Source organism: Bradyrhizobium sp. 956_D2_N1_4, assembly GCF_052076025.1.
Classification (GTDB): Bacteria; Pseudomonadota; Alphaproteobacteria; order Rhizobiales; family Xanthobacteraceae; genus Bradyrhizobium; species Bradyrhizobium barranii.
This window is the reverse complement of the sequence record NZ_CP197237.1, coordinates 405,001-635,686: the sequence shown is the minus strand read 5'-3', so window position 1 is coordinate 635,686 and position 230,686 is coordinate 405,001. Positions and strand designations below refer to the sequence as shown.

Genomic DNA, 230,686 nt, shown 5'->3' with positions numbered 1-230,686 from the left:
GCACGCGATGGAGGCGCTCGGCGTCACCGCGAAAGACACCTGGATGATCGGCGACAATCTGGAATGGGAAGTCGTGACGCCGCAGCGCCTCGGCATCTACTCGATCTGGATCGACGTGCATGGCGACGGCCTGCCCGAAGGCTCGGCCGTCAAGCCCGACCGCATCATCCGCTCGCTGACCGAACTCGTGCCGGACCAGCCGTAACCCAGGCGAAAACAAAACATCGAAAACAACCCCATGCACAGTAGCCGGCTGCTGCAATTTCAACAGCTTGCCGCAAACGCAATGCATTGCTGATTTTACGAAATCATTTGACGCGTCGGGCAAAACAGGCGCATGATGCCATCATCGCCGCGCCTGGGACGGAATAGCCCCTGGTGACCTCGAGCGATCCCCCACTCGAACCTCTGCCATCGACGTTTCGGCAGTCTGTGCAAGCCGCAGCCAATTCACGGGTCCCATAGCCCGTGATCGGCCTGTCATGACGGCTTGCTAGCCTCCCCTCTCGTCGATCAACCCCGAAAGGACCATCCATGGAACTGAAAACCGGCGACGTCGTGATGCTGAAATCCGGCGGCCAGCCGCTGACCGTCGCAGAGGTGAAAGGCGACGACATCCTCTGCCTCTGGATGGGCTCGGAAGGCGATCTGTTCCGCGAGACACTGCCGCTGGCCGCGCTCGACCGCCTGGAAGTGGAAGATCACGACGAGGATGAGGACGAAGACGAGGATGACGAGTAGGCACGCCTAAGCGGCCTGCGATTGCGAGAAAGGGAGACCTGAAGTCTCCCTTTCTTCACGTCTTCAGATCCGCTGATCAGAAGCGATAGTTCACACCAACGCGGGCGATGTCGAAGCTCGGCTTGATATCGACGTGAGTCGCGATGACGCCCGTCAACCCGGCCGGCGATTGAAGCGAGCCGGTCAAGTTGTAGCCTTTCGTGCCGAAACCCATGTGCAGATACTCGCCCTTGACCGACCACCCTGCCCCCAGAGCATATTCGAAACCGCCGCCAACCGCGTAGCCGATCAGGACGGCGCTGTCAGAAGCGCTCATGGAGCCCAGCGGTCCCAGGGTTGGCGGGAAGAGGGCAGTGACGATACTGCCCGTAGCGTTCGCACTGACCTTGGTATCGGCCAACGCAATACCGCCGGTCGCGTAGAGCAACGCCGGCCCAAACGCATAACCCACTCGGCCACGGAAGGTCGCATACCAATCGGTGCTGACGGACGTGCTGCCGCTGAAATTGCCGCCGATGAAGACGGGAACAGCAATAGCCGAGTTGCCGGTGCTGGCCTTTGAATTGAGATACTGCCAATCAGCCTCGATGCCGAGCACCGTCTGCTCAATCTGCCAGTTGTAGCCGGCCTGGATGCCGGCGGTGACCCCATTACCGTTGCCGGACACGGGGTTGAAGGCATAGATGCCCGAACCGCCATTCGAGTTCACGATTGTCCCGGTGGCGTTCGACGCACCGTAGCTGCCCCAGCCATAACCAACGTTGCCGCCGATATAGAATCCCGTCCAGTTGCCCACCTGAGCGGGAGCCTTCGACGACATACGGACCGGCGCCAGATCCGCAGCCTGGGCTGTGATCGGGCCGAGAGCGACTGTCGACAGCAATACAAGCGAAAACTTCCTCATTTCAACACCCCCCTTATTGAGCCGCACTGGCGGCCTGCCAATCATCATGAAGCAAAACCAACGCAGCATCAAAGCGCGATTGAATGCGCGAATCAGATCGCCCAATCGTTGCGCTCGGAGCCGGCGACGCCCTTCGCTGCTCGGGGCGGACAATGCGACGCCGTGTCTGCTCTGTTTGGTGAAGCGGACCTCGAGGGACTGCCTCTCCCGGCTTCCTAATCTAGCGAGAGGGAGCTCGTGCCAAGTGCAAGGCGGCCTCAACGCCGCCTTCCAGGATCTGCTCCGCCTGCGCAGCGTTGGGCACGGCCCGCGCGAACTGAAGGGTGCCCACCATGAGGCCGAAGATGGCGGTCGCGCGGCGGCGGCTCGCTGATGCATCTGCGTCAGGAAGCAGTGCGGCCAATGTCGCAACGTAGCTTCGCAGCCCCTTCTCGTAATCTCTCCTTGTGGACAGGGGCTGTCGGGCGATTTCGGGGAGCAACGCCGCCGAGGGGCATCCGCCCGTCGGGTCTTCGAGGTGAGCACGGTTCAGGTATCTCCGGATCGCGCCCTCAAGGTCCGGGCCGCTCCGCTGATCCTCATCGAGGCGATGTTGCTGGTCGTCGAGCGCGCTCGCCAGCGCCTCGCGAACGAGCGCATCTTTGGATTCGAAGTGCGGGGAGAATGCGCCTTTGGTCAGGCCGGCCTCGTCCATGATCCCGGCGATCCCGGTGGCGGAGATGCCGTTCCGGCGCATGCACTTCGACGCCACATCGATGATCTGCCGTCGCGTCGCCGCCTTATGACCTTTCTCGAAGCGCATCTTCTCTCCTCTCCACCAATATCCCGCAGCCCTTACGCTGCGGCCGCTTCCAGCAAAGCTTGGAGGTCGCGATCAAGTTGCTAGGCCACTGGATCGACATCATCGCGGCCAAACCGACTGAAAACGGATGCTGGTCGATCACGACGTTAGATCGCACTCGACTCTGCGCCCAAGATGCCCTCGATGCCGCGGGCAAGGTTTAGAAGCCCTCGGTCGCTCCCTAAGGGGGCATCCAGCTCAAGCCCAATCGGCAGCCCCGCGCGAGACAAGCCAACAGGAAGGCTGACACCGGGCAACCCCACGCTGCTTGCCGACACGGTGCGGTTCGCCAAAGCGAGGTAGCTAACTTCCTGCCCCCCGATATGGACGGTCGCCTGCTCCTCGATCAAAGGCGCCGTGCAGGGCGTGGTCGGTTGCAGAATGACCAGCGCCCCATGAGAGACGAACGCCGTGTTGAGTCGGCGCTGGATTTCCGGCCGGCTCACGTCGAGCGCAGTCTGATAGGCCTCTGCCGAGGTAGCACCTGCGCCACCCGGCAGCACGATGTGCCCCCACGCCTGCCGAAGTTGGGGCTTAAGGCCCTCATAAATGGCCTCGAACGTGGTCGGAATGTCATGGCGGCGAAGAAATTCCGAAATTTCGCCCATCGTCTCATGAGCGAAGATGCCCCATGTTGCGGTTTGGACGAGGGAATTGAAATCGTCGCCAAGATCTACTTCAACGATCTCGGCGCCGGCGTCCTGCAAGCGCCGAACCACCTCGCGGAAGCGGGTCTCGACTTCCGAGTCCACCAGATCCAGGAACTGTCGCGGCGCGAAGGCCAGCCGGACTCCCTTCAGGTCGTAGCCGCCGTTGGAGAACTCCGCAGCTTGTTCACCGGTCACGACCTGATCCACCAAAATGCAGTCCTCGACGTTTCGGGCGAACACGCCCGTCGTATCGAGCGTATGGGAGATCGGCGCAACGCCGTCGCGTGGCCAACGTCCAGTGGTTGGCTTGAAGCCCACGACCCCACAGAACGATGCGGGTACCCGGATGGACCCAACGGTGTCACCGCCCAAGGACGCGGGAACGATGCCGGCGGCCACGGATGCGGCGGAGCCGCTCGAGGAGCCGCCCGACACGCGATCTCGTGCGTGCGGATTCTTCACCTGGCCATAACGTGCGTTGTGACCAGTCAAGCCGTATGACATCTCGACGAGGTTGTTCTTGCCGAAGACCAAGGCGCCTGCCCCCTTAATGGCCCGGACAGCGTCGGCATCTTCGCGCGGCACGAAGTGAGCGAGGCCTTCGACGCCCAGGCTGGTAGGTAGCCCTTTCGTCAAATAACTGTCCTTCACCCCAAGCGGCACGCCAAGGAGCGGGGCCGCCGATCCGGCCGCACGCGATTTGTCTGCGGCCCTCGCGGCCGCGAGCACCCCGGCCTCGTCGATAGTGATGAAGGCGTTCAGCTCGGCAAGCGCTCGGGCGCGCTGTAAGAGCGCCGCGGTGTAGGCCTCCGAGGTGATGTCGCCGTTGCGAATCGCTGCTGCAGCGGTTGCGAGCCCAAGCGAGTCGACATCTGTGGTTTGTCGCGATGCGACGTGGCGTGAGGCCGTGGTCGTGTCGTCCATGAAATCCTCGCTAGGAGCTGTTTGGCGGCACCCGGCCGCCGCCCAACAGCGGCTCAGCTCGATGCCATTACGGTCACAATATTAAATTACGATCGTAATTCAATAGAATTGGTGGCCTCGCCGGGGACACATGAGCGTGAGGTGCCGATGGATTACGGGCAATGATTGGTTTCAACGGCGATTTCTGCTTTGGGTCACAAGCCGGCATCGACCCAGGGCGCTGGAACGTCTGCTAAGGGGCTAAAAGGCGACATGCGGCCTGTGGAGTCGGCACCGCTCCACGCCGGGTAGCGGCCAGCTCAAAGCTCGGAGACCAATTCCACCAAGATCTGACGCAGCCACGCATGAGATGGATCGTGATCGTAGGAAGCGTGCCAGAGCAGTGAAACAGCTACGTCCTGCAAATCCACCGGAGGCTGGCTCAGGCTAAGCTTGAGTTCTGTGGCGAACAACCGAGCGAGCCGCGCGTGCATTGTCACGACGACAGGTGCGCGTGCCACCAAGGCAGGGACAGTGAGGAAGCGAGGCGTGGTCAGGACAACCGTCCGCCGCAATCCAAGTTTCTCAAGGGCGTCGTCTACCACGCCGCGCACAGTCCGGCCCGGCCGCAGGCTCGTGAGAACATGAGGTAACCGCACATAATCTTCGAGCGAGATTTGGGCGTCGGTGATGCCCGTTATCTCCTTGTTGAACATGCACAGATAGCTCTCATTGAACAGCAGACGCCGCTTGTGGTGGATCTGGCCCTGAGGAAAGACGTCATAGCCAATAGCGAGGTCCAGTTCGTCGGCATCGAGATCATCCAGAAGTCTCGACGAGTCGATGTTGTAGAGCCGCAGATGGACGCCAGGCGCGACCTCGCGCAGGCGTGCGAGGAGAGCGGGAAGGACCAGGATTTCCATGCTGTCTGGGAGTCCGAACCTGAAGGTCCGCTCTGCCGTCGCTGGATCGAATGCGTCGTCGCGTGAGACAATCGTTTGGATTTGAGACAGCGTAGCCCGCACCGGCTCTACCAGCATCACTGCACGAGGAGTGAGGCGCAAGCCGTCGGGCCCTCGCGTCAGAAGCTCGTCGCCGAACAGGTCACGCAGGCGGGCGAGGTTGTGGCTCATCGCCGACTGACCAATGCCTACACGGCCCGCAGCTCGCGTGACGCTACGTTCGCGAAGCAAGGCATCGAGGTGAACCAGTAGGTTTAGGTCGAGATGGCTTAGATTGACGGCATCGATACCCATCATCGATCCAATCTGTTTGATCAATGAGCATAGGCCGCCCATCTTATGTGGCAAGGGAACGGAGGGCGTGGCCCACCGCCCAGCTAAAGGAGATCAACATGTCAATCCGCAGTAGCCTTTTAGCCGCCACACTAGCCTTAGCCGCTTTTGGAACCGCTCATGCAGATAGCCTCAGGCCAATTCAGGCAAAGAGCATCGATCTCGGCGGGGTGTCCGGCGTCGCCTATTACACCGTTGAGCGCGATGGGTTCCATGTCGTGACGACCCTTGCTCAGGGCGAGACGGGAACGCCAATCCGCGTAGTCTCTGTTCTTGCGCCAGGCCAAAGCGTTGTTCTCTCAACGTCCCAGCAGCCACGTGCGCTTGAAATCAGCCGGGCGGGCAACGAAGTGTTGGTCCGCAAGGCGGCGCCCGTCACAAATTAAGGTTCGAGCCTAGCGGGCGCGGTAATTTTCGGCGCCCGCTCTAACCCCGGAAGGCGTCAGGCGGCCCTCACGCCGGCGATGGTGAAGCGCACCAGCAGGTGATAGCTCGTCGGCATGGCGTCGGACCCGGTGGTGAGATCAGCCGAGAGTCTTGCGACGTTCCGCGTCGACTTGAGCCCGCCATTGCTTGACGAGATCGCGACGGCGACCGGGATAGCGTTCCGTCCTGAGCTTGATCTTTTCTATCCGATCCGCCCGGAATGAGCGGAAGTCCTTTCGCATTTCGCACCAGCCGGCAATGATGCGCCGGGAATCGAAAAAGCCGACGCCAATTGGCCAGATGATCCGCGTGGTCTTCGCGCCTTGCGGGTCGCGATACACAATGGAAAGCTTGTGTTGGTCGCGCATGGCTTGCCGCACGACGCGAAGGTCGACGGCTTCGGGTTGCTTCGGTCTGCGCCCTACGTGAAAGGCACTGTCGTCCAGCTTGTGTTGCAGCTCCGAGGGAAGGACCGCGCCAATTTTAGCGAGCGCGTCACGCGCCGCCAGCGCGAACTCATCATCAGTCTGGCGAGATACCCATTGGGCGCCCAGCGCCAAGGCTTGGATTTCCTGTTCCGAGAACATCAGGGGAGGAAGGAGGAAGCCGGGTTGCAAGACATAGCCAAAGCCAGGCTCACCGTCGATTTGTGCGCCCAAGCCCTGCAAGTCGGCGATGTCGCGATAAATCGTTCGCAACGACACACCCGCCTCAGCCGCAAGGTCGTTGCCCGACACCGGGGTGCGGTGCCGCCGCAAGATCTGCATGAGGTCGAATAATCGTTGGCTCTTCGACATAGACCAAGTCTAGCACGAATCCTGCCAAAAAATGGCAGTAGGCGTCGCGGGCGACGGGCGGCGGGGCTTTACTGGCCCAGACGGCATTTACATCGCTACCAGAGCCTTTCCGGCGAGCATGTGCCCGGCTTCAAGCGCCGCGATGAGCGGGATCGCATCGTTCAGACGCACGGTCTCAGCAACTGGCAAGCGCAGCTTTCCATTCGCCGAAGCGACGGCAAGGCCGTCAAGGATATCAGCCCGCGCGGTGCAGACGATCGGCTTGAGTTTCCGGTTGAAGATCGCACGGATGAACTTGATTGGCGCTGGATTGATATCGAGATACACGCCGCCTTCGCGAAGCAGGCCAACCCCGGCAGCAACCGCCATCGTTCCCGCCGTGTCATACACTACGTCGAAGCGTTCACGGATCTTCGACAGATCGGTGGCCCGATAATCGAAGAGAGGCTGGACGTCCAAGTCACGGGCTCGCTGCATCGCCTGCGCACTGCATGTCCCCGCGACGGTCGCCCCGAACATCTTTGCGAGCTGCACCGTGGCCTCGCCGACAGCGCCGGTGCAGCCGTTGATGAACACCTGGCTGCCGGATTTCAGGGCAGCCTTGTCCACGAGGCCGTTCCATGCGGTGACCCCCGGCGTAGCCAGGCAAGCCGCGTCCTCGAACGAGACTGAATCCGGCCTCCTGGCGACGAAGGTTTGGGGAGCGATGACGGCTTCCCCAAGCGCGCCGCCATGCTTTATCTGCGCCATGCCGAATACGGGATCGCCAATCTTGAAGCGCGTGACACCAGCGCCGACAGCGGTCACGATGCCGGAAAAATCGCTGCCCATGGCACGCGGAAATTTCTTCCCCGTCACCATTTTGAGATAGCCATTGCGCACCTTCCAATCGATGGGATTGATGGCGGCGAACTCGACCTTGACCGCGACTTCGCCGGTCCCCGGAGCCTTCAGCTCGAAGGCTTCGAGCTTCATCGTTTCAGGGCCGCCGTAGCTGTAATATTGAATCCGTTTCATGGTCGATCGTGCCTTAGTGCGGTTGGACGGTCGCCGTGTAGGCGGCGAACGGAGTCGCGTCGTAGATCACTTCGGTCGACGCGATCTTGCCGTTCTTCACCTTGAGGAGTTCCGCGACGACGGCGTTGGCAACCGGATGGGTGTCCGCGCTGTAAACGACGACAGCCTGATCATCGTCGCCGTAGACGGCGAGAACCGTGACCTTCTTGATCATGCGGGCGAAACCCTCGTGGAATTCGCGAAACTTCTGCATGCCGGCGATCCGCCCGCGTGGCGACGTGCAAACAACGTCGTCCGCCGACACGGAAGTAATCGTATCCACGCTCCTGCTGGCGATGGCCTCGATGTAGGTCTTGGCGATCTGCAGCGCCTGGCCGTTGCTCTGGGTTTTCATCGTCTTCCTTTCAGTAAAAATGCCCTGAAAGAAGACCTAGCGCAGGCCAGTGACAGATTCTGGCAGTAGGAAATCGGCGCAGCCGAAGGCGCCTTCGCGCCGCGAGCGGCCTGCCTCGCCTGTGCTGTCCACTGCCCCGGACCTCGCGCTCCGCCAACCTTCATTTGAATGATGACGAGACAATTGGTCGCAACCACTTTCCACCGAAAGGCCTGAATGAGGTCGGGAGAGATGAGCACCTGTCCAGCATGCGGCAGTGGATCAACTGCCAAACTGTTTGAAGTGACCGCAGATCAGGCCTCTCGATCCTTCGTCAGTCCGCGCCAGTATCCGGATCGCTCTCGAAAGTTAATAAGCCACCTGTCGCTGCTCTGGGGCCGCGACACCTGCGATATCCGCAAATGCGCGGATTGCGGATTCGGATTTGCAGATCCGTTCGTCGCGGGCGGCGCCGAGTTTTATAACCTGGCCGCGCCGCACCCTTCCTATCCAACCATGAAATGGGAGTATGAGAGGACGATCGAGGAGCTGAGCGGCCTCGGCACTGCCGGAAAAACGGCGATCGATGTCGGGGCCGGGTTTGGCTATTTTCTCGATCACATCAAGGACAAACTCTTTCGCGCGTCCGATATTTACGCGGTCGATTACAACGAAGCAGCGCAACAGGCCTTGCGATCGAAAGGCTACAAGACCTTTTCGGTCGACCTTCGGGAGGATGGCTTCACTCCGATGAAGGAGGCCTTCGACATCATCTTCATGTTTCAGGTGTTCGAGCACATGGACCGGGTGGATGACGTCTTCGCGCGATTGAAATACCTTCTCAAGGCGCAAGGCTCTGTCTTCATCGCCGTGCCGAATGATATCCGAACGCACTACATGGAGGGCCACGGATCGCTCATCGACATGCCGCCGAACCACATTGGCCGCTGGACGAAGGACGCGTTTGACGCGGTATGTCGACGACACGGCCTGCAATTGAGCATTTGCGAGCGGGAACCATTCAATCTCCTGAAGTTTCTCAGGGAAGACATCGTGGACAGCTTTTTGCGCAGTGCAGAGAAACCGGGCAGCGTCAGTGAGTTCGTGCGCGGCCTGCCGCGAAGCAAAGCGCAGCGGATTGGGCAGGCCGTGATCGCACTTGCGCTTGCACCATTGCGCTTGCCGGCATGGGCCTACGCGGCCAGGAACTCATCGACGCTCGGCAGTGCGCTCTGGGTGAAGATCGACAAAGGCGCGTGATGAGCGGCCACGGTCGAACGGGCCGCTCGCCGCCGCAGCGCCTGCTGACTCATCACCTGCTCTTCGGTCTGATGGCGTCAACAGTTCCCTGTATGAAGGCCTGGAGTTTCCCGACGTCCCCTTCCGTCAACTTGCCGCTGAAATCCGGCATGCCCTGGTCGCGGAATGGACCGTGGAAGAGGATATGCCTCAGATTGGTGATCTCTTCGGCGCTGGCGTAGCCGAGATTGATGATGTTGCCGCCGCGGCCGACGCCAGGCACGCCGTGGCAGGCGACGCAGGCTGCCGCGACATAGATCTCGCCGCCTTCCCTGATGTCCTTCGGATCATACTTCACGCCCTGCAGCAGACCTTCGGTCTGATATTTGACGAACGCTGGCAGCTTCGCCGTGCCGCCGAGTGCGTATGTGTAGATCGTTCCCGGGTTCTGGTACTCGGTCGCGCGGTGCGTCAGGCCGTAGGATCCGCCCCAGCCGACAGCAATCGAGATGTATTGCCTGTCGTCGACCATGTAGGTTGCGGCGGCCGCCACCGCGCCGGTGCCGGTCGGCATTTCCCACAGCTTGGTTCCGTTTGCTGCATCATAAGCGACGAAGCGGCCATCCGCCGTCCCCTGGAAAACCAGGTTGCCGGCGGTGGTCAGCGTCCCGCCGTTCCACGGCGACACGTGCTCGACGCGCCAGACTTCCTTTTGATGCACCGGATCCCAGGCGAGCAGACGTCCGAATGGGGCCGACTTCGGAGGGTTGAAAACGAAACCGATATTCCCGCCCAGCAAGCCGCCGAGCTTGCCCGGCGCAGCAGCATTCTGCGCGAACGACTTTTCCGGCGACAGATTGACCGGGATGTGCTGCGCCGGAAGGTAGACGAGGCCGGTCAGCGGATTGAACGACATCGGCTGCCAATTGTGAGCCCCGTCCGGTCCCGGAATCGACTCGTATTGATCTGCGTCGCGCGCCGCCGGCAGCTCAATCGGCCGTCCGTTGGCGTCGTATCCCGTCGCCCAATTCACATCGACAAAATTCTTCGCCGAGATGAACTTGCCGTTGGTGCGATCGATGACGAAGAAGAAGCCGTTTTTCGGCGCGTGCAGGATCACCTTGCGCGGCACAACGTCGATCTTGATGTCGGCCAGGATCATCGGCTGGGTCGATGTATAGTCCCAATTGTCGCCGGGCGTCTCCTGATAGTGCCAGATATACCGGCCCGTGTCGGCGTTGAGCGCGACGATCGAGCCCAGATAGAGATTGTCGCCACCCGACGGACTGCGAAGCTTGCGATTCCAAGGGCCGCCGTTGCCAGTGCCGACATAGACCATGTTCAGATCGGGATCGAACGTGATCGAGTCCCATGGCGCGCCACCGCCGCCGTTGATCCAATACTTCCCTGAGGGATCCCAGGTCTTCGCCGCGGCTTCCATCGAGGCGTCTTCAAATGGCTTCGATGGATCGCCGGGCACGGTGAACCAGCGCCAGAGCTGATGACCGGTCTCGCTGTCGTAGGCCGTGACGTAGCCGCGCACACCATATTCGGCACCGCTCTGGCCGATCACGACCTTGCCGTTGAAGACGCGCGGCGCGCCGGTGATCGTGTAGGAATGATCGTGATCGATCAGCGTGTCCGTTTCCCAGATCTTGGCCCCGGTCGCTGCATCGAGCGCGATCAGGCGCCCGTCATAGGCGGCTTCGAAGACCTTGCCCTTGTAGAGTGCGAGGCCACGGTGACAGCGTCGCAGCACCCGCGATAGGTCTTTGACCGGTCAACACCCGGATCGAACGACCAGATTTTTATTCCGGTCCGCACGTCAATGGCATGGACCACATTCCAGGGGGCCGACTGATACATGATGCCGTCGACGACGAGGGGCGTTGCCTCGATGCCGCGCGATGATTCCAGATTGTAACTCCAGACGAGCCCGAGATCCCTGACGTTGTCAGTGTTGATCTGATTGAGCTTGCTGAACCGCGTTTCGGCGTAGTCGAGGCCGACGGTCGGCCAATCCCTGGATCTCTTCGTATTGGCTTCAATGAAGTCGCTGTCGACTCTCGAGATATTCGCCTTGATGCGGTCCGGCTTCGCCTCGGTCCCACTCTGCGCCCATGCACTGGAAGGGAGAGAAAGACCCAGGAGAGCAGGAAAGAGAACAAGAACAGCACTGATCTCCCGGAAGGCAATCTGAATCCTGGACCGATTGCTCGACTTTTTTTCAGGCCATTGGCACTCTGTGTTGGATCGTCCCATGCCTCACCTTCCTCCGTGCATGTCGAGACCACGATGCGTGCGCATGCCTGCGCCCGCTTCCGTTGATATGAAGTCTCAAACCTGCCTCGACGGTGCTACTGAAGCATTTCAGTCCTGACATGCCCGATTGCAGTTGTAAGAAAGCGTCCTGCTTGGCCCACCGGCCGACGGCCGTCATCGGCGGAAATCTTTTCAACCCTCGGCAGTCAGGATCGGCCGTTTCGGCTAGCATTTGGTGGCGTGCAAGCATCGGGACGGAATGTCCGTCCTTGAAAGGACATCGCGAACGCCAATCGGACCGGAGTCATCTATGCGATCAGCGACCTTGCCGCCGCCGAGATCATCACCAGCCCGCCGGTGATGACAGCGACATCGAGGATCGCCGTGTGGATATGCACCGGCATGCGTTCGACAAAAGCCTTTGCGAGGAATGCGCCGGGGATCGCAATCGCGCCGATCAGCAGCGCGAAGGCGAGCACCTGTGCGGTGACGGCGCCGGCCAGCCCGAACACCGAGATCTTGATGAGGCCGGTGCCGAGCGAGATCATCGCGTCGGTCGCGATCACGGCGGCGCCTTCGAGACCTGCGGCCATCAGCAGCGAGAGCAGGATCACGCCGGAGCCGGAGGTGCCGCCGACCAGCACGCCATAGCCGACCGAGCCGGCCGCAAGGCCGGTGTCGCCGATCCTGACCTGGCGGCGGCGGAGCACGCGGCGCAGCGGCACGCTGAGGATCAGCATGGAGCCGATCACGAGCGCGGCGCCCGCATTGGTCAGCCGCGTGTAGCCGTAGGCGCCGAGCGCGGTCGTCAGCGCCGCACAGGCGAGCACGATCAGCGCGCGGCGGCGGTCGGCATAGCGCAGATAGGCGAGCGCACGGCTCGAATTGGTGAAGATCGCGGAGATCGCGATGATCGGCACCACGGGCTCGGCGCCGACCAGCGGCACCAGCACGAGCGGCATCAGCGCGCCGGTGCCGTAGCCGGCGAGACCACCGATGATCGAAGCAAACAACGCCATCAACGCGACCAGCAGGAGCTGAAGGATCGAGATGTCGGCGAAGCCTGAGACGATGGTCACGTTCTCTCATCGCGGCTGACGCGTGCCGCTGCTTGATCGGCGATGGAAGCGAGCGCGGCTTCCTCTAGGGGAAAATCCGCCGCAAGCCAAGCGTCCTCGGCAAGCGTCAGCACATGCCCGAGCGCGGGTCCTTCCGCCATGCCGCGGGCGATGAAGTCGGCGGCGCGAAGCGGAAATTTCGGCGCAATCCAGCGCTGCGGCAGCTCGGCGAGCGCACGCCAGCGCGACGATCCGACGTCGCCGCCGGCCCGCGCCCAGCCGAGCAACACGCGATCGTGATAGCGCTCCGCGCCGAGCCGGTAGAGCAACCGTCGCGCATTGGCCTCGTCCTTGGTGGCGAAGCGCCACCAGCGATGCCCCATCGAATCCAGCGCCTTGCTTTCTACATTGGAGAGCCGCAAGCGCGTGGCGACGCGCTTGGCATCTTCGGTCACGGCGACCGTCAGCGCGGCGAGCCGCCGCGTGCTGCTTGCCGGCAAGCCAAGCTCGCCCTCGATCGCGATCATGGCCGACAGCGGCCCGGTATAGACGACGCCTCCGCTCAGCGCTTGCAGCAACCCGCCATCCGCCATCGCGACCGCAGCGTCAGAGGCACCGTGAGCGACCAGCAGCTTCAGCATCTCCATGCGCACCCGCTCGGCCGACAGGCTCGCAAGACCCGCGCGGCCGCGGATGCAGGCGAGATAGCCGTCGCGGTCGGGCTCGCCGGCCCCGAAGGCGGCGTGGATGCGGAAGAAGCGCAGGATGCGCAGGAAATCCTCGGCGATGCGCTGGTCGGGATCGCCGATGAAGCGCACGCGTCGCGCGGCCGCATCCGCGATCCCGCCGACATAGTCGTAGACGACGCCCATCGCATCGGCCGAAAGTCCATTCATGGTGAAGTCGCGGCGCTCGGCGTCCTTCACCCAGTCGCGGCCGAACGCGACCTTGGCCTTGCGGCCGAAGGTCTCGGTGTCCTCGCGCAGCGTCGTGACTTCGTAAGGCGTGCCGTCGATGACCAGCGTGATGGTGCCGTGGTCGATGCCGGTCGGCACGCTCTTGATGCCGGCAGCCTTGGCGCGCCGCATCACCTCGTCGGGCCGCGCCGTGGTCGCGATGTCGATGTCGCCGGGCACGAGACCGAGCAACGCATTGCGCACGGCGCCGCCGACCACGCGCGCTTCCTCGCCGTTGCCGTTGAGCAGCGTCAGGACGCGCGCCGTCCCGCCAGAGGTCAGCCAGGGCGCATTGGCGAGTAACGGCTCTGCGCTCATGGTCCAGCCCCTATTTTTCCACGCCCGGCACGAGCCTGCCGTTCTCGATATGGGCGGGAACGTAGGTCGAGTCCGGTGCGGCGCCGGAGAAATGCGCGAAGCCGATCAGCCCCGCGATGACAAGCACGAGCGCGGCCAGGACAAGGCGCGCGACGACGGTGACCGGCCAGGACGATCGCGCGAACAGGCCGGAGCGGGTGGCGGCCAGGAACAGCGCATAGACGGCAAAGGGGATGAGGAAAATTCCGATCTCGGTCAGAACCGGCCGGATCATGATGAGTAGATCCGCTCATACAGCACACGCAACATTCCGGCCGTCGCACCCCAGATGTAGCGTTCCGCGAACGGCATCGCGTAGTAAAAGCGCTCCATGCCGCGGAATTCCTTGCTGTGCACCTGGTGGTTCACCGGGTTCATCAGGAAGGATAGCGGCACCTCGAAGGCATCATCAACCTCCGAATGGTTGATGGCGAGCTCGAAGCCGGGCCGCACCTTGGCGACCGTCGGCAGGATGCGGAAGCCGAAAGCGGTGCCGTAGAGATCGAGATAGCCGATCGGCTCGACGAAGTCTCTGGACAGGCCGACCTCCTCCTCGGCCTCGCGCAAAGCCGCATCGAGCGGCGAGGCGTCGGTCGCGTCGATCTTGCCGCCGGGGAAAGCGATCTGGCCGGCGTGGTCGTTGAGATGCGCCGAGCGCTGCGTCAGCAGGATGGTCGGCTCGGGACGGTCGACCACGGCGATCAGGACCGCAGCCGGCCGCACCGGCTGCTCGCGCGCGACGATCTCGAGCATCTTGTCGGTGCCGGGATCGCCCGAGGCGGGGATGACGTTCGGATCGTAGAGGCCGGGCGGCACGTCGAAGCCGAGCCTCGCCCGGGATCGGGCGAAGAAATCGGCCGCGCCGATCACGACCGGACCGCTCTTCAGGATAGGCTTGTTCAAAGTGCGGCCCTCACCTGCTCCGCGTCGGCCATGGCGAAGAATTCGCCGGCCGACTCGACGCCGAACATCGGCTGGCCATCGACCATCCGCTCCTCACCCATGTCAACCAGATCGTAGTAGAGCGCGCGGGTAACCTTGGCCCAGAGATCGGCGCGGACATGCAGGTATGGTGTCAGCCCGCCCTCCCTGGCCTGCTCGAAGCGCAGCCGGTGCGCGGCATCGCAGGTGACCCAGTCGTCGACATTGGTGCGGAAGCGGAGCACGCGATGGTTGTCCTCGCCGTCCTGCTGCATCTCGACCGCCATGAACGGCGCGTCGTCGACGCGGATGCCGACCTTCTCCACGGGCGTGACGAGGAAATGCTTGCCGCCCTCGCGCTTCAGGATGGTCGAGAACAGGCGGACCAGGGCGTGTCGTCCGATCGGCGTGCCCATGTAGAACCAAGTACCGTCAGAAGCGATTCGGATGTCGAGATCGCCGCAAAACGGCGGATTCCACAGATGCACCGGCGGCAGGCCCTTCTTGGCGCCTTCGGCATCGGCGGCACTTTTGGCGGCGGCAGTCAGCCCCTCAAGACCTCGATCGGCGCTCTGCCCTTGGTTCGCCATGGTTTGCCCTGACTTTGTCTGTTGGCACGATTGGTGCAGGTTTTACGTTGTACCCGGGTGCGCGGTTCCACACCGGATTAACCCGGTGTGGAGGTCGCCACTTCGTGATGCCCTACATATCCCTAAGCCGATAAGGTGGGGATAGGTTAATTCAACGAATACATGGCCTTCCTGCAAGTCTAGCATAGGGCCCATGTGCGACTTGTGATGATCTGACGACGCAAGCAGGCCGCGTGGCGGACTTTAAGGAGCTGACGGATGGCGGAAAGTGTCGAGAAACTGGAAGACGGAATCGTCCGTTCGGCCGAGCAGGTGTCGAGCCAGATTCGCGCGGCGAAAGACGCAATCGCGTCCGTCATCTTCGGCCAGGATCGGGTGATCGAGAACACGCTCGTCACCATCCTCTCCGGCGGTCATGCGCTGCTGATCGGCGTGCCCGGCCTCGCCAAGACCAAGCTGGTCGAGACGCTCGGCATCACGCTGGGCCTCGACGCCAAGCGCATCCAATTCACGCCCGATTTGATGCCGTCGGACATTCTCGGCGCCGAAGTGCTCGACGAGAGCACCGCCGGCAAGCGCTCCTTCCGCTTCATCTCCGGTCCCGTGTTCGCGCAGCTGCTGATGGCCGACGAGATCAACCGCGCCAGCCCGCGCACGCAGTCGGCGCTGCTCCAGGCGATGCAGGAGCAGCACATCACCGTCGCCGGCGCGCGTCACGACCTGCCGAAGCCGTTCCACGTGCTCGCCACGCAAAACCCGCTCGAGCAGGAAGGCACCTATCCGCTGCCGGAAGCCCAGCTCGACCGCTTCCTGATGGAGATCGACGTCGACTATCCCGATCGCGACGCCGAGCGCCGCATCCTGTTCGAGACCACGGGTGCCGAGGAGACGCTGGCGAAGGGATCGATGAACGCAGATGCGCTGATCACTGCGCAGCGGCTGATCCGCCGTCTGCCGGTCGGCGATTCCGTGGTGGAGGCGATCCTGTCGCTGGTCCGCTCGGCCCGTCCGGGCGAGGAGAGCGGCGAGACCGGCAAGTTCATCGCCTGGGGTCCCGGCCCGCGCGCCAGCCAATCCTTGATGCTCGCCGTGCGCGCACGCGCGCTGATCGACGGACGCCTGGCGCCCTCGATCGACGACGTGCTCGACCTCGCCGAGCCCATATTGAAGCACCGCATGGCGCTGACGTTCCAGGCGCGCGCCGAAGGCCGCACGATTCCGGACGTGATCAAACAATTGAAGGCTCGGATCGGTTGATGGCCGCAGACAACGGGCACACAGCGAAGGAGATCATCGCGATCCGACGTGCCGATGGCGAAAGCCGTACGCTCGCCGCTTCGCTGCCGCGCCTGGTGCTCGAAGCCCGCCGTATCGCCGCCAACGTCATCCACGGCCTGCACGGAAGGCGCCGCGCCGGTTCCGGTGAAAATTTCTGGCAATACCGCCGCTTCGTCTCCGGCGAGCCGGCGCAGAACGTCGACTGGCGCCGCTCGGCGCGCGACGACCATCTCTATGTGCGCGAGCTTGAATGGGAAGCCTCGCACACGGTCTGGATCTGGCCCGATCGCTCGCCCTCGATGGCGTTCGCCTCCAAGACCGCGCGCGAATCCAAGCTCGAGCGGACGCTGATCGTCGCCTTCGCGCTGGCCGAGCTGCTGGTCTCGGGCGGCGAACGCGTCGGCATTCCCGGACTGATGGCGCCGACCGCGAGCCGCAGCGTCATCGACAAGATGGCGCAGGCGATGCTGCATGACGATGCCGACCGGCTGAGCCTGCCGCCGTCCTTCGTGCCTTCCGCGCTCGCCGAGATCATCGTGCTGTCGGATTTCTGGTCGCCGATCGCGGAGATCAAATCCACGCTCGCGGGCCTGTCCGGCTCCGGCGCGCATGGCACGATGGTGCAGGTGGTCGATCCCGCCGAAGAGTCGTTCCCTTATTCCGGCCGCGTCGAGTTCGTCGAGCCCGAGGGCTTCGGCGTGATCACGGCGGGCCGCGCCGAGAGCTGGGCGCAGGACTACACCGCGCGGCTCGCGCTGCACCGCGACCAGATCCGCGCCGAGACCAGCAGACTCAACTGGCTGTTCACGACCCATGCGACCGACCGCTCCGCCGCCGAGCTCTTGCTGTTCCTGCATGCCGGCATGCAGGTGAGCAAATCGGGCACCCGCACCACGACGATCAAGGTGGGGCCGGCCGCATGATGGGATTGCCGCTCGCCTTCACCGAACCGCTGCTCCTGATCGGCCTCGTCAGCCTGCCCGTGCTGTGGTGGCTGCTGCGCGTGATGCCGCCGCGGCCGCGCCGCATCGAGTTTCCGCCGACGCGCCTGCTGTTCGACATCGCACCTCGCGAAGAGACGCCCTCGCGGACGCCGTGGTGGCTGACCGCGCTGCGGCTCCTGGCTGCGGCGCTCGTCATTTTCGCCGCCGCCGGCCCGATCTGGAATCCGCAAACAGGCGCCGCCGGCAGCAAGGCGCCGCTGATGATCATGTTCGACGACGGCTGGAGCGCCGCATCGCACTGGGATGTCAGGGTCAGGGCCGCCGACGAGCTGATCGCCAATGCCGACAACGACCGCCGCGCAATCGCGCTGGTGCCGCTGTCCGAGCCGAACCGCGACATCACCCTGATGCCGGCGGGTGCGGCGCGCGTCGCACTGCGCCAGCTCGCGCCAAAGCCCTACTCGATCGATCGCGTTGAAACCCTGACCGCCATCGACCGCTTCCTGAAGGCCACCGGCGACTGCGAGATCGCCTGGCTGTCAGATGGCGTCGATACCGGCCGTGGCGAGGATTTCGTGCAGGGCCTGGGCAAGACCATCGGAGATCGCAGCTTGACGGTGTTCGAGGGCGGCACGTCCTCCCCGCTGGCGCTCGTCGCCGCCGAGAACGCCGCCGCCAAGATGACGGTGAAGGTGCTGCGCACCGACAGCGGCATCGCCGTCGGCACCGTGCGCGCGCTGGACCAGAAGTCCTCACCGATCGGCGAAGCGCGTTATTCGTTCGGCCCGCAGGACAAGGAAACCGAAGCCTCGTTCGACCTGCCGGTCGAGCTGCGCAACGACATCACGCGGCTCGATATATCGGGCGAGCGTTCGGCCGGCGCGGTGCAGCTGCTCGACAAGCGGTGGCGCCGCCGCGCCATCGGCATCGTCACCGGCACGACCAGCGAGACCGCGCAGCCGCTGCTGGCGCCGACCTTCTACCTGACCCGTGCGCTGGCGCCGTTCGCCGACGTGCGGCTCGCCGACCGGGGCTCGCCGCAGCAGGGCATCACCCAATTCCTCGACCAGAAGCTGCCGATGATCATCCTCGCCGATGTCGGCACCGTCGCTCCTGAAATCCGCGAGCGCCTCAACGCCTGGATCGACCAGGGCGGCGTGCTGGTGCGCTTCGCCGGTCCAAGGCTCGCGCAGGCCGAGGACGATCTCGTGCCGGTCAAGCTGCGCAAGGGCGGCCGCACGCTCGGCGGCAGCCTGACCTGGGAGAAGCCGCAGCATCTCGCCGCCTTCGCGGCGAACGGCCCATTTGCCGGCGTCGCCGTCCCCAAGGACGTCACCGTGAACCGCCAGGTCCTGGCCGAGCCCGACGCGGTGCTCGCCACCAAGAGCTGGGCCTCGCTGGAAGACGGCACGCCGCTCGTCACCGGCGAGCATCGCGGCAAGGGCCTGGTCAGCCTGTTCCACGTCAGCGCTGACATGCGCTGGTCTGACCTGCCGATGTCGGGCACCTTCGTCGAAATGCTGCGCCGGGTCGTCGACATGTCCGGCTACACCGCCAAGCCCGGGCCCGGGGTCGCGGCCGAGGCGAGCACCGAGACGGTGGCGCCGCTGCACATCCTCGACGGCTTCGGCGCGTTCGGCCCGCCACCGGCCACCGCAAAGCCGCTGCCTGCGGATTATCGCGACCGCGCTACGCCTGATCATCCGCCCGGCTTCTATGGTCCGGCAGAAGGACCGCTCGCCGTGAACACGCTCGCCGCTTCCGACCGCATCGCCGCGCTGAACACCGCAGGCCTGCGCGCCCGGCACGCGACCTACACCAATGCCGAGCCGCGCGACCTGCGCGGCTGGCTGCTGTCGACGGCGCTCGCACTGTTCCTGATCGACGCCATCATCGTCGCGGTGCTCGGCGGCGGGATCGCCGCGCTGCTGCGCCGGCGCGCCGCGACAGCCATGATCGTCGTCGGGCTGGCGCTTGCAGGCCTGGTGTCGCTTGCGCCCGCGCCGTCGCGCGCCGATGGCGCGTCCGACGAGTTCGCCATGAAGGCGGTGTCGCAAACCCGCCTCGCCTATGTCGTCACCGGCAATGCCGACGTCGATTCCATCGTCAAGGCCGGCATGTCCGGTCTGACGCAATTCCTTGCGCAGCGCACCGCGCTGGAAGCCGGCGATCCCGTCGGCATCGATCCCGGACGCGACGAGCTCGCCTTCTTCCCGCTGATCTACTGGCCGATCGTGCCGGGCGCGCCCAAGCCGCCGCAGGATGCCATCAACAAGATCGACGCCTACATGAAGCAGGGCGGCACCGTTCTGTTCGACACCCGCGACGCGATCGAAGCGCCGCCCGGCGAGAACGGCGCCGCACAGACCCCGGGCATGCAGACGCTGCGCGAGATCCTGTCGTCGCTCGACGTGCCTGAGCTCGAACCGGTGCCGCGCGAGCACGTGCTGACCAAGACTTTTTATCTGCTGCGCGACTTCCCGGGCCGTTTCAGCACCGGCCAGACCTGGGTCGAGGCCTTGCCGCGCGATGAGGACGACGACAGCGCGCAGCGGCCGGCCCGCGGCGGCGACGGCGTCTCGCCCATCATCATCACCTCGAACGATCTGGCCGGCGCCTGGGCGCAGCGGCTCGACGGTCAGTTCATGCTGCCGATGTCCGGCGGCGACGCCCGCCAGCGCGAATTCGCCTACCGCGCCGGCGCCAACATCGTGATGTACACCCTGACCGGCAACTACAAGGCCGACCAGGTGCACGCACCGGCCCTGATCGAACGGCTGGGGCAATAGGATCGACATGAATTACGGCATTGCGTTCACGCCGCTTGTTCCCACGATCGTCCTGTGGCTCGCGCTCGCCGCGATCGTGGTCGTTGCGCTCGTGCTGCTGGTGGCGCGTGCGCGCGGTGCAGCCGTGCGCGTGGCCGCGCTGGCGCTGTTCCTGCTGGCGCTCGCCAATCCCTCCTTCACCCGCGAGGACCGCGATCCGCTCACCTCGGTCGCCGCCATCGTGGTCGACAAGAGCCCGAGCCAGAATTTCGGCAACCGCAATCGCGAGGCCGCGCAAGCGCAGGAAGCGCTGGTCGACAGCCTGAAGAAGATCAAGGGCCTCGAGGTCCGCGTCGTCGACGCCGGACAGGCCGATGGCGAGACCGACGGCACAAAACTGTTCGGAGCGCTGGCCACCGCGCTGTCGGACGTGCCGGTCGACCGTGTCGCCGGCGCGTTCCTGATCACCGACGGCCGGGTCCACGACATCCCGGCCAACACCGCCGGGCTCGGCTTCCAGGCGCCGGTGCACGCACTGATCACCGGGCAGAAGGACGAGCGCGACCGCCGCATCGCGATCACGGCGGCGCCGCGCTTCGGCATCGTCGGGCAGACCCAGACCATCACCTATCGCCTCGACGACCAGGGCGTCACCGGCGAGCGCGCCAAGGTCACGATCCGCAGGGACGGCGAGGTCCTGGGCGAGCGCACGCTGGGAAGCGGCCAGAGCGCAAGCGTCGACGTCGACATCAAGCATGCCGGGCCGAACATCGTCGAGATCGAGGCCTCGCCGCTCGAGAAAGAGCTGACGCCGGTGAACAACCGCGCCGTCGTCGCCATCGACGGCGTGCGCGACAAGCTGCGCGTGCTGCTGGTCTCGGGCGAGCCGCATTCCGGCGAGCGCACCTGGCGCAACCTGCTGAAGTCCGACGCCAGCGTCGACCTCGTGCACTTCACCATTCTGCGTCCGCCGGAGAAGCAGGACGGCACGCCGATCAACGAGCTGTCGCTGATCGCGTTTCCGACCCGCGAGCTGTTCCAGCAGAAGATCAACGAATTCCAGCTGATCATCTTCGACCGCTATGCCCGCCAGGGCGTGCTGCCGATCGCCTATTTCGACAACATCGCGCGCTATGTCCGCGCGGGCGGCGCGGTGCTGGTCTCGGCCGGCCCGGACTATGCTTCCAACACCAGCATCTGGCGCACGCCGCTGGATTCGGTGCTGCCGGCAGAACCCGTCGGCGTGACCGAAAAGCCGTTCTATGCGCATCTGTCGGAGATCGGCAAACGCCATCCGGTCACGCGCGGCCTCGAAGGCTCCGCGAGCGAACCGCCGCGCTGGAGCCGGTTCTTCCGCACCGTCGACACCCGCAATGCGGTCAACCCGCCGGTGATGACGGGCGTCGACGGCAAGCCGCTCCTGTTCCTCTCGCGCTTCGGCGAGGGCCGCGTCGCGCTCTTGCTCTCCGACCATATCTGGCTGTGGGCGCGCGGCTATGAAGGCGGCGGCCCGCATCTCGATCTCTTGCGGCGGATGTCGCACTGGCTGATGAAGCAGCCTGACCTCGATGAAGAGGCACTGCGCCTCCAGGTGCAGGGCAAGGACCTCGTCGTGGTACGCCAGACCATGTCGGACAGCGTCCAGCCGGTCAGCGTGACCTCGCCGTCGGGCGTGTCGCAGGACCTGACGCTCGCGCCTGCCGATCCCGGCGAGTGGCGCGCCAGCCTGCCGGCCAGCGAGCTCGGCCTGTGGCAGGCGACCGACGGCACGCTGAAGGCGCTGATCAATGTCGGTCCGACCAATCCGAAGGAGTTTTCGGAAGTCACCTCGACGACCGAAACCCTGAAGCCGCTGACGCAGGCGACCGGCGGCAATGCCGTGCGCGTGGTCGACGGCACCAGCGTCGAGCTGCCGCGTATCGTGCCGGTGCGTTCGGCGAGCGTCTTCGCTGGCGATGGCTGGATGGGCGTGCGGATGCGCGACGCCAGCGTCGTGAAGGGCGTCGGGGTGCTACCGATCTTCGCCGGCCTGATCGGCCTGCTGCTGCTGCTCGGCGCGTTTGCCGCGACCTGGGTCCGCGAAGGGCGCTGAACTCCCGAAGCGAGATGAGACTCGCCTAGCACCGCGACGGCGGTGCGTTCCCTCCCCCCTTGCGGGGGAGGGCTAGGGAGAGGGGTGGCCCAGCAAAAGGTGCCGATTGTTAGCGATGCATCGCGTATGATTGCGCGACGGAAAGAGTCCCCGTGCGGCACCCCTCTCCCTGCCCCTCCCCCGCAAGGGGGGAGGGAACGGACAGAGCCCGCTGTTGGCCCAACTCGATTCAACTTCAACCCATCGCGCTCTAGTTGCCCGAACGACACATCGGTTCGGCTGCCTGCGCGCGTTGGTCCGCTCGCTGTTGACATCCGCTGATCGATGCTGCGATGTTACATTATAACATCACGAGATCAGGGGAATTGATCCTCGCGATGTGGGGTGGCTTTTCCAGATGAAGTGGTTCCGGTCGAATATCAGGCACGGCGCCCGGCTCGCGTTGTTCGCGATGCTGGTGCAGTTCGCGTTGACGTTCGGCCACAGCCATTGGTTCGCCCAGGCCACCCCCCTCGCCCTGTCCTCGCTTCAGCAGACCGACAACGGCAAGAGTATCGCTTCGAGTGACCGCGCCGCGGTCCAGAAGCAATCGCCCGCCGGCCCTGACCGGGAGCAGCCGGGCGAGGACAATTGCGCGATCTGCGCCGTCGTCGCGATGGCGGGCACCGTCGTATCCGCGACGCCGCCTGTGCTCCTGCTGCCGCAGGCGATCGAGCTGCTTCAGCTCACCACCGATGCCGAGTTCGTCCATCTGAAATCGGCCGGCACGGCGTTCCAGCCCCGCGCCCCTCCCGCGTCCTGACTCCAGACATCACTTGATCACGCCCGGCTCGCCGCTTTCAGGCGAACGCACGGGAGAAGCTGAAGTCGAATTCCGTCGCGCTGCGACGGCAGGCCGCCTCCGATCAGCACCAAATCTTGCGGACGGCGCCTGACTGGAATCAGGACTATGTCATTTGAATTGCGACGCGCGCAGCGTCTGGGTGGAGCAAGCCTGCTCCTGCTCGGCGCCGCCGCCACATCGGCGCTCGCCCAAGAGCCGGTACAACAGACTGCGCAAGATAAATCGTCGACCGAGATCCCCGCCGTCACCGTGACAGCGCCGAGCCCGATCGTGCGCAGGGTGGTGCCGACCCGCAGCCCGGTCCATGTCGCGCGCACCGGACGGTCGCGCGGCCAGCAACGCACGGCGGAAGCAACGCCGGCGGCGCCAGCGACGGCCGCCACGCCCCAGCAGGGCGTGCTGCCGATCGTGACCAACCAGTTCGCCACCGTCACCGTGGTGCCGAACGAGGAGATCCGCCGCGAGGGCGGCGGCCAGCTCGGCGATCTGCTGTTCTCCAAGCCGGGCATCACCGGCTCGAGCTTTGCGCCCGGCGCCTCCAGCCGGCCGATCATCCGGGGCCTCGACGTCAACCGCGTCGGCATCGTCGAGAACGGCACCAATGCGAACGGCGCATCCGATCTCGGCGAGGATCACTTCGTCCCGATCGATACGCTCGCGACCAACCAGGTCGAAGTGGTGCGCGGGCCGGCCGCCTTGCGCTACGGCTCGACCTCGATCGGCGGCGTCGTCAGCGCGACCAACAACCGGATTCCGGACGCGCTGCCAACCTGCGGTGCCCAGCCGTTCCAGAGTTATGGCATGCCGGTGAAGGCGCCACTCGCAACCGCCGGGACATCGCCCTGCGTCACGGCCGAGACACGTTCCGCGTTCAGCTCGGTCGATCGCGGTGTCGAGAGCGGCGTGCTGCTCGACACCGGCGCCGGCAATTTCGCGTTCCATGCCGACGTCTACGGCCGCAACACGACGGATTACGGCATCCCGAGCTACCCCTATTTGACCGACCAGACCCGGACCATCACAAACGGGCGCCAGCCCAATTCGGCGTCGCGCACGGACGGCGCCTCGATCGGCGGCTCCTACTTCTTCCAGGGCGGCTATATCGGCGCGTCGATCACGCAGAACGACTCGCTCTACCATATCCCCGGCATCGACGGCGCCGACTACAACACCCGGATCGACGCGCACCAGACCAAGATCAACGTCAAGGGCGAGTACCGGCCCGATGCCGCCGCGATCGACACCATTCGCTTCTGGGCTGGCGCCACGGATTATCGACACAACGAGATCGGCCTTGCCGATCCCGCCGATCCCAACACCGACGGTGTGCGGCAGACCTTCACCAACAAGGAGCAGGAGATCCGCACCGAGGTGCAGTTGATGCCGTTCAACGCGCGCTTCGCCGAGGTGACGACGGCGCTGGGCTTTCAGGTCGGCCATCAGGAATTGACCGCGCCGAGCCCTGACAATCCCGGTACGCTGTTCAACGGCCTGTGGGACCCCAACAACAACACCCGCGTTGCCGCTTACGCCTTCAACGAGTTCAAGTTCACGGACGCGACGCGAGCCCAGATCGCCGGCCGCATCGAGCATGTCGAGCTGCACGGCACGACGCCGAACTTCCCGCCGGATTATCTACCCGACGGCACGCCGCAGGTGGGCATCGCACGCAATCCGTCCTTCACGCCGAAGAGCGGCAGCATCGGCCTGTTGCAGGACCTGCCGGGCGGCATGGTCGGCAGCATCACCGCACAATATGTCGAGCGCGCGCCGAAGCCGGCCGAACTGTTCTCGCGCGGTGCGCATGATGCGACCGCGACGTTCGACATCGGCAATCCGAACCTCACGATCGAGACCGCTGAGTCGGTCGAGGTTGGACTGCGCAAGGCGACGGGGCCGTTCCGGTTCGAGGCGACCGTCTACTACACGCATTTCGACAATTTCATCTTTCGCCGCCTCACCGGCGTGATGTGCGACGACAGTTTTGCGTCCTGCGGCACGCCGGGCGCCGAGTTGAACCAGGCCGTCTATTCGCAACGCAATGCCAATTTCCGCGGCGGCGAATTCCAGTCGCAGCTCGACGTCGGCGCATTCCAGGGCGGCATCTGGGGCATCGAGAACCAGTTCGACGTGGTGCGCGCCACCTTCACCGACGGCACCAACGTGCCGCGCATTCCGCCGCTGCGGATAGGCGGCGGCGTGTTCTGGCGCGACGACAACTGGCTGATGCGCGTCAACCTGTTGCACGCTTTCGCGCAGAACAACGTCGCCGTGATCGCGGAGACGCCAACGCCGGGCTACAATCTGCTGAAGGCCGAGGTCAGCTACAGGACCAAGCTCGATCCGCGTCTGTTCGGCGCGCGCGAGATGACGGCCGGCATCGTCGGCAACAATCTCCTCAACGAAAACATCCGCAACTCGGTGTCCTACACCAAGGACGAGGTTCTGATGCCCGGCATCGGCGTGCGGGCGTTCGCCAACTTCAAGTTCTAGTCGCGACTCAGTCGGGGCCTGCGGGCCCCGGCACAGGCGCGTTGAGTGAGCCGTAGCCCGGATGGAGCGGAGCGAATTCCGGGCTACGGGCTGCGCGTCAGCCGCTTCTCGAAGCGCCACTGATCGACGGGGAACGGCCCGTTCGAGGTGTCCGTCATCATCACGAAGGTGCCGGCGTTGCGCCAACCGCTCTTCTCGTAGAACCGCGCAGCGCGCGCGTTGCCGACGGCGCAGGCGAGCCACGCCAGCTCCACGCCGCGCGCGGCAAGGCGGGCCTCTGCGTCGGAGATCAGCGCCGCGGCCACGCCCGCGCCGTGCGCCTTCGGCGATACGAAGAGCTGATACAATTCGTCAGCCCTGACTGCGCAGAAGCCGAGCGGCGCGCCGGCCGGGCCGACGACGCGGATGTCGGGAAGCATGACCGCCAGCCGATCGCGAAAATTCGGGAGCGTGCGAAGGCGGACCAGTTCTGGCGGCGCAAGCGAGGCATGCGACCCATGCCAGGCATCGTGCCACAGCTGAGCGATATGATCGACTTCACCGGCATCAGCGGGCCGCACCTGCATCATGGATACTCCGCAAGAGGTATCGTAGCCCTAGCCTCGCGCCTTGCTCCAGTCGGGCGTTACCTGCCCCGACACGCCCTCGAAAGCGCCGTCGACGAGCTCGAACACCAGGATGCGCGCGGCGTCGACCGGGCCCGGCATGGTGACGCGGCCCTTCGGCACCGGCTTGAAGCCGACACGGCTGTAATAGGGCTCGTCGCCGACCAGCAGCACCAGACGGTGCCCCTTCTCCTTGGCGTCCTTCAGCGCGCGCTCCATCAGGAGACGGCCGATGCCGCGGTCGCGGAACGGCGGCTCGACGGTGAGCGGCCCGAGCAGCAGGGCCTGCGTCTCGCCGACCAGCACCGGCAATTGCCTGACCGAGCCGACCAGCAGCGTGCCGATGCGGGCCGTGAAGGACACATCGAGCAGATGGTCGACGTGCTCGCGAATGCGGTAAGCGCTGAGCACGAAACGGCCGGGGCCGAAGGTGCGCTCGTGCAGCCGTTCGATCGCCTGGGCGTCGCCGGCGGCTTCCGGAAGGATGGTGAGCGAGAGATCGGTCATGTCGGCATGCGTCTTCGAGCGAAGTGGTTTCAGGTTCGCGTCAGGAAAACGCGTCAATGCGAGATGCGGGATAACATCTCAGACGGCCGCGGTCCATCGGCCTCGTGGGCGATAAAACCCTGTGCCGGACCGCGGCTGAGGACGGCCGCGAACAGCAGCGTCCAGAGCGACAGCATCAGGATCGGGATGACATAGTACTGCGTGAAGACCGGATGCGTGGCAAAGAACGCCAGATTCAGCGCGAGATTGCCCGCCACCAGCAACGCGAGTTTCCTGACGCCGCCATGGCCGGCGAAGCGCCACAACAGCGCGGTCCCGACGCAGGCGATCACGATCAACGGGAACTGCGTGTCGCGGAGATAGGCCAACAGCACGGCCGGGTCGAGACTCCGCGGGGCCGTATCCTGGCCGCCATAGGCCGAGACCAGCGGATTGCCTGAGTTGACCAGGTTCGCCGCGAACACCGGCAACAGCCCGACGAGGAACGAAAGGCCGAGCGCGAGTCCTGAAACGAACGTCTCGCGGGTACGCCAGATCAGGAACGACAATCCGAAGAACAGGAAATAGCCGGCCGACAGAACCACGTTGGCGATCCGAAAGCTCGCGGACAGGCCGAGCAGCACGCCGACGGCAGCGACCATCAGCAGGCGGCGCCGGCCTTCATCGACGAACAGTCTTGCGGTGAACAGACCCGCCAGCGCGCAGACGACCATGGTCGGCGCCATCGAATAGCTCGCCTTGGTCGGATTGATCATGAAGTAGATCGAGAGCGCGCCGAGCAACGCGGCGAGCGTCAAGCCGACCTTCTCCTGCGCCCGCCACATGCCGAACAGCGCAAGGCCAGCGACGATCGCGTTGGCCAGCATATAGAGCGGAACGACCTGGAACCCCTCCGGGAACAGCGCCAGCACGAAGCCCGTGCCCGGCGGCGGCGTCATCACCCATTTGCTGCCGTCGGCAGTCTGGGTGTGGCAGGGTGCCCGCGTCGGTTCGTTCCAGTTCGGAAAATCGATACTTCGCAACTTGGCCGCGAGATAGCCGTCGGTTTCACGGGCGAGGCTGGTGTCGAGCCCTTGCCAGCCGAAGCGCTGGAACAGATGCGCCTGCCTGAGATAGCAGATGTCGTCATAGACGCCGCGGCTCTCGCTCCAATGCGAGGTCAGCCTGATGTTGCTGGCCAGAATTGCCAGAAACACAATTGAAAAAAATACTTTGACAGCTCTCATCGGCATTCGCCGGGCGGCCCCCGCAGCTTGAAATGGCCCGCCGCCTGTACAGGAAAAGCACCGGCAAGTATAGCAAAGTGGGGATTCTGGAGGTGAGGCAGACGTGGCCGATACGGGACTGGGCTTGGGTTCAACTGACACGTGCCGCAGCGGTGCTGCCGCACCGCAGCAGGGCTCGTCGCGAGTCCTCATCATCATTCCCTGCTTCAACGAGGAGGCCTCGGTCGGCGGTCTCCTGAGCGAGATCGCAGCAACCGGCCGCGGCTACCACACCCTGGTCGTCGACGACGGCTCGTCGGACGCGACATCCGCGGTGGCAAGCTGCCGCTCGCCGGTCGCCCGCCTCGCGCAGAATCTCGGCATCGGCGGCGCCGTGCAGACCGGCATCAAATACGCGGCGCGTCAGGATTTTGATTTCTGCATCCAGATCGACGGCGACGGGCAGCATGATCCGCGCGCCATCGAGACGCTTCTGGAGGCCTATCGCAACGACCCGACCAACATCACCATCGGAAGCCGCTTCATCGACCATGCCGGTTTCTGCTCCACGCGCATGCGGCGCGCCGGCATCAGGCTGATCGTGCTTGCGCTCAACGGCCTGTTCAGCGGCGGCCGCATCACCGATCCGACCAGCGGCATGCGATTGCTCGACCGTTCCGCCATCGCCTTCTTCGCAAAAGCGTATCCGACGGATTTTCCGGAGCCGATCTCGCTGGCCTGGGCCATGCGCGCAGGCCTCACGGTCAGCGAAGTTCCGGTCGAGATGCGGGCGCGCGAGACCGGCGTCAGCTCGATCGACGGATTGAAGTCGGCGAGCTACATGATCCGGGTGCTCGGTTATATCCTGCTCGCGCGCCTCGTGAGGGCGTCATGACGCCGAGCGTCCCCGTTCCGATTTGTGGTCTCATCATCTCGTCGAACATTCTGAGGAGGCAGCCGTGACAGATGCCCTTCCAAGTCCGGAGACGGTCGTCGTCGTCTCCGCCTTTGCGCTGATCTACATGCTGGTGCTGCTGCGCAAGACGATGCAAGGCAAGTTCGATCTCTACGACTTCCTGATGCTGTCCATGGTGGCGATCATCCCCGCGGGCTTCACGCTGTTTCCGACACTGGCCTATCTCGTCAGCCATCTGACCGGCGTCGTGTTTCCGTTCGTCGTGATGTTCGGCGCCCTGTTCCTGGTGGTGTTCGCGTTCATGCACAACATGACGGCGCGACTGCACCGGCTTGAGCGGCAGAACTGCGCGCTGATCCAGGAGCAGAGCCTGCTGGTGCTGGAGCTGCAGGCGAAGGAGGGCCGTCGGGGCGTCGAGTCATGAGCGCGTAGCCGAGGAAATCCAGCGTCGTCGCGAGGCAAAGACAGGGAGAGCGGGCATGCTGAAGAACGCGAAGGTGGCAACCCGGCTTCCAGCCAAAGACCTCGACCGCGCGCGGGCGTTCTATTCGGAAAAGCTCGGGCTCGAGCCGGTCGAGCAGCGCGAGGGTGGGCTGCGCTACGTCTGCGCGGCCGGCGAGTTTGCGATATTCGTCTCGGCCGGGACGCAATCCGGCACGCACACGCAAATGGGGTGGGAAGTCGAGGATATCGAGGCAACCGTGCGCGAACTTCGCACACGCGGCGTGGCGTTCGAGGACTATGATTTGCCCGGCTTGAAGACCGTCGATGGAATTGCGGAGATCACGGGCAACTATCCGAGCAAGGGTACTGGCGAGCGAGGTGCCTGGTTCCGCGACAGCGAAGGTAACTTGCTGGGGATCGGGCAGCCGGTTCGGGCTTGAGGATTCGGCCGGATCGCTTCAACGCCAAGTCGCGGTCGGCGGCTTGCCGTCCAGCACTTCCGCGAGCCTTTGCCGCGTGCCGTGTGTGGTGCCCTCGGGCAGCGCATTGATCGCGAAGAACCCGCATTCGACGATCTCGTGGTTGGGCTCAGGGACGCGATCCTGCTTGAACTGCCTGACCACATAGACCGCGACGTGGTCGCGGCGGGAGACGTGGCTGTTGAGGAAGATGCCGTGCAGCACCGCGTCACCGGTGAGATCGATGTCCCCTTCCTCCTTGAGCTCGCGCCGCATCGCCTGCTCCATGGTCTCGCCGAGATCGACGCCGCCGCCGGGCAGATACCAGCCGGTGATGTAGCTGTGCCTGACCAGGAACACCCGGTTCTCGGAATCCAGCACCACGGCGCGGACGCCGAGCGTCATGCCGCGGACAAGCAGGAAATAGGCGTGGAAGATTCGCCGCAGCAGCGGTTCGAATGTCCGTCGGACGCTGTTCAGACGATCCCCCATCAGGCTTCCAAGAAAACTCCCAAGAAAACTGCCATGAGGCCCCGGTCCGGGCCCCGCTTGCACAGTTCTCGCGACCTTGCCATTACAGCGGACGAATAGCGAGGCAATCGCGCGCCATGGCCCCCTTCACGCTCGCCCATCTGTCCGACCCGCATCTGCCGCCGTTGCCGAAGCCACGGCTGATCGAGCTCGCGGGCAAGCGCGCGCTCGGCTACGTCAACTGGACGCGCAACCGCCACAAATACCAGCGCCGCGAGGTGCTCGACGCGCTTGTCGCCGACGTCCAGGCGCAGACGCCCGACCACATCGCGGTCACCGGCGATCTCGTCAATCTGGCACTGGAGGCGGAGTTCGCGCCGGCGCGCGCCTGGCTCGACGGCGTCGGTCCGCCCGACCGCGTCACCACCATTCCCGGCAATCACGATGCCTATGTCCGCGCCACCTCTCACCGCTTCGGCGAGACGTTTGCGCCTTATCTCACTGGCGATGACGGCAGTGTCGGCTTTCCGGGCGTACGCCGGCGCGGGCCGCTCGCGCTGATCAGCCTGTCCACGGCGGTGCCGACCCTGCCGCTGATGGCGACGGGCACGCTCGGCCGCGATCAGCTCGCGTCCCTCGAAGCGGTCCTCGACCGCCTCGCCGCCGAGGACGCCTTCCGCGTGCTGCTGGTGCATCATCCCCTGAAGTCCGGCGCGCGCCAGAAACGGATGACCGATGCGGCCGCGCTGCTGGCACTGATCAAGCGTCACGGCGTCGAGCTGATCCTGCACGGGCACGACCACATTCATTCGACCATGTGGTTCGAAGGCCCCAACGGCAACATCCCCGCGGTCGGCGTGCCGTCGGCCTCCGCGCTCGCCCACGGGCGTTACCCGGCGGCAGCGTATAACCTGTTCACGATCGAGAAAGACAATTCCGGCTGGCGCTGCGAGCAGACCGTGCGGGGCCTCGGATCCGGATTTCAGATCCGGCAGATCAAGCAGGCAAGGTTGATCTAGTTCGCCGTCATTGCGAGCGAAGAAATCCAGAGCTTCTCCGCGGAAAGATTCCTGGATTGCTTCGCTGCGCTCGCAATGACGACGGCGAGCGTCTCACCAGCTCCGCAGGGCCGCCAGCACGGCGAGGCCGAACAAGGCGGCCGCGCCGAAAATGAATCCGAACACGAACGGCCAGAGGCGCGAGCGGCGCGGCGGCTCGGCGGCCGCGGGCTTCGGCTCTGATGGCACCACCATGGCGTGCTCGCGCTCGATCATGCGGCGGGCGACGTAGTCCGTCACGGCTTCGACGATCGCTGCGGTGTCGTGCGATTCGGCGAGCACGATACGGCCGAAGCGGGTGTCCTGGACGAAGCGGTACATCCGCTTGTCGCGCCCCATCATGATGTGTGCGACGACATCGATCCAGAGTCTGGGCGTATCGCCCTGGCTGATGCCGCGATCGAACAGGTCGATCTGGTCAGGCACCTGCGCGAACAGGGGATCGAGCGCGTCGTTGAGGATCTCCAGCCGCGCCACCTCCGCGTCGCGCAAATCGACGACCACACCGGTCCGGTCGGCGGCCTCGATCCGTGCGCGCAGCAGCGCGTCGCGCAGCCGCACCGGGCGCGGCTGGCTGGGATGGGTCCCGCTGGTCTCAGGCTCTGACATTGTCGGCCTCGTCCTCGACTTTCCGCCATTAACCTATCAGCAACCAAACGGTCCGCAAAGGGCTCACAATTCCAGAGACTTACGGCGCCCACAGCCGATTGACCTGTACCAAAAACAGACGATCCCACCCGGCTTGCGCCGGATGGGACCCTCCGTCCTTGGACGTCTTCTTAATTAGTCAGGCAGCCGTCAGGCCGAGACCCGCGACGGCTCTTCCACGATCGAGAAGCGGACGCCGGCCTTGTGGCGGTTCTCTTCCGAGACCGAGCGCCAGGCATCCTCGGCTTCCTTGCGGGTCTTGAACGGACCCTGCACCTGGGCGGAGCCTTCCACGAGCTTGTGGAAGTTCATCGAACCGAACTCGCCGCCGATCACCCAGAAATTGCTGCCTTTGGTCATTGTCAGTCTCCTCTTGGATAGCGTGGTGCGTTAGCCGAACTGGTTCATCGTGTTGTGGGCGCCGCCCGCCTTCAGGGCAGCCTCGCCGGCGAAGTATTCCTTGTGGTCGTCGCCGATGTCGGAGCCGGCCATGTTCTGATGCTTGGCGCAGGCGATACCCTGGCGGATCTCGGCGCGCTGCACGTTCTTCACGTAGCCGAGCATGCCCTGGTCGCCGAAATATTCCTTCGCCAGATTGTCGGTCGAGAGCGCCGCCGTGTGGTAGGTCGGCAACGTGATCAGGTGATGGAAGATGCCGGCACGCTTGGCTGAGTCGGCCTGGAAGGTGCGGATGCGCTCGTCGGCTTCCTTCGCCAGCGGCGTGTCGTCGTATTCCGGCTTCATCAGCTCGGCACGGTTGTACTTGCTGACGTCCTGGCCGGCTTCCTTCATCGCGTCGTAGACCTGCCAACGGAAGTTGAGCGTCCAGTTGAACGACGGCGAGTTGTTGTAGGCCAGCTTCGCGTTCGGAACCACCTTGCGGATCCGATCGACCATCTTGGCGATTTGCTCGATATGCGGCTTCTCGGTCTCGATCCAGAGCAGGTCGGCGCCGTTCTGCAGCGAGGTGATGCTGTCGAGCACGCAGCGGTCTTCGCCAGTACCGGGACGGAACTGGTAGAGATTGGAAGGCAGCCGCTTCGGACGCATCATCTTGCCGTTGCGGTTGATGATGACATCACCGTTGCGGGCGTTCTCCGGCGTGATTTCCTCGCAATCGAGGAAGCTGTTGTACTGATCGCCGAGGTCGCCGGGCTTGTGGCTGACGGCAATCTGCTGCGTCAGGCCGGCGCCGAGCGAGTCGGTACGGGTCACGACGACACCGTCTTCGATGCCGAGCTCGAGGAAGGCGTGGCGGCAGGCGCGGATCTTCGCCAGGAACACCTCGTGCGGCACGGTGACCTTGCCGTCCTGGTGACCGCACTGCTTCTCGTCCGAGACCTGGTTCTCGATCTGGAGCGCGCAGGCGCCCGCTTCGATCATCTTCTTGGCGAGCAGATAGGTCGCCTCCGCGTTGCCGAAGCCCGCGTCGATGTCGGCGATGACGGGCACGACATGGGTCTGGAAGTTGTCGATCTTCTCGATCAGCTCCTTCTCCCTGGTCTTGTCGCCTTCCTTGCGCGCCTTATCGAGGCTGCGGAAGATGTCGTTCAGCTCACGCGAGTCGGCCTGGCGCAGGAAGGTATAGAGCTCTTCGATCAGCGCGGGCACCGAGGTCTTCTCGTGCATCGACTGGTCGGGCAGCGGGCCGAATTCGGAGCGCAGCGCCGCGATCATCCAGCCGGACAGGTACAGATAGGTGCGATCGGTCTTGCCGCCGAAGTGCTTCTTGACCGAGATCAGCTTCTGCTGGGCGATGAAACCGTGCCAGCAGCCCAGTGACTGCGTGTACTTGGTCGGATCGTTGTCATAGGCCGCCATGTCGGTCCGCATCAGCGCCGCGGTGTAGCGGGCGATGTCCAGACCGGTCTTGAAGCGGTTCTGCAGGCGCATGCGCGCGACGGCCTCGGCGGACACCCCGTTCCAGGTCGGCTGGGTCTTGAGGAGCGCCTGGGCTGCCTCGATCTCGCTCTGATACGAGGCCGGGCTCTGCAGGGCGTTGATGCCACGGGGCTGGTAATTCATCTGCTCGATCCTTTCGCTGATGACAACTCAACTTGTCATCGACATTTTTGACAGTGCATTGCGAAATGCGTGTCATGAGCTAAACGCCAGAAAGCGAAGTTCGTACAGGGGCCTTGTATTCGAATGGTGATGTCATGTAACATCAGAACATGTAATAGATGTTATTTTGTAAATCTTGTAAAGAATATAGGTCAATAAGCCTGTCCTTGATGCGCTTCTCGTACCCTTGGGAGATCTGAAAATGCCCGCCGTCTCGGGGAAAAAGCTGTTCGTCGGCCCGCGCTTCCGGCGGATCCGGCAGCAATTGGGGCTGTCGCAGACCCAGATCGCCGAGGGGCTCGGGATCTCGCCGAGCTATGTCAACCTGATCGAGCGCAACCAGCGCCCGGTGACGGCGCAGATCCTGCTGCGGCTGGCCGAGACCTATGACCTCGACCTGCGCGACCTCGCGACCGCCGACGAGGACCGCTTCTTCGCCGAGCTGAACGAGATCTTCTCCGATCCGCTGTTCCGCCAGATCGACGTTCCCAAGCAGGAACTGCGCGACCTTGCCGAACTCTGTCCCGGCGTCACCCATGCGCTGCAACGGCTCTATGCCGCCTATGCCGAGGCCCGCCAGGGCGAGACCTTGGCCGCGGCGCACATGGCCGACCGCGACGTCGGCACGCGCTATGAGGCCAATCCCGTCGAGCGCGTGCGCGAGCTGATCGAGGCCAACCGCAATTATTTTCCGGAGCTGGAACAGGCCGCGGAGACGCTTCGCGACGAACTGAACGTGCCGGCCGAAGGGCTCTATGCCGCGCTCGCCGCACGCCTGCGCGAAAAGCATTCGATCCAGACCCGCATCATGCCGGTCGACGTGATGCGCGAGACGCTCAGGCGTTTCGACCGCCATCGCCGCCAGCTCCTGATCTCCGAGCTGGTCGATCCGCCCGGCCGCGCGTTCCAGCTCGCCTTCCAGCTCGGCCTGGGCGAATGCGCGCAAGCCCTGGAGACCATCATCGGCCGCGCCGGCCCGCTCGACGACGCGCCACGCCGCCTGTTCCGCATCACGCTCGCCAACTATTTTGCGGCGGCCGTGATGATGCCATACCCGGCCTTCCTCGCCGCGGCGGAGGCCTTGAACTACGACATCCACGTGCTGGCGCAGCGCTTCAATTCCGGCTTCGAGCAGGTCTGCCATCGCCTCACCACGCTGCAACGGCCGAACGCGCGCGGCATTCCGTTCTTCCTGCTGCGCGTCGACAATGCCGGCAACGTGTCGAAACGCTTCTCCTCCGGCACGTTCCCGTTCTCGAAATTCGGCGGCACCTGTCCGTTGTGGAACGTGCACTCGACTTTCGACACGCCGGATCGCCTGTTGAAGCAGGTGATCGAGCTCTCCGACGGCACGCGCTATTTCTCGATCGCGCAGATGGTGCGACGCCCCGTCGCGCCGCATCCGCTGCCGCAGCCGCGCTTCGCCATCGGCCTCGGCTGCGAGATCCGTCACGCCGCCCGCCTCGTCTACGCCTCCGGCCTGGATTTGGAGAAAACGGAGGGCACGCCGATCGGCGTCAACTGCCGCCTCTGCGAACGCGAAAACTGCGCCCAGCGCGCCGAGCCGCCGATCACGCGCACGCTGATTTTGGATGAGACGACAAGGCGGGTGTCGAGTTTCGCGTTCTCGAATGCACGGGAGCTGTGAGGGGGCTCCGGTGTCATGCCCCGCGAAGGCGGGGCATCCAGTACGCCGCGGCCCATCGGCTCCATCACTGCTGTCACGGAGTACTGGATCGCCCGCCTTCGCGGGCGATGACAGCGGAAGATGTGGCCCGACTGACCCGCCTAACACCTACGCCAGCGTATGCACGATCACCGGCCCGGCTGCGGCGCTCGCATGCCCTGCAAGCAGCGGCCCCAGATCCTTCTCGATCCAGGCGATCGCGCGCCGGTTCGCCTCCTCCGCCTGCTCGAACTTGTCGAAGATGGAGATCGCGGTGACCGTGTCGTCGCCGGCATAGACGACGTAATAGGCACGGAAACCGTCGACGTCGCTGATGATCGGAACGGCGCCGTCCTTGATGCGGCGCGCCAGCTCTTCGGCGCTCCCGCTTTTCGCCTTGGCCTGACGGATGGCGGCATACATGGCATCCTCCTCCGGCTATTGCTGTCGGGCATGTGCCCGGCTTCGATCCTACGCCGAAGCGCGCGACCAATCCACGCTTGGTTAACCCGGCACTAATCCATTCCCGCGATCTGCAACCAACGGTTAAGCACGCCTCAACATCGGTGCCTTAGTCTCGCCCCACTCACTTTTCGCAAACGGCGGCGGCCTATTCTGCCGGGTGAAGTGACATCAGGGGGTTCATCATGCGCGTTGCGCTGCTGCTGACCGCGACCGTTGTGGGCGCGCTCTTCGCCAATCCATCCCATGCCGGATCGCTCGACGCGTCGGCCGGGGCAGCGCAGGCGCTGCCGCCGGGCTTCCAGAGCTACCGCGGCTACATGTTCGACCTGACGGAGAATTCCGAGCGCAAGGACGTCGACAAGCTCACCGACAATCTGAAGCAGCAGATCGACGTCGTCGAAGCTTCCGGCCTGTCGCCGCGCGTGCTGCGCTTCTTCCATACCGTTCCGATCGTCGCGAGCGAGCTGGCCTGCCTCGACGAAGGCGCCGCGACCGCATGCTACGGCCGGGTCACGCCGGACATCCAGCGCACCGCACCCCGGACGCTGACGGTCTGGGACCCCGACAAGCAGCGCTGGACCAATCCGAACGCCGTCGACCTCGCGGTCGATTCGGGCCTCGGCGTGATCATGCTGCGGCCGGACATGATGCGCTACGAGAAGGAAGCCGTGCTGCTGCACGAGCTGCTGCACGCCTATCACGCGCGGCTGCTGCCGGACGGCTACGCCAACAAGGGCGTGATCGGCTATTACGCCCTTGCCAAGTCCAAGGATATGTTACCCAAGGAATCCTATGCGATGAAGAATCCCATGGAATTCTTTGCCGTGACAGCCAGCATCTTCCTGGCCGGCAAAAGTGAATTCCACGACCCGAAGTCGCGCGAGGCGCTCAAGGAGAAGATGCCGGACTATTACAAATATCTGGTCGGCGTGTTCGGCTTCGACCCCGATCCAGCACCGGCGAGCGGTCCGGTTGCCTCGCTGAAATAAGGCGTCTGCGCCAAGCCACCCCAGAAAGCCGCGCAAAAATGCGCGGCTTTTTTGGTTTGGTAACCGGAAGCTGCGGATGACGCGCCGCCGGGAATTGCCAAGGCGGGGCCCGATCTGCATAGTCCCGCCCGCATCGATACCGTTTTAAGAGGATAGAACAACATGGCGGACGCCGACCTGGATGTCGTGATCCGGCAACTGGCCAGACAGCTGCATACGGGCCTTTTGACCCGCGCCAAGGAGCGCCGGGATCGCTTCAACGGCCTTGCGGCCAAGGCCAAGGGCAAGGAGACCGGCGACCGCTTCAAGATGATGGCCAAGGCCACGATGGAGCAGGCCACCGCCGCCGCCAAGCGCCTCCAGATGTCCGCCGACAACGTCGCCGACAGCTACGCCCGCTCGATGCGCCTCGTCGCCAGCACGCCGATCCCGGCGAAGGTGGAGAAGAAGACGAAGGAGAAGCCGGTGAAAAAGGCGAAGAAGGCCAAAGCCAAGAAGGCGAAGTAAGCGCGCACTTTCTTCCTTCTCCCCTTGTGGGAGAAGGTGGCATAGGCGGCCTTCGGCCGCCGTTCTTAAGAACGCCGAAGCGAAGCTTCGGCTATGGCGCCGGATGAGGGGTTCTAGCCGCGTACTCGTCTGCGAGAGGATCAATCGTGGAGAGATACCCCTCACCCGTCTCGCCGCTATCGCGGCGAGCCACCCTCTCCCGCAAGGGGAGAGGGTTGCAGCGGCGAATGCGGCTCTAGATATCTCACCGCCTCGGCGCGGGGGCCTGGTTCGGCTCGGCGCTCGCGAGCTCGGCGAGCTTGGCGCGGGCCGCGTCGCGAGTGCGGCCGTCCTTGCCGGCCGGCAGCGCGAGAGCAGCTTCGAAATCGGCGCGGGCGTCGTCGGCCTGGCCGCGGGCGAGGAATGCGAGGCCACGGTCGAGGCGGGCCTGCGCATCCGACGGGTCGAGACGGACCGCCGTGTTGTAGCTCAGGATGGCGCGATCGAGATCGCCGGTGGCGGCGAGCGCGAGACCGCGTTGGTGATAGGGCGCGGCGTGCCTGGGATCATGCGCGATCGCCTCGTCGTAATCCTCGATGGCAAGCTCCAGGTCGCCGTTCTGCCGGCGCGCCTGCGCCCGGTCGCGATACAGCGAGGCGCGGTTGGGATTGAGGTGGATGGCCTCGTCGAAATCCGCGATCGCCCGCCGCCAGTCGCCGTGGCGCAACGCGATCCGTCCGCGCCCTTCATAGGCGAACGCGATCAGCGATCCCCGCAGCGGCGAGAATCCGATCACCGCCGAGCAGATGTCGGGCTCGTCCTCGTCCCCGCAATTGACGACCGTGTGCGTGGACAGGCCAATGAGCACGCCCAGGACGATCAACAATGGTACCGCAGCTTTGGTCATCTTCGACCGTGGCAGGCAGAGGACCGGCCACGCATCCCCTTTCGAAGGAACAGTCTCGCCATGGTGTTAACACCGGCCGGGACCATCCTGTGTGCGCCAGGTCACAAAAGCCGGTCACAAAGCCGGGCGCGATTCCGGCCGGTTCCGCATCAGCCCCAAGGGCCACGGGAAGGACCGGGTGAAGGGCCGCGTGAGGACGACTGCCCCCACGGGCTCCGCGGCGGATAGTTTTCGTTGGCGCCGACCGACGGAGATGCCTGCGCGCCGAGCTCGGCCGCGAGCTGCTGGAGCGCCGCGATACGGTTCTGCGTCGAAGGATGGGTGGCGAACAGATTGTCCACACCATGGCCCGACAGCGGGTTGATGATGAACATGTGCGCGGTCGCGGGGTTTCTCTCGGCATCGTAGTTCGGGACCTGGTGCGCGGCGCCTTCGATCTTCAGCAGCGCCGACGCCAGCCACATCGGCTGGCCCGCAATGCGCGCGCCGAGATTGTCCGCGGCATATTCGCGGGTGCGGCTGATCGCCATCTGCACCAGCATGGCGCCGATCGGGGCGAGGATCATCATCAGGATCGAGCCGACGATGCCGGGGCCGTTGTTGTCGCGATGGCCGCCGAAGAACATGCCGAACTGCGCCAGCATCGAGATCGCGCCGGCAATGGTCGCGGTAACAGTCATCAGCAGCGTGTCGTGATGCTTGATATGCGCGAGCTCGTGCGCGATCACGCCGGCAAGTTCCTCGCGGCTGAGCTGATGCACAAGGCCGGTGGTGACGGCGACCGCGGCATTCTGCGGGTTGCGCCCGGTCGCGAACGCGTTGGGCTGCGCCTCGTCCATCACGAACACACGCGGCATCGGCAGCGAGGCGCGGCCCGCAAGCTCGGCGACGAGCCCGACCAGCTCCGGCGCGCTGGCGCGGTCGACCTCATGGGCGCCGTACATGCGGAGCACCATGCGGTCGGAGTTCCAGTAGGTGAAGAGATTGGTCGCGGCGGCAATGACGAGCGCGATCATGGCGCCGGCGGCGCCGCCGATCAGATAGCCGACGCCCATGAACAGGGCGGTGAGGCCGGCGAGCAGCATTGCGGTACGAAGATAGTTCATGGCCGTCTCCCAGGGCGGCCGCGGGCAAACCTCTGGCCGGCGCCATTCAGGTAGGGATGACCCCGGCCCGGGTGCAAGGTTTCAAGGTGCGTCGCGGGGCCGCGGCTATGCCCAACATTGCATTTCCGTCATGCCCGGGCTTGTCCCGCCTGCGCGGCCGAAGCCGCTTCGGCGCGGCGAAGGCCCGGGCATCCACGTTCTTCCTCTACACAAGCCCCGAAAGGCGTGGATGGCTGGGACAAGCCCGGCCATGACGAAGGGATGGTTTGAGGCGCTCAATTCACTTAAGCTTTAGCAAGATTCCACACGCGCCCTTCTCCCCGCCGGAAAGCTCATGCTCCAGACCCGATTTGCGATCGCGGCCGCCGCTCTGCTCGCCTTCGCCCTCCCCGCCTCCGCCCAGTTCGCGCCACCACCCGCCAAGCCCATCGCGCCCAAAGCCGCAACCCCGTCGCCGCGCGCGGCTTCGTGCCACAATGGCGCGAGCTTCGATCGCTTCCTGGCCGACGTGAAAAAGCAGGCCGTTACCGCCGGCGTGTCGCAGCGGACGATATCGGAAGCCTCGCCCTACCTCGTCTACGACCAGGGCATCGTCAATCGCGACCGCGGCCAGCGCGTGTTCGGCCAGCTCTTCACCGAATTTGCCGGCCGCATGGCCGCGCCCTATCGCATGCAGAACGGCCAGCAGCACATCAAGAGCCACGCGGCTGCGTTCGCGCGCGCCGAAAAGGAATACGGCGTGCCGCCGGCGGTGATCGCTGCGTTCTGGGGCCTCGAGAGCGATTTCGGCGTCAACATGGGCAATCTGCCGACGCTGAAATCGCTGGTGTCGCTGGCCTATGACTGCCGGCGCTCGGAGATGTTCGTGAACGAGACCATCGCCGCGCTGAAGATCATCGACCGTGGTGATCTCACACCCGACGAGATGGTCGGCTCCTGGGCCGGCGAGCTCGGGCAGACGCAATTCCTGCCCGTGCATTACGTCAACTACGCCGTCGACTATGACGGCGACGGACGGCGCGATCTCTTGCGCAGCGAGGACGACGTGATCGGCTCGACCGCGAACTACATCGCCAACGGATTGAAGTGGCGGCGCGGCGAGCCGTGGCTCGAAGAGATCAAGGTGCCGCAAAACCTGCCCTGGGATCAGACCGACCTCACGGTGCAGCAGCCGCGCTCGAAATGGGCGCAGTTGGGGGTCACCTATCCCGACGGCCGTCCGCTGCCGAACGACAATCTCGCTTCGTCCGTGCTGCTGCCGATGGGGCGCAACGGACCTGCCTTCATGGCGTATGCGAATTTCGCGGCCTACACCGAGTGGAATAATTCGCTGATCTATTCGACCACCGCGGGTTATCTCGCCACGCGCATCGCGGGCGCGGCTCCGATGCGCAAGCCGGCCCAACCGGTCGCGCAACTGCCGTTCAACGAGCTCAAGCAATTGCAGCAGCTCCTGGTCCAGGCCGGCTTCAACGTCGGCAAGGTCGACGGCGTGCTGGGCCAGCAGAGCCGTGCCGCCGTGAAGGCGATGCAGATCAAATACGGCCTGCCCGCCGATTCCTGGCCGACCGCCGAGCTGCTCGCGCGGATGCGCGGCGGTACGGCCCAGGCGCAGCCGGCGGGGATGATCCGGTAGAATTTTCGCACCGCACAAGCCGCTCTCGCGATTGTAATTTTCCGTGATGCTCCCATGTGAGTGGCTCAGGTTTCTCCTGAGATCTCCCATTCACAAGCGAGCATCACATGTCCTTTCACGACGCCGTCGTCCCCGCGTACTTGCAAATGCTGAACAGCCTGACCGGTCTGCTCACGAAAGCCGAGGCGCATTGCGCGGCCAAAAAGATCGACCCGGGCGTCCTGCTCGGCTCGCGCCTCTTCCCGGACATGCTGCCGCTGTCGAAGCAGATCCAGCTCGCCAGCGATTTCGCCGCCAAGGGCTGCGCCAGGCTGACCCATAGCGAGGTGCCTTCGATGCCCGACACGGAAAAGACGTTTGAGGAGCTGAAGCAGCGGCTCGCCAAGACGATCGACTACGTGAAATCGTACAAGCCGGAGCAGTTCGAAGGCGCCGACACCAAGGACGTGACCTTCCCGGCGGGCCCGGACCGGACCATGACGCTCAAGGGCCAGCAGTTCTTCAGCGGGGTCTCGCTGCCGAACTTCTATTTCCACGCCACCACCGCTCACGGCATCATGCGTCACAACGGCGTCGAGATCGGCAAGCGCGATTTCCTCGGCGCGAACTGAGAGATCGCGGGCCGTGGCAGCGCAAATCCGCTGTCATGGCCGGGATTGCACATGAATCATGCTACGCGGACCAGGCCGCGTAGCTCGCCTGCACTTTCCGTATGGCTCCTCCCTTGCGCCTGATGTCGCGATGCACAAGTGTTCGTGATCTGTCACCGCCTGGAAGCATTCCCATGAGCCGTCCGACCAAATTGCTAGAGACCTACAAGCTCGGCCCGATCACGCTGGCCAACCGCCTCGTGATGGCGCCGCTGACGCGCAACCGTGCCGCGCCCGGCACGTTCGTGCCGAGCCCGCTTGCCGCCGATTATTACGGCCAGCGCGCCTCCGCGGGTCTCCTGGTCACCGAAGCGAGCCAGATCTCACAGCAGGGCCAGGGCTACCAGGACACGCCCGGTATCTACAGCAAGGACCAGGTCGCCGGCTGGCGCAAGGTCACCGACCGCGTGCATGAGCGCGGCGGCAAGATCTTCATCCAGCTCTGGCATGTCGGCCGCATCTCGCATGTCGATCTCCAGGCCAATGGCGCAGCCCCGGTGGCGCCGAGCGCGATCCGCGCCAAGGGCAAGACCTTCGTCAACGGCACCTTCGCCGACGTCTCCGAGCCCCGCGCGCTCGAGCTGTCTGAAATTCCCGGTATCATCGACGACTTCAAGCGCGCCACGAAGAATGCGATCGAGGCCGGTTTCGACGGCGTCGAGATCCACGGCGCCAACGGCTATCTGCTCGACCAGTTCGCGAGGGACGGCGCCAACAAGCGCACCGATGCTTACGGCGGCTCCATCGAAAACCGCGTGCGGCTGATGCTCGAGGTCTCCAAGGCCGTTGCCGCCGAGGCCGGCGCCGACCGCACCGGCATCCGCATCTCGCCGGTGACGCCGGCCAACGACCTCTCCGACTCCAATCCGCAGGCCTTGTTCGATCACATCGTCGACGGCCTCAACGCACTCAAGCTCGTCTATCTGCACGTGGTCGAAGGCGCCACCGGCGGCCCACGCGACATCGCCCCGTTCGACTATGCGGGCCTGCGCAAGCGCTTCACCGGCGCCTACATCGCCAACAACGGCTACGACTTCGACCTCGCCACCAAGGTGCTGGACGCGAACGCTGCCGATCTCATCGCCTTCGGCAAGCCGTTCATCTCCAACCCCGACCTCGTCGAGCGGCTGAAGACGGGCGCGGCGCTGAACGATTGGGACAAGAACACGTTCTACGGCGGCGGCGCGAAGGGCTACACGGATTATCCGACGCTCGCGACCGAGCCGGCGGAGTAATTTCCTCTCCACACATGACGCTGTCATGCCCCGCGAAGGCGGGGCATCCAGTACGCCGCGGCTCTTCGGTTCAATCACGACCGTTTCTGGAATACTGGATCGCCCGATCAAGTCGGGCGATGACAGCGAGTGTGTAGTCGGCACAATCGCCATTCTCGACATCCGCCAGAAAAAAGGCCGGGATCGCTCCCGGCCTTTCGTGTTTGATGACGCTACGTGCCGCTTACTTCGCTTCCGCGCGCTTGGGCGGGGATGCCGGCCACGACTTGATCAGCGTGTCGTAGTCGACCGTCTCACCCTTCGGCTTCTCGTTGGCGAGCTTGCGCTGCGGCGCGATGGTGCCGTCCTTCTGGGCCTTGGCGTACCAGAACTCGGCGGTCTCCTTCTTGTGCAGCTTCGGACCGCAGGCGCCCTGCACGCCGGACTTCTCGAGGCGCTCCATGACGGAGTCCTGAGCGGCCGCGAGTGCATCCATCGCAGCTTGCGGCGTCTTCGCACCGGACGACGCATCGCCGATGTTCTGCCACCAGAGCTGCGCGAGCTTCGGATAGTCAGGCACGTTGTTGCCGGTCGGGGTCCACTGCACGCGCGCGGGCGAGCGGTAGAACTCGATCAGGCCGCCGAGCTTCGGCGCACGCTCGGTGAACGACTTGTCCCAGATGTCGGATTCACGAATGAAGGTGAGACCGACATGGCTCTTCTTCAGCGACACCGTCTTGGAGACGATGAACTGGAGATAGAGCCAGGCCGCCTTGCGGCGGTCAGCCGGGGTCGACTTCAACAGCGTGAGCGAGCCGGCGTCCTGGTAGCCGAGCTTCATGCCTTCCTTCCAGTACGAGCCGTGCGGCGACGGAGCCATACGCCACTTCGGCGTACCGTCCGCGTTCATCACGGCGATGCCGGGCTTCACCATGTCGGCGGTGAAGGCGGTGTACCAGAACATCTGCTGGGCGATGTTGCCCTGCGCCGGCACGGGACCGGATTCGGAGAAGGTCATGCCCTGAGCCTGCGGCGGGGCATACTTCTTCATCCACTCCAGATACTTCGTGATCGAGTAGACCGCGGCCGGACCGTTGGTGTCGCCACCGCGATCGACCGAGGAGCCGACCGGACGGCAGCCTTCCATGCGGATGCCCCATTCGTCGACCGGCAGACCGTTCGGAATGCCCTTGTCACCGTTGCCGGCCATCGACAGCCAGGCGTCGGTGAAACGCCATCCGAGCGACGGGTCCTTCTTGCCATAGTCCATATGGCCGTAGACCTTGACGCCGTTGATCTCCTTGATGTCGTTCGTGAAGAACTCGGCGATGTCTTCATAAGCGGACCAGTTCACGGGCACGCCGAGCTCGTAGCCATACTTGGCCTTGAACTTGGCTTTGTAGTCCGGGTTGGTGAACCAGTCGTAGCGGAACCAATAGAGGTTCGCGAACTGCTGGTCGGGCAGCTGATAGAGCTTGCCGTCCGGCGCGGTGCCGAACGACTTGCCGATGAAGTCGTTGACGTCGAGCTGGGGATCGGTGACGTCCTTGCCCTCGCCGGTCATGTAGTCCGACAGTGCGATGGTCTGGCCGTAGCGGAAGTGCGTGCCGATCAGATCGGAATCGTTGATCCAGCCGTCATAGACGTTCTTGCCGGACTGCATCTGGGTCTGCAGCTTCTCGACGACGTCACCTTCCTGGATGATGTCGTGCTTGAGCTTGATGCCGGTGAGCTCGGAGAACGCCTTTGCCAGCGTCTGCGACTCGTATTCGTGGGTCGCGATGGTCTCGGAGACGACGTTGATCTCCATGCCCTTGAAGGGCTCGGCGGCCTTGGCGAACCACTCCAGCTCCTTCTTCTGCTCGTCCTTCGACAGCGTCGAGGGCTGGAATTCCGCAATCCACTTCTGGATCGCGGCGTCGTCGGCGGCGCGGACCGGCGCCGAGACGGCGAACGACACCGCAACGATGGCGGCGGCGCTGGACATGGTCAGAAAGCTATTCTTGGTCAATGGACCTTTCCTTCTCCTAAACTGTCGCATGTTGTTCCTCCGTTGCAGCGACAAAATTTTATACAGGCCCGGGTTGCCCCCGGATCTGGCCGTCCCTTCGCGAGCTTCAGACCGTGCGAAAAATGAGCACGGCCGTGGCCAGCGAAATTCCACTTGCGAGCCAGAGGCTCGAAATCTCAAAACCTTCCTCGCCGATCGGCAGGGTGGCGAGTGTATCGGTGCCGGCGAAGGCAATCCACAGAAGGTGGATGACGGCCGCCGTGATCAGGGAGATGAAGAGGCGGTCGCCCCGCGTCGTCGGAATGCTGAGCACGCCGACGCGCTCGGCTTCCGGATTGACCGCGGCGAGGTACGTCATGACCGCGAGGGTGCAGGCGAGCGCCACGAAGAAGATCGCGGTCGGCAGCGTCCAGGCCATCCATGCAATAGATTCCATCGATGCCTCCCTAGACCCGACCGAGCGCGAAACCGCTCGCGATGTAATTGCGGACGAACCAGATCACGAGGGCGCCCGGGATGATGGTAAGCACGCCGGCCGCGGCCAGCAGGCCCCAGTCCATGCCCGCAGCCGACACCGTACGCGTCATGATCGCCGCGATCGGTTTTGCCTGCACCGAGGTCAGCGTCCGCGCGAGCAGGAGCTCGACCCAGGAAAACATGAAGCAGAAGAAGGCGGCGACGCCGATGCCGCTCGCGATCAGCGGCACCAGGATCCTGATGAAGAAGCGCGGAAAAGAATAGCCGTCGAGGAAGGCGGTCTCGTCGATCTCGCGCGGCACGCCGGAGACGAAGCCTTCGAGGATCCACACCGCCAGCGGAACGTTGAAGATGCAATGCGCGAGCGCGACCGCCCACGGCGTATCGAACAGGCCGATCGCCGAATAGAGGTTGAAGAACGGCAGCGCATAGACTGCCGCCGGGGCCATGCGGTTCGACAGCAGCCAAAAGAACAGGTGCTTGTCGCCGAGGAAGCGGTAGCGCGAGAACGCGTAGGCCGCGGGCAGCGCCACCGAGATCGAGATGATGGTGTTGAGGACAACGTATTTGAGCGAGTTGATGTAGCCGGAGTACCAGCTCTCGTCGGTGAAGATGCGCTTGTAATGCTGCAGCGTCGGGGAATGCGGCCACAGCGTCATCGTCGAGACGATTTCTGCGTTGGTCTTGAAGCTCATGTTGACGAGCCAGTAGATCGGCAACAACAGGAAGATCAGAAACAGCGCCATGATGACGCGGCGGCCGGGAATTGAGTGCATCAGGCCACTCCTTCCTTTGGCTTGAGTGCAGTCACGGGCTTGAGCACGGCCGAAGGCTTGGGCTCCGTCGCCGGCTCGGTCTCGGCCTGGACTTTGCGTTCGGCGCCGGCATTGGTCATGACGGTATAGAAGATCCAGCAGACGATCAGGATGATCAGATTATAGACCAGCGAGAGCGCCGCGGCCTTGCCGAGGTCGAACTGGCCGAGCGCAATCTTGACGAGTTCGATCGACACGAAGGTCGTCGAGTTGCCGGGTCCGCCACCCGTCACCACGAACGGCTCGGTGTAGATCATGAACGAGTCCATGAAGCGCAGCAGCACGGCAATCAGGAGCACGCGGTTCATCTTCGGCAGCTGGATCGCCTTGAACACGGCCCAGCGCGAGGCGCCGTCGATCTGAGCTGCCTGGTAATAGGCCTCGGGGATCGACTTCAGGCCGGCGTAGCACAGCAGCGCGACCAGGCTGGTCCAGTGCCAGACGTCCATCACGATGACGGTAACCCAGGCATCGACGGCGTTGGAGACGTAGTTGTAGTCGATGCCGATCGCATTGAGCACATAGCCCATCAGACCGATGTCGGGCCGGCCGAAGATCTGCCAGATCGTGCCGACCACGTTCCACGGAATCAGCAGCGGCAGCGCGAGGATGACGAGGCAGGCCGCCACCGTCCAGCCCTGACGCGGCATCGACAGCGCGACGACAATGCCGAGCGGCACCTCGATCGCGAGGATCACCATCGAGAAGAACAGATTGCGACCGAGCGAGGCGAGGAATCGGCCGCCGAGATCGGTCGAGGGATCGAGCAGCTCCTTGAACCAGCCGACGCCGTTCCAGAAGAACTGGTTGTTGCCGAAGGTGTCCTGCATCGAATAGTTCACGACCGTCATCAGCGGCAGCACCGCCGAGAAGGCCACGACCAGGAACACCGGCAGCACCAGGAACCAGGCTTTTTGGTTGACGGTCTTGTCCATCAGGCGGCTCCCTCCACCAGAAGGCTGTCGGCATAGACGTGGACGTGCGCCGGATCGAATTTCAGCCCGGCGGTACCGTCCGCGCTGGTGAAGCCCGCCGGCGCGCGCGCCGCGATCTTGGCCTCGCCGATGCGGACGCGTGCGAAGCGGATGCGGCCGAGGTCGTCGATGCGGTCGATCTTCGCACTGAGCAATCCGGGTGCGGGCGCGACGGCATCGACGAACTCCGGACGCACGCCGATCTCGATCTTGGCGCCGGCAGGCAGGTTGTCATAGCTGCGGTTGAGCGCGATGACATTGCCGCCGATGCGCGCCTCGCGACCCTTCACCTCGGCCGGCAGGATGTTCATGCCGGGCGAGCCGATGAAATAGCCCACGAACGTGTGCGCCGGCTTGTCGAACAGCTCGGCGGGCGTGCCGCTCTGCACCACGCGGCCGTCATGCATGACGACGACGGTGTCGGCGAAGGTCAACGCCTCGGTCTGGTCGTGGGTGACGTAGATCATCGTCAGGTCGAGCTCGCGATGCAGCGCCTTCAGCTTGGAACGGAGCTGCCATTTCAGCTCGGGATCGATCACGGTCAGCGGCTCGTCGAACAGCACGGCGGCGACGTCGGAGCGGACCAGGCCGCGGCCGAGCGAGATCTTTTGCTTGGCATCCGCCGTGAGGCGCGTCGCCTTGCGATTGAGATAGGGCTCAAGGTCGAGCAGGCGGCCGATCTCGGCGACGCGCTTGTCGATCTCGGCCTTTGGCACGCCGCGGTTCTTCAGCGGAAACGCCAGGTTCTGCCCCACCGTCATGGTGTCGTAGATCACCGGAAACTGGAACACCTGGGCGATGTTGCGCTTCTGGGTTGACAGCGGTGTGATGTCCTGGCCGTCGAACAGGATTTTCCCCCGCGACGGCGTGATGATGCCGGAGATGACGTTGAGCAGCGTGGTCTTGCCGCAGCCGGACGGGCCGAGCAGCGCGTAAGCACCGCCCTGCCGCCAGGTCATGGTCACCGGCTTCAGCGCAAAGCTTTCCTGCGGCGCATCATTGCCGCCGTAAGAGTGGGCGAGATCGACGAGGTCAATGCGGGCCATGTCGCATCTCCCCCTTACGAGCTCGGCGCGGCGACCAGACGGTCGGCCGCGTCGAAGACGAAGACATCATTGGGATCGAGCACGGCATCGATGGTCTGGCCAGGCTCGAACTCGTGCACGCCGTGCAGCACTGCCACCCAGTTCGATCCGTCGCGGGTCAGGTGCACGAAACTCTCCGAACCGGTGATCTCGGTCACCGTCACCGTGGCATGGAAGGCGTGGCGGTCGGTCTCGCCGTTGGCGAGGGCGAGCTGATGGGCGCGGAAGCCGACGCGATAGGCGCCGTCGGCGAGCGATGAATAGAGACCGGAGGCCGGCGCGGCGATGCCGCCCGCATATTGCACAGAGCCGTTCTTCTTCTCGATGCCGACGAGGTTGAGCGGCGGATCGGAGAACACCTGGGCGACACGCAGCGTCTGCGGACGGCGGTAGACGTTCGGCGTCTCGCCGATCTGGAGCGCCTGCCCCTCCCACATGCAGACCGTGTTGCCGCCAAGCAGCAGCGCTTCGGTCGGCTCGGTCGTGGCATAGACGAAGATCGCGCCGGACGCCTCGAAGATGCGCGGCAGCTCGGTACGAAGCTCCTCGCGCAGCTTGTAGTCGAGATTGGCGAGCGGTTCGTCGAGCAGCACGAGATCGGCGCCCTTCACCAGCGCGCGCGCCATCGCGGTGCGCTGCTGCTGGCCGCCGGAGAGCTGGAGCGGCGTGCGTTTCAGGAACGGCTCGAGCCGGAGCAGCCGCGCGGCTTCCGCCACGCGCTTCTCGATCTCTTCGCGCGGCTTGCCCTGCACGCGCAAGGGTGAAGCGATGTTCTCGTAGACCGTGAGCGAGGGGTAGTTGATGAACTGCTGATAGACCATCGCGACCGAACGCTTGCGCACGTCGACGCCGGTGACGTCCTTGCCGTTGACCAGCACCTTGCCCGTCGTCGGCTTGTCGAGGCCGGCGAGCAGCCGCATGATCGAGGTCTTGCCTGACAGCGTCGGCCCCAGCAGCACGTTGAGCGTGCCGCTCTCGAGCGTCAGCGAGACGTCGCGGATGTGCGGTATCCCCTCGACGGTCCGGGTCACATGATCGAGCGTCACGGTCATGGGCGTCCTCCCGCTTCCAGCAGGGGACTTTGCGGCACAGCGTGGGTTGCAATCCAGTCGTTCAATGCGGCAACCTCGTCGGCAGATAGTCGCAGGCCAAGTTTGGAGCGGCGCCAGACGATGTCTTCCGCCGTGACCGCCCATTCATTGGCCATGAGGTAGCGGACCTCGCGTTCGGTCAGTGTCGCGCCGAAGGCCTGGCCGAGATCGGCGGCCGACTTGGCATCGCCAAGCAGCTTGATGGCGCGGGTACCATAGGCGCGCGCGAGGCGCCGCGCATGCTCATGGCTGAGGAAGGGATAGCCGCGCTGGAGTTCGGCGATCAGGCCGTCGACGTCGGACACGCCCATGTCGCCGCCGGGCAGCGGCCATTTGCCGGTCCAGCCTTCGCGCGCTTTCGCACTGCGAAGATAGGGTGCGAGCCGTTCCAGCGCCTCTTCGGCGAGCCGGCGGTAGGTCGTAATCTTGCCGCCATAGATCGAGAGCAGCGGCACGCCGCCGGGTGTGTCGAGCTCGAACACGTAATCGCGCGTCGCGGCCTTGGCTTCGCTGGCGCCGTCGTCATAAAGCGGTCGCACGCCGGAATAGGTCCAGACCACGTCAGCTGAAGTCACCGGCTTGGCAAGATACTCGCTCGCGGCGGCGCAAAGGTACTCGATCTCTTCGGGCGTCGCCTTCACCTTGGCGGGATCGCCGTCATAATCGCGATCGGTGGTGCCGATCAGCGTGAAATCGTCCTGGTACGGAATCACGAAGATGATGCGGCCGTCCGCGTTCTGGAACATGTAGGCGCGGTCGTGGTCGTAGAGCTTTTTGACCACGATGTGCGAGCCCTGCACCAGGCGCACCTTGGCTTTCGCGTTCACGCCGGCGCCGCGGCCGAGCACATCCTCGACCCAGGGGCCGCCGGCATTGACCACCGCGCGGGCCTGGACCTGCGAACGCTCGCCGGTCAGCGTGTTGACCATGCTGACGGTCCAGATGCCGCCGGACTGCTTGATATCCGTCGCGCGGGTGCGGGTGCGGATCTCGGCGCCCTTGTCCGCGGCATCGCGCGCGTTGAGCACGACGAGACGGGCGTCGTCGACGAAGCAGTCGGAATATTCGAACGCGCGGCTGTAGCGGTTCGGGATCAGCGGACGGCCAACCTCGTCTCGCCTGAGATCGACCGAACGCGTCGCCGGCAATAGATGACGGCCGCCGATATGGTCATAGAGGAAGAGGCCGAGGCGCAGCAGCCAGGCCGGACGCAGGCCGGCGTGATGCGGCAAAACGAAACGCAGGGGACGGATGATATGGGGCGCGATGCCCCAAAGGATCTCGCGCTCGATCAGCGCCTCGCGGACCAGGCGAAACTCGTAATATTCGAGATAGCGCAGGCCGCCATGCACCAGCTTGGTCGACCAGGACGAGGTCCCGCTCGCCAGATCGTTCATTTCGCACAGGAAAACCGTGTTGCCCCGGCCCACCGCGTCGCGCGCGATGCCGCAGCCGTTAACACCGCCTCCGATAATGGCGAGGTCGAAAATACGCTCCAATAGACGCATCCCCCGGCGACCGCTCGTTCCTTCGAGCGACTACTTTCGTTTTTGATTAGATCACACCGAAAAGCGAAAGCAAGATGAAAGAGAGGCGAAAGGAAGTGAAAGAGGAACTTTCTGGTGGGCAATCAGCCGTGGAAATGGGCAGTTCGGACGCCAATCGAAACCGCAATACGATCTTGAATAGTCACGTAGAGCCAATATAGTCATAATAGTCACATTAGTTATATTCGGCATGACAGACCGCAGCACCGCCCCCGATTCGCCCCCGACTGACACGTGGACGCTCGCCAATGCCAAGGCACGCCTGTCCGAGGTGGTCGATCGCGCCCAAACTGGCCCCCAGATCATCACCCGACACGGCAGGCCCAATGCGGTGGTCGTTTCCGCGGATGAATGGGCGCGAAAGACGGCACGCAAAGGCACGCTAGCTGAATTCCTGCTAGCTTCGCCGCTGCGCGGTGCCGACCTCGAACTTGAACGGGTGCAGGACGAACCGCGCGACGAGATGCCGTGAACCTGCTCCTCGACACCAACGTGCTGTCGGAGGTTCAGCGGCCGGCGCCTTCCGCGAAAGTCTTGGCATGGCTCGATACGGTCGATGAGGATCGCGCGTTCATCAGCGCTGCCTCGATCGCCGAGCTTCGCCGCGGTATCGCCCTGCTGGATGATGGCCGTCGGCGCGCCGCGCTGGCCGCTTGGCTCGCCCACGACCTGCCGGCTCGGTTCGCGCAGCGCATCCTGCCGATCGACCACGTGGTCGCCGAGCGCTGGGGCGACCTGATGGCGCAGAGCCGTCGCAATGGCGTTGCGTTGTCCGTGATGGACGGCTTCTTTGCGGCCACCGCGCTCGCCAACGATCTCACGCTCGTCACACGCAATGTGAAAGATTTTGCGGCCTTCGGCGTTCCGCTGCTCGACCCATGGAGCGACGCCTAAGCCGCTATCTCAGCCGGACCACCGGCGCGGCTTCGGGCGCGGCATCCTGCGCTTCGGCCTGCGCATCATCGATATCCGCCGCATCCTTCGGCATTGCCGCCATCACCTCGATGCCCTTGCTGTGGCAGATGGTGGCGAGGCGCTCGGGCAGTTCCTGGTCAGTCACGAAGGTCTGGATCTGGGTGATATGGGCGATGCGCACCGGCGCGCTGCGGCGCAGCTTGGTGGAGTCGGCAACCAGCATGACGCTGCGGGCATTGGCGATGATGGCTTGCGCCACCTGCACCTCGCGATAGTCGAAGTCGAGCAGCGCGCCCTCCTCGTCGATCGCGGACGCCCCGATGATGGCGTAGTCGACCTTGAACTGGCCGATGAGCTGCGTCGCGGTCGAGCCGACCACGGCACCGTCGGCGCGCCGCACCGTGCCGCCGGCGACCACCACCTCGATGCGGGGATGGCGATAGAGCAGCATCGCGACGTTGAGATTGTTGGTGATGACGAGGAGGTCCTCGTGCGAGGTCAACGCGCTCGCCACCTCCTCGGTCGTGGTGCCGATATTGATGAAGAGCGAGCAGCCGTTCGGGATCAGCGAGGCGGCCGCGGCACCGATCGCCTTCTTTTCGTCGGCGGCGACGAACCGCCTCGCCTCGTAGGCGAGGTTTTCGACGCCGGAGGCGATGATGGCGCCGCCGTGGATACGGGTCAGCGAGCGGCGCTCGCAGAGATCGTTGAGATCCTTGCGGATCGTCTGCGCCGAGACCTCGAACCGGCGCGCGAGCTCCTCGACCATGACGCGCCCCGAGGCGCGCGCGATGTTGAGGATTTCGGCTTGGCGATGGGTCAATCCGGTCACGGCGATGGCCTCAAATCAGGAAAGCGCATGGTGCGGCGGTTCGCACGTTCGGTCAATGCGCTCAGCGATCACGGTTAACGGACAAAGCCTCTCACCATGCCATCGCGGCGGCGAGACGCGCGAGCAGTTCCGGATCGTCGAACGCGCTGGCGGAGGCAACCGCGCCGGCGCCAACAAGGTCGGCATGGCTGAGGCTCGTCCGGATGCCGATGGTCGGAATGCCGGCGGCCGTCGCCGACTGCACGCCGGAGCGGGAATCCTCGAACGCGATCGAAGCCGTCGCGCTGCCGCCGACGAAACGCAGCCCCTCCTGATAGGGCAGCGGGTGCGGCTTGCCGTGCGGCAGCTCGTCGCCGATCACAAGCGCCCTGAAGCGGTGCGTGATGCCGAGACCGGAGAGCAACAGCTCGGCATTCAGACGCGGCGCGTTGGTCACGGCGACCATGGGAATGCCGGCGGCATCCGCGCGGTCGAGCAGCGCCATCAGACCCGGAAGCGGCTCGATCTGTCCGGCGACAAGTGTGCGGAAGACGACCTCCTTCTCTCCGAGGATCACGGCGCGCCGTTCCACGGTTTCGTCGGGCAGAAAGCGCTCGCCGATCGACGCATTGGCGAAGCCTTGCAGCTCCCTCGAAAAGCGCGCGTGATCGAACACATGGCCCAGCGGCCCAAGCACCTGGTTGAACGCCTTGAGGTGCAGCGGGTCGGTGTTGGCCAGCGTGCCGTCGATGTCGAACAGCAGCGCCCTGCCCGTCACTTGCCCCCGCGCCTGCCCTTTGGCCTCGATCATTTCCGTACTTTCCCGAATGCACGATGCATCAATGCGAAACACGTATCAATGCAGCCCTGATCGCGCAATGACGCATCGACATGACCGCCACGCGACACTCGACAAAGTCGCGCGCGACTGCAACACTCCGCGCAAGACCAAAAAGGAGGAAACGATGACGATCAACCGACGCGATCTGGCTCTCTCGACTCTTGCCGTCTCAACCCTTGCCGTCTCCGCGCTTGCTCTCACAGCACCGGCGTTGGCGGCCGCGGCGGATGAGGAAGCCGTGGCGAAAAAGGTCGAGGCCTTCCGCCTTGCCCAGATCGCGGCCGATCCCAAGGCGCTCGGCGCGCTCTGCGCCGACGAGGTGAGCTACAGCCATTCCAACGGCAAGGTCGAGGACAAGGCGACCTTCGTCACCAACGCCACCGACGGCAAATCAAAATTCCTGTCGATCGAGTACAAGGACCCGACCATCAAGGTCGTCGGCCCCGCCGCGATCGTGCGCTTCCACTGGATGGGGGAACAGGAGATGGCGGCCGATGGGAAAAAAGTGTCGACCAATCTTCACATCCTGATGAACTGGCAGAAGCAGGGCGACGATTGGAAGCTGCTGTCGCGGGCTGCGACGAAGTTGTGATTGCGATTCTTTCCCTCTCCCCCTGTGGGAGAGGGTGGCTCGCGGCGTAGCGGCGAGACGGGTGAGTCCCTCCGCGAGCAGACCTCTCACAATTGAATTCGCAGATTCAGGCTCCCCTCATCCGACGCTATAGCCGAAGCTTTGCTTCGGCGTTCTCTTAGCATAGGCCGCCGAAGGCGGCCTATGCACCTTCTCCCACATCCGCCTTCGCCAAGGCTTCGGCGGACATGAGGGGAGAAGGAAAAGGCAGCGGTATCAAGGGCTGCAAAAAATTCCGACCACGCTTTGCGCGTCAGAAATCGCGCCGCCTGGCGCAATGCAGCGTATTGCGACGACGATTGCGACCTGGCGCTCGACACAATCAAGTGCGGCTGCAACAGTGGGCGCAAGATCAAGGACGGAGGATATGATGACACTGAATCGCGACCATGCTGCCACGACGGACCACGAGGCGGTGGCAAGAAACGTCGAGGCATTTCGCCTCGCCCAGATCGCGGCCGATCCGAAGGCCCTCCGCGCGCTGTGCGCGGACGATCTGAGCTACAGCCATTCCAGCGGCTTCCTCGAGGATAAGGCGGCCTTTATCGCCAACGCCACCGACGGCAAGACGGAGTTCCTGTCGATTACGTACAAGGACCCGACCATCAAGATCGTCGGCCCCGTCGCGATCGTGCGCTTCCATTGGCTGGCCGAGATGATGACCGGCGGACAGAAAGTGGCAAACAGCCTTCATATCCTGATGAACTGGCTGAAGCAGGGCGACGATTGGAAGCTGTTGTCACGCTCCGCGACGAAGTTGTGATCGACGCTCTTACCCCCTCCCCCTGTGGGAGAGGGTGGCATAGGCGGCCTTCGGCCGCCGTTCTTGAGAACGCCGATGCTTTGCATCGGCTATGGCGACAGCGGCGAGACGGATGAGGGGTTGCCCTCGCGGGCGACCCTCTCACGATTGAATTCGCGGAAACAACCCCTCATCCGGCGCTTCGCGCCACTTTCTCCCACATCCGCCTTCGCCAAGGCTTCGGCGGACATGAAGGGAGAAGGAAAAGGCAGCGGCATCAAGGGCTGCAAAAAATTCCGACCACGCTTTGCGCGTCAGAAATCACCAGCGGAAGGCGCCTACGCCGCTTCCTTCACATCGCCGTTAACCAGCTTGCGCGCGGCACGCTCGGCTTCGCGTGCGTTGCGGAAGAGCTGGCCTTCAAGGCGATTGAAGCGGTGCGACGAGGCGAAGAAACAATAGCCTCCCTGAGAACGAACGACGATACCTGCGGTTTGCGAGTCGACTTCAATAATGTAGCTGTCCGGCATGGTCCGTAGATTCCTCAGTGCGGGCAAATAACGGCAATCCTGCCCAAAGGTTCCTGAGCATTTGAGGCCGTTTCCACCCCGAATCGACACGCAATTGAGTACGCCGGGACCTCATCCGTTTTATGACTTGTTCTTGGCGAAGCCGCGACGCGGTGACTCAGTCGCGCCGCGTTTGGCGTGCCGCAAGTTTGCGTGAGATAGGGCAGAGCGTCGCGCGCGATTACGTCGCGATCGGCGGATCGTTGCGCTGGATCGCTTGCGGACGGCCGTCATCATCGATCGAGACGTAGGTGAAATGACCGTCGGTGACGAGGATCGGCTGGAGCTCCCTGCGCCGCAGCGCCCAGGCTTCGAGATGCACGGTCATCGAGGTGCGGCCCACGCGGACGAGATTGGCGTAGACCGAAACGAGATCGCCGACATAGACCGCTTTGCGAAAATTCATCGCCTCGATCGCCACGGTGACCGTACGCGACCGCGCGAGCTTTGATGCGAACACGCCGCCGCCGACATCCATCTGGCTGAGCAGCCAACCGCCGAAGATGTCGCCGTTGGCGTTGGTGTCGGCGGGCATTGCCAGCGTGCGAATGCAGAGATCGCCGCGCGGCTCGGTGTCGGACGTTTCGGTCATGTCGGTCTCACCTAAAATTGTCCCAGCCCGGATCGGGCGCAAAGCGCCCGCCGAATCGCTCGGCCAGCGCGCGCAGGGTGGATACGACATTTTCCACGCCGCGCATGCGCGCGTAGTTCAGCGGACCGCCGCGGAACGGTGCATATCCGGTGCCGAAGATCATGGCGCCGTCGACCGCATCGGCATCGTCGACGATACCTTCGCGGAGTGCCGCGACGCAGACATTGGACATCGGCAGCACCAGGCGGTCGATCATCTGGTCGGTGACGCGCGGGCCGGTCTCGGACAACGGCGCCTTCTCCGCCTTGCCGTCCTTCCAGGTGTAAAAACCCTTGCCCGTCTTGCGGCCAAGCTCGCCCTTGGCGACCTTCTCGCGCAGCCAGGCCGGCGTCGGCGGGAGCAGATCGCCGAACTTGGTCCGTAGCATGTCGCCGACGTCGAGGCAGATGTCGAGCCCGACCTGGTCGGCGAGCTCGATCGGCCCCATCGGCATGCCGAACTGCTCGGCCGCCGCGTCGATCAGGCGCTGGTCGATCCTCTCATCCAGCATCACCATCGCCTCCAGCATGTAGGGCGTCAGCGCACGGTTGACGAGGAACCCGGGCGAGCTCTTCACGGAGAGCGGCAGACGGTCGATCGCGCCGACGAAGGCGAGCGCCTCCTTCAGCACCTGCGCGTCGTTGCCGTCATGGCTGACGACTTCGACCAGCTGCAGCCGCGACACCGGGTTGAAGAAGTGCAGGCCGACGAGACGATCGGGCCGCGCCAGCGTGGTGCGCAGATCCTGGAGCGGAATGCTCGACGTGTTGGTCGCAAGGATCGCGCCCGGCTTCATCTTCGGCTCGAGGCCCGCATAGACCTTCTGCTTCAGCTCGAGCTTTTCCGGCACCGCCTCGATGATGAGATCGGCGTTGCGGACACCCTCGCCGTCCATGTCGGGGATCAGACGATCCAGCGCGTCGCGCACCTCGGTCGGCTTGCGGATGATCTTGCCGTAAAGCTCAGCGGCGCGCTTCAACGCGCCGGCGACCGGCTCCGCCTTCATGTCCGCGAGCGAGACGCGCAGCCCCTGCCCCGCACACCAGGCCGCGATATCACCGCCCATGGCGCCGGCGCCGATGACGTGAACATGTTTGACCGAATTGCCGCCGCCGGCCGTCTTCTTCATCTGCTCACGCAGGAAGAACACGCGGATCAAATTCTGCGCGGTCGGCGTCACCATCAGCCTGGCGAACGAGGCTTGCTCGGCCTTCAGCATCGCGGCCTTGCTGCCGCCATGGGTCTCCCAGAGATCGATCAGCGCGTAAGGCGCCGGATAATGCTCGCGGGGCGCGGCCTTCGCCGCCTCCGAGCGCATGCGCCTGGCCAGCAGCCCGCGCACGGGACCGAAATTGGCCGCGTGAGTCAGAAGGTCCGGACGCGCCCGCTTCAGACGGCCGAACAGTGCATCCTTCACCGCGTTGCGGACGTGCCGCTCCTGCGTCACGGTATCGACGAGGCCGAGCGATCTGGCGCGGCGCGCATCGATGGTGCGGCCGGTCAGCATCAGCGCCATCGACTGCGTCGGATTCACCAGCGCGGTGAAGCGCGCGGTGCCCCCGAGGCCGGGATGCAGGCCGAGCATCACCTCCGGGAAGCCGAAGCGCGCGCCGTCGATCGCAATGCGCGACTGGCAGGCCAGCGCGACCTCCAGCCCGCCGCCGAGACAGAAGCCATGGATGACCGCGACCGTCGGCAACCTCAAGGCTTCCAGGTGATCGACCACGGCATGCGCCGCGCGGATGCGTGTCTCGACCATCTCGGGATCGCTGGCACCGCGGAATTCGTTGACGTCGGCGCCGGCAATGAAGCCGGACGGCTTTGCCGAGCGGATCACGAGGCCCGCGGGACGCTCGGTCTCGATCGCCGCGAGCACGGCATCGAACTCCTCCATCACGTCCGCGGACAGCGTGTTGGCGCTGGCATCTGCGCGGTTGAACAGCAGCCAGGCGACGCCGTCGGCATCGCGCGTCAGCTTGAAGTGCTTGTAGGGGCTGTCGGTCGCGGGCCTGGGCCCAAGCTCCAGCACGCGGTCGCCGAGCGCGGTCATGATCCTGGAATCCATGGTCACACCGCCTCGATCAGCATGGCGCCGCCGAGCCCGCCGCCGATACATTCGGTCGCGACGCCGCGGCGCGTGCCGAGCCGCTTCATCGCGTTGACGAGATGCAGCACGATGCGGTTGCCGGAGGTGCCGACGGGATGGCCGAGCGAGATGGCGCCGCCATCGACGTTGAGCCTGTCACGGTCGATCTCGCCGGCCGCGCCGTCGAGGCCCAGGATCTCGCGACAGAATTTGTCGTCGTTCCAGGCGGCGAGACAGCCGAGCACCTGCGTCGCGAAGGCCTCGTTCAGCTCCCAGGTCTCGACGTCCTTGACGGTGAGGTCATTGCGTTGAAGCAGCGGCGTCGCGGACATCACGGGTCCCAGTCCCATGATGCTGGGATCGAGCGCGGCCCAGTGGCTGTCGACGATGACAGCCTTCGGCGTCAGTCTGTGCTTTGCGACCGCCGCGTCGGAGGCGAGGATCACCCAGGAGGCGCCGTCGGTGATCTGCGACGAATTGCCGGCGGTGACCTGGCCCCACGGGCGCTCGAACACCGGCCGCAGCTTTGCGAGCGTCTCGGCCGTCGAGTCCGGCCGCACGCCGTCGTCATGGTCGAAGAATTTTCCGTCGCGGGAGAACGCTGTCTCGACCTCGCCCTTGAGAAAACCTTCGGCCTGCGCATGCGCGAGCCGGCGATGACTCTCGGCGGCATAGGCGTCGGACTGTGCCCGCGTGATGCCGAAGAGATGGCCGACGACCTCGGCGGTCTGGCCCATGTTCAAGTCGGTGATGGGATCGGTGAGCCCGCGCTCGAGGCCGATGATCGGCTTGAGATAGCGCGGCCGCAGCTTGAAGGCGGCAGCGAGCTTCGCGGCCACGCCCTTGGCGGTGGCAAGGCCGGCGAACCAGCGCACACCGGAGTTCGGCCAGACCAGCGGCGCGTGGCTCAGCGCCTCGGTGCCGCCGGCGAGGACCATGTCGGCATGACCCTCGCGGATGTAGCGGTAGGCCGTGTCGATCGACTGCATGCCGGAGCCGCAATTGATCTGCACGGTGAAGGCGACCATGTCCTCGCCCATGCCGAGCCGGAGCGCGGCGACGCGGGCCGGGTTCATCTCGTCCGCGATCACGTTGACGCAGCCGAGGATGACCTGGTCGAAATCATCGGGTGAAAACGGCTGACGCGCCAGCAGCGGCCGGCCGCATTGCACGGCGAGATCAACCGGCGTGAACGGCCCCGGCCCCGAACGCGCTTTGAGAAACGGCGTCCGGCTGCCGTCGACGATGAAAACCGGTCGTGCCATCAGCTCGCCGCCCTCTGTTCACCGAGTTCCTGGAAGAACTGATGCACATCTCCGGTTTTCTTGTAAATCGGCGACAGCGCTTCGGGCGCAAAATCATCGACCTCGATCACTTTTGTGACGGCTTCATGAGCGGCCGCAAGCTGCTCGCCTTCGGCCTGCGTGATCACGCCCTTGGCGACGCCATCCTTCCAGTCGCGGATGTGCGCGGCCCGCATGCGCTTGGCGATCGCATCGGTGCCCGCAACGAGCTTGAACGCGCGCTCCAGCCGGGCAAAGCCGCCGTCGTCGTCGACATGGGCGAGATCCGGCGTGAGACGCTCGCGCGCGGCCGATGGCTCCAGCACGAGACTTGCGCATTGGTGCACGACACGGTCAGACGGGCCGAGCACCCGCGCGCCGAAGGGCTGGACCACGAGCTTGAGGATAACAGCGACAAAACGGTTGGGCAGATTGGCGAGGATCTCGGCAAGCCGGTTCTCGATGGTCTTGAAGCCGGTCGCCATGCACCATTCCAGCGCAGCAAAATCCTCCTTCTGCCGGCCCTCGTCCTGCCAGCGTTTCAGCGCGGCGGAGAGCAGATAGAGCTCGGAGAGGATGTCGCCGAACCTCGCCGACAGCATCTCCTTGCGCTTGAGCGCGCCGCCGAGCGTGAGCAGCGCCATGTCGGCGCAGAGCGCAAAGGCCGCAGAGTAGCGCGCGAGCTGGCGGTAGAATGGCGTTGCATCGCCCGCATCCGGCGCAAGCGCGAAGGCGCCGAAGCTCCAGCTGCGGCCGAACGCACGCAACAGCGTCTGGAAGCTATGGCTGACATGTTTCCAGAACGCTTTGTCGAACGCGGCGAGCCCGCGCTCGCGATTCGTGTCCGCAAGCGCGTTCATCTCGTCGAGCAGATAGGGATGCGCGCGGATCGCGCCCTGCCCGAACACGATAAGGTTGCGGGTCAGGATGTTGGCGCCCTCGACCGTGATACCAACAGGCACGGCGCGGTGCAGATTGCCGAGATAGTTTTGCGGACCGTCGATCACGGCCTTGCCGCCATGGATGTCCATGGCGTCGTCGACCGCGGTGCGCATCCGCTCGGTCGCGTGCAGCTTCATGATGCCGGAGATGACGGCGGGATGGATGCCGGCATTCAGCGCCGCGCAGGTCAGCCGGCGTGCCGCGTCGAGCTGGTAGGCGGTGGCGACGATGCGCGCGAGCGGCTCCTCGACGCCCTCGAATTTGGAGATGGAGATGCCGAACTGCTCGCGGATGCGGGCATACGCGCCGGTGGTGCGGGCGGCATAGGCGGCACCGGCCGCCGATAGCGACGGCAGCGAGATGCCGCGGCCGGCGGCAAGCGCCGTCATCAGCATCTTCCAGCCCTGCCCGAGTCTCTCCTTGCCGCCGATGACGTAGTCGAGCGGGATGAAGACGTCGCGGCCCCAGTTCGGGCCATTCTGGAACACTTGCATCGACGGCAGATGACGATGGCCGATCTTGACGCCGGGCAGATTGGTCGGGATCAGCGCGACAGTGATGCCAAGCTCTTCCTGGCTGCCCACGAGATGATCAGGATCGTAGGCCTTGAAGGCGAGCCCGAGCAGCGTCGCGACCGGGCCGAGCGTGATGTAGCGCTTGTGCCAGTTGAGCCTTAGGCCAATGACCTCGCGGCCCTCGAAATCGCCCTTGCAGATGATGCCGGTGTCGACCATCGAGGCGGCGTCGGAGCCGGCTTCGGGGCTAGTCAGGCCGAAGCACGGAATGTCGCGGCCGTCGGCGAGGCGCGGCAACCAGCGCTCCTGCTGCTCTTTCGTGCCGAAGCGCATCAGAAGCTCGCCGGGCCCGAGCGAGTTCGGCACCATCACGGTGACGGCCGCCGCAATCGAGCGGGTCGAGATCTTGCGCACCACTTCCGAATGCGCATACGGCGAGAAGCCGAGGCCGCCAAACTCCTTCGGAATGATCATGCCGAAGAATTTTTCGCGCTTGACGAAATGCCAGACCTCCTGCGGCAGGTCGCGCCATTCCCAGAAGATCTTCCACTCGTCGAGCATGGCGCAGAGCGCGTCGACCGGGCCGTTGAGGAAGGCCTGCTCCTCGGGGGTGAGCGTCGCCTGAGGCACCTCCAGCAGCTTCGACCAATCCGGGTTGCCGGTGAAGAGATCGGCATCCCACCAGACGTCACCGGCCTCCAGCGCCTCGCGCTCGGTGTCGGACATCGCTGGCAGCACGCCGCGCGCCCAGGAGAAGATCGGCTTTGTGATGGTGTCGCGGCGGAAGCTCATGGCTGACCTCATGCATCGGCGCGGTTATCGGCATTTTAGCGGAAAGTGGCCGGGGTAAGTGAACACTTCGCGAGCAAAAAGACGCGAATTGACGCGGCCGGGCGGCCGCCCCGGGGGCCATAACGGCCGGGGCGTGGGGGCAGTTCCGGGGAGGGGAATCGGGCTGAATGCCCTGTCGTCATTCCGGGGCGACGCGCAAGCGTCGAGCCCGGAATCCATAACCACCATCGGGAGTATGGATTCCGGGCTCGCGCCTAACGGCGCGCCCCGGAATGACGATGCGGAGAGAGTGGCTTAACCCGGATCAGATCAGTCCGGCCGCACCATCTCGAACATGTTTTCCGGCTTGATCTCGAAGTAGTCGCCGCGACGGCCGGCGCGGACGATGGGGCGGGCGGCGGCGGTCTGGTAGACGCCGTCCTTGATCATGGCCTTGTCGATATGGACGGCGACGACCTCGCCCAGCGTCAGCCAGGCATCGGCCTCCTTGCCATCGGCGCCCTTGAGGCGGACGATGTCGGACACCTTGCACTCGAAGGCAACCGGGCTCTCGGCCACGCGCGGCACGTTGACGAGCTTGCCGGGGACGGCGGTCAGCCCTGCGAGCTTGAACTCGTCGACCTCGGGGCCGACATGCGCGGCGGTCGCGTTCATGTGCTTGGCGAGATCCATGGTCGTCAGATTCCAGACGAACTCGCCGGTCTGCTCCATGTTCGACACCGTGTCCTTCCAGTTGGTGGAGGAAAACCCGATGATCGGCGGCACGTAGCAAAAGGCGTTGAAGAAGCTGTAGGGCGCGAGGTTGACGTGGCCCTTGGTGTCGCGGGAGGAGATCCAGCCGATCGGCCGCGGCGCGATGATGGCGTTGAAGGGATCGTGCTTGAGGCCGTGGCCCTTGGAGGGCTCGTAGAAATAGAGGTCTTTGTCGGTCACGGCGAGGTCTTCCCCTGATCCAGGCTACGTCGGCCTGCTTATAGGGGAAATTCCAGCGCCCGTCAGTGGCGCGGCGACAGACCGGCGATGACGAAATCGATCATCTGGTCGATGGTCGGGCCCGGCTTGGTAGCGCACTGGGCGATCATCTGGGGGTGGAAGAAGCGCATCATCGCGGTGCAGGCGCACATCGAGGCCAGTTGCAGGTCCGGCGCCTCGAACTCGCCGGACGCGGTACCTTGCGCGATCACCTGGCCGATGACGCCGGCAATGCACTCCATATGGGCGACGCAGACGTCCCAGTCCTCCTGCATCGCGATCTCGACCATCTCATGCAGCTTGTTATCACCGACATAGCGCTCGGTGTTCATGCGGTGGATGGTGGTGAGCAGCTCGCGGAAGCGCGGGAGCACCGGACCAGGCCTCGCCACGATCCGCTGCGCTTCGATCTCGACCTCGCCCATCAAGGCCCGCGCCACCGACTGGTGGATCGCCTTCTTCGATTCGAAGAAGCGATAGACATTGGCGGGGCTCATCCTGAGCTCCTTGGCGATGTCCCCGACCGTGGTCTTCTGGTACCCGATCTGGCGAAACAGCCGCTCGGCCACCTCGAGGATACGATCCCGGGTGTCGCCTTCGATATGTTCCGCAACCAGTGTCATGTGTCAGGACTCGTCCATCAGCAGTCTTCTCATTTATTCAGCCGCTTCAGCAAGCGGAATTGCGTGCTGGTCATCGCTCCCATGCTGCGGCGCGGCAGGCTGCTCGGGGGTGCCCGCCTCGTCCAGGCTCTTCCTGAACCACAGGGCGTAGAGGCCCGGCAGGTACAGCAGCGTCAGGAAGGTCGCGACGAACAGGCCTCCCATGATCGTGATCGCCATCGGGCCCCAGAAGGCCGAGCGCGACAGCGGGATCATGGCCAGGATCGCGGCGAGCGCCGTCAGCACCACCGGCCGGGCGCGGCGGACGGTTGCCTCCACGATCGCCTCGCGGCGGGTCAGGCCGTGGGAAACGTCGGTCTCGATCTGGTCGACCAGGATGACCGTGTTGCGCATGATCATGCCGGCGAGTGCGATCAGGCCGAGCAGCGCCACAAAGCCGAACGGGGCATTGGCGACGTTGAGGCCGAACGAGGCACCGACGATGCCGAGCGGCGCGGTGAGGAACACCAGGATCAGGCGCGAGAAGCTCTGAAGCTGGAACATCAGCAGCGTCAGCATCACCATGACCATCAGCGGGAAGAGGATGAAGATCGAGGCGTTGCCCTTGGCGGATTCCTCGAACGCCCCACCCGGTTCGATACGGTAGGCCGGCTCGAGATTGTCCTTGATCGCCTTCAGCTTCGGCGTGATCTGGCTGGTGACGTCGGGCGCCTGCACGCCGTCGACGACGTCGGAGCGCACGGTGATCGCCATGTCGCGGTTACGCCGCCACATGATCGGCTCCTCATGGGCATACTCGATCTTGGCGATCTGCTGGAGCGGCACGGCGACGCCGTTCTTCGAGGTGATGGTCAGATCGCCGACGCCGCCGAGATCGAGTCGTTCGGACGGGACCGCACGAGCGACCACGGCCACCTTCTCGATGCCGTCGCGAATGGTGGTAACCTGCGCACCCGAGATCAGCATCGACAGCGCCTGCGAGACGTCCTGCGGCGTCAGGCCCATGGCGCGGGCACGATCCTGGTCGACGACGAGCTTGAGGTAGGGCGACTGCTCGTTCCAGTCGAGCTGGACGTCCTTGACGCTCTTGTTCTGCCGCATGACGTCGCGGACCTGATAGGCGATCTCGCGCACCTTGTTGGCGTCGGGGCCGATCACGCGGAACTGGACGGGGAATCCGACCGGCGGACCGAAGTTGAAGCGGTCGACGCGCACGCGCGCCTCTGTCAGCATGCCCTCCGCAGCCGCGTTCTCGATCTTGGCCTTGATGCGCTCGCGCGCCTCGACGCCCTTGGCGACGATGACGATCTCGGCAAACGCCTCGTTGGGAAGCTGCGGATTGAGGCCGAGCCAGAAGCGCGGCGAGCCCTGGCCGACATAGGACGTATAGGTCTCGATGTCCTTGTCGTCCTTGAGCAGCGTCTCGGCCTTCTTCACCGCCTTCTCGGTGACGTTGAAAGCGGTGCCCTCGGGCAGGCGAAGCTGGAGGAACAGCTCGGGCCGCTCCGACAGCGGGAAGAACTGCTGCTGGACATGGCCGAAGCCGACGATCGAGGCGATGAAGACGCCGACGGTCGCGGCCACCACGGTGATGCGGTGGTTGACGCACCATTGCACGATGGCGCGCAGGCCGCGGTACATGCGGGTCTCGTAGACCGCGTGCGGATCGTGATTGTGGTGCACCTTGATGTTGGGCAGCAGCATGACGCCGATATAAGGCGTGAAGATCACCGCCACGAACCAGGAGGCGACCAGCGCGATCGCCACGATCCAGAAGATGCTGCCGGCATATTCGCCGACCGCGGAATTGGCAAAGCCGATGGGGAGGAAGCCAGCGGCCGTGACCAGCGTTCCCGTGAGCATCGGAAACGCAGTGGATTCCCAGGCAAAGGAGGCCGCGCGAAAACGGTCCCAGCCCTGCTCCATCTTCACCACCATCATCTCGACCGCGATGATGGCGTCATCCACCAGCAGGCCGAGCGCGATGATCAGCGCACCGAGCGTGATGCGGTGCAGATCGAGCGACATCATGTTCATGACGACGAAGACGATACCGAGCACCAGCGGCACCGACAGCGCGACCACGATGCCGGTGCGCCAGCCGAGTGCCAGGAACGAGACGAACAGCACGATGACGAGGGCTTCCATGAAGGAGTGCACGAACTCGCCGACGGCGTGCTCGACCACCTTGGGCTGGTCGGCGATGAGCTTGACGTCGATGCCCTGCGGCACCGCCTTCATGAACTCGGCGGTGGCCTTCTCGACCTCCTTGCCGAGATCGAGGATGTTGGCGCCCTTGGCGGTGACGACACCGATGCCGATCGCGGCCTTGCCTTCCTGGCGCACGATGAAGCTCGGCGGGTCGACATAGCCGTGGGTGACGGTGGCGATATCGCCTAAACGGAACACGCGGCCGTTGCTCTCGACCGGCGTCTCGGCGACGGCCTTGGCGCCATCGAGCGCGCCGGTGACGCGCAGCGGCACGCGCTGCGACGAGGTCTCGACCGTGCCGGCCGGAGTCACGTTGTTCTGCTTGGCGAGCGAATCGAACAGCGCCTGCGGCGTGATGCCGAGAGTGGCGAGCTTGGCGTGCGAGAATTCGACGAAGATGCGCTCGTCCTGGTTGCCGTAGACGTCGACCTTGGTCACACCCGGCACCTTCAACAGGCGCTGGCGGAAGCCTTCCGAGACCTTCTTGAGCTGGGCATAGTCGGCGCCGTCGCCGGTCATCATGTAGAGGATGGAATCGACGTCGGAGAACTCGTCGTTGACGACGGGTCCCAGAATGCCCGACGGCAACTGGCCCTGCACGTCGGCGAGCTTCTTGCGCAGCAGATAAAACAGATACGGCACGTCCTTCGGCGGCGTGGAATCGCGGAAGGTCACCTGGAGCGCGGTGAAGGCCGGCTTGGAATAGGTCTGCACCTTCTCGAAGTAAGGCAGCTCCTGGATCTTCTTCTCGATGGGATCGGCGACCTGCGTCTGCATCTCCTGCGCGGTCGCGCCCGGCCAGATCACGGAGACGTTGACCACCTTCACCGTGAAGAACGGATCCTCGGCTCGCCCGAGCTTCTGATAGGAGAAGAAGCCGGCGACGCCGAGTATGATCATCAGGAACAGGACCAGCGTCGGATGGCTGACGGCCCAGGCCGAAAGGTTGAAGCGCTTCATCGCACTCTCCAAAGATGGTCCAATTGCAAAAAAACCACAGCCACTCTGTTCAAACCGTCGTCGCGAGGCAGCGAAGCAATCCAGGGGGCTGGGCAGGTTCTGGATCGCTTCGCCGCTTCAGCCCCGGCATTTGCGCTTGGGCCGAAACTCACCTCACACGACGTGACTCGTAAACTCTAGAAAGACAGCGACGAGACGATCCGCACCCGCTGGCTCGGATCGAGCTTCTGCACGCCGAGCGCCACGATCTTGGCGCCCTCTTCGACACCGCTGGTGATGATGACGTCGTTGCTCTCGTAGGACTTCACCACGACCGGCTTGAGCGTGACGGCGCCATTGTCGTCGACGACATAGAAGGAGGGCTTGCCGCCTTCGTTGAACAGCGCCGACAGCGGCAGCCGCGCGACGCGCTCGGTCGCGGCATCCGACAGCGTCAGCGTCGCGGTCATGCCGAGCGAAACCTTGTCGTCGGCCTCGGGCAGCGAGAACTTTGCAAGATAGGTGCGCGTCGACGGATCGGCCGTCGGCGCGATCTCGCGCAGCTTGGCCGCATATTTCTTGTCCGGCTCCGACCAAAGAGTGACGCTGGCGGCGCCCGACTTGGCACGTCCGACCAGCGTCTCAGGGATCGCGACGACCGCTTCCTTCTCGGCAAAGCGGGCGACACGGATCGAAGTCTGGCCTGCGGCAACCACCTGGCCGGGCTCGATCAGCGTTGCGGTGACGACGCCACGGGCGTCGGCGTTGAGCGTCGCGTAGGAAAGAGAATTCTTGGTCAGCTCGACTGAGCGCACGGCCCGGTCCAGACGCGCGCGGGCCTCGTCGGCGGCGGCGCGGCTCGAATCCATCGCCGCATCCGTAGTCCAACCCTTGGCCTTCAGATCCTTGGCGCGCTGCTCGGCAGCGGCGGCCTGGGCCAGCACGCCGGTCGCGGCGGTCTGCTCGGCGACGGACTGCTCGGCCTGGAGCTTCAGATCGACCTCATCGAGGGTCGCGAGCGGCTGGCCGATTTCGACGGTCTGGCCGACCTCGACCAAGCGCTTGGCAACCTTGCCGGCAACCCGGAAACCGAGATCGCTCTCGATCCGGGGCCTGACGGTGCCGACGAAGCTGCGCTCGGGCGTTTCGGCATCATAATGAGCTGTTGCCACCAGAACCGGCCGCGGCGGCTCGGCCTTTTCAGCGACGGTGTCATTGCACCCGGCCAGCGCAGCGGCCATGAGGGCCAGCGACACACCCGCCAAGAGCTTGGAATAGCTGGACAAAACTGACCGAACGAACATCGGAGGACACTCCCGCGACTGCAATGAGAGGAATGTCGACTAATCACTGATAAAAGTCAATAATCGTCAGTCATCAGGAAAGCGTGATCGTTAAGGGGTGGTAAGGATTTGGATGGCGGTTGCCGGGAGGGTGCGATCGTAGGGTGGGCAAAGCGGAGCGTGCCCACGATGCCTGCCGGAATCAGGAAAATGGTGGGCACGGCGCGAATCGCGCCTTTGCCCACCCTACGAGAGCCCGTAGCCCGGATGGAGCGGAGCGCAATCCGGGGCCTGCAGGCTGTAGCTCGGAGCGCCCCGGATTTCGCTTCGCTCCATCCGGGCTATGCAGCGGTGAGTGCTGCTCTACCGCCCCTGCCCGGCGAACTCGTGCTTGCTCTCGTGGCCACCGACAAAAACCAAAATGCCGGCGATCAGGGGCAGGACCGCCAGCACCAGCAAGCCGGTCGAGGTCTGGCCGGTGGCTTCCTTGACCCAGCCGATCAGGTACGGCCCGCCGAAGCCGGCGAGATTGCCGATCGAGTTGATCAGCGCGATGGCGCCGGCCGCCGCCGTGCCGGAGAGCCAGGCGGTCGGCAGGGTCCAGAACACGCCGAAGCAGCAGAACACGCCGATCGCCGCCACAGTGAGCACCACCATCGTCATGGTGGGATCGGTGAGATAGGAGGAGACGGCAAGCGCGACGGCGGTGAGCAGCAGCGGCGCGCCGACATGCATCACGCGCTCGCGCGTCGCATCGGAATGCCGCGCCCACAGGATCATGGCGATGGTGCCGAACAGATACGGGATCGCGGTGACAAAGCCGGTCTGGGCGTTGGTGAGGCCGAACGCCTTGACGATCTGCGGCAGCCAGAACTGCATGCCATAGAGCGCGCCGACGAAGCCGAAATAGACGAGGCTCAGCATGATCACCTTCGGCGACGACAGCGCCTCGCCGAGCGACAGATGCTTCACCGTCTGCTTGGCCGCGATTTCCGAATCGAGCCTGGACTTGAGCCAGGCCTTCTGATCGGCCGAGAGCCAGTCCGCCTTCTCCGGCCTGTCGGTGAGATAGAACCAGGTGACGATGCCCAGCAACACCGAGGGGATGCCTTCGATGATGAACAACCACTGCCAGCCCTTCAACCCCATCGCACCGTCGAGCCCGAGCAGCAGGCCCGAGACCGGCGCACCGATCACGGTGGAGACCGGGACAGCGATGGCGAAGGCCGCGAGGAAGCGGGCGCGATACTCGGCCGGGTACCAATAGGTGAGATAGAGGATGATGCCGGGGAAGAAGCCGGCCTCGGCGACGCCGAGCAGGAAGCGCAGCACGTAGAAGCTCGTCACCCCGCTGACCAGCGCCATCAGCGCCGAGATGATGCCCCAGGTCACCATGATGCGGGCGATCCAGCGGCTCGCGCCGAACTTCTCCAGCGCCAGATTGCTCGGCACCTCGAAAATGAAATAGCCGATGAAGAAGATGCCCGCGCCCCAGGAGAAGATCAGCGGCGTGAACTTCAGCTCCGCGTTCATGGTCAGCGCGGCGAAGCCGAGATTGACGCGGTCGAGATAGGAGAAGAAGTAGGCCAGCACCAGGAACGGAATCAGGCGCCAGGAGATGGCGCGGATCGTCGAGGTCTCGATTTCCGACTTGGCTGAGCCGGCGGAACCGGCATAGGTCGTGGTCTGGCTCATGGCTTTCCCCCCGGGGTTGTTGCTCTTATGGGCTGGTTGCGGTTTTGAGCATCGCGGGCAAAGAGTCAATGGAGCGAGCAATGCACGGGGCGCAACCGGATAAACCTGTTGCGCCGCTACAGACATCACTGATCCGCGCCGGCCTTGCTCTTGCGGTCATCGCCTGCGGGCTGTCGTTGCGTTGGTACGGCTTTCCGCTCGGGCTTCCCGCCTTCGTGGTGAAGTATGGCGGCTCGCTGCTATGGGCGACGATGGTGTTTCTGCTGGTCGGGGTGTTGCTGCCGGGGATGTCACGGAGCCGACTTGCAGCCATCGCCGTGGCGATCGCGATCGTCGTCGAGTTCTCCCGGCTGGTGCATGCGCCCTGGCTCGATGCGTTTCGGCTCACCACCGCGGGCGCGCTGCTGTTAGGACGGATCTTCTCGCTGTGGAATCTGGTGGCGTATGGGGTGGGGATTGCGTTTGGCGTTTGGGTCGATGGTCTTGTAGGGTGGGCAAAGGCGCGTTAGCGCCGTGCCCACCATTCTCCTTCGCGGACCACGATGGTGGGCACGCTTCCGCCTTCGCTCTTCGAGCTACGGCGGACAAGTCGCTTTGCCCACCCTACGAGACCGAAGCCGTGGCGAGCGCGCTTCACTCCGCCAATTGAAACCGCTCAAAGCGATCGAGCTCCTCCTCGATCACGCGCTTCAGCTCCTTGCGCCCCGCCGTCTTCTTCCCCTGCCCGACCCAGGTCCATTTCTGCATCAACAGCTTCTTCACCTGCCTATCGGTCTTGAGGTCAAGCGCCGCGACGATCTCGTCGCCCACCAGCACGGGCAACGCGAAATAGCCAAGCTTGCGCTTGGCCTTCGGCACATAGGCTTCGAACAGATGGTTGTAGCCGAAGAACAGATTGGTGCGCTTGCGCTGGATGATCAGGGGATCGAACGGCGAGAGGATGTGAACGAGATCGGGCGCGGCGCCCTCACCCGGCTCCAGCGCCGCGGGCGCGGCCCAATGCTCCTGCTTGCCGGCGCCCTCGATCGCAACGGGCACGAGCTCGCCGCGGCGCACGCGCGAGGCGACCAGCTGAGCGATCGCCTTCTTGCTCGGCGCATCGAGGTGGCAGATCGAATCCAGGCTGACCACGCCCTGCGACCGCAGCGCGCGGTCGAGCAGATAGGCCGTGATGTCTCTCGCTGACGCCGGCCTCGGCAGCTTGTCCCAGCCGAAGTGCCGCGTCATCAGCTCGTAGGTCTTGAGCATACCCTGGCGCGCGCTGACGGTCGCGACGCCGGTGTAGAAGGCGAGCTGCAAAGCCCGCTTCGAGGGTTTTCGGCTCTGCCAGAGATGCTCCTTCTCGGTGAGCACGTCGTCCTCGATGTCGCGGATCGTCAGCGGACCGGCGCGCAGGAGCCGCATCACCTTGCGCGTATCGGCCGGCTTGACCGAGGCGTACCATTTGTGCCCCTCGCGCCGGTGCTCGCGCATCGCCGGCAGGAAGAAGCGAAAATCGTTCGCTGGCACGTAGGACAGCGCATGGGTCCAGTATTCGAACACGCTCCTGTCGACGCTCTGGGCCTGGCGCAGATCGGCACGCCGGTAGGACGGAATGCGGCTGAACAGGATGTGGTGGTGGCTGCGCTCGATGACGTTGATGGTGTCGATCTGCACATAACCGAGATGGTCGATCGCATCCGCCACCGCGCGCGCCCCCTCCCCGAACGGCGCGCGCTCGTCCAGCCGCTGGGCATGCAGCCAGATCTGCCGGGCCTGTGTCGTGGGGATCGGAAAGGGTTTGGGCGCGCGTGACATTGCAGGAGGCAATGTAGCCGGATTCGCGCCAGGAAGAGAGACGCCAAAGAAGCTTTCTCAAGAAAAAGCCGCGCTGCCAACTGCTGACAGCGCGGCCGAACCGTGCGCGCCTCACTTCATCGACATGGCCTTCTGCGCCTTCATGTAATGCGTGCAAGCGCTCTTCATCTTGCCGTTGCTGATATCGGTGTTGGCCATGGCTGCGCTGCGAGGGTGCAAGGCCTCAATTGCCGTTCTTTTGCACCTTGGGCCGGTCACCGACGCTGCCTGTGGCGACATCGGGCTCGCAGGACGCTTTGCCACGCCCCTCCGCCTGGCAGCGATAGACGCTGCCGGTGAGGCGGTCGACCAGCCACATGTTCTCGTCGTTCGGACCGTCGAGGCCGACATAACGGCTGCTCAGCCCGGTGATCAGCGTGGACAGCAGGATCGCCACCGCGATCATCGCCGCACCGACATAGATGGGCATTGAGCTCAGAAAGACTGTCCGATCCTGCGGCCCGCCACGATAGAACTGGTAATCACTCGGCCTGGGCACTGGACTGAACTCGGCTCCCTTCCTCGGCGGTTGTTGGACGCGGAGTCCTGCTAGGCGCCCAACTGGCCGAATTCTTGTTCGCACGCGGGCCATCACGCGACGGCTTTGCGACGATCGGTGAGCAAGGGTTTCCGGAACAAATTGGCGGCCCGAACCGGGCCGCCTGTTGCTTGCCTGCCGGCTCAGCGGCGGCCGAACAACCCGCCCATCATACCGCCGAACAGACCGCCGGGGCCGCCTGGCGGACCGGCACCGCCACCGCCGTAATGGCGCCGGCCGCCACCGCCGGAGGACCGGCGACGCGCGGGCTCGTCGTCTGCCTGCTCGGAGGAGGCCGCGCGGGTCGAGACAATCTCCGACAGCAGGGCCTTGTGCTGGAGCTTGTTGAGATAACCAGTCGCAGGATAGCCACGGGCAGCCTGCCACCGCCTCATCACGGAACGGGTCTCATCGTCGAACTTGCCCGTCGCCTTGACGTCGAAGCCGAGCCCGGTGAGGCGGCGCTGCACGTCGCGGCGCTGGTTCTTGTCCAGACCGATCTGGTCTTCAGACACCTGGTTGGCTTCTTCCGTAAAGGTCGCGGGATCGATCCCGGCCGAGAGATTGCGGGTGGTGATGGATGGACCATCCTGCAACGCCGCGATGCGGGCGAGTGCGATCGATTTGAACGTGCCGTTGGGATAGCTGGTGAGATAGGCGTTGAGTTCCTCGACCTTGTTGGAGTCCCTGATCGAGCGCCAGAACTCGAGCTCGACGTCGGAGCCTTGCTTGCTCGCGGCCGACACCGGTGCGTTCGACGGATCGGTCGTGGCCGCGGCCGGCACACCAACCGGATTGAGATAGACGTTGCCCGTGAGGTTGGTGTGCCCCCAGGGCAATTGCCCCTTGCTGGTCTCGTCACTGACCTGGGCACGGACCTTGGTCATCGCCTGCTGGATCTCGATCCCGGGCTGGGCAATGTTGGCGACGAGCGCGCGGGTGAACGGGCTGTTGGTGCCGGCCTCGCCGTCGAGCGCGGTCTGGCCGGGGCCGGTGGCAAAGGCAATCAGCGTGCCCTCGCCCGACTTCATCTCGGCAAGACCGGTCTGGACGTTGACGGAGCGGGTGGCCTTGGCCGAGCGGATCTTTGCCGCGAACGGATTGTCGCGGCAGGCGTCCAGGAACACGAGCTTCACCTTCGCGTCCGACATGGTCTGATCGAGCGTGAGGTCGACATTGATCGCCGCGCCCAGCTTGACGTCCATCTCGGATTTCAGGTCGGCGTCGACCGGCAACAGGTAGTTGACGCCGTTCACGGCAATCCCGTGGCCGGCATAGAAGAACACCGCGACGTCGGCGCCTTCGCTCTTCTTGCCGAACTCCAGCAGCTTCGCGGTCATGGCATCGCGGGTGAGGTTGGCGCCCTCGACGACGTCGAAGCCGACATTGCGCAGCACCCTGGCCATCGCCTTGGAGTCGATCGCGGGGTTGGGAAGCTGCGGGACGTTCTTGTAGGCGGCGTTGCCGACCACGAAGGCGACGCGCTTGTCCGCGAAGGCCGCGTTGCCGCTGACGAGAAATACTGCGATTGAAATTGCTGCGATCAAGAAGCGCATGATCATTCTCCCCTGATCCAAACTTCCTCGCTGCTCTCGGTTCGACCTGAGCCGATCCGATGAGAGCAATCTGATCCAATTCACAACGACGCACTGTGATCTGGATCACTCGGGGATTTCTGCTGCTCGAACCGAGCTGAGAGTCGCTGCGACGGTCGCTTTTTGGGCTGCTGACGCAGCGGGCAATACGGCTGGTGACGAACAATGGCCAAAAGATTGTACCTGCGCGGGCTGCGAGTCCAGCCGGTTCAGCTGTCGATGCCGAATGAGACGGCGCTTCTTCCCGGTGGCAGGGCACCGCCGCTGGCCCGACATGCCATGGATTCCGATCGGCGCCGGCGCGAGGATGCACGGGTCATTTCGGTCGTCTGGAATGTGACCCGCATCACATCGAGGCTGTTGAACCTTCCCTACGCTCGCAACATCAAATCGCCATCAGGCGTAACAGCGAGGATTCGACAATGACCCGTTTTGATAAGTTTTTTGGACTGAAGGCGATTACCCTCACGGCCGCGCTGTCGATGACGGCGGGCCTGGCTTTCGCCGGCGATAACGTCTCCGCCAACCAGATTCTGGATGCGCTGAAGCCCAAGCCGGCGACCCGCGGCCTGTCCGTCGGTCCGCAGGCCGATCCGGCGGTGCAGGCCAAGGAATCGACGTTCCTGAACACGGTGCGCAACCGCTCGACCCGGTCGCTCTCGACGGGCGAGCGCGAGCAGATCGCCGAGCTCGCCGCGACCAAGCCGAAGATCGATCTGGAGATCCAGTTCGACTACAACTCGGCCGACATCGCCAAGACGTCGGTGCCGTCGGTGCAGGCGCTCGGCAAGGCGCTGTCCGATCCGTCGCTGAAGGGCTCGACCTTCGTGGTCGCCGGCCACACCGATGCGATCGGCGGCGAGGAGTACAATCAAGGGCTCTCCGAACGGCGCGCCGACACCATCAAGAAGTACCTGGTGCAGAACTATGGTCTCAACGGCACAGATCTCGTCACCGTCGGCTATGGCAAGACCAAGCTGAAGGACACCGCCAACGGCGCCGACCCGATCAACCGCCGCGTCCAGGTCGTGAACATGGAAGCCAAGACGACGGCGTCCAAGTAAAATTGTCCAAGTGAAATTCAAGTCATCGCCGCGTGAAACACGCCGCCTGCCACGATCGTGACAGGCGGCGCTTTCATATCCAGCTCTGGAACAGCATCAACCGGTTGAACGTCTGCATGGACGTGCCGATGAAGGCCGCCGAGATCGGCAGCATCACCGCAAAGCCGATCGCCGCGACCCCGACATAGGCCCACAGCAGCCAGCGCGGCAGCCCCTCTCGTCGCAGCACATAGACCAGCGCAAGCGACGCCACCGTTGCGGCCGGCAGATAATAGTAGAGGAAGCCGAGCGTGCGCGGCAGCAAAGCCCAGGCGAGCCACGAGCCGAAATAGAACGCCGCGATCAGGAACGCGTCCCAGCGCCGCGCGACGATAAAGTCGCGCAGCACGACGGCGAGCGCGAGCAGCGCCGGCCACGCGACCAGCGGATTGCCGAGGAAGACGATCGCGGAGACATTGTTCTCCGAGGTCTTGTCGAACAGGAACCACACCGGGCGCGCGAGCAGCGGCCAGGATGGCCACGCGCTCATATAGGTATGGCCGGCGATCGCGGTCGTAGTGTTGTCGGCGAATATCCGGCGCTGCGCCTCGATCAGATCCGGCAGCGACGCTCCGTAGAGCGGCACGAAAGCGGCAAGATATGTCAGCGCCGGCAGCACGGCAAAACAGAGCGCGACATGCTGCACGCGAAGATCGGGCCAGAGATCGGGCCGATACCAGTCGCTCGGCGTCGCGCCGGCGAACAGCGTGCGCCAGCCCTGCATCAGCCGGATCACCGCAACCATCACGATGCAGATGCCGAGCGGAAACAGGCCGCTCCATTTGCAAGCCGCCGCGAGGCCAAACAAGGCGCCCGCGAGCGCGAACAACGCATGCGGGCGCTCTCTTCGAAAGCCGTGCATGAAGGCGGCAATCGCGAGCAGGCCGAACCCGAGCGCGTAAATGTCGAGCATGGCGATGCGCGCCTGCACGTAAAGCATCTGGTTGAAGCCCGCGATCGCCGCGGCGGCGATCGCGGGCCCTTGCGCGGAGAACAGCGCGAGCCCGCACAGATAGATCGCGACGATCGCCAGCGCGCCGAACAAGGTCGACGGATAGCGCCAGCCCAGCGCATTGTCGCCGAAGGCGGCGATCGATGCCGCGATCAGCTCCTTGGCCAGCGGCGGATGCATCGGATTGAGCATCGGTTGCGACATCGTGGGTGCCAGCATCTGCCGTGCCGCCGGCACGTAATGCACCTCGTCGAAGACGAACTTCTCCGGCGCCGTCAGGCCGATCAGCAGCGCGAGATGCGCGACCAGGAAAATCGCGACAGCGATCACTGCGCTCTGCGACACCTTCGGAACCGCGGGCAATTCGAACGGCTGCTGTGGGGCTATTTTGCGTGGCAAATCTGCTTCACCGCGGAGAAAAACAAAGACGGCACTTTTCATTGAACGCATTCTGCCGCAACTGTCACTAAGCATAACGCACGTCCAGCACCGCTTGTGATAATTTCGCCACATCAGAAGCGCGCACGATCCGGTACGATCAGGGACATATCGATCGGTTGCGAAATGAATTTGCGTTTCTGGCTTTTCCCCACTCTGTTGTCGGCCGCGTTGTGCGCGGCGCACTGCGCGCAGGCGCAGACGCGCGTCGGCGAAGCCGTCGTGATCCAGAACGACGTGGTGCGCGTGGCCACGACCACGACGCCGATCAGTGTCGGCGACAGCATGCTGCGCGACGAGACCGTGCGCACCGGCGCCGACAGCGCCGCGCGCTTCGTCATGGCCGACAGCACCAACCTCTCGCTTGGCCCGAGCGCCACGCTGAAGCTCGACCGCACCGTCTTCAACGACGAGCACAGCTATCGCGACGTCGCGATCCGCATGACCACAGGCGCATTCCGTTTCGTCACCGGCCATTCGGAGAAGACCGCTTACAAGATCACCACCCCGCTCGCGACCATCGGCGTGCGCGGCACCACGCTCGACATCCTCTCCCAGCGCGGCCGCTCCGTCGTCGTGCTCCAGGACGGAGCCGCCAGCGTCTGCACGACGAACTCCCAGTGCGTGCAGCTCACCCAGCCCGGCGACACTGCAATCATCACCTCGGCCGGCGGCAAGGTCAGCATCACCAAGACCAACACGCCGCCCTGGACCTTTGCCGCCAATTGCGCCGCAAGCGCCGGGCTGTGCTCGGTCAACCAGTATGCGGACGCCTCGCCGACCATCACGCCTGCCGTCCACGACGACGGCATGCTGTGCGGGCGGTGATGATGGCGAAACTCGACGTCAGACGCCTCGTCCTCGCCGCCGCGCTGACCGCAACCGCTGCGTTTGCGTTCTTCGCGTTCAATGCGCGACCGGCGGCAGCGCAGGCGACTTGCGAGTCCGGATGCGGTGGGCCGACGCCCTCACCGTCACCGACCTATTCACCGTCGCCGTCGCCGTCGCCGACACCCACACCGACCCCCTCGCCTTCGCCGAGCCCCTATCCGTCGTCCTCGCCGAGCCCGTATCCACCGCCTCCACCTTCGGGCCCGACCGGCGCGGACTCCAGCGGCAATTCGATCGGCGGCCTCGCCAACCAGCGCTTCAACCAGATGATCACCAACCGGGTGCTCGGCACGGTGCTGCTCGGCGTCAACGAGCAGGTCAATTGCAGCGACTGCATCAGCGCATTCGGCTCCGCCGGCTCGTTCTCGGCCGGCATTCACGGCCGCAAGGAGCTGACCAACAACCTGTCTCTGCTCGCCGGCATCGCCTACACGCAATACAGCGAGGGCGGCTACAATATCACCAGCGCGCCGATCGGAGCGTTCGCTCTGCGCTATGACTTCACCAACTGGGGCTCGTCGCGCCCGTTCTTCGACGTCGGCACCATCCTGACGCCGTGGGAGAAGGCGCGCTACACCCGCAACTACAACACCAGCCTCGGGCCGGTGAGCGTCACGGGCTCGACCAACGCGTCGAATTACGCCGTCTATGGCCGTGCCGGCTGGATGAGCCGCGTGTCCCCGCGCGACGAATTCGCGGCCTCGATCGAAGTCTGGCAGCTCTGGCAGCGCGTCTCCGGCTATTCGGACAGCGCCGTGGCGTTCAATCCGTTCGACGCCTCCATTGCGACCGGCACCGACCGCACCAGCCTGGTCAAGATCGGCGGCCAGTGGACGCACCTCTTCGGCAGCAACATCGAGACCAACATCAATGGCGGCTGGGTGCAGTCCTTCGCCAGCCATGGCGGCATCGTCGCCACCGTGACCGGCGACGGCCTGGTGGTGCCGACCATGGGCAACCAGGGCTGGTTCGAATATGGCGGCCGCCTCGGCTTCCGCGTGCAGAAGGGCTGGATCGTCGACCTGTTCGCCAACGGCACGCTGGGCCCGCAGCCGGTGGGGAACACCATCCATGGCGGCGTGGGGCTGCGGATTAATTACTGAGGCCTCTAGGCAAGGTTTCGTAGGGTGGGCAAAGCGGAGCGTGCCCACCAACTCTCTCAATCGTCGATGAATGGTGGGCACGGCGCTTTGCGCCTTTGCCCACCCTACAGCACCTGTGTTGACGTCACGCTGCCGACTTGCCCTCGAACGCGCGACGCAGCACTTCCACATCGAGCTTGACCATCTTCATCATGGCTTGCATCGCGCGCGCAGCCGCAGCCTTGTCTGGGCTCGACAGGAATTCGAACATCACCTTCGGCACCACCTGCCAGGATACGCCCCAGCGATCGCTGATCCAGCCGCACTGCTGCTCCTTGCCGCCATGAGCAAGGAACGCGCTCCAGACGCTGTCGACCTGAGCTTGATCGTCGCAATGGATCATCAGCGAGATTGCGTGGGTATATTCCACCTTCATGCCGCCGTTGAGCGCGACCAGGGGCTGCCCGGCCACCGTGAACTCGACGACGAGCACCGAGCCTGTCTTGCCGGACGGGCCGTCCGAAACGTTGCGCTGGACGTGCGTGATTTCCGAGTTCGGAACGAGCGACACGTAGAACTTCGCGGCTTCCTCGGCATCGCCGTTGAACCACATGCAGGGCACGAGCTTGGACATCGTGAATGCTCCTCTTGGGATGGTCGATATTCGTTGGCTTCGGTCAGGCGTTCGCCATGTCGGACTGCGCGGCGAAGGCCGCCATGTCCATCCAGTTCACGCCCCACATATGACCATCCGGATCCTCGAAGCTGCGGCCGTACATGAAGCTGTATTCGTCCTTCGGGCTGGGATCGGCCACACCGCCCGCGGCCTCGGCCTTGCCGACGACGTCATCGACCTCGACGCGGCTGTCGGCCGAGAGGCAGAGCAGCACCTGGTTGGAGGTCTTGGCATCCGCGATCGGCTTCGGCGTGAACTTGCGGAATTTGTCGTGGGTCAGGAGCATGGCGAAGATGGTCTCGGAGAAGACCATGCAGCTCGCCGTCTCGTCGCTGAATTGCGGGTTCCTGACCGCACCGACCGCCTCGTAAAAGGCCGTCGCGCGCTTGAGGTCGGTCACCGGCAGATTGACGAAGATCATTTTGGGCATCGGAGGCTCCTTGGGCGGGGTTCTGCCCAAGGACGGATGGCCCGACGGCCATCCGACACGGCTTCCGAATATTTTTTGAAGGCCGTGCCTGCGTGGTTCTGTCGCACAGAACCAGCAGGCTTTCAGGCCCTTACTTCTTCTCGTTGGGATCCCGGTGCACGGGGTCGATCCACAGCACGGTCTCGGGCTTCTCGACCGGCTCGATGTCGAGGTTGATCGCGACCGCCTCGCCGTCGCTGCGCACCAGCACGCATTCCAGCACCTCGTCCCGGCTGGCGTTGATCTCCTGATGCGGCACGTAAGGCGGGACGAAAATGAAATCGCCGGGGCCGGCCTCCGCGGTGAATTGCAGGCTCTCGCCCCAGCGCATCCGCGCCTTGCCCTTCACCACGTAGATGACGCTTTCGAGATGGCCGTGGTGATGCGCACCGGTCTTGGCGTCCGGCTTGATGCTGACCGTGCCCGCCCACAATTTCTGCGCGCCGACGCGCGCGAAATTGATCGCGGCCGCGCGGTCCATGCCGGCCGTCGACGGCACATTGGTATCGAGCTGATTGCCGGGAATGACGCGCACACCGTCATGTTTCCAGCGATCGTCATGATCGTGGTCATGGTGGGAATGCGTGTGGTCATGGCCGGTCATGGGACTTGCTTTCTGTTGGTTCCGTGCGCGGCAAGCTAACCAAAGCGGGCCTATCAAGCCATACCCAAAATCGGAACTCTCGTAGTCGGCAGGCGTTGTTTTCGCGAGCCAACTGGAAGGAGAGTTTCATGGGTAGCACGAGCGACAAGATCAAGGGCACCGCCAACGAGGCCATCGGCAAGGCCAAGCAGGGCATCGGTGAAGCCACCGGTTCCGATCGCCTGAAGGGCGAAGGCGTGGTCCAGGAAGTGAAGGGCAAGGGCCAGCAGGCCATGGGCGACGCCAAGGACGCCGCGAAGGAAGCAATCGATCGCGCCGCGGCTGCGGCAAAGCGCGCGGCGGAGTGACGCGCGTCAATCTGAAAGCGAAGAGACCGGCCGCGAGGCCGGTCTTTTTGTTTTGCGCTGATCTCTATCCGTCATGGCCGGGCTTGTCCCGGCCATCCACGTCTTGGCTGCACGAAGGAAAGAACGTGGATGCCCGGGACAAGCCCGGGCATGACGACGTAGGTTCACTTCACCGCGAGCAATTCCACGTCGAACATCAAAGTCGCGTTCGGCGGGATCACGCCGCCGGCGCCGCGCGCGCCATAGCCGAGCTGCGGCGGGATGATCAGCGTGCGCTTGCCGCCGACCTTCATCGTGGCAACGCCCTCGTCCCAGCCGGCGATGACACGGCCCTTGCCGATCGGAAACTCGAACGGCTCGTTGCGGTCGACCGACGAGTCGAATTTCTTGCCCTTCTGGCCGTTCTCGTAGAGCCAGCCGGTGTAATGCATCACGCAGATCTGGCCGGGTTTCGGCGAGGCACCGGTGCCGACAACGTTATCAATGGTCTGCAAGCCTGAAGCTGTGGTCATGGGTTTTCCTGCGGTCTGGGCCGAGGCCGTGGTGGAAACGAATGTCGACACGCTGCCGATCACGGTGATCGCAAGTGCCGACATGATGGCGAAGAGTGCGCGCTGGAAACGCTGCATAAGAGACCTTCCGTTTGAGGCGGAAGGTGTCTAGCGCAACGAAGCAATCGTTTCCAGCCCTCGGCCCTTAATAGCCCAGTGCGCAGCCGTCCTTGCGCGGATCGGAACCGCCGGTGAGCGTGCCCTTGTCCCAGTCGATCCAGATCGCCTGCGCGCCGCCGAGCGGGCCGACCACGCTGGTGGTCTTGTGGCCGAGCTTCTTCAGGCCTTCGACGATATCGGCAGGCACGCTGTCCTCCAGCTGGTACTGGCCCTCGTAGTGCAGACCGCGCGGCATGTCGATCGCCTCCTGCACGTCGCAGCCATAGTCGAGGATGTTGGTCACCACGTGAGTCTGGCCGACCGGCTGATATTGTCCGCCCATCACCGCGAACGGCATCACGGAGCGGCCGCCCTTGGTGAGCAGGCTCGGCATGATCGTGTGAAGCGGACGCTTGCCGCCGGCGATGCAATTGGGATGGCCGGGCTGGATGCGGAACCCACCGGCGCGGTTCTGGAACAGCACGCCGGTCTTGTTCGAGACGATCGCCGAGCCGAAGGAATGCGCGATCGAATTGATGAACGAGCAGACGTTGCGGTCCTTGTCCACGACCGTGATGTAGATGGTCGAGGGATTCATCGGCGGCGCGACGTTCGGCAGGTCGAGCATGCCGTCCATGCGGATCTTGCTGATGTACTCGTCGGCAAAGCCCTTCGCGAGCATTTCGGCGACGTCGATCTTCATATGCTCAGGGTCGGCGACATGCATCTCGCGGTTCATGTAGGCGATGCGCGCGGCTTCGGCTTCGAGATGGAAGCGCTCGATGCTGAGCGGCGCGTACTTGGTCAGGTCGAACCGCGACAGGATGTTGAGCATCAAGAGCGCGGTGACGCCCGGGCCGTTCGGCGGGCACTGCCAGACGTCGTAACCCTTGTAGTTGGTGCCGATCGGCGTCGTCGTCTCGGTGGTGTGGGCGGCGAAATCGTCGAGCGTGTGCAGGCCGCCGATCCCGCGCAGGGTCTCGACCATATCCTCCGCGATCGCGCCCTTGTAGAAGGCGTCGCGGCCGTCCTTGGCGATCGCGCGCAGCGTCTTGCCGAGTTCGGCCTGGCGGATGATGTCGCCGGCGACCGGCGGCTTGCCACCCGGCAACAGGTAACGCACCGTGTTGGTGCCACCCTTCAGCTTCTCGAACTGGTTCTTCCAGTCGAAGGCGATGCGCGGGGCGACGACGTAACCCTCTTCCGCCGCCTTGATCGCGGGCTGGAGCAGGCGGTCGAAGCCGAACTTGCCGTGATCGCGCAGCACGGTCGCGAAGGCGTCGATCACGCCGGGGATCGAGACCGCATGCGCCGAGGTCAGCGGCACGGAATTGATCTTGCGCTCGAGATACCAGTCGGCGTTCGCCGCCTTCGGGGCCCGGCCGGAGCCGTTATAGGCGATGATCTTGCCCTCGCCGCGCGGCTGGATCAGCGCAAAGCAGTCGCCGCCGATGCCGGTCGATTGCGGCTCGATCACGCCGAGCAGCGCCGAACCCGCCACCGCCGCGTCCACCGCCGTACCGCCCTCGCGCAGCACCTCGATCGCGGCCAGGGAGGCCTGCGGATGCGAGGTCGCGACCATCGCGTTGGTGGCGTGGACCGTGGACCTGCCGGGGAAATGGAAGTTTCTCATCGAAGTTTTGCTCTCTCAGGGCTCTCTTGGGGGGCTCTCTTGGGCGGTCGACGCGGAGGGCGCGCCGTCTCGGAAAAACCGGGCCTACATGACACATTCCAGCCCGCCGGGGCAATGCTGGCATACCAGCGAAATAGCTGCCATCCGCTGGGCGTATAGACCTTTTGCCGTCCGGGGCCATGCGGGTTTTCTGGGCGGCGGCCGCCTGCTAAACGAGCCGCCATGATCCACAAGGTCGCCGCCTTTTACCAATTCGCCGCCCTGCCCGATTACCGCGAGCTACGCGAGCCGTTGCGCGCGTTCTGCGCGGGCCTCGCGCTCAAGGGCAGCGTGCTGCTCGCCCAGGAAGGTATCAACGGCACGATTGCGGGTGCGCCCGAGGCGATCGACGCCTTCGTCCACGAGCTCGCGCACGGCGCCCTGTTCGGCGGCCGGCTGAACAATCTCGAGCTGAAATTCTCGACCGCCGAGGCGATGCCGTTCGGCCGGCTCAAGGTGCGGCTGAAGAAGGAGATCGTCACGCTCGGCGACGAGGCCGCCGATCCAACGCGCCAGGTCGGCACGTACGTCGAGGCCGCCGAATGGAACGCGCTGATCGCAGCACCCGACACGCTGGTGCTCGACACCCGCAATGCCTTCGAGGTGGCGATGGGCACGTTCGAGGGTGCGGTCGATCCCGAGATCAAGAGCTTTGGCCAGTTCAAGGATTTTGCCGCCGAGCAGCTCGATCCGGCAAAGCACCGCAGGATCGCGATGTTCTGCACCGGCGGCATCCGCTGCGAGAAGGCGAGCGCGCATCTGCTCGCGCGCGGCTTTGCCGAGGTCTATCACCTCAAGGGCGGTATCCTCAAATATCTCGAAGAGGTGCCGGAGGCGCAGAGCCGCTGGCGCGGCGAATGTTTTGTATTCGACGAGCGCGTCGCACTCGGTCATGGCTTGCGCGAACGGGGCCTACGCGAACAGGAATTGGGGCACGACCGTGACGAGTGACATCAAGACGCTGGGCGAACGCATCGACACGCTGGAGACGCGCATCGCCTATCAGGACGATACGATCGAGACACTCAACCAGACGATCACCGCGCAGTGGAAGCAGATCGACGCGCTGACGCGGAAGATCGCAGAGCTCGGCGAGCGACTTCAGGAAGCCGAGACGAATGCGCCGGGCCCCGCCAACGAGCCCCCGCCGCATTATTGAGGATGATGAGCTACAGCCCTGACGCTTTCGGCAGCAGGCTCGCCACCTCGACCGACATCATCAGGCGGTCGCGCCCACCCTGCTTCGCCGCATAGAGCGCCTGATCGGCTGCCTCGACGAGCGAGCCCACGCCGGCGGTGCGTTCCAGCGCGGGCCGGCAGGCCGCGCCGCCGAGCGAAGCGGTGACGCAGCCCGACGCGTGATTGGTGCTGTGGACGAGGCCCGCCTCGCGGATCGCCCGGCGGATCCGCTCGCCGATCCGCGCGCAGCCGGCGGCATCGGTGTTCGGCAGCAGCATGGCGAATTCCTCACCGCCGTAGCGCGCAGCCAGATCTCCGGCGCGCTGCATCTCGGCCGCGATGACCTTCGCCACCACGCGCAGACAGGCATCGCCTGCGGGGTGGCCGTATTCGTCGTTGTAGGCCTTGAAGTGATCGACGTCGATCATCAGCAAAGCGAGGCTGGAGCGGTCGCGATAGGCGCGCGCCCATTCCTCCTTCAACCGTTCGTCGAAGCGGCGGCGGTTGGCGAGCCCGGTGAGGCTGTCCTCGATCGCGAGCGTCTCGAGCCTGGTCTCCAGCTTCTTCTGCTCGGTGATGTCGCGCGAGATCGCGACCACCCCGTCGACGCTGCCGTTTTCCTTGCGCGTCACCCGCATGGTCGATTCGAGCCAGACTTCCGAGTTTTGCCGGTGCGCGTTGCGATAGGTGACGCGCGCCTCGTCCTTTTCGCCACGCTTCATGGCATCGACGAGCGCCTGGACCTGCGGCCGATCATCCGCATGGATGCCGGCGAGCGCCGGCGTTCCGATCAGCTGATTGGGCCGCCAGCCGACGACGCGAACCGACGAGGGCGAGACATAGCGCAGCCGCTCGTCGAGCCCGATGCGGGTCACCATGTCGCTGGAGCCTTCCGCGAGCAGGCGGAAATGCGCCTCTTTCTCGACCAGGGCCGCGGCCATGCGCTGGCCCCGCTGCAACTGCCGCACCAGCACCGCGCCGATGACCGCGATCAGCACGACCAGCGCGAGCACGTAGAGCATGCGAGAGATCGCCGCGGCTCGCCAGGGCGCCAGCAGCTCGGCCTTGTCGACCATGGCAAGCAGGACGAGCGGATAACGGCCAGAGCGCTTGAAGAAGCTGACGCGCTCGGCGCCGTCCAGCGGCGACCTGAAATGGTATGCGCCGCCCGGCTGCTGCAGGCTCGCGTCGCGGAATAGCGGGGTGTCGGCGACGCTGCGGCCGACGAACCTGTCGTTGCTTGGATTGCGCGCGATGATCATGCCGTCGCCATGCACGAGCGCCACGGAGCTGTTGCGGCCGAGCTCGAACTGCTCGTAGAAATGCGCGAGATAGTTCGCGCTGATGGTCGCAAGCACGACGCCGCCGAAGCTGCCGTCCTGCTTGTTGAAGCGGCGCGACAGGGTGACGACCCATTCGCCATCGAGCTGGCTCCGCACCGGATGGCCGACATGAGGCTCCCGTTTCGAGGACAGCTGGTGATGACGGAAGAAAGCGTCGTCGCTGAGCGTCGAGCCGATCGTGCCCGGCGAGGTCAGCCAGTTGCCCTGGTCGTCGATAATGGCGAGGCTGTGAATGCGCGCGATCGCCTTCTTGCGCGCCTCCAAGAGGTTCCTGAGCTTGGCGATCGTGGCGGGTTCGGCGCCGTCCATCTCCAGCCGGCTGACGACGCCGACGACGCCGGAATCCAGCAGGTCGAGGCTGTCCTCCGCATGCTGCGTCAGCGAGCGCGCAACATTCGCCATCTCGGTCTCGGCGCCCTTGAGCACGGCATCGCGCGCGGCCCATTCACGCCAGCCGCTGACGCCGAGGATGGTCGCACAAGTGAGCACGACGAACGCCGCCGCGCGCAACGGCAGGCGGCTCCATCCGGCTCTTTGTGAGGCGACGGTCATGCGGCAGAAATCTCCGATCGCCGGAACTTCCACCGCTTCTGTTATTGAACCCTGAAACGCTTGAGGACATTCGCAGCGTTATGCGGGTTTTCCCGTACTCCTACGGACTGGAGCGTCGCTGGATCGCTAACAATGCGTTAGCGACCCTATCGGAAACCGAGCGCCCCGGCGCTCGCTGAACGTCGGCCTTAGCTGAAGATCGACTTAACCTTGTCCCAGAGCGAGGGACTGTCGGCGTCCGCATCGGCCTTCGACGGTGTCGGCTGCGCAGCGCTGACCGGATCGGACGCAGGGAAACTGTCCTCCAGCCCGGCTTCAAGCCTGGTATGGCGATCGGCGGCCAGCGCCTTGCCAAGATCATCAGCGTGCTTGTCGTGCGGCGCGGGATTGAATGTCTCAGCCATGGAGTCCTCCTCGATTGGGAGGTCAACGCGGTGCATTTGCGCTGGTTCCACTGTTCCGCTCCGGCTTCCGGCAGTGTATCAGGAACCTCAATCTTGATAGGACCGTCCGTGCCCCAGTCTGCGACAAAGCCCTTCATCGACGTGCTCTCCGGCCAGCGCCAGGCTACCCCGCCCATGTGGATGATGCGGCAGGCCGGGCGTTATCTGCCGGAATATCGCGAGGTGCGAGCCAAGGCCGGCGGCTTCCTCGATCTCTGCTTCAACCCGGAGCTTGCCGCCGAAGTGACGCTGCAGCCGATCCGCAGGTTCGGCTTCGATGCGGCGATCATCTTCTCGGACATCCTGGTGATCCCCTATGCGCTCGGCCGTTCCGTGCGGTTCGAGGTTGGCGAGGGTCCGCGGCTGGAGCCGCTGGATGATCCCGCAAAAGTCGCGACACTCGCCGCGCACGCCGACTTCAGCAAGCTCAAACCGGTGTTCGAAGCGCTCAGGCTCGTGCGCGGTGCGCTCGATCCCAAGACCGCACTGATCGGCTTCTGCGGAGCGCCGTGGACGGTGGCGACCTACATGGTCGCAGGCCAGGGCACGCCCGACCAGGCGCCGGCACGGATGATGGCCTACCGGCATCCGGAGGCGTTTGCGAAAATCATCGACGTGCTCGTGGAGAACTCGATCGAATATCTGCTGGCGCAACTCGCGGCCGGTGCCGATGCGTTGCAGATCTTCGACACCTGGGCCGGCGTGCTGCCGCCGGCCGAGTTCGCGCGCTGGTCGGTCGAGCCGACCCGGCGCATCGTCGAAGGCGTGCGCGCAAAAGTGCCCGATTCGAAGATCATCGGTTTTCCGCGCGGCGCCGGCGCGCAACTGCCCGGTTACGTCGAGGCGACCGGCGTGAATGCCGTCAGCATCGACTGGACTGCCGAGCCGGCCTTCGTCCGCGAGCGCGTGCAGAGCCGCGTCGCCGTGCAGGGCAATCTCGATCCGCTGGTGCTGATCACAGGCGGCGCTGCGCTCGATCGCGCTGTGGACAACGTGCTGGCGAACTTTGCGCAAGGGCGCTTCATCTTCAATCTCGGCCACGGCATCCAGCCGGAGACGCCGATCGCCCATGTCGAGCAGATGCTGAAGCGCGTGCGGGGCTGAGGCTCCGCGCCGTCATTGCGAGCGCAGCGAAGCAATCCAGAATCTCTCGGCGGTGACAGCCTGGATTGCTTCGCTACGCTCGCAATGACGGATGCTGTACGTACTGCGCTCTCAAAATTTAGCGCGGCCGGCTGCGCTCGATGATCTCGGCGGCGCCCTTCGTCAGCAGCTCCAGTCCCACCGCACGGCCGAGCTCGCGCGGGCGGTTGGCGGGGCCCGTGTGCGAGGCTTCGATGATGGTGTTGCCGGAGAGGTCGAGCACGGACGCCGTCAGCGACATCTGATCGCCTGCGATGGTCGAAAAACCCGCCACCGGCGAATTGCAATGGCCGTTGAGCACCCACAGCACCTCGCGCTCGGCATCGGCAGAAGCGTGCGCAGAGGGATCGTCGATCGATGCCAGGATCTGCCGCGTCTGCCAGTCCTGCGCGGCACATTCCACGGCGACGATGCCCTGCCCTGCCGCGGGCAGCATCTCCGCCGCGGAGAATTCATAGGCGATACGGTGCGAGAGGCCGACGCGGTCAAGACCGGAACGCGCCATGATCAGCGCATCGGCGGGACCAACCGCGCCGCCATCCGGCAACTTCTGCTTCTCGCCATTGTCGAGTTTTCGCACGCGGGTGTCAGCGGCGCCGCGGAAGTGGATCACTTCGACATCGGGAAACAGCCGCCGCGCATAGGCGGCGCGACGCACGGCGTTGGTGCCGATCTTGAAACCCTTGCCGCGCGACTGGCGCAGCGCTTCCAGCGTCACCCCATCGCGCAGCACCAGTGCGTCACTCGGGGGATCGCGCGATAGCGTAGCGCCGATGACGAGGCCGGGCGTGTCCTCGTTGCCAGGCATGTCCTTCAGCGAATGCATCGCGGCCTGCAATTCGCCGGAGAGCACGGCAGCGCGGATCTGCGCCACGAAGGCGCCGCCCTTGCCGCCATGCGGCAGCAGCTTGCCGGTCTGGTCGAGATCGCCCGTGGTGTCGAACTTGACGATCTCGACATCGAGATCGGGCATGGCGGCGGTCAGGCGGCGCGCGATCTCTTCCGTCTGCGCCAGCGCCATCGCGCTCTTGCGTGTGCCGATCTTCAGTCGCGTAGCCAAGTCGAATGTCCTTTCAGCGCAATGTTTATCGCGCATCCTCCAATATCATGTCGGAGGCCTTTTCGGCGATCATGATGATCGGCGCGTTGGTATTCCCCGACACGAGGTCCGGCATGATCGAACCGTCGACGATGCGAAGGCCTTCGAGCCCCCTCACCTTCAGCCGCTGGTCCACCACCGCCAGCGCGTCATTGCCCATACGACAGGTCGAGGTCGGATGGTAGATGGTGCTGCCGCGCTCGCGGCAATAATCGAGCAGCTCTCCATCCGTGGATACCTTTGCGCCAGGATCGTACTCGCTGACCACGAACGGCTTCAGCGCCGGCGCATTCAGGATCTTGCGCAAGATCTTCAGGCCTTCGACATTGGTGGTGCGATCGGTCTCGGTCGACATGTAGTTGATGCGGATCTCCGGCGGCGCGGTCGGGTCCGCGCTTTTGATGCGCAAGGTCCCGCGGCTTTCGGGCCGGAGCTGGCACACCGACGCCGTGAACCCGGAAAAATCATGCAGCTTCTCCCCCATCTTGTCGGTCGAGAACGGCAGAAAGTGCACCTGGATGTCGGGCGAAGCGAGGCGAGGATTGGTCTTGAAGAACGCGCCCGCGGTGCCGGCCGCGATGGTCAGCCAGCCCTTCCGGAACAGCGCATAGCGCGCGCCGGCCAACGTGCGGCGAAACGGATTATTGACGGTGTCGTTGAGCGTGATCTTCTGCGAGCAGCGCATCACGATGCGGACCTGCATGTGGTCCTGGAGATCGTGGCCGACGCCCGGCGCGTCCAGCACGACATCGATGCCGTGCTTGCGCAAGAGATCGGCAGGGCCGACGCCGGAGAGCTGAAGGAGCTGCGGCGAGTTGTAGGCGCCGCTCGACAGCACGACCTCTTTGCGCGCGCGGGCCCGGCGCACGGTTGTGCCTTGCCGGTATTCGACGCCGACCGCGCGGCGTGCCTCGAACAGCACGCGCTGGCCGAGCGCCTCGGTCTCGACCTTGAGATTGCTGCGCGTCTTCGCGGGTCCAAGATAGGCCACCGCCGTCGAGGCACGGCGGCCGTTGCGCGTCGTGGTCTGGAACAGGCCGACGCCCTCCTGCGTGGCGCCGTTGAAATCGGGGTTGTAGGGCAGACCGGTCTCGACCGCGGCATCCATGAAGGCCTTCGACAGCGGATCGGTCACGACCATGTTGGACACCGGCAGCGGGCCGCCGCTGCCGTGATATTGATCGGCGCCACGCGCCTGGTTCTCGGCTTTCTTGAAATAGGGCAGCACGTCGTCATAGCCCCAGCCGGCATTGCCGTGCTGGCGCCAGCGATCGTAATCCTCGTGCTGGCCGCGGACATAAAGCAGGCCGTTGATCGAGCTCGATCCGCCCAGCGTCTTGCCGCGCGGCTGGAACACCTGGCGCCCCTTCAATTCGGGCTCCGGTTCGGTCTGATACATCCAGTTGACCGTCTTCTCCTTGAACAGTTTTCCGTAGCCGAGCGGCACGTGGATCCAGATGTTGGAATCCTTAGGTCCCGCCTCGAGCAGCAGCACGCTGTGCTTGCCGTTCGCAGACAGCCTGTTGGCGAGCACGCAGCCAGCGGAGCCGGCGCCGACGATGATGTAGTCGAACTCAGGATCGGACGGCGCGAGGGAGGAATTTGCGTTCATGCGCTACTGTTCTTTTTGTTGGTGTGGGCGTTTCCGGTTCGTCACTAGCACAATCATGCGCGTAGACGCAGCGCCTCGACCAGTGACTTGAACGCACGGGCATATTCCGCCCCTGCCCTTGCGATATCCGTGCGCCCGGCGCAGGCGACCGCCGCCTCCGTCACCGCGCCGAGCAGCAGCCGCGCCAGCGGCTCGACCGGTTGCTTTGCGATGAGGCCGGCCTCCATCGCCACCGACAGCGCGCGCGGCATCTTACCGCCAAAATGCTGCGCGTCGATCTCCCGCCAGCGCTCCCAGCCGAGCACGGCCGGGCCGTCGCGCAGGATGATCTGACCTGTCGGGCCCTTGGCGGTCGCCGCAAAGTAATGCTGCGTGCCGGCGACCATCGCGGCGAGCACGTCCTTCTCGGCGCGCGCGGTGCGGTCGATCTCGGCGACGAGATCGCGCGAGACAGAATCGAACACCGCTTCGAACACCACCTCCTTGGTCTTGAAGTGATGATAGACCGCGCCCTTGGCAACGCCCGCGGCCGCCGCGATGTCGTCCACGGTGGTCGCGGCAAAGCCCTGCGTCCCGAACAGGCGCCGCGCCTCCGTCAGGATCGCCTCGGATGTCGCCGCCCGCCGCTCCGCCTGCTTTGCCATCGCTCCCGTCTAGTCCAATTCGTCGCACCCGGCCAGTTGACTTTTCGACTACCGGTCGGTATTTACCGACTATCAGTCTGTTTTAATCGTGAGGTGCGCCATGCCGAGCCGTGACGTCGTCGAAGCTTTTGCGAAGCGGTTGGAGGATGGGGAGTTTGTCGAAGCGATCGAGCAGTACTACACGTCCGATGCCGCGACCTATGAGAACAACGCCGCCCCGACAGTCGGCCGCGACAAGCTCGTCGCCAAGGAGCGCGGCGTGCTCGCGGCCTCCAGGAAGGTCAAGGCCGTCCGCGTCGGGCCGAGCCTGATCGAGGGCGATCACGTCGCGACACGCTGGCGGTTCAGCTTCACCAATGCCGAAGGCGTCGTCCGAACGCTGGATGAGATCGCGTGGCAGACCTGGCAGGGCGATCAGCTGATCGAAGAACGGTTCTATTATGATCCGAAGCAGCTCGGGCGGTGACGTTCGGCACATTTGGCAACAGAGCGGGCTGGCAGCCTCCTCGCGGCCATCCTTCGAGACGCCCGCCTTCAGCGGGCTGCTCAGGATGAGGCCTGCTCCGCGGCAACATCTTAGACCCTCATGGTGAGGAGCGCAGCCTTGCGGCGCGTCTCGAACCATGAAGGCCGAGCGCGTTCTGCGATCGGCCCACTGTTACAACCGTAACGCGGGGCGCCGCATTTGTATCGATTTGTTATCGATACCCTCGCTTGAACACGCAGAAGTGGCCATGGCGATCGTGGCCAGCGGGGATAATTCATATTTCGTCAAAGGTTTGCAGCGAATCCTCCTGATCGAGCCGGACAAACGGCCCATGCTGCTAGGCCCTGGAATGCGGACTCAAACGACCAGCTATTTCGCGCGGCTGTTCGCCGGCGATCTGTCGGCCTTTGGCGGTCCTGCAACCGACGAAGCCGTCGCCGGACATATCCGCGCCGATCAGATGTCACTGGTGCTCGGCTACTCCGTCGGCATCATGCTTGCCAATGCCTGCAACGCGGCCGTACTCGCCATCGCGCTCTGGCATTCGCCGGACTGGAAGTTTGCGTTGGCCTGGGCCGCGATCGTGGCCGGCGCCGCGATCGCGTTCGGCCTGCAATCCCACGCCTCGCGCCGGATCACAAAACCGCAATTCGTTTCGCGTCGGGCGATGCATCGGCTGGTGCGCAACGCCTTCGTGCTCGGCGTTGCCTGGGGCATCGTCCCGGTCGCCTTCTTCGCGAATGCCGCGACCGGCGGCCAGCTCGTCATCACCTGCCTTTGCTCGGGGATGCTGGCCGGCGGCGCACTAGCCTTCGCCACGATCCCGATTGCGGCCATCGCTTTCACGAGCCCCATCTTCGTCGGCATCGCCATCTGCCTCGGCCGCGACGGCGATCCCGCCTATGTGCTGATGGCCATCCTGGTGGTGGTTTACGGCAGCGTGCTGCTGCGTGCGGTGTTCGTCAATTCATTCGCTTTCGCGCGGCGCGTGATCCGGCAGATCGAGGCCGAGCGCACGGTCCGGCAGGATCCCCTCACGCTGTTGCCCAACCGCTTCGCCTTCAACGAGACGCTCGAAGCCGCGCTCCGGCGGATGGCCCTGTCCGGCGAGGAATTCGCGGTGCTCCTGCTCGACCTCGACCGCTTCAAGGAAGTCAACGACAAGTTCGGCCACCCCGCCGGCGACGAATTCCTGATCCAGGTCGCAGGCCGGCTGCAACGCTGCACGCGCGCGGCCGAGCACGTCGCGCGAATTGGCGGCGACGAGTTCGCGCTGGTGATGGCCAATCTGGCACGGCCGGAGGATGCGCTCGAGATCGCCGAACGCTTCGTCGCGGCCTTCGACGAACCGTTCCAGATCGAGGGCCGCCAGATCGCCGGCGCGACCAGCGTCGGCATCGTGCTGGCGCCGCGCGACGGCACCACGCAGCTCGACATCATGAAGAATGCCGACGCGGCGCTGTATCGCGCCAAGAAAGCAGGTCCCGGCACGGTCTGCTTCTTCGAGGAAGCCGATGACAGGGTGTCACGCGATCGCAAGGCGCTGCAAGCGGACCTCGAAGGCGCCATCGCCAGAGACGAGCTGTTCCTGGTGTTCCAGCCGTTCCTCGATCTCGGCGAGAACCGCATCACCGGCTTCGAGGCGCTGCTGCGCTGGCAGCATCCCCGGCGCGGACTGGTGCCGCCGAGCGAATTCATCCCGATCGCCGAGGAGACCGGGCTGATCCACGAGATCGGCGAATGGGTGATCCGGCGTGCCTGCGCGACGCTTTCGGACTGGCCGGAGGACATCAGGGTCGCCGTGAACTTCTCCGCCGCGCAGTTTCACAGCACCGGCATCCTCCAGACCATCGTGCAGGCGCTCGCGGACGCGAAGGTCGCCCCGCACCGGCTCGAGGTCGAGATCACGGAATCGATGCTGCTGTCGAAATACGGCTCCGCGGCGTCAATCCTGAACGCGCTGCTCGAGCTTGGCATCACGGTGGCGCTAGACGATTTCGGCACCGGCTTCTCCTCGCTCACCTATCTGCGCAAGCTGCCGTTCAGCCGTATCAAGATCGACCAGTCCTTCATCCGCGACATGCTGGTGCAGCCCGACTGCGCCGCGATCGTGAAGTCTGTGATCTCGCTGGCGCGCGACCTGCGCATCGGCGTGGTTGCGGAAGGCGTCGAGACCGCCGACCAGCTCGAGTTTCTGCGCCAGTTCGGTTGCGACGAAGCGCAGGGCTATCTGATCAGCCGGCCGGTGTCGGCCGATGGCGTTCTGGCGCTGTTGAACACGAAAAAGCAGCGGGCGACTTACGCGGCGTAGGGAAATACTCGCAAATGTGAGGCGGTCCGCTTCCAGGGGTGAAGCAGACTCGCGCAGGGCAGAATTTCTTCAAGCCACCCTTTGCAAATGAATCACTGCCAGGCAGTTCTGCATCCCGCGCCAGTCTTCGCGGTCATAGGGTTGGTCTGCATCCCTGACCTAAGGCTGTCCGCTGTTTTGAGAGCGTTTCCGAGTGTTTCGGCGCGCTACCACTCTCAAGACGGCTTGCCGTGTCGGCCCCATTAAGCAACACTTGCCTCATTTCAAAGTAATTATTTTTGAGGGGCATCATCATGCCTGAGATATTTGAAGTCGTGCTGTGGTGTGCCGCGCTTGCGACATGGTTGATGCTTCTCTTCGCCCTCGTGAGCAAGACCCTGAAACAGCTCTCAAAGAGCATCCGCCGCGCGATAGAGGAAGCTTTCAAGCCCGACTTGAAGTGATCTCGGCTACGATGCCCGATCGAAACTGAACCGGCCCGCCCCGGTGACGAAGATCAACATCGCGCCTCCCATGATCGAGACATTCTTCAGGAAGTGGTTGTATTGACCGATCTGCTGCGCACCCGCGGGATACTCCCAGTAGCGGTGCGCAATAGCCGTTGCCGCCAATACGAACACAAACGTCAGAATTGCGCAGTAGCGCGTACCGACGCCCAATATCAAACCAACGGATATCAATACTTCCAGTACGATGTTCGTCATCGTGAACAGCTCGGGTGCTGGAAGATTCAGGGACCTGAAATACCCCACAGAGCCGCTGAAGTTGGATATTGCTCCATACGCGCTTCCGACGAATACCCACGCGAGGAGAATGCGGCCGATTAAAATCAGCGCGTCAGCTCGCCCTGTGGCGAACGCATCGACTGCCAGCGAGACAGAATTGGATTTCATGGCAGAACCTCCACCCTTGCTGTCCAAGACCGGCTGAACGCATCTATTGCCGAGAGCAAACCTATCATGATTGGTGGACCGCACGAAGCGCTCTTGCCGGCCCATTGACGCTGCAAAGCCCGCTTCGTCACCGCCCTTAGCTGCCTCGCCAGGACGACCTGCACCCGCCCGCTCCGAAAGTAGGGCGGATGCGCGAGCCTTCAGGCTGATCGCGGTTTCCGAGTACGCCTTCCAGCTCCGGTCAGACCGCATCTTCCCGGAGCAGCGTGTCCACGGTGATGGTACCGCGGGCGCGGGAGACGCAGGCGCAGATCTTCTGGTTGCTTTGCTTCTGGTGATCGCTGAAGAAGACGTCGCGATGATCGATCTCGCCGTCGACCTCGACCACGTCGATCGCGCACAGGCCGCATTCGCCGCGCTTGCAATCGTACATCACGTCGTGTCCGCTGGCATTGAGCACATCAAGCATCGAGCGCTCGCGCGGGATTTCGAGCTCGACATCGGTCCCCTTCAGGCGCACGCGAAACGTCTCGGTCGGCAGCGTGCCGCTGGAGCCGAAGGTCTCGTAGCGGAGATCGGGAAGCGGATGGCCGGCGCCGATCCAGGCGTGGCGCGCGGCATCCAGCATCCTCATCGGGCCACAGAACAGCGCCAGCGCACCTTGCGGCAATGATCCGAACAGCGCATCGAGGTCGAGTCGCCGGCCCTCGTCGCTCGCGTGAACGAGCAGGCGCTCACCGAGCATTTTGGCGAGATCGTCGAGATAGGCGGCATCGGTGCGCGAGCGCACGGCATAATGCAGCGTGACATCAACGCCGCGACGCGCCAGCGCCTGTGCGGCGCCAAGGATCGGCGTGATACCGATGCCGCCAGCGATCAGGCAATAGTTTTCGCGCGTCCAGTCGACTGCGAGCAGCGAAGCCGGCCGGGTGATGTCGAGCCGAGCCCCGGGGGTGAGCTGCCACATGTAGCGCGAGCCGCCGCGGGAATCCTCGGCGCGGCGCACCGCGATCCTGAATCCGCGCGAGGACGCCTCACCGACCAGCGAATAGGATCGCGTCTCCGGCAGGCCGTCGATGGTCACGCTGATATTGATGTGGCTGCCGACCGGATAGGCCGTGCCGTCGAACTGATCCGGCAGGATCAAGAATTCGCGGATGCCCGGCGCAAGATCGCGCGTCGCGACCAGCGTTGCCGGAATCCAGGTTTCGATGAAGCGCATGGCGATTGCCCTAGTCGGTTGCGGTCCTGATCAGCGCGAGCGCCGGCAAGAGGTCGAGATGGGTGCGGTTGCGCAGCGCAAGCCGCAGGTTTCGCACTGCGAGGCGCGCGTGCTCGCGCATCACGGCCTCGGCGCGGGCGCCTTCGCGGTTCTCGATGGCGTCGATCACGACGCGATGGTGCTCCTGCCCGATGATCAGAATCTGCTGCGCCTCGGGCAGCGCCGATTGCGCCATCACGAAACCGCTTGGCGAGGCGAACGGCAGCGCCGAAGCGCGGTCGATCTGCCGGATCAGCGGCGGGCTGCGCGACAATTCCGTGAGCAGTGCGTGGAAGCGCGCGTTCAGCGTGACATAGGATGAGAACGCGTCGACCGAGATCGGCACCTGGCGCAGCAATTCGTCAATTGCGGCAAGGCACTCCTTCAGCGGCTCGAGCTCGCGCGCGGAAACGCCGCGCTCGGCTGCGAAGCGCGCGGCGAGCCCTTCGAGCGTGCCGCGCAGCTCGATGGAATCGGAGATGTCGCGCTCGGAAAACGCCTTCACCATGAAGCCGCCTGAGGGAATCGCCTCCAGCAGGCCTTCCTCCTCGAGCCGCACCAGCGCCATGCGCACCGGCGTGCGCGAGGCGCCGGTCGTCTCCACCGCCTGCAGCTCGGAGATGCGCTCGCCGGGCCGTAAGCGACCCGACAGGATCTGGTCGCGCAGCGCGAGCTGCGCCTTCACGGTCTGCGAGACGGAGCGGTCGACCTCTCGCTCGGGCGCTGCTTTCACCTGGCCTACTCCGCGGCCTGGAGCTGCTGCGGCGCGCTTTCCTTCGCCACCATCCTGTCGATCAGCTTGCGCGTCCACATCGCACCGGCATCGATGTTGAGGTTGTAGAAGATCCGATCGGGGTTCTCGTCCATGGCGCGCTGCTGCGCCTCGAGGATCAGTTCGTCCTCGTGGAAGATGCCGGAGACGCCTTCGCGGATCTCGGTGGTGATGCGCTGCTCGCCGATCTGATAGTTGCGCACGAAGGCCCAGAAATAGTGGCAGGTCTTCTCGGTCTCCGGCGTGATGGTGTTGAGCACGAAACCGTTGACGCCCTGCGAGCGGTCGCCTTCGGGCGCGCCGGTACCTGTCGGCGCCACGCCGACATCGATCGCGATCGTGCACGGGGCTTCGAAGCGGATGATCTGCCAGCGGTCGACGAGGCCGGGCTTGCCGAGCTGCTTGGCCCAGAACGGCGGCGCCTCGATGCCGCGCATCCAGCGCGTCACCGTCACCGTCTTCTCGCCATGGGTGACGTCGAACGGCGCCTCGGCGACCGCATCGTTGCCGATCGACGAGCCGTGCACAAAGGTCTCGTGGGTGAGGTCCATGAGATTGTCGAGCACGAGGCGGTAGTCGCAATTGACGCGGATGGTCTTGCCGTCGCCGGCCCAGGCCGGATCGTGATTCCAGTGCATGTCAGGGACGAGCGCGGGATCGGCGAGCGCAGGGTCTCCCATCCAGAGCCAGATGTAGCGATGACGCTCGACCACGGGATAGGCGCGGACACAGGCCGACGGATTGATGGTCTCCTGCGAGGGCATGAAGGTACAGCGCCCCTGCGCATTGTATTTCAGGCCGTGATAGCCGCAGACGACGGTGTCGCCTTCCAGCCGGCCCTTGGACAGCGGCACCAGGCGGTGCCAGCAGGCATCCTCCAGCGCGGCCACCGAGCCGTCGGCCTTGCGGTACATCACGACATGCTTGCCGCAGATCGTCCGCGGCAACAGCGCCGGCTTGACGTCGGCGTCCCAGGCCGCGGCGTACCAGGCGTTCATCGGAAAGGGTTTTGTCACGGGTCGCTCTCCCAAGCGCTTATGAATACGTTATGTATACAATAGCGGAGAGGTAGAATCGTTCAAGGCTAAATATGGCGTATTTGGATACCTATTATCTTGGTTATGTATACAACTATACCGGAAGTCATTCCCCGCGAAGGCGGGGAATCCAGTACGCCGCAGCTCCTCCGCATCACGGCACGGCCGCGGCGTACTGGATCACCCGCTTTCGCGGGTGATGACAGCGGAGAATGCGGCAAACACTTCCTCGGAGCAGCAACCGAAGAGTCGTCCTGGGCTCGGCGCCCTACGCCCCGAACACCTTCTTCAGCCCTGCCTGGGCCTCTTCCTGAATCCGCTTCAGGTGCTCGGTGCTGCGGAAGCTTTCCGCGTAGATCTTGTAGACGTCCTCGGTGCCCGACGGCCTTGCGGCGAACCAGCCGAAATCGGTTTCGACCTTGATGCCGCCGAACGGCTGGCCGTTGCCCGGCGCCTTGCCCAGCGTGGCGCGGACGGGATCGCCGGCGAGGTCCTTGAGGCCGAGCTGCTCGGGCGTGACGGACTTGAGGATGTTCTTCTGGGGCGCAGTGGCGGCGACGTCGATGCGCGCATAGTGCGGCACGCCGAGCTCGGCAGTGAGGTCGTTGAAGAGCTGGCTGGGATCGCGGCCGGTCTTCGCCATGATCTCGGCTGCGAGCAGGCCGAGGATGATGCCGTCCTTGTCGGTGGTCCACACCCCGCCGTCGCGGCGCAGGAACGAGGCCCCTGCACTCTCCTCCCCGCCGAAGCCGAATCCGCCCGTGAGGAGGCCGTCGACGAACCATTTGAAGCCGACCGGCGTCTCGACCAGCCTGCGGCCGAGCTTCTTGGCGACGCGGTCGATGATCGAGCTCGACACCACGGTCTTGCCGATCGCGGCATCCCTGCCCCAGTTCGGGCGGTTCGCGAACAGATAGGAGATCGCGGTCGCAAGGTAATGGTTCGGATTCATCAGGCCGCCGGTGCGCGTCACGATGCCGTGGCGGTCGGCATCGGTGTCGTTGGCAAAGGCGACGTCGAAGCGGTCGCGCATCGCGATCAGGCTCGCCATCGCGTAAGGCGAGGAACAATCCATGCGGATCTTGCCGTCCCAGTCGACGGTCATGAAGCGGAAGGTCGGATCGATCGCCTCGTTCACGACGGTGGCCTTCAGGCCGTAGCGCTCGATGATCGGATGCCAATAATGCACGGCGGCGCCGCCGAGCGGATCGATGCCGATATTGATTCCGGCGGATTTAACCAGATCGAGATCGACGACATTGCCGAGATCGGCGACGTAGGGCGTGATGAAGTCGTAGGCGTGCACGTTCGCGGATTTGCGCGCCTTGGCGTAGTCGATGCGCTTCACGCCCTTCAGGCCGTCGGCGAGATAGGCGTTGGCGCGCTTCTCGACCACGGAGGTCGCGTCGGTGTCGGCCGGGCCGCCATGCGGGGGATTGTATTTGTAGCCGCCGTCCTCGGGGGGATTGTGCGAGGGCGTGACGACGACGCCGTCGGCAAGGCCGCTAGCGCGGCCCTTGTTGTAGGTCAGGATCGCGTGCGAGATGACAGGCGTCGGGCTGTAGCCGCCGTCCTTGTCGATCATGATGTCGACGCCGTTGGCGGCGAACACCTCGACGGCGCTGACCAGCGCCGGCTCGGCCAGCGCGTGGGTGTCGATGCCGATGAAGAGCGGACCGGTCAGGCCCTTTTCTGTCCTGTAGTCACAAATTGCCTGCGTGGTCGCGAGGATGTGGCCCTCGTTGAAGCTGTTCTTGAACGATGTGCCGCGATGGCCGGAGGTTCCGAACGCCACCCGCTGCGTGGGATCGCCGACATCGGGCTTGCCGGCGAAATAGGCCGTCACCAGCCGCGGAACATTGGTGAGCGCGTCCGGCGAGACCAGCTTGCCCGCCGCGGGGTCAACATCAGCCACTGAAATATCCTCGTCCTGTCGTGCAGAGTTTGTGGATTACCATAGCATCGGCCGGGCCCCCGCCAAGGGCACAACACGCGCGGTTGGCTGGCCGTTCCTGAGATCATGCTATGGTCTTTCAAATCGGGGCTTTTTCGAGTCGGGGCATGACGCTGTTTCACAGGCTCTTGGTTGTGCTGATGGCCTGGCTTGCGACCGCTGGCATCGTGACCAATGCGACGGCCGCGGAGTTCTACACGGAAGACCTGCGCATTCCGATGGCGGAGGCCGGGCCGCAGGGGCTGGAGGCCTTTCTCGTCCGGCCGGCCGGAACGAAGCGCTATCCGCTCGCGCTGCTCAACCACGGCTCGCCGCGCAGTTTCGACGACCGCGCGACCATGTCGGCGCACAAATATTACGGGATCGCGCTCGAATATGCCCGGCGCGGCTTTGCCGCGCTGATCGTGATGCGGCGCGGATATGGCACCTCGCCCGGCGGGCGCGTCGACAGCGTCGGCGTTTGCGCGAATGCCACCTATCTGCCGGCGGCGGCGGTTGCGATCGCGGATTTGCGCGCGGCGATCGATGCGATGGGGCGCAGGGCCGACGTCACGACATCGGGCATGATCGCGGCCGGCCATTCCGCCGGCGGGCTTGCCACCGTCGCGCTGACCGCGCAGGCACCGAGTGGTCTCGTCGCCGCGATCAGCTTTGCCGGCGGCCGCGGCTCGCGCGATGACGACGACGTCTGCAACAAGGACGGGCTGGTGCAGGCGTTCGCCACGTTCGGCAAAACCTCGCGCGTGCCGATGCTGTGGGTCTATGCGGCCAACGATTCGTTCTTCGGTCCCGATCTCGCGCGCCGCCTCTATGACGGATTTCGCGGCAATGGCGGTCACGCGAAATTCATTGCGGCGCCGCCTTACGGCGATGACGGCCACTATCTCTATTCGGTGGTGGGCCGCCCGCAATGGACGCCCTATCTCGACGCCTTCCTGCGCGAGCGCGGGCTCGGCCATGACATCCTGAGCCTTCCCGATCCGCTGCCGCCGCCGGGCCAGCTCAACGAGGCCGCGCGCGCCGAATTCTCCCGCTATCTCGCCAGCACCATGCCGCACAAGGCTTTTGCGGTGTCGCCGAACGGCGGTTACGGCTGGCGTTCGGGCCGCACGACCGCCGACGACGCCCGGCGCGATTCGCTTAGCGCCTGCATGAAATGGTCGCCGACCTGCACGCTGTATGCGGTCGATGACCAGCTGGCCGGGGCGACGCAAAGGACATCGACGGATCAGAGCGCCCGCGCGCGATAGGCGCGAGGGTGATCGGATCTTTCGACGGATAAGGCTAGAGCCGCTCGCTGAGCGCGAGCTTGTAGCCGACGCCGGTGACGGTCGCGATCACGGGCGTGCCGCTGCCGACGAGCTTGCGGCGCAGCCGCGCCACCAGCGCGTCGACCGTCCGGATATCGACCTCGGCCTGGCGGTTGCTGACGACCTCGATCAGATAGTCGCGGCTGAGCGGCCGGCCGTCGGCGCCGACCAGCGCCGCGAGCAGATCGAACTCGGCGCGCGTCAACGCCACCGGCTTGCCGTCGCTGCCGAGCAGCTCGCGCCGGGTCAGGTCGATGATCCAGTCGCCGAAGGCGATCGAATTGTGGTTGCGCGCGGCCTTGCGGTCGATCGAGCGCCGCCGCAGCACGCTGCGCGCGCGCGCGAGCAGGTCGCGCAGATTGATCGGCTTGGTGACGTAATGGTCGCCGGCGATCTCGAGGCCGAGGATACGATCGACGTCGGTGTCGCGGCGCGTCACGAAGATGATGCCCGCGTTGCTGGTCGCCTGGATCTCCTTGGCGAGCTCGAAGCCGTCGCCGTCAGGCAACTGCACGTCGAGGAAGACGAGATCGGTGCGCGAGCGCAGCGCCTGGCGGCATTCCGCGCAGGAGCCGGCGCCGACCACGTCGAAATTGTTCTCGCTGAAATAGCCGACCAGCATCGTCCGCGTCACGGGATCGTCTTCGACGACGATCAGCCGTTCGCGGCCGGCAGGCCTCAATTCCTGACGTGCGGAATCAACCACGTTGTTGGATGTCCTGTGTGCTTGTGGCGCGGCTTGAAAGTTCAAGTCGTCGCGCAGCGCACTGTCCTGTGAACGAACATTCACGACTTATTCGAGCCCCCGAGATTGCCTGCTGGAATACTAGGCGTGTTGTGCTGCCCGAACAATATTGGTCATGGTATTGGCGTATTAAGTATGAATTGCCCCACAATTCTCATCGCGCGCATCATCATGCCGGCGTGGCGCGTGCGAGCGACGACCAGCCCCCTCGACACCGCCGATCCCGTACATTCGGCATCAGACTCAACCGCTGGTTAACGTAAAGAAAGGCTTCGGCTTCGAAACAGCCGGCCGCGCCTCTATGGTCTCCGCTTGCAGATGCGAAACCACGGAGCAGGCGTGATGCAGGGGCAGGCCCGGTTGGCCGCCGAACGAACCGAGCAAGGTGCAACGCCTTTCGGCCGTTCTCACACGCTCGACCTCCTGCGCGGCCTCGCCATCGTCGGCGTGATGGCGATCCACGTCTCACAATCCTTTCCTTCAAAGATCCACGCCCTCGACTTCGCCTTCATGTGCGGCTGGACCGGCGTCAACGTGTTCTACTTCGTCAGCGCCATGACGATGTGCCTGATGTGGACGCAGCGCACCGAAACCGACCCGACGCGCAAATTCTACATCCGGCGCTTCCTGCGCATCGCGCCGCTGTTCTGGCTCGCGATCCCGGTTTACCTCGCCGTCAACGGCACGGGTCCCAGCTACAACGCGCCCAACGGCATCGGACCGCTCCAGGTGATCCTGACCGCGACATTCCTGCACGGCTTCTGGCCGGACAGCGTCAACAGCGTCGTGCCGGGCGACTGGTCGATCGCGGCGGAAATGACGTTCTATCTCGTGTTCCCCTTCGTGATCACGGCCTTCGGATCTCGCCGCCACCTCTATCTTGCGCTCGCGATCGCGCTGCATCTCGTCAATGTCTGCCTGTTCAAGCCGTGGGCCTTCGCACTGTTCTCGGCCTATTATGGTCCCGGCCACGAAGCGTTCGTGTGGAACGCATTGCACATCAGCTTCCTGAACCAGTTGCCGGTCTTCCTCGTGGGCTGCGCGCTGTTCTTCTCGCTGCGCGACGGCTTTGCGAAGTCGGATGCCGCGATCTTTGCCGCCTTCATCGCGCTGTCCTTCATCGCCGACCGCGCGACCGGCTCGCATGAATTCAACTATTTGATGATCAACCTCGTGCTCGGCGCGCTGGTTGCAGGTTGCATCCGCCTCGCGATCCGCTGCCGGCCGATCGAGGCGCTCGGCCGCAACTCCTATTCGATGTACCTGTCGCACTTCGCGGTGATCTACGGCCTGCGCCAGATCTGGCCGCTTACGGACGGACTGGTCTCGCTGCTGATCGCCTATGCCGTCACCGCCGCGCTCAGCTATCTCGTCGCACGCGCCACCTGGCATCTGGTCGAGCGGCGCGCGCAGGATTTTGCGCATCGCCTGACGTCCGCGGGATCGGACCGGTCAACGATCCGGCCAACCATCGCGGCCACTGTGGCCGGTCTGCACTGACGCGCGACTTGTCTAGCTGACGCCTTCGAATCTAAAGTACGCCACGAGCGATCTTCAGACACGCTGGGGCGGCGTGATCAGATCGACCGGCTTCACGCTGGAGTAGGCGCCATGGAAGTCATACTGCTCGGCACCGGCGGCCCACGCCCGGACCCGCGCCGCATGGCGACGACCACGCTGATCAGGCTCGGCGAGGAGAATATCCTGTTCGACGCGGGCCGCGGCGTCATGGTGCAGCTCCACAAAGCCGGCGTGCCGCTCGGCGCCATCGACACGGTCTTTCTCACCCATCACCACTTCGACCACATCGGCGACCTCTATGATGTGATGCTGAATTCGTGGATGCATGGGCGCAAGGACGATCTGCGCATCTACGGTCCGCCCGATACCGAACGGCTCGTCAACACGCTGATCACACAGGTCTACGACAAGGACATCGCTTGGCGGGATCAGGGCGAGCCGACCTTTGGCGGATGGAAGCCGGTCGTCGCGACGGACATCATTCCCGGCCCCGTCCTCGACACCGGTCGCTGGAAGATCAGCGCCGAGCTCGTCTCACATGGCGACGGTCTCGACATGTCGCCGGCGTTTCTCGCGCGCTGGATGTGTCTCGGCTTCCGCTTCGAAGCCGAGGGCAAGGTCATCGCGATCTCCGGCGACACGGTCCCCTGCCCCGGTCTCGAGCGGCTGGCTGAAGGAGCCGACCTACTGGTGCAGTGCTGCTTTCTCGCAACACCTGAAATCAACAACGACCATCTCCGCCGGCTCGCGAAATACACGATCGCCTGCGGCGATACGGTCGGCAAGATCGCAGCCAAGGCCGGCGTCAAGAAGCTTGCGCTGACCCATCACCGTCCGCGCACCGACGATGCCATGCTGGATGCGTTGCTCGCGGACGTCAGGAAGGACTATTCGGGTCCCGTCGTGCTCGGCGAGGATCTCACGCGAATCGAGGTCTGAGGACTGCGCGATGCGCCGTCCGGTTTCAGGACGATCCAACCTCGATCCGGTACGACAGTTCTTCGTTCGCGCCGGCCGCGATGTGCATCAGACCAGGCTTGTCGCTGAACTCGCCTTCGAAACCGACGGGACTGGCATAGCCGCGCCACGGCTCGATGCAGAGGAACGGCGCGCCTGTCGGTTTCGACCAGACGCCGAGCTCGCGAAAGCCGCGCCATGACATTTTGAGCCAGGGCCCGCCCCCTTGCCCGGCCGCATAGCGGACCGCATGGCTGTTGACGGGGTCGAGGATGACGGCGTCATTGGTGAACAGGGATTCCGACAAAGGAAGCACGGTGCCTCTGACGGGGCTCGGATCCGTTGCCGCGAGCAGGAGTCCGCCCTCGACACGGCGAACCGGAGACGGCTCCTCGTTCGTGAACGTCAGCGCGTAGCTCTCCTTCGACATTCCAGGCTGAAGCGGCCAGTTGAAGGCGGGATGGCCACCGAGCGACACCGGCAATGTCTCCTTGCCAGTGTTCACGACCGTGAGCGAGAGATCGAGACCAGCGTCGTCGATCGCATAGGTGGCGGTCAGGCGAAATGCGAACGGATAGAGCGCGCGCGTTGTCTCGCTGTCTTCGAGCGCCAGGGTGCAACGGTTCTCGCCGCGCTCTACCCACGCGAACCGGCTGTCGCGCGCAAAACCGTGCTGGGTCATCCGGTAGGTCTTGCCCCGGTGCCGCATTTCGTCATTGGCGAGACGCCCGACGATCGGAAACAGCAGCGGCGCGTGGCGTGGCCAGGCCGGCCCTGCCTGCCAGACAAATTCGACACCGCTGCCGTTCTTCAACGAGCACAGCTCGGCGCCGTGTGCCTTGATGGTCGCGGTGAGCCCGCCACTGCGGATCGTGTGCGTGTCGTCGGTCATGACAATCTCCATCGCGGCAACGAGGCCAAACGCGGCGACCTGATGCGACCGGATCATAACGCATCAGAAACGATTTCGCCCGCCCCAGGATGAGGCGGGCGAACCCGAACTTCAAACGACTGGCTTAGGCCTGGGACGATCGCCCGATGCTCTCGTAGGTGAAGCCGGCGGCTTGCATCTCTTCGGGCGGGTAGATGTTGCGGAGATCGACCACGACGGGCTGGGTCATGGCCGCCTTCAGCCGGCCGAGATCGAGCGCGCGGAACTGCACCCATTCGGTGACGATGACGAGCGCATCGGCGCCTTGCGCGCAGGAATAGGCGTCCTCGCAATAGGTGATGTTCGGCAGCTCGCCCTTGGCCTGCTCCATGCCGACGGGATCGAAAGCCTTGACCGTCGCGCCCATGTCGATCAGGCCGGTGACGAGCGGGATCGACGGCGCATCGCGCATGTCGTCGGTGTCGGGCTTGAAGGTGAGGCCGAGCACGGCGATGGTCTTGCCGCGCAAGCTACCGCCGAGCGCCTGGCTGACCTTGCGCGCCATCGCGCGCTTGCGGTTCTCGTTGACGGCCAGCACGGATTCGACGATGCGCAGGCTCACGTCATAGTCCTGCGCGATCTTGATCAGCGCCTTGGTGTCCTTCGGGAAGCAGGAGCCGCCGAAGCCGGGCCCCGCATGCAGGAACTTGGTGCCGATGCGGTTGTCGAGGCCGATGCCGCGCGCGACCTCCTGCACGTTGGCGCCGACCTTTTCCGACAGGTCCGCGATCTCGTTGATGAAGGTGATCTTGGTCGCGAGGAAGGCGTTCGCGGCGTATTTGATCATCTCGGCGGTGCGGCGCGCCGTGAACATCAGCGGAGCCTGGTTCAGCGACAGCGGGCGATAGACGTCGCCCATCACCTTGCGGCCGCGCTCGTCGGAGGTGCCGACGACGACGCGATCGGGATACTTGAAGTCGCGGATCGCAGCGCCCTCGCGCAGGAATTCGGGGTTGGAGGCGACGACGACGTCGGCCGCAGGGTTGGTCTCGCGGATGATGCGCTCGACCTCATCGCCGGTGCCGACCGGGACGGTGGACTTGGTCACGACGACGGTGAAGCCCGACAGCGACTGCGCGATCTCGCGCGCGGCGGCGTAGACATAGGACAGATCGGCGTGACCGTCGCCGCGGCGCGAGGGCGTGCCGACCGCGATGAAGACGGCATCGGCGTCCGCGACCGGCTTCGACAAATCGGTGGTGAAGTCGAGCCGCTTGGCCTTCACATTGGTCGCGACCAGCTCGTCGAGGCCGGGCTCGTAGATCGGAATCTCGCCGCGATGAAGCGCCGCGATCTTCTTCTCGTCCTTGTCGACGCAGGTGACGTCGTGACCGAAATCCGCAAAGCAGGCTCCGGACACCAGTCCCACATAGCCCGTTCCGATCATCGCGATTCGCATGAAAAACTCTTTCCGTTGAAGACGGATGTTCCACTGAACACCCTAGACCATTTCTGTATCCGGCCGCACGCCCAACATTAGGGCAGGTTGCTTCGCGAACCGAATAAACCTTAACCGCCGCGCGTGACAGGCGTTGCGGTCATCTCCTGAAATACGCGACATGCATTGGTTGCATTCTACGTATGCGAGAGATACGCCGCGTAAGCGCGTCTCACGCCGTCCTCGAGCGAGGTCGTCGCGCGCCAGCCGAGCTTGGCGAGCCGGCTGACGTCGAGCAGCTTGCGCGGCGTTCCGTCGGGACGCGAGGTGTCGAAACTGATCTCGCCGCTGTAGCCGACGATGGCGGCCACGACGCGCGCGAACTCGGCGATGGTGATGTCCTCGCCGGTGCCGATGTTGACCAGCTCCGCGCTCGAATAGGTCTTCATTAGGTGCACGCAGGCATCCGCCATGTCGTCGACATAGAGGAACTCGCGCCGCGGCGTGCCGGTGCCCCACACGATGACGCTCTTTGCTTCCGAAACCTTCGCCTCGTGGAAGCGGCGGATCAGGGCGGCGACGACGTGGCTCAATTCAGGGTGATAATTGTCGCCGGGGCCGTACAGATTGGTCGGCATCACGCTGATGAAGTCGCTGCCATACTGGCTGCGATAGGCCTCCGCCATCTTGATGCCGGCGATCTTGGCAATCGCATAGGGCTCATTGGTCGGCTCCAGCGGGCCTGATAGCACGGAATCCTCGCGCAAGGGCTGCGGCGCCAGCTTCGGATAGATGCAGGACGAGCCCAGAAACATCAGCTTCTCGGCGCCGTTGAGATGCGCGGCCTGGATCACGTTCGCGGCAATCGCGATGTTGTCGTAGATGAACTCGGCACGCAGCGTGTTGTTGGCGACGATGCCGCCGACCTTGGCCGCGGCGAGGAAGATCACTTGCGGCCGCGTCCTGGCGAACCAGTCGAACACGGCGGCCTGGTTGCAGAGATCGACCTCGCGCCGGTCGACCGTGACGAGGTTGACGTCCTCCCGCGCCAGCCGGCGCACCAGCGCGGCTCCGACCATGCCGCGATGGCCGGCGACGTAGACGCTCTTGCCCCTCAGCTCAAACGGTGCGTTTGCCACTGGCCGCATCCCGTTTTGCCTCCGCCAGGTCGCTCATCATCATCTCCTCGACGAGCTGGGCAAAGCTGCGCTTCGGCGTCCAGCCGAGCACCTCGCGCGCCTTGCTGGCGTCGCCGACGAGGAGATCGACCTCGGTCGGGCGGAAATAGGTCGGATCGATCTTCACCACCGTCTTACCGCTCGTCTCGTCGACGCCGGTCTCCTCGACGCCCTTGCCACGCCAGGCGATGCGGCGGCCGACATGCGCAAAGGACAGCTCGACCATCTCGCGCACCGAGCGCATCTCGCCGGTGGCAAGCACGAAGTCGTCGGGCTTGTCGGCCTGCAGGATCCTGTGCATGCCCTCGACATAGTCCCTGGCATGGCCCCAGTCGCGCTTGGCTTCGAGATTGCCGAGATAGAGCGTCTGTTCCAGCCCGACCTCGATACGCGCGACGCCGCGAGTGATCTTGCGGGTCACAAAGGTCTCGCCGCGGATCGGGCTCTCATGGTTGAACAGGATGCCGTTGCTAGCGAACATGCCGTAGGCTTCGCGGTAGTTCACCGTGATCCAGTAGCCGTAGAGTTTTGCAACGCCATAGGGCGAGCGCGGATAGAACGGCGTCGTCTCCTTCTGCGGGATCTCCTGCACCAGGCCGTAGAGCTCGGAGGTCGAGGCCTGGTAGAACCGCGTCTCCTTCTCCATGCCGAGGATGCGGATCGCTTCCAGGAGGCGCAGCACGCCGATGGCGTCGGCGTTGGCGGTGTATTCCGGGCTCTCGAAGCTGACGGCGACGTGGCTTTGGGCTGCGAGATTGTAGATCTCGGTCGGCCGGATCTGCTGCACCAGGCGGATCAAATTGGTCGAATCCGTCATGTCGCCGTAATGCATCAGGAACGGCACGTTGCCGACATGCGGGTCCTGGTAGAGGTGATCGACGCGCGCGGTGTTGAACGAGGACGAGCGCCGCTTGACGCCGTGCACGACATAGCCGAGCGACAGCAAATATTCGGCGAGATAGGCGCCGTCCTGACCGGTCACGCCGGTGATGAGAGCGATCCGCTCAGCCATGGGCCCGCGCCTGGTTCGGGGTCAAAGAGGTTCAGAGGGACGGGATAACCACCGTTCGCGCCCGCTGACAAGGCCGCCGGCGGTCAAAAGCGCAAGAACCAGCGCAAGAACCGGCTTAAGAGCCGGCATTCCCGGGCGACACGCAGGTGCCGTCGCCCGCGGGATCAGACGCCGTGGTACTTCCGATACCATTCGACGAAGCGGCCGAGGCCATCCGCGATCGACGTGGACGGCGAGAAGCCGACGTCGCGCTGGAGCGCGGAAATGTCGGCGCGCGTCTCCAGGACGTCGCCGGCCTGCATCGGCAACAGCTGGCGGATCGCCGGCTTGCCGATGATCTTCTCGAGCGTCTCGACGAACTCCATCAGGTTGACCGACCTGTTGTTGCCGATGTTGTAGACGCGATACGGCGCATAGCTCGACGAATTTTCCGGCCGCTCGGCATTCCACGCGGGATTCGGCGCCGCGGGCCGATCGAGGGTGCGGATCACCCCTTCGACGATGTCGTCGACATAGGTGAAGTCGCGCCACATGTCGCCTTTATTGAAAATCCTGATCGGCTCATTCGCGAAGATCGCGCGCGTGAACAGATAGGCGGCCATGTCGGGCCGGCCCCACGGGCCGTAGACGGTGAAGAAGCGAAGCCCGGTCACCGGCAGCTTGTGAACATGCGCAAAGGTATGCGCCATCAGCTCGTTGGCTTTCTTGCTTGCGGCGTAAAGGCTGACCGGATGGTTCACCGAATGCTCGGTCGAATACGGCAAGGTGCGGTTGGCGCCATACACCGAACTCGACGAGGCGTAGACGAGATGCGCCAGACCATGGCGCCGGCCGGCTTCGAGCACGGTGACAAAGCCGTCACAATTGGCCCGGATGCTGGTGATGGGATCGTCGATCGACGCGCGCACGCCGGGCTGCGCCGCCAGATGCACGACGCGATCGGGCGAGACCTCGTCGAAGACGCGCGTCACGGCGGCGAAGTCTGCGAGATCGATCTTGTGGAATTTGAACCCTGGATGGTGTTCGAGCGTTGCGAGACGCGCACGCTTCAGCGCGGGATCGTAATACGGAGTGATTGCATCGATGCCGACGACCTGCTCGCCACGTGCCAACAGCCGTTCACAAACATGCATTCCGATAAAGCCGGCAGCACCGGTAACGATCACTGGCCGCAAAGTTGTCATCTCGTTCATTCCGCGGAGCATTGCCAGACCAGGACATGAGAGGCAAGGTTTGGACAGTCACGACAATCATCAAATCAGTCCGCCCATGCAAGCGCATCGAAATGTGTAGGAAACATGATGGCGTCATGCACCATCGCATGCTATCCGCCTGCAAGGATGCTCGGACGATAGCGCCACATGTGCTAGACGTCATAGGACGTATATTCGGCGCCTGATGCTCAGTCTTCGGGCATTGTTCGCGCAAGAACCCGCAAAGAAAAAGATCGACTTTGAAACTCTCCATCAACGGCAGGTTCCTGTCACAATCGCTCACGGGCGTGCAGCGCTACGCCGCCGAGATCGTCAAGGCGATGGACCGCTTGCTCGCGAGCGGAGAGGCTCCGCAGCAACTGCTGGATGCAGAGTGGCAAATCCTTGCGCCGCCGAATGCGCAGACGCTTCCAGGTCTTCGCCGCATTGCCATCAAGCAGATCGGATCTTTGCAGGGGCACGCGTGGGACCAGATCGATCTGGCGCGCGCCGCGGCCGGCACCCGTCTCGTCAGTCTCGCCAATTCCGGCCCCGTACTCCACCGCGACCATCTCGTCGTGATTCACGACGCGCAGGTTTTCCGGCGGCCGGACTTCTTCAGCTGGCGCTACCTCGCCCTGCACCGGACGCTCGGCCATCTGCTGGCGCGCACGGCAACGATCGCAACAGTTTCGGCGTTTTCACGCAACGAACTTGCCGAGGTGCTGTCGCTGGATCCGGCTTCGATCCCCGTCATTGCGAACAGCGCGGAACATTTTGCGACCGTCGCGCCCGACTTCTCGATCATCGACAAGCTGCGTCTTGCGCCCCATCAATTCTTCCTCTTCGTCGGCTCGATGACGAAGAACAAGAATGTCGATACGGCCATTCGCGCCGCCGAGCAGCTTGGCCGCGCCGATTTTCCGCTGATCGTGGTCGGCGGCGATAACAACAAGGTGTTCGGGGGCGCGGCCGCGGAATCGAGGGCCGGCGTCGTCATCGCCGGGCGCCTGAAGGACGAGGAGATTGCCGCGCTGTTCTCCCGGGCCGCCGCATTCGTGTTTCCGAGCCTTTATGAGGGATTCGGCGTGCCTCCCCTGGAGGCGATGTTCTTCGCCTGTCCGGTGATCGCGAGTTCCGCCGATGCCGTGCGCGAGACCTGCAACGATGCCGCCGTCTATTTCGATCCGCTCAACGCGGACCAGCTGTCGGCACGGATGCGCGAAAGAATTGAACTCGGCAGGATCTCGCCGGTGGAACAGGAGAAGCAGCGGCAGCGCCTTATGACATATTCCTGGGCCAAGTCCGCCGCAGCGATGCTCGAATTCCTCGCCAAACCGGCATCCCGATCCACATCCGACCGTGCGAAACAATGACGCGGCCCGATTATTGCTGCTTAGCGAGGTTAGACGTGCGCCTGCAAGATCCGGCGTCTCCAGTATCTGGCGCCTTCAAGACAAGGAAGGAATGACCGTTGTCCAGCGGCCTGAAGATTCTGCATGTCGCCGAAACGGTCCGTGGCGGCATCGCGACCTACCTCAACGAGCTGCATCCGCACCAGAGCGCGAGCTTCGGCCCCGGCAACGTCAACTATGTCGTTCCCTCCGACCATCGCAGCGACCTGGTGAACATCGAGGACGACGCGGTCACCACTTTTCCGCGCGACGGACGCAACGCGGTCGGCCTGTTTCGCATGCTGTTTGCAACCATGCGCGCAGTCCGGCAGCTTCGTCCTGACGTCATCCACCTGCACTCGTCGTTCGCCGGGCTCGTGGTGCGCCCGGTGCTCTGGCTCACCTATCGGCGCTCGCGCATCGTCTATTGCCCGCACGGCTGGGCCTTCGGCCGCGAAACCGGCCGCCTCAGCCGCGAGGTGACGAAGTTCACCGAGCTCGTGCTGTCGAAATTCACCCATCGCATCGTCTGCATCTCGGAAAGCGAGCAGGCCGACGCCAAGCAGGTCGGAATCGCGGCGAATCGCCTGGTTCTTGTGCACAACGGGATTTCCAAGCAGCGTCCTGCGCTCGACAAGGGCGCAGCGCAATGGCGGTCGGAGAAGATCAAGGTCCTCTTCATCGGGCGTCTCGACCGTCAGAAGGGCTACGATCTCCTGATCGAGGCGGCGCGCGCACTCGGAGACAAGCTCGACGTGCGCCTGATCGGCGCCTCGGTCGTCAGCAAATTCCGCAGAAGCGATCTGCCCGCCAACGTCTCTTTTCTGGGCTGGATGAACCGCAACCAGATCGAGGCCGAGCTCGACCAGGCCGACATGGTCGCGATTCCCTCACGCTGGGAGGCGTTTGGCCTGGTCGCCATCGAGGCGATGCGGGCGGCCAAGCCGATCATTGCCTTCCGCATCGGAGCCCTGCCGGAAATCGTCGAAGACAATGCGACGGGCGTGCTGTGCGACGAAGTCTCGGCCGAAAAGCTGGTTGAAGGTTTTCAACGCGCAACCAGGCTCGACCTGGCTGCGGTCGGCCGTGCCGGATATGAGCGTTTCACCCGCCTCTACGACATCGAGCAGACCCACCGCACGCTTAGTCAGGTTTATGCCGACGTCGTGCATGTGCGGATGAGCGAATCCGGGCAGCAAGCGAAGTTGCAGTCCGATTTCCCGAACAATCTGCGATCGTAGCGACCGGCTGATCAGGCCAGCCGGCGGGCATCGCCCTGCGCGAACTCGCCGTCATTCACGCGTTTATCGGAGAACGACCACGCAATGGCCGACGCGACGATCATCGCGCAGGTGAGAAAGCCGGCCGCGAACAGCAGTGATCCGGTGTGCAACATCGTCTTCGCCTTCCTTTTGTTTGGCCGACCACTAGCCGGATCAGGATTAGGAAGACCTTACGGACGCCAGCGTGACGCCAGCTTCCAAATCTAAGCGTTAACGGAGGTGGAATCCCGTCGCAGAAACATTGGTCCGATGACCCGGCGAGAACGTCCGCTCTGGCGCCATGCCCGCCGCAGGACGACGAAAACACAACGCAGGATCACTCAGGACGGGATCCAACACTTGAAGTTCATGGCGATGTCATCTCGCGACAATGCCGTCGCATCTGCATGTCCGTCGCCGCGCGCTGCTCATTGGTTCGATCGCAGTCTCAATCGTGACATCGAGCTGACACGTGTATGTATGGTTTGCGAACTGCTTATTTAAGAGGATGTTCCGCACAAATTTTGGACAGAGATTTCGGCGTGTATCCGCGTTCACAAGTGGCAATAAGGTCACAGCCACAAGTGCTTTACCATAAAGTCGAAGACGTAGCAGTGACTCCGCAGCACGGGATTTGTACGGTGATTCCGATTTTAGATGAGTGCGAGGGAATAGTGGTGGCTAAGACCGAACGTTTTGATTTTGATTTCGGTATTAGCCGAATCCTGGCCGCTGCTGCGATCAGCTTCTCCTTGACGGGTTGCGGTAGCTTCATTCCGTTAGACGCTCCTGATGCCGTCGCGACGCAAACAAATGCAGCGCTGATCACCGAGCCGACCGCGCCGCTCGCCTATGCCCTGATGCCGGTCAATCCGGCGATCCTGCAGGCGACCAACGCGTTCACGGACTCCGCCGGAATGGTGTTCTCCCGCCTCCCCGGCGGCAACTACCGCGACGTCACCATCGGCATCGGCGACATCGTCACCGTGACCGTATATGAAGCGCAGGCAGGCGGCCTGTTCATTCCGCGCGAAGCAGGCGTGCGGCCGGGCAACTTCGTGGACATTCCGCGCCAGCAGGTCGACCAGTCCGGCAACATCAACATCCCCTACGCCGGATCGATCAAGGTCGCAGGGCTGACGCCGCGCGCCGTTTCGAACATCATCCGCGAGCGTCTCAAGGACCGCGCCATCGATCCGCAGGCCGTCGTGAGCGTGGCCGAACAGCGCGGCAACCAGATCAGCGTGCTCGGCGAAGTCAACTCGCCCCTCCGCTTCCCGGTCGATCCGGGCGGGATTCGCCTGATGGGCGCGATCGCGCGCGCCGGAGGCCCGAAATATCCGTCCTACGAGAGCACGATCACGATCAAGCGCGAGGGCCGCACCTACAGCGAGACGATGTCCTCGGTCGTGCACAACCCCAACGAGGACGCGCTGCTCGCTCCAGGCGACGTCGTCTTCCTGACCCGCATTCCGCGCGTCTACATGGTGTTCGGTTCGACGCCGTCTCCGGGATCGATCGGCGGCACCAACAACCGTCGTTTCACATTCGAGAACGACAACATGTCGCTGGCTGAAGCCATCGCGAAGGCAGGCGGTCTCGACGGCGCCCGTGCGGACTCCAAGTCCATCTACGTCTACCGTTTCGAGCCCAAGCCGCTGCTGGAGAAGATCGGCATCGCCGTATCCCAGTTCCCGACCAAGTCGGTCCCTGCCGTCTACAAGTTCGACATGAGCAAGCCGGACGGCTGGTTCCAGGCGGATACGTTCAGGATGCGCGATCACGACGTGATCTCGGTGGCGGAATCGCCGTCGATCGAATTCATCAAGCTCATGGCCCCGCTGAACGCGGCAACCGCCAACGCGGACAACATCAGCTCGGTGGTCGTGAACTCCAAATAGCCCAACTCAGCGCGCTCAATGACGAGCGTGCAGACAAGGCGGCCCCACCCCATTGGGGCCACAGAAGAGTATTAGCCTTGTCGGGTTGACGCGAGCAGGAGTGGACACGAGCGTGACCGAGCAAAACAGGAAACGCGCCCTGCGTCGTTTCCGGATGTTGATGTGCGGGCTCTGCGTCGCGGCCGGCCTCTCATATCCTGCAGACGCACAGAATGCGCAGCCGCTCGATCAGCGCTTCCTGCTGGGCGTCGGCACGCACCAGGGCCTCGGCGGCGTCACCAGCGCCCGCGGCTATGTGCCCGCGACCGCCATCAAGCAGATGAAGGAGCTGGGGGTCACCTCGTTCCGCGACGACTTCCCCTGGTCGGATTTCGAGCTGCCCGGCAAGCGGCTCGGCTTCAATGCCCTGAACGGCCGCCTCGAGAACCAGATCAGGTCCGGCGTCGGAATCCCGCTGCTCATTCTCGGGACCGGCCATCATCTCGTCCCGAATTCCGATCCGCCGACGACCGACGAAGCGCGCCAAAGATTCGTCACCTATGCCACGGCAGCCGCGCAAGCGGTCGCATCACGGCAGCCGATCTTCGAGTTGTGGAACGAGTACAATCTCAGAGCGCGCGCGGAGCCGCTGTTCACCGTCGAAAACTATGCGACGCTCGCCCGATCGGTGCAGCCCGCGGTCAAGCAAGCGGCGCCGTCCGCGCCTTTCGTGGTCGGAGCGCTGGGCGACGATCCCGGCTGGAAATGGACCGACGCCCTGCTGAAGACCGACCTGCTTCGTATCGCGGACGGGATGTCCATTCACATCTACAACCATTGCCTGTCACCGGCCGGGCGGACCGCAGCCGAGGCGATCGAACGGCTGCAAAATCTTCATCAACGCGTCGCACAGGCGACCGGCAATCCCGACTATCCGATCTATCTGACCGAAACGGGCTGGCCGACACCAAGCGCGAAATGCGGCGTGACCGAGCAGCTTGCCGCCGACAACATGGCGCAGATCATCCTCTGGGCCTCGACCGCCGGTCCCTGGCTCAAGGGGATATGGCTCTACGAGCTGAAGGACAGTGGGACGAAGCCTGGTGAACTGGAGGACAATTTCGGCATTTATCATTTCGACAATTCGCCGAAGCCTGCCGTGTGTTCCATTCGCGAAAGCTGGGCCTTCATCCGCACCAGCCTGAAGGCAACGCGAACCACGCCGGCGCCCGGCGTCGTGCAGATTCGCAGTGACAGTGGATCGGAAACGAAACTCGCGCTTTGGTCGGAGACTGCGTCGAAGCGCTTCGAAGTTCGATTAAAAAATGCGGAACCGAATGCCGAGATCAGATATGTATGTCAGCAAGCGCCGGGCCCTGCCGCCGGCGCCTGGACGGCGTTATCGACAACGCCGTTGCTTGTCAGCGTCAAGGGCACGGCCGTGCCGGATTTCGAGATCCGGCCATCGAACTGACGCTGCGGCGGGCTGCTAATCCGAGGCTATCCTTGAAAATACTGATCGTTAACACGCTCTATCCGCCCGAGATCATCGGGGGCGCCGAAGTGTCTGTGTCGCTGCTCGCGGAGGCGTTCGTCCAGCGCGGCCATCAGGTGTCCGTGGTCTGCCTTCAGAACAAGCAGGAGCGCACGATCGACGAACTCAAGGGCGTGCGCGTATACCGCGTGCCGATGGACAACGATTACTGGCCGTTCGGCAACGACAGGAAGCCCTCCTCGGTCCAGCGCCTGAAGTGGCATCTCAAGGACACATGGAATCGCAAATCCGCGGTGCGGTTCGCCGAAATTCTCGACATCGAGAAGCCCGACGTCGTCCACACCAACAACCTCACGGGCTTCTCGGTCTCGCTGTGGTCGGAAGCCAGGCGGCGCAACATCAGGATCGTGCACACCCTGCGCGACTATTCCCTGCTCTGCAAACGCTCGACGCTGTTTCGGGGCGATGCGACATGCGCGCAGCGCTGCACCGTCTGCGCCGCCATGACGTCGCCTTATCTGCTGGCCTCGCGTATGGTCGATGCGGTGGTCTCGAACAGCCAATTCGTGCTCGACCAGCACACCAGGCTGAAATATTTCCCCGGCACCGATGGCCGCGTCATCTTCAACATCGCCGATCCGAGCTCCGTGGTGCCGTCACCAGCTTCGAGCTCGGATGATCTGATATTCGGGTTCATCGGGCGGCTCGAGGCTGAAAAAGGTATTGAGGTAGTCCTCAAGGCGGCCGAGCAGCTTCCCGACGAGGGCTGGCAACTGAAAATTGCCGGAAAAGGGCTTGAGGATTACGTGCGGGGGCTAAAAAGCCGCAGCGGAAAGAAGGTCGAATGGCTTGGCTTTGCCAAGGCAGCTCAATTCTATGCCAGCATCGACGTCTGCCTGGTGAGTTCGGTCTGGCCGGAGCCGCTGCCGCGCACGTTGATCGAAAGCATCAACGCCGGCCGGGCGACGATTTGCTCGACGGCCGGCGGGATTCCCGAGATCGCGGGGTTTTCCAATATGGTTGGGTCCTACGAGCCCAGCGATCATAAGCGACTGGGAGAATTGATGCTGAAGGCCGTCAACGAAAGGTCACACTGGAAAGTCTCCCGGCCTCCGCAGCCAGGATTTGCCGAGAGGTTTTCGGCGGATTCAGTGACAGGACAATATTTGGACGTCTATTTGAACAACAATCGAACCAACCGGCAATAAGCCGAAACGGAGATTTCAGCAAAGCCATTTGGCAGGATAGCTGGACAGACCTTTTCGATGAAGATCCTTATCACGTCATCCCTCTATCCAACGCCATTGGCACCGAAGGTGGTCGGGGGCGCGGAAACGTTCGTCCGCCGCCTCGCCGAGACCCTGGTCGGGCAGAACGACGGCGTGGAAGTGATACGTGCCGCGTCCGCATCGAACCAGCAGATGGAGACCTGCAACGGCATCGACGTGTATTCGGCGCCCGTACACAACATCTATTTCCCTTTCGCCAAGCAGCACAGTTCGCCGGTGCGCGGCATCTGGCACGCGATCGAGGACTGGCAGACAATGTCGGAGCTCGTTGCGGCGCGCATCAAGGCCTTCAAGCCTGACATCCTGCACTCGAATAATCTCTCCGGCCTGACGACCGCGGTGTGGCGGACCGCCGCCGAGCTCGGCATTCCGGTCCTGCACACGCTTCACGACTATTATCTCACCTGCCCGCGCTGCTCGCGCTTCTCGGACGGACATGCCTGCGAATCGAGCTGCATGAGCTGTCAGATCCTGACCCTTCGCCGTCGCGGGGCGACGCGACATCTGGATGCCGTCGTCGGCGTCAGCCAGCGCATTCTCGACATCCATACCCAGCTCGGCCTGTTCACGCAGACACCGCTGAAGATCGTCATTCGAAACGCCTCGACCGCCAACGTCGGCAACGCAGACACCGCGATGGTCGACGGCACCGTCACGTTCGGCTTCATCGGACGCCTGACCGAAGAGAAGGGCATCTACAATCTCGTGCGCGCCATCGCGACGATTCCGCCTGACCGGTTTCGGCTCGTCATCGCAGGCCACACAACCGAGAGCCAGCAGAAGCAGCTCAAGGCGCTCGCTCCGAATGCACGGATCGAATTTCTCGGCTTCGTACAGCCGAAGCAGTTTTACGAACAGGTGAACGTGGTGGTCGTCCCCTCGGTCTGGGAAGATCCCTGCCCGCTCGTCGTCGCCGACGCGCAGGCCGCCTGCAAACCCCTGCTCGGCACGCCGTTCGGCGGCATTCAGGAGGCGATCAAGCCTGGCGTGACCGGCTGGCTGACGTCGCCCGATCCCGCCTCGATCGCCAAGAGCATTTCGGCGATCATCGAAGCGCCGCAGCAGATCGTGGAGATGAGCGAGCGATTGAAGTCCGGCATCGACAAATGGGTTTTTGACGACGTCGTCGCCGGCTATCGCAACGTCTACGACGAGCTCACGCGCGGCCGCGGCACGCCTCGCACATAGCCGAAGCTGACGCAGATGCCGCCAATGGCCCTCAACCATCCCGCCATGTTCTTTCTCACGCATTGCCAGACATGATCAGCCTGCTCGCATTCGGCAGCTATATCTACCAGAGTGCGTCCGCGATCATTCTGATCTTCGCCGTCAGCCATATCCTCTCGCCGGCCCAGTACACCTCGTTCTCGCTGGCGCTGGCGACGAGCCAGTTGTTCTGCGTCTTCGTGTTCGAATGGCTGCAACTGGCCGGCGTTCGTTTCCTCGCCGCAGCTTCCGGAGAAGAAGCCGCGCGCCTGCGGTTCTCGCTGTTCAGCGCCGGGCTGCTCAGCGCGCTGGTGCTGCTGCTCGTCGGCGGCGTGGCGGGACTGCTGGGCACGCTCGAGACGAGCGTCGTCGCCCTCGCGCTGGCGATGGCCGTGCTGCAAGGCGCCACCGACCTCTATTTCATGATCGTCCGCGTGTCCGACCGGCTGGGGACCGCGTCCGTCCTCCTGATCCTGCGTGCCAGCGTGCTTCTGGCCGGCGCCATCGCGGGCGCGCTGCTCCACGGCACGGCTGCAGCGACGCTGTGCGGCATGGCCGCGAGCTACGGCGCGGTGCTTCTCCTGAGCCTGGTCGTGCATCGCACCTCGCTACGGCGCGCGTCGCGACGCGCCATGCTGACCGACTGGGGCAATTTCTGCCGCTATGGCATCATGGCTGCGGCCGCCTCCGTCATTCATCTCTCCGTACCCGTCACCTTGCGCCTGATCGTGATCGCCACGCTCGGCCGCGCGTCGACCGGAGCGGCCGGCTTCTCGATGGCGATCGACCTCCTGCAACGCCCGTTCTCGGTCCTGGTGGCCGCCATTCACACCGTCTGCTATCCCAATGTCGTGGTCCAGTTCGAGCGCGGCGTCGACGGCGAAGCGCGCAGGGCCAGCGCCCGCATGCTCGAATTCATCCTCTGCGCGACGATCGTGATGCTGGGCGGGCTGATCGGCCTCCTGCCCGACGCGGCGCATCTGTTCGTGCCCGCCGATCTGCTGGTCGATTTCCTCAACGCGGCGCCGGTCGCGGCGATCTTCTACTTCCTCCACACCCACCTTCAGGCCACGCTCGCGATCGTGCCGCATCTAACCAAATCGGCGACGAGACTGGTCGTCGTCGCGGCGTGCCAGCTGCTGCTGGTGTCGGCGGCATCCTCGATCGGCGCGTTACTGCACATATCGGTGGCGGGACAGATCGCGAGCGCGGCCTTGGCCACCGCGCTCATCATCCTCTTCGCCAGCGGTCCGCTGATCCGGTTCAGGGCGGCGCCAAGGGCGCTGCTGATCCTGGAAGCGACCGTTGCGGCCGCCGCGATCGCGATGCTAGCGGCGGCTCCGTCGGACTCCCTGACCTGGCTCGCGGGAAAGATCGTCTTTGCCGGCCTCGCCGTCGTTCTGGTGACGTGGCGAGGCGATCTGCTGGCCTCGGCACGCAGTTAGGATCAGGCCTTCACCGCGTGAGCCAGCGCGTTGCCGCTGGTATCGCCGGTCAAACCGTAGATCCTGAGAGTCTCGTCGACCATCGGCCCGACACCGAAATATTGTTGGGCGCGCGCAAGAGCATTGCGCGACAGCGCGGCGCGCATCGCGGGGTCGGCCACCTTCTCGAGCGCACCGACGAGCGCGTCGACGTCCTCGAACGGGACGATGAAGCCGGTCTGGCCCTGGATGATCTGATCAGTCGCGCCGCCCGCCGGAGTCCGGACCGGAATGAGGCCCGTCGCCATGGCTTCGGCAACGCCGAGCGGGAATCCCTCGAACCGGCTCGGCAGCGCGAACACGTCGGCGGCCCAGAGGATTTCGCGGACGTCGCCCATGAACCCGAGGAACTTGAAGGTGTCCTTGTCCTTCTCGCCAGCATAAGCGAACGACTTGATTTCCTTCTCGCGCTCGGCTCCGCCGCTGCCGACAAAGTAGCATTTGATGTCGATCGGCGGAGAACTGGCGCCGTCGCGGATCTTGCGCGCCGCCTTGATGAGGAGGTCGTGGCCCTTCACCCAGGCGAGACGGGCTGCCAGCAGGCACATGAACTCACCGTCGGCAACGCCGAATTTCGCGCGCGCATCGCGGCGCTCGGCATCCGAGGGCGGCCGGAAATGAACCGTGTCGACGCCGCCATAGACCTTGGCGATCCGGTTCTTGCCGAACAGCACGTAGCGGCGCAGATGCCGGAGCGATTCCTCCGACATCAGAATGAGGGTGTGGGGAAAGAAGAGGTTGAAGAACAGGACCTGGACCGGGCTGAAGGTCGATTGCGGCGCATTCTGCACCTTCTCGATGTTCCCGAGCACCGAGGGATGATAGGTCGCAACGCAGCGCGCGCCGGTGAGCAGCGCGAGCAGCCGGCCCCACATCAGCATGCCCAGCCCGTGGACGTTGATCACGGTGATGTTGTTCTTCCGGATCAGCTTCAACAACCGCATGAAGATCGACAGCGAAGGCAACTTCCGAAGTCCCGGAATGACGTGCCATTCCTTGACGGCCGCCGCCAGCTTCTGACGCTTGTATTCGGACTTCTCGTCCGAGCGCACGGCACCGGAGACCAGGTGGATCTGCACGCCCCGGCCATGCAATCCCGTGGCCAGGGTCTCGCAATAGGATGCAATCCCGTCATTGCAATTCACGACCTCAACCAGAAACATGACATTCGGGGCGGGATCTTGCATGGGAATGGCCTTACTCCGTTCAATCGACGACATTTCGGTCAGTGCTTAGCGGCAAATTCCATGCCGTGCCAGCGGTTTGCCCGCAACAGCGTTGCGCGCCTAACATATTGACGTTGCGGATCTGCGACACTCCGCCCCGGCACTGCAGACGACGTCCGAAGTCCGCTTCTCGGGTTCGCGCCTTCCGCCGGAAGTCGGCGTTCCCTTCAAATTCCGCAAGCAACGCCCGGTTGAAACGTCCCCCGGCCCCTTGCCCGCCGGGTCCGCGACCGATTGTCCCGCCGTCAACGCACCGATCGCCGCACCTCGTGCACACAGATTGGACCTCTCATCTGGTCGGCGTCGTTCGTTCGACTGGCCCTGCACATCAACGAGGGGTTTCTTCATCGGCCAAAGACAGACTCGATATCCTTCTGCATTGACGTCGACACGATGTCGCAGCGACCAGGAGAGAAAACAAAACTCCGGTGGCGAGTTCCATAGATTTACTTTCTCGCTTCCCGACTGCACGCGGGAAAATTCGGAAGCGCGCTGCAAGCCTTCAACGCCCGAACAACTGTCACATTCGAAGTTCGATCGATATTTTTTGCGGTCGTGACTCGCAGGCAACTCGATCCGCCCACGCCACAGGCTTAACGGCGCTTAACACAATAGATTCGAAGCAAGGCTGCTCGCGCGACAAGCAAATGCGTTTCGATTAGGCACCGGCACAACATCGATCGAACATCGTCGTTGCATCGCCATTCGAACGTCACGCTGCAAGCACATTGCCGTGGTCTTCATCGATCAATCTCAGTCCACGCAGATTCGTGCGCTGTGGGCGTCGCGCAGGAAGCGTCGGTGAGAAAATCTCCGGGTGCTTCCATTTTTACCGATCTCACCAACTCGAAAAACAGAGATTGGCCGATACGACAGACGCAGGCGGCACCGAACTCTCGCGTTTCAGAAAAGGCTCCGAAATACCGATGACTACCGCATCACCAGATCAGACGATCCTGTCGGCGAGCACCTTTGTCAGTTCCATCGGCGTCAATGTTCACGTTGGATATTCCTGGGGCGCCTACGACAACCTCGCCCTCGTCGAGGACAATCTCAATTATCTCGGGGTGACGAAACTGCGGGGCGGACTCGCCACGAGCCCGGAAGCGCAACCGATCGTCGAGGGACTTGCGAAGGACGGTTACAAATTCGACCTCGTGGTTCCGTCGGGCGTTCCGGCCGGCGGCGCGGCTGCGCTCCAGTCTTATCTGGAATCCGTCAAGGAGTTCGCGGCCAGCCATCCCGGCAGCGTCATCGCGCTGGAAGGCCTCAACGAGGTCAACATCCAGGGCTTCAGCTATAATGGGAGCTCGAGCGTCTCGGCCGCAGCGCAGTTCCAGGCTGTCTATTACAGCGCCATCAAGGCGGACGCCGCGCTCAAGGATATCCCCGTCTACAATTTGTCGATCGGCTATAATGACTCGGCCGACTACGCCAATCTCGGAAACATGTCGGGGTCGACCGACTACGCCAACTCTCACGCCTATGTCAGCACCGGCCTGACACCCGAAACCGCCCTCGAGCAATTGCTCGGTAACGCCACGTCGGTCACCGGCGGCAAACCGGTCGTGATCACCGAGACCGGATATACGACCAAGAGCGATACCCCGTATGTCGGCGCCAGCGAGAACGTACAGGCGAAATCGATCCTGAACACGCTGGTCGATGCCTACAAGGACGGCGTCAGCACCACCTATCTCTATCAATTGCTCGACGCCTCGGCGAGCAACGACCCTACGGATCCCGAATCGCACTGGGGCCTGTTCAACGCCGACGGAACCCCGAAGCTCGCGGCGACCGCGGTCCACAATCTGACGACGATCCTGGCCGACGACGGCAAGGGCGGCCACACGCCGACTGCCTCGCTGAACTATACGCTCGACAACATGCCGGCGAGCGGGAACAGCATGGTTCTCGGCAAGAGCAACGGCGCCTATGAGCTCGTGGTCTGGGCGGAACCCAAGGTCTGGAACGACGCCACCGACACCGAGATCGCGAATCCGACGATATCGGTTACCGTCAACCTGGGCAGCGTCCACCACCTGATCAACGTCTATGACCCGCTAAAGGGCAGCTCGCCGATCGCGACCTACACCGATGTCAGCCAGATCGTGGTTCCGATCACGGACCACCCGCTCATCATCGAGATCGACGCTCCCGCAGGAGGCGGCTCTGCACCGCCCGCCGTGACCGACGTCAGCGGAACCGCCGCCGACATCGTGTCGCAGATGTCCGACCTGAACGCCTCGGATTCGCTTGAGACCATCACGCTCACCGACACCCACGTGCTTCCGGTCGCCTCCGATGCCACCATGGCGTACATGATCTCGCATTACGGGAAGGCGCTCGCGGCCATCCAGGGCGGCTACCAGTTCTCCGTCACCAACTCGACCGACACCTGGAGCGTCACCAGGGTCTACGACTCCTCCGCAAAGCTTCTGTCGACCAGCACGTCCAACTTCACCGACGGCGTCATCACCAGCAAGGTAACGCTCAATACCGACGGCTCGTCGGAGAACATCGCCTATACCGGCGGCAAGATGGTGCGTGACGTCACCGTCTCGGCGATCGGCGACAAGGACACCAAGACCTACGATACGAGCGGCAATCTCACCGCGGACCTCGTTCAGAACAAGGACGGCTCGTCCTCGAACACGCTCTATTCGAACGGCGTCAAGACCAAGGTCTACGTCACCAATGCCGACCGCACCCACGACAACTACTATTACAACATCACCGGCCAGTCCTATACCAGCGAGCACGACCAGCTCGACGCGGGCGGGAGGCTTCTATCAGTCGTCCGGATGCATGCCGACGGCTCGATGGCCTACAGCCAAGTCTACAACAGCGACGGCAGCAAGGTCACGACCCAGTACGACGCCACGGGCCACAAGACCTCTGTCGTCACCGTGACATCGACGGCGACCAGCACCGATTTCTACACCACAGCCGGCGTTCTCAAGCAGACCGTCGTGCAGACGACCTCCGGCAACGTGACCACCACGAACTACAATGGTTCGCTGCTGGTGTCCGTCTACGTCGTCAACGCCGACGGCTCGAAGGACTCCAAGCTGTACGACGCCAAGGGCGTCATCGCGAGCGACGTGGTCCAGAACGCGGACGGCTCGTCGTCGACCACGCTCTATACCGCAGGCGTCAAGACCAAGGCCTACGTCACCAACGCGGACGGCAGCCGCGATAACTATTATTTCAACATCACCGGCCAGTCCTATACCGGCGAGCACGATCACCTCGACGCGAGCGGCAAGCTGCTGTCGGTCAGCCGCACCCATGCGGACGGCACCATGGCCTACAGCCAGGTGTTCAACAGCGACGGCAGCAAGGTCACGACCCAGTACGACTCGACCGGCCACAAGACCTCGGCCGTCACCATAACGTCGACGGCCACCACGACCAATTTCTATACCATCGCGGGCGCGCTCAAGCAGCAGGTCGTGCAGACGACCTCCGGCAACGTGACCACGACCAACTACAACGGCTCGCTGCTGGCGTCGGTCTACGTGGTCAACGCCGACGGATCGAAGGATTCGAAGCTGTACGATTCCAACGGCATCATCGCGAGCGACCTGATCCAGAACAAGGACGGCTCGTCCTCGAACACGCTCTACACGGCCGGCGTCAAGACCAAGGTCTATGGCACCAATGCCGACGGCAGCCACGACAACTACTATTACAACATCACCGGCCAGTCCTATACCAACGAGCACGACCACATCGATCCGAGCGGAAAGCTGCTTCTGGTCAGCCGTACCCATGCCGACGGCTCGATGGCCTATAGCCAGGTGGTCAACAGCGACGGCAGCAAGGTCACGACCCAGTACGATTCCACAGGCCACAAGATCTCGGTCATCACCGTCACGTCGTCGGGCACGACGACCGACATCTACGATGCATCGACCGGCGCATTGAAGCAGGAGGTCTCCAAGACGAGCTCCGGCGACACCACGACGACGAACTACAACGGCGCCAAGCTGGCGTCGGTCTACGTGGTCAACGCCGACGGGTCAAAGGACACCAAGCTGTACGATTCCAGCGGGATCATCGCCAGCGACCTCATCCAGAACAAGGACGGTTCGTCCTCGAACACGGTCTACTCCGCCGGCGTCAAGACGAAGCTCTATGTCACCCATGCCGACGGCAGCCATGACAACACCTTCTACAACATCACGGGCCAGAGCTATACGACCGAGATCCAACACCTCACCGCCGCCGGCGCACTTACGGCCCTGACCCGCCTTCACGCCGATGATACGCTTGCCTACAAGCAGGTGATCAACAGCGACGGCAGCAAGGTCACCGACCTTTACGACAGCACCGGCCACAAGATGAGCGAGATCCTGAATGCCGCCGATGGATCGACCACGACGGACACGTACAACTCGTCGGGAGCTCTGGTCCAGGACGTTCACAAGACGGCGGGCGGCGACGTGACGACGACGAACTACGCGAACGGATTGAACTCGTCGATCTACGTCGTCAACGCCGACGGCACCAAGGAAACGAAGCTGTTCGACGGCAGCGGCAGTCTCACCAGCGACTACGTGCTGAACAAGGACGGCTCAAACTCGACCACCGTGTTCACGTCGGGCGTCAAGACCGCGGTCTACGCCAACAACGCCGACGGCTCGCACGACAACACGATCTACAACATCACCGGCAAGAGCTACGTCACGGAGCAGCAGCACATCGACGCCGCGGGCAAGATGACCTCGATCACCCGGTCGCACGCGGACGGTACGCTCGATTACACGCAGGTGGTCAAGGCGGACGGCAGCAAGGTCTCCGATGTCTACGACAGCACCGGGGTCAAGACGACCGAAACCATCAACAACGCCGATGGAACGTCCGACGTCTTCAAGTTCAAGGTCGCCGGCCTGCCGGGCGCCGTCGAGCACGACAGCTACAATACCAGCGGCTCGCTGCTCTCGATCGACGTCCTCAACACCGATGGGACCCACGCCGTCACGGCGGTGACTGCGGGACTGACACTGGCCGGCGGCAGCGGCAACGACGTCTTCTCCGCGGCGCCGGGCACGACCACCGTCATGTTCGACGGCGGCAACGACCAGATCAAGAGCTTCCACGCCGGAGCCGCGGCGAACCACGACACGATCGAAATCCTGAAATCACTGGTGGCCGACTACAGCCACCTGCAGATTTCGCAATCAGGTTCCGACACGCTGATCCAGCTCACCTCGGCCGATTCCATCCTGTTGAAGAATGTGAATTCGGCCAACCTGGATCACGGCAACTTCCTGTTCGTCTGACGCCGAACCAGCTGGCAGGTCCCCCTGCCAGCTGAACGGGGACGACGGGGGAAGCAAGGTCAGTGCGGCCGCGCGGGTGTGGCCGCACCGATGAAGATGATATCCTCGGCCAGCAGCGGAAGCCGCCGCAGCAGCATCGACTTCAGCTTTCCGGCGCGCATGAAGGTGGCCATCTTCACCTCGACCGGCGCATAGCCGGCGTCGATTGCGACCTTGGCGATGGTATAGGGCGTGAAGAAGAACCGGTGATCGCTGTTGATCGTCTCGACGTTCTTCAAGATGCCCTTGATGTTGCCACCCCTGAAGGCGTTCGGAACGGTGATCACGATCTGATCGACGACGTCGCCGTAATTCTCCCTGAAGCGCGACAGGAACGAGACCGGATTCGGAATGTGCTCGACGACTTCGCCAAACACGGCGATGTCGAACTTCCGGCCGGATATTGCATCGATCTTCTGGCCGGACGTCACGTCGCCCGCGACCATGTTGTCGAGCCCGGAAATCCGCGACGCCTCCCGCACCGCATCCGCATCGATGTCGACGCCGACGGTGTATTCGGAACACTCGGTGATCAGGCCGTGCAGCCAGTCCCGGTTGTCGATCTTTCGTTTGATGAGCGGCAGATGATCACAGCATCCGACATGCAGGACGCGCTTGCCCCGACAGATGTCCACGAGGACGTCGCATCTGTATTTGACGTCGCCATCGCCCCGATATTGCACGACGATGGTGTCTTTGAACTTCGAGCCGTCGAGATAGGGATAGACCTGCGAAAAATCGGTAATGATCGACGACATGGGCTTGCTTCCTGTGTCCGAGACGTTTCCGGACACAACTATACATGGCAAGCAATCAGAATTGTGACCGGGTTGAACCGGCGGACCAAACGCGGATCGCCGGGAACCTCGCCGTCGGTTCGCGGGCCGTCAGGCGCGCAGGCGACCTGGTGCTTCCGAGCGCACGATCCGCGCAGGTGCTCCCGCGGCGACGGAATGCGGCGGGACGTCACGCGTCACGACCGCGTTGGCGGCAACGTTTGCTCCCGCACCAATCGAAGTCGGGCCAACGATCACGGCACCGGTGTAGATGACGGCACCGTCGCCGATGGTCGGGCAACCCGGTTCATCCCAGGCACGCCGGCCGAGCGTGACGTTGTGATAAAGCATCACGGAGCGACCGATCCGCGCCCCCTCGCCGATCACGACGCCGGTCGGATGCGGCAAGATCAGCCCTGGACCGATCTCCGCGAGAACCGAGATGTAGCAGCCGCGCCGCATCAGCGCCCGCACGAGCAGCCAGGTGATCTGATGTCCCCAGCGGGTCTGGAATCGCAGCATCCTGGCGATGCGCCAGGTCGTGATCACGGCAAAGCCCGGGCTCGTCAGCATGGCGACGAAAGCGGCAGCCACACCGGACCTGCCGGTGTTTGCCATCAGGTCCTCGCGCCACGGAATTCCCGCTTGGGACTTGCCGCTCATTCCCTCAACTGATGACATCAAACGATCTCTACTAACCTGCCGAGGAAACATTCGCCTGGATCGACGGAACCGAGCCGCCGAGCAGCGATTGCATGCTGTTCCAGATGCGACGCCTGAATATCACGTAGCTGCCAAGCACGATCAGCGCATAGACGGCCGTCGCCAACAGCCAATGTGACAGGCTTGCGACGTCTGCCTTCGTGGCGACGAGTGCACACAATGCGCCGAGTGCGGTGGCGACGGTGGCCGGCATCAGGGCGCCCAACAAAGAGGCATAGGAGATCGCGCAGTTGCGGGCTCCAATCATCAGCATCAGGACGCAAACGAGGATCGATACGATCAGGTACACGACCGCCACGGCCGTGAGCCCGAACGGCAACGCCACGACAAAGGCGAGGATCATGCTGGCACTGTTGGCGGTGCTCACCCAGAACTGGAGCCGGGCCTTGTTGTGAGCGAGCAGAATCGGTCCGGCATAGGCCGCAATCGACTGCGCCGCGCCTGCCGGCGCAAGGATGGCAATCAGCGGCAGGACTTCCTGCCAATGCGGCGAGAGGAACGTCGCAACGGGATATTTCAGCCCGAACGTCAGGTAGATCATTGCCGGGAATGTGATCATCGCGGTCATGCCGAGCACCGCGCAGATCGCCGCCCTGCGCCGTTCCTGTTCCCGCTCGCCGTTCATCCGGCTCAGGGTGGCCATCAGAACGCCGCCGCCAGGCCACGACAGGATCATCAGCGGAAGCGTCATGAACTGGAAGGCGAGACCGAACAGACCGACCGCCGCTGCGCCCAGCTTGGCGCCGATCATGAGATTGCCGACGTTTCTCGCAGTGAAGTTGAGGACGTTCGAGGCCAGCACCCAACCGCCGAACGACAGCATCAGCGCGACGCCGCGCCATTTGAAGGACAGATGGATATGGCGCCTGGTGTTCACATAGAAGGCGACGGCGCGCACCGCCTGCATCAGGACATAGTATGCGATCAGCGCCCAGATCCCCCATCCGAGCAGGGCTCCGGCCACGCCCACCGTCGCGGAAGCCAGAGCCGCGCCGGCTTCGATCAAGGCGATGGTCTGATATTGCAGGGAGCGCTCCAGGACCGCGCGCGGCCCCATCGCGGAAATGGACAAGACGACCGAACCGGAGAGAGCGGCGAGCACGGACGGCAGCCCCTGCATGTCGACGGCAGCCCCCAGCGGCTTCGAGGCGGCGGCCAGCACCAGGGCACAACCAATCCCGATCGCGACCATCAGAGTCGTCGCCGCGCCGGCTTCCTCCCTGGTGAGCGACGTCCGCTGGATCATCGCGCTCGACAGCCCAAGGTCGGTCAGCATGGAGATGAAGGCGATGAAGGGCAGCGAAAACGCCACGAGCCCGAATTCCGTGGGCGTCACGAAATAGGTGATCAGCAGCGTGATGAGGAACTGAACGGCCGACTTCACGACGTTCACGCTCGACATCGAGAGCAGGTTCTTGATGATCATGACGTCTCTCGTATGTGATCCGGCTGAAACGATTGCGAAAGGACGCGCTCAGGCGACATAGCGAGCTTCACGGCGCACTCCAAACAACAGGCCCCGCAGCGCCGGATCGAGCAAGCGGCGGAGTCTCACTTCGATCAGCTCGTAACTGACAGTTCCCGCTATCAGTGCGGCAATCAGGCCGAGGCCCGCGAACCCGGCCCAGAGGAGCCAGAGATTGACGCCATGCGCGGCCAGCTTCACTCCGATGACCTGCAACGGAAATAGCGCAAAAGGGTGGACCAAATAGAGGCTATAGCTGATCTTTCCGAGGAACTGCAGGAATTTGCCGCTCAAAGCGACGGCAATACCGGAGTCCGGAGCAAGGACCATTCCAAACAGCAGCGCGCCCGGCAACAGCCCGACCAGCGGATGCGCATATTCGATCGACACGTACATCGCGATCCCGCAAAGGATGCCCGCCAGCAATCCGGGCCAGCCGACGACGCGGATCCGCAAATCGATCAGGCTGAACAACAGCCCGACCAGAAAGAACGCGGCGATCGGCCGAAAGGCGATGCCCGCGAGACCGAGCAGGATGAACGGCGCCGCCAGCAGCCAGTTCCTCCGCCGCACCAACATCACGAAGATCACCGCGAACAGAATGTAGAACGCCCATTCGTAGCTCAGTGTCCACGCGTTCTGCTGGCCGATCGGCAATCCCAGCGCGTCCGGCAGGAACGCCAGATTGACGAAGAACAGCTTGAGATAGGTCGGCAGATCGATCCCCTTGAAGAACTTGTAGCCAACCAGGGGGCCTGCCGTGAACAGGATCAGGTGCAGGATCACGAACACGGGTAGGATTCGCAGGGCGCGATCGAGAAAGAACTTCCCGACGCTGCGGTGACGCATCAGGCTCGCCGGAATCAGGAAGCCGCTGATCATGAAGAACAGCTCGACCCCGTGCCCGCCCATGTTGACAGTCGCTTCCAGCCACGGCCAGATCGGAGGCAGGAAGCCTGCCAGAAGCGGCATGTCCTGAAGATGGACGATCAGCACGGTGAGCGCGGCGACGCCGCGCAGCCCCTGGATCGCCTCCACGAAATTCTTGCTGTCTGCGCTCACCGCCGCGATCCGATATCAAGATGAAGGAAAGTTCCGGACCAGCGCCCGTGCTGCGCACTGCAGCTCATTGCATGCGGCAACATCGCGATCATGCCGGCCGAGAGACCAGATCGTCGACGTCAGGCGCGAGTGGCACCGCGTCCGCGACGGTCTCGTCACGTCTCTCTCGGGCGAAGACTTCGCTGAAGGCGACGCCGAGCATGATCAAGCCGCTTGCCGGACCATAGGCCAGCACGGTGATGGTGAAGAGGTTCATGGCGACCGCGAAAGACAGCTTGTAGATGTCCCTGGTCCTTGCGACCGCGAGGATGACCATGACCATGAACAACACGAAGATCGGCCCGAACATCAGGTAGGTGCCGAGGTAGAAATTATCCACCGGAACGTAATAGCTGAGCTTGTTCGAGAACAGCAGCTGCGGATAGTTGAAGCAACCGAGGCCGCAGCCGGTGAAGAAACCGACCGGCATAAGCTCAGCCATGTAGACGAACGGCAACTGCCAGCTGTTGTTGACGCGGTCCTGCAGGCTGAACAGGCCGCGCGACATGCTGACAAGCCCGTTGCCGGAGAACAGGGCGATCAGCACCGCGGGCACGAGGATCGACAGGAACGACAGCAGCGCCATGCGCCGCAGCATGGGAAACTTCTCACGCTCGGGAACGAGGCGAACGATGATCAGGCAAGCGACGTAGATCACCATCACGCCGAGCGAGGTCTTGTTCGTGGTCAATTTGATGGCGTAGAGACCGATCGGGGCCCAGAACAGGCACCACAGCAGGCTCCGGCGCACCGAGCTGATCGTGAACGAAATGAACACGAAGAATGCGGCCATCGTGCTGTCGGCGGCAAGTCCGGCGAGGCGCGTCTCGGACGCCGACCACCACAGCCGCGTCGCCTGCCGCGTCGTGCCGAAAGTCTCGTAGGCATATCCCACCCAGGGCAACTGCATGCGGGACGACAATATGATCCCGACGATCGTCAGGTAGAAGATCGGGTGAAGCCACCGCAGCAGTCGATCGTAGTCGCCGAAATTGCGCCCGCAGAAGCAGAAGCCGACGAACACCGGCGCGATCATCTTGAACGACGACATCATGCCGCTGAAATAGCCCAGGAACACGTATCCGAGGTAAAGCGCAAAGCAGATGTAGAACAGCGTGAGGATCGCGACGAGGTTACGCCCCATCAGGACGTAGCGCTGCACGAAGGCAAAAATGCAGACCAGCGCGAAAATGTCAGGCAGGAACCACAGCGGGCTGATCTTGAGAACGGCCAGATAATAGCGCAGCGCGCCTGCGAGCGCATCGCGGTAGAAATAAAGCAAGAGCGCGATAGCCTCGAGACTGAAGAATGCACTGCCCTCCTGCTGGTGATGCCGGGGCAAGGCCGCCGGATCGACCATGCGCCAGTCCGACCTCGGTAGAGCCGAAGAGCTGCTGGACATGCCCGTCACTCCGCCGCGACCACAGCGGGAACGGCGCGGCGATTGAAAAGCCGAAGCACGAACCGCGACCCCGGCATCTCGACCCAGAGGTAGGTGAGGTTGGAGAGCACGAGCACGGCGGCCACGAAGACGGCGAGCAGCAGTGAGGCTGCTAGTCCGGGAAGAATGTTGTCCACGATTTGCAGGCGCCCGGTGCCCACGCCACGCGCGAAGTACTGGATGAGGACAAGTATCAGCGCATGCGTCATGTAGATCGAATAGGAGCGCTTGCCCAGCCAGACCAGCGGACGGACGGACAGCAGCTTCGGCAGGAGCCGCTCCGGAAACGCCATCAGCGAGCCCAGCAGGGCGCCGAAAACGATCGGCGCCACGAAGCTGAGCCGTTCGTCGAAGCCGACGACGGAAACCAGCACGATGGCGACGACGGCCGCACCGATCTGGCAGGCCGACTGAACGAAGGGGCTCACTGAACGACCTTTTCCCGAGACGAAACGAAGCGTGAGCACGCCGACGAAGAAGCCCAGGAAGCATCGGGTGAAGGCGTTGGTCTGGAAATCGAGCGTTTCATTCTTGAGCACGAAGATAATGAGAGCCGCGCCCATCACCGCCAGCACGGCGCTGAAAACATAGACGAGCCTGATGTAGCCAAGGCGCTGCGACAGGACGACGACGGCGCCAAACACGAGATAGGTGTAGAACTCCGCGCTGATGCTCCAACTCGGGCCGTTCCAGCTCAGATAATCGAGCACGCCCATAGCATGGAGCAAGAACACATTCGCGACAAACGAGTACACATTGTTAACCTGGAGATCCGCCGTCTCGTTGGTCGAGAAGTGCAGCAGGTCCAGTTCGGTGAGCGTGAGCCGCATCAGCCGAAACGCCAGAAAGGCGAACAGCATGACGATGTGCAGCGGATAGATGCGTGCGATACGACGCAAGGTGAACGTTCGGAAGTCGAACCCGCTGAATTCGGACTGAACATAGCTCATCGAGATCACGATGCCGCTCAACACGAAGAACAAATCGACGAAGAGCCAGGAATTGTGAAAAAACGCGACGTCGATCCAGGCGCGATGAGGCAGCGCAGCGGCGAGCGGATCCGATCCGACGAAGTGATGGACGACCACGCAGAGGGCGGCGAGGCCACGAACGCTGTCCAGCGGAACGTAGTGCGCCTTTGTTTGATGAGCTAGCACTTGATAGAGGCTCTACGATTCGACCAAAGCGAAATGCTGCGGTGCAATATAATGCCTCCACCGGGTGGTTTATTCAACTGAAAAGAGCCGCGAAGCGCCGATCTCGACCAGGACAGTGCACGACAGATGCGGCAGCAAGACGCCGGTCGGCATCTTTGCTCCGACGACATGCTCATAGACTTCAATTCAGCTTTCGTGAGGCAACGGGCATTGCGTTTGGAACAGATCAGGGCTGCACGCGCGAGCTGCGGCCTTGTTTGCAATGTTGCGAATGGCCATCAACGACCTAGCCTCGCATTAACTTGATCTCGCGCGAAGTTCTGATAGCTCCATCGCGGCTGAGTTGAATGACAGAGGGGCCTTTGGGCGCGATATCGCGATTTTTCGCCACAGCCGTGTTTGTGCTGGCGCCACTTCCGCTCGGATCCCTCGACCTCGCGTGGATTTGCTTCTGGAATTTTCTGCTCGTCTGCAGCCTGCTGACCGCCGATCTTTCGGCCGTGAGCCGTCGCAATGCCATGTTGCTCATTCCATTGGCAGTGGCGATCGCGGCGGTGGTTGTCATCGTGGCGTTGCAAACGTGGAGCGATCCGTCCAGTGAATCAGCAGCGGTCTGGGAACTGCCGCGGCGTTTTTTCGGCCTCGTACTGCCTGACCGTCTCTCGGTCACCGCACGCGGAACGTGGCTGGCGTTCGGATCGGTCTTGCTGCTGTCGCTCGCCTTCACGCGCGCCGTGATTCTTGCAAGCGATGCGGGAGCCGCACGCTCGCTGCTACGCATACTGGCATGGGCGGGATGCCTGTATGCATTGTACGGAATTCTGGCGGAGCTGATCGCACCGGACATGGTGCTGTTCAGGCAGAAAGAAGCCTACCTGGGCTTTGCCACAGGGACCTTCGTCAATCGAAACACGGCGGCGACGTTCTGGGGCAGCTGCGCCCTGCTGTTTCTGGTGCCGCTTCTGCGCACCATGCACCGCCAGGAAGGCGGGCCGCCGGAACAACCGGATTGGCGATCGCAGCTCGAGCAAATCCTCTCCGCGCCGGTGGCGCTCGGTGCGGGATTCGCGATCTGCACGATCGCGCTTGCCATGACCGGATCGCGGGCGGGTCTGCTGCTGTCGGTTGGCACGTTCGTGCTGGCCATCATCCTTTATCTCGTGCCGCTCGAGCTCGGCAGATCGCGGAAGTGGCTGGTCCTCGGCGGCTCAGCGGCAGCAGGGCTCGTGCTCTTGCAGCTCGTAGGCGGCCTCGTGGCGGGGCGAATCGTCGAACACGGGCTGATCGATCCGCAGCGGCTTGCTGCGTACCAGGCATCATTGGGGATCATCGCTGATCATCGGCTGCTCGGTGTCGGGCTGGGCAATTTCGAAGCTGTTTTTCCCGCCATCAGACCCGCAACGCTCGGCAGTCTCGGCATCTGGGACCGCGCTCACAGCACGCCGCTGGAAATTGCCGTCGAATTAGGCATCCCCGCCTTCGCCGTCATCGCGCTGGCCTGCCTCTGGTATCTTTACCATCTGTTTACCGGAAGCTTGCGCCGAAAACGCGACCGCTACATACCCGTGATCGGCGCCAGCGTCGCTGTATTGGGAGTTGCACATAGCTGCATCGATTTCTCGTTGCAGATACCCGGTTACGGCGTGTTTTTCGCAGCCATCGTCGGGTGCGGCCTCGCGCAATCGCTACCATCACAGGTGCGAAAAGAACGTGGCAAATCCGTGCAAGTCGAGCTAAAGTCAAATTAATTGAAGTTTAAAGCCAAATTGATTGAAGTGGGCAGGGCAATGAGCTGGAATTCTGGTAGGCGCTTCACCGTGATCGTCGGAGCGCTGGCAATTTTCGCCGGAATGCCGGCAGCATTCGGCGCAACGGGCGTCAGCTCGGGCTGCGTTGCCAACACGGGCGTTGTTTCAGCCGAGCGCGCCACCGACTTTCTGGCCAATCCCGGCGGGCTGCTCCACCAGTTCAAGGACGGACAAGGCGGCCTCGCCTCGGCTGTGCGCGACCTCCTGACCGCGCGTCCCGAGACAGTCGATGGCATTGTCTCGCTGGCGAAGGCCAGCAGCACCGATCAAAGCCGCGCCATCGGCGCTGGTCTCGGCACCGCCGCTTCGGTTTGCGTCCTGTCGCAGCCCGGCGTTGCCCAGCTGATCCAGGAGGCGGTTCTCAAGACCGAGAATCCCGACCTGATCCAATCGTTCACCAGCATCACCGGCGATATCCCGACCGAAGCGACCAACGGCGCCGATCCGACGGGCGAGACCACAGCCGGCGGCGGACCTGGTTCGACCGCGGCGGAGGCACGCGGTGGCGGAGCAAGCTCGACCGCACCCACGGTCGTGAACCAGAGCGGGCCCGGTGCGGCGTCACAGACGCAGACGCTGTTTGCGGCGACGTCGACCGCCGTTCTGACCTCGGTAAGCCCGTCGCGCTGACGGCTGGAACCGTTAACCACCCCTCCCAGGCCGGTCCCGTGACCGGCCTATTTAGCTACAATTGTAAATTTCCGCGGAACCAAAGCTCAAATCGTTTGTGAGATACCCGTAGCGTCAAAAAAGAAAACGCGAGACGGGGATGTCATGAGCTGGATTATCAAATCGCTGGTCGCGATCGGGATCGCGTCGACCGGCACCGCCGCCAAGGCCGAGATGTTGAACGACAGTTCGCTCAATCAGGCGAAGAGCGCGTTCATCCGCGAGTACGACAATGCGCTCGCGCCGCTGCAATTCGTCAAGTTCTGCATGAACAACGACGGCGAATGCGCGAGCGACGCCGCCGACCGGACACTGCCTTCGGGCGACCGGGCGATGAGCATGCTGCGCGAGGTGAACAGCTCGGTCAACGCGTCGATCACACCGATGCAGAAATCGACCAATCCGATGGTGGCGCGCTGGAGCCTTTCGCCGTCCGCCGGCGATTGCAACGACTACGCGGTCACCAAGCGTCATCAACTGATCGAGATGGGCTGGCCCAAGTCGGCACTGCGCCTCGCAGTGGTCCTGACAAATGGCGGCCAGGGCCATCTCGTGCTGGTGGCGCGACTTGCCGACGGCGATTTCGTCCTGGACAATCTTTCCGCTTCGGTGCGCCCCTGGAACGCCGCGGATTACGAGTGGATCTCGATGCAGTCCGGCGGAAATCCGCGCTTCTGGGTCGCGATCAACGAGAATGGCGAGCGCCTGCGCGCCACGCGTCTCGCGATGTTGCGGACCTCCGAATAGACCGCGCGAAGTTTCGCTCTACCGCCCTCAATCGCAGGTTGCGACAGGCGCGAGGCGATGGTCTGCCAGACCGTCCCTCGCGCCTTTGCCTTGGCATGGTGCTTGCCTAAAATTCATGCTTATCGCATACGAGCGCGCGCAACCATTCGCCGAATCCGCGCCTGATCGCAGCAAGAATTTCGTTCATGCGAAACGGGGATGCAGAGCGGGCAAGGATGGCAATTTGGTCCGTACTGGTTTATATTTTGCGCCGCACAAGAATTTGACATAGTTTTGGGTCATCAAGGACCTAGGGCCTAAATCCATACGTCATCGCTAGTTTGCAACGAGATATGAGCGCGATCCTAATCAAACTCGATAGCTTGTTGCGTGGCTCCCTGCCGGTTTTACGGATCGCGGCAGTGATCGCCGTTGCCGTGTCTGCGACGCTGTCGGCGCCGGCACAGGCTCAATGCGTCGATCGCGCCGAACGAGCGCCGTCGTCCGCGGTCAGCGCATTCGTCTCGGACCCCTCGGTTTTGTTGCGACAGTCGAAGAACGACAGGGACAAGCTTTCGGGCCGGCTCACCGGATTGCTGGTGACCGACATAGCCGCGCTCGATCCGGTTCGGGACATGCTGCGCCAGGCGAGCCAGGCCGACCGTGTCGCAATCGGCGCCGGGCTTCACCGTGCCGAAGAGCGCTGCATCGCGACCAAGCCCGACGTCGCGCGCCGGATCAGCGAATTCGTTGCCAAGCTGCACGACGGGTCCGTCCTCAAAGGATATCTCACGGATCAGGACGCAGCGGCTGCGCCCGTTCCGGGAAGCCCGGCTCCCGCCACGGCCAGCAATGCACCGGCGGGTCCGGGTGCAAGCGCCGGTCTGATGTCGGGTGAGTGGAAGACCGAACTCGCCGACCCGTTCAAACCCGTTCCCCTTCCCGAGTGACAACCTCAAGATTCCCAGAGATGTTTCAGCCACGAGATCAGTTTCCGCAACGCCCGAGATATGCCATCGAGGTCGGTGGCACGACGCTCAGCGCCGAGCGCGCTCTGGACATCGTACGCCGCCAATGGCCGCTGATCGTCGCCATCGTGGCCGGTACGCTCGCGATCGTTCTCGTCTACCTGATCGTGGCAACGCCGATGTACACGGCAAATGCGCGCATCCTGATGGACACACGCCAAACCCAGGTACTGGACAAGGACAGCGGAACCGCCAACGCGCTGATCGACCCGGGCTTCGTCGACAGCCAGGTCGAGATTCTCCAGTCTGACGACCTCCTCCTGTCGATCGTCCGTCGCCTGAAGCTCACCGAGGATCCGGAGTTCAACGGCTCGGATCCCGGGTTGATTCCGCTGGTCATCGGCAAGGTCATCTCGATGTTCGGGTCGGACGGTCCTCCGAGCAAAGAGCGGGTCGAGCGCGGCGCGGTCGAGCTTCTCCAGAAGAACCTTAAGGTCGAGCGCGTGCTGACGACCTATGTCCTCTCGATGAACTACCGTTCGATCGATCCGAACAAGGCTGCGCAGATCGCCAACGCGATTGCGGACGCCTACATCGTAGGCGCGCTGGAGGCGAAATATCAGTCGACCAAGCGCGCCGGCGAGTGGCTCCAGCAACGCAGCGCCGAGCTGCGTGAACAGGCGACGGCGAGCGACCGCGCCGTGCAGACGTTCAAGGCGCAAAACAACATCGTGGGCACCAGCCGGGGTCTGATGAGCGAGCAACAGCTTGCGGACGTCAACTCTCAGCTTATTGCCGCTCATGCCGCGACCGCCGAGGCCAAGGCCCGCCTCGACCGGATCGAGGCGCTGCTCGACAAGGATCTCGTGCAGCCGACCGTGACGGACGCACTCAACAACACGGTGATCACGCGCCTGCGCGCCCAATATCTCGACCTGGCGGCGCAATATGCCGACTGGTCGAGCCGTTACGGCAAGACCCACCAGGCGGCCGTCAACCTCGCCAACCGAATGGAAGAGCTGCGCAAGGCGATCGCGGACGAGGTCCGTCGTATCGCGGACGCATATCGCAGCGAGTACGAGATCGCCAAGAGCCGCGAGACGGCGCTTGAGGAGAATCTCAAGAATCTCGTATCCCAGGCCGGCAGCACGAGTCAGGCGCAGGTCAAGCTGCGCGACCTCGAAAGCGCGGCGGATACTTATCGTAACCTCTACAACAACTTCCTCGAGAAGCTGCAGAACGCAACGCAGAACCAGAGCTTCCCGATCAGCGAAGCGCGCATCATCGGCACGGCGGTCAAACCCGACAAGAAGAGCTCGCCCAAGACGCTGCTGGCGCTGGTCGGCGGCCTGCTCGGCGGTCTCTGTTTCGGCTTCGGGGCGGCCTTCACGAAGGAACTGATGAGCGACGTGCTGCGATCTCCGAGCGACGTCGAGGATCAGCTCGGGGTGAAATGCCTCGGCGTTCTTCCCGACATCCGCGCGGCGAGGGCTTCGGCAGATCATCCGGAAGGAAACATATCCAGCTACGTCGTCGAGCACCCGTTCTCGCGGTTCGCGGAGACGCTGCGGAACATCAAGGTGTCAATCGACGTCGCGCGCCTGTCGCGCGAGGTCAAGATCATTGGAATCCTGTCGTCCTTGCCGAAAGAGGGAAAAACGACGGTTGCCGCCAATTTCGGTCATCTGACCGCGTTGACCGGACATCGCACGCTACTGATCGACGGCGACCTCCATACCCGCTCGCTGACCAGGGCGCTGGCCCCCCATTCCAAGACCGGCCTGGTCGAAGCCCTCAAGGATCCGCGCTCGTTCGGCTATCATATCCAGCGCAGCAAGGAGAGCGGGCTCGACTTCCTGCCCTCCGTCGTCGCATCGCGCATGGTGAACTCGGCAGATGTCATCGCCTCCAAGGCGATGGCTGACCTGCTTGCAGTGGTGCGAGAGGAATACGAATACATCGTCATCGATCTGGCGCCGGTGATGCCGGTCACCGACGCCAAGGCTGTCAGCCATCTCGTCGATGCGATGGTTTACGTCATCGAGTGGGGCCGTACGACCCGCAACGCGCTCCAGGAGTCGATGGCGAGCTCCGAAGGCATTCAGAAGAAGCTTCTGGGCGCCGTGCTCAATCGCGCCAATCCGAAGATGCTCAAGAGGATCGAGGCGTATAAGGGCTCGCACTACAACAGCTACTATGTCGAGGGAGCCTAGCGCCACCGAGCCGGCGGCACAGGCAACGGGGATCGCCTATCGCTGGCTTCTGCGCGGCTCGACCATCGCGCTTGCCGCAGCCGCGCTGGCGTGGATCGCGGCTATCGCCCCGGATGTGACCAATCCCGCGGTTCCGCAGATTGCAGGACGCGTCGCGCGCGGCGAGCGATATGAAGTCGATCGCCTGAGACGGATCGTATCGGACAATTTGCCATCCGCCCGTCGCCTATGCAGCGCCAAGACGCTGCGCGAGCTCCTGCTGCTCCAGCTCGCAATCGCCGACGAATCGACACGCGCAGGCGACCTGAAGCAGATCGATCTCGATGCAGACGCCGTCGCGTCGACGAGCCGTGCCTTGCTGGCATGCGCGCCGACTGAAGCACTGGGCTGGTTCGGCAGCTACTGGGCCGAAATTCGCCAGGCCGGCTTTGGGCCGCGAACAGCGGAACTGCTGAGTCTTTCCTATCGCTTCGCGCCACACGAGGCCTGGCTCCAACTCATCCGCGCGCCACTGGCGCTTCGCGCCTTCAATGCGGCCTCGCCCGAGCTCAGGGATTACGCCACCCAGGACTTCGCCGATATCTTCCAGGCCCGCCTGTTCCCAAGCGCAGCTACGTTCTATCAGGCGGCCGGCGCCGAGGCGCGCGTCGCTCTGCTCGAACGTACCTGCACCGCGCCCGAAGCCGATCGGGAATTGTTCTCGCATTTCGTCGCGGAGAAGGGCCTGCGAATTCGCCATCGCTGTTATCCAGTCGATGGCGATGGCTTTCGGATGAGCCGCTAGGCTATTTCAGCTCGGTTCGCGGCACGCCCTGCGAGGGATTTTCGGGCAGGTATTGCAGGAAGAATTTGGTCAGGCCGCGACGGCTGCGCAGGATCGGCGATTCGAAGTACTTCCAGGACACATGCGCGACAGCGTACGAGATGACGAAGCCGATGGCTGCGCCCGCGGTAATCTTCACGCTGTCGGGCACCGACATCCCGCCATAGAGCGTGAGCGCCTTGCCGAGCGGGTTCGGGATGAAGTTGTGAACGAGATAGAAGCCGTAGCTGATCTTCCCGAGATGCTCGAGCGGCTTCCACTCCAGCGCTTGAACAAAGATACTGTCCTGGTTGGCGCGAACCCACCAGATCAGCGCGACCAGGCACAGCCCGATCGCAATGTCGATCGCGGGGGAAAGATACGAAGGGGCGTCGTAAATCACGCCGTTCGAGCACAGCATGAACCCGACGATGAGAAGGCAGACGAACGTGCCGTTGCCGTTCGGAGCCCATTCCCGTCTCTGGAGATGCAAGATCGTCAGCGCGCCGCCAAACGCGATGAGGCTGAAATTCCACGGCGACAGGGTATGGATGGCCGTGTGATTGAAGCCCGACGAATACATCAGGAAATGGCTGATCACACCGAGAACGACGACGCTCATGCAGGTGACGAAATGGCGCTCCAGAGGAAGCAGGATGAACAGGAAGGGCGCGATCACGTAGAACTGCTGCTCGACCGAGAGCGTCCAGAGCACGCCGAAGGGACCAGCGGTCCCGCCGATGACGCTGCCGATCCAGTAGTTGGACAGGTACACGACGTGATAGCGGAAGCCGAGATCGGGCCCCGCGTGCTGAAAATAGGACCGGGTCAGGAACAGGATGGCGAGAAGCGCATAATATGCGGGAAAGATGCGCGTCGCCCGCTTGACCCAGAAGGTGACGATTTCCGCCGCGGGCCGGGATGCGGCCGTCCCGACCTTGCCTCGCTGCCTGTTGAGCTCGCCGATGATCAGGAAGCCGCTCAGGATGAAGAATATCCAGACGCCGACGCTGCCCGAGTAGAACTGCAGTCCGCACTTGTGATTGAGATAGACCAGGACGACCGAGAGACCGCGCAGCCCGTTGAATCCCAAGATGCTGCCCGACTTCTCGGTGTTGACGCGCTCAGATCCAGGTAAAGGCATTGCAGGTTCTTTTCTTCGCACGGAGACCGAAAGCTACAGTCCCCTGGTTCTCAACTCAGTCGATTCTTCAGCCGACAGGCGGCCGCCGGCAAATTCCGAAAGAAGGAAGAGCGCAACCTTGGGCCTGTCGATCTCGTACATCAACCCAAACCTGTTCTCCGGCGGCTTCTTCTGCGGCTCGTCGAACAGCTCGTAGACCATCACGCTCTCGATCTCGACGTCTTTCTGGTTCTTCAGATATTGGAAGGTGTCCCGCAGTGACCGGAGGCATTGCTCCGTCAGGGGATCGCCAGGCCGATTTCCATAGGCCGGCTTGTAGATCTCGGCGCAATTGACCTCGTTGAACGTCACCGGGCGGTGATAGGACGCCAGCTTCTTGAAGAGGTCGAAGGGCGGATTGCGTCCATTCCAGTGCCGATGCGGATTCTGCCCCGCCACCTCGTAATAGTGGTAGGAGATCACGTCGTATTTCACGCCCCGGGACTCCATGAAGTCGAGGAAGCCCAGCATCGTCGACGTCGTGTTCAGCACCTTGCGCAGACGACTTCCGGTCTCGCGGTTGATCTGGTCGATGGCATCGGACGCGCCGTGCAACACCTGGGCCCAGTCTTCCATCACCGGCATTTCGAAGTCTGCCGCGGTCATGCCGCGCCCGAACAGCTTCTTCCCGTCGGAATCGACCGCGAACAGGTTGATCTCGTTCTCAAGCTCCCAGTCGGACACATCGTCCTTGAATTGCCGGACGAACGCGTAGGTGCGGTCGTAGCCCTGCCTGTAGAGCGCGTCCCGGTCTCCTTTGGGGTACCGCCCCTTGTCGGTGCGGTCACCGTAGCGGAAAGGGAAGTTGACCAAAGGGTGAAGCGTGATCGAGTATTTTCTGGCAAGCGCAATGGTTTGCCGGAACATCGCGGCTTCGCCCGGCTCGGCATCTTGCGTCAGATTGAGACCGGTCCTGTATTGCGTGAGCCCGCGCTCCCTCATGAGCTGAAAGATCGGCGCGAGATCCCTGCGCTTTTGCGGCGGTCCGCCGACCCCCCACTCCAACGCGTTCGCATGAGAACAGGCGGCAGCGATCGCCCAGGTGACGAGCAACGGCAAGGCGACGAACTTGGCGAGGCGATGGCTCAATCTGCAAGGCTCGGCGTTTTTTGGGGGGGGCAAATCGTCAAAGGGGCAGCAACGAATCACATGCTGCAAAATGCAGGCCGTTTCCCCTCTGCACGGGCGGCGTGCGGGTCGGGCGCGGCAACGCGCGCCCGACGTCGGCCTGGCTCAGTAGGCTTCCTGATGAATCAGCGCCAGCGCGGTCTTCAGGATGATCCTGAAGTCGAGCCAGATGCTCCAATTGCTGACGTACCAGATGTCGTATTCGACCCGCTTTTCCATCAGATCGATGGTCGGCGTCTCGCCGCGGAAGCCGTTGACCTGGGCCCAACCGGTCAGGCCCGGCTTCATGTGATGCCGGTACACGTAGTTGCTGATGATCGGATCGTAGTAATTGTCGTGCGCGAGCGCATGCGGGCGCGGCCCGACCAGCGACATCTCGCCGCGCAGAACGTTCCAGAGCTGCGGCAGTTCGTCGATGCTGGTCCGCCGCAGCGCACGGCCGACACGGGTCACCCGCGCGTCGCTCTTCGTCGCCTGCGTGACCACATGACCGTTCTCCGCCACCGTCATCGAGCGGAACTTCCAGATATCGAATTGCTTGCCGTTGAAGCCGCGCCGGGCCTGCTTGAAGATCACTTTGCCCTTGGAATCGAGCTTGATCATGATCGCAGCCGTGATCAGCAGCGGCGCCAGCAGCAGAAGCGCGAACGAGGCAAGGCCGATGTCGAGGCAGCGCTTCTGCGCCTGCTCGAACACGCTGAGCGGCGCGCGCTGGATCTCGATCGCGACCGTGCCGCTGACGGGCTGGAACGGACGCGAGACCAGATCGGCGATCGGGAAATCCGGCAGAAGACGGATCGGCTGGGGGACAACGCGCAGATGCTGGCTCAGCTTCTGGAGAAGCGGCATCTCGTCCCAGTCGATGACCAGGAGATATTCTTCCACATCCGCCGTGCGCGCTTGACGGGTGATGTCGCGAATCTCGTGATCCCAGCCCGCGCCCTCTTCAGACGGATCGAGCACGAAATGTCGCACGACGTTGAAGCCGTGCTTGCGCAGATCCTTGAACCGGGTCGAGGTGAAATCGAGAGGCTTGAGGCTGAGCAGCACGACCTTGCGGTCCACCAGACGGCCCTTGGCGTAGCTCGAGGTCAGCGCCAGGCGCCACAGCACGCGCAGACCGCCCAAGGCGACGCCGCCGGTCGCGGCGAACAGCAGCGTGGTTCCGCGCGACAGGTCCGCGGACGATTTGAGCAGGAACGCCTCGACGGCGAGAATAGTGAGCGAGATCAGCCAGACCGCCAGGGCCTTGCGCAGCTGCCAGACCGTGTTCAGCAGACGATGGTGATCGTAGACGCCCTGGAAGTAAGCGATGGTCACGAACACCGCGCCGACGACCAGGCCTGCTCCGACGGATGAGTCCTGCTCGATCACGAGCACGCGATACAGGCCGCTCGCCACGAAATAGCTGAGCAGTACGGCGACGAAGTCTCCGGCGATCAAAGCCACTTGCAGGGGTCTTTGGAGGGCACCGCGTCGGTTCGAGATAACCGAATAATAGTTTTCCGAACCGTAAGTTGCTACAGCCATCCGAACCTCGCTGCCTCGTCACCACTCGCAATCAGAATTGCGAGCAAATCGATCTAATTTTTTCGATGTGCGCCGAAGTATATCTTAACTAAACAAAGCGACATTGCGGCAGTGCACCGAAAAAATCAAATCGATTTTCATGCAATGCAGCGTCGCAGCAAAACAATGCTCAAACTACTGTCACACGCGTGACAATTAAGCAGGCATCACGCCGCGTTTCACACCAAATCGCGTCATTTTCGCACAGCATTGTCGCGCGCATTTGAACGGCTGTTCAACCATGCCGCTTAAGCCGTTATTAGGCCGCGGCCATTAACACTCGTGACCAATTCGAGGAGTTGCGTCGTGAGTACGGTTGCCATTTTCAGTCTGCTGATCGGATCGTTGCTGGGAGGCCGATTCCGAATCTTCATCCTGCCGCCCGCCATCGTTCTCGGCGCCACGATCCTCGGTGCGGGCTCCGCCTGGCGGGGACATGATTCAGCTCACATCGTTGTGACGATCCTCGTTTTCGCGTCGGTGCTCCAGCTTGGCTATTTCTGCGGCGCGGTTCTGGTCCGCGCGCGAGAGGCCGCCTATCGCGGCAAGGCCGCACCATCGTTCGACAGCGGCAACTCGGCCAGCCTCGCGCAAGCTTGGGGACGGGTGATTCGCAACGCTGGTGAATGATCGAGCAGGCGCAGGCTTGCCGGCAGGGGTAGAAAAAAACCTGCTCGGACACCCAAATTCGCCGATAGCATATTGACATCCCGGGCGAAGCTCTTTGAAAGAGTTGCACCCCATGTCCATGATTGCGCCCCGAAATTCGCCCCGGCCGAAGCTACCGAACGGCGTGCGCATCTATGCGATCAGCGATATCCACGGCTGCGCCCATCTGCTCGAGCAGATGTTCGCCGTGATCGATGCGGACATGGCGAACAGCCGGCCGTATCGCGCGATCGAGGTCTTCCTCGGCGACTACATCGATCGCGGACCGGACTCGCGTCATACCCTCGATCTCCTGATCAACCGCAGCCGCCGCCGCAACACCGTCTTTCTCAAGGGCAATCACGAGGCCTATTTCACCTCGGTGCTGGAAGATCCCGCCCGCGCCGCCGAATGGTTTCAGTTCGGCGGGCTCCAGACCCTGATGTCGTACGGCGTATCGGCCGCGCCCGGCCTTGGCAAGGACGAGTTGCCCGATCTGGTTCGCGAGCTCACATCCGTGATGCCGCCGGAGCACATCGCGTTCCTGCGCCAGTTGCGGCCGACCTTCACATGCGGCGACTTCTTCTTCGTCCATGCAGGGGTGCGTCCGGGAATTCCGCTCTCCGAGCAGCGCGAGCAGGACCTGTTGTGGATCAGGGACGAGTTCCTGCAAAGCAATAGGCGCTTCGGCAAATACGTCGTGCACGGCCATACGCCGGTGAAGCAGGCCGAGCTGCTCGAGAACCGGGCCAACATCGATACCGGGGCCTACGCCACCGGAAACCTGACGCTGCTGTCCATTCAGGGCAACAGCATGCTCGCGATCTAGCGGTCTCGCTCGCGCGCCGTACCAGGCGTCAGTTGGTGGGGCTCGCCGGAGGCCGGTAGTCCGGGAAACGGCTCAGCATCGCCGCCTTCAGGAACTTGAAATGGGCGATCGAGGCGCCGAGCTCCTTGAGCCGGCGCTGGCCGTTCAGGATTTCCTTGTCGAACAGGTCCTGGTGGTGATTGTCGAGCGCCTCGCGCTCGAGGTATTCGTCGTCGCCGTTGCCGATCGTCACGGCGGCGCGCGCCAGCACGTCCTCGACCCGGCGGTTGAGACCTGACTGCTCGCGCTCCGCCGCATGCAGGGCGTCATCGATCGCAACCATGATGGCTTCGATGCGGGTGCGATCGGTTTCGGCGTCGCGCTCGGGCGAGCGCGCGCGGAACACCTGCTCTCCGCCGAAACGGTCTTTCAGGAAGTTATGGGTGCGGGCCCGCAGGAAGAGCTGAAACATGCGTGCATTTTCCGGTTCGAGGCGCCAGACCAGAAAATGGGCCTGCGATGGTTAATAAAGGTTGAATCCTTCGCGCCGTTCGGTGCGGCTTTGCGCCATCCAGGCCCTCCAGGCCCCCTCGTGCTTCTCATAGAGCTCGAGCCTGCGCCGCTCGCCGGCATCGGGCGCGACCTGCGCCTGCTCGCTGTCGAGCCGCTCGAACTCGAACGTCTCCTCGGGCGTCAGGCCGATCAGGACGCGGCGACCTCCCCCATCGACGAAATACCGCCGTGGCGCGTTGTACGTCGGGCTCGTCATGGCGTCTCCCCGAAATCCCGTCATGATTCACTCCCCTCCACCGCCATGCGAGCCGCAACGCGAGAACCGCACGCCGGTTGTAAATCCTCAGAATGCACGCCGCGCCCTCGCCAATGAACTGTTCTGCCGGAACGCGGTGGGACTGTAGGGACGGTGGAACGGATGACGCTCCGCGCGCTCGCGGGGCCGCAGCGCGCGTGTCGCATAGCCTGCGCCAAAGCCAGCGAGGAGCGAGACCAGGATCGCGAGCAGCATCATTCGTAATTCGTTCCAGTGATACTGGCAGTCTCATCCTCGAGTTGTGTCGAGATCATGATCACCGCCGCTGATTTTCTCGTCATGCCAGGGATTTTTTGGGCAGCACCCTGCATGCGAAGTGATCGGCTCGTGCGTCAGCCGAAAAACCAGAGGAACAATCGCACCAGCAACAGCGTGATGAAATACACCCAGCCCGCCATCGCGATCAGCGCAACGCTGAAGAACGCGCCTTCAAACGCCCGCTCTCTGAGCTTGGTGAGAGGAAGTGCCGCTCGCGCCTTTTGAAGCATCTCGGTCTTCTTGATTTTGTTGATTTTGATTTGTTCGTGCGCGCGCACCATAGCCGAACGAATTCGACGATCTCGTGACGACTCAACCGAGAGAAGCATAATACTGCTCGTCAAACCGCTGCCGCATGCATCGCGATTGGATTTTTTCTCGTTCGAAGCCGTTGCGACCAACCGGCGCCGATTCAATTCAAGTTGATCGCTCGAATCGACGTCGTGATTTCGAAGCAAACAATGTCGTGATCCCGAAGCATCTAATTCCTAATCGCGCACAAGTGCTGACGCCGCAACGCCGTGCCATCCATTATCAAGGGGAGATTGCCGCCTGAGCTTGGAGGACATTGAGCGCGCAGGGAACAAGTTCCCTGCTCGCCTCCATCGCCAGCATGGCGTCCGAGCAGCTCCTGCCTGTCTTCGGCAAGCCGATGATCCCGTGCCTGCGATCCATCCTGACGTTCGCCGACGTCAGGAGAATCCTCACCACCACCACGCGGCAGGACCAGTCGCTGTTTCGACGGCTGCTCGGCGACGGCTCGGGGATCGGCACTTCTTCCATGCTGATCAGAACAGTCCGCGCGGATTGGCGGAGCTGCTGAGTCTTGCCGCAGCGTCGAGACGCGAAGTCGGGTCTCGGATATCGGCAGGCGCCCCCCGCGAGGATTTCGAGTGCGGACTTGCGAAGACCGTGCGCCGGTTCTGCGACAACCGGACGTGGTGGCAGAACATCCTCGATCCCCACCATCACAGCGTGCAGATCGATCTTGGTTAGCGAAACTCCGTGGTTATACGGAGCGCAACGCGCCGATTTCATCGCGGTAAGGTTGAGCAGTTAGCTTAATCCGCGTTGTTTGTTGCGAACCTTAGTGGATCGCATATCCATCTTCTCACCGGGCTCCCCCAGGCCCGGCCCCACCCAAGCAAAGCCGTCGAGCGAACGTGGGTCCGCTTGGCGGCTTTGTCTTTGTCTCGACGAGAGGATGATTTCGGTTATGGCGCGCAGGCCCTGGTCGTTCAAGGAAGACCGCCGGCTGATGGAATTGGCCAAGTCTTCGACTTCGCTGGAAGAGGCAGCAAAACTTCTCGGGCGCTCGCCCGATGCGATCAAGCGTATGGCCTTGCGCCTCGGCCTGTCGCTCAAATCCAAGGGCGCCAAGAAGGGCTAGCGTCGGCCGCGCGCGACACGTCATGGACGGGTGTGTCCGCCTCATCGATCGATGAATGGCAGCCGCCAGTCGACATGGGCCGATCGCTTCAGCACTCTCGATCTCTCCGCACCCGGATGTTAGACTATCCAACGATGAAGATTGAACATCGTCCCTTTTCGGCGCAAAACGGTCGCCGGACCGGCTTCGGTCTCAGTTTGATAGATTGTTGGAGGAATGCACCATGTTGTCCCGCGCGCTCGCCGTAGCTCTGCTCCTGGCTTTGCCCTCAGTAGCGTCGGCGCAAGTCCCCGTGGGGTTCGGATTTCCAAACGGCGCGCCGTGGTGCGCCTTCGGTTTCGATTGCCGATTCCTGAATTACCGGGAATGCGCCGACTGGATTTTCGATCCTGCGCGCAACTGCCTCAAGAATCCGTACTTCGCAGCCCACTACCCGACCAATGTCGACAAGGGCTGGTCCTACAATCGGCGCTGAACGTCGGTCCCTGCGAACGGCTTGGTCATGCGGTCAGGCGCGTTGCTTTGTGCTTGACCGGAGGCCAGGTTTGTCGATGACGAGAATTTGGGCAGGTGCGATCGCCTGCCCGTTCCCCTGACGGCGGAACTCTCGGCGGCGCTCCGCATTGCTTTCGAAAGAAAGCGGGAGGCGGAGCCGTCATGGCAAGCTCTTTCCTTATCGTGATGTCGATCTGGTTCGGCATCAACATCCTGTTCTTGGCAGTCCGGCTTTGGGTCACCAGGCGGAAGAACTGGCAGATGAATGCCTGCCCTCGCCAACTCAGCGCCGTCCGCGTGAGATCGCGACTGCACCGCCACGTTTGACGTCAAGTGAATGCATGCGGATTGGGCCGTAGCCACAGCTCCGCGGCTCGCCCGTGAACCTTGGTTCATGCCCTCGAGGGTTTGTGAACCTTAACGATGTTCTTGGCTTTCGAAAGCGGCCAGCCGGTCGACCGGCTATGTTGGCGCAATGCGCCGCAACCATCTCATCGCAGCCGCGGTTATCTGTCTCGTGCTCATCGTCTATGCGACGCTGGCCAAGCTCGCGGGCCGGCCGGCACTCATGGGCCACGCGGAGGCCTACTGGGTCGTCGTGATTGAGCGCTTCAGCGCCTACGGCCTGTTGGGCTTCCTGCTGTCCTTCCTGCTACCGGGGCGCGTCAAGCTGGCTTGCGCGTTCGTGGTCGCCGTCGCAGTCGGGTTAGAGGTCTTGCAGGCCGTGACGCCGGATCGTGATCCACGATTCATCGATGTACTGCAAAAGGCCGCCGGCGGCACCGTCGGCGTCCTTCTGGCCCAGACCATCCTGGCATTCCTGCCGAGGCCGCCGTCCTGAGGCGGCCACCGGCGCCGCGAGAACTTACGCCACTCCGCGCCGCAAGCTCGGCTGACTGGTCGAAAGAACCCCGGACATCTGCCGATGGGCATCGCGCAGCGCCCTGATCGCGTCATCGAGGTCGAATTCGGCTTCGCGAACGGTCTCGAAGAACCGGGCCATCAAGGCGAGGTTCAGCTTCACGCGGGTGTTCCCGTCGCGGCTCTTGCGGCGATCGAGCGAAAGATGCAGCGCCTGCATCCTGGCCTCGGCAGCGCTGCAGCCGCTGAGGGTCGCGAGTTCGTCATATGTCATCCAGATCTGAGGCATGTCCCTGTCCGCCTTTTGTTATGGGCCCCAACCTAGATTTCACCTCTAAAACTAGTGTTGCCGCAGTCCAGTCGCGCCGTGATTTCGCGACAACAGCGTCAATGCAAAGCTAAAAGCCCGCACCCTACGACACAGGCGCCTTGGGCGGCGTGAACGGATGACGCGGCCGGGAACGGTTGTCGAGGCCCTTGGGCAGCTTGTCGGCGTTGAGCTTCACGACCGCGCATTTGGCGTCGGTTGCCGGCGCATCTTCCTGGCTGTAGATCAGCGTCGCCTCGAACTTCACGTCGGGTGCTTCCTTGGCCGTTCCCGAACAGCTCGCCACCAGGCCGTTGCACACACCCGAGAGTTTGACCTCGACCTCATCGGGCCCAAACACGCTCAGCGGGCCGTCAGCATGCCGGTTCACGGTCAGGACGGCCGAGAAGTGCTGCTCATCGACCCGGTAGGAACCACCATAAGTAAAGAAGCTGTCGCGGCCCGAGATCCGGCCCTCGGCCAGATCCACGATGCCGGTGCCCTGACCTCGTGGGGTCCTGAACCAGGCAGCGTATTTACCGTCTCTCAGCATGGGGAATTTTCCGAGGTGAAGATCGCCCTGTATTTGCGACCAACTCTGGGGCGCGACAATGACCTAACGGCCAGCCCTTCGGGCAAGGTTAATGCTCGGAAAACCCAATCCGTCGAATTGCCGCCGACGCGCGACGCCGGCGGCGAACGTCAGAACAACTCTATGCCGTCATCCGCGGTCTCGACCGCTTCGACGCGGCGCGTGGCGGCGATCGACGCAAGGCCAAGCGTTTGCAGGAATTCCCGGTGAACGTCCCGCTCGCGCTCCATCGTGTAGCGCGCGAAGAGATCATCGAGCATCGCCTGATCCTGCGCCTCCGGCTGCGGCCGCCGCGCGCCGGCGCTCGCGGTCTCGAGCCGCGCAGCAACCGCAGGCAAGGCTGCGGAGCTCTCGCCTAGCGAGCTCATCAGACCTTGCGCCGAATTCATCAGGCCCTCGAATTCCGCGCCTTCATCGACGAGCCGGCTCATCAGCTTGCCGAGCCGTTCGTTGCCGACCTCGACCTCGCGCAGCGCCTGGAGGATCTGCGGCTCGAACTTGGCGAGCTGCGTGGGATCGCCCCGGACGCGGAGCTCCTTCAGCTCGTTCGCAGAGCGCTCGATGCCGTCGAGCACGGGCCGCAAGCGCCCCGCGCCCACAGAGACCTGGTCGGCGGTCGCCTTGAGCTCGTTGGCGATCACGACGAAAGCGCTGCCGCGGCTGCCCAGATGGCTTGCCTTGAGGCCGGCATTCATTCCGATCAGGGTGATGTCGACGGTGGCCTCGGCGAGCCCGGCGATCGCCTGGCGAAACTTTGCCAGCGTGTCCTCGACGATGGCGAGCGCCTCGTCGACCGAGCGGCCGGCGCTCTCGCAGGTGGCGATCAGGGTCGAGGCATGTGCCAGTGCCTGCTTGATGCGCGCCAGGAACGATGACGAGCCGCCATCCGCGCCGCCGAACAGCGTGCGGCCATGGCCGACGACACTGCCCGCATCGTGCAGGATGGCGGTGAGCGCGCGAACGATCTGGCCGATATCGCCGCCGAATTCGCGCTGGGCGTCCCTGAGCAGGGCCGCCTGCAACTGGCAGATCGCGCGCGCGCCGTCCTCGCTCGCACCCCGTTCGGGAACGAGGCCCGGCACAGCTTCCGACACTTGGCCGAGGCCATGACAGACATGTTCGAGGCGCTGGCGCGTGCTGTCGCCGGCCTGCAAGGAAATGATCGCGCCGCCAACCGCCTCGGCGATCTTCCTGGTGCTGGTGCTCGCGAGGTCGGCGAGCTGGCTGCTGTCGCGGCGCTGGCCGCGCAATCCGGAATAGGCTGCGCCGAGCTCGGCGCTCTCCGACACCAATTGATTCCGATAACGGCTCTCGAACTCCTTCTGCCGACCGGCGGCAGTAGCAACGGCCTCCGACAGGCGCTGCTGGTCCCGCGCGCAGCTCTCGATCGAACCTTGTACCGCCTTGCCGAGATCGTAGGCTTCCTGCGTGAAGGCGAGAAAGCCCTCGCGATCGCCATCCAGCGAGGCCGCCTCGATCCGCGCGCTGCGCGCGATGATGGTGATCATCTGGATATGCTTGAACAGCGGCTTGAGCAGCGCGGACGCCTCCGCCGTGCTGGTGCCGATGGTCGCAAGCAGCGCGCTCTCGGACGGCAGCGCCTCTGCCAGCTCGCTGAGCCGCGCGGCGATCTCCTGTAGCGCGGTGGCCGCGCCCTCGATCTCGGCGCCGGAGAGTTCCTCCGAGAGCGTCGCGAGGCCCTGGTTCAGTTCCTTGAAGATGAGGTGGCCGCGACCGAGCTCGTGACCGACGCGCGCGAAGACGTCCTCGATCCGCGACGAGACATCCTCGATCGCGACGATCGCCTCGGTGAGCGTGTTGGCTGGAATGGCGGACATCGCAATCAACCTGCCACCGCAACGTGTCCGGCCTGATACCAGAGCATGATCTCGCGCGGGATATGATGCAGCGAGACGACCTTCTCGACACCGCCATGCGCGATGGCTTCCTTGGGCATGCCGAACACCACGCAGCTCTCCTCGTCCTGCGCGCGGGTCGAGGCGCCGAGCTTGCGCATCTCCAGCATGCCGCGCGCGCCGTCGTCGCCCATGCCCGTCATGATCACGCCGAGCGCATTGGCGCCGGCATGCTGGGCCGCGGAGCGAAACAGCACGTCGACCGAGGGGCGATGCCGCGACACCGGCGGGCCGTCCTTGATCGCGATCTGGTAACGCAGGCCGATGCGCTGGAGCAGCATGTGACGGGCGCCCGGCGCGATATAGGCGCATCCCGGCAGCACCGGCTCGCCGTCCTCGGCTTCCTTGACGCGGACCTGGCAGACGCTGTCGAGACGCCTGGCGAAGGCCGCGGTGAACCCTGCCGGCATGTGCTGGACGATGACGATGGGAGGACAGTGCGGCGGCAGCATCTCGAGGACGTCGTTGAGCGCTTCGGTGCCGCCGGTCGATGCGCCGATGCATACGATGCGCTCAGTCGTCGGCCGGACCTTGCCCTGCACCGGCGGCGGGATGATGGCGTCGGCGGTCAGCTTCCTCTCGATCATACGGCGCTCCGCCCGCGGACGCACCCGCGCGCGCGCTGCCGATTTCACGGCCTCGCGCAGCCGCGTCGAGCATTCGAGCAGCGCCTGCCGGGTGTCGATCTTCGGCTTCGGCACGATGTCGACCGCGCCCGCCTCGAACGCCTCGAACATCACGTTGGAGCCTTCCTCGGTGAGCGAGGAGCAGATGATCACCGGGATCGGGCGCTGCGCCATGATCTTGCGCAGGAAGGTCATGCCGTCCATGCGCGGCATTTCCAGGTCGAGGATCATGACATCGGGGATTTCGTTCTGGAGGCGGCGCGCCGCCGCGAACGGATCGGAGGCCGCCCCCATCACCTCGATGTCAGGATCGTCGTTGAGGATCGTTTGCAGGATTTGGCGCACCGACGCCGAATCGTCCACGATCAGTACGCGAACTTTCTCCCTCGGCATTCTGGTTGCGCTCCGGCTAGACCTTGAAAATGGTTGGCTGAACTTGCTTCAGACCCGGCACTGCACTGTGAATCATCGATTCCGAATGACCGACCAGAAGATAGCCGCCGGGCCGCAAATGGCTGCACAATTGCTCGATCACCTTGCGCTGGGTCTCGCGCTCGAAATAGATCAGGACGTTGCGGCAGAAGATGATGTCGACGTCCCGGTCGACGGGGTAGGACTTATCCATGAGGTTCATCCTCATGAAATGCGTCATGCGCCGCAATTCCGGCACCACCCGCACTTCGCCGCGCAACTTGTCCCGCGACGACAGGAAATAACGCTTCACGAAGGGCTCCGGCACCGGGGCGAGCACGTCGCGGGTGTAGATCGCGGACTTGGCAAGTCGCAGCACCGCGGTCGAGATGTCGGTCCCGAGGATGCGGTACTGAAACCGCGAGCCGTTCCGCGTCATGTCGTCCAGCACCATGGCGGTGGTGTAGGCTTCCATGCCGGTGGAGCTCGCCGAGCTCCAGATCTTCAGGTTCGCGTTCTTCCGCCCGTGCGACTTGAGCAGGGCCGGGATCGCGACGTCCCTCATGAAGGTGAAGTGCTGGGGCTCCCGGAAGAAGTCGGTCTTGTTGGTCGTCACCACATCGATGAGATGGGTCAGCTCGGTGTCGAAATGATCGGCCTCGAACAGGTTGTCGACATACTCGTTGAGGTCGGAGAAGTTCAGCGCGCGCACGCGCTTGTGCAGCCGCCCCTCCAGCATCAGCCGCTTGCCCTGCGGCAGCTTGATGCCGACCTGGCCCTCGATCAGTTCGGCTATGGTCCGGAAGTGGCGGTCGGACAGATGGACGACCGTATCCTGCACGGCGGGCATCATGGCTGAATGCCCCGATCCGCGATGGCCGCCTGCACTGAATATTGGGCCGAACGGGCCATCTTGAATCCCACGCGTTTACACGATCACTGACGGCGGATCGGCCCACCGGTGAAGGATGGGCCGACCTCTTGACCGCTCTCAGCGCTGGAAATCGGCGTCCCGATCGTCCTCGCCGTCGTTCATGTCGAAGGCGAAGCCGCCGCCACCGGCCGCCTTCACCGCGCGCGCCGGCCTCGCCTGCGGCTTCTTGGCCGGCCGCTCGACGGCCGCCATTGTCGCCGCCTTGGCGCGGAGCTGGGTAACCGCCCGGTCGATCGGCGCAGCGGCCTGGCTGCGTCCCTGCTCGATGCGGAAATAGGCGATCGTCGACTGAAGCTGCTCGGCCTGCGAGGCGAGCTCCTCCGAGGTCGAGGAGACCTGTTCGGACGCGCTGGCGTTCTGCTGGCCGACCTTGTCGAGCTGCTGGATCGCCTGGTTGATCTGGGCCGAGCCGACGTCCTGCTCGCGGCAGGCGGCGGTGATTTCCTCGACGAGCTCTGCCGTCCTCTTGATATCAGGGACGAGCTTGGAGAGCATATTGCCGGCTTCCTGCGCGACCTTGACGGTTTCAGTCGAGAGCGTGCCGATCTCGGCGGCGGCCGCCTGGCTGCGTTCGGCGAGCTTGCGCACTTCGGACGCAACCACGGCAAAGCCCTTGCCGTGCTCGCCGGCGCGCGCGGCCTCGACCGCGGCGTTGAGCGCGAGCAGGTCGGTCTGGCGCGCGATCTCCTGCACGATCGTGATCTTCTCTGCGATGGTCTGCATCGCGTTGACGGCGCGGCCGACCGCGGCGCCGCTGGCCTCGGCATCCTTGGCGGACTGCGCGGCGATCTTCTCGGTCTGGTTGGCGTTGTCGGCGTTCTGCTTCACGTTCGAGGCCATCTCTTCCATCGAGGAGGAGGCTTCCTCGGCGGACGAGGCCTGCTCGGTCGCGCCCTGCGAGAGCTGCTCGGCACTGGCCGAGAGCTCCTGGCTGCCGGCGGAGACGTTCTGCGCCGCGGTCAGGGCTTCCGACACGATCTGGCGAAGCTTCTCCACCATGCGCTCGAGCGCGAGGCCGAGCGTATCCTTGTCCGACAGCGGTTTGGCCTCGACCATGAGATCGCCCTGCGCGATCTGGTTGGCGAGCGCCGCCGTCGCGTTGAGGTTGACCGTCATCGCGTTCAGCGACTTGATGAGATCTCCGATCTCGTCATTGCTGGAGGACTCGATCTTGTGGCTGAGATCGCCGATCGCCACCGCATCAGCGAGGCCCACCGCCTGCGCCAGCGCACGGCTGATGTTCAGCGCAATCCAGGTCGCCGCGACCGCGGCGATCAGGAGCGAGGCAATGACCAGGCTCATCAGCAGCATCTCGGCGCGCGCACCGTCCTGCTTTGACTGCTCGGCCTGCTCAGCCATGTTCTTCTTGACATTCTTGATGTAGACATCGGCCGCTTCGATCGCGTCCGCAACGACCTTGCGGCCATCATGCATGGAGCGGTCCAGGGCCTTTGGCTTGTCGGTCTTCGCGAGCCGGACCGTCTCGTCCTGATAGGCGTTGAGCTTGGCGAAAGCGACGTTGAAGACCTCCATCAGCTTCTTGCCGCTTTCGCTGGCAGCCGCGTAGATCTCGTCCTTCGACTTGGTGATCGCATCGCGGTTCTTGATGAGGTCGGCCTGGAACTGCTCGTGCTCTGCATCGGACGCTGCGAGAATCGCGTTCTTCTCCGCGCGCACAAGGAACAGGATGCCTTCCTTCAGCTCCGCGGCCTTTTCCATCCGGCCCGCACGGCTGACCAGAAGCTCGGTGGTGCTGACCATGTCCGCCAGCTTCATATAGCCGACCGCACCGGCGATCATGGACAGCAGGATGACGACGCCGAAGGCGCTGGCAAGCTTGGCTTTGACGGTGAATCTCATGTCAGTCTCGTTGGTTCGAATTGGGGTGCTTACGCTTGACCACGCTTCACGCTTGCAAATTCAGGCGGCGCGAGAGGTATCGCGCCCTTCCGGGATCTCGTCGTTCGCCATCAGCTTGGCGAGATCGAAGATGACGACGAATTTCTCGCCCTTGCGGCCGATCCCGGCGGCATAGTCGGACTGCCATTTGCCGCCGACCTCGGGGATGGGCTCGATCGCCTGCTCGTCGATATCGGTGACCTCGAACACGCAATCGGCCACAAAGCCGACGCCGACCAGGCGATCCTTCATCGGCACGTCGAGGATGATGATGCGGGTCGCTTCAGTCGCTTCCACGGCCGGCAGGCCGAGCTTGGTGCGGAGGTCGACGATGGGATAGCCGCTGCCGCGCACGTCGATCATGCCGAGCAGGAAATTCGGCGCATGCGGCAGCCGTGAGATCGGCCGCATGTCGAGAATTTCCCGGACATTGCGGATGCTGATGCCGAACGTCTCGCCGGCGAGCCCGAGCGTCAGATATTGCGAGGTTGCGGCCATGGTACGGTCCAGGGTCAGATTGTTTTCAAGTTGCGGTCAGCGCTGGAATTCGGCGTCGCGGTCGTCTTCGCCGTCATGCATGTCGAAGGCGAAGCCGCCGCCATTGGCGACCTTCATCGCGCGCGCCGGCTTGCGGGCGGGCGCGGGCTTCTTGACGCCGCGGTCCGCTGCCGCCATGTGCGCGGCCTTGGCGCGGAGCTGGGTGACGGCGCGGTCGATCGGCGCGGGCGCGGCAGCCTCGCCGCGGCCGGCATGCTCGATGCGGAAGAACGAGATGGTGGACTGAAGCTGCTCGGCCTGCGAGGCGAGCTCCTCGGAGGTAGAGGACACCTGCTCGGAGGCGCTGGCGTTCTGCTGGCCGACCTTGTCGAGCTGCTGGATCGCCTGGTTGATCTGGGCCGAGCCAACGTCCTGCTCGCGGCAGGCCGCCGTGATCTCCTGGACCAGCTCGGCGGTCTTCTTGATGTCGGGCACGAGCTTGGACAGCATGTCGCCGGCTTCCCGCGCGACCTTCACGGTTTCCGTCGACAGCGTGCCGATGTCCGCCGCTGCCGCCTGGCTGCGTTCGGCGAGCTTGCGCACTTCGGACGCGACCACCGCAAAGCCCTTGCCATGCTCACCGGCGCGCGCGGCCTCGACCGCGGCGTTGAGGGCAAGCAGGTCGGTCTGGCGCGCGATCTCCTGCACGATCGTGATCTTCTCGGCGATGGTTTGCATCGCATTGACGGCACGCCCCACGGCGACGCCGCTGGCTTCCGCGTCCTTGGCCGACTGCGCGGCGATCTTCTCGGTCTGGTTGGCGTTGTCGGCATTCTGCTTTACGTTCGAGGCCATCTCCTCCATCGAGGACGAGGCTTCCTCGGCCGACGAGGCCTGTTCGGTCGCGCCCTGCGACAGCTGCTCGGCACTGGCCGAAAGCTCCTGGCTGCCGGCCGAGACGTTCTGCGCCGCGGTGAGTGCTTCGGCGACGATCTGCTTGAGCTTCTCGACCATGGAGTTCAGCGAGGTAACGAGATCGCCGATCTCGTCGTTGCTTGTGACCTTGATCGACTGGCTGAGATCGCCATCGGCAACCGCGCCGGCGAGCCCGACGGCGCGGCCGAGACCGCGGGAGATGCTCAAGGAAATCCAGATCGCGGCGATCAGGCCGATGACAAGCGAAGCCAGCACGGCCGAGATCAGTAGGAGCTGGGCCCGGTTGCCGTCCTCGTGAGCCTGGGCCGCCTGAGCGGCCATGTTCTTCTTGACGTTGGTGACGTAGACGTTGGCGGCTTCCATGGCCTCGGCGACCGCCTTGCGGACCTCGGTCATGGAGCGCTCGGCGGCTTTCGCCTTGTCGGTCCGGGCGGTCTTGAGGGCGTCGTCCTGAACGGCGTTCATCCGCGCATACGCGACGCCGAAATTCTCCATGAGTTTCTTGCCTTCGGGGGAAGCCGCGGCCTGGATCTCTTCCTTCAACTTCGAGAGCGTCTCGCGCTGCTTGGCGATTTCGGCGATAAAACGATCCGCCTCGCCTTCAGGCGCGAGAATGAGGTTCTTCTCGGCGCGAACCTGAAGCAGGATACCCTTCTCGATCTCCGCCGCACGGTCCATCCGGTTGGCACGCGACACCAGACTGTCGGCGGTGTCGATCATCTCGCTCAGTTTCACATAAGCGAGGCCGCCCGCCGCCATCGACAGCAACAGGACCACACCGAACGCGATGGCAAGCTTTGCCTTGACCGTGAATCTCATTTCCAGCCCCTACCCCAGTCTCGCCCCGAGACCTCATTTCAATTCAGGATGCGTTCCATGTTGGGAACGATGACAAACTCTTCTCGCCACTTGGCGATGAAACGGATGAATTCCGGCTTCCAGTGCATGCCGACGCGCGGCGTCTGCTGCACGTCGGCCTGCGATATCTCGGTGACCTCGTAGACCTTGTCGGCAGTGACGCCGACCAGGACCGGCTCGCCGTCGAGCGTGAGCTCGATGACGACGATGCGCGTGTCGGCCGAATTGTCGAGCTGCGGCATGCCGAAGCGGATGCGCAGGTCCGCAAGCGGAATGACGTTGCCGCGCACGTTGATGACGCTCGGAACGAAGGCCCGCGCGCCCGCCACCTTGGTCACCGGCACGGGATCGATGATCTCGCGCACGAGGCCTGCGTCGAGCGCGAACTTCTCCTCGCCGAGGCCGATCATTACGACCTGCATCGCGTCGGCGTGATGCTCGCCCGTCAAACCATCGTTCATCAGGCCGCCTCGCTGATATGCTGTTTCTCGACCTTCGACTGCGCCAGCGTGACGAGCTGCGCGACATCGAGGATCAGCGCCGCCGTGCCGTCACCCAAAATCGTCGCGCCGGAGAAGATCGTGACGTCGGAGTGCAGCTTGGAGAGCGACTTGATCACGGTCTGGTGGTTGCCGATGATCTGGTCCGCGACAAGACCGACGTGCGTCTCACCGGTCGAGATGATGATCGTCTTCTGGTGCCGGTCGGGCGTACCCGACGCAGTCATGATTTCGCGCAGCCTGAGGAAGGGCACGAGATTGCCTCGCACGTTGAGGAAGTTGCGGCCGCGGGAGCGCTCGTCCTCGGCGGTCAGCTCGATGCATTCCTCCACGGCCGACAACGGAATGATGTAGCGGCCCTCGCCGACACGGATCAAAAGACCCTCGATGATCGCAAGCGTCAGCGGCAGGCGCAGCGTCACCGTGGTGCCCTGGCCCGGCCGGGTCGACAGATCGATCGTGCCGCGCATGTTCTCGATGGTGCGCTTGACGACGTCCATGCCGACGCCGCGGCCCGACAGCGCCGAGATGGTCTGCGCGGTCGAGAAGCCCGGGTGGAACAGGAACTGGTGGATCTCGTGATCGGTCAGCACGGCGCCGGAGGCGATCAGCCCCTGCTCTTCCGCTTTCGCGCGAATGCGCGCGGTGTTGAGGCCGCCGCCATTGTCCTTCACGGTGACGAGCACCTGCGCACCGGAATGAACGGCGGCGAGTTCGATCCGGCCCTGCTCCGTCTTGCCGTTGGCGGAGCGGGTCGCGGTGTCTTCGATGCCATGGTCGATGGCGTTGCGGATTAGGTGCACCAGCGGATCGGCCAGGCACTCGATCATGGTCTTGTCGAGTTCGGTATCCTCGCCCGTGGTGACGAATTCGACCGGCTTCGACAGGTCGCGCGACAAATCGTGCACCAGGCGGCGGAAGCGACCGAACAGCGAGCCGATCGGTACCATGCGCGCGCCCATCGTGGTGTCGCGCAGGGAGGAGGCGAGGCGCTCGATTTCCTCTGCGATCATCTTGATCGAGAGATCCGAACCGGACGAGGCGAGCTGCGTCAGCCGCGCCTGGGCGATGACGAGTTCGCCGACCCGGTCCATCAACTCGTCGAGACGCTCGGCCTGGACGCGGACGGTGGCGATGCCGCGATCGTCACGCTTGGCCTCGGGTTTCGGTTCAGACTTGGATTCAGGCTTGGCTTCCGGCTTCGGCTCCGCCTTTGCGACGGGCTGCGCGGCGACAGGCGCAACAACAGCCTCGACCGCCGGCGCGGCCATCTCGGCCACAGGAGCCGGCTCCTCGTCGAGGAGCTGGAACAGCGGCAGCGGCGCGGGGGCTTCGACCTGCTCAAGCGGCGAGAGGGTCAGCTTCATCTCGTCCTGGACGAACATGAATACGTCGTCGATCGCGTCCTTGTCGCAGGCGGCGTGCAGCTTGACGTCCCACTTCAGATAGCAGTCTTCCGGCTCCATCTCGTCGAGGAACGGGATGCCGTCGGTCACGGGCACGACGAAGCACGGGCCGAGCTTGCAAAGGTCTTCCAGCAGATCGAGCGGGTTCGAGCCGTTGCGCAGGATGTGGGATTCAAATTCCAGATACAGGTGCCAGCCGGCCTGCTTGCTTTCACCGGGGGCCAGCGGCGGCGCTTCGGCGATTTCGGCGACGGGCGCGGCGGACTGGTCGGGAAACACGAAGCGCTTGAGGTCGTCGAGGATGGCCTCGCCGATGATGTCGTCGGTCGACTGCGGATCCTCGATCAGCGCGCGGATATAGTCCTTGGCCGCAAGCGCGACCGAGATCAGCTCCTGCGTCGGCTTGATCTCGCCCTTGCGGACGCGGTCGAACGCGGTCTCGAATTCGTGGGTAAAGGAGGCGACCTTGTCGAAGCCGAACATGGCGCCCGAGCCCTTGATCGTATGCAGGGCGCGGAAGGCGGAATCGACCAGCTCGCGGTCGTCGGGACGCTGGCCGAGGTCGAGCAGGGCCCCTTCCAGGACCTCGAACAGTTCGCTGGCTTCCTGGCGAAAGACCTCTGTCGGGTCCATCGCGTTCATGCACGCACCAGCTTGCCGACCACGGCGAGCAGCTGCTCCGGCTTGAACGGCTTGGTAATCCAGCCGGTGGCGCCGGCGCTCTTGGCTTCCTGCTTCACCGTGTCGTTGGATTCGGTGGTCAGAAACACGATGGGCATGCCGACCGCGCTCGGCAGCTTGCGCAGCGCCCGGATCAGCTCCAGCCCGTTCATGACGGGCATATTGAGGTCGGTGATGACGAGGTCGAGCTTGCCGGCCTGCGCCTTGGCGAGCCCTTGTGCGCCGTCGCCGGCCTCGATCACGTTGTGACCGGCCGGCTCGAGCACGACCTTGATCATCTGACGGATGCTGGGGGAATCGTCGACCGTGAGAATCGTGGCCATCAGGTGCCATCTTTCTTTTGCGGGAAGTGCTGATCGATCATCGCATCGCTGGCGAAGCCGGCGCGGCGAAGGGTGTTGCGCAGAGACTGGGAGAACGATGTGAGCACCACCGGGCGGCCTTGGGCCTCGCCCGTCTTGGCGGTCGACAGCAGAAGCTGGATCGAGGTTACGTCGGCCTTGTCGACGCTCGAACAATCGATCTCGAGCCGATCCTGCCGGCCGAAAGCTTCGCGGATCAGGTCATAGACACTGCGGATCGCAGCGATGCTGCAATCTGCAGGCAGCCGTAGGGACCACTTCGGCTCAGTGACGTCAGACGGCATTCGTCCCCCAGATTTCCTCGGGATTCGCTGCACGCATGACGCGAATCTCGCGCGACGACTATTCGCTTGGGAGAGTGTGCAAACCCCTAATAGGCATCACCGTACAACTACGGGTCACAAACCGAAGAACTTCGCGTATGCATGCAGGCGTGCATGGTTCGCTCAATTCGCATGCGCTGTGCGCAGTCTTGAGTCAGTTCGCCGCAGCCCGGGCGTTTGCTCCGCGTTAAATCGCAAAGACTATTCGTGGAGGTCACGCCTCGCATCCGAACGAGACCGGCCGCCGATGCTGACCCAAGCGCTTCTCGTTGATGACAGCCGCTCTGTCCTCAATTTCCTGAAACGTCATATCGAAGCCGAAGGCCTGGTCGAGGCCACGACTTTCCTCGATCCCGTCGAGGCGCTGGCTTGCGCGCGCGAGCGCGTCTTCGACCTCGTGCTGGTCGACTACGAGATGCCGCATATGGACGGCATCAGCTTCATCCGCGCCTTCCGCACCCTGCCCGGCTGCGCCGACATCCCGATCGCGATGATCACGTCGCGACAGACCGATGACGTCAAGATGGAAGCGCTGCAGGCTGGTGCAACCGATTTCTTACCGAAACAGCCACAGAGCGTGGAGATGACGGTGCGCCTGCGCAATTTGGTGCGCCTTGGTGCAGCCGTGCGCAAGCAGAACGACCGGGCCGCGGATCTCGCGAGCGCGGTCGCGGCCGCGACCCAGAAGCTCGGCGAGCGCGAGGAGGAGATCATCTTGCGGCTCGCGCTCGCGGTCGAATACCGCGACAACGACACCGGCGAGCACACGCTGCGGGTCGCCCGCTACAGCCGCATCATCGCCGAGCAGCTCGGCCTGCCGCCCCGGCTCTGCCGCGACATCTATCTGGCCGCGCCCCTGCACGACGTCGGCAAGGTCGCCATCCCCGACCATATCCTCCTCAAGCCCGGCAGGCTCACCGACGAAGAGATGGCGGTGATCCGCACCCATGCGACGATCGGCGAAAAGATTCTGGCGGACTCCAGCTGCGAGCTGATCCAGCTCGGTGCGCAAATTGCCGCAGGCCATCACGAGCGTTGGGACGGCGCGGGCTATCCGAACGGCCTTCAGGCAGACGAGATCCCGGTCGCCGCGCGCGTCGTCGCGGTCGCCGACGTCTTCGACGCCCTGACGACGCGCCGGCCATATAAAGAGCCGATGCCGCTCGACGTGGCGCGCGACTATCTGGTCGAGAACCAGGGCCGGCAGTTCGACCCGGCCTGCGTCGAGGCCTTCCTGTCGCGCTGGGACGAGGTCGTGGAAATCGCCGCCGGTCAGCAGGCGACGCCGTATCAGAAGACCGAAGCCCCTCTCGCGCCTATTATAGAGTGTGCGGCAGAGAGCCCTGCGGTCGAGGACCGGTTGCCTGAGCCCGTCCCGGCCGCCTGACATGATCCATCCGGCAAATAGCTTGCTGCGGCTTCGCTTTTCTCCGGTCGCAGGTTTGAACCTGTTCCTGCTAGAGTGCACCAACAACCAAGAGTGATTCCGGTCACATTTGTCTGGACGCGCCGCTGCTAAGCATCGGACCAAGACGGGGACCGGCGATATATCGGTCGAATTGGATGAGAACTCCCATGAGAAGCCTGATCGGCGCTGGTGTCGGCGCGTTCTGTCTTGCGGCCCCCGCTTTGGCGGAGACCCCGGCCGCGATCGTCGAGGACGTCCAGGGCAAGGTCGACGGCATCGCGTTCATGGACTATGTGGCGCCCGGCAAGATCATCAAGCTCGGGCCCAAGGCCAGCATCACGCTCAGCTACCTCAAATCCTGCCAGCGCGAGATCATCAGCGAAGGCGTCGTCCTGGTCGGCGCCGAGCAGAGCACCGTGCAACTCGGCGAGGTCAAGCGCGAGAAGGTGCCCTGCGATACCAATGCAGCAAAACTGTCCGAGCGCGAGGCCAACCAGAGCGCCGCAACGACCTTCCGCACCATGCGATCGGACGCCAAGGGAGCGCCGCCGGCCAAGCTGCCGACGCTCTATGGCGTCGCCCCGCTGATACAGGCCAAGAGCGGCAGCACGCTGGTGATCGAACGCACCGACGGCAAGGAGCCCACGATCAGCGTGCCGCTCAAGAGCGAGATCATGGTCGGTGGCAAGTTTTATGACTTTGCCAAAGCCGGAAAGACACTGACCCCGGGCGGCAGCTATCTCGCCATCCTCGGCGCCAAGCGCTACGCTTTCCAGGTCGATGCCAGCGCCACGTCATCGCCGACGCCGATCGTCGGCCGGCTGCTGCGGCTCGAATAGGCGGTCTGCGACGGGGCGATGCGACGGATCGGGGGACGGGACATCGTTGCGGCGATCCTGATTGCGCTGGTTGCGGGCGCGGTCTTCACGTCCCCGCCGCTTCAGACGCTGCAAGGTCTCTCGCTCGATATCCTCACGGCGCTGCGCTGGAAGCTCGTCGGCGATCGCCGCGATCCCGCCGATTCGCCGGTCGTCGTCGTGGCCATCGACGGCGAGACCTACGACACCCCACCCTTCAAGGGATCGCCGACGCAGACCTGGACACGCGAGATCGGCCGTGTGCTCACCGGCATCACCGACGGTGGCGCCAAGGTGATCGGCTTCGACGTCATCTTTCCAAGCTCGATCGAGCAGTCGGAAATCCCCTTCGGCGAGGTGCCGCTCGGCGCGCGCATGAGAGGGTTTGACCGGGATTACCTGATAGCGTTGCGGCAACTCTCCGACGGCGACAAGCTCGTGCTCGGCGAGATCCTCAGCAACGACCATCCGGAGAGGCCGTATCGTGCGCAACAATTGGCGGTGCGCACCAACATCCGCGCGCTCAATGTCCATACCGACGCGGACGATGTCATCCGGCGAATGCCACTCAGCTTCTCCATCGACGGCAAGCCGGCCCCCGCGATGGCAGTCGAGCTCGCCGCGCGCGCGCTCGGCGGAAAGCCCGCGATTGCGCCGTCCGGTGCGACCGAGCTATCCGGCTATTCGGTCCCGAGCGCGGTGCCGAACACGCTGACGCTCAACTTCCGCGGAATGGGCCGCGACGTTCCGACCTATTCCTTCGCCGATCTGCGCGCCTGCGTCGAAAAAGGCGACCGCGATTTCTTCCGCCACGCCTTCGACGGTAAGGTCGTGCTGCTCGGCACCGCCCTGAACTTCGAGGACCGCAAGCTCACCTCGATGCGCCTTGCGGGCGGATATGACGGGGCGCCGGCCGCGCGCTGTGCCCTGCCCGCCCCGGCAAGCACCGCACAGAAGGCCCGGAGCGATATCGCCGGCGTCTTCGTGCACGCCACCGTCGTGCGAAACCTGATCGAGCGCGACGCCGTGACCGAGCTCGGCTTTCCCATGCGGACCGTTCTTGCGATCGTGTTCGCGGCGATCATCGCCTGCGCGGCCTCCATGCTCGCACCGGGCGGCGCGATGATCGCATGGCTCGGCCTCACTGCCGCTTACACAGCCGTCGCCGTCGCCGCGTTCGTGCACGCGCTGGCGCTGCCGCCGACCGAGCCTGCGCTCGCAAGTCTTGCCGCCCTCGCGATGATGATCGGCTACCGCTTCGTGCTCGCCGATCGCGACGAGCGCTTCCTGCGCCAGAGCTTTGCCTTCTATCTGGCGCCCGAAGTGATCAACACCATGGTCGCCTCCGGCAAGATGCCGGCGCTCGGCGGCGAGATGCGCAACGTCACCATGTTCTTCTCCGACCTCAGCGGCTTCTCCTCGATCGCCGAGACGATGACGCCGGGCGAACTGGTGACGCTGATGAACGAATATCTCTCGGCCATGACCGACATCATCGAGAGCCATGGCGGCTATGTCGACAAATATATCGGAGATTCCATCGTCGCGATGTTTGGCGCGCCGGCCGACGATCCCGCGCACGCGCGCAACGCGGTTCACGCCGCGCTGAAGTGCCACGAGAAGCTCGCGGAATTGAACGTCAGCAATCCCGCCTTCGCAGGCCATGGCCTGTCGCACCGCATCGGGCTCAACAGCGGCGAAGCCGTGGTCGGCAACATCGGCTCGCGCCGCCGCTTCAACTACACCGTGATGAGCGACACCGTGAACGTCGCCTCGCGCCTCGAGGGCGCCAACAAATATTACGGCACCGCCATCATGGCCTCGGAAACGACGATGGCGCAGACCGGCGACACTTTCGCCTGGCGTGAGCTCGATGCGATCAGGGTGCTCGGCCGCGGCGAGGCGATCCAGGTGTTCGAGCCGCTCGCGGACAAGGGCGCGGAGGGCGCCGAGCAGACGAAGGTGGCCACAGCGTATGCGGAGGGGCTGGCGTGCTGGCGGGCAAGGGAGTTTTCGAAGGCGGCCGAGGCGTTCGACGGCGTCGCGAAGATCGACCCGGCGTCGGCGCTGTTCGCCAAGCGCGCAAAAGCCCTCGCCGCAAATCCACCATCGCCAGAGTGGACGCCGGTCAATACGCTGGAAGGAAAGTAGCGGTTGTTTACTCTTCGTCAGAAGGCTCAAGGAATGACGTTCGCGGCACGCAACCTGCTGAAGAGATCGAAAAAACTGTCGTCCGTCGCCTGATATTCAGGGAAACCGAGCTTACGGCTCTTGCTCATATCGGTGACGACTTCGATAGGTCGGCCCAAGTCGGCATCGGTGTGCCATGCCGACGAAAGGACGGAGAGGTCTCTTTCGACGAGATCATACTTGAGCGCGATATCAGCCCATATACGACCTGAATCGGCAAGCTGACGCTCAAGCGGCGAAATTTCCTCTGGAAAGGGCGCAGGCTGCAACCCGAACCAGCCGGCCAGTCGCGCCCACATCCAGCTCCATCGGAAGACATCGCCATTTACGACGTTGAATGCCTGGTCTCGCGCGACCGTCGTCGTCGCGGCCCATTCCAGGTGCCGCGCCAGCAATCTGGCATCCGTCATATCCGTCAGGCCGGTCCATTGCATCGCCGAGCCTGGAAAGAGAAATGGCCGCCCCGTTTCTCGACAGATCGTCGCGTAGACGGCAAGCGTCGTTCCCATGTTCATGGCGTTGCCTATCGCATAGCCGATGATCGTGTGCGGGCGGTGAATGCTCCAGCTGAAACCACCGCGCCTGGCCGCATCGAATAGTTCGTCCTCCTGAGCGTAGTAGAAGTTCTCGACATCGAGCCGCGGTTGCTCCTCGCGGAATGGCGTCGCGGGCAGCCTGCCTTTACCGTAGGACTCGAACGGTCCCAGGTAATGCTTTAGCCCGGTGACCAGCGCGACATGAGAAAGCGTATCTGCGCCGGAAAGTGCTCCCAACACGTTGCGCACCATCGCAGCGTTAACGCGGATATTTTCCGCCTCGGTCGGCTGACGTAGCCATGTGGCGAGAAACACGTGAGTGGGACGAAGGCTCGCCAGGATGTCGCGAAGCGAGGCCGGATCCTGCAAATCGGCCGCGATGGGACGAACACCATCGAGGCCGCTTGGCGGGCGCCTTGCGAGCCCAAGCACCTGCCAGCCGCGATCGCTGAGATGGCGGGCGAGATTGCTGCCGACAATACCGCTGGCGCCGACCACAAGCGCTGTATTCGTCATCGCTGCGCCCTCCTGTTCGGTTGAGGAGGTAGGAACTATCGCACAAGGCAACAGAGCATTTCGGCGTCCGTCACCACTTATTGAAAGGGAACCGGCCTGACGGGCGAACTCGCCTCGTGCCGCGAGGAGAGCTCCCCTTTGGAGCGGCAACGTCAGCTGAGCGGTCACAAACCGTCGCTAAAACGGCAGACCCACGTAATTCTCCGCGAGCAGCCGCTGCGCCGTCTCGGACGAGAGCAGGTACTCGAGCTCCGTCTGCTGAAGCCGGTCCTCGTATTCGGAACGGTCGGGAAAACGATGCAGCAGCATCGTCATCCACCACGAAAAACGCTGCGCTTTCCATATCCGCGCAAGCGCCTTGGCGGAATAGCCCGCAAGGCCGGAATCGTCGCCGTGCTGATAATGCGCAAGCATGGCGTGGTAGAGATAGTAGATGTCGGACGCCGCGCTGTTGAGCCCGCGCGCGCCGGTCGGCGGCACGATGTGGGCGGCATCGCCGGCGAGGAACAGGCGGCCGTAGCTCATCGGCTCGGCGACGAAGCTGCGCAAGGGCGCGATGCTCTTCTCGATCGAGGGCCCGGTAATCAGGCGGCCGGCGACCTCGTCCGGCAGACGGCGCTTCAGCTCCGTCCAGAATGCATCGTCGCTCCAGTCCTCCACCTTGTCGGTCAACGGCACCTGGACGTAGTAGCGGCTCAGCACTTGTGAGCGCAGCGAGCAGAGCGCAAAGCCGCGTTCATGCTTCACATAGATCAGCTCGGGCGACACCGGTTTCGTGCGCGACAGCACGCCGAGCCAGCCGAATGGATAGACCTTCTCGTATTCGCGCAGCACGTCCTTCGGGATGGACCTGCGGCTGACGCCGTGAAAGCCGTCGGCGCCAACGACGTAATCGCAATCGATGCGGACGATCTCGTCGTTTGATCGATAGGTCACGTAGGGCCGGTCCGACGTCAGATCGTGCGGCGTCACGTCCTCGGCGTTGTGCACGACCTTGCCGTCGAGGCGATCGCGCGCCTCGTAGAGGTCGCGCGTCAGCTCGGTCTGGCCGTAGACCAGCACCGAATTGCCGCCGGAATGCTTGTGCAGGTCGATATGGGAGAGCACGCCGTCATGCGCGATCTCGAAACCGTTGTGGATCTCGCCCTCGCGGTCCATCCGCTCGCCGCACTGCGCCTCGCGCATCAACCTGGCGAAGCCGTGCTCGAGCACGCCGGCACGGATGCGGGCGAGCACGTGGTCGCGGCTGTATTTCTCCAGCACGACCGTATCGATGCCCTTCAGGTGCAGAAGCTGGGACAACAGCAGCCCGGACGGCCCACCGCCGATGATGCAGACCTGAACTTTCATTTTTACGTCCTCCCGTCGCCGCGTTTTTTGCAGATGGGGCGCCGCAAACCGATGGAGGGTTTCGTCTTTGTCTTGTACTATTCGAACATGAGAACCGCAGCCTCAGCCCCGGCAATCCGGGTCTACAACCTCTTCGGCGAGTCCGGCGATCTGCCCGACGTCGTGCATTGCGAGACGATCGCGTCGCGCTCGGTGCTGCACGACTGGACGCTGGCCGTGCACCGCCATGCCCGGCTGCACCAGGTGCTGCTGATCGAGCGCGGCGGTGGCGAGGCGACGCTCGACGGGCGCGTGGTGCCGCTCCGGCCGATGCAGGTCGTCAATGTGCCGGTCGGCCATGTCCACGGCTTCCGCTTCGAGCCCGATACCCAAGGCTGGGTGCTGACCATCGCTGCGGAAATTCTGGACGAGGCACTGCTTGCCTCGGAAGGACTGCGCGGCACCCTGTCCCGATCGGCCGTGGTGCGCGGCACGCCGCAGATCCGCACCACCATGAAGCAGATCTTCGCCGAGCACGCCGCACGCGATTTCGGCCGCGCGCACGTGCTGCGTGCACTGTCGGCGGCCATGATCGGGCTGGTGGCCCGCGCGCTCACCAGCGAGAGCGGCGGCAACGGCACGGCGGAAAGCGGGCTGTTCCGCCGCTTCGAGGCGCTGCTGGAACAGCATCATCTGGAACGCTGGAGCGTTGCGGACTATGCAGGCGCGCTGTCGATCACGCCGACCCATCTCAACCGGCTGACGCGGGCGGCGACCGGCGACACCGCCTCGCACCTGATCCTCAACCGGCTGATCCGCGAGGCGCGTCGCAACCTCGTCTACACCAATTTGCCGGTCTCGACGATCGCCTACGCGCTCGGCTTCGAGGATCCCGCCTATTTCAGCCGCGTCTATGCCGCGGCCACGGGCCTGTCGCCGCGCGCCTTTCGCGCCCAACTCCATGGCGGCGAAGCTTGAGGCCATTCGTGATCGCGCCGGGCTGTCGAGATCCGAACCAGCGCGCCACTTACCTTCGTATAGAGCATCCAACCCTTTGGATACGCGCCGTTTACCTCCGTACAATTGAGCGTGGCATGTGCACGCCTTAACGTGACTACATTCGGAATCCTGGCGCTGATAGCAGCAACCTCCCTTAACTGGCGCGGGACGGCCCCCCCTCCGGCCGTCTGCGCCGCCTTTTTTCCGCGGGCCATCGGCGACTTCGGCGTTTTCCGGCCGGCACACAGCCCTGGCGGCTGAACCTGCCGGCTTCAATGCGGAACTGGGGATTAGTGCATAATGTCTTCGCTTGAGAAGATTGCGGTCTTCATCGATGGCCCCAATCTCTATGCCGCCACCAAGGCGCTCGGTTTCGATATCGACTACAGGCGCCTGCTCGGCGAATTTCACGGCCGAGGTACGTTGCTGCGAGCCTTCTACTACACGACCGTGAGCGAGGATCAGGAATACTCGTCAATCCGCCCATTGATCGATTGGCTCGACTATAACGGGTACACCGTCGTCACCAAGCTCGCCAAGGAGTTCGTTGACGCCACGACCGGCCGCCGCAAGATGAGGGGCAGCATGGATGTGGAACTCGCCGTGAATGCCATGGAACTCGCCGAGCACGTCAATCAGATCGTGCTGTTCTCGGGCGATGGGGATTTTCGTTCACTGGTGGAAGCCGTGCAACGCCGGGGCGTCCGCGTGACGGTCGTCTCCACGCTTGCGAGCCAGCCTCCCATGGTGGCCGACGAACTGCGCCGGCAGGCCGACGTCTTCATCGATTTGACGGAGCTGAAGCCAAGAGTGGGGCGCGCCCCGGCCGAGCGGCCGGGATCGCGCGAGATGCGCCAGCAACCACCGCAAGCCACCACGCGCGGATCGATCAATCGAGGCGACCAGGTGGAATGATCCTGCGGGGCGATCGGCGGATCGTCAGACGTCGAAGAACACCGTCTCCTCCGCCCCCTGCAGATTGATCGTGAAGGAGTACACGACCTTGCCGGCGCGCTCACCGCGCGTGGCGATCAGCGTCGCGCGCCGCACCGGCGGCTCGACCAGGTTGAGCACGGGGTCGGCGGCATTCGCGGCTTCTTCGTCGGAGAAATAGAGTCGCGTATTGAGACCGATGTTGATGCCGCGCGCGACGATCCAGATATTGACGTACGGCGCGCATTTGCGGCCTGCCTTGTCCGTGATCGCGCCCGGCTTGATGGTCTCGAAAGTGACGAGGCCGCTGTCGAAATCGGAGCCGGCGCGGCCCCAGCCGCGAAACTCCTCGTCCACCGCGCCGGCCAGGCGATCGGCCGGATGGTTATAGCGGCCGGTTGCGTTGGCCTGCCAGATTTCGAGCAGCACATCGCGCAGCGGCGTGCCGCTGCCGTCGAACACCTTGCCCTCCAGCGTGATGCGCTCGCCTGGCGTGTTCGGCGTCACCAGCACGTTAGAAAAGTTCTTCTCAAAAATGTCGAAGCCGGCCATGGCAGGGATCAGGCCGATATGGACGTAGGGCCCGGCGGTCTGCGAGGCGGTTTCCTTGAGATAGTCGAGCGGCTGCGGCATTGGCTCAATTCCCCGCGGTGCGATTTTCGAAATAGGTGGAACGCTGGCCGCGCAGCACGATGTCGAAGCGGTAGGCGAGCGAGTCGAACGGCGTCGAGGCGTTGAGGTCGAGCGGCGCCACGAGGCGGTCGAGCGCGTCCTTGTCCGGAATCGTCGTCAGGATCGGACAGACCGGGATCAGGGGATCGCCCTCGAAATACATCTGGGTGATCAGCCGCTGCGCAAAGCCCGAGCCGAACACCGAGAAGTGGATGTGGGCGGGACGCCAGCTGTTGACGAAGTTGCGCCAGGGATAGGGGCCCGGCTTCACGGTGCGGAAATAATAGTAGCCGGTGTCGTCGCTCAGCGCGCGGCCGCAGCCGCCGAAATTCGGATCGATCGGGGCGAGATAGGTATCCTTCTTGTGCCGGTAGCGGCCACCGGCATTGGCCTGCCAGAACTCGACCAGCGTGTTCGGCACGCCGCGGCCGGTCTCGTCGAGCACGCGGCCATGGACGATGATGCGCTCGCCGACGGGATCGCCGTCCTTGGCGTAGTTGCGGATCAGATCGTTGTCGAGCGGGCCGAGATCGTTGTGGCCGAACACCGGACCCGTGATCTCCGAGACCGAGTTCTCGATCGACAGCAGCGGCTGGCGCGGCGAGCGCAGCACCGAGGACTTGTAGCCGGGCGCATGCGCCGGCGGATGGATCGAATGGTCGCGCTGGAAGAAGCCGCCGTCGCGCGGCGTGAACGGCTCGGGTCGGTTGAGGCGGGGATCCTGCAAGGCTGGCGCCTGGACGTTCATCGGCGTTGTCTCTCCCTGTGGCGCCCGGGTCCGGGGGCGCGGCTTATCGGGAGATCATGGGACGATCTATTCTCAAGATAAATAGATCGATTATAATGAATTACATGAAGGAAATCGATCATTTGGCGCTCGACGGCCACGCCCTCGAACTGTTCCTTGCCGTGCTGGAGGAAGGTTCGGTCACGGCGGCAGCGACGCGGCTTGGTCTGACGCAATCGGCGGTCAGTCACGGGCTGAACAAGTTGCGGCGGATCGCGGGCGATCCGCTGTTTGCCAAATCCGGCCGCGGCATCGTCGCCACCGCCCATGCCCAGGCCTTGGCCGCGAAAGCGCGGGCGCTGATCGACGAGATGCGCAGCTTTGCCGGCGGCGTCACCTTCGAGCCGGCGCGCGCGCAGCTTTCGCTGACGATCGCCGCCAACGACTTCCAGCGCGATCTGCTGTTGCCGCGGTTTTTCGACCATGTCGCGGGACAGGTCAGGAGCCTGAACCTGCGCGTGATCCCCTCGCAGTCGCCGTCGCCCGCCATGCTGCGCGAAAACCGCTGCGATCTCATGGTCACGCCGCTGCCGCCATCCGGCGTGGACATCGTGCAGAAGCGGCTGCTCAGCGATCACTACGTCTGCTACTTCGATCCCAAGGTGCGCACAGCTCCGGCCGGCCGCAGTGCCTATCTCGCGGCACGCCACATCACGGTGGTCTATACCGACAACGAGCGGCTCGACTTCGACCGCCGGCTGGCGGCGAACGGCTTTCTGCGTGACATCGCCATCTCCGTGCCGAGCTTTTCCGGCGTGCCGCCCTTCCTGCGCGGCTCGCAGATGCTGGCGAGCATGCCGAGCCTGCTCGCCTCCGGTGTGATGCGCGGTTTCGCGCATGTACCGATTCCGCTAGCGTCGCGGACAAAGACGCTGGCCGAGCTGCCGATGTTCATGGTCTGGCATCAGCGCTATCAGAAAGACCCGGCCCATCGCTGGATCCGCGGCCAGCTCGAAACCGTGGCGGCAACGGCGGCCGGAGACTGAGCCTCGGTTACGGCTTCAGGGAAGTCTGCCCTTCGCCAAACCCACTGGTTGCGCGAGGGCCGCCACGCTAGAATTGTCCCATGACAGTGACCGATATTGCGAGCCGGACCTACAATCATAGCTGGCGGCTGGACCCCATCATCCGCAGCCTGCTGGATACCGACTTCTACAAGCTATTGATGTTGCAGATGATTCGGGAGGACTATCCGAATCAGCAGGTGACCTTCTCGGTCATCAACCGCTCGCGCCATGTGCGGCTGGCCGAGATCATCGACGAGGGCGAGCTGCGCGCCCAGCTCGACCACGCCCGCACCATCCGCTTCGCCAAGAAAGAGCTGATCTGGCTTGCCGGTAACACCTTCTACGGCAAGACCCACATGTTCTCGGCGGACTTCATCCGCTGGCTGGCCGAATTCCGGCTGCCCGAATACGAGCTGCGCAAGGTCGAGGGCCAGTACGAGCTGCATTTCCACGGCCCCTGGACCCACACCACGATGTGGGAAATTCCGGCGCTCGCCATCCTCAACGAGTTGCGGTCGCGCGCCGCGATGAAGGGCCGCGGCCGCTTCGAGCTCGACGTGCTCTATGCCCGCGCCAAGGCCAAGCTGTGGACCAAGGTCGAGCGGCTGCGCCAGCTCGAGAATTTGCGGCTCTCCGACTTCGGCACCCGCCGCCGCCACGGCTTCCTTTGGCAGCGCTGGTGCGTCGAGGCGGTGAAGGAAGGCCTGGGCCCGTCCTTCATCGGCACCTCCAACGTGCTGCTGGCGATGGACAATGATCTCGAAGCCATCGGCACCAATGCGCATGAGCTGCCGATGGTCGCGGCTGCGCTTGCCAAGGACGACGAGGAGTTGCGCTGGGCGCCCTATCGCATTCTCGACCAATGGCGCCAGACCTATGGCGGCAATCTCCTGATCGCGCTGCCCGACGCCTTCGGCACCAAATCCTTCCTGCGCGATGCGCCGGAATGGGTCGCCGATTGGACCGGCTTCCGCCCCGACAGCGCGCCACCGATCCAGGCCGGCGAGGAGATCATCGCCTGGTGGGAAAAGAAGGGCCGCAACCCCAAGGACAAGCTGCTCGTCTTCTCCGATGCGATGGATGTCGGCTCGATCGAGGAGACCTATCACCACTTCTCCGGTCGCTCGCGGCTCTCTTTCGGCTGGGGCACCAACCTCACCAATGATTTCGTCGGCTGCCCGCCGGACGGCTCGTTCAATCTCGATCCCATCTCGCTGGTCTGCAAGGTGTCGTCGGTTGACGGCCACCCGGCCGTCAAACTCTCGGACAATCCGGAGAAGGCGACCGGCATGCCCTCCGAGATCGAACGCTATTTGCGCGTGTTCGGCGACGCTGGCCGCGTGCGCAAGCCGGTGCTGGTCTAGCGCCGGACCAAACTCTCTCGATCAGGTAAACCGCGCAGGACGAATGCGAGGCATCGGTTCGCTACGACCGTATCGGTTCCGGTTCGTCGGCATTTGCAACGATCTGCGGGCATCCGCTTCACGACGCTTTCACCCTGCAGTGCAGTCGCTTGCGTCTTTGGGGTCGAGTTAAGCAACTTTCCCCTCTACTTGGCGTTGCAGGCGCGACGCTCCGGTGGGGTCGTTGATCGATTTGGGGAATGCAGGGTGTTTCGCAGAACAGCGACGTCGACGAAGGGGCGTAGTTTCCTTCACGTCATCAAACTTGTCTCGCCATTCGTGATGGTCGTCGTGCTCCAGGCAACGATCGCGGGATTCAGCCTCGAAGTGATGTCATCGGTCCGCGCCTATGTCGCGGGCGAAGCGATGTGGTCGCGGTCACAGAAGAACGCCGTCTATTTCCTCAATCTCTATCTGCATTCAGGCGAGGCGAGCCAGTTCACCCACTACCAGGCGTCCCTTGCCGTTCCCATCGGCGATGAGTTCGCGCGCTGGGCACTCGAGCGCGATCCGGTCGACGTCGAGGCCGCCCGCGTCGGGCTTCTGCAAGGCGGCAACCATCCCGATGACGTTCCGGGATTGATCTGGCTGTTCCGTTATTTCAGCCGCGTCAGCTTCCTCCAGGAAGCGATCCACGAGTGGGCGGCCACCGATCCCATGTTGCTGGAGCTCAGCGTCTTCGGCGAGGTCATCCGGTCCGAGTTGGCGCACGGACCCATTGAGGACCGCGACCGCCTGCGGCTGCTGTCGTCGCGGCTCTCGGAACTCAACACGCAGTTCACGGTGCATGCAAAGCGGTTCTCGACCGTCCTCGGCGAAGGCTCCCGCGCCATCAAGGTAACGCTGACGTGCATCAACATCGTGGCGGCCGCGACACTGATCCTGCTCCTGATCTGGCACACGCGGCGCTTGATGCTGCAACGACAGGCGTTCGAGGATGCGTTGCATGCCGAGAGGGAGCGCCTGGCATGGCAGGCATCGCACGACTGGTTGACCGGCCTGTCCAACCGCCGCGCCTTCGAGGCGCGCCTGCAAAGCGTGCTGGACACCACCGCGGCGGGCTCGCTGGGCCTGATCCTGCTCGACCTCGACCAGTTCAAGAGCGTCAACGACACCTGCGGCCACCTCGCCGGCGACCGCCTGCTCTGCCAGGTCTCGCGCCTGCTGCAACAGGACCGGGGGCCGCATGATCTGGTGGCCCGGCTCGGCGGCGACGAATTCGGCCTGATCCTGCCGCAATGCTCGCCCTCGACCACCGTCGATATCGCCGAACGCCTGCGCAGATCGCTCGAGCTGTTCACCTTCGCCTGGGATGATCGTTGCTTTGCGGTGACCGCCAGCATCGGCGTCGCCTGTATCGCGGACGGCAACACCACGCTCGAGGACGCCATGCGGCGCGCGGATGCCGCCTGCTACCGTGCCAAGGAAAAGGGGCGCAACCGGGTACAGGTCGACAACGGCAGACCGGACGTCGTCGTCGTTGCAACCCGTCCGCGCGAAGCCGTCGCGGCGCGAGGCTGATAGGCGCCGGCGCCCTCTCAACCCCGGCATCCGATTGCAGACATCGTCCAACGGCGTCGCGACGGCGAAGCTGTGTGACGCCGCGGCCACATTGCTCCCGAAAAAACTGCGTCTTTCGCTTTCCGCCACACCGCCTTGCGCGCTGATCCACGATGGCCGGAACCTCCCCCGCTAAGCATGGCACCAGCCAACGTTGCGGTCCGAATTCCGCCCGGACCGTGCCGAAAGAGGAGTTTGCAGGTGCCCTGGAATGGTTTGTTGCCCCCGCCCCAGATCCGTCGCGCGAAGACGTGTCGGCGGCATGCGTTTCTCTTGAGCACCGCGATCGGCGCCGTTGCCGCAGGTAGTGCGCTGCCGTGGCTCGCGACGCCGGCAGAGGCGGCCTGTGTGGTGACCGGAAGCGGCGCGCAGGCAGCGCTGCAGTCAGGCGATTCGATCACCTGCACCGGAGCGGGCAACACCCAGGTCAAGACGGCGCCCGTGGTCAGCGGTGTCACCGTCAACATTGGCGACGGCACCGCGACCTCCGTGAACGACCCGACCTTTGCCAGCGTTGTCCTCGAGGCGGCATCCAATAGTGCGGTCAAGGTCTTCGGCAACGCAACCGTCACCTCTGCCAACAGCGACGGCATTGACGTGATCGGCGGTGGCGGCAACACGATCACAGTGGATGCCGGCGCCATGGTTGGGTCATCGAGCCTCGCCACGTCGGGGCTCGCACTGGCCAATTCGAGCAACAATATCATCGTGATCGGAGGTACGGTCGGAAACGGCGTGACCGGAGCCATCAGCATCAGCATCGGTGCCGGGTCGGCGAACAATCAGGCGAACATCCTGTCGAGCGGCTTTGTCCATGCCATCAATGTCGCGGCCGTCGATCTGAGCGGCGCGGCCGACGGCAACGTCGTCAGCAACGCCGGCACGATATCAAGTGCCTCGGGCACGGCAATCATCGGCTCGGCCAATCAGGACACCATCATCAACTCAGGCACGATCATCAGCGGTGGCGTCAGCACGGCTGTCGACCTGAAGGGAGGCAACGACGTCTTCGAGTTGCGAGCGGGATCGAGCATCACGGGATGGGTCCTCGGCGGCAACGGAACGGACACGCTGCGCCTGGGCGGTACTGCCAACGCAGCGTTCAATCTCAGCATATTCGGCGCGGCCGGTCAGTTCCGGGAATTCGAGGCGCTGGAAAAGACCGGCAGCTCCACCTGGACGATGAACGGTTCGACGACCGAGATCGCGAGCATGAATATCCTGGCCGGCACCCTCGAGGTGAACGGCTCGATGCCCAACATCGCCACGACCGTCAGCGGGGGCATTCTCAGCGGCAACGGCGCCATCGGCAATATGACCGTGCTGTCAGGCGGCACGGTCTTGCCCGGCAATCTCGGTACGCTGACGAGCAATGGCAACGTCACGTTCAACGCCGGTTCGACCTACGCGATCTCCGTCACCGCTACCGGACAATCCGAGAAGATCCTCGCGGTCAACGCAACGTTGAACGGCGGCACCGTCGCAGTCAACACGATCGCCGGCGCCTATAACCCCTCGACGCAATACACGATCCTCAGCACGACGACTGGCGTCATCGGCAGCTTCTCGGGCGTCACTGTCAGCGGATACAATCCGCAGCTCTTCGCTTCCTCCCTCAGCTATGACGGGTTCAGCGTCTTCCTGACGCTCAACTACAACAACGCCGCATTCCTCTCCATCGCCCAAACGCAAAACCAGAAGGCCGTGGCCGGCGCCTTGAGCGCGTTCGGTCCCAACCTGCCTTTCCTCTCCTCCTTCGCAGGCGAGAGCGACGCCCAGCTCCGTTACAGTCTGGACCAGCTTTCGGGTGAAGCGGCCACCGGCGCGCAGCAGGGCGCCTTCCAGTTCACGAGCCAATTCCTCGGCCTCATGCTTGATCCGTTCGTGGGTGGACGCAGTGGCATGAGCACCGGCGACACGGCGCTCGGCTTCAGCCCCGAACGCGCCGCGCTGCCGGACGATATCGCCCTCGCCTACAACAAGGTGCTGGGGACGCCGGCCATGAAAGCGCCGGCCTTTGCGGAGCGTTGGACGGCTTGGGGCACGGCGTTCGGCGGCACCAACCGCACCGGCGGCGACCCCGTCGTGATCGGCAGTCACGACCTCGGCGCGCGCGCCGGCGGCGTCGCGGCCGGCGCCGATTATCATTTCGGCCGCGATGCGCTTGTCGGTTTCGCGCTGTCGGGCGGCGGCACCAAATGGGATCTCGCGCAGGCGATCGGCGGGGGCAAGAGCGATGCAATCCAGGCCGGCGTCTACACCGCCGTGCGCACAGGGCCAGCCTATTTTGCCGCCTCTCTCGCCGTGGCCAATCATTGGATGTCGACAGATCGGCTCGCACCGTTCGGCAACCAGCTCACCGCCAAATTCGACGCGCAAACCGTCGGAGGCCGCATCGAGGGCGGCTATCGCTTCGCCACGCCGATTGGCGGCTTCACGCCATATGTGGCGGCGCAGGCGCAGGCTTTTCGCACACCGACCTATACCGAGGCCGATCTGGCCGGCAGCGGCTTTGGCCTGACCTATCAGGGACGCACGGCCTCCGACACACGGAGCGAGCTCGGCGCGCGCTTCGATCGCGCGACGCTGGTCACGCCGAATTCGGTCCTCACGTTGCGCGGCCGCGCGGCCTGGGCCCATGATTGGGTGAGCGACCCGACGCTCGTCGCCGCATTCCAGGCGCTGCCCGGCGCGAGCTTCATCGTCAACGGCGCAACGCCGGCAAAGGACACCGCGCTCGCATCTGCCGGTGCCGAGCTGAAGTTTTCGAACGGCGTTGCCCTGTCGGCGAAGTTCGACGGCGAGTTCGCGGCGCGCAGCACCACTTATTCCGGCACCGCGAGCCTGCGATACGCGTGGTAGCCGCTTGGTCTCCTCAAGACGACCGCGCGCCGACCGGCACGATCCCGAGGCCGGCAAGATGCGTATCGAGGAATTGCTCGACCTGCTGGCGCAGCATCTGGGGCGGCACCGCCACCATGCGCTCCTCCAGGCCGAGCGAGATGATTCCATGCACGGCGGAAAACAGCGTGCGCGACAGCAGCGCGATCCTCACGTCGTCCGCAGCCGGTAGCAGCCGCACCAGGGCTGGATGCATCAGCGCGAAAGCGTCCATCACCATCTGAAGGATGTCGTCGGGATAAGGACGATCGTCCTCCATCCGATGCTCGAACAGCGAGCGCAGCAGGTTTGCGTGCTCGGCGAAGAATTCGAGATAAGTCTCGGCAAACCCGTAGAGCTGGCGAACGGGGTCCTCGGCCGGAACCTCGGCGAGCCGTACCGTCAGCGCCTGAACGGTCTCCCGGTTCACCGTCAGGATCACCCCGTCGAAGTCGCCGAACTCGTTATAGACGCTGCCCACCGAGCAACCGGCGGCCTCCGCAACGTCACGAACTTTCAATGATCTCAGTCCCTTAGCTGAAATGATGCCGCGGGCGATCTCCAGGATCTGGAGCCTCCGCCGATTTTTTTTCTGGTCGCGTGGCGATTCTTCTTGAACATTGTTCATTTTCAAGCTACTCATGTGAACATTGTTCAAATTAACCCGGAGATCTGCAAAATGCAAACCCTCGCTGTTGATATCGCCTCCACCTTCGTCGACGACGCCGCGGCTCTCGTGACCGGCCTTGGCCGCACCCTGCTGCGGTTCGCGATGGCGCCGATCGATCGCATCGCAAATGCCTGCGACATTGCCGGCGTGCTCACCGAGCGCCGCGCGACCTTCCGGATGTGGCGGGCGAGCCGCGCCCGTGCCCGTCACGCGGGCCGCCGGTTCAGCCTGCTCGGCCGCCTCTCGCCCTTTCGCCACCTCGCTCATCTCACGTGAGGCGGGCGCACCCGGGACGTTCCGGTCGGCTCGAATGCAAGACCCGGTTGCAAGGAAGGACTTACCATGTCCCGACATTCGCAGCCGATGTCGCGGCCTTTGGCGATGCGGTTCAACATTTCCTCATCGCCCGGCGCGGTATCCGGGACAGCGCGGCCGGTCCGTCCGAACCACGGCTGCGACCAGATATTTGCGAACCTAACGAGACCATTTGGAGACCAACAGGATCGGAAGGGTCGAGGGGACAGAGCAGGCCGGCGACCGTCGTCATCCAGCCATCGTTCGTCCCGTAAGCTTCCGGTCGTGACGCCTCACCGACAACCTAACAATCTCAGGCTGCCTTCCCAAAACAGGACTTGTCATGATCAGGGAATTGATGTCGTCACGCCGCTTCGCGCCGCTGTTCTGGGCGCAATTTTTCTCGGCGCTCAATGACAACGTGCTCAAGAACGCACTCGTCATCATCCTGCTTTACAGTGCCGCGACCGGTCACGGCGACGCGCTGGTGACGGTCGCAGGCGCCGTCTTCATCTTCCCCTATTTCATCCTGTCGGGGCTCGGCGGCCAGCTCGCCGACAAATACGTCAAATCCGTCGTCGCGCGGCGGCTCAAATTCGCGGAGATCTTTGCTGCGGCCTTTGCCGCCGCCGGCTTCTTCCTGCACTCGGTGCCGCTGCTGTTCACGGCGCTCGCGCTGTTCGGCACCATCGCCGCCCTGTTCGGCCCCGTGAAATACGCCATGCTGCCGGACCAGCTCGAGCTCGGTGAGCTCGCAACCGGCAACGCGCTGGTCGAAGGCGCGACTTTCATGGCCATCCTGCTCGGCACCGTCGCCGGCGGCCAGTTCGTGGCCGGCTCCGCGCATATGGGCTGGGTTGCATCGGCCGTGGTCGTGCTGGCCCTGCTGTCCTGGGCCTTCGCCTCCCGCATTCCGCAGACGACGCCATCCGCCCCCGACCTGCCCGTCAACGCCAATCCCTGGACCTCGACGGTCGGCCTGTTGAAGACGCTCTACGCGGACAAGCGGCTGTGGGACGGCACCGTGATCGTCTCGTGGTTCTGGCTGGTCGGCGCCATCGTGCTGTCGCTGCTGCCTGCGCTGGTCAAGGACGTCGTCGGTGGCACCGAAGGCGTGGTGACGCTGTGCCTCGCGACCTTCGCGATCGGCATCGCCATCGGCTCGCTGTTCGCCGCCAGCCTGAGCCATGTCCGCCCGAACCTCGCGCTGGTGCCGATCGGCGCCATCATCATGGGCTTTGCCGGTCTCGATCTCGCCTGGGCCATCGGCGTGACCACCAGGGGCCAGGACATCGCTGCGGTCGACTTCGCGACCTCGTTCGCCGGGCTGCGCATGCTGATCGACTTCGTCGCCTTCGCGTTCGGCGGCGGCCTGTTCGTCGTTCCCTCCTTCGCTGCCGTGCAAGCCTGGTCGGCACCGTCCGAGCGCGCCCGCATCATCGCCGCCGGCAACGTGCTGCAAGCCGCCTTCATGGTAGCAGGCTCGCTGTTCGTCGCGCTGTTGCAGGCGGGCGGATTGCATGTCGGCTGGATCTTCTTCGGCCTCGGCGTCGCCAGCTTCGGCGCAGTGTGGTTCGTGCTGACCAAGTGGGGCAAGGAAGGCGTCCGCGATTTCGGCGGGCTGCTGTTCCGCGCGCTGTTCCGCACCGAGGTTCGCGGGCTCGAGAACCTGCCGCCTCCGGGCACGCGCATGCTGATCGCGCCCAACCATGTCAGCCTGATCGACGGCCCGCTGCTGCACGCCGTGCTGCCGATCGATGCGAGCTTCGCGGTCGATACCGGCATCTCCAAGGCCTGGTGGGCCAAGCCGTTCCTGCGCGTCGTCAAGCACTACACCATGGACCCGACCAAGCCGCTGGCCGCGCGCGACCTGATCAAGCTCGTCGCCGCCGGCGAGCCGGTGGTCATTTTCCCTGAGGGACGCATCACCGTCTCCGGCTCGCTGATGAAGGTCTATGACGGCACCGCGATGATCGCGGACAAGGCCGACGCGGTGGTCGTGCCCATTCGCATCGAGGGCGCGCAGCGGTCGCATCTCAGCTATCTCAACGGCAGCCAGATCAAGCGCTCCTGGTTTCCGCGGGTGACGGTCACGATCCTGCCGCCGGTCAAGCTTCCGGTCGATCCGGCGCTGAAGGGCAAGGCACGCCGCAATGCCGCGGGCGCCGCGCTCCAGGACGTGATGATCGACGCCATGGTCAAGAACGCCATGCTCGACCACACCCTGTTCGAAGCACTCGGACATGCCTATCGCGACCGCGATACCGGCAAGGTGATCATCGAGGACGCGCTCGGCACCAAGCTGACCTATCGCAAGCTGATCCTCGGCGCGCAGGTCTTGAGCCGCAAGCTCGAGGCCGGCACCACGGCCGGCGAGAATGTCGGTGTGTTGCTGCCGAATTCCGCGGGTGTCGCCGTCGTCTTCATGGCGCTGCAAAACATCGGCCGGGTCCCGGCGATGCTCAACTTCTCGGCCGGCCCGGTCAACGTCCTCGCCGCCATGAAGGCCGCGCAGGTCAAAACCGTGCTCACGTCAAAGGCCTTCATCGAGAAGGGCAAGCTCGACAAGCTGATGGCCGCGGTCTCCGCAGAGGCGCGCGTCGTCTATCTCGAGGACGTCCGCGCTTCGATCGGTACGGCCGACAAGATCAAGGGCCTGCTCGCAGGCACTGCGCCGCGCGTCGCCCGCCAGGCCGACGATTCGGCTGTCGTGCTGTTCACGTCGGGCTCGGAAGGCACGCCCAAGGGCGTGGTGCTGTCCCATCGCAACATCCTTGCGAATGCGGCGCAGGCGCTGGCCCGGGTCGATGCCAACGCCAATGACAAGGTGTTCAACGTGCTGCCGGTGTTCCACTCGTTCGGGCTGACCGGCGGAATGATGATGCCCCTGCTCGCCGGCATTCCGATCTACATGTACCCCTCGCCGCTGCACTACCGCATCGTGCCGGAGCTGATCTACCAGACCGGCGCCACGATCCTGTTCGGCACCGACACCTTCCTCACCGGCTACGCCCGTTCGGCGCACGCCTACGACTTCCGCACGCTGCGCCTGGTGATCGCCGGCGCGGAGGCGGTGAAGGATCGCACACGTCAGGTGTTCATGGAACGCTACGGCATCCGCATCCTGGAAGGCTACGGCGTCACCGAGACCGCGCCGGTGCTGGCGATGAACACGCCGATGGCCAACCGTCCCGGCACCGTCGGCCGCCTGTCACCGCTGATGGAAAGCCGCCTCGATCCGGTCCCCGGCATCGAGGAAGGCGGACGCCTCTCGGTGCGCGGACCGAACGTGATGCTCGGTTACCTCAGGGCCGAAAATCCCGGCGTGCTCGAACCGCTCGCCGAGGGCTGGCACGACACCGGCGACATCGTGGCGATCGACGCGGCCGGCTTCATCACCATCAAGGGCCGCGCCAAGCGCTTCGCCAAGATCGCGGGCGAAATGGTCTCGCTGTCGGCGGTCGAGAGCATCGCGACGACGCTGTGGCCGCAAGCCGCCTCGGTCGCCGTGTCGATCCCCGACCAGCGCAAGGGCGAGCGCATCGTGCTGCTGACGACGGAGAAGACCGCCGAGCGCAGTGCGATGCAGGGCCAGGCCAAGGCGATCGGCGCGTCCGAGCTGACCGTGCCCGCGGCGATCATGGTGGTCGACAAGGTGCCGTTGCTCGGCACCGGCAAGACCGACTATGTCACGGCAACGACGATGGCCCGTGAGCAGGCGTCCTCGCCGGAGCGCGAGGTTGCGTAAAGACGACAAGTCCACGGCCGTCGCTCCGGCGGAAGCCCGGTGCGACGGCGTGGTCCTGCTTCACGGCATCGGCGTCGGTGCCTGGACGCTGAAGAGGCTGGATCGGGCGTTGCAGCGTCACGGCTTCGCCACGCTCAATCTCGACTACCCCAGCCGCAAGAAGCCGCTCGAGGAGCTTGCGGAAGACATCCACGCGCCGGTCGCCGCGTTTGCAAAGCAATGCGACGGCGCGATCCACTTCGTCGCCCATTCCATGGGCGGGCTGCTCGCCCGGGTTTACATCGCGAGATATCGTCCGGTGCGGCTCGGCCGCGTCGTGATGCTGGGCACGCCCAACGGCGGCAGCGAAGTCGCCGATCTCCTGAAGGACCTCTCGCTCTACCGCGCTGTTTTCGGTCCAGCCGGCTCGCAGCTTTCGACAGCCCAGCCCCCTGTGCTCGCCGCCCTGCCGCCTCCCGATTATGCGATCGGCGTCATCGCGGGATGCCGCACCATCGCGCCGATCGCCTCGGCCTTTGTCCTGCCGCGGCCCAATGACGGACGGGTTTCAGTCGCAAGCGCGAAGCTGGCCGACATGGCCGACCACATCGTCGTCAAGGCATCGCACACCGGACTTCCACGAAATGCCGTCGCGATCGAGCAGACGATCGCGTTCCTGCACGACGGCCGCTTCAATCCGATCACTTGAGCAGGAGATAGCGAACCGGGTTGTCGTCGCACTGCCCCGCGCCGCACTCCAGCACGGTGGACAAGAGATTGGCGGCGACCAGCAACGCAAAGATCGCGAAGACCGTGTTCGATGCCGCACCGTTCAAAGGCGCGTCCCCGTCTCGCTTGCCGGTCACATCCTTCAGGATGAAGACGAGCGCGACATAACACACGATCCCGATCGCCGCGATCAGCGCCCAGGTATAGAAGTGCAGCCCGAACAGTGCCGAGCCGTATCCAGGATCGCCGGGCGCAAGATGCAGTGACACCTGCCGCATCGAGATGAAGCCGGTGACGAGGCTGGAAACGAGGATCATCGCGTAGTGAGACCCGCGTTCACCGAGGCGCATGTTGAACAGGAACCCCATGCCGACCGCGATGAACCCGGCCCTTTGCAACAGGCAAAGCGGACAGGGCAGCTCGCCGAGCGCAAGCTGATAGGTGAACGCCACCGTCAGGATCAACGAGATCCCGAGCAGCCCAAGCATGTTCAGGATCGCGCCGACCGGCCGTTGCTCGCTCATCTCTGCAGTGCCCATCTCGACACCGTCAGAACGAGAATTTGAGTGGATCGGTCGCGTGGTGGAAGAACCATGCGACCGTGACCACGACTGTTGCGCTCCAGAGCGCATAGCTTAGTCCCGCGCGCGAACGCCAGGCACTCGCGCAGCCCGCGAGCGCCAGCAGGAAAGGCAGAAACATGTACATGAGCGCGGGCTCCCTAAGCGATTCGCGCTGTGCGCGAACGGCCCAGAAATACGTCAGCCGCGCATGCCTCTCAAGAGCCGGCTTCGCTGCGCCGCTCCTGCGCATAACGCACCAGCGCCACCAAGCGATAGATGCCGTGCACGAACTTGCCATAGGGCATGGTGATGAACAGCGCGAACACCGCGCCGAGATGCAGGGCCAATAGCGGTCCCATGGCAGCGGTCTCGCGCAGGACAAGCAGCGCCATGCCGGTGAAGCCGGTCAGAAACAGCATGGCGATGAAGCCGACGTCCATGCCGTAGCGCTGCTCGTCGAGCAGTTCCGGTGCACGCCGCGTTTTCGCGACGAACAGGCCGATCGGACCGACGATGAGACCGATGCCGCCGAGTGTCCCCAGCACCACGGGCAGATCCCACCACGGATACGGCGCCTCGCGGCTCCAGAGGTAGTGATAGAGCGTCGCCACCGACGTCGCGGCGAAGCATAGCAGAAAACCGTAGAACGTCAGGTGATGGAAAAGCTTGCGCCGGTCGGTCGGCTTGTCGTCCTCGTTGTAGCAGCCGACGCCGCCACCGTGGAGATAGCGCAGCTCGCCGGCATCGCGGACAGCCTGGAAGATCGAGCCGCCGTCGGCGCGACCGCCAATGGGAGCTCCGATGTCGCGCCAGAAGGCACGCACGCTCATCACCAGCGCGAGGATCGCGTAGAGGAAGGCGGCGCTGAACAATGCGGCCATCGCGTTGTGCGGCATCAGCTTGTAGAAGGCACCAGGGCCGGTGTGCACACCGAACAACACGCTGTGGCCGTTGAGGGCCGCAAAGCCGAGGATAAAGGCGGCCATGCTGAGCGCGGCGATGACGCTGATGACGAGCCCGTTGCGGGCGAAGGCACCGGACAGCGCCTGCGGCCAGGCATAGGCCGCATAGGACTCGGCGCGCGCAACCGCAAGCGTCTTCGGAACGTTGACGTTGAACTCGTGCGGCGGCGAGAACTGACAGTCGACGTAGCAGGCGCCGCAGGAATGGCAGAGGTTTGCGAGATAGTTGAGATCTCCGTCGGAGAAGGCGCGCCGCATCTCCATGGCGGGAAATACCGCGCAAAGACCCTCGCAGTAGCGGCAGGAATTACAGACCGTCATCAGACGGTCGGCTTCGTCCAGAATTCTAGTTCCGTGCATGTTTCGCCGCTTCCCGTCCCGCGATCCGCCCGAACACGCTGCCGATGGTCATGCCCATGCCGGCCGCATAGCCCTTGCCGAGCACGTTGCCGGCCATGATCTCGCCGGCCGCGAACATGTTGGCGGACGGCTTGCCGTCAGCCATCAGCATCCGCGCCTCCTTGTTCACGCGCGTGCCGAGATAGGTGAAGGTGATGCCGGGCCGCACCGGATAGGCGAGATAAGGCGGGGTCTCGATTTTGCGTGCCCAATGCGTCTTCGGCGGCGTGATACCTTCAGTCACGCAGTCGTCCAGAATGGTGTGATCGAAGGTGCCGGGCCGCACGGCCGCGTTGAACTCGGTGACGGTCTTCTCCAGCGCAGCCGGATCGAGCTCGAGCTTGCCGGCCAGCACGGCGACGGTCTGCCCGGCGATCGGCGGGAACAGCGTCGGCATGAAGCTGGTGACGACGGTGGAATCGAAGATGATGTAGGCGATCTGGTCGGGCTGCGCCGCGACCAGCCGGCCCCAGATCGCATAGCGCTTCGGCCAGATGTCCTCACCCTCGTCGTAGAATCGCTGGGCATGCTTGTTGACGACGATGCCGAACACGACGGAGTCGTGGCGGGTGATGATGCCGCCGTCGAATTTCGGCGCACGGGCGTCGATTGCGACCGCATGGCACTGGGTGGGATCGCCGACCTCCTGCACGCCCTTGTCGAGCAGCATCTTCAGGATCGATCCGCGATTATAGGGCGTGCCGCGGATCAGGAAATTGTCCGCGGCTTCGCCCCAATATTGCTTCAGCCATTCGATGTTGGCCTCGAACCCGCCGGCAGCGGCGACCAGCGACGTCGCGCGGATCTCGGTCTCGCCCTTGATCGGCCGCTTGAGGCGCGCGGCGAGGAACATGCCGTCCTCGATCACGAGATCGGTGACCTCGGCGTCGTACTCGACATCGACGCCGAGCCGCTCGGCGGTCAGATAGAGCGCGTTCAGCATCGCGCGGCCGCCGCCGAGAAAGAAGGAGTTGGTACGGCCGAGGCTCAGCGTGCCGCCGAGCGAGGGTTGCCAGCGCACGCCCTGCTCCACGATCCAGTTCAGGATATCCTTGGACTCCCGGATCATGTGCCGGGCGAGCACCTCGTCGGTCTGGCCGCCCGTCACCAGCAGCAGATCTTGCCAGAATTCCTCTTCGGTGTAGGGACCGGTCAGGATCTCAGTCGCCGCATCATGGGCGCAGCGCATGTTGCGGGTGTGGCGGGTGTTGCCGCCGCGATAGAATTTTGGCGCGCCCTCCAGCACCAGCACCGAGGCACCGCCGCGGCGCGCCGAGATCGCCGCGCACAGTGCCGCATTGCCGCCGCCGATCACCAGCACGTCGTATTTGCTGCTCATCCCGTCTGCCCGATGCGACGAAGTTAGAGACATTCTGCCGCCGAGGACCCCGATCGACCCACGGCAGCCATTGCGTACGTTTGTATACAAAGATATACATCGGCGCGGCAAGTGCCATCTCTGCATGGGCAGGATGCGCCGTGAGGGAAGATGGCCAGGCGCGTGGCAAAGTCAGGCGGATCGATCACACGCGGCGGCGGCGTGGCACTGGGCGAAGCCGTGTTCCGCTCGCTGTGCGAGGCGCTCCAGGCCGGCAGTTACCGTGCCGGAGACCGGCTGCGCGAGGAAGAGGTCGCGCAGCGGCTCAAGGTCAGCCGCACGCCGGTCCGTGAGGCGCTTGGCCGTCTCGCGGCCCGCGGCTTCGTCGAGCCCGCCGGCGGCCGCGGACTGATCGTGCGCGACCTCGATATTTCCGAGGTGCTCGAGCTCTACGCCATGCGGGAGATCATGGAAGGTGCTGCAGCGCGCCTGGCCGCCGAGCACACCTCCACTCCCGAAGTCCACGCGCTCAGGGATATCGAGCAGGCCTTTGTCGAGGCGTCGGCGTCAGACGCTGCCGAGATGGCGCGGCTCAACCGCGCCTTCCACGAAGCCATCTGCCGCGCGGCGCGCAACCGCTATCTCGACAACGCCTCGCGCGAATTGCAGGACTGGATCGCGCTGCTGGGCCCGACCACCTTCACGGTGACGGGCCGTCCCTCGACCAGCCACGGCGAGCACCAGGCCATCATCGACGCCATCGCCGCACGCGACGGCGACAAGGCCGAGCAGCTTGCGCGGGCGCATATCCGCGAGGCGTTGCGCTGCCGGCTCAAACTGCTGCAGAAGCAGTAACGCGCGGCGCTCACGCGAGCACATCCGCGACGACCGCTTTGAGGACATCGCGCACATCGCCCGGCTTCAGCCGAACCTGCAAGCCGCGCTGGCCGCCGTTGAGATAGACCTGATCATGTGCGAGCGCGCTCTGCTCGATCACGGTGCGCACCGGCTTGCGCTGCCCGAACGGGCTGATGCCACCGACCTTGTAGCCGGTGACGCGCTCGGCCTCCGGCGGCTTCATCATCTGCGCCGACTTGCCGCTCGCGGCAGCGGCGAGCTTTTTCATGGAGACTTCCTGGTCGGACGGGACGACGACGCAGATCGGCTTGCCGTCCACCAGCGCCATCAGCGTCTTCAGCACGCGCGCGGGGTCCTCACCAAGCGCAGCGGCGGCCTGCAGGCCGATGCTCTCGGCGTCGGGATCGTAGTCGTAGGTGTGCACGGTGAAGGCAACGTCGGCGGCTGCAAGCGCGCGCGTGGCTGGGGTGACTTTGGACATGGGTCACGTTTACCACCGTCATTGCGAGGCGCGAAGCGACGAAGCAATCCAGAATCTTACCGCGGAGGTAGTCTGGATTGCTTCGCTACGCTCGCAATGACGGTGTGGGCGCGGATGCCCGCCACAGCCGTCGTCCTGGCGAAATTACTCCGCCGCGTCCCGCATCTCCGCGCGCTCGGCCCTGGCCGCGCAGAACTTGAACTCCGGGATCTTGCCGAAGGGATCAAGCGCCGGGTTGGTCAACAGGTTGGCCGCCGCCTCCGCGTAGCAGAACGGCATGAACACCATGTTCTCCGGCACGTCGCGATCGGAGCGGACCTTGACCTCGACCGCACCGCGGCGGGTCTCCAGCCGGATGAAATCGCCGGGCGCGAGCTTCTTCCGGTGCATGTCCTTCGGCGACATGAACGCGACCGCCTCCGGCTCGATCTGGTCGAGCACCTGCGCGCGGCGGGTCATCGAGCCTGTGTGCCAGTGCTCGAGCACGCGACCGGTCGAGAGCACCATCGGATATTCGGTGTCGGGCAGCTCATCCGGCGGGATGACCTTGGCCGGCACGATCTTGCCGCGGCCGCTCGCGGTCGGGAAGCCCGTGGTGAAGATAATCTCGTTGCCGGGCTTGTTCGGATCATCGGCCGGATAGGTCACGGCACCTTCGCGCACCAGCCGCTCCCAGCTGATGTTCTTGAGCGAGGGCATCAACTCCGCCATCTCGGTGTAGACGTCGCCGGGGCCGGAATAATTCCAGGGCAGGCCCATCCGCTTGCCGATCTCCTGGATGATCCAGAGATCCTGCCGCGCATCGCCCGGCGGCTTGATCACCTGGCGCGCGAGCTGCACGCGGCGATCGGTGTTGGTGAACGAGCCGTCCTTTTCGGCAAAGGCCGAGGCCGGCAGGATGACGTCGGCATGGAACGCGGTCTCGGTGACGAAGAGATCCTGCACGACGAGATGATCGAGCATGGCCAGCGCCTGGCGCGCATGCTGGAGATCGGGATCGGACATCGCGGGATTCTCGCCCTCGATATACATGCCCGTGATCTCGCCGGCATGGATCGCGTTCATGATCTCGACCACGGTCAAACCGCGGACGGGATCGAGATCCTGCTGCCACAGTTTTTCGAAATTGCCGCGCAGATCGTCGCGGCTGACCGGCTGATAATCCGGCAGGAACATCGGGATCAGGCCGGCGTCGGAGGCGCCCTGCACGTTGTTCTGGCCGCGCAGCGGATGCAGGCCGGTGCCGGGACGGCCGACCTGGCCGGTGATCAGCGCCAGCGCGATCAGGCAGCGCGCATTGTCGGTGCCGTGGACATGCTGGCTGATGCCCATGCCCCAGAAGATGATCGACGACTTTGCCCGCGCATAGGTGCGCGCAACCTCACGCAGCGTTTGCGCCGGGATGCCGCAGATCGCCTCCATCTTCTCCGGCGTGAACTCCTTGATCTTCTCCTTGAGGTCCTCAAAACCTTCGGTGTAGCCGGCGATATACTGGTCGTCGGTCAGGCCCTCGGTGATGATCGTGTTGATCATCGCATTCAGCATGGCGACGTCGGAGCCCGGCTTGAATTGCAGATGCTTGGTCGCGTGGCGCGACAGCGTCTGCCGGCGCGGATCCATCACGAACAGCTTGGCGCCATTCTGCTTGACCGCGTTCTTGATGAAGGTCGCGGCGACCGGATGGTTCACGGTCGGATTGGCGCCGATCACGATGATGACTTCGGCATCCATCGCAGCCGAGAACGGCGCCGACACCGCGCCCGAGCTCAGGCCTTCGAACAGCGCCGCCACCGACGAGGCGTGGCAGAGCCGCGTGCAATGATCGACATTGTTCGAGCCAAAACCGGTGCGCACCAGCTTCTGGAACAGATAGGCCTCTTCATTCGAGCCCTTGGCCGAGCCGAAGCCGGCCAGCGCCTTCACGCCCTTCTCATCGCGGATCCTGACGAGGCCCTTGGCCGCGATGTCGAGCGCTTCTTCCCAGCTCGCTTCGCGGAAATGCGTGAAGGGATTAGCGGGGTCGACCTGGTCGTTGGAATCCTTCTTCGCATTCGGCAGCCGCACCAGCGGCTTGGTCAGACGATGCGGATGGTGGATATAGTCGAAGCCGAAGCGGCCCTTGACGCAGAGACGATTGTGATTGGCGGGCCCGTCGCGGCCTTCCGCGTAGATCACCTTCTCGTCCTTGACCTCGTAGGTCACCTGGCAGCCGACGCCGCAGAACGGGCAGAGCGAATCCACCTTCTTGTCGGCGTAGACGACACGGGTCTGCTTCTCGTCGAGCATGACGGCCGGCATCAGCGCGCCGGTCGGGCAGGCCTGCACACATTCGCCGCAGGCGACGCAGGTGGACTCGCCCATGGGATCGTCGAAGTCGAACACGATCTTCGAGCCATGGCTGCGATACGCCATACCGATGACGTCGTTGACCTGGACCTCGCGGCAGGCACGCACGCAGAGGCCGCACTGGATGCAGGCATCGAGGTTGACACGCATCGCCGGATGGCTGGCGTCGGTCGCCCAGCGCTCGGCGGCGGGGAAGCGGCTCTCGGTGACGCCTGTGGTCTCGGCCCAATGCCAGAACTTCGAATCCGGATCGTGCGAGGTCTCGCGCGCCGGCTGGTCGGCGACGAGCAGCTCCATCACCATCTTCTGCGCGGACACCGCACGCGCGGATTCGGTCTTCACCTTCATGCCGACCGACGGTGTGCGCTTGCAGGAGGCGGCGAGCACGCGCTCGCCCTCGATCTCGACCATGCAAGCGCGGCAATTGCCGTCGGGGCGGTAGTCGGGCGCCGGCGAATAGCACAGATGCGGAATCTCGCGGCCCTGGCGTTTTGCAACTTGCCAGATCGTCTCGCCGGGTTTGGCCTCGACCTGCTTGCCGTCGAGCTCGAACGTAATTTTGGTCATTCGGCCGCTTCCTTGAACTCGTCAGGGAAATATTTGATCACGGTAGACAGCGGATTCGATGCCGCCTGTCCGAGCCCGCAGATCGAGGCATCACGCATCGCCTGGCTCAATTCTTCCAGAAGTGCGCGGTTCCAGACGGGCTTCTGCATCAGCTGCGCCGCCTTCTGGGTTCCGACACGGCACGGCGTGCACTGGCCGCAGCTCTCGTCCTCGAAGAACTTCATCAGGTTCAGCGCGGCCGCGCGCACGCTGTCCTTTTGCGACAGGATCACGATCGCGGCCGAGCCGATGAAGCAGCCGTATTTCTCCAGCGTGCCAAAATCGAGCGGGATGTCGTCCATGGACGCCGGCAGGATGCCGCCCGACGCGCCGCCCGGCAGGTACGCGTAGAACTGGTGCCCGTCGGCCATGCCGCCGCAATATTCGTCGATCAATTCGCGCACGGTGATGCCGGCGGGTGCCAGCTTCATGCCGGGGTTCTTGACGCGGCCCGAGACCGAGAAGCTGCGCAGGCCGTGACGCTCATGGCGGCCGTTGCCCTTCCACCAATCCGCGCCCTTCTCGACGATGTCGCGCACCCACCACAGCGTCTCGATGTTGTTGATCAGCGTCGGCAGGCCGAACAGGCCGACCTGAAACGGATAAGGCGGCTTGTGCCGGGGCAGCCCGCGCTTGCCCTCGATGCTTTCGAGCAGCGAGGATTCCTCGCCACAGATATAGGCGCCGGCGCCGCGGCGCATGTGCAGCGTCGGACCGCCCGGAGGAAGCTTTGCGATCTCGCGCTCGAGGATCTCGCGCGATGCCGGATATTCGTCGCGCAGATAGATGTAGACGTCGGAGGCCTGCACGACATGCGCGCCGAGCAGCATGCCTTCGATGAAGCGATGCGGATCGCTTTCGAGATAGACGCGGTCCTTGAACGTGCCAGGTTCGCCCTCGTCGCCATTGATCGCCATCAGCCGCGGGCCGGGTTCGCCCAGCACCGCGCGCCATTTCCGGCCCGTGGGGAAGCCGGCGCCGCCGAGGCCGCGCAGCGAGGCGTCGTCGAGCGCCTTCAGCAGATCGTCCTTCGGCAATTCGCCCGAGCGCACGCGATTGAGCAGCTTGTAGCCGCCGCCGGCGACATAGGCGTCGTAGTCAACGTATTCAGGCAGATGCGCGTGGGTATCGCCGGCCTTCGCGGCCGCCATCACATTAGCCACGGTCGCGTGATCGACGAAGTTGTGACCGACTTCAGCCGCCGGCGCGGTATCGCAGCGGCCGACGCAGGGCGCGCGGACGACGCGGATGCCCGGACCCGATGTGCTCTGCAGGTCGGCGAGCAGCTTGTCGCCGCCGAGCATTGCGCAGGTCAGTGAATCGCAGACGCGGATCGTCAGCGGCGCGATATCGGGCTCGCCTTCCTTCACCACGTCGAAATGCGCGTAGAAGGTCGCGGTCTCGAACACCTCGGCGAAGGCGAGCTTCATCTCGTCGGCAAGCGCGGCGAGATGAGCGGCCGAGATCTGGTGATATTTGTCCTGGATCAGGTGCAGATATTCGATCAGGAGGTCGCGCCGCCGCGGCCTGTCGCCGAGCAGCTGCTCGATCTCGTGCGCGGCGGTGGGATCGACCTGCCGCCCCTTGGGCGTGGCCTTGGCTCGCTTCCGTCCCTCGCCCGGGTGTTCGAACGAGCGGACCTCGTGCACGTCGTGACTCATCGATGCGTCTCGTATCTCTTCTTTAGAACGAGTCCAACTCTAGCCTGTGGCATACCAGATGCCAAGAGAATTCATGCGTTCCGATAAGCATTTAAGGGGCATGCAGCCGCCCGGCTCCATGCCCCTTCATCGACCCGATTTGTGGCGCGGCCTCACGTCTTGCTCATGCACTCTTCGATGTAGAACCAGCGGTCGTCGCCAGCGAGGCCCTTGGACTTCACGTCGGCGCGGCAGGCTTTGAGCTTCGGCTTGTTGGCCGCCCACTTCGCCTTCATGTCCTTCAGCTTCTGCATGGTGAGCTTGATCTTGCCCGGCTTGGCTTCGGTCGTTGCGGCAGGCGCCGCCGGCGGCGTCGTCTGCGCGGATGCGGCATGAAGGCCAGCGACAAGCAACACGGCCACAAGGCAAATTCGGGTGCGAAGCATTTCAATCCCCCTAAGTCCCACTCTTGATTAAGTCCGACTCTTGATGATGTCTAAAAGGCGAACGCCGCGGGACGCCGATGATCAGCATCCCGCGGCAGTCTCGACGGCGATCAGAAGATCTTGACCGCGCTCTCCAGCGTCTTCCAGACACCCCAAAGCAGGGGCACGCCGACGAAGGCCCAGAACAGCGCCGCCTTGACGTCAAGCCCGCCGAATCCGATGCCGTAGGAGCCGTGCGGCCCCGCGGCAGCGGCGCTGGCGCTCGCCGCTTGCAGCTTGGCGACGTCGGCGTCCTTCATGTGCCACTTCGAATCGACCGGCTTGATCAGGTAGTTGCAGATCAGGCCCGCGATCAGCATCGCGCACAGGATGTACATGGTCGTGTTGTAGAGCTGATCGCGCGGCACGCCCGCCGCGAGCTGGAACTCGCGGATGTAGTTCACCACGACGGGGCCGATGATGCCCGCGGTGGACCACGCCGTCAGCAGCCGGCCGTGGATGGCGCCGACGAACTGGGTCCCGAACATGTCGGCAAGGTAGGCCGGCACGGTGGCGAACCCGCCGCCATACATCGACAGGATGATGCCGAAGCCGAGCACGAACAGGAGCTTCGAGCCCATCGCCGCAAACGTCGGCGCCAGCGCGTAGAGCACGATGCCGAGGATGAAGAACGTGTAATAGGTGTTCTTGCGCCCGATCTTGTCCGACAGCGATGCCCAGAAGAAGCGGCCGCCGATGTTGAACAGCGACAGCAATCCGGCGAAGCCCGCGGCGATCGCGGCGATCTGCGCCTTCTGCCCGGCGTCGAGCGCGTTGAAGCCGACTTCGGGCAGGCCGATCAGCTTGCCGGCGAAGATCTCCTGGAGCATCGGCGAGGCCATGCCGATCACGCCGATGCCGGCCGACACGTTCAGGCACAGCACCCACCAGATCAGCCAGAACTGCGGCGTCTTGTGCGCGTCGTTGAGATGGACGTTGCTCTTCGAGATCATCGCGTTGGCCTTGGACGGCGGGGTCCAGCCCTCGGGCTGCCAGCCGGGCGGCGGCAAGCGATAGCGGAACGCGCCGATCATCATGAACACGAAGTAGATGACGCCCATCGCGACGAAGGTCTCCCAGACGCCGACCGAAGTCGGGGTCTTGAAGTAGTTCATCAACAGGTTCGCCAGTGGCGCGCCGATCATGGCGCCGCCGCCGAAGCCCATGATGGCCATGCCGGTCGCCATGCCGCGGCGGTCCGGAAACCACTTCACCAGCGTCGACACCGGCGAGATATAGCCAAGGCCGAGACCGATACCGCCGATCACGCCCGAGCCCAGCCACAACAGCCAGAGCTGATGGGTGTAGACCCCGATCGCACCGAGGAAGAGGCCGCCGCACCAGCACAGCGCCGAGACGAAGCCGGCCTTGCGCGGACCGACGCGCTCCAGCCAGCCGCCCCAGACCGCGGCCGCGATACCGAGCAGCACAAAAAAGAGCGTGTACATCCAGCCCATGCTGGCGACCTTCCAGTCGCAGCTGGTCGTGAACAGCTCCTGAAACAGCGACATGTCTGCGCACGCCTTCGGCGCGGTCACCCCGATCGCGCGCGACAGCGGCAGCCAGAACACCGAGAAGCCGTAGGCCATGCCGATGCAGAGATGGATGCACAGCGCAGCCGGCGGCACCAGCCAGCGATTGAAGCCGGCGGTCGCGATGGTTCGCTCGCGATCCAGAAAACCTGCGCCGGCACCCGAAAGTGTTCCAGCGCTCTCGATTGTTGCCATGTAGTCCTCCCCTGCAGTTGCCCTTCTGAGCAAGCCTGCCGCTGCAATCCTGGTCCTCAGCCCTTGCGGCGCAGCCACGGTCCCTGCTGCTCCGCACAATCATTGACGCGCGCCAGGATCGTCACGCGCATCCGAGTCGTTAACCCCTCGAGCGGGGCTCTATGCCGATACACCGTGCAGGCTTCGTGAGCTTGGCCCGTTCATCCGCGTATCGCAGACAAGACTCAACCTCCGCGCCTGCACGGAGGTTGTCAATTGGGGCAGAAGCCACGATTGATGTCGATAGACAAAAGGTAGGTATCAGTAGAGTGACCGTGCACTACGAACGCAGCGCACCATTGGTTTTCTCTATCGATCCATTGACCTTTTCTATCAAGAACACGATGCGCGCCTCGTTGCGCTCGGTGATCTCCACCGTGTCGCCCGTCTCGCGGATCAGGTTCGGAATGTCAATCACCGACAATGGGTCGGTGCAGTGCACCTCGAGCTGATCGCCCGGCTGTAACGGTTTGAGCGCCTTGCGCGTCTTCAGGGCAGGTAGCGGGCATTTCAACCCGGTGAGATCGAGCGTGGTTCTGGTCATGGGCGCAACATGGCGGGGTGAGGCGATGGCGTCAACGCGAGGTTCAGAGCAAATCCGCATAGGGCAGGAAACCCACGCTCTGGCCCGGCTCGACGCGCGTGATATCGTCGCCGAGTTCGATGAGGCCATCGGTCTCGACCAGCGACGACAGCAGGCCTGCGCCTTCGCGCGGAAACTTGACCGCTTCCAACGCACCGTCCTCTCCGCGTCGCAACGAGCTGCGAACATATTCGCGGCGGCCGATCTTCTTCTTGTAAGTGAACGCAGCGCGCACCGGAATCGGCAACAGCGGCTCCGGCAGACTGCCCGCAAGCGCCAGCACCGTCGGCCGCACCACGTGGACGAAGGTGACGAAACTGGCGACGGGATTGCCGGGCAGGCCGATCAGCGGCGTGCCGCCGATGATGCCCATCGCCACGGGACGGCCGGGCTTGATGGCCATCCGCCACAGCACCAGCGAGCCGATGCTCTCGACCGCCGCCTTGACGTGGTCCTCCTCGCCGGTCGAGACGCCGCCGGTGGTGAGGATCAGATCGTGGCTGCCCGCAACCTGCTTCAATCCATCCGCGAGCGCACTGCGTTCGTCGCGCAAGATTCCGAGGTCGGAGACCTCGCAGCCGAGCCGGCGCAGCATCGCCATCAGCATGAAGCGGTTGGAATCGAACAGCTGTGAGGCCGCGCGCGGCTCGCCGGGCGAAGCCAGCTCGTCACCGGTCGAGAACACGGCGACGCGGATGCGCCTGACGACGTCGAGCTGGGTCAGGCCGAATGCTGCAGCAAGCGCGACATGCTGCGGCCGCAGCCGCTGGCCGACCCGCAGCGCGACGTGCCCTTGCGGAATGTCCTCGCCCGCCGGGCGGACATTTGCGCCGGGCTTCAGCCCCGGCGGCAGCACGATTCTGCCGGCCTCATCGAGGCGGACGTCTTCCTGCATGAAGACGGTCTCCGCGTCAGGCGGCATCGGCGCGCCCGTGAAGATGCGCGCAGTGTGGCCTGCCTTGATCGGCGCCTGCGCAAGACCGCCGGCCTGGATGCGGCCGTCGAGCGGGAATGCCCGTTCCGCGCCTTCCGGAAGGTCGGCGTTGCGCACGGCGTAACCGTCGACGGCGGAGTTGGTGAAGGGCGGCAGCGGCAGGGGCGCCGCGATATCGCGCGCGAGCACGCGCCCATCGGCGTCAACGAGTGCCACGGTCTCGATATCGGCGATCGCATTAACGCGCGTGGTGATCAGACCAACGGCCTCGTCGACCGACATCATCGGTCCGCCGAAGGCAAAGCAATCGTCCGACAGTTGCGCCATGGTGCCTCGTCAGCGTATCGCGGCGCTTTTTGCCACCGCTTCCTCGACCGGCATCGCCGCACGCAGCAGCAACGCCGCGGCAGCCTCGATATCATCGAGATGGACGGTCGGCAGGCGGGTTTCAATGGCAATGTCGGTCGCAATCCCGACAATCCCGGGATCATCGGGAAACAGCAGCGGCTTGCCGTTGCCGGCGCGATGCACCTCGATCTTGCGGTGCGGCTCGCGCTTGAAGCCTTCGACCACGACGAGATCGACGGCCGACAGCTTGCCCAGGAGCTCCGGCAGCCGCGGTTCCTCGGCGCCGCGCAATTCATGCATCAGGGCCCAGCGGTTCGACGACGCAACCAGCACCTCGGCCGCGCCGGCCTCGCGGTGGCGCCAGGAATCCTTGCCGGGCACGTCGACGTCGAACTGGTGATGGGCATGCTTGATGACGGAGACGCGCAGGCCTTGCGCGTTGAAATGCGGGATCAGCCGCGTCAACAGCGTGGTCTTGCCCGCACCGCTCCAGCCCGCAAGGCCGATGACTTTCATGTCCGTTCGATCTCCGCCAACGGCTCGTCAGCCGATGGAACCCCTGGCCTCTCCCCGTCATTGCGAGCGCAGCGAAGCAATCCAGACTGCCACCGCGGATATAGTTCTGGATTGCTTCGCTTCGCTCGCAATGACGAACGGAGGCATTTCGTTGTCTCCACGGCATGCTTATATCGGCTTGACCCGAATGTCATGCTAACGTCGCGGCCATGATGAAGATCGACAAAGCCCCGGTGCCCCTGATCGTTCCGAACCCTGACGACCCGCGGCTGACGGAGCGCGTGACCGGCACCGACCAGACCGGCGCCAAGGTCGAGATCAAGGTGCCGATGGAACGGCCGCTGACGCTCTACCTGAATTCGCAGGAGATCGTCACCATGATGACGATCGGCGACTACCCGGAATATCTGGCGCTGGGCTATCTGCTCAACCAGAACATGCTGAAATATAATGACGAGGTCACTGAGGTCGAATACGACGACGACCTCCAGGTGGTGGTGGTGCGCACCGGGCATCACACCAATTTCGAAGCCAAGCTGAAGAAGCGCACCCAGACCTCGGGCTGCGCGCAGGGCACCGCGTTCGGCGACCTGTTAGAGGCGGTCGAGAGCGTCGCGTTGCCGAAGGCCGAGCTGCGCACCTCCTGGCTCTACCAGATGACGCAGACCATCAACACCATGCCCTCGCTTTATCTGGAGGCCGGCGCGATCCATGGCTGCGTGCTGTGCAAGGAGGGCGAGCCGCTCTGCTACACCGAGGACGTCGGCCGTCACAACGCGGTCGACAAGATCGCGGGCTGGATGTACCGCCACGGCGTCGATGCCTCCGACAAGATCCTCTACACCACGGGACGGCTGACCTCGGAAATGGTCATCAAGACCGTGCGCATGGGCATTCCGATCCTGGTGTCGCGCTCCGGCTTCACCGCCTGGGGCGTCGATCTTGCCCGCCAGGTCGGACTGACGCTGGTCGGCCGCACGCGCGGTAAGCGCTTCATCGCGCTCGCGGGCGAAGAGCGGATCGTCTACGACCAGAACCTTGCTTACGTCGAGGAGGAATCGACGAAGCACAAACGCAAGGGTGAAGGTGGTGACGACTGACTTTCCGGCAACGCAGGGCGTGCTGCTCGCAGGCGGCCTCGCACGGCGCATGGGCGGCGGCGACAAGCCGATGCGGACCATCGGCGGCCGCACCATCCTTGAGCGCGTGATCGCGCGATTGACGCCGCAATGCAGCGGATTGATCCTCAACGCGAATGGCGATCCCGCACGCTTCGCGGCGTTCGGTCTGCCCGTTGTCGCCGATGACGTACCCGGCTTCCCCGGGCCCCTCGCCGGCATCCTTGCCGCGCTCGACTGGACGGCGGCGAACCGGCCTGACATCGAATGGGTGCTGAGCGCCGCAGGCGACTGCCCGTTCCTGCCGCGCGATCTCGTGGCGCAGTTGCACGAGGCGCGGGAGCGCGAGAACGCCCAGCTCGCGGTCGCCGCATCAGGCGATCAATCACATCCGGTGATAGGTCTGTGGCGCGTCGCCTTGCGCGACGAGCTGCGTCACGCGCTGGTCGTCGAAGACCTCCGCAAGATCGACCGCTGGACCGCGCGCTATCCGCTGGCGACGGTAACGTGGCCGGCCGAGCCGCTCGATCCGTTCTTCAACGCCAACACGGTCGAGGACATCGCCGAAGCAGAGCGGCTGGCCGCGCTGGATGCGGCCTCCTGACAAGAAGCGTCGGCGCAAGCGCGAGCAGACGGTTCAAGCCGCCAGCGGCACTTCCCAGGGGTCGTAGCCGTAAACCCAGCTCGTATCGGTCCTCTCCTTGAGCCAGATGTTGGCGCGCGAGGTCTCCTGCACCCGCGTCGTGCGCACCTTGCGGGTAGCCTCGAAGCGGCGGAACGCATTGGCGACGCCGTCGCGGCCGACACCGTCGAGGCAGCGCGACAGCACGGCGGCGTCCTCGATTGCCATCGCCGCACCTTGCGCCATGTAGGGCGTCATCGGATGGCAGGCATCGCCGAGCAACGTCACCTTGCCGTCGGCCCAGTGCTCCAGCGCGTCACGGTCCATGATCGCCCATTTGTGCACGTCGGGACAGGCGGAGAGCACCCGAGTGACCTGCGGATGAAAGCCTTCGAATGATGCGCGCAGGTCGCGCACGTCGCCCCTCGCCGACCAGGACTCGATGCGAAAGTCCGGCTCGGGCTGGCTGGTGACGAGATAGACCTCGCTGCGATCAGGCTTGACGTAATAGATCACGATGTGGCGGTCCTCGCCCCACCATTTGGTGCAGTCGTCGATCCCTGCGCCGCCGAGCAGCGCGGCGGGATAGGTGGTGCGATAGGCGACGCGGCCGGTGAATTTGGCCGGCGCGGTGTCGAACAGGAGATCGCGGACCGTCGAATGGACGCCGTCCGCGCCGACCACGGCATCGGCGATGGCACGCGTACCATCGGCAAAGGTCAGCCAGACACCACCGCCGGTCTGGTCGAGACCGACGAGCTTGTGACTGAGCCGCACAAATTCGTTCGGCACCACGCTCGCCAGCGCAGCGTGGAGATCACCGCGATGGGCGAGCAGATAGGGCGCGCCGAACTTCTCTTCCGCGCTCTCGCCGAAGATCATGTCGAACTTGATGTCGCCGCTCTTCCAGTCGCGGTTGTTCCAGGAGCGTGGATAGAACGAGTGCTCGCGCATCCGCGCCTCCAGCCCCAGCGCGCGCAGCACCTTCATTGCGTTGCAGCCGATCTGGATGCCGGCGCCGATGCGGGCGAACTGGGAGGCCTGCTCGTAGACCATCACATCGATACCGACGCGCCGAAGCGCCGCGGCCGTCGCGAGCCCGCCCATGCCGGCACCGACGATCGCAACCGAAAGCGGCCTTGCCATCGCGTCCCCCACCCCGTCGCGCGGCTTGAACGCCGCGTCGTCGATCTACGCAGGCCGGAAGCCCGCCCGCTCCAGCGCCGTACGCGCCTCGTCCGAGCCGAGTGCGTCGAGAAAGGCCTGGACGGCCGACCGCTGCTTGCGCGCTGTCACCAGCGCGAAATCATAATGCTCTTCCGCGAGCGGAATGAAACCGAGACCGACCGCATGGGCGACCGGCGCAATGGTCATGCCCCAGTCGGCACGGTGCTGCGCGACAGCCGCAGCCACGGCATTGTGCGAGCGCGGCTGGTTCCAGTAACCTTCCGGGCGCGCACCGCCGAGCAGCCGGTCGATCAGGATGCGCGTGCCGGCGCCCTGGTTACGGTTGACCATGATGCAGGCGGGGTCCGCGAGCGCGGCGGCAACTGCTTCCTTCGCGCCGAGCCCCTCGAAACGTTTGTCGCCCTTGCGGAACACGATGCCCTGCATCCGCCGCCAGCCCGGCACGAGCTCGAGCCCCTCAACGAGGTAAGGCGTGTTGTAGGTCTCGCTCTTGTCGTCGAACAGATGGATCGGCGCGAGATCGCATTCGCCCCGCTTCGCCGCCGCGAGTCCGCCGAGGCTGCCGACCGCGATCGAGCGCACGGTCAGCCCCGCATGCGCGAGTTGCGCCGTGACGAGATCGAGCCCGGTGCAATGGCTGCCGACGATGACGAGATCGGGCACCCGCACATGCGGCGTGAACAGCGTCACCTCGGCGTCGGTCCCTGCCGGCATCTGGTCGGCGAGCGCGTCGATGCGCAGAAAACCGTCGGCCTGCGCGAACGACGTGATCGCACCGGACCCCTTGCCGGAGGGATAGGCGATCAGGCCGTCCTTGCCGCCGACCAGCGAGACCATGACGAACTCGGTGCGGCCGAGCTCGGAGGCGATGCGCACCGGCACGGTCGCGCTTACCTTGGCATCGGAGCGTGGCGGCAGCCCGGCCATCCGACGCAGCACCGGCACGATCATGTCGTGGAAGGTGAACATCGCCGAGGTCGGGAAGCCCGGCAGGATCACCACGGGCTTGCCGTCGCACACCGCAAGGCACAGCGGCTTGCCGGGTTTAAGTGCGACGCCATGCGCGAGGATGCCAGGCTGGCCGAGCCGGCCGATGATGCGATGGGACACGTCACCCGCGCCCTTCGAGGTGCCGCCCGAGAGCACCAGCATGTCGGCGTCCGCCAGCGCGCGGCGCATGGCGGCTTCGAGTTTTGCCTCATCGTCGGGAATGGCGCCGAGGAACACCGCCTCGCCGCCATTCTCGTCGATCGCGGCAGCGACGATGGCGCCGTTGGTGTCGTAGATCGCAGCCGGCGCGAGCGCCTCGCCGGGCTGAACCAATTCGTCACCGGTGGAGATCACGGCAACACGCGGCTTACGCGCGACAGTCACCTCGGCGATGCCGCAAGCCGCCAGCATGCCGATCTCACGCGAGCCGATGATCGTGCCGGCGCGCAGCAGCGCCTCGCCGCGCGCGATGTCGGAGCCTGCGTAGGACACGAACTGTCCCGGCGAGACGGCTCGCCGGACGTCGATCGCATCGGATCCGGCAGGCTGGGTGTGCTCCACCATGACGACGGCGTCGGCGCCGCGCGGTAGCGGCCCGCCGGTTGCGATCGGCGTTGCGGTTCCTGTCGCCACTTGCAGCTTCGGCGCGGTGCCGCAGTGAATGGTCTCGCCGTTCAGCGCAAGGCGAACGGGCGCGCCTTCGCCGGCCGCGGCGAGATCGGCCGAGCGCACGGCAAAGCCGTCAACGTTGGAACGGTCGAACGGCGGAACGTCGAGGGGCGCCGTGATGTCTTCGGCCAGCGCCGCGCCGAGCGCATCGGCAAGCTTGCGCGTCTCGCTCGGGACCGCGCGCGGGAACAACGCAGCTTCAAAGCGCGCCAGCGCGTCCTCGCGCGAGAGGATCTGGAGGAACTGCTCCTGTTCGAGCGCGCTACGGTCTTGCGATTGCGGGATCATCGTCATGCCAAACCCATATCATTCCCGCATCAGATAGGCATCGACCGGCGTTCCTGCCGCAAATCCCTCGTGGCTGGCGGGAACGAGCAGCCATGCATCGGCCCGGGCAATGGCCTGAAGCGGCCATTCCCCCACCGCAAGCGGGAGCCACGCATGATGTTCCTCGGCCAGCAGGGCGATTTCGGCGATGCCGACACTGGATGCGATTTTTCGCGCAAGCGGCAAGGTCATGCGGCGGCGTAACTGCCGCGCCGACAGCCGATCGACGAGCGGCAGCACGAGCGCGAGCCAGGCGGCAAGCGCATGATCGGGCGAGCCGGGCAACGCGACGATTGGAACCGGTCCGAGCCGCCCGACCGCGGCGGTGCGTCCGGGCTGGAGCGCGAGGCCATGGGCGAGCACGTCACCATGCCGGGCCAGCGCGCTAACCGCGGCATCCCGGCGGCCTGCGCCGCTGCCGCCGACCGTCACGACGAGATCGCAGGCGAGATCGCCGAGCGCTTCCGCGATCGATGCCGCATCTCGCGCGGCAGCTTCGCGCGCTTGCACCTGCAGCCCTGCCGCGCGCGCGATCTCGGCAATCATGTGCGCCGTCACGGCCGCACCCGGCACGTTGACGATGCCCAGCCGCGGCCGCCGTACGCTCAGCTTTTCAACACCGGCGGTGCGCGCGAGCAGCAAGGCGGCAGGATGGATCAAATGCCCTTCTGCCACGGCGGGCGCCCGCCCGGCAATGTCGCTTCCGGCACGCCTGACGCCCCGTCCGGGCACGCCCTCCGCCAGCACTTGGGCGAGTGGACCCGACACCTCGACTGCGTCGGCATCGAGCACACAATCACATCCCGGCGGCATCGCGTCGCCGGCATCGACCCAAACGGGCGCCGTCGTCAGAGGCAGCGGCGAATAGGCGGACGCGCCGACAATATCGTTGGCGCAGAGCGCCCAGCCATCCGCAGCGGCGATGTCGCACGACGGACAGGCCGCAAGCAGCGGCGTCCCTGCCGCGATGCAGCCGGCGGCCTCCGCCAGGGGCAACTCGATCGTCGCGATCGGATCAACGCCTCGCAGCAACGCGGCGAGCGCAGTGTCGAGCGGCGTCAGTGCTGGCGGCAGGCGCTGGGTCATGCGCCATGATGGACCATGCATCGCCCGGTTTGGCAACCGCTGGCAACGCGAAGCTCAGCCGCCGGACTTGGCCGCATTGGGGAAGAACAGCTGCTGTCCGTCGACCTTGTAGCCGGCGATCGCCGCCTGCCCCTCCGGCGAAATCAGCCAGTCGACGAAGGTCTGCCCCAGCTCCTTCTTCACGTCCGGAAACTTTTCCGGATTCACCAGCATCGCGCCGTACTGATTGAGCAGCCGCTTGTCGCCTTCCACGACGATGTCGAGATCGCCGCGATCCTTGAAGGCGATCCAGCTGCCGCGGTCGGACAGCACATAGGCGTTCGCCGTGCGCGCCGCGTCGAGGGCTGCGTCCATCCCTTGCTTGACTTCGCGATACCATGCGCCCTTGGCAGCGGCGATATCGATGCCGGCGACGATCCAGAGCGCGAGCTCCGCGCCATGGGTGCCCGAGCGATCGCCGCGCGTCACGAACGGCGCGCCCTTGGCCTCGATCGCCTTCAGCGCGGTGGCGATGTCCTTGCCTTTCACGGCGGCGGGATCGTTCTTCGGTCCGATCAGCACATAGTCGTTGTACATCACGTCAAAACGCTTCACGCCAAAACCGTCGGCGACGAATTTCTCCTCCTGCGGCCGTGCGTGCATCAGCACGACGTCGACTTCGCCCCTGCGCGCGCCGTCGAGCACTTCATCGGCACGCCGCGCGATCACCGTCACCTCGATGCCGGTCTTCTCGCGGAAGATCGGTAGCAGATGATCGAGCAGGCCGGACTCCTGTGTCGCCGTGGTCGAGGCCAGCACGATCGCGCGGTCCTCCGCAAATGACGCCGCCACGCCCGCGGCGAGGCCGCAGAGAAGCGCGAGTGCAACGGACAGGCGGCGGACGACCATGATCGGGTTCCCATTGGCTAAGACGCGATCATGATGATGATCGATTGCGCCACACTCGTGACGCGTTTGCGCGTTGCGCTCCCCACTCGGGACATTTCGGCAATGCGGCTCGCGCGGTGCGCCCATTGCAATTGCGAGCGCGACGGCCGCAAGGCCCGCGCCACGCGGGTGCTTCAGGATCGTTCACCAAAGCAGAGATCGCGCGTGAGGATGTGTTGCAAAGCAGCGAGATGATCGGGCATGGTCCTGCCGGACGTAAATTGAAATGCAGAATTCCACCTGCGTCGAACGCCAAAAAGAAGCAAGAATTTGCATAGGAATGCAGGATGGAATTCCTGACGACCAGCGAAGCCGCCGACTACCTTCGGCTCGGCGAACGCAAGCTCTACGAACTCGTCACCACTGGCGCGATCCCCTGCACCAAGGTGACCGGGAAGTGGCTCTTCCCGCGGCACGAGCTCGACCTCTGGGTCCTGTCGGGACTGGCGCGGCCGGCCGGCATGCTGACTGCGGAGCCGCCGCCGGTCGTGGGCGGCAGCCAGGACGAGCTTTTGGACTGGAGCCTGCGTGAATCCGGCTCGGGCCTGGGATCGATGAGCGAGGGCAGCGCGCGCGGGCTCGAGCGCTTGCAACGCGACGAGGTGATGGCGGCGGCGGTGCACTTCCACAGCCTGGAGGCCGACGGCAATCTTGCTTCCGACGCCAGTGCGACGACGCTGCGTGACGCGCCTGACCTGCATGATGCGGTGCTGGTCGCATTCGTGCGCCGCGAGCAGGGTCTCGTGCTGCCGCCGGGCAATCCGAAACGCCTGCGCGGCCTCTCCGACGTGCTTGCGCTCGGTGTCAGGATGGCGATGCGACAACAGGGCACAGGCGCGCAGATGCTGCTCGACGTGCTGTTGAAGCGCGCCGGCGCCTCGACGCGCGATCTGCGCCGGATCGAGACACCGGCGCTCACCGGGCCGGATCTCGCCGAGATCGTCCGCGCGGGACAAGCCGATTGCGGAATCGCGACGCGTGCGGCGGCGCGCTCGGCCGGGCTCGATTTCGTGCCGCTGGTCTGGGAGAATTTTGATCTCGCAATGCGGCAACGCAGCTATTTCCGCCCGCCGATGCAGGCCCTGATCCGGTTCCTCAGCGAAAGACGGCTGCGACAGCGCGCCGAGGAGCTGACCGGCTACGATCCCTCGCCGGCGGGACAGATCCGCTTCGCGGCCTGACGTTGACGCCCGCCCCCAAATAGTTGCAAAAGAAACCAATTCAGCCGGGCCATACCCGGGCAACACCGGCCAACGAGCCGGATCAGGGGAGGACAAGCGTGAATCCAACGAGATTTGGACTTCCGGTCGCGGCCGGCTTTGCAGCGACGTTCTTGGCGGCGGCGCTGCTGCCGGGTACGGCGTCGGCGCAGGTTTCCGACGACATCGTCAAGATCGGCGTGCTCACCGACATGAACGGCCCCGCCTCCGCGCCGACCGGCCAGGGTTCGGTGACGGCGGCGCAGATGGCGATCGACGATTTCGGCGGCAAGGTGCTCGGCAAGCCGATCAGCATCGTGATCGGCGACCACCAGCTCAAGGCCGATATCGGCGGCGGCATCGCGCGGCGCTGGTACGATGTCGACCAGGTCGACCTGATCGTCGACGTGCCGGTTTCCGCGGTCGGGCTCGCGGTGCAGAACGTCGCCAACGAGAAGAAGCGGCTGTTCATCACCCACTCCACCGGCACGGCGGATTTCCACGGCAAGTTCTGCTCGCCCTACGCGATCCAGTGGGTGTTCGACACCCGCGCACTCGCGGTCGGCACTGCGGATGCGGTGGTGAAGCGCGGCGGCGACAGCTGGTTCTTCATCACCGACGACTACGCCTTCGGCCATTCGCTGGAGCGCGACGCCTCCAGCGTCGTCACCGCCAATGGCGGCAAGGTGCTGGGCTCGGTGCGGCCGCCGCTGGCAACCCCCGACCTCTCCTCCTTCGTGCTGCAGGCGCAGGCCTCCAAGGCCAAGATCATCGGCATTGCCGCCGGTCCCCCGAACAACATGAACGAGATCAAGACCGGCTCGGAGTTCGGCGTGTTCAAGAGCGGCCAGCAGATGGCGGCGCTGCTGGCGCTGATCACCGACATCCACGGCCTCGGCCTGCAGGCGGCGCAAGGGCTGTTGCTGACCACGTCGTTCTACTGGGACATGGATGACAAGACCCGCGAATGGTCGAAGCGCTATTTCGCCAAGATGAACAAGATGCCGTCGATGTGGCAGGCCGGCGTCTATTCGAGCGTGATGCACTATCTCAACGCCATCAAGGAGACCGGCACCGACGATCCGCTCAAGGTCGCGGCCAAGATGCGGGAAAAACCGATCGAGGATTTCTTCGCCCGCAACGGCAAACTGCGCGAGGACAATCTGATGGTGCACGATCTCTGGCTGGTGCAGGTGAAGACGCCGGAGGAGAGCAAATATCCGTGGGACTATTACAAGATCCTCACGACCATCTCGGGCGACAAGGCGTTTGGCCCACCGGACCCGGCGTGTCCGCTGGTGAAGAAGTGATGCTGTAGCGAGAGGTCGTCGTCATGGCCGGGCTTGTCCCGGCCATCCACGATCTTTCGTACGGCGCCAAGAACGTGGATGCCCGGGACAAGCCCGGGCACGACGATTGTCGATGCAGTCGCGTCCTATTTCATGACACCGATTTCGCGGAAGTATTTTTTCACGCCCGGATGGATCAGCTCCGGCTTCGGCGCTGCCGCGACCGTGTTCGACGCCGTGGTCTCGCAGGCCTGCGCGAGCTGCTTGCAGAACGTCGCCTCGGCGCCGTGCAGCGTCTTCGCGAGACGATAGGCGACGTCATCGGGCAGGTCTTCGCGCGTGAGGACGAAACTCCACGAGCCGAGCGAGGCGATCGGCTCGGCCTGCTTCGGATAGGAGCCGGCCGGCACGGTGAGCGGCTTCAGGAACGCATGCTTGGCGCGAATGCGCGTGATCTCCTCAGCGGTCGGCGCAATGAAGCGCGCGCCTGACGCACTCGATGCCACCGCGGCAAAGCCGGGCCAGCCGATGCCGGCACCCCACAACGCGACGACGCGGCCATCCTCGACCATCGCGGGGCCATCGCCGGCGCGGTCGAGATAGATCGCCTTGAAATCCTCGTCCTGCTTCAGGCCGAGGCCATCGAGCACGTAGCGCGCCAGGATCGGCAGGCCCGAACCTTTGGCGCCGAACGCGACGGGCTGGCCGACGAGATCGCGAATGGTCTTGTACGGACTGTCCGCCCGCACCACGAACATGCCGGGGTTGGAATAGATCGCGGTGAGTATCTTCAACCGCACAGGCGCGCGGCCGATGCCGGCAAAGGCCTCGTAGGCCGGCTCGCCCGCGACCAGCGCGAGATCGAGCTCGCCCTTCTCCAGCAGCGGAATGTTCTCGTTGCTGCCCTTGGTGTTGCGGGGCGCGATGGTGATTTGCGGATCGGCCGCGTTCATCGCTTCCGCAAAGGCATTGCCATAGAGCGGAAAGCCGCCGCCGGGCGTCGCGGTGCCCAGGCTGAGTGTCGTGGTCGGAATGGCCTTGCCTCCGGTTTGAGCAGCGGCGGGGCTTGCGAGTGGATTTGCGAGCAGCGCCGCGCCGAGAAGGATTGTGATTGCGAATCTCATGATGAGTCCCGACCGCCCCGCGTCAACATCGACTTGCGGCGATGTAGGCAGCGGGCGGTTTTTGTGAAAGCATGCAGCCCAACGACAATAGAACAATGGGAGACGTCATGTTGCGAATTTTGCGTAACACTGTTTTTGGGCTGCTGTTCCTTTCAACTCTTCTCAACGCCTCCCCTCCCGCCTCCGCCGCCGGCTACCCCGACCGCCCCGTGCACTGGATGATCGGCTTCGCCGCCGGTGGCCCGGTCGACATCGTGGCGCGGATCATGGCGCAGGCGCTCTCGGATCGCCTCGGCCAGCAATTCATCGTCGAGAACCGCGCCGGCTCCGGCGGCAACATCGCGGCCGCCGCCGCGATCAACGCAGCGCCCGACGGCTATACGCTCTTGTTTGTCGCACCCAACAACGCGATCTCGACCTCGCTCTACAAGAAGCTGCCTTACGACTTCCTGCGCGACACCGTGCCGGTCGCGAGCATCATGCAGCTCACCAACATGCTGGTCGTCTCCAATGCGATGCCGGTGAAGACGGTTCAGGAGTTCATCGACTACTGCAAGGCCAATCCCGGCAAGATCTCCTTTGCCTCGTCCGGCAACGGCACCTCGGTGCACATGTCGGCGGAGCTCTTCAAGGTGATGACCAAGTGCGACATGGTGCACGTGCCCTATCGCGGCTCGGCCATCGCCTTCCCCGACATCATCTCCAACAAGGTGCAGCTGATCTTCGACAACCTTCCCTCCGCGCTCGAGCAGTCGCGCGGTGGCACTGTCCGCGCCATCGGCGTCACCTCGCCGCAGCGCTGGCCAACCGTGCCCGACGTGCCGGCGATCGCCGAGACCGTGCCGGGCTTCGAATCGGTCGGCTTCTACGGCATCTCCGCGCCGAAGGGCACGCCGCCCGAGGTGATCGAGATCCTCAACAAGGCCGTCGGCGAAGCCCTGAAGGACCCGAAGGTCATCGCGCGGCTGACCGAGAATGGCGGCATCCCGAAGCCAATGACGCCCGCCGAGTTCGGCAAGCTGGTCGCGGATGAGACCGAGAAGTGGAAGAAGGTGGTGGAGTTCGCCGGGGTTTCGGTGGACTAGGCAGACCTCGCGGCCGGCTTCGTCCGCCCGCTGGCAAGACGTTCGGGGGACCCAAGGGTCTCCCTCAACACAATAACTGCGAAAACAACCCCATGCACCGTAGAACAGGCCAGCGATTACAAGGGGTTACGCACGATGAAAAATGGCTCCTCGCGAGGGCCATTTGACTCGTCGGGCAAAACAGGCGTATGAGTGCATCATCGCCAGTTTCGGTTATTCAAAAATTACACGCGGTACTGCTTCGGCGTTCCCTTACGCCAGAGCCAGCATTGCACCCCCGCCTCCATCCCTGTAAACGAACCGCGCACCGTTGCCGGCCGCGCGTTTCCGCGGCCGTCTCGCGGCGGGGCCTGTAGCTCAATGGTTAGAGCCGGCCGCTCATAACGGTCTGGTTGCAGGTTCGAGTCCTGCCGGGCCCACCAAGCAAATCAACCACTGTCGCGCCAAATTGGGTCCGATTCGATTCCAACGATTCACGAGTCGAATTCCAAAGAATTGTGGTGCGATCTCGCGGGATTCCATTGAATCGCGAGTTGATTTGGCTGATTTCCAAGGAATCGCGGATCGATTAGTTCGGAGGGGCGCCTGAAAGGAGGCCATTGGTTACGGGATTTTTTTTCGACTCAAATGGGCCCATTCGACCTATTTGCGTGGCGGCAGCGCTCCAACCTGATGAAGAAGCGCAAACCGGTCCGGCACCCCCCAGCGCTCAACGAGCTTGCCGTCGGCAAAGCGGCAGATGTCCATGACATCAATGGCGACTGGCTTGCCCGAGCGTGGATCGACGCCCGTTGCCTTGCTGCGTGCCCACACAGTATCGCCAGCCTCCACGACCGCTTCGACCGCAAGTGTCAGATCCCTGATGCTACGCCTCGCATCCTCGATTTGCGCCTTCAGGATTTGCGGACCGGGAATATCGGTGGGCGACAGATACTCGCGCTCGACGAGGTTCTCGGCGCAGATTTCGTCCGCGTCCGTGAGGTCGCCTTGGGAAAAGCCGCGCTCTATGATGGCATTGAAGCGCGCCAGATTCGTCAACATGACAACCGCTCTCCCGCAGCTCGATTGACGACAGACCTAGCGCGAGGACCCAGAAGTGCGCTTGTAAATTTCAGTCATCCGCCGGAAAAAAGATGTTGTCCCACTCGCCGACGAAGCCGCCAGGCGGCAGACCGGCAAAGGCGTGGCGTTCGCGGATGAAATCGGCCTGGTCGAAATAACCGAGTTCGTGGATGATATCCTTCCACGAACGGCTCGGGGTATTGCGACGAGACGCCAGCGCCCGGTCGAACCCGGATGGTGCGTGCGAACAGCTTTGGTGCCATTCCGACTTGCGTCGCAAACCGGCGCTGGAATTGACTGGCTAAGGCCGGATTTTGCAACACAGTCCTTGATCCGCGCGCGGCCGCCGGCGGCGACCATCATCCGGGACGAGAGGCCGATCGCGCAGTCCTGCGTGCCGCTTTCGAGCATCGACCCGACCCAGCGCTCGACAATGTCGACGCGCTGAGCAAAATCACTTGCCATCCGCACCGCATCGCCAAGCGCCTCGGCGGATTTGCCTAGTCTAGCGGGCAACATGTTTGCTACTGCGGCGGGTGTGGGCGGACGCAGCTGCGCTCTTGGATCGATGCGGTTGGATCGATGCGGTGTTCATCTGCATCGACTGCGTGAAGCAAGGTCGTCGACTTCCAGAGAACGGTCCGGTGCCCCGAGCGGCAAATCAATTTTGCCGGGGGGCCCGGGCAGGCGATCTTCGCCAGCGCATCGATCAGCAATTCGCTGGTCCGAGGTCCGCGCGGGCACGGATTCGGCAAACTGTCGGAATAGCGCCCGGGCCTGCTCCATGTCGAGCGTCGGTACGTCATGCATTGATTTGTTGGTCCTCTATACCAATCGCTAGCGCACAGGGCGGGCATTCAGGGCTCGATTGGTATCGCGATTCCGCGCCCGTGAGGACGTGCTTTCGCGGTCTTTCTTGTGTAATCTCTTTCTGTAGTCGTCGGGCCAACACTTAGATAGGCGACGCACGGATCACGGTGACCGCGGTGCAACAAATTGCGGACTGGCTCAAAAAGCTCGGCATGTCCGAGTATGCGCAGAGGTTCGCCGAGAACGACATTGATATGGCCGTTCTCCCCGACTTGACCGACCAACATCTCAAAGACCTTGGCGTTTCGCTCGGCCACCGGTTGAAAATGCTGCATGCGATCCGCGATCTCAGCAACGTCTCGGCTGCCGTAACGGCACCTTCTGCACTCGTGGATATCGAGCCAACTCGGCGAGACGACGCCGAGCGTCGCCAACTGACGGTGATGTTCACCGACCTCGTTGGCTCGACCGCGCTCTCGACCACGCTCGACCCAGAGGATCTGCGTTCGGTAATCGGCGCTTATCATAAGTGCGTCGCGGAGACGGTCGCCCGGTTCGACGGCTTCGTGGCCAGGTACATGGGCGATGGGGTGCTCATCTATTTCGGCTATCCCCACGCTCATGAGGATGATGCCGAGCGTGCCGTCCGCGCAGGACTGGCGATCATCGAGGCGATCGGCAATCTGGGTATCCAGGAGCCGCTCCGGGTGCGTATCGGGGTCGCGACAGGCTTGGTCGTGGTTGGCGATCTCGTTGGTGCCGGCGAGGCCCAGGAACGCGGGGTGGTGGGCGAGACGCCGAACCTGGCGTCTCGTCTGCAGGGGATCGCTGAGCCGAGCACGGTTGTCATCGCCGAAGGCACCCGAAGGCTGCTCGGAAACCTCTTCGAGCTACAAGACCTCCGGCCGCAGGACCTCAAGGGCATCGCCGCGCCAACGCGGGCCTGGGTGGCGTTGCGGGCGAGCTCCGTGGAGAGCCGCTTCGAGGCGCTACACGCGACTGGCCTGACTGCCCTCGTCGGGCGGGAGGAAGAACTCGAATTGCTTCTACAGCGTTGGGCCAGGGCAAAGACAGGTGAAGGCCAGGCGGTCCTGATCGCCGGTGAGGCTGGGATCGGCAAGTCGCGTCTCACTGCCGCGCTTCTGGAACGACTCACCGGAGAGCCGCATACGCGTTTGCGCTATGTCTGCTCGCCGCAGCACACCGACAGCGCGCTATATCCGATCATCGGGCAGATGGAACGTGCCGCCGGGCTGGCGCACGACGATACACTGCACGCGAGGCTCGACAAGCTTGATACCCTGCTCGCTCAGACCTCGACCTCGATCGGGGACGCTTCGCTCTTTGCCGAGATGCTGTCGCTTCCGAATGATGGACGCTATCCCGCCCTCAAATTGACCCCGCAGCAGCACAGGCAGCGAACATTCGAAGCGCTCATCTCACAATTAGAAGCGCTTACACGGCAAAGCCCAGTCTTGATAATCTTCGAGGATGCGCATTGGACCGATCCTACGAGCCTAGAAGCTTTCGGCCGGATCGTGGCCAGGATTGAGACCCTTCGCGCGCTAATGATTGTGATATTCCGCCCGGAATTCGATCCGCCCTGGATCGGGCGGCAGCACGTGACCGCCATGACGATCAATCGGCTGACGAAACACCAAGTCGGCGCCATGATCGACGGCGTAGTCGGCAGCAAGCTGCTGCCGGCGGGCATCAGGCAGGACATCATCGAACGTACCGATGGCGTCCCCCTGTTCGTGGAGGAGATGACGAAGGCAGTGCTGGAGGCGGAGGGCCACGGCGCAGTCGAACGCACGATTGCCGTCATTCCGTCCCCGGCCTGGGCAGTCCCCGCAAGTTTGCACGCCTCATTGATGTCGCGGCTCGACCGGCTCGGCCCCGCCAAAGAAGTGGCACAGATTGGCGCGGCGATCGGCCGGGAGTTTTCGCATGCTCTCCTGGCGGCGGTGGTGCGCGTGCCAGCGGCGGAACTGGGATCAGTGCTGAACCGTCTCATAAAGGCTGGTTTGCTTTTCAGGTTAGGCTCGCCGCCGAATGCAACTTACCTATTCAAGCATGCTTTGGTGCGGGACGCGTCCTATAGCACGTTGCTGCGCCAGCCCCGCCGCGCGCTCCATGCACGCATTGCCGAAGCAATTGAAAGCCAATTCGCCGAAACAGCCGAGAGCCAGCCGGAACGGCTAGCACATCACTGCACTGAGGCCGGGCTGATCGAGAGGGCGGCGGCCTTATGGGGCAAGGCGGGACAGCGGTCGCTAGCGCGTTCAGCGCTAGTAGAGGCGACGGTTCAGCTAATCCGCGCTCTTTCACAGATTGCGACGCTGCCGGGCACACCAGCGCTGCGTGGCGACCAGATCAAACTGGAGGTCGCGCTTGTGAATGCCTTGATGAACACCAAGGGCCACGCGGCCCCTGAGACTATCGCATCTCTCGATCGAGCCCGCGCCTTCATCGAGCAAGCGGAGTCACTCGGAGAGCCCCCTGAAGACCCGTTGCTCCTGTTTTCAGTCCTCTATGGGTTCTGGGTCACGAACTATATAAAGTTCAAAAGCGACGCTCTCCTCGACCTTGCGACAGAGTGCTTGGCGCTTGCCGAGAAGCAGGGAACAATGGTTCCGCTCATGCTTGGGCATCGTATTATGGCTACGTCTCTGACGTGTACGGGCGTCCTTGCAGAAAGTCTGGCACATTACGATCAGGCGATCGCGATCTACGAACCCGCCGAGCATCGTACGCTGGCGGCTCGATTTGGCCAGGACATTAGGGTCGCAGCCCTATCCTATCGGTCCTGGGCTCTATGGCTTCTTGGCTTCCCGGAGGCTGCAGGCAGAGACGCTGAACAGGCGCTCAAGGAAGCGCGCGAGATCGGCCAAGCAGCCACTTTGATGTATGCCCTGTTCCATACATCCTTTACGCATATCTGCTGCGGAAACTATGCGGCAGCAAGCGCCGAAGCTAATGAACTTGTCCCCCTGGCAGACGAGAGAGGTTCATTGTTTTGGGGGTCGCTCGGAATGGTGGTCCAAGGTTGCGTCTTGGCCCTCACTGGGAAGGCCTCAGACGCGGTCCATGTGATCGACTCGGGTATCATCGCACGTCGGTCAACGGCGGCAACAGCGCTAGTGCCATTCTGCTTGTCGTATCTGGCGGGCGCTCATGCTGAACTCGACCACTTCGATGATGCACGGGACTGCATTCGCGAAGCGATGACCCAGGTAGAAACAACCAAGGAAAGTTGGTTTGAGGCCGAGATCAAGCGCATGGCAGGCGAAATCGAGCTATCGTCGCCCAACCCAAACGCAACGAAAGCGGAAGAATATTTCGAACATGCGCTGGCGGTCGCTCGTCAGCAGCAGGCAAAGTCCTGGGAACTGCGTGCGGCTGTGAGCATGGCGCGGCTGTGGTACGATCAGGGCAAACGACAGCAGGCCCACGATATTCTCGCCCCGGTCTATGGTTGGTTCACCGAGGGTTTCGACACGCTGGACTTGAAGGAGGCCAAATCGCTGCTGGAGCAGCTCAAGGCATGAGCGAGAGCAGCGAAACGTCGCGCAATTGATCGCTCGAACAGGCGCGCGCATCGATGCCGCCATGACCGCAACCATCGATTTCAAAGGATCGCCGCGCGATGTCGGCGGATCGAGCTTGGCCGCCAAGCCTCGCAAACCGGCCGCGCTCGTTCGGCGTGATGCCGGTGCAGCGGATCGCGATCAAGGCCAATGCGCCGCCGTCAAAGGCGAGTATGCCGCCACATACCGTGCGTCGCGCCGCCACGAAAATACATCACCGGAATCGCATAGTTCGGAGCAAGTGCGAACCGATTGCTGCCTTTGCGACAGGCCCTATCAGGTGACGAACGGGCCTGGCCTTGCCGTCCCAAGTGGCCGCTGCTTGCGTAACTTTTGCGAACATCTCGCGGATACGGGGCTGGAGCTCGATCAGTTCTACGATCTCGCAACCCCCCGCGATGGAATTGCGCACTGCATTTGCTTTTTCAGGCGCCACCTCTCCAAGACGAATTCGTTCCATCAGAGGACCGGCGCGAGCAGGCAGGGAAAAATAGGTGAAGCGGGCGCCCGAAAAAGACATCATCTGCTGGATCGTCGCGCCACACGCCTTGGTCTGCGCGACGGACCGCTGGTAATCGTGCGGCTCGACGCAAAAACCGCAGTGCTGAAGACCGCTCCTTCCGGCCGCAAGAAAGGCGCGCCAGCTTGACGGCTCATTGTCGAGCGGCTGAATAAGCTCCAGCTGCACCCCGCCGACCTGGCAGAATCCGAACATGATCAGCGGGCGTGAGGGCCTCTCCAGATACTTGTTATCAGTGACCACCACCGGACCAATCGTGAGCCAGGGCCCGATACCCTGGTCTATCCAGCCCTTGATGGCTTGCTCAAGATCGGGCACCACATAGCCGAGCTGATCAGCGCTTTTCTCAAGCAACGGGATGTCCGCATCGATTGGCTTGCTGAGGCGCTCCATACGATTCTCCGGTGCTGCCGAACGTTGTCGCGCAGACGTTCCGCGACAACCTACTATAACCCTGGAAAATTGCAGTAGGACGGCTGTGCCGCGGTCGCGCGCAGATGCAGCTTTCCTGGCGGGACTCAATCAAGGGATCTAAGAGCAATCGGGTTACGATGCCCCCATTCATTCCAACCTGAACCCGATTACGCGTCGCGCTGGGTCAGGAAGTTTATGCAAGTGCGCAGCCATTCGAGGTCTGGACCTGCAGGCACACCGGCGAACGCCGAGTTGTGGAATTCGCGCGCTGCAGCCTCTGCAAATTCGGCTGCCGCTCGCTGCGCCCATGGGATGCTCCCGCCGTCCGCGATGATCTGATGTAGCCTCAGCACTTCGCGCGGCAAACGTCGCTCGCGGGGCCGCGCCAGAAAGGTGCTAATCCACGCACGGTCAGTGGGATTCGCCCGACCCAGGGCGTGCGCGAGCAGAAGCGTCCGTTTGCCTTCCCAGAGATCTCCGTCGATCTCCTTGCCGTAACGCCCAATGTCGCCAACCAGGTTAAGAACATCGTCGGTGATCTGGAAAGCCAGTCCAAGCAGATAGCCAAACCGATCAAATCGACCGAGATTCTGGTCCTCGCCGTTGGCAACGAGTGCACCAATCCGCATGGGGTGAATGAAGCTGTACCAGGCCGTTTTCTTGAGCACGAGCCGCAGATAATCGTCTGTCGTAACTGTGAGATCATTGTCTCGTACCCATCCTAGTTCGTTGGCCTGCCCCTCCAAGGTCTCGACGACCATGTGATCGACTTCGTCGAAGATGCGCAGCGCCGTCACCGGGCCGAGCCGCTCGCCGGTCTTGCGGAAAAGGCGCATAGCGAGTGCGTTCATGGAATCGCCGGTGTTCACGGCAATTGGAATCCCGGCGCGGCGATGCATTGTCGCAACGCCACGCCGCCAGTCGCTACCGTCTTCAATATCGTCGTGCACGAGAAATGCATTGTGCAGCATTTCCAGGCCGGCGGCGGCAGGAAACGCATCCTCCGCGCGGCCGCCCAGCGCTCTCGCGGTCGCGATGCAGAGGGCAGGACGAAGGCCCTTGCCTGACCGGCCCATGAAATCCGTCACGAGCCCATACAGGTGGCGCTGCGGTTCCCACGTCGGTACACCTTCTGTGAGCATATCGGCCAGCATGTCGCGATACCACACCAGGCGGTCCAGAAAGCCGGCCGGGCCTACGATCTCGCCGGCCAATGGCACAGTATCCGCGACCTTGATCAACGCATCCTGCAGGGTGGGCACATCAACCAAGCGGCGCGCCATCGTCGCCGGGTCGACCGCATCAAGCGCGCCGACATCATCCGCGGCGGCACTGTGCGAGTCGAGCGTGTCGGCGACGGCATGGGTGAACGGCGATACCTGCTCGAGCAGGGAGCTCGCCTGCTCCAGCAGCGGCGACGCACCGCGTAAGGCGTGGGCAGCTACCTGCGCGAGTGAAGCGTCCCACGGCAGGCCGGCCTGGTATCGCGCAGCATCGCGCAGCCGCCATGGCAGGAGGATTTCAGGTTCGTGCAGCGGCCACAGCTCACAGCGGCTTCCGTCGAATTTCACGGCGTCAAGCAGGCCATTCACTGCGCGCCGAGCTGCCTCATTGGCTGCCTCCATCGTCGCGAGGTCGGTATGCGTGCGAACGTAGTCCGACGCCAGAAAAAGGTTTGGAATGGCGGTGGTCGCCTCGGGACGCAAGGCCCAGGTTTCGACTTGGTTCACCAGAAGCGGCTCGGAATTCCGTAGCCAGCCCGGGCGTGCGGGATCGTTCTCAATGTTTGCGCTGAGGAACCACGAATGCAAATCCTCATCGCGCAGCACCTCATCACCGGCATCATTGAGCGAGCGCTTGAGTTGATTCCATGTCTCGCGCACCACCTCTTCACGCGAGCACCGCATGGCTGGGCGTCCGTCCGATCCCGGCGCCGTCCAATCAGAAAGATCGACCGAGAGGATGCCGTGCACATCGCTGTCTCGGAACAGCTCAGACGGCACATCACGCCAGAACTGAAGCTGCGAGATGCTCGTGAGCGCCCATTCGGTGTCGATGTGAATCACGTGCCCGTGCGCCGACGGCACCGCGCGGTGCAGATAGAACTGCACGCCGTTCATCCACTCCAGGTTCGGAGCCAGCGCGCGCAGGTTGGCGAGCGTCGGGTCGGCTGCCGCCAGGCGGTCGCTCACCAGGGGGGCGATGTCCTCGAGCGGGAGCGCCGCCACGTAGTGGTCGCCATGCACCATGATGCGCTGGCCGTGCTGGCGAGCGACGACGCCGGTGATCCGTCCGCTCTCGTAAAGGATCTCCTCGACCCGTGCGTTCTTGACGTACCGCACCCCTCTCGATTCGAGATACGCAAGCCACGGGTCGATCCAGACGAGATTCGTCGGCCCATCGAGCACGCGATCAGTCGATCCCGCGATCGGATTCAGGATCGTGAGCACCAGCTGCACAAAGATGTCGCCGATAGTGCGCGCACTGGCCTTGCGCGCTTTGGACGCCACCAGCGAGCGCGTTATGCCGGTGGCGAGGAACTTCTGGTATGACTCCGACCGCTGCTCGGCGCCGACGAACTCCCACCAGCTCGTGCGTTCGTATTCTGCGAGCCGGCGCTGGGGGCACGACGTGAGTATCTGCCAGACGCGCGCACCGAAGAATGCCAGATCGTCGGGTGTGAGGCCGGTGGAGTGTTCGAACAACAGCAGGATGTCCCGCAACGTGGTGCCGGCATCGCGGGGCGAGAGCGGAAAGCCCGCCGGTACGACGAACGGGGGCTCGTCGTATTGCGTGAACTCCAGTCGCGTGGTCGGCACCAGGTGATCCGCCACCTTGCTCCCGTCAAACGACGGTATGCGGCGCATGGTCTCGATTACGTGCTTGTAGAAACCTGGGAAGAATCGAAACCCATGCTCGCCGGGCACCCGATGCTGGATCGAACTCCCAGCGCCATCGGCGACCTGATGTCCGCTGGTGTCCTCGCCCTCGTGGAAGACGGGAATGCTGCGGGCCTTGCCTCCCGCAATATCGCCGCTCTCGAGCACCACGACATCAAAGCCGCGCTCGACCAACTCGTGCGCGGCACTCATGCCGGCGACACCGCCGCCCAAGACGATAACCTTAGTAGGCATGCTTCACCGAGCCATGACCACTTAGTCCGACTTTTAGCCAGCTTTGGAGGCGTCACCGAGCGCGCGGGACGCGATACATCGGATCATTTTCGACGATCTCACGAGCACTTTCAAGCATGAGCTTCATTGCCCAAAGTTGCCAAACGTACGCCAGCGGCCATCTGTATTTGACCAAGTAGAAAAGCTCGAAGCGATCCGTATTAGGAATTGGGCGTAGCTGTGCGATCAGATCTGAACTACGGCGTTCAACTATCACATAAGCGCCGCTTCGCTGCGATTTTCGTGCCTAAATCTCGTTACGGCATCACGCGGGAAACCGCCGATGCACATTTTTTGATTACGCCGTCGGTGAGTTTGCTGATTTGGCCTTAACGCTTTCTTCGTAGGAGTTGCTCTTCTGGCTGACGGAATTTTCTTCTTCTTGCTGACGGAATTTTTTTTGCGAAGCGGCATCGCGCAGTACGAGATAGAGTCCCTGCGCGTTTGCTTTCACATCATATGCGAGGGTAATGATTTTCCCCCAGCGTTCGTTAATTAAGTCAATGACAACCAATAGACCTTCACCGAGGTCGGTCGGCGCCTGCACAGTTATTTTTTGGTTTTTCAGTGTCACGTCCTTTAGCGTGATCTCATCGACCACATTGATCTTCACTCTTTTGGTTTGCACAATTATCTGCAGGGCGTCTTTCTCCGTCATCGCACGGACAGATCTCAAAACTTCAGTGCCTATTTCGATTGGCGCTACCACGCCTTTTTTTTCTTTTACGTCCAGCTCTGCCATACGCGCCTTAATGGTAGCCAGTTCTTTGCCTGCCTCAGGCGCACCTTCCACCTTGGCCCATAGCGCATCCAGCTTCATTTGCTGGGCCGCTACCAGCTCGCGCAAGTCCGCCAGGTTCTTTTCCGTAGCTTTATCCATTGAGATCTCTCCAATTGGTTTCGAGATTCCCGTCTTTGTTCACTGAGACAATGACCCATGGACCGCCACCTTAGCCCCGAGACATTTGTCCGCACACGCCGCGATCGCCGGATGTCAATCGCTACGGTCCCCTCAGCGGTATGATCGCTTCGGATTCCTTGATGCGGAGCGCCATCTTCTCGCACACACGGAAGACGAAATTTGGATCGGCTGTGACTTGCAGGAACTGGACACATACGTCTGTGGCGATGACTAGCTCGACTGGCTCGCCGCCAAGTGCCACTACCACGCCGGACCCAACGCCGACAGCGACGTCAAGCGTGGATGAGCGGAGCAGCGGACCGCCGCCCAGAAACGGGAGGATGCGATCTTGCGGCAATACAAGAAGCGCCGTTGGAGTCTGAGCGACAAGAAACAGATTCTGGTCAAGCACCACCGCGAACGGTCCGAAATGGCCCTGCTCTTCCAGGCGGCCAATGGCGCCGGCTATCGCGCCCACCAGGTCCAGGCGCGGCGGCAGCCATGGAATACTAACAACCTGCTGCGCCGGTAGGTTTCTCCAAAGTCCAGGGCTTACCTGCCCGCCGGTGATTTCCCAGACCCTATTTGGGAACGCAGGGCCGACATCTATAGGGGGGGCAACCCTATTCTGTCCCGGGAATGCTGCGTTGTATGCTACGTCTTGCCCTAATCCCCTGAAGACGACGGCGTCCTCAAGGCGAGCCAGTACGTTGGCAGCGCGCCGAAATAAGGCCAGCACGCTGGTCATCTCCGGATCGGCCATCTGCGCACCGCGCACGGTCACCCTTACCTGTAACGTCGCCAACTGGATGACATCCCTGTCCTGAATAGCTATCGCATTCGGCGAGATAAGTTCCTTCCTCACGAAGTCGGTATCCCCGGGCAGCGGTCCAAGCAACGGAAGGAACGTCGCCGCAATCCGTGCGCGGCTAGCTTCCTCTTGAACGGCTTTGTTGACGCGAGCCCACTGCTCGTCGGTCCAAGGCACTTGCGGATTATCGGTTGTCATCTCAGAGGCCCCCCTAATTAGATACATCGGGAACGAGATGTCGTTTGTGCTTGCGCACGAACGCAAATATCTTGAGCTCAAAACACCGTCGGCGCGCACTCCACGAGTGCGGCTTCGAATGAGTCTTCAGTCTACATGTTTTGCTGCCCCCGCCGTTACGACGTATATGTCGTACGAGGCGCGAAGCGTCTTCATGTCCACTCTGCCAACGCCAATACACTGGGCGCGGTTGAGCCAAGCGAGTTCTTTGTCAGCGGTCGCGTAGGTTGGAGCAAGAACGAACGGCGGCAGTATACCGAAATCTCCGCGGATGGCACGTGCGTAGCCGTCCGCACCCAGGTCAAGGATGCCATCATACAAGCAGTCGATCCGCGCGCCAGACAGCGTCTGCAGACACTCCGTCACGTTGACTATTCCAACACCATCCTTGCGGATGCGCAGCCAGTTGACCCCGCCGGGCCGGACGATCCCCTCGAAGCGCGGCCCAACGAAGCGTCCTTCCGTGACGTGCAAGTTGATCCGCAGTCCATCCGGCACAACGCCTATTACCTCCGTACGGATGGCCACCGTGCCGGCCCAGAGGAACGTGGTATCCCAGTCCCAGCGGAGCTCGCCTGCAGGTAGAGCAGCGGTCTCGACCGGTGCCGCTCCGCAGCCCACCTGATACCGGGGACATTCGGCGGACTCCCGTAGGCGCGGAGAGATCGGCTGGCCGGCAAAGCCAAGCACCGGCAGAAACTCCACCGTTCCGCCGGATTGGCCCGGCAGGAGCGCCCGGAATAGCCGACCGTTCGCACCGTGGACGCGCGGCGCGGATTGCCCGATTGCCTGGCGGACCGGGCCTCCGTTCACCCGGTACTCCACCGTGACGGCGTGACCCGGCCGCACTGGAGAGACCGCTACCGTCACAGATGCCGGGGTTCCCGGAGAAATCACCGCGGGGGGCACGGGCGTATCCGCCTCGCCCCATCGCAACTCCGAGCCGTCCCAAGCGCGCTGCATCGAAGGCATGCATGCTGCCGTAGCTGGAGCTTCATCCGTTTGCAGCGTCAAAGAAGGCGCCGGAAGAAACCGGTCACACGCCGGAATAGGTAAGGGCTTTGCCGCAGCTTCCGCGAAAACGCACGGCCGTCTATTGACGAATCCGCGCGACGGGGAATTCATCGGACGCTCCGCGGCGTGAGATCGAGGCCCCGGCGCACCCGCCATGCTTCGTCTTCCTCGGCGAGGATTTCGAGTGCGCGCGCAATGAGATCGCCGGGATTGGTCACCATGGGGGGTGTCCAAGCCGCCGCCTGCCGCACCGAGGGGTCTCCCAAGCGCGCAGCGCTTTGGCGTGCTGATCGAAGCGCGTCAAAAGGTTGTCGAAGAAGGCCGCGCTTTTGGGCCGCCCCGGTCTGGACGCCAGCCGCATCGGCAAGTCCCGGTAAACGCGACAGCGGCGACGCCCCCGGAGGAGAGAGCCCCGAGTCTTCGACCGCGCTTTTCGATCCATAGCATTTGCCTTGCATTTGCTCGACCGACTTCGGATCCTGGTTCTGTCTAATAGACTACATTGTATTGCGTGTACAGGACAGGGGCTGCTGCCGGTAGTTGGGCGACTGGCGGATCTCAACACGCCGGCGCCAGCCCACTTAGGGCGACGAAAAACCGCTTGCCAGCGGCGCGATACCCTATCGCAAGGCGGATCTGTAGAACCCGATATCGTCTTGGATCACCGCGTCCAGTCCGACTGGTACGCGAGCAGGATTCGCCAGATCAAGCTTCCGAAACGCGATCTTGTCGCGCCAGACCTTTCGCAAAAAATCCTCAAATACGAGAATTGTCAGTCGTTCACCCGCACATCGTCGGTATCCAAAGCCGAACGGAGCAAAGCCGGCATAGTCACAAACCGGATAGCTTCGTTCGTCCGCAACGACAAATAACGTGCCGAAGCCGCTATTTGTAATACGGGCGTTTCGTCCGTCCTTGATCTTGAAACTGGTGATGTCAAAGGGACACCGTGCCAGGCCGATCTGCCGACATTTGTCATCGTTGATCTGCGCGCTGGTCGGGACGCGGAGATATCGTTGCGGATCGAACGTATTCGGATCCGTCCAGTGAACCGGATCCAGGCTGGTGCTGGCATGCGGTGTGGATACATAGCTGTCCCTTTCAAACGGCATGTCGAGCTTTTGCTGCGGAGCCTCCCCGCGGACGCTTGATCTCGCATCATGGATGGCGGAGACGCTGCCACCGTTCGGCGAAATCACGCGAAACAATTCCATTACGAATAGCTCAAGTGGCGAGAAAGACGCACCTCCGGCAGTGTCGAAATTTCCGCCCATTGTCTTCTGAAATGATGCTCGCACGGCCTGGTCGCCGCGGTCTTCCGACAGGAGCGACATGACCCGGAAAATCGCATTGCCCCATTGGCTTAGCGCGACGAAATCGTGGAGGCACTCAATGACCATGTCCTTCTTGCTGAAATGACCGCCGTCCTGGGCATTCTTCAGCCAATGCCAGGCCATGGTTCTCTCGGGATTTTTGATTTTGCCCGATTGGATATCGCTGATGCGTTTGCCGATCCACGATTTGAGAAAATCCTGAAGCTCACGAACCTTCATATAGTTTTGGTAGGTAACTGGCAGCAACGGATCCCGATAGGCAAAGACCGTATTGAACGCCTTTCCTATTTCACGAACCTCACGGGGAATATCGCTGCCAACAAGTCCAAGGTGAAGGTCCCAATAGAGGTCGAAATAGTGGTCGAGGTAGTGCTGCATGAATGGCCTGTCAGCAAATTTCTGATCTAAGAGCTTGTCAAAAAAAGCTGTAACTTTGGCGCGGTACATCGGCTTATAGAGATCGGGCGTCACCGCCGAAAAATAAATTCGCTTGCGAAGATTATTCTCACCCCGCTTCTCGAGACCTTGCAGGAAAACCATCACGCCCTCCTCAGGGGTCGGTTTCCAGTCACGATAGATGAGACCAAAACGATCACGAGGGAGTGCATTCTCCTTACTGAAATTAAGGTCAATCATTGGCAACAGGGGCCGCTCCCCTTCGTAAACGTTCGTCAGGAAGAACGGTATGACGACTTTCTCGACGTAGATCGGATCGAAATTGGCAGGAATCGCGGCGCGAAAACGTTCAACCGCGGTGATGATCTGCTCCGGTATCGGTGACTGTGCTGCAGCGCTGGACGCCTCTTGTGCTCGCTCCCCCACCCGCACCACGTACATGTCGAACTGCGCGCGAAGCGCGCTCATGTCCACCTTCCCCACACCGATGCACTGGACGCGGTTGAGCCATTCGAGCCTCGGATCCGCAGTCTCATATGTCGGTGTGACCACGGCGGAGATTTGCTGGTCATACTCACCGCGCAGCGCCCGAGCGTAGCCGTCGGGACCAAAATCGGCGACCCCGCCGTAGGCGCCGTACACGCGAACGCGGTCCCGCGTCTCGAAACACGCCCGGACGTTGACGATCGCAATTCCATCCGGGCGGATATGCATCCAGTCCGCCGCGCCGGGTAACACGACGGCATCGTGACCCGGCCCAACGAAGGTCCCTTCCGTGATGTGCCAATTGACCCGGAGGCCGTCGGACATTGGGCCGACCAATTCTTTGCGGAGCACCACCTTCAATGATCCGAGGAAGCTCGTATTCCAAGCCAAGCGGAATGGGGCAGAGGCGGCCTCTTCGGATGCCCCCCAACGAAGGCGCGAGCCGGCGTTTGCCATTCCCTCGCATGCAGCCGAACTGTCGCGGGCGCAACGCGGGGTCTGATCCGCCAGGCCGGTGATCACCCCCCTCACCTTGGGAAAAAAACCCAGCACTTTGGGCGTGAAGCCCCATGCGAGAAGGGTCCGACCTTCTTCCGAGCTCCGGTCGAAGTGCAAAGATCCTGGCATCACCGGCTGCAGCCGAGGGGCGACATCGCTTCGCCACTGCCAGCAAACGACCGGCCCCTGCCCGATGCGCGCGACCGCCGGGTAGACGCATTCGGCACCGCGCGGAAGCGCCTGCAGCGTGACGCCGGCTGTTTTGGCCGCCTGAGCTACCACTGACTCGTATGCCGTCGGATCCCCGGTAAGCGCCAGGTCTCCCTGGACGACGCCACGTCTGTGCTGGTCTTTGATCGACAAGTGAAGCCGGCGACCGATGCACGCCATATCGATGGTCCCGGGCCGCTTGTCGGTACCCATGCGCTCGCGGCCGACGTCGATCGCAACCTGGGTCGTATCGAGCAGTCGGAACATGTACATCCGCGCTTTGTTCTCATACACCGCTGTTGCGGGATCGAACGATCCATCAAGCATCACAAGCACGCTCGATGCGCCGTTGGAGGCCGCCTTCAGGGACGCCTGGCTTTCGGGAGCGTTGTCCGCCACGGCAGCAACCACTATGAACATGGCGGCATACGGCCGGATCGAGGTGTCGGTGAACTTATTCGACCAGAGCTGTGCGACAGCCGCGTGCCTGCCGTCCGCGTACTTCAAGGTTATCGGCCTGTAGCCACTGCCGGCCAATGCGGCATTCACGAGAGGTACATTGGAGCACTCGCCGTAGAGGTGCACCATTTGACCGTTATAATACTGAAGCTCATTCGGCACGACTGCGCCGCTGGCGGTCGTATAGGTCTTGCCCGTGATGATGTACTTGTCGAAGAGTGGTTCGTACCGCTCATTATCGACATCGGACGGTGGCGGCACGAACGCGTCCAAAGTCAACTTGCTCTTCGCTTCTCGGGACAGTTGCTGCTCGAAGGTGCGAAGGACTTCTTGAACGTCCTCTTTGCTATGAGGAATCTGCAAGAGTCGAATGACATCCGAATTTCCGAGCTCGCCGGCTGCGGCGAGCCGAGTGGCCTCGCGGATCATTCCGCTGCTACGAATCGCTGTGCCCACGCTGGTCTCCCTTGAATAGAATGAACCGCGCCAGGAGCCGCGCCGCTTTGTCCGTTCGAACCATTATTCCTGAGCGCGAATGTCGGAATTTATAATATCCTGCTGGTCCTTGCGAATGCCACACTTATCCACCTCCTGGAAGTGATCCGACTTGAGGTATGTGTTGGGCCTCAAGGAGGACTACAAACGGCAAAAACGCTACATGCCCGAAGAGATCGTCGCGAAGCCTGCGGTAGGTCGAATGTCCTGGTCTCGCAGGGCAAAACATGTCCAGGCGATCGGCCAGATCGGCGTGGGCCCTTTCGTCGGCGAGGAATTTCTGGAGGTGTAAACAGCACGCCGCCAGCGCCAACAGAAAGCCTAGCCCGCAAGTCCGCGCGGGCGGTGGCTTGCATTAGCGGCACATGAGGTCGCGGCCGCGCGCGAAGTATCGAACAACTGCCGATCGAGGGTCATTGCATCGGTCAGGGACCCCAATGGTGTGCTCGAAAAGTTGCTGTTGCCGCTCGATGCCCAGCGAAGAACGGTGGCCGGAAAGCCGCCATTTTGCGTTTGAGAAGTTCTTCGCGTGAAGGGTTCGGAAGTTGTGCCTGCCGTAAATCACATCCGGCCATATTGATGGTGCAGTCCGCCCAAGATCGGGCGGCAGACGACATTCCCGGCCCACTCAACGCCGCGAGGGACTGGGGCATCCTTGTTCAATGATAAATGAGTGCGCGTGCCGTTGGAGCTTGCTCGCTACGCAATCGTCAGGTGGATCGATCAGACGGGTCGCAGCGATGTGCTCGTTTTTGGCCCGGCTGGGAATGGGACGGTGCGAGGGACGGAAATCGGCGATCTGTTCGAAGAGAATCCGTATCGCGGGTTGCGGCGCGTCATCGACATTTCCGGCGATGGGTCGAACAACGACGGAGCCCCCCGTAACCGGCGCGCGCGACGCTGCCCTGGAGAAAGGCATCATCATCAACGGCCTCCCGATCATGATGAAGGAGCCATCCCTCTCGGCGACCGATATCGAGAACCTCGATCTCTATTACGAGGACTGCGTGATCGGAGGGCCGGGCGCCTTCATCATGACGATCAAAGATCGCGAAAAATTCCAGGCAGCGATCCGGACCAAGCTTGTTCGCGAAGTTGCGGGCCTCACGCCAGAGAGCGGGATCGTCCCAGCCGCCGAGAAAGAGCCCCGGGTGCCCTGTCTGATCGGCGAAAAAAATCGCAGGAGCGCGGCCGGAGGTGAGTGTCGAGACGATCATTCAGAGCCGCCGGGCGAACAAACTTTAGACAGCAGTTTATCATGGTCGCAGCCCCACGCGTCGGGACATTGGAGCTGCTAACGTCCGTTCGTGGCCTACACCGACGAAATCCCGCGCTCGTCCCAATGACGGCTGTTAAGGGGCGACCGGAAATGGCTAACATATGGCCAAAACAACGCGACTGGCGAGTAGGCTTTGGAAACTGTGCCCCAGCAGGCCGTAGTCAGCATATATTTGGGCACAAGGAGGTGCGAAATGGCGACAGCAGCTACCCAAGTCGTTCTTGATACGCCGGCGCCCGTGTTCCAGCTTCCGGCCACCGACGGCAAGATTTACGCACTGGACGACGTTGCCGGCGAAAAAGGCACGGTCGTCGTCTTCATCTGCAACCATTGTCCCTATGTCAAAGCGGTGATCGACCGCATGGTTTCGGACGCCCGCGTGCTGATGTCGGGGAGCATAGGCTTTGCGGCGGTTTGCTCGAACGATGCGGCGAACTATCCCGAAGACTCATTTGAGAATATGAAGCGTTTCGCGAAGGCTCATGATTTCCCGTTTCCATATCTCCACGACGAGACCCAGACAGTCGCTCGGGCGTATGGGGCGGTCTGTACGCCGGACTTCTTCGGTTACAATGCCGACCGCAAGCTCAAGTATCGCGGCCGGCTCGACGATGGGCGTGCAACTCCGCCTCGCGCGGGGGCGCCCCGAGAGCTTGTCGAGGCCATGCGCGCGATTGCGACCACCGGTCTTGCGCCGGCTGACCAAAAGGCGTCTATTGGCTGCTCGATCAAATGGAAGGACGAATGAAGCCGATCCCTGTCAACAGGTTTCGTATCTGAGACCGCCGCGTACGGCAGCATTTGCTGCACATGTGCGATTTGACTAGCGGCATCACGAGGACCCTGCGGCTGCTGCCGGAGTCGCGTTCGCCCCTTCTCCTTCAGGTCTGCTTCCGGGGCAACACGAGGCTTCGGCTCCTGCAATCCGACCCGTCAGTGCTGCGTCGCTTTTGCGACACCGATCGACTCCTGTCGAGCGCTTGGACCAGATTTGCTCACCCTGAGTTCTTCCGGTGTTGGCCCGTTTGGGGCACGCCAACCGGCCCGGAAACTGTCCGCTTGTCGAGGGGAAGACGGGAAGTGGCTCGCCCGCGGTCAAAATGGCGTGTTGACTCCAACCGGTCGTTGCGCACCCCAAGACAGGAACTGTGGTATCCTCCGTCAAATGCGATGGGACGGTTCAACGAAAGCGGCTGCCCCCTCTAGTGGCACTTGCTGCGCGTCCTCGTGTCCTCGCCGGGCTCCGGGACAGCACAAAATGGCCTGGCATCCCCACCTCTTAGGCGCCTGCTCGGCCCGCGCCGACGAGGTGATCGAATGAGCGCGCTAGGCAAGCTGGTGCGATCCTGCCGGCGGAAGACCGGTCCGAGTAAGGGGTAACGCCCTCCCGGGTTCGAGGAGGACCAGCGTCGTGAAGCGGGACTTCGACCTCATCGTCTATGGCGCGACGGGTTACACCGGCCGTCTCGTCGCCGAATATCTGACGACGTCCTATCGCGGCGACGATGCTCCGTCCTGGGCGATCGCGGGACGCTCGACCGACAAGCTCCAGAAAGTGCGTGCCGACATCGGCGCACCAGACGATTTGACTTTGGTGAAGGCGGATGCCGCCGAGCCGGCCAGCCTGCGTTCGATGTGCGAGCGTGCGGCCGTGATTATCACGACGGTCGGGCCTTATCAGCTTTACGGCCCCGAGCTTGTGGCGGCCTGCGCGGCCACCGGCACTGGCTATGTCGATCTGTGCGGCGAACCGGCGTGGATGCGGCGCATGATCGACGCCCATCACGAAGAGGCGAAACGGACCGGCGCGCGCATCGTCTTCTCCTGCGGCTTCGATTCCATCCCGTTCGATCTCGGCGTGCTCACGTTGCAGGAGAAGGCGCGCGAGAAATTCGGACGCCCGGCGCGGCGGGTTAAAGCCCGCCTGCGCAAGGTGAAAGGCGGCATGTCGGGCGGCACCGCAGCGAGCGCCCAGGCGACGTTGGCGGCCGCGGCGCGCGACCCGGCCCTGATCCGGCTGCTGACCGATCCCTTCGCGCTGACACCCGGGTTCACCGGGCCGTCTCAGCCGTCCGGCCTTATCCCCGAATACGACCCGAGCATGAACGTGTGGCTCGTGCCGTTTCCCATGGCGCCGGTCAACACCAAGAACGTACACCGCACGAATTTCCTGTTGGGTCATCCCTACGGCACGGACTTCGTTTACGACGAGATGATGGTCGCGCCCGGATTTGGGGAAATCGGTCGCGTGACGACGGAGACCTTCGCCACCATATTTTCCCTGCTCGGGACCGGCGGTCTCAAACCCGGTGCAGGCCCGACTCGGGAAGAGCGCGCGAAGGGCTTCTACGACATCCTCCTCCTGGGCGAGCTGCCGGATGGCCGACGGGTCGAGGCGGTCGTCACGGGCGACCGCGATCCGGGCTACGGCTCGACCAGCAAGATGATCGCCGAGAGCGCTCTCTGCCTCGTGCGCGACGTGCAGGGCGAGGGCGGCACCTGGACGCCGGGCGCGCTGATGGGTCCGGCGTTGCGCAAGCGTCTAAGGGAGCGCGCCGGCCTCACCTTCAACGCGCGTTGAGGTAACGCTCGGAACTGCAGCGGCGTGCTGGACTACGTGGATCGTAACCAACGAAAAGCGCGGATTGGCGTGCGCGGCCTCAAATCCGGTTCAATGGCCGCTTTCGGCCCGTTTGAGACATTCCCCCTGGCTCTGAGAATGTCCGATTATCGAGACAGCGACGAGCTCCATCGCAAGGTTGCACGATGAAGAAGGTAATCAACTCAGGACTGTCGCGCCGCCACTTTTTGCGGCTCACGTCAGTGGCCGCGGCGTCAGCTCTGACTCCAACGGTGTTGTGGGCCGAGCAGCAACAAGCAGCGGATTCGGCCACATCCCAGGCCGTGCCCGCACGCATCGCCACGTTCGAGGAGGTATGGCGGACCGTGCGAGATCGTTTTTACGATCCGCACCTAGACGGGCTCGATTGGTCTGCCGTCCGGGAACGTTACTTGCCGGACGCCACGCGGGCGAGTTCCGAAGAGGCGCTGGCCGGCGTCATTAATAGCATGCTCTCTGAGCTGCATGCTTCGCACACCCGCTACTACACACCGTACGAACCAGAGTACTACCAGCTTTCTGATATCTTTGCTGGTGCGTTAAGGCGGCGCGGACTGGAACGTGTTTTTCCGAATGGCCGTATCTCCTATCCCGGCATTGGCATCCTCTCGCGTCTCGACACGCAGGGTCGCAACATGATCACCGGTGTTATAGAAGGCACGCCAGCCCAACAAGCCGGCCTGCTCGCTGGCGATGCGATCGTCTTCGCCGATGGTGCACCGTTTGAGCCGGTACAGTCATTCCGTGGCAAGGTCGGCAAGGAAGTTGTGCTGGGGCTGCGTCGTGCCGGCGCGTTTATGCAAATATCGGTTACTCCGGTCGAAATTGAGCCCAACAAGATGTTCTTGGACGGCTTGAAGGCCAGCGCCCGTATAATACCGGCCAACGGCCGAAGCATCGGCTATGTTCATGTCTGGTGCTACGCCGGCTCCGTGTATCAGCGGACGCTCGAGCATCTTCTATCGCAGAGTCCCCTGAACGGCGCCGACGCACTGATCTGGGACTTGCGCGATGGCTGGGGCGGCGCGATCCCCGGATATCTTGATTTGTTCAACACGCGAGCGCCGACGATACAGGTCACTGATCGCAATGGCGCCAGCGAACTCGAG

General features: G+C 63.8%; 205 protein-coding genes, 1 tRNA gene and 2 pseudogenes (2 of these 208 running past the window's edge). 83 read left to right on the top strand and 125 right to left on the bottom strand.

What is annotated here, in order from left to right:
- Both AB7535_RS03030 and AB7535_RS03025 read left to right on the top strand, forming a co-directional pair.
- Positions 1-205 carry the 3' portion of an HAD family hydrolase gene (locus AB7535_RS03030; protein ID WP_094184197.1) on the top strand. 545 nt of this gene lie to the left of the window's left edge, so 205 of the gene's 750 nt are visible here — the last part of the coding sequence; the start codon falls outside the window, past its left edge; it ends in the stop codon at positions 203-205.
- Positions 206-534: 329 nt separating this feature from the next.
- Positions 535-741 (top strand): YodC family protein, encoded by a 207-nt coding sequence (locus AB7535_RS03025; RefSeq protein WP_028153663.1) that lies wholly within the window; start codon positions 535-537, stop codon positions 739-741.
- 76 nt (positions 742-817) lie between these two features.
- Here the strand turns inward: AB7535_RS03025 and AB7535_RS03020 are convergent, their stop codons facing one another.
- The 4 genes from AB7535_RS03020 to AB7535_RS03005 form a co-directional block, all read right to left on the bottom strand.
- The gene (locus AB7535_RS03020; RefSeq protein ID WP_085402516.1) at positions 818-1,750 is read right to left on the bottom strand and encodes an outer membrane protein; all 933 of its coding nucleotides are present in this window, start codon (positions 1,748-1,750) and stop codon (positions 818-820) included.
- A gap of 115 nt (positions 1,751-1,865) precedes the next feature.
- Entirely contained in the window at positions 1,866-2,447 is a 582-nt protein-coding gene (locus AB7535_RS03015) for a TetR/AcrR family transcriptional regulator (protein ID WP_354113362.1), read from the bottom strand.
- Between the two features lie 146 nt (positions 2,448-2,593).
- The gene (locus AB7535_RS03010; protein WP_085402514.1) at positions 2,594-4,060 is read right to left on the bottom strand and encodes an amidase family protein; all 1,467 of its coding nucleotides are present in this window, start codon (positions 4,058-4,060) and stop codon (positions 2,594-2,596) included.
- A 299-nt stretch (positions 4,061-4,359) separates the two neighbouring features.
- Positions 4,360-5,295 carry a LysR family transcriptional regulator gene (locus tag AB7535_RS03005; RefSeq protein ID WP_063986632.1) on the bottom strand — a complete coding sequence of 312 codons (936 nt, stop codon included), beginning with the start codon at positions 5,293-5,295 and terminating at the stop codon, positions 4,360-4,362.
- A gap of 98 nt (positions 5,296-5,393) precedes the next feature.
- On the opposite strand from AB7535_RS03005, the gene AB7535_RS03000 reads away from it, so the two are divergent.
- On the top strand, positions 5,394-5,720 hold the full coding sequence (locus tag AB7535_RS03000) for a hypothetical protein (RefSeq protein WP_028158248.1): 327 nt from the start codon (positions 5,394-5,396) through the stop codon (positions 5,718-5,720).
- 138 nt (positions 5,721-5,858) lie between these two features.
- Here AB7535_RS03000 and AB7535_RS02995 read toward each other — a convergent pair whose 3' ends face one another.
- The 3 genes from AB7535_RS02995 to AB7535_RS02985 form a co-directional block, all read right to left on the bottom strand.
- Entirely contained in the window at positions 5,859-6,557 is a 699-nt protein-coding gene (locus AB7535_RS02995; RefSeq protein ID WP_085402513.1) for a helix-turn-helix transcriptional regulator, read from the bottom strand.
- A gap of 87 nt (positions 6,558-6,644) precedes the next feature.
- The gene (locus tag AB7535_RS02990; RefSeq protein ID WP_085402512.1) at positions 6,645-7,574 is read right to left on the bottom strand and encodes an NAD(P)-dependent alcohol dehydrogenase; all 930 of its coding nucleotides are present in this window, start codon (positions 7,572-7,574) and stop codon (positions 6,645-6,647) included.
- 13 nt (positions 7,575-7,587) lie between these two features.
- Positions 7,588-7,968, bottom strand: a complete 381-nt coding sequence (locus AB7535_RS02985; protein WP_085402511.1) for a nuclear transport factor 2 family protein — start codon at positions 7,966-7,968, stop codon at positions 7,588-7,590.
- 231 nt (positions 7,969-8,199) lie between these two features.
- Between AB7535_RS02985 and AB7535_RS02980 the strand changes: the two genes are divergently transcribed.
- The gene (locus AB7535_RS02980; RefSeq protein WP_161495872.1) at positions 8,200-9,207 is read left to right on the top strand and encodes a class I SAM-dependent methyltransferase; all 1,008 of its coding nucleotides are present in this window, start codon (positions 8,200-8,202) and stop codon (positions 9,205-9,207) included.
- 52 nt (positions 9,208-9,259) lie between these two features.
- Here AB7535_RS02980 and AB7535_RS02975 read toward each other — a convergent pair.
- The 6 genes and pseudogenes from AB7535_RS02975 to AB7535_RS02950 all read right to left on the bottom strand — a co-directional run bounded on the left by AB7535_RS02975 (position 9,260) and on the right by AB7535_RS02950 (position 15,330).
- Positions 9,260-11,334 (bottom strand): annotated as a pseudogene (locus AB7535_RS02975) (PQQ-dependent dehydrogenase, methanol/ethanol family).
- Between the two features lie 422 nt (positions 11,335-11,756).
- A complete protein-coding gene (locus AB7535_RS02970; RefSeq protein WP_028158256.1) occupies positions 11,757-12,527 on the bottom strand; it encodes a sulfite exporter TauE/SafE family protein in 771 nt (256 codons plus the stop codon).
- A complete protein-coding gene (locus AB7535_RS02965) occupies positions 12,524-13,780 on the bottom strand; it encodes a CCA tRNA nucleotidyltransferase (protein WP_085402508.1) in 1,257 nt (418 codons plus the stop codon). Before AB7535_RS02965 ends, AB7535_RS02970 begins: the two co-directional genes overlap by 4 nt.
- Before the next feature lie 10 nt (positions 13,781-13,790).
- The gene (locus tag AB7535_RS02960; RefSeq protein WP_014497409.1) at positions 13,791-14,054 is read right to left on the bottom strand and encodes a DUF6111 family protein; all 264 of its coding nucleotides are present in this window, start codon (positions 14,052-14,054) and stop codon (positions 13,791-13,793) included.
- The gene (locus tag AB7535_RS02955) at positions 14,051-14,722 is read right to left on the bottom strand and encodes a CoA pyrophosphatase (RefSeq protein WP_085402507.1); all 672 of its coding nucleotides are present in this window, start codon (positions 14,720-14,722) and stop codon (positions 14,051-14,053) included. Before AB7535_RS02955 ends, AB7535_RS02960 begins: the two co-directional genes overlap by 4 nt.
- Positions 14,719-15,330: a DUF1285 domain-containing protein gene (locus AB7535_RS02950; protein ID WP_085402506.1), complete on the bottom strand. Its 612-nt coding sequence runs from the start codon at positions 15,328-15,330 to the stop codon at positions 14,719-14,721. The genes AB7535_RS02955 and AB7535_RS02950 overlap by 4 nt, the downstream gene beginning before the upstream one ends.
- 258 nt (positions 15,331-15,588) lie before the next feature.
- Here AB7535_RS02950 and AB7535_RS02945 point away from each other — a divergent pair, with 258 nt between their 5' ends.
- From AB7535_RS02945 to AB7535_RS02920, 6 genes are all read left to right on the top strand, one after another.
- On the top strand, positions 15,589-16,587 hold the full coding sequence (locus AB7535_RS02945; protein ID WP_071916189.1) for an AAA family ATPase: 999 nt from the start codon (positions 15,589-15,591) through the stop codon (positions 16,585-16,587).
- A complete protein-coding gene (locus AB7535_RS02940; RefSeq protein ID WP_063985164.1) occupies positions 16,587-17,531 on the top strand; it encodes a DUF58 domain-containing protein in 945 nt (314 codons plus the stop codon). Before AB7535_RS02945 ends, AB7535_RS02940 begins: the two co-directional genes overlap by 1 nt.
- Positions 17,528-20,341: a DUF4159 domain-containing protein gene (locus tag AB7535_RS02935; protein WP_063985165.1), complete on the top strand. Its 2,814-nt coding sequence runs from the start codon at positions 17,528-17,530 to the stop codon at positions 20,339-20,341. Before AB7535_RS02940 ends, AB7535_RS02935 begins: the two co-directional genes overlap by 4 nt.
- Before the next feature lie 7 nt (positions 20,342-20,348).
- Entirely contained in the window at positions 20,349-22,412 is a 2,064-nt protein-coding gene (locus AB7535_RS02930) for a hypothetical protein (RefSeq protein ID WP_085402504.1), read from the top strand.
- Positions 22,413-22,809: 397 nt separating this feature from the next.
- Positions 22,810-23,214, top strand: a complete 405-nt coding sequence (locus AB7535_RS02925) for a DUF2946 domain-containing protein (protein WP_085402503.1) — start codon at positions 22,810-22,812, stop codon at positions 23,212-23,214.
- A 147-nt stretch (positions 23,215-23,361) separates the two neighbouring features.
- Complete coding sequence (locus AB7535_RS02920; protein ID WP_439037219.1) at positions 23,362-25,749, top strand: TonB-dependent receptor; 2,388 nt, start codon at positions 23,362-23,364, stop codon at positions 25,747-25,749.
- A gap of 83 nt (positions 25,750-25,832) precedes the next feature.
- On the opposite strand, the gene AB7535_RS02915 is transcribed toward AB7535_RS02920, so the two are convergent.
- The 3 genes from AB7535_RS02915 to AB7535_RS02905 are packed head-to-tail and all read right to left on the bottom strand — an operon-like array spanning position 25,833 to position 28,087.
- Complete coding sequence (locus AB7535_RS02915) at positions 25,833-26,315, bottom strand: GNAT family N-acetyltransferase (protein ID WP_085402584.1); 483 nt, start codon at positions 26,313-26,315, stop codon at positions 25,833-25,835.
- 30 nt (positions 26,316-26,345) lie between these two features.
- Positions 26,346-26,861: a GNAT family N-acetyltransferase gene (locus tag AB7535_RS02910; protein WP_085402583.1), complete on the bottom strand. Its 516-nt coding sequence runs from the start codon at positions 26,859-26,861 to the stop codon at positions 26,346-26,348.
- Between the two features lie 53 nt (positions 26,862-26,914).
- Positions 26,915-28,087 (bottom strand): hypothetical protein, encoded by a 1,173-nt coding sequence (locus tag AB7535_RS02905; RefSeq protein ID WP_245344171.1) that lies wholly within the window; start codon positions 28,085-28,087, stop codon positions 26,915-26,917.
- Positions 28,088-28,211: 124 nt separating this feature from the next.
- Here AB7535_RS02905 and AB7535_RS02900 point away from each other — a divergent pair, with 124 nt between their 5' ends.
- From AB7535_RS02900 to AB7535_RS02890, 3 genes are all read left to right on the top strand, one after another.
- Positions 28,212-28,961: a glycosyltransferase family 2 protein gene (locus AB7535_RS02900; RefSeq protein WP_354080068.1), complete on the top strand. Its 750-nt coding sequence runs from the start codon at positions 28,212-28,214 to the stop codon at positions 28,959-28,961.
- Between the two features lie 64 nt (positions 28,962-29,025).
- Complete coding sequence (locus tag AB7535_RS02895) at positions 29,026-29,406, top strand: DUF2304 domain-containing protein (protein ID WP_085402499.1); 381 nt, start codon at positions 29,026-29,028, stop codon at positions 29,404-29,406.
- Between the two features lie 55 nt (positions 29,407-29,461).
- Positions 29,462-29,866 carry a VOC family protein gene (locus tag AB7535_RS02890; RefSeq protein ID WP_085402498.1) on the top strand — a complete coding sequence of 135 codons (405 nt, stop codon included), beginning with the start codon at positions 29,462-29,464 and terminating at the stop codon, positions 29,864-29,866.
- A gap of 18 nt (positions 29,867-29,884) precedes the next feature.
- Here the strand turns inward: AB7535_RS02890 and AB7535_RS02885 are convergent, their stop codons facing one another.
- Entirely contained in the window at positions 29,885-30,376 is a 492-nt protein-coding gene (locus tag AB7535_RS02885; protein ID WP_085402497.1) for an NUDIX domain-containing protein, read from the bottom strand.
- Positions 30,377-30,492: 116 nt separating this feature from the next.
- On the opposite strand from AB7535_RS02885, the gene AB7535_RS02880 reads away from it, so the two are divergent.
- Positions 30,493-31,374, top strand: a complete 882-nt coding sequence (locus AB7535_RS02880) for a metallophosphoesterase family protein (RefSeq protein WP_071916197.1) — start codon at positions 30,493-30,495, stop codon at positions 31,372-31,374.
- Positions 31,375-31,467: 93 nt separating this feature from the next.
- On the opposite strand, the gene AB7535_RS02875 is transcribed toward AB7535_RS02880, so the two are convergent.
- The 3 genes from AB7535_RS02875 to AB7535_RS02865 form a co-directional block, all read right to left on the bottom strand.
- A complete protein-coding gene (locus AB7535_RS02875) occupies positions 31,468-32,022 on the bottom strand; it encodes a hypothetical protein (RefSeq protein WP_085402496.1) in 555 nt (184 codons plus the stop codon).
- 189 nt (positions 32,023-32,211) lie between these two features.
- The gene (locus tag AB7535_RS02870) at positions 32,212-32,421 is read right to left on the bottom strand and encodes a DUF4170 domain-containing protein (protein WP_008137787.1); all 210 of its coding nucleotides are present in this window, start codon (positions 32,419-32,421) and stop codon (positions 32,212-32,214) included.
- Between the two features lie 30 nt (positions 32,422-32,451).
- Entirely contained in the window at positions 32,452-34,086 is a 1,635-nt protein-coding gene (locus tag AB7535_RS02865) for an isocitrate lyase (RefSeq protein ID WP_085402495.1), read from the bottom strand.
- A gap of 241 nt (positions 34,087-34,327) precedes the next feature.
- Here AB7535_RS02865 and AB7535_RS02860 point away from each other — a divergent pair, with 241 nt between their 5' ends.
- Positions 34,328-35,773: a helix-turn-helix domain-containing protein gene (locus tag AB7535_RS02860; protein WP_071916200.1), complete on the top strand. Its 1,446-nt coding sequence runs from the start codon at positions 34,328-34,330 to the stop codon at positions 35,771-35,773.
- Positions 35,774-35,920: 147 nt separating this feature from the next.
- Here AB7535_RS02860 and AB7535_RS02855 read toward each other — a convergent pair whose 3' ends face one another.
- Entirely contained in the window at positions 35,921-36,214 is a 294-nt protein-coding gene (locus tag AB7535_RS02855) for an antibiotic biosynthesis monooxygenase (RefSeq protein WP_014497428.1), read from the bottom strand.
- Positions 36,215-36,438: 224 nt separating this feature from the next.
- On the opposite strand from AB7535_RS02855, the gene AB7535_RS02850 reads away from it, so the two are divergent.
- Positions 36,439-37,245 carry a hypothetical protein gene (locus tag AB7535_RS02850; protein WP_085402494.1) on the top strand — a complete coding sequence of 269 codons (807 nt, stop codon included), beginning with the start codon at positions 36,439-36,441 and terminating at the stop codon, positions 37,243-37,245.
- Between the two features lie 162 nt (positions 37,246-37,407).
- The gene (locus AB7535_RS02845; protein ID WP_085402493.1) at positions 37,408-37,752 is read left to right on the top strand and encodes a hypothetical protein; all 345 of its coding nucleotides are present in this window, start codon (positions 37,408-37,410) and stop codon (positions 37,750-37,752) included.
- Positions 37,753-37,996: 244 nt separating this feature from the next.
- Here AB7535_RS02845 and AB7535_RS02840 read toward each other — a convergent pair whose 3' ends face one another.
- Complete coding sequence (locus AB7535_RS02840) at positions 37,997-38,638, bottom strand: tetratricopeptide repeat protein (protein WP_028158277.1); 642 nt, start codon at positions 38,636-38,638, stop codon at positions 37,997-37,999.
- Between the two features lie 149 nt (positions 38,639-38,787).
- A complete protein-coding gene (gene htpX / locus AB7535_RS02835) occupies positions 38,788-39,744 on the bottom strand; it encodes a zinc metalloprotease HtpX (protein ID WP_085398222.1) in 957 nt (318 codons plus the stop codon).
- 334 nt (positions 39,745-40,078) lie between these two features.
- On the opposite strand from htpX, the gene AB7535_RS02830 reads away from it, so the two are divergent.
- The 3 genes from AB7535_RS02830 to AB7535_RS02820 all read left to right on the top strand — a co-directional run bounded on the left by AB7535_RS02830 (position 40,079) and on the right by AB7535_RS02820 (position 43,265).
- Positions 40,079-41,380, top strand: a complete 1,302-nt coding sequence (locus AB7535_RS02830; RefSeq protein WP_085398223.1) for a lytic murein transglycosylase — start codon at positions 40,079-40,081, stop codon at positions 41,378-41,380.
- A 107-nt stretch (positions 41,381-41,487) separates the two neighbouring features.
- Entirely contained in the window at positions 41,488-41,991 is a 504-nt protein-coding gene (locus AB7535_RS02825) for a DUF1993 domain-containing protein (RefSeq protein WP_063985181.1), read from the top strand.
- A gap of 173 nt (positions 41,992-42,164) precedes the next feature.
- Positions 42,165-43,265: an alkene reductase gene (locus tag AB7535_RS02820; protein ID WP_354080076.1), complete on the top strand. Its 1,101-nt coding sequence runs from the start codon at positions 42,165-42,167 to the stop codon at positions 43,263-43,265.
- A gap of 223 nt (positions 43,266-43,488) precedes the next feature.
- On the opposite strand, the gene AB7535_RS02815 is transcribed toward AB7535_RS02820, so the two are convergent.
- The 7 genes from AB7535_RS02815 to glpD all read right to left on the bottom strand — a co-directional run bounded on the left by AB7535_RS02815 (position 43,489) and on the right by glpD (position 51,205).
- Positions 43,489-45,231, bottom strand: a complete 1,743-nt coding sequence (locus AB7535_RS02815; protein WP_247314660.1) for an ABC transporter substrate-binding protein — start codon at positions 45,229-45,231, stop codon at positions 43,489-43,491.
- 130 nt (positions 45,232-45,361) lie between these two features.
- On the bottom strand, positions 45,362-45,691 hold the full coding sequence (locus AB7535_RS02810) for a DUF2160 domain-containing protein (RefSeq protein ID WP_085398528.1): 330 nt from the start codon (positions 45,689-45,691) through the stop codon (positions 45,362-45,364).
- Between the two features lie 10 nt (positions 45,692-45,701).
- A complete protein-coding gene (locus AB7535_RS02805) occupies positions 45,702-46,508 on the bottom strand; it encodes a carbohydrate ABC transporter permease (RefSeq protein ID WP_085398529.1) in 807 nt (268 codons plus the stop codon).
- Positions 46,508-47,482 carry a carbohydrate ABC transporter permease gene (locus AB7535_RS02800; protein WP_085398530.1) on the bottom strand — a complete coding sequence of 325 codons (975 nt, stop codon included), beginning with the start codon at positions 47,480-47,482 and terminating at the stop codon, positions 46,508-46,510. The genes AB7535_RS02805 and AB7535_RS02800 overlap by 1 nt, the downstream gene beginning before the upstream one ends.
- Positions 47,482-48,567, bottom strand: a complete 1,086-nt coding sequence (locus tag AB7535_RS02795; protein ID WP_085398531.1) for an ABC transporter ATP-binding protein — start codon at positions 48,565-48,567, stop codon at positions 47,482-47,484. The genes AB7535_RS02800 and AB7535_RS02795 overlap by 1 nt, the downstream gene beginning before the upstream one ends.
- Before the next feature lie 14 nt (positions 48,568-48,581).
- Entirely contained in the window at positions 48,582-49,658 is a 1,077-nt protein-coding gene (locus AB7535_RS02790) for an ABC transporter ATP-binding protein (protein WP_085398532.1), read from the bottom strand.
- Positions 49,655-51,205, bottom strand: coding sequence for a glycerol-3-phosphate dehydrogenase (gene glpD, locus AB7535_RS02785; RefSeq protein WP_085398533.1), 1,551 nt, complete (start codon positions 51,203-51,205; stop codon positions 49,655-49,657). The genes AB7535_RS02790 and glpD overlap by 4 nt, the downstream gene beginning before the upstream one ends.
- Before the next feature lie 229 nt (positions 51,206-51,434).
- Here glpD and AB7535_RS02780 point away from each other — a divergent pair, with 229 nt between their 5' ends.
- Both AB7535_RS02780 and AB7535_RS02775 read left to right on the top strand, forming a co-directional pair.
- Positions 51,435-51,716, top strand: coding sequence for a type II toxin-antitoxin system Phd/YefM family antitoxin (locus tag AB7535_RS02780; RefSeq protein ID WP_028148610.1), 282 nt, complete (start codon positions 51,435-51,437; stop codon positions 51,714-51,716).
- Entirely contained in the window at positions 51,713-52,138 is a 426-nt protein-coding gene (locus AB7535_RS02775; RefSeq protein WP_085398534.1) for a type II toxin-antitoxin system VapC family toxin, read from the top strand. The genes AB7535_RS02780 and AB7535_RS02775 overlap by 4 nt, the downstream gene beginning before the upstream one ends.
- Positions 52,139-52,142: 4 nt before the next feature.
- On the opposite strand, the gene AB7535_RS02770 is transcribed toward AB7535_RS02775, so the two are convergent.
- Entirely contained in the window at positions 52,143-52,991 is an 849-nt protein-coding gene (locus AB7535_RS02770) for a DeoR/GlpR family DNA-binding transcription regulator (RefSeq protein ID WP_063985191.1), read from the bottom strand.
- Positions 52,992-53,082: 91 nt separating this feature from the next.
- On the bottom strand, positions 53,083-53,781 hold the full coding sequence (locus AB7535_RS02765) for an HAD family hydrolase (RefSeq protein ID WP_085398535.1): 699 nt from the start codon (positions 53,779-53,781) through the stop codon (positions 53,083-53,085).
- Between the two features lie 154 nt (positions 53,782-53,935).
- Here AB7535_RS02765 and AB7535_RS02760 point away from each other — a divergent pair, with 154 nt between their 5' ends.
- Positions 53,936-54,403, top strand: coding sequence for a nuclear transport factor 2 family protein (locus AB7535_RS02760; protein WP_085398540.1), 468 nt, complete (start codon positions 53,936-53,938; stop codon positions 54,401-54,403).
- 406 nt (positions 54,404-54,809) lie between these two features.
- Positions 54,810-55,205, top strand: coding sequence for a nuclear transport factor 2 family protein (locus tag AB7535_RS02755; RefSeq protein ID WP_094183814.1), 396 nt, complete (start codon positions 54,810-54,812; stop codon positions 55,203-55,205).
- 317 nt (positions 55,206-55,522) lie between these two features.
- Here AB7535_RS02755 and AB7535_RS02750 read toward each other — a convergent pair whose 3' ends face one another.
- The 10 genes from AB7535_RS02750 to AB7535_RS02705 form a co-directional block, all read right to left on the bottom strand.
- Entirely contained in the window at positions 55,523-55,714 is a 192-nt protein-coding gene (locus AB7535_RS02750) for a hypothetical protein (protein ID WP_028134810.1), read from the bottom strand.
- 220 nt (positions 55,715-55,934) lie between these two features.
- On the bottom strand, positions 55,935-56,345 hold the full coding sequence (locus tag AB7535_RS02745; RefSeq protein WP_085398536.1) for an acyl-CoA thioesterase: 411 nt from the start codon (positions 56,343-56,345) through the stop codon (positions 55,935-55,937).
- A gap of 7 nt (positions 56,346-56,352) precedes the next feature.
- On the bottom strand, positions 56,353-58,449 hold the full coding sequence (locus AB7535_RS02740) for a 3-hydroxyacyl-CoA dehydrogenase NAD-binding domain-containing protein (RefSeq protein WP_085398537.1): 2,097 nt from the start codon (positions 58,447-58,449) through the stop codon (positions 56,353-56,355).
- 2 nt (positions 58,450-58,451) lie between these two features.
- On the bottom strand, positions 58,452-59,735 hold the full coding sequence (locus AB7535_RS02735) for an acetyl-CoA C-acetyltransferase (protein WP_085398538.1): 1,284 nt from the start codon (positions 59,733-59,735) through the stop codon (positions 58,452-58,454).
- On the bottom strand, positions 59,735-62,002 hold the full coding sequence (locus AB7535_RS02730) for an acyl-CoA dehydrogenase (protein WP_085398539.1): 2,268 nt from the start codon (positions 62,000-62,002) through the stop codon (positions 59,735-59,737). Before AB7535_RS02730 ends, AB7535_RS02735 begins: the two co-directional genes overlap by 1 nt.
- A gap of 309 nt (positions 62,003-62,311) precedes the next feature.
- A complete protein-coding gene (locus AB7535_RS02725; RefSeq protein ID WP_028160319.1) occupies positions 62,312-62,935 on the bottom strand; it encodes a flavin reductase family protein in 624 nt (207 codons plus the stop codon).
- Positions 62,936-62,997: 62 nt separating this feature from the next.
- Complete coding sequence (locus AB7535_RS02720; RefSeq protein ID WP_063985197.1) at positions 62,998-63,597, bottom strand: TetR/AcrR family transcriptional regulator; 600 nt, start codon at positions 63,595-63,597, stop codon at positions 62,998-63,000.
- A gap of 33 nt (positions 63,598-63,630) precedes the next feature.
- Positions 63,631-66,768: an efflux RND transporter permease subunit gene (locus AB7535_RS02715; RefSeq protein ID WP_085399104.1), complete on the bottom strand. Its 3,138-nt coding sequence runs from the start codon at positions 66,766-66,768 to the stop codon at positions 63,631-63,633.
- Positions 66,769-66,944: 176 nt separating this feature from the next.
- On the bottom strand, positions 66,945-68,051 hold the full coding sequence (locus AB7535_RS02710; protein WP_028148596.1) for an efflux RND transporter periplasmic adaptor subunit: 1,107 nt from the start codon (positions 68,049-68,051) through the stop codon (positions 66,945-66,947).
- A 342-nt stretch (positions 68,052-68,393) separates the two neighbouring features.
- Positions 68,394-69,725: an MFS transporter gene (locus AB7535_RS02705; protein WP_085399105.1), complete on the bottom strand. Its 1,332-nt coding sequence runs from the start codon at positions 69,723-69,725 to the stop codon at positions 68,394-68,396.
- An 80-nt stretch (positions 69,726-69,805) separates the two neighbouring features.
- Here AB7535_RS02705 and AB7535_RS02700 point away from each other — a divergent pair, with 80 nt between their 5' ends.
- Positions 69,806-70,234, top strand: a complete 429-nt coding sequence (locus AB7535_RS02700) for a ribosomal maturation YjgA family protein (RefSeq protein WP_085399106.1) — start codon at positions 69,806-69,808, stop codon at positions 70,232-70,234.
- Between the two features lie 124 nt (positions 70,235-70,358).
- Here the strand turns inward: AB7535_RS02700 and AB7535_RS02695 are convergent, their stop codons facing one another.
- The 3 genes from AB7535_RS02695 to AB7535_RS02685 form a co-directional block, all read right to left on the bottom strand.
- On the bottom strand, positions 70,359-71,522 hold the full coding sequence (locus AB7535_RS02695) for a winged helix-turn-helix domain-containing protein (RefSeq protein ID WP_085399107.1): 1,164 nt from the start codon (positions 71,520-71,522) through the stop codon (positions 70,359-70,361).
- A 223-nt stretch (positions 71,523-71,745) separates the two neighbouring features.
- Positions 71,746-71,991, bottom strand: coding sequence for a hypothetical protein (locus tag AB7535_RS02690; RefSeq protein ID WP_085399108.1), 246 nt, complete (start codon positions 71,989-71,991; stop codon positions 71,746-71,748).
- Positions 71,992-72,242: 251 nt separating this feature from the next.
- Positions 72,243-73,655 carry a caspase family protein gene (locus tag AB7535_RS02685; RefSeq protein ID WP_085399127.1) on the bottom strand — a complete coding sequence of 471 codons (1,413 nt, stop codon included), beginning with the start codon at positions 73,653-73,655 and terminating at the stop codon, positions 72,243-72,245.
- Between the two features lie 461 nt (positions 73,656-74,116).
- On the opposite strand from AB7535_RS02685, the gene AB7535_RS02680 reads away from it, so the two are divergent.
- The gene (locus tag AB7535_RS02680) at positions 74,117-74,758 is read left to right on the top strand and encodes an OmpA family protein (protein WP_354078963.1); all 642 of its coding nucleotides are present in this window, start codon (positions 74,117-74,119) and stop codon (positions 74,756-74,758) included.
- Positions 74,759-74,831: 73 nt separating this feature from the next.
- Here AB7535_RS02680 and AB7535_RS02675 read toward each other — a convergent pair whose 3' ends face one another.
- Positions 74,832-76,262, bottom strand: coding sequence for a phospholipid carrier-dependent glycosyltransferase (locus AB7535_RS02675; RefSeq protein WP_094183871.1), 1,431 nt, complete (start codon positions 76,260-76,262; stop codon positions 74,832-74,834).
- A gap of 51 nt (positions 76,263-76,313) precedes the next feature.
- On the opposite strand from AB7535_RS02675, the gene AB7535_RS02670 reads away from it, so the two are divergent.
- Complete coding sequence (locus AB7535_RS02670; protein ID WP_085399111.1) at positions 76,314-77,015, top strand: FecR family protein; 702 nt, start codon at positions 76,314-76,316, stop codon at positions 77,013-77,015.
- 2 nt (positions 77,016-77,017) lie between these two features.
- Positions 77,018-78,181, top strand: a complete 1,164-nt coding sequence (locus tag AB7535_RS02665; protein WP_439037218.1) for a hypothetical protein — start codon at positions 77,018-77,020, stop codon at positions 78,179-78,181.
- Between the two features lie 124 nt (positions 78,182-78,305).
- Here AB7535_RS02665 and AB7535_RS02660 read toward each other — a convergent pair whose 3' ends face one another.
- From AB7535_RS02660 to AB7535_RS02650, 3 genes are all read right to left on the bottom strand, one after another.
- Positions 78,306-78,794: a VOC family protein gene (locus AB7535_RS02660; RefSeq protein ID WP_071916231.1), complete on the bottom strand. Its 489-nt coding sequence runs from the start codon at positions 78,792-78,794 to the stop codon at positions 78,306-78,308.
- 43 nt (positions 78,795-78,837) lie between these two features.
- On the bottom strand, positions 78,838-79,266 hold the full coding sequence (locus AB7535_RS02655) for a VOC family protein (RefSeq protein ID WP_085399112.1): 429 nt from the start codon (positions 79,264-79,266) through the stop codon (positions 78,838-78,840).
- A gap of 130 nt (positions 79,267-79,396) precedes the next feature.
- Positions 79,397-79,909: a cupin domain-containing protein gene (locus AB7535_RS02650; protein WP_028148584.1), complete on the bottom strand. Its 513-nt coding sequence runs from the start codon at positions 79,907-79,909 to the stop codon at positions 79,397-79,399.
- Positions 79,910-80,037: 128 nt separating this feature from the next.
- Between AB7535_RS02650 and AB7535_RS02645 the strand changes: the two genes are divergently transcribed.
- A complete protein-coding gene (locus AB7535_RS02645) occupies positions 80,038-80,256 on the top strand; it encodes a CsbD family protein (RefSeq protein ID WP_028148583.1) in 219 nt (72 codons plus the stop codon).
- Positions 80,257-80,420: 164 nt separating this feature from the next.
- On the opposite strand, the gene AB7535_RS02640 is transcribed toward AB7535_RS02645, so the two are convergent.
- Positions 80,421-80,819 (bottom strand): FKBP-type peptidyl-prolyl cis-trans isomerase, encoded by a 399-nt coding sequence (locus AB7535_RS02640; RefSeq protein WP_354113368.1) that lies wholly within the window; start codon positions 80,817-80,819, stop codon positions 80,421-80,423.
- Here AB7535_RS02640 and AB7535_RS02635 point away from each other — a divergent pair.
- Positions 80,767-80,919 carry a hypothetical protein gene (locus AB7535_RS02635; RefSeq protein WP_245343969.1) on the top strand — a complete coding sequence of 51 codons (153 nt, stop codon included), beginning with the start codon at positions 80,767-80,769 and terminating at the stop codon, positions 80,917-80,919. The two genes, AB7535_RS02640 and AB7535_RS02635, sit on opposite strands and share 53 nt — an antisense overlap.
- Positions 80,920-80,952: 33 nt before the next feature.
- Here AB7535_RS02635 and ggt read toward each other — a convergent pair whose 3' ends face one another.
- Positions 80,953-82,539: a gamma-glutamyltransferase gene (gene ggt / locus AB7535_RS02630; RefSeq protein ID WP_085399114.1), complete on the bottom strand. Its 1,587-nt coding sequence runs from the start codon at positions 82,537-82,539 to the stop codon at positions 80,953-80,955.
- Positions 82,540-82,761: 222 nt separating this feature from the next.
- On the opposite strand from ggt, the gene trhO reads away from it, so the two are divergent.
- Both trhO and AB7535_RS02620 read left to right on the top strand, forming a co-directional pair.
- A complete protein-coding gene (trhO, locus tag AB7535_RS02625; RefSeq protein WP_085399115.1) occupies positions 82,762-83,529 on the top strand; it encodes an oxygen-dependent tRNA uridine(34) hydroxylase TrhO in 768 nt (255 codons plus the stop codon).
- Positions 83,519-83,737 (top strand): SlyX family protein, encoded by a 219-nt coding sequence (locus AB7535_RS02620; RefSeq protein ID WP_063985210.1) that lies wholly within the window; start codon positions 83,519-83,521, stop codon positions 83,735-83,737. The genes trhO and AB7535_RS02620 overlap by 11 nt, the downstream gene beginning before the upstream one ends.
- A 10-nt stretch (positions 83,738-83,747) precedes the next feature.
- Here the strand turns inward: AB7535_RS02620 and AB7535_RS02615 are convergent, their stop codons facing one another.
- Positions 83,748-85,652 (bottom strand): diguanylate cyclase domain-containing protein, encoded by a 1,905-nt coding sequence (locus AB7535_RS02615; RefSeq protein ID WP_085399129.1) that lies wholly within the window; start codon positions 85,650-85,652, stop codon positions 83,748-83,750.
- 188 nt (positions 85,653-85,840) lie between these two features.
- Entirely contained in the window at positions 85,841-86,056 is a 216-nt protein-coding gene (locus AB7535_RS02610; protein ID WP_071917675.1) for a hypothetical protein, read from the bottom strand.
- Between the two features lie 108 nt (positions 86,057-86,164).
- Between AB7535_RS02610 and hemE the strand changes: the two genes are divergently transcribed.
- Positions 86,165-87,199 (top strand): uroporphyrinogen decarboxylase, encoded by a 1,035-nt coding sequence (gene hemE / locus AB7535_RS02605; RefSeq protein WP_085399116.1) that lies wholly within the window; start codon positions 86,165-86,167, stop codon positions 87,197-87,199.
- Between the two features lie 118 nt (positions 87,200-87,317).
- Here the strand turns inward: hemE and hemC are convergent, their stop codons facing one another.
- The 3 genes from hemC to AB7535_RS02590 are packed head-to-tail and all read right to left on the bottom strand — an operon-like array spanning position 87,318 to position 90,593.
- Positions 87,318-88,298, bottom strand: coding sequence for a hydroxymethylbilane synthase (gene hemC / locus AB7535_RS02600; RefSeq protein ID WP_085399117.1), 981 nt, complete (start codon positions 88,296-88,298; stop codon positions 87,318-87,320).
- A 25-nt stretch (positions 88,299-88,323) separates the two neighbouring features.
- Positions 88,324-89,949: a GMC family oxidoreductase gene (locus tag AB7535_RS02595; protein WP_085399118.1), complete on the bottom strand. Its 1,626-nt coding sequence runs from the start codon at positions 89,947-89,949 to the stop codon at positions 88,324-88,326.
- 53 nt (positions 89,950-90,002) lie between these two features.
- Positions 90,003-90,593, bottom strand: coding sequence for a TetR/AcrR family transcriptional regulator (locus AB7535_RS02590; protein WP_085399119.1), 591 nt, complete (start codon positions 90,591-90,593; stop codon positions 90,003-90,005).
- Positions 90,594-90,693: 100 nt separating this feature from the next.
- Here AB7535_RS02590 and AB7535_RS02585 point away from each other — a divergent pair, with 100 nt between their 5' ends.
- The 3 genes from AB7535_RS02585 (at position 90,694) to AB7535_RS02575 (ending at position 93,834) form a co-directional block, all read left to right on the top strand.
- The gene (locus AB7535_RS02585; protein ID WP_354113358.1) at positions 90,694-91,059 is read left to right on the top strand and encodes a nuclear transport factor 2 family protein; all 366 of its coding nucleotides are present in this window, start codon (positions 90,694-90,696) and stop codon (positions 91,057-91,059) included.
- 370 nt (positions 91,060-91,429) lie between these two features.
- Entirely contained in the window at positions 91,430-93,391 is a 1,962-nt protein-coding gene (locus AB7535_RS02580) for a putative bifunctional diguanylate cyclase/phosphodiesterase (RefSeq protein WP_085399130.1), read from the top strand.
- Between the two features lie 293 nt (positions 93,392-93,684).
- The gene (locus tag AB7535_RS02575; protein ID WP_166084486.1) at positions 93,685-93,834 is read left to right on the top strand and encodes a hypothetical protein; all 150 of its coding nucleotides are present in this window, start codon (positions 93,685-93,687) and stop codon (positions 93,832-93,834) included.
- Positions 93,835-93,840: 6 nt separating this feature from the next.
- On the opposite strand, the gene AB7535_RS02570 is transcribed toward AB7535_RS02575, so the two are convergent.
- The 5 genes from AB7535_RS02570 to pgm all read right to left on the bottom strand — a co-directional run bounded on the left by AB7535_RS02570 (position 93,841) and on the right by pgm (position 99,269).
- The gene (locus AB7535_RS02570) at positions 93,841-94,284 is read right to left on the bottom strand and encodes a DoxX family protein (RefSeq protein WP_071917677.1); all 444 of its coding nucleotides are present in this window, start codon (positions 94,282-94,284) and stop codon (positions 93,841-93,843) included.
- A gap of 241 nt (positions 94,285-94,525) precedes the next feature.
- A complete protein-coding gene (locus AB7535_RS02565; RefSeq protein ID WP_085399121.1) occupies positions 94,526-95,506 on the bottom strand; it encodes a PDR/VanB family oxidoreductase in 981 nt (326 codons plus the stop codon).
- Positions 95,507-95,516: 10 nt separating this feature from the next.
- The gene (locus AB7535_RS02560) at positions 95,517-96,278 is read right to left on the bottom strand and encodes a GntR family transcriptional regulator (RefSeq protein WP_028148569.1); all 762 of its coding nucleotides are present in this window, start codon (positions 96,276-96,278) and stop codon (positions 95,517-95,519) included.
- 5 nt (positions 96,279-96,283) lie between these two features.
- The gene (locus tag AB7535_RS02555; RefSeq protein WP_187387662.1) at positions 96,284-97,333 is read right to left on the bottom strand and encodes an aromatic ring-hydroxylating dioxygenase subunit alpha; all 1,050 of its coding nucleotides are present in this window, start codon (positions 97,331-97,333) and stop codon (positions 96,284-96,286) included.
- A 289-nt stretch (positions 97,334-97,622) separates the two neighbouring features.
- Positions 97,623-99,269 (bottom strand): phosphoglucomutase (alpha-D-glucose-1,6-bisphosphate-dependent), encoded by a 1,647-nt coding sequence (pgm, locus tag AB7535_RS02550; RefSeq protein WP_354078978.1) that lies wholly within the window; start codon positions 99,267-99,269, stop codon positions 97,623-97,625.
- A 146-nt stretch (positions 99,270-99,415) separates the two neighbouring features.
- Here pgm and AB7535_RS02545 point away from each other — a divergent pair, with 146 nt between their 5' ends.
- Complete coding sequence (locus tag AB7535_RS02545; protein WP_085399123.1) at positions 99,416-100,558, top strand: alpha/beta hydrolase family protein; 1,143 nt, start codon at positions 99,416-99,418, stop codon at positions 100,556-100,558.
- A gap of 34 nt (positions 100,559-100,592) precedes the next feature.
- Here the strand turns inward: AB7535_RS02545 and AB7535_RS02540 are convergent, their stop codons facing one another.
- A complete protein-coding gene (locus AB7535_RS02540; protein WP_063979731.1) occupies positions 100,593-101,408 on the bottom strand; it encodes a response regulator transcription factor in 816 nt (271 codons plus the stop codon).
- 297 nt (positions 101,409-101,705) lie between these two features.
- Here AB7535_RS02540 and AB7535_RS02535 point away from each other — a divergent pair, with 297 nt between their 5' ends.
- Both AB7535_RS02535 and AB7535_RS02530 read left to right on the top strand, forming a co-directional pair.
- Positions 101,706-102,863 (top strand): acyltransferase family protein, encoded by a 1,158-nt coding sequence (locus AB7535_RS02535; protein ID WP_354113357.1) that lies wholly within the window; start codon positions 101,706-101,708, stop codon positions 102,861-102,863.
- Positions 102,864-102,974: 111 nt separating this feature from the next.
- Complete coding sequence (locus AB7535_RS02530; RefSeq protein WP_085399125.1) at positions 102,975-103,823, top strand: MBL fold metallo-hydrolase; 849 nt, start codon at positions 102,975-102,977, stop codon at positions 103,821-103,823.
- A 25-nt stretch (positions 103,824-103,848) separates the two neighbouring features.
- Here the strand turns inward: AB7535_RS02530 and AB7535_RS02525 are convergent, their stop codons facing one another.
- The 5 genes from AB7535_RS02525 to AB7535_RS02505 all read right to left on the bottom strand — a co-directional run bounded on the left by AB7535_RS02525 (position 103,849) and on the right by AB7535_RS02505 (position 109,524).
- Positions 103,849-104,733 (bottom strand): aldose 1-epimerase family protein, encoded by an 885-nt coding sequence (locus AB7535_RS02525; RefSeq protein WP_085399131.1) that lies wholly within the window; start codon positions 104,731-104,733, stop codon positions 103,849-103,851.
- Positions 104,734-104,857: 124 nt separating this feature from the next.
- Positions 104,858-106,171: a UDP-glucose dehydrogenase family protein gene (locus tag AB7535_RS02520; RefSeq protein WP_166084326.1), complete on the bottom strand. Its 1,314-nt coding sequence runs from the start codon at positions 106,169-106,171 to the stop codon at positions 104,858-104,860.
- 176 nt (positions 106,172-106,347) lie between these two features.
- Positions 106,348-107,289, bottom strand: coding sequence for a GDP-L-fucose synthase (gene fcl, locus AB7535_RS02515; RefSeq protein WP_439034216.1), 942 nt, complete (start codon positions 107,287-107,289; stop codon positions 106,348-106,350).
- Positions 107,270-108,340, bottom strand: coding sequence for a GDP-mannose 4,6-dehydratase (gene gmd / locus AB7535_RS02510; protein WP_354113356.1), 1,071 nt, complete (start codon positions 108,338-108,340; stop codon positions 107,270-107,272). Before gmd ends, fcl begins: the two co-directional genes overlap by 20 nt.
- A gap of 164 nt (positions 108,341-108,504) precedes the next feature.
- On the bottom strand, positions 108,505-109,524 hold the full coding sequence (locus AB7535_RS02505) for an NAD-dependent epimerase (protein ID WP_038960118.1): 1,020 nt from the start codon (positions 109,522-109,524) through the stop codon (positions 108,505-108,507).
- Positions 109,525-109,793: 269 nt separating this feature from the next.
- On the opposite strand from AB7535_RS02505, the gene AB7535_RS02500 reads away from it, so the two are divergent.
- Both AB7535_RS02500 and AB7535_RS02495 read left to right on the top strand, forming a co-directional pair.
- Positions 109,794-110,909, top strand: coding sequence for a glycosyltransferase family 4 protein (locus tag AB7535_RS02500; protein ID WP_085402129.1), 1,116 nt, complete (start codon positions 109,794-109,796; stop codon positions 110,907-110,909).
- A gap of 98 nt (positions 110,910-111,007) precedes the next feature.
- Complete coding sequence (locus AB7535_RS02495) at positions 111,008-112,168, top strand: glycosyltransferase (protein WP_081369340.1); 1,161 nt, start codon at positions 111,008-111,010, stop codon at positions 112,166-112,168.
- 11 nt (positions 112,169-112,179) lie between these two features.
- On the opposite strand, the gene AB7535_RS02490 is transcribed toward AB7535_RS02495, so the two are convergent.
- Positions 112,180-112,323, bottom strand: a complete 144-nt coding sequence (locus AB7535_RS02490) for a hypothetical protein (protein ID WP_166084269.1) — start codon at positions 112,321-112,323, stop codon at positions 112,180-112,182.
- Positions 112,324-112,866: 543 nt separating this feature from the next.
- Between AB7535_RS02490 and AB7535_RS02485 the strand changes: the two genes are divergently transcribed.
- The 5 genes from AB7535_RS02485 (at position 112,867) to AB7535_RS02465 (ending at position 119,504) form a co-directional block, all read left to right on the top strand.
- Positions 112,867-114,090: a polysaccharide biosynthesis/export family protein gene (locus AB7535_RS02485; protein ID WP_245344124.1), complete on the top strand. Its 1,224-nt coding sequence runs from the start codon at positions 112,867-112,869 to the stop codon at positions 114,088-114,090.
- A gap of 160 nt (positions 114,091-114,250) precedes the next feature.
- Complete coding sequence (locus tag AB7535_RS02480) at positions 114,251-115,543, top strand: hypothetical protein (RefSeq protein WP_085402194.1); 1,293 nt, start codon at positions 114,251-114,253, stop codon at positions 115,541-115,543.
- Entirely contained in the window at positions 115,426-116,772 is a 1,347-nt protein-coding gene (locus tag AB7535_RS02475) for a glycosyltransferase family 4 protein (RefSeq protein WP_245344128.1), read from the top strand. The genes AB7535_RS02480 and AB7535_RS02475 overlap by 118 nt, the downstream gene beginning before the upstream one ends.
- 57 nt (positions 116,773-116,829) lie before the next feature.
- Positions 116,830-118,041 carry a glycosyltransferase family 4 protein gene (locus tag AB7535_RS02470; RefSeq protein ID WP_085402131.1) on the top strand — a complete coding sequence of 404 codons (1,212 nt, stop codon included), beginning with the start codon at positions 116,830-116,832 and terminating at the stop codon, positions 118,039-118,041.
- Positions 118,042-118,112: 71 nt separating this feature from the next.
- Positions 118,113-119,504, top strand: a complete 1,392-nt coding sequence (locus AB7535_RS02465; RefSeq protein ID WP_085402132.1) for a hypothetical protein — start codon at positions 118,113-118,115, stop codon at positions 119,502-119,504.
- Positions 119,505-119,506: 2 nt separating this feature from the next.
- Here the strand turns inward: AB7535_RS02465 and AB7535_RS02460 are convergent, their stop codons facing one another.
- Entirely contained in the window at positions 119,507-120,730 is a 1,224-nt protein-coding gene (locus AB7535_RS02460) for a glycosyltransferase family 4 protein (protein WP_085402133.1), read from the bottom strand.
- A 965-nt stretch (positions 120,731-121,695) separates the two neighbouring features.
- On the opposite strand from AB7535_RS02460, the gene AB7535_RS02455 reads away from it, so the two are divergent.
- Complete coding sequence (locus AB7535_RS02455) at positions 121,696-126,057, top strand: hypothetical protein (protein WP_085402195.1); 4,362 nt, start codon at positions 121,696-121,698, stop codon at positions 126,055-126,057.
- A gap of 59 nt (positions 126,058-126,116) precedes the next feature.
- Here the strand turns inward: AB7535_RS02455 and AB7535_RS02450 are convergent, their stop codons facing one another.
- From AB7535_RS02450 to AB7535_RS02425, 6 genes are all read right to left on the bottom strand, one after another.
- Positions 126,117-126,854 (bottom strand): class I SAM-dependent methyltransferase, encoded by a 738-nt coding sequence (locus AB7535_RS02450; RefSeq protein ID WP_071916254.1) that lies wholly within the window; start codon positions 126,852-126,854, stop codon positions 126,117-126,119.
- A gap of 129 nt (positions 126,855-126,983) precedes the next feature.
- The gene (locus tag AB7535_RS02445; protein ID WP_245344125.1) at positions 126,984-127,490 is read right to left on the bottom strand and encodes a serine O-acetyltransferase; all 507 of its coding nucleotides are present in this window, start codon (positions 127,488-127,490) and stop codon (positions 126,984-126,986) included.
- 76 nt (positions 127,491-127,566) lie between these two features.
- Entirely contained in the window at positions 127,567-129,021 is a 1,455-nt protein-coding gene (locus AB7535_RS02440; RefSeq protein WP_166084206.1) for a lipopolysaccharide biosynthesis protein, read from the bottom strand.
- A 48-nt stretch (positions 129,022-129,069) separates the two neighbouring features.
- Entirely contained in the window at positions 129,070-130,122 is a 1,053-nt protein-coding gene (locus tag AB7535_RS02435; RefSeq protein WP_085402136.1) for an acyltransferase family protein, read from the bottom strand.
- A gap of 88 nt (positions 130,123-130,210) precedes the next feature.
- Complete coding sequence (locus AB7535_RS02430; protein WP_085402196.1) at positions 130,211-131,563, bottom strand: hypothetical protein; 1,353 nt, start codon at positions 131,561-131,563, stop codon at positions 130,211-130,213.
- A gap of 5 nt (positions 131,564-131,568) precedes the next feature.
- The gene (locus tag AB7535_RS02425; protein WP_085402137.1) at positions 131,569-132,759 is read right to left on the bottom strand and encodes an acyltransferase family protein; all 1,191 of its coding nucleotides are present in this window, start codon (positions 132,757-132,759) and stop codon (positions 131,569-131,571) included.
- Between the two features lie 347 nt (positions 132,760-133,106).
- Between AB7535_RS02425 and AB7535_RS02420 the strand changes: the two genes are divergently transcribed.
- The 6 genes from AB7535_RS02420 to AB7535_RS02395 all read left to right on the top strand — a co-directional run bounded on the left by AB7535_RS02420 (position 133,107) and on the right by AB7535_RS02395 (position 139,927).
- Complete coding sequence (locus tag AB7535_RS02420) at positions 133,107-134,507, top strand: O-antigen ligase family protein (protein ID WP_245344126.1); 1,401 nt, start codon at positions 133,107-133,109, stop codon at positions 134,505-134,507.
- 39 nt (positions 134,508-134,546) lie between these two features.
- Positions 134,547-135,197, top strand: coding sequence for a hypothetical protein (locus tag AB7535_RS02415; protein WP_354113351.1), 651 nt, complete (start codon positions 134,547-134,549; stop codon positions 135,195-135,197).
- 144 nt (positions 135,198-135,341) lie between these two features.
- Positions 135,342-135,983 carry a transglutaminase-like cysteine peptidase gene (locus AB7535_RS02410; RefSeq protein WP_085402139.1) on the top strand — a complete coding sequence of 214 codons (642 nt, stop codon included), beginning with the start codon at positions 135,342-135,344 and terminating at the stop codon, positions 135,981-135,983.
- Between the two features lie 401 nt (positions 135,984-136,384).
- Positions 136,385-136,912: a hypothetical protein gene (locus AB7535_RS02405; protein WP_245328480.1), complete on the top strand. Its 528-nt coding sequence runs from the start codon at positions 136,385-136,387 to the stop codon at positions 136,910-136,912.
- Positions 136,913-136,932: 20 nt separating this feature from the next.
- Positions 136,933-139,143, top strand: a complete 2,211-nt coding sequence (locus AB7535_RS02400) for a GNVR domain-containing protein (RefSeq protein WP_085402140.1) — start codon at positions 136,933-136,935, stop codon at positions 139,141-139,143.
- On the top strand, positions 139,127-139,927 hold the full coding sequence (locus AB7535_RS02395) for a hypothetical protein (RefSeq protein WP_085402141.1): 801 nt from the start codon (positions 139,127-139,129) through the stop codon (positions 139,925-139,927). The genes AB7535_RS02400 and AB7535_RS02395 overlap by 17 nt, the downstream gene beginning before the upstream one ends.
- Before the next feature lies 1 nt (position 139,928).
- On the opposite strand, the gene AB7535_RS02390 is transcribed toward AB7535_RS02395, so the two are convergent.
- The 3 genes from AB7535_RS02390 to AB7535_RS02380 form a co-directional block, all read right to left on the bottom strand.
- Entirely contained in the window at positions 139,929-141,089 is a 1,161-nt protein-coding gene (locus tag AB7535_RS02390; RefSeq protein WP_085402142.1) for an acyltransferase family protein, read from the bottom strand.
- Positions 141,090-141,122: 33 nt separating this feature from the next.
- Positions 141,123-142,217, bottom strand: a complete 1,095-nt coding sequence (locus tag AB7535_RS02385; protein WP_085402143.1) for a hypothetical protein — start codon at positions 142,215-142,217, stop codon at positions 141,123-141,125.
- A gap of 144 nt (positions 142,218-142,361) precedes the next feature.
- Positions 142,362-143,786 (bottom strand): undecaprenyl-phosphate glucose phosphotransferase, encoded by a 1,425-nt coding sequence (locus AB7535_RS02380; RefSeq protein ID WP_085402144.1) that lies wholly within the window; start codon positions 143,784-143,786, stop codon positions 142,362-142,364.
- A 345-nt stretch (positions 143,787-144,131) separates the two neighbouring features.
- Between AB7535_RS02380 and AB7535_RS02375 the strand changes: the two genes are divergently transcribed.
- Complete coding sequence (locus AB7535_RS02375; RefSeq protein ID WP_085402145.1) at positions 144,132-144,455, top strand: hypothetical protein; 324 nt, start codon at positions 144,132-144,134, stop codon at positions 144,453-144,455.
- A gap of 112 nt (positions 144,456-144,567) precedes the next feature.
- Complete coding sequence (locus AB7535_RS02370) at positions 144,568-145,302, top strand: metallophosphoesterase family protein (RefSeq protein ID WP_028154250.1); 735 nt, start codon at positions 144,568-144,570, stop codon at positions 145,300-145,302.
- A 28-nt stretch (positions 145,303-145,330) separates the two neighbouring features.
- Here the strand turns inward: AB7535_RS02370 and AB7535_RS02365 are convergent, their stop codons facing one another.
- The 4 genes from AB7535_RS02365 to AB7535_RS02350 form a co-directional block, all read right to left on the bottom strand.
- Positions 145,331-145,753, bottom strand: a complete 423-nt coding sequence (locus tag AB7535_RS02365; protein ID WP_028150369.1) for a hypothetical protein — start codon at positions 145,751-145,753, stop codon at positions 145,331-145,333.
- 51 nt (positions 145,754-145,804) lie between these two features.
- On the bottom strand, positions 145,805-146,050 hold the full coding sequence (locus AB7535_RS02360; RefSeq protein ID WP_039146277.1) for a hypothetical protein: 246 nt from the start codon (positions 146,048-146,050) through the stop codon (positions 145,805-145,807).
- A gap of 87 nt (positions 146,051-146,137) precedes the next feature.
- Entirely contained in the window at positions 146,138-146,308 is a 171-nt protein-coding gene (locus AB7535_RS02355) for a hypothetical protein (protein WP_162136531.1), read from the bottom strand.
- Between the two features lie 134 nt (positions 146,309-146,442).
- A complete protein-coding gene (locus AB7535_RS02350; protein ID WP_201266198.1) occupies positions 146,443-146,697 on the bottom strand; it encodes a hypothetical protein in 255 nt (84 codons plus the stop codon).
- Between the two features lie 239 nt (positions 146,698-146,936).
- On the opposite strand from AB7535_RS02350, the gene AB7535_RS02345 reads away from it, so the two are divergent.
- The 4 genes from AB7535_RS02345 to AB7535_RS02330 all read left to right on the top strand — a co-directional run bounded on the left by AB7535_RS02345 (position 146,937) and on the right by AB7535_RS02330 (position 149,094).
- Positions 146,937-147,191: a hypothetical protein gene (locus AB7535_RS02345; protein ID WP_085402146.1), complete on the top strand. Its 255-nt coding sequence runs from the start codon at positions 146,937-146,939 to the stop codon at positions 147,189-147,191.
- Between the two features lie 393 nt (positions 147,192-147,584).
- Complete coding sequence (locus AB7535_RS02340; RefSeq protein ID WP_166103634.1) at positions 147,585-147,758, top strand: hypothetical protein; 174 nt, start codon at positions 147,585-147,587, stop codon at positions 147,756-147,758.
- Positions 147,759-147,981: 223 nt separating this feature from the next.
- A complete protein-coding gene (locus AB7535_RS02335; RefSeq protein WP_014497530.1) occupies positions 147,982-148,233 on the top strand; it encodes a hypothetical protein in 252 nt (83 codons plus the stop codon).
- Positions 148,234-148,728: 495 nt separating this feature from the next.
- Entirely contained in the window at positions 148,729-149,094 is a 366-nt protein-coding gene (locus AB7535_RS02330; RefSeq protein WP_028150366.1) for a VanZ family protein, read from the top strand.
- A 24-nt stretch (positions 149,095-149,118) separates the two neighbouring features.
- On the opposite strand, the gene AB7535_RS02325 is transcribed toward AB7535_RS02330, so the two are convergent.
- The 12 genes from AB7535_RS02325 to AB7535_RS02270 form a co-directional block, all read right to left on the bottom strand.
- The gene (locus AB7535_RS02325) at positions 149,119-149,403 is read right to left on the bottom strand and encodes a hypothetical protein (protein WP_085402148.1); all 285 of its coding nucleotides are present in this window, start codon (positions 149,401-149,403) and stop codon (positions 149,119-149,121) included.
- Positions 149,404-149,527: 124 nt separating this feature from the next.
- Positions 149,528-149,974, bottom strand: coding sequence for a hypothetical protein (locus tag AB7535_RS02320; RefSeq protein WP_085402149.1), 447 nt, complete (start codon positions 149,972-149,974; stop codon positions 149,528-149,530).
- 149 nt (positions 149,975-150,123) lie between these two features.
- Positions 150,124-151,851: a chemotaxis protein gene (locus AB7535_RS02315; protein WP_354079009.1), complete on the bottom strand. Its 1,728-nt coding sequence runs from the start codon at positions 151,849-151,851 to the stop codon at positions 150,124-150,126.
- A 5-nt stretch (positions 151,852-151,856) separates the two neighbouring features.
- Positions 151,857-152,948, bottom strand: a complete 1,092-nt coding sequence (locus tag AB7535_RS02310) for a protein-glutamate methylesterase/protein-glutamine glutaminase (protein ID WP_063985238.1) — start codon at positions 152,946-152,948, stop codon at positions 151,857-151,859.
- Positions 152,949-152,964: 16 nt separating this feature from the next.
- The gene (locus AB7535_RS02305; RefSeq protein ID WP_071916273.1) at positions 152,965-153,819 is read right to left on the bottom strand and encodes a CheR family methyltransferase; all 855 of its coding nucleotides are present in this window, start codon (positions 153,817-153,819) and stop codon (positions 152,965-152,967) included.
- A 138-nt stretch (positions 153,820-153,957) separates the two neighbouring features.
- On the bottom strand, positions 153,958-155,760 hold the full coding sequence (locus tag AB7535_RS02300) for a methyl-accepting chemotaxis protein (protein WP_071916274.1): 1,803 nt from the start codon (positions 155,758-155,760) through the stop codon (positions 153,958-153,960).
- A gap of 60 nt (positions 155,761-155,820) precedes the next feature.
- The gene (locus AB7535_RS02295; protein ID WP_063985241.1) at positions 155,821-156,297 is read right to left on the bottom strand and encodes a chemotaxis protein CheW; all 477 of its coding nucleotides are present in this window, start codon (positions 156,295-156,297) and stop codon (positions 155,821-155,823) included.
- Positions 156,298-156,333: 36 nt separating this feature from the next.
- Positions 156,334-158,031 carry a methyl-accepting chemotaxis protein gene (locus AB7535_RS02290; protein ID WP_071916275.1) on the bottom strand — a complete coding sequence of 566 codons (1,698 nt, stop codon included), beginning with the start codon at positions 158,029-158,031 and terminating at the stop codon, positions 156,334-156,336.
- A 38-nt stretch (positions 158,032-158,069) separates the two neighbouring features.
- Entirely contained in the window at positions 158,070-158,531 is a 462-nt protein-coding gene (locus AB7535_RS02285) for a chemotaxis protein CheW (RefSeq protein WP_201266195.1), read from the bottom strand.
- Entirely contained in the window at positions 158,531-160,618 is a 2,088-nt protein-coding gene (locus tag AB7535_RS02280) for a chemotaxis protein CheA (protein WP_085402151.1), read from the bottom strand. Before AB7535_RS02280 ends, AB7535_RS02285 begins: the two co-directional genes overlap by 1 nt.
- Entirely contained in the window at positions 160,615-160,980 is a 366-nt protein-coding gene (locus AB7535_RS02275) for a response regulator (protein WP_008142319.1), read from the bottom strand. Before AB7535_RS02275 ends, AB7535_RS02280 begins: the two co-directional genes overlap by 4 nt.
- Entirely contained in the window at positions 160,980-161,303 is a 324-nt protein-coding gene (locus tag AB7535_RS02270) for an STAS domain-containing protein (RefSeq protein ID WP_063985245.1), read from the bottom strand. The genes AB7535_RS02275 and AB7535_RS02270 overlap by 1 nt, the downstream gene beginning before the upstream one ends.
- Before the next feature lie 286 nt (positions 161,304-161,589).
- Here AB7535_RS02270 and AB7535_RS02265 point away from each other — a divergent pair, with 286 nt between their 5' ends.
- From AB7535_RS02265 to AB7535_RS02255, 3 genes are all read left to right on the top strand, one after another.
- On the top strand, positions 161,590-162,729 hold the full coding sequence (locus AB7535_RS02265) for a response regulator (protein ID WP_354113350.1): 1,140 nt from the start codon (positions 161,590-161,592) through the stop codon (positions 162,727-162,729).
- Positions 162,730-162,917: 188 nt separating this feature from the next.
- Complete coding sequence (locus AB7535_RS02260; protein WP_085402153.1) at positions 162,918-163,589, top strand: hypothetical protein; 672 nt, start codon at positions 162,918-162,920, stop codon at positions 163,587-163,589.
- 18 nt (positions 163,590-163,607) lie between these two features.
- On the top strand, positions 163,608-165,758 hold the full coding sequence (locus AB7535_RS02255; protein ID WP_085402154.1) for an adenylate/guanylate cyclase domain-containing protein: 2,151 nt from the start codon (positions 163,608-163,610) through the stop codon (positions 165,756-165,758).
- A gap of 26 nt (positions 165,759-165,784) precedes the next feature.
- Here the strand turns inward: AB7535_RS02255 and AB7535_RS02250 are convergent, their stop codons facing one another.
- Both AB7535_RS02250 and pobA read right to left on the bottom strand, forming a co-directional pair.
- Complete coding sequence (locus tag AB7535_RS02250) at positions 165,785-166,849, bottom strand: SDR family oxidoreductase (RefSeq protein WP_085402155.1); 1,065 nt, start codon at positions 166,847-166,849, stop codon at positions 165,785-165,787.
- A gap of 177 nt (positions 166,850-167,026) precedes the next feature.
- The gene (gene pobA, locus AB7535_RS02245; protein WP_085402156.1) at positions 167,027-168,199 is read right to left on the bottom strand and encodes a 4-hydroxybenzoate 3-monooxygenase; all 1,173 of its coding nucleotides are present in this window, start codon (positions 168,197-168,199) and stop codon (positions 167,027-167,029) included.
- Between the two features lie 51 nt (positions 168,200-168,250).
- Here pobA and AB7535_RS02240 point away from each other — a divergent pair, with 51 nt between their 5' ends.
- Both AB7535_RS02240 and AB7535_RS02235 read left to right on the top strand, forming a co-directional pair.
- Positions 168,251-169,156: a helix-turn-helix domain-containing protein gene (locus AB7535_RS02240; RefSeq protein WP_085402198.1), complete on the top strand. Its 906-nt coding sequence runs from the start codon at positions 168,251-168,253 to the stop codon at positions 169,154-169,156.
- Between the two features lie 321 nt (positions 169,157-169,477).
- Entirely contained in the window at positions 169,478-170,092 is a 615-nt protein-coding gene (locus tag AB7535_RS02235) for a LabA-like NYN domain-containing protein (RefSeq protein ID WP_085402157.1), read from the top strand.
- Between the two features lie 24 nt (positions 170,093-170,116).
- On the opposite strand, the gene pcaG is transcribed toward AB7535_RS02235, so the two are convergent.
- Together pcaG and pcaH are read right to left on the bottom strand one after the other, a co-directional pair.
- Positions 170,117-170,743: a protocatechuate 3,4-dioxygenase subunit alpha gene (pcaG, locus tag AB7535_RS02230; RefSeq protein ID WP_085402158.1), complete on the bottom strand. Its 627-nt coding sequence runs from the start codon at positions 170,741-170,743 to the stop codon at positions 170,117-170,119.
- Positions 170,744-170,747: 4 nt separating this feature from the next.
- Positions 170,748-171,530: a protocatechuate 3,4-dioxygenase subunit beta gene (gene pcaH / locus AB7535_RS02225; RefSeq protein ID WP_041955084.1), complete on the bottom strand. Its 783-nt coding sequence runs from the start codon at positions 171,528-171,530 to the stop codon at positions 170,748-170,750.
- 95 nt (positions 171,531-171,625) lie between these two features.
- Between pcaH and AB7535_RS02220 the strand changes: the two genes are divergently transcribed.
- The 4 genes from AB7535_RS02220 to AB7535_RS02205 all read left to right on the top strand — a co-directional run bounded on the left by AB7535_RS02220 (position 171,626) and on the right by AB7535_RS02205 (position 178,401).
- Positions 171,626-172,555, top strand: coding sequence for a LysR family transcriptional regulator (locus tag AB7535_RS02220; protein WP_085402159.1), 930 nt, complete (start codon positions 171,626-171,628; stop codon positions 172,553-172,555).
- Positions 172,556-172,635: 80 nt separating this feature from the next.
- The gene (pncB, locus tag AB7535_RS02215; RefSeq protein WP_028159033.1) at positions 172,636-173,940 is read left to right on the top strand and encodes a nicotinate phosphoribosyltransferase; all 1,305 of its coding nucleotides are present in this window, start codon (positions 172,636-172,638) and stop codon (positions 173,938-173,940) included.
- A gap of 246 nt (positions 173,941-174,186) precedes the next feature.
- Complete coding sequence (locus AB7535_RS02210; RefSeq protein ID WP_439037217.1) at positions 174,187-175,500, top strand: GGDEF domain-containing protein; 1,314 nt, start codon at positions 174,187-174,189, stop codon at positions 175,498-175,500.
- Between the two features lie 312 nt (positions 175,501-175,812).
- Positions 175,813-178,401, top strand: coding sequence for an autotransporter outer membrane beta-barrel domain-containing protein (locus AB7535_RS02205; protein WP_245344127.1), 2,589 nt, complete (start codon positions 175,813-175,815; stop codon positions 178,399-178,401).
- Positions 178,402-178,414: 13 nt separating this feature from the next.
- Here AB7535_RS02205 and AB7535_RS02200 read toward each other — a convergent pair whose 3' ends face one another.
- Entirely contained in the window at positions 178,415-179,047 is a 633-nt protein-coding gene (locus AB7535_RS02200; RefSeq protein ID WP_085402161.1) for a TetR/AcrR family transcriptional regulator, read from the bottom strand.
- A gap of 679 nt (positions 179,048-179,726) precedes the next feature.
- Here AB7535_RS02200 and AB7535_RS02195 point away from each other — a divergent pair.
- Together AB7535_RS02195 and AB7535_RS02190 are read left to right on the top strand one after the other, a co-directional pair.
- Positions 179,727-183,131 (top strand): acyl-[ACP]--phospholipid O-acyltransferase, encoded by a 3,405-nt coding sequence (locus tag AB7535_RS02195; protein WP_354079024.1) that lies wholly within the window; start codon positions 179,727-179,729, stop codon positions 183,129-183,131.
- Positions 183,124-183,819, top strand: coding sequence for an esterase/lipase family protein (locus AB7535_RS02190; RefSeq protein WP_085402164.1), 696 nt, complete (start codon positions 183,124-183,126; stop codon positions 183,817-183,819). Before AB7535_RS02195 ends, AB7535_RS02190 begins: the two co-directional genes overlap by 8 nt.
- On the opposite strand, the gene AB7535_RS02185 is transcribed toward AB7535_RS02190, so the two are convergent.
- The 4 genes from AB7535_RS02185 to tcuA all read right to left on the bottom strand — a co-directional run bounded on the left by AB7535_RS02185 (position 183,812) and on the right by tcuA (position 187,102).
- Complete coding sequence (locus AB7535_RS02185; protein WP_354079026.1) at positions 183,812-184,363, bottom strand: disulfide bond formation protein B; 552 nt, start codon at positions 184,361-184,363, stop codon at positions 183,812-183,814. The two genes, AB7535_RS02190 and AB7535_RS02185, sit on opposite strands and share 8 nt — an antisense overlap.
- 25 nt (positions 184,364-184,388) lie before the next feature.
- On the bottom strand, positions 184,389-184,547 hold the full coding sequence (locus tag AB7535_RS02180; protein WP_201266196.1) for a DUF5993 family protein: 159 nt from the start codon (positions 184,545-184,547) through the stop codon (positions 184,389-184,391).
- Positions 184,548-184,617: 70 nt separating this feature from the next.
- Positions 184,618-185,724: a tricarballylate utilization 4Fe-4S protein TcuB gene (gene tcuB / locus AB7535_RS02175; RefSeq protein ID WP_085402165.1), complete on the bottom strand. Its 1,107-nt coding sequence runs from the start codon at positions 185,722-185,724 to the stop codon at positions 184,618-184,620.
- Positions 185,711-187,102 carry an FAD-dependent tricarballylate dehydrogenase TcuA gene (gene tcuA, locus AB7535_RS02170; RefSeq protein ID WP_085402166.1) on the bottom strand — a complete coding sequence of 464 codons (1,392 nt, stop codon included), beginning with the start codon at positions 187,100-187,102 and terminating at the stop codon, positions 185,711-185,713. The genes tcuB and tcuA overlap by 14 nt, the downstream gene beginning before the upstream one ends.
- Before the next feature lie 150 nt (positions 187,103-187,252).
- On the opposite strand from tcuA, the gene AB7535_RS02165 reads away from it, so the two are divergent.
- Positions 187,253-187,936, top strand: a complete 684-nt coding sequence (locus tag AB7535_RS02165; RefSeq protein ID WP_085402167.1) for a GntR family transcriptional regulator — start codon at positions 187,253-187,255, stop codon at positions 187,934-187,936.
- Between the two features lie 10 nt (positions 187,937-187,946).
- On the opposite strand, the gene ybaK is transcribed toward AB7535_RS02165, so the two are convergent.
- From ybaK to mobB, 8 genes are all read right to left on the bottom strand, one after another.
- Complete coding sequence (gene ybaK, locus AB7535_RS02160) at positions 187,947-188,420, bottom strand: Cys-tRNA(Pro) deacylase (protein ID WP_085402168.1); 474 nt, start codon at positions 188,418-188,420, stop codon at positions 187,947-187,949.
- A gap of 144 nt (positions 188,421-188,564) precedes the next feature.
- Positions 188,565-191,333, bottom strand: a complete 2,769-nt coding sequence (gene fdhF / locus AB7535_RS02155) for a formate dehydrogenase subunit alpha (protein ID WP_085402169.1) — start codon at positions 191,331-191,333, stop codon at positions 188,565-188,567.
- Complete coding sequence (locus AB7535_RS02150) at positions 191,330-193,033, bottom strand: NADH-ubiquinone oxidoreductase-F iron-sulfur binding region domain-containing protein (RefSeq protein WP_085402170.1); 1,704 nt, start codon at positions 193,031-193,033, stop codon at positions 191,330-191,332. The genes fdhF and AB7535_RS02150 overlap by 4 nt, the downstream gene beginning before the upstream one ends.
- A gap of 152 nt (positions 193,034-193,185) precedes the next feature.
- Positions 193,186-193,458 carry a hypothetical protein gene (locus AB7535_RS02145; RefSeq protein WP_063985265.1) on the bottom strand — a complete coding sequence of 91 codons (273 nt, stop codon included), beginning with the start codon at positions 193,456-193,458 and terminating at the stop codon, positions 193,186-193,188.
- Between the two features lie 110 nt (positions 193,459-193,568).
- The gene (locus tag AB7535_RS02140; protein ID WP_085402171.1) at positions 193,569-195,224 is read right to left on the bottom strand and encodes an OFA family MFS transporter; all 1,656 of its coding nucleotides are present in this window, start codon (positions 195,222-195,224) and stop codon (positions 193,569-193,571) included.
- 319 nt (positions 195,225-195,543) lie between these two features.
- Positions 195,544-195,807 carry a sulfurtransferase TusA family protein gene (locus AB7535_RS02135; RefSeq protein WP_085402172.1) on the bottom strand — a complete coding sequence of 88 codons (264 nt, stop codon included), beginning with the start codon at positions 195,805-195,807 and terminating at the stop codon, positions 195,544-195,546.
- A gap of 43 nt (positions 195,808-195,850) precedes the next feature.
- Entirely contained in the window at positions 195,851-197,107 is a 1,257-nt protein-coding gene (locus AB7535_RS02130) for a molybdopterin molybdotransferase MoeA (RefSeq protein ID WP_085402173.1), read from the bottom strand.
- A 9-nt stretch (positions 197,108-197,116) separates the two neighbouring features.
- Positions 197,117-197,644 carry a molybdopterin-guanine dinucleotide biosynthesis protein B gene (gene mobB, locus AB7535_RS02125; RefSeq protein WP_085402174.1) on the bottom strand — a complete coding sequence of 176 codons (528 nt, stop codon included), beginning with the start codon at positions 197,642-197,644 and terminating at the stop codon, positions 197,117-197,119.
- A gap of 209 nt (positions 197,645-197,853) precedes the next feature.
- On the opposite strand from mobB, the gene fdhD reads away from it, so the two are divergent.
- A complete protein-coding gene (gene fdhD, locus AB7535_RS02120) occupies positions 197,854-198,744 on the top strand; it encodes a formate dehydrogenase accessory sulfurtransferase FdhD (protein ID WP_085402175.1) in 891 nt (296 codons plus the stop codon).
- Entirely contained in the window at positions 198,731-199,366 is a 636-nt protein-coding gene (gene mobA / locus AB7535_RS02115; RefSeq protein WP_085402200.1) for a molybdenum cofactor guanylyltransferase MobA, read from the top strand. The genes fdhD and mobA overlap by 14 nt, the downstream gene beginning before the upstream one ends.
- A 33-nt stretch (positions 199,367-199,399) precedes the next feature.
- Here mobA and AB7535_RS02110 read toward each other — a convergent pair whose 3' ends face one another.
- From AB7535_RS02110 to AB7535_RS02095, 4 genes are read right to left on the bottom strand one after another with little or no spacing between them, the layout of a single operon-like run.
- Positions 199,400-200,530, bottom strand: a complete 1,131-nt coding sequence (locus AB7535_RS02110) for an FAD-dependent monooxygenase (RefSeq protein ID WP_085402201.1) — start codon at positions 200,528-200,530, stop codon at positions 199,400-199,402.
- 45 nt (positions 200,531-200,575) lie between these two features.
- Positions 200,576-202,525 (bottom strand): molybdopterin biosynthesis protein, encoded by a 1,950-nt coding sequence (locus AB7535_RS02105; RefSeq protein ID WP_085402176.1) that lies wholly within the window; start codon positions 202,523-202,525, stop codon positions 200,576-200,578.
- A 12-nt stretch (positions 202,526-202,537) separates the two neighbouring features.
- Positions 202,538-203,644, bottom strand: a complete 1,107-nt coding sequence (locus tag AB7535_RS02100) for a molybdopterin-binding protein (protein WP_085402177.1) — start codon at positions 203,642-203,644, stop codon at positions 202,538-202,540.
- A 54-nt stretch (positions 203,645-203,698) separates the two neighbouring features.
- The gene (locus AB7535_RS02095) at positions 203,699-204,532 is read right to left on the bottom strand and encodes a substrate-binding domain-containing protein (RefSeq protein WP_085402178.1); all 834 of its coding nucleotides are present in this window, start codon (positions 204,530-204,532) and stop codon (positions 203,699-203,701) included.
- Positions 204,533-204,858: 326 nt separating this feature from the next.
- Here AB7535_RS02095 and AB7535_RS02090 point away from each other — a divergent pair, with 326 nt between their 5' ends.
- Positions 204,859-205,752: a helix-turn-helix transcriptional regulator gene (locus tag AB7535_RS02090; RefSeq protein WP_063985273.1), complete on the top strand. Its 894-nt coding sequence runs from the start codon at positions 204,859-204,861 to the stop codon at positions 205,750-205,752.
- A gap of 98 nt (positions 205,753-205,850) precedes the next feature.
- Complete coding sequence (locus AB7535_RS02085) at positions 205,851-207,080, top strand: ABC transporter substrate-binding protein (RefSeq protein ID WP_085402179.1); 1,230 nt, start codon at positions 205,851-205,853, stop codon at positions 207,078-207,080.
- 125 nt (positions 207,081-207,205) lie between these two features.
- On the opposite strand, the gene AB7535_RS02080 is transcribed toward AB7535_RS02085, so the two are convergent.
- Positions 207,206-208,183 carry a TAXI family TRAP transporter solute-binding subunit gene (locus AB7535_RS02080; protein WP_085402180.1) on the bottom strand — a complete coding sequence of 326 codons (978 nt, stop codon included), beginning with the start codon at positions 208,181-208,183 and terminating at the stop codon, positions 207,206-207,208.
- A gap of 107 nt (positions 208,184-208,290) precedes the next feature.
- Between AB7535_RS02080 and AB7535_RS02075 the strand changes: the two genes are divergently transcribed.
- On the top strand, positions 208,291-209,268 hold the full coding sequence (locus tag AB7535_RS02075) for a Bug family tripartite tricarboxylate transporter substrate binding protein (protein WP_085402202.1): 978 nt from the start codon (positions 208,291-208,293) through the stop codon (positions 209,266-209,268).
- A gap of 346 nt (positions 209,269-209,614) precedes the next feature.
- A tRNA-Ile gene (locus AB7535_RS02070) sits at positions 209,615-209,690 on the top strand.
- A 220-nt stretch (positions 209,691-209,910) separates the two neighbouring features.
- Here the strand turns inward: AB7535_RS02070 and AB7535_RS02065 are convergent.
- A complete protein-coding gene (locus AB7535_RS02065) occupies positions 209,911-210,309 on the bottom strand; it encodes an ester cyclase (protein WP_085402181.1) in 399 nt (132 codons plus the stop codon).
- Positions 210,310-210,379: 70 nt separating this feature from the next.
- Positions 210,380-210,610, bottom strand: a complete 231-nt coding sequence (locus tag AB7535_RS02060) for a hypothetical protein (RefSeq protein ID WP_085402182.1) — start codon at positions 210,608-210,610, stop codon at positions 210,380-210,382.
- A 697-nt stretch (positions 210,611-211,307) separates the two neighbouring features.
- Here AB7535_RS02060 and AB7535_RS02055 point away from each other — a divergent pair.
- The gene (locus tag AB7535_RS02055) at positions 211,308-214,691 is read left to right on the top strand and encodes an adenylate/guanylate cyclase domain-containing protein (RefSeq protein ID WP_354079037.1); all 3,384 of its coding nucleotides are present in this window, start codon (positions 211,308-211,310) and stop codon (positions 214,689-214,691) included.
- Here AB7535_RS02055 and AB7535_RS02050 read toward each other — a convergent pair.
- The 7 genes from AB7535_RS02050 to AB7535_RS02020 all read right to left on the bottom strand — a co-directional run bounded on the left by AB7535_RS02050 (position 214,681) and on the right by AB7535_RS02020 (position 225,639).
- Complete coding sequence (locus AB7535_RS02050; protein ID WP_085402184.1) at positions 214,681-214,935, bottom strand: hypothetical protein; 255 nt, start codon at positions 214,933-214,935, stop codon at positions 214,681-214,683. The two genes, AB7535_RS02055 and AB7535_RS02050, sit on opposite strands and share 11 nt — an antisense overlap.
- Before the next feature lie 9 nt (positions 214,936-214,944).
- Positions 214,945-215,643 (bottom strand): VOC family protein, encoded by a 699-nt coding sequence (locus tag AB7535_RS02045; protein ID WP_085402185.1) that lies wholly within the window; start codon positions 215,641-215,643, stop codon positions 214,945-214,947.
- 188 nt (positions 215,644-215,831) lie between these two features.
- Positions 215,832-218,777 (bottom strand): FAD-dependent oxidoreductase, encoded by a 2,946-nt coding sequence (locus AB7535_RS02040; protein ID WP_201266197.1) that lies wholly within the window; start codon positions 218,775-218,777, stop codon positions 215,832-215,834.
- A gap of 358 nt (positions 218,778-219,135) precedes the next feature.
- Entirely contained in the window at positions 219,136-219,717 is a 582-nt protein-coding gene (locus AB7535_RS02035; RefSeq protein ID WP_085402187.1) for a hypothetical protein, read from the bottom strand.
- A 121-nt stretch (positions 219,718-219,838) separates the two neighbouring features.
- Positions 219,839-220,747, bottom strand: a complete 909-nt coding sequence (locus tag AB7535_RS02030) for an encapsulin (RefSeq protein ID WP_071917688.1) — start codon at positions 220,745-220,747, stop codon at positions 219,839-219,841.
- Positions 220,748-220,873: 126 nt separating this feature from the next.
- Entirely contained in the window at positions 220,874-221,491 is a 618-nt protein-coding gene (locus AB7535_RS02025) for a DUF3237 domain-containing protein (protein WP_161495857.1), read from the bottom strand.
- Positions 221,492-222,420: 929 nt separating this feature from the next.
- Positions 222,421-225,639, bottom strand: a complete 3,219-nt coding sequence (locus AB7535_RS02020) for a DUF3237 family protein (protein ID WP_161495858.1) — start codon at positions 225,637-225,639, stop codon at positions 222,421-222,423.
- A gap of 163 nt (positions 225,640-225,802) precedes the next feature.
- On the opposite strand from AB7535_RS02020, the gene AB7535_RS02015 reads away from it, so the two are divergent.
- The 5 genes and pseudogenes from AB7535_RS02015 to AB7535_RS01995 all read left to right on the top strand — a co-directional run.
- Positions 225,803-225,970, top strand: a complete 168-nt coding sequence (locus AB7535_RS02015; RefSeq protein ID WP_161495859.1) for a hypothetical protein — start codon at positions 225,803-225,805, stop codon at positions 225,968-225,970.
- 507 nt (positions 225,971-226,477) lie between these two features.
- Positions 226,478-226,853, top strand: a pseudogene (locus AB7535_RS02010) (DUF1194 domain-containing protein); the annotation flags it as partial.
- A 297-nt stretch (positions 226,854-227,150) separates the two neighbouring features.
- Positions 227,151-227,705, top strand: a complete 555-nt coding sequence (locus tag AB7535_RS02005; protein ID WP_085402190.1) for a thioredoxin family protein — start codon at positions 227,151-227,153, stop codon at positions 227,703-227,705.
- A gap of 663 nt (positions 227,706-228,368) precedes the next feature.
- Positions 228,369-229,538: a saccharopine dehydrogenase family protein gene (locus AB7535_RS02000; protein WP_135215533.1), complete on the top strand. Its 1,170-nt coding sequence runs from the start codon at positions 228,369-228,371 to the stop codon at positions 229,536-229,538.
- 185 nt (positions 229,539-229,723) lie between these two features.
- Positions 229,724-230,686: the 5' portion of a S41 family peptidase gene (locus AB7535_RS01995; protein WP_085402192.1), read on the top strand. Its footprint extends 321 nt past the window's final position; only the first 963 of its 1,284 coding nucleotides appear in the window; the start codon lies at positions 229,724-229,726; the stop codon falls past the right edge of the window.

Excerpts from the sequence above, each read along its gene's own strand:
- AB7535_RS02825 (WP_063985181.1), top strand. The coding sequence starts at position 41,488 with ATGTCCTTTCACGACGCCGTCGTCCCCGCGTACTTGCAAATGCTGAAC.
- AB7535_RS02445 (WP_245344125.1), bottom strand. The coding sequence starts at position 127,490 with ATGGCAAACACCGGCAGGTCCGGTGTGGCTGCCGCTTTCGTCGCCATG.
- AB7535_RS02090 (WP_063985273.1), top strand. The coding sequence starts at position 204,859 with ATGGAATTCCTGACGACCAGCGAAGCCGCCGACTACCTTCGGCTCGGC.
- AB7535_RS02465 (WP_085402132.1), top strand. The coding sequence starts at position 118,113 with ATGATCAGCCTGCTCGCATTCGGCAGCTATATCTACCAGAGTGCGTCC.
- AB7535_RS02105 (WP_085402176.1), bottom strand. The coding sequence starts at position 202,525 with ATGACGATGATCCCGCAATCGCAAGACCGTAGCGCGCTCGAACAGGAG.
- AB7535_RS02920 (WP_439037219.1), top strand. The coding sequence starts at position 23,362 with ATGTCATTTGAATTGCGACGCGCGCAGCGTCTGGGTGGAGCAAGCCTG.
- AB7535_RS02660 (WP_071916231.1), bottom strand. The coding sequence starts at position 78,794 with ATGTCCAAGCTCGTGCCCTGCATGTGGTTCAACGGCGATGCCGAGGAA.
- glpD (WP_085398533.1), bottom strand. The coding sequence starts at position 51,205 with ATGCGTCTATTGGAGCGTATTTTCGACCTCGCCATTATCGGAGGCGGT.
- AB7535_RS02395 (WP_085402141.1), top strand. The coding sequence starts at position 139,127 with ATGTCGAGGGAGCCTAGCGCCACCGAGCCGGCGGCACAGGCAACGGGG.
- AB7535_RS02575 (WP_166084486.1), top strand. The coding sequence starts at position 93,685 with ATGCCTGAGATATTTGAAGTCGTGCTGTGGTGTGCCGCGCTTGCGACA.
- AB7535_RS02935 (WP_063985165.1), top strand. The coding sequence starts at position 17,528 with ATGATGGGATTGCCGCTCGCCTTCACCGAACCGCTGCTCCTGATCGGC.
- AB7535_RS02365 (WP_028150369.1), bottom strand. The coding sequence starts at position 145,753 with ATGTTTCAGCTCTTCCTGCGGGCCCGCACCCATAACTTCCTGAAAGAC.
- AB7535_RS02915 (WP_085402584.1), bottom strand. The coding sequence starts at position 26,315 with ATGCAGGTGCGGCCCGCTGATGCCGGTGAAGTCGATCATATCGCTCAG.
- AB7535_RS02965 (WP_085402508.1), bottom strand. The coding sequence starts at position 13,780 with ATGAGCGCAGAGCCGTTACTCGCCAATGCGCCCTGGCTGACCTCTGGC.
- AB7535_RS02290 (WP_071916275.1), bottom strand. The coding sequence starts at position 158,031 with ATGAGATTCACGGTCAAGGCAAAGCTTGCCATCGCGTTCGGTGTGGTC.
- AB7535_RS02315 (WP_354079009.1), bottom strand. The coding sequence starts at position 151,851 with ATGTCCGCCATTCCAGCCAACACGCTCACCGAGGCGATCGTCGCGATC.
- AB7535_RS02270 (WP_063985245.1), bottom strand. The coding sequence starts at position 161,303 with ATGCCGTCTGACGTCACTGAGCCGAAGTGGTCCCTACGGCTGCCTGCA.
- gmd (WP_354113356.1), bottom strand. The coding sequence starts at position 108,340 with ATGGCTGAGCGGATCGCTCTCATCACCGGCGTGACCGGTCAGGACGGC.
- AB7535_RS02075 (WP_085402202.1), top strand. The coding sequence starts at position 208,291 with ATGTTGCGAATTTTGCGTAACACTGTTTTTGGGCTGCTGTTCCTTTCA.
- AB7535_RS02305 (WP_071916273.1), bottom strand. The coding sequence starts at position 153,819 with ATGATGCCCGCCGTGCAGGATACGGTCGTCCATCTGTCCGACCGCCAC.
- AB7535_RS02355 (WP_162136531.1), bottom strand. The coding sequence starts at position 146,308 with ATGATGCTGCTCGCGATCCTGGTCTCGCTCCTCGCTGGCTTTGGCGCA.
- AB7535_RS02855 (WP_014497428.1), bottom strand. The coding sequence starts at position 36,214 with ATGTATGCCGCCATCCGTCAGGCCAAGGCGAAAAGCGGGAGCGCCGAA.
- AB7535_RS02930 (WP_085402504.1), top strand. The coding sequence starts at position 20,349 with ATGAATTACGGCATTGCGTTCACGCCGCTTGTTCCCACGATCGTCCTG.
- AB7535_RS02715 (WP_085399104.1), bottom strand. The coding sequence starts at position 66,768 with ATGAAGCGCTTCAACCTTTCGGCCTGGGCCGTCAGCCATCCGACGCTG.
- AB7535_RS02260 (WP_085402153.1), top strand. The coding sequence starts at position 162,918 with ATGAGAAGCCTGATCGGCGCTGGTGTCGGCGCGTTCTGTCTTGCGGCC.
- AB7535_RS02945 (WP_071916189.1), top strand. The coding sequence starts at position 15,589 with ATGGCGGAAAGTGTCGAGAAACTGGAAGACGGAATCGTCCGTTCGGCC.
- AB7535_RS02300 (WP_071916274.1), bottom strand. The coding sequence starts at position 155,760 with ATGAGATTCACCGTCAAAGCCAAGCTTGCCAGCGCCTTCGGCGTCGTC.
- AB7535_RS02840 (WP_028158277.1), bottom strand. The coding sequence starts at position 38,638 with ATGACCAAAGCTGCGGTACCATTGTTGATCGTCCTGGGCGTGCTCATT.
- AB7535_RS02430 (WP_085402196.1), bottom strand. The coding sequence starts at position 131,563 with ATGTCCAGCAGCTCTTCGGCTCTACCGAGGTCGGACTGGCGCATGGTC.
- AB7535_RS02595 (WP_085399118.1), bottom strand. The coding sequence starts at position 89,949 with ATGAACGCAAATTCCTCCCTCGCGCCGTCCGATCCTGAGTTCGACTAC.
- AB7535_RS02490 (WP_166084269.1), bottom strand. The coding sequence starts at position 112,323 with ATGTTGCACACCGGATCACTGCTGTTCGCGGCCGGCTTTCTCACCTGC.
- AB7535_RS02150 (WP_085402170.1), bottom strand. The coding sequence starts at position 193,033 with ATGAGTCACGACGTGCACGAGGTCCGCTCGTTCGAACACCCGGGCGAG.
- AB7535_RS02005 (WP_085402190.1), top strand. The coding sequence starts at position 227,151 with ATGGCGACAGCAGCTACCCAAGTCGTTCTTGATACGCCGGCGCCCGTG.
- AB7535_RS02700 (WP_085399106.1), top strand. The coding sequence starts at position 69,806 with ATGCACGGGGCGCAACCGGATAAACCTGTTGCGCCGCTACAGACATCA.
- AB7535_RS02275 (WP_008142319.1), bottom strand. The coding sequence starts at position 160,980 with ATGGCCACGATTCTCACGGTCGACGATTCCCCCAGCATCCGTCAGATG.
- AB7535_RS02130 (WP_085402173.1), bottom strand. The coding sequence starts at position 197,107 with ATGGCGCAACTGTCGGACGATTGCTTTGCCTTCGGCGGACCGATGATG.
- AB7535_RS02400 (WP_085402140.1), top strand. The coding sequence starts at position 136,933 with ATGTTTCAGCCACGAGATCAGTTTCCGCAACGCCCGAGATATGCCATC.
- AB7535_RS02645 (WP_028148583.1), top strand. The coding sequence starts at position 80,038 with ATGGGTAGCACGAGCGACAAGATCAAGGGCACCGCCAACGAGGCCATC.
- AB7535_RS02790 (WP_085398532.1), bottom strand. The coding sequence starts at position 49,658 with ATGACCGTGACGCTCGATCATGTGACCCGGACCGTCGAGGGGATACCG.
- AB7535_RS02350 (WP_201266198.1), bottom strand. The coding sequence starts at position 146,697 with ATGCTTCTCTCGGTTGAGTCGTCACGAGATCGTCGAATTCGTTCGGCT.
- AB7535_RS02765 (WP_085398535.1), bottom strand. The coding sequence starts at position 53,781 with ATGATCGAGGCCAAAGGGCAGGCGCGGGGGCAAGTGACGGGCAGGGCG.
- AB7535_RS02860 (WP_071916200.1), top strand. The coding sequence starts at position 34,328 with ATGCCCGCCGTCTCGGGGAAAAAGCTGTTCGTCGGCCCGCGCTTCCGG.
- AB7535_RS03005 (WP_063986632.1), bottom strand. The coding sequence starts at position 5,295 with ATGGGTATCGATGCCGTCAATCTAAGCCATCTCGACCTAAACCTACTG.
- AB7535_RS02240 (WP_085402198.1), top strand. The coding sequence starts at position 168,251 with ATGGAGGGTTTCGTCTTTGTCTTGTACTATTCGAACATGAGAACCGCA.
- AB7535_RS02820 (WP_354080076.1), top strand. The coding sequence starts at position 42,165 with ATGAGCCGTCCGACCAAATTGCTAGAGACCTACAAGCTCGGCCCGATC.
- AB7535_RS03000 (WP_028158248.1), top strand. The coding sequence starts at position 5,394 with ATGTCAATCCGCAGTAGCCTTTTAGCCGCCACACTAGCCTTAGCCGCT.
- AB7535_RS02255 (WP_085402154.1), top strand. The coding sequence starts at position 163,608 with ATGCGACGGATCGGGGGACGGGACATCGTTGCGGCGATCCTGATTGCG.
- AB7535_RS02065 (WP_085402181.1), bottom strand. The coding sequence starts at position 210,309 with ATGTTGACGAATCTGGCGCGCTTCAATGCCATCATAGAGCGCGGCTTT.
- AB7535_RS02145 (WP_063985265.1), bottom strand. The coding sequence starts at position 193,458 with ATGCTTCGCACCCGAATTTGCCTTGTGGCCGTGTTGCTTGTCGCTGGC.
- tcuA (WP_085402166.1), bottom strand. The coding sequence starts at position 187,102 with ATGAGCAGCAAATACGACGTGCTGGTGATCGGCGGCGGCAATGCGGCA.
- AB7535_RS02295 (WP_063985241.1), bottom strand. The coding sequence starts at position 156,297 with ATGGCCGCAACCTCGCAATATCTGACGCTCGGGCTCGCCGGCGAGACG.
- AB7535_RS02280 (WP_085402151.1), bottom strand. The coding sequence starts at position 160,618 with ATGAACGCGATGGACCCGACAGAGGTCTTTCGCCAGGAAGCCAGCGAA.
- mobB (WP_085402174.1), bottom strand. The coding sequence starts at position 197,644 with ATGAAAGTCATCGGCCTTGCGGGCTGGAGCGGTGCGGGCAAGACCACG.
- AB7535_RS02390 (WP_085402142.1), bottom strand. The coding sequence starts at position 141,089 with ATGCCTTTACCTGGATCTGAGCGCGTCAACACCGAGAAGTCGGGCAGC.
- AB7535_RS02080 (WP_085402180.1), bottom strand. The coding sequence starts at position 208,183 with ATGAGATTCGCAATCACAATCCTTCTCGGCGCGGCGCTGCTCGCAAAT.
- AB7535_RS02030 (WP_071917688.1), bottom strand. The coding sequence starts at position 220,747 with ATGACAACCGATAATCCGCAAGTGCCTTGGACCGACGAGCAGTGGGCT.
- AB7535_RS02720 (WP_063985197.1), bottom strand. The coding sequence starts at position 63,597 with ATGACACTGGTTGCGGAACATATCGAAGGCGACACCCGGGATCGTATC.
- AB7535_RS02250 (WP_085402155.1), bottom strand. The coding sequence starts at position 166,849 with ATGACGAATACAGCGCTTGTGGTCGGCGCCAGCGGTATTGTCGGCAGC.
- AB7535_RS02335 (WP_014497530.1), top strand. The coding sequence starts at position 147,982 with ATGTTGTCCCGCGCGCTCGCCGTAGCTCTGCTCCTGGCTTTGCCCTCA.
- AB7535_RS02520 (WP_166084326.1), bottom strand. The coding sequence starts at position 106,171 with ATGCGAATCGCGATGATCGGAACGGGCTATGTGGGACTGGTGTCCGGA.
- AB7535_RS02885 (WP_085402497.1), bottom strand. The coding sequence starts at position 30,376 with ATGGGGGATCGTCTGAACAGCGTCCGACGGACATTCGAACCGCTGCTG.
- htpX (WP_085398222.1), bottom strand. The coding sequence starts at position 39,744 with ATGAACTATCTTCGTACCGCAATGCTGCTCGCCGGCCTCACCGCCCTG.
- AB7535_RS02750 (WP_028134810.1), bottom strand. The coding sequence starts at position 55,714 with ATGCCGGACAGCTACATTATTGAAGTCGACTCGCAAACCGCAGGTATC.
- AB7535_RS02755 (WP_094183814.1), top strand. The coding sequence starts at position 54,810 with ATGATGACACTGAATCGCGACCATGCTGCCACGACGGACCACGAGGCG.
- AB7535_RS02525 (WP_085399131.1), bottom strand. The coding sequence starts at position 104,733 with ATGACCGACGACACGCACACGATCCGCAGTGGCGGGCTCACCGCGACC.
- AB7535_RS02815 (WP_247314660.1), bottom strand. The coding sequence starts at position 45,231 with ATGTCCAGCGCCGCCGCCATCGTTGCGGTGTCGTTCGCCGTCTCGGCG.
- AB7535_RS02330 (WP_028150366.1), top strand. The coding sequence starts at position 148,729 with ATGCGCCGCAACCATCTCATCGCAGCCGCGGTTATCTGTCTCGTGCTC.
- AB7535_RS02705 (WP_085399105.1), bottom strand. The coding sequence starts at position 69,725 with ATGAGCCAGACCACGACCTATGCCGGTTCCGCCGGCTCAGCCAAGTCG.
- pcaG (WP_085402158.1), bottom strand. The coding sequence starts at position 170,743 with ATGCCGCAGCCGCTCGACTATCTCAAGGAAACCGCCTCGCAGACCGCC.
- AB7535_RS02480 (WP_085402194.1), top strand. The coding sequence starts at position 114,251 with ATGTGCGGGCTCTGCGTCGCGGCCGGCCTCTCATATCCTGCAGACGCA.
- AB7535_RS02805 (WP_085398529.1), bottom strand. The coding sequence starts at position 46,508 with ATGCACTCAATTCCCGGCCGCCGCGTCATCATGGCGCTGTTTCTGATC.
- AB7535_RS02370 (WP_028154250.1), top strand. The coding sequence starts at position 144,568 with ATGTCCATGATTGCGCCCCGAAATTCGCCCCGGCCGAAGCTACCGAAC.
- AB7535_RS02585 (WP_354113358.1), top strand. The coding sequence starts at position 90,694 with ATGCCGAGCCGTGACGTCGTCGAAGCTTTTGCGAAGCGGTTGGAGGAT.
- AB7535_RS02730 (WP_085398539.1), bottom strand. The coding sequence starts at position 62,002 with ATGAGCTTCCGCCGCGACACCATCACAAAGCCGATCTTCTCCTGGGCG.
- AB7535_RS02830 (WP_085398223.1), top strand. The coding sequence starts at position 40,079 with ATGCTCCAGACCCGATTTGCGATCGCGGCCGCCGCTCTGCTCGCCTTC.
- pobA (WP_085402156.1), bottom strand. The coding sequence starts at position 168,199 with ATGAAAGTTCAGGTCTGCATCATCGGCGGTGGGCCGTCCGGGCTGCTG.
- AB7535_RS02200 (WP_085402161.1), bottom strand. The coding sequence starts at position 179,047 with ATGAACAATGTTCAAGAAGAATCGCCACGCGACCAGAAAAAAAATCGG.
- AB7535_RS03010 (WP_085402514.1), bottom strand. The coding sequence starts at position 4,060 with ATGGACGACACGACCACGGCCTCACGCCACGTCGCATCGCGACAAACC.
- pcaH (WP_041955084.1), bottom strand. The coding sequence starts at position 171,530 with ATGAACGTCCAGGCGCCAGCCTTGCAGGATCCCCGCCTCAACCGACCC.
- AB7535_RS02285 (WP_201266195.1), bottom strand. The coding sequence starts at position 158,531 with ATGAACGATGGTTTGACGGGCGAGCATCACGCCGACGCGATGCAGGTC.
- fdhD (WP_085402175.1), top strand. The coding sequence starts at position 197,854 with ATGATGAAGATCGACAAAGCCCCGGTGCCCCTGATCGTTCCGAACCCT.
- AB7535_RS02325 (WP_085402148.1), bottom strand. The coding sequence starts at position 149,403 with ATGCCTCAGATCTGGATGACATATGACGAACTCGCGACCCTCAGCGGC.
- AB7535_RS02570 (WP_071917677.1), bottom strand. The coding sequence starts at position 94,284 with ATGAAATCCAATTCTGTCTCGCTGGCAGTCGATGCGTTCGCCACAGGG.
- AB7535_RS02880 (WP_071916197.1), top strand. The coding sequence starts at position 30,493 with ATGGCCCCCTTCACGCTCGCCCATCTGTCCGACCCGCATCTGCCGCCG.
- ggt (WP_085399114.1), bottom strand. The coding sequence starts at position 82,539 with ATGAGAAACTTCCATTTCCCCGGCAGGTCCACGGTCCACGCCACCAAC.
- AB7535_RS02420 (WP_245344126.1), top strand. The coding sequence starts at position 133,107 with ATGACAGAGGGGCCTTTGGGCGCGATATCGCGATTTTTCGCCACAGCC.
- AB7535_RS02475 (WP_245344128.1), top strand. The coding sequence starts at position 115,426 with ATGTCAGCAAGCGCCGGGCCCTGCCGCCGGCGCCTGGACGGCGTTATC.
- AB7535_RS02800 (WP_085398530.1), bottom strand. The coding sequence starts at position 47,482 with ATGGACAAGACCGTCAACCAAAAAGCCTGGTTCCTGGTGCTGCCGGTG.
- AB7535_RS02535 (WP_354113357.1), top strand. The coding sequence starts at position 101,706 with ATGCAGGGGCAGGCCCGGTTGGCCGCCGAACGAACCGAGCAAGGTGCA.
- AB7535_RS02650 (WP_028148584.1), bottom strand. The coding sequence starts at position 79,909 with ATGACCGGCCATGACCACACGCATTCCCACCATGACCACGATCATGAC.
- AB7535_RS02680 (WP_354078963.1), top strand. The coding sequence starts at position 74,117 with ATGACCCGTTTTGATAAGTTTTTTGGACTGAAGGCGATTACCCTCACG.
- AB7535_RS02140 (WP_085402171.1), bottom strand. The coding sequence starts at position 195,224 with ATGGCAACAATCGAGAGCGCTGGAACACTTTCGGGTGCCGGCGCAGGT.
- AB7535_RS02760 (WP_085398540.1), top strand. The coding sequence starts at position 53,936 with ATGACGATCAACCGACGCGATCTGGCTCTCTCGACTCTTGCCGTCTCA.
- AB7535_RS02665 (WP_439037218.1), top strand. The coding sequence starts at position 77,018 with ATGGCGAAACTCGACGTCAGACGCCTCGTCCTCGCCGCCGCGCTGACC.
- AB7535_RS02845 (WP_085402493.1), top strand. The coding sequence starts at position 37,408 with ATGGCGGACGCCGACCTGGATGTCGTGATCCGGCAACTGGCCAGACAG.
- AB7535_RS02440 (WP_166084206.1), bottom strand. The coding sequence starts at position 129,021 with ATGATCATCAAGAACCTGCTCTCGATGTCGAGCGTGAACGTCGTGAAG.
- AB7535_RS02865 (WP_085402495.1), bottom strand. The coding sequence starts at position 34,086 with ATGAATTACCAGCCCCGTGGCATCAACGCCCTGCAGAGCCCGGCCTCG.
- AB7535_RS02610 (WP_071917675.1), bottom strand. The coding sequence starts at position 86,056 with ATGGCTGAGACATTCAATCCCGCGCCGCACGACAAGCACGCTGATGAT.
- AB7535_RS02985 (WP_085402511.1), bottom strand. The coding sequence starts at position 7,968 with ATGAAAACCCAGAGCAACGGCCAGGCGCTGCAGATCGCCAAGACCTAC.
- AB7535_RS02590 (WP_085399119.1), bottom strand. The coding sequence starts at position 90,593 with ATGGCAAAGCAGGCGGAGCGGCGGGCGGCGACATCCGAGGCGATCCTG.
- AB7535_RS02735 (WP_085398538.1), bottom strand. The coding sequence starts at position 59,735 with ATGGCACGACCGGTTTTCATCGTCGACGGCAGCCGGACGCCGTTTCTC.
- AB7535_RS03025 (WP_028153663.1), top strand. The coding sequence starts at position 535 with ATGGAACTGAAAACCGGCGACGTCGTGATGCTGAAATCCGGCGGCCAG.
- AB7535_RS02710 (WP_028148596.1), bottom strand. The coding sequence starts at position 68,051 with ATGTTCGTTCGGTCAGTTTTGTCCAGCTATTCCAAGCTCTTGGCGGGT.
- AB7535_RS02185 (WP_354079026.1), bottom strand. The coding sequence starts at position 184,363 with ATGAGCGAGCAACGGCCGGTCGGCGCGATCCTGAACATGCTTGGGCTG.
- AB7535_RS02890 (WP_085402498.1), top strand. The coding sequence starts at position 29,462 with ATGCTGAAGAACGCGAAGGTGGCAACCCGGCTTCCAGCCAAAGACCTC.
- tcuB (WP_085402165.1), bottom strand. The coding sequence starts at position 185,724 with ATGCACGGAACTAGAATTCTGGACGAAGCCGACCGTCTGATGACGGTC.
- AB7535_RS02180 (WP_201266196.1), bottom strand. The coding sequence starts at position 184,547 with ATGTACATGTTTCTGCCTTTCCTGCTGGCGCTCGCGGGCTGCGCGAGT.
- AB7535_RS02685 (WP_085399127.1), bottom strand. The coding sequence starts at position 73,655 with ATGCGCTTCTTGATCGCAGCAATTTCAATCGCAGTATTTCTCGTCAGC.
- AB7535_RS02530 (WP_085399125.1), top strand. The coding sequence starts at position 102,975 with ATGGAAGTCATACTGCTCGGCACCGGCGGCCCACGCCCGGACCCGCGC.
- AB7535_RS02110 (WP_085402201.1), bottom strand. The coding sequence starts at position 200,530 with ATGGCAAGGCCGCTTTCGGTTGCGATCGTCGGTGCCGGCATGGGCGGG.
- AB7535_RS02045 (WP_085402185.1), bottom strand. The coding sequence starts at position 215,643 with ATGGAGCGCCTCAGCAAGCCAATCGATGCGGACATCCCGTTGCTTGAG.
- AB7535_RS02675 (WP_094183871.1), bottom strand. The coding sequence starts at position 76,262 with ATGTGGCGAAATTATCACAAGCGGTGCTGGACGTGCGTTATGCTTAGT.
- AB7535_RS02565 (WP_085399121.1), bottom strand. The coding sequence starts at position 95,506 with ATGCGCTTCATCGAAACCTGGATTCCGGCAACGCTGGTCGCGACGCGC.
- AB7535_RS02875 (WP_085402496.1), bottom strand. The coding sequence starts at position 32,022 with ATGTCAGAGCCTGAGACCAGCGGGACCCATCCCAGCCAGCCGCGCCCG.
- AB7535_RS02745 (WP_085398536.1), bottom strand. The coding sequence starts at position 56,345 with ATGACCGAAACGTCCGACACCGAGCCGCGCGGCGATCTCTGCATTCGC.
- AB7535_RS02320 (WP_085402149.1), bottom strand. The coding sequence starts at position 149,974 with ATGCTGAGAGACGGTAAATACGCTGCCTGGTTCAGGACCCCACGAGGT.
- AB7535_RS02410 (WP_085402139.1), top strand. The coding sequence starts at position 135,342 with ATGAGCTGGATTATCAAATCGCTGGTCGCGATCGGGATCGCGTCGACC.
- AB7535_RS02635 (WP_245343969.1), top strand. The coding sequence starts at position 80,767 with ATGGGTTTTCCTGCGGTCTGGGCCGAGGCCGTGGTGGAAACGAATGTC.
- AB7535_RS02655 (WP_085399112.1), bottom strand. The coding sequence starts at position 79,266 with ATGCCCAAAATGATCTTCGTCAATCTGCCGGTGACCGACCTCAAGCGC.
- AB7535_RS02670 (WP_085399111.1), top strand. The coding sequence starts at position 76,314 with ATGAATTTGCGTTTCTGGCTTTTCCCCACTCTGTTGTCGGCCGCGTTG.
- AB7535_RS02990 (WP_085402512.1), bottom strand. The coding sequence starts at position 7,574 with ATGAAACGGATTCAATATTACAGCTACGGCGGCCCTGAAACGATGAAG.
- AB7535_RS02980 (WP_161495872.1), top strand. The coding sequence starts at position 8,200 with ATGAGCACCTGTCCAGCATGCGGCAGTGGATCAACTGCCAAACTGTTT.
- pncB (WP_028159033.1), top strand. The coding sequence starts at position 172,636 with ATGACAGTGACCGATATTGCGAGCCGGACCTACAATCATAGCTGGCGG.
- AB7535_RS02950 (WP_085402506.1), bottom strand. The coding sequence starts at position 15,330 with ATGGCGAACCAAGGGCAGAGCGCCGATCGAGGTCTTGAGGGGCTGACT.
- AB7535_RS02505 (WP_038960118.1), bottom strand. The coding sequence starts at position 109,524 with ATGACAACTTTGCGGCCAGTGATCGTTACCGGTGCTGCCGGCTTTATC.
- AB7535_RS02740 (WP_085398537.1), bottom strand. The coding sequence starts at position 58,449 with ATGGATTCCAGGATCATGACCGCGCTCGGCGACCGCGTGCTGGAGCTT.
- AB7535_RS02960 (WP_014497409.1), bottom strand. The coding sequence starts at position 14,054 with ATGATCCGGCCGGTTCTGACCGAGATCGGAATTTTCCTCATCCCCTTT.
- AB7535_RS02910 (WP_085402583.1), bottom strand. The coding sequence starts at position 26,861 with ATGACCGATCTCTCGCTCACCATCCTTCCGGAAGCCGCCGGCGACGCC.
- AB7535_RS02460 (WP_085402133.1), bottom strand. The coding sequence starts at position 120,730 with ATGCAAGATCCCGCCCCGAATGTCATGTTTCTGGTTGAGGTCGTGAAT.
- ybaK (WP_085402168.1), bottom strand. The coding sequence starts at position 188,420 with ATGTCCAAAGTCACCCCAGCCACGCGCGCGCTTGCAGCCGCCGACGTT.
- AB7535_RS02925 (WP_085402503.1), top strand. The coding sequence starts at position 22,810 with ATGAAGTGGTTCCGGTCGAATATCAGGCACGGCGCCCGGCTCGCGTTG.
- AB7535_RS02470 (WP_085402131.1), top strand. The coding sequence starts at position 116,830 with ATGAAGATCCTTATCACGTCATCCCTCTATCCAACGCCATTGGCACCG.
- AB7535_RS02235 (WP_085402157.1), top strand. The coding sequence starts at position 169,478 with ATGTCTTCGCTTGAGAAGATTGCGGTCTTCATCGATGGCCCCAATCTC.
- AB7535_RS02870 (WP_008137787.1), bottom strand. The coding sequence starts at position 32,421 with ATGACCAAAGGCAGCAATTTCTGGGTGATCGGCGGCGAGTTCGGTTCG.
- AB7535_RS02195 (WP_354079024.1), top strand. The coding sequence starts at position 179,727 with ATGATCAGGGAATTGATGTCGTCACGCCGCTTCGCGCCGCTGTTCTGG.
- AB7535_RS02695 (WP_085399107.1), bottom strand. The coding sequence starts at position 71,522 with ATGTCACGCGCGCCCAAACCCTTTCCGATCCCCACGACACAGGCCCGG.
- AB7535_RS02995 (WP_085402513.1), bottom strand. The coding sequence starts at position 6,557 with ATGTCGAAGAGCCAACGATTATTCGACCTCATGCAGATCTTGCGGCGG.
- AB7535_RS02220 (WP_085402159.1), top strand. The coding sequence starts at position 171,626 with ATGAATTACATGAAGGAAATCGATCATTTGGCGCTCGACGGCCACGCC.
- AB7535_RS02135 (WP_085402172.1), bottom strand. The coding sequence starts at position 195,807 with ATGACCAGAACCACGCTCGATCTCACCGGGTTGAAATGCCCGCTACCT.
- AB7535_RS02035 (WP_085402187.1), bottom strand. The coding sequence starts at position 219,717 with ATGGATAAAGCTACGGAAAAGAACCTGGCGGACTTGCGCGAGCTGGTA.
- AB7535_RS02265 (WP_354113350.1), top strand. The coding sequence starts at position 161,590 with ATGCTGACCCAAGCGCTTCTCGTTGATGACAGCCGCTCTGTCCTCAAT.
- AB7535_RS02340 (WP_166103634.1), top strand. The coding sequence starts at position 147,585 with ATGGCGCGCAGGCCCTGGTCGTTCAAGGAAGACCGCCGGCTGATGGAA.
- AB7535_RS02850 (WP_085402494.1), top strand. The coding sequence starts at position 36,439 with ATGCGCGTTGCGCTGCTGCTGACCGCGACCGTTGTGGGCGCGCTCTTC.
- AB7535_RS02095 (WP_085402178.1), bottom strand. The coding sequence starts at position 204,532 with ATGGTCGTCCGCCGCCTGTCCGTTGCACTCGCGCTTCTCTGCGGCCTC.
- AB7535_RS02450 (WP_071916254.1), bottom strand. The coding sequence starts at position 126,854 with ATGTCGTCGATCATTACCGATTTTTCGCAGGTCTATCCCTATCTCGAC.
- AB7535_RS02360 (WP_039146277.1), bottom strand. The coding sequence starts at position 146,050 with ATGACGAGCCCGACGTACAACGCGCCACGGCGGTATTTCGTCGATGGG.
- AB7535_RS02810 (WP_085398528.1), bottom strand. The coding sequence starts at position 45,691 with ATGGAATCTATTGCATGGATGGCCTGGACGCTGCCGACCGCGATCTTC.
- AB7535_RS02455 (WP_085402195.1), top strand. The coding sequence starts at position 121,696 with ATGACTACCGCATCACCAGATCAGACGATCCTGTCGGCGAGCACCTTT.
- AB7535_RS02545 (WP_085399123.1), top strand. The coding sequence starts at position 99,416 with ATGACGCTGTTTCACAGGCTCTTGGTTGTGCTGATGGCCTGGCTTGCG.
- AB7535_RS02940 (WP_063985164.1), top strand. The coding sequence starts at position 16,587 with ATGGCCGCAGACAACGGGCACACAGCGAAGGAGATCATCGCGATCCGA.
- AB7535_RS02100 (WP_085402177.1), bottom strand. The coding sequence starts at position 203,644 with ATGACCCAGCGCCTGCCGCCAGCACTGACGCCGCTCGACACTGCGCTC.
- AB7535_RS02615 (WP_085399129.1), bottom strand. The coding sequence starts at position 85,652 with ATGACCGTCGCCTCACAAAGAGCCGGATGGAGCCGCCTGCCGTTGCGC.
- AB7535_RS02780 (WP_028148610.1), top strand. The coding sequence starts at position 51,435 with ATGACAGACCGCAGCACCGCCCCCGATTCGCCCCCGACTGACACGTGG.
- AB7535_RS02905 (WP_245344171.1), bottom strand. The coding sequence starts at position 28,087 with ATGAGAGCTGTCAAAGTATTTTTTTCAATTGTGTTTCTGGCAATTCTG.
- fdhF (WP_085402169.1), bottom strand. The coding sequence starts at position 191,333 with ATGACCAAAATTACGTTCGAGCTCGACGGCAAGCAGGTCGAGGCCAAA.
- AB7535_RS02310 (WP_063985238.1), bottom strand. The coding sequence starts at position 152,948 with ATGCCGAGGGAGAAAGTTCGCGTACTGATCGTGGACGATTCGGCGTCG.
- AB7535_RS02415 (WP_354113351.1), top strand. The coding sequence starts at position 134,547 with ATGAGCTGGAATTCTGGTAGGCGCTTCACCGTGATCGTCGGAGCGCTG.
- AB7535_RS02795 (WP_085398531.1), bottom strand. The coding sequence starts at position 48,567 with ATGGCCCGCATTGACCTCGTCGATCTCGCCCACTCTTACGGCGGCAAT.
- AB7535_RS02380 (WP_085402144.1), bottom strand. The coding sequence starts at position 143,786 with ATGGCTGTAGCAACTTACGGTTCGGAAAACTATTATTCGGTTATCTCG.
- AB7535_RS03015 (WP_354113362.1), bottom strand. The coding sequence starts at position 2,447 with ATGCGCTTCGAGAAAGGTCATAAGGCGGCGACGCGACGGCAGATCATC.
- AB7535_RS02165 (WP_085402167.1), top strand. The coding sequence starts at position 187,253 with ATGGCCAGGCGCGTGGCAAAGTCAGGCGGATCGATCACACGCGGCGGC.
- trhO (WP_085399115.1), top strand. The coding sequence starts at position 82,762 with ATGATCCACAAGGTCGCCGCCTTTTACCAATTCGCCGCCCTGCCCGAT.
- AB7535_RS02690 (WP_085399108.1), bottom strand. The coding sequence starts at position 71,991 with ATGCCCATCTATGTCGGTGCGGCGATGATCGCGGTGGCGATCCTGCTG.
- AB7535_RS02580 (WP_085399130.1), top strand. The coding sequence starts at position 91,430 with ATGCGGACTCAAACGACCAGCTATTTCGCGCGGCTGTTCGCCGGCGAT.